The following is a 230686-nucleotide window of genomic DNA, read 5'->3' on the forward strand; positions in this document are numbered from 1 at the left end:
CCTGATTTGCTTGATAGCTTGTCTTCTCCTCGCCCTCAGCACCATTGTTGGCGTTGTAACGTGGACGATAAGCCTGTGGCTGATAGCCATTCTCATCATTATTATAACGTGGACGATAGCCACCCTGTTGTGGACGACTTTGGTATCCACCACGATTGTATCCACCCTGTTGGCGTGGCTGGTAACCGCCTTCCTCGCCGTTACTATTGTAACGTGGACGATAACCACCCTGCTGTGGACGGCTCTGATAACCACCACGGCTGTTATATCCGCCACCATAGCTATTCTGACGTGGACGATAGCCACCCTGCTGTGGACGACCTACACTCTGTAAGCCAGAGCCGAAACCCTCAGGACGGAATCCGCCTTCGTCGTTGCTACTATTAGCCTTGTCGCTGCTGTAAGCGCGTTGGCTGTGAATACGTGGACGTTGTGTGCGTCCTGTGCCACGGTACTCTCTTTGATAGCCGCCTTGTTCGGCTGCTGAATAGCCGTCGCGGCTGTTCTCATTCTGCTCAGACTGAACTTCTTTGTTCTCGAATTCTTCTGCCATAATTGTTTTACTTTTAATTTGATACTACTGGCCTCACGGCCAATTTGTTATTACTTTTTTGTTGTTTATAAAAATCTTGAACTCCGTTTGACGGAGATACTCAGTTAAAATTCTTCTTCTTTGACTCTACAGGAGTAGTTAAATTCCTGTATAGTTGTATGGAGTGATTGCCATCAGTTCGGCTTTCACGCTGTCGCTGACGTTGAGTGTCTGCACGAATGCGTGTATTGTCTCCTCTGTCATCTTCTCGTTTGTGCGAGTGAGTGCCTTCAATGCCTCGTAAGGATGTGGATAGGCTTCACGGCGTAAGATGGTCTGAATGGCTTCTGCCACAACTGCCCATGTGTTTTCAAGGTCCTCTCTCAACTTCTCTTCGTTGAGGATGAGTTTGCGAAGACCCTTCAATGTGCTCTGTATTGCAATAACGCTATGTCCAACAGGAACACCAACATTGCGCAGAACAGTTGAGTCTGTAAGGTCACGCTGCAGGCGACTTACTGGCAACTTCTGTGCCAAGAACTGTAAGATTGCGTTTGCTATACCGAGGTTACCCTCACTATTCTCGAAGTCGATTGGGTTTACCTTGTGTGGCATTGCACTTGAACCAACCTCTCCTGCCTTAATCTTCTGCTTGAAATATTCCATAGAGATATACATCCAGAAGTCACGGTCAAGGTCGATGATGATGGTATTGATTCGACGAATGGCATCAAACACGCTACCTAAGTGGTCGTAGTTGCTAATCTGTGTAGTCCACTGCTCACGTTCTAATCCTAATTTATCACTGACAAAGCGATTGCCAAAGGCACGCCAATCATGCTGTGGATAGGCTACGTGATGCGCATTAAAGTTACCTGTAGCACCACCAAACTTAGCTGTCATCTTGCAGTTGCGCAAGGTTGCGAGCTGCTCACTGAGACGGTAAACGTATACTTCAACCTCCTTGCCCAATCGAGTAGGAGAGGCTGGCTGACCATGTGTCTTTGCCAACATTGGTACGTCTTTCCATGCTTCAGCGTATTCCTTCAGTTGCGCAATCAGTTCCTCAACCTGTGGATAGAATACTTCTTCGAGGGCTTCCTTGACAGATAATGGCACACTTGTGTTGTTGATGTCCTGTGAAGTCAGTCCGAAGTGGATGAACTCCTTGTAGTCATCGAGTCCGCCAATCTTATCAAACTCCTCTTTGATGAAGTATTCAACCGCCTTTACGTCGTGATTGGTAATGCTCTCAATCTCCTTCACACGTGCTGCTGCAGCCTCATCGAAGTTGCGATAGATGTCGCGTAACTGTTCAAAAAGTGTGCTGTTAAAGCTTTTCAGTTGTGGTAAAGGTAATTCGCAAAGCGTGATGAAATACTCAATTTCTATGCGAACACGATAACGGATAAGTGCATACTCTGAAAAATAGTCAGCAAGACATTCTGTTTTGCTTCTATATCGTCCGTCAATAGGTGATACGGCTGTTAATGCGTCAAGGGTCATAATCTTATTTATTAATATGGTGCAAATTTAGCAATAAAATCAGTAAAAGCGCAAATAATAATAATAATAATATCAAAAAGGATGCAGATAAAAGCTGAATAAAACAAAAAAGACTTTACAACAATGTTGCAAAGTCATCCGTTTCAAGTTTTAAAGGTGGGCGTTGACGGATTCGAACCGCCGACCCTCTGCTTGTAAGGCAGATGCTCTAAACCAGCTGAGCTAAACGCCCTTTAAAAATCCCCTGCAACCCCAAGAGATTACAGGGAAACACCCCTTGGTGGGCGTTGACGGATTCGAACCGCCGACCCTCTGCTTGTAAGGCAGATGCTCTAAACCAGCTGAGCTAAACGCCCCTTACTTTTTGTAAGGCGAGTGCAAAGGTAAGGAAAGTTTTTTATTCTCGCAAACAAATGGCAAATAATTTAGTTGAAATTCTCATTTTGGCTTGCTGCTAAGAGACTTTCTTATTCAATTCATTTATATCTAATGAATTATTTTCGCGAAAATGATTTGATGGTAATGGCTTGTTGTGTTGGTAATGTACTTTATAATTAGGTAGATCTTCTTATGAATGGGTTGGCTGTTGATTGCTTTTCTGGTTCTTCCTTTAAATATATAGCGTGTTGGGAGGATAAAGACTTATACACTTGTATGGTATTACTATACCAAATTATACAAGCTTTCAAAGGAGGATAAAGTTAGCGATAAATACAAATTGATACTATTTTATTCGTCTTCTACGAACAGCTTATTCCCTTATTGTTTGCTATTTGTAAACTCTTTTCATACAACTCAAAACCTATACATGCTCTTTTGGCATCTTAAAGACGCCTAATTGACTTGCAAAAGGTGCCCTTTTGAAGTCTTATTAACGCCCTTTTGAAGTCCAATTAAGCACCTTTAGCTTTGTTGCTTTATAACTAATTGATTTTCTGTTGGTTGCAAACTTGCCTTTTATACGTGTTTTTATCCTTATTTATAGATGTTTTATTTGAAATTATGTAATGATTTTTCAAAACCATGTCTACATAATTGAGGTATTAAATAGAAAGGGTTTTCTATGTCAGAAGGCGATAATGAAATAAGTAATTTGATAGTCTTAGCTATGATTTTGATTAATGTGCAACTTTGGTTCTTTCGTTAAGGAACTACGAAAAGCATCCACACATTTAACGGAAGAATCTATTTCTACTTATAATATAATTGTTTGTTTTGTTAGTAGAAGGCATGGATAGTTTTCATAAAATAGTTTATTTTGTTTTGCGTGAATTGTTTATTTTGATTATATTTGCATTGTGTTATATAATAAGGAACGAAAAGTAGAAGATTATGTCAGTAGAAATAAGACTGGAACAGAGTAAGTTCAAGGATAAGAAAGGAGCTGGTAAATGGTATGCTCGTACTGTTAGCACTGGAGTTGCAACGACCGATGACCTTGCCGATTCTATTCAGGAGAATACCTCGTTCTCACGTGGTGATGTGCGAGGACTTGTTATAGCTTTGATTGACGAAATCTCTTATCGTCTTCGTCAGGGCGAGACTGTAGCACTTGAAGGCTTGGGTCGATTCCATCTGACAGTAGAGAGTGAGCCGGTTGACAATCCTGACGACTTCGATATCAAGAAACATGTTAAGAATGTAAAGTGTCGCTTCGTTCCTACCAGTACACGAAATGCTCGTACTGGAAAGAAGAATCAGACCCTTGCTTATGGTGCACGTGTGGAGTGGGCAGAGCCTGAATATGATGATGAAGACGATGATTAATTCCCTTCTATAAAATGTGTTGGGGTTAGTTTGCATTTTTATAACATTTCTCTTGGCTTTATGTATAAAGTCAAGAGTTTTTGTTTTCTCCGGAGATAAAGGGATTAGTCGGAATCTTGTTGTACTATCGGATATTTGTCTTTCGTTTATGTAGAGAATAAGTAAACTGAAAGGTGATATCTATCATTAAGTCTCCAAAATATTTGACATTCCCTCTTTATTGTTCTTGTTTTCGTAAGATTTGTGCTGTTTTTCTTTGATGTTAAAAGTATTTTGTATATATTTGCACTCGGTAATAAAGTACTTTCTCTATACATACGGATTGAAATAGAGTGTATATGAGGTTAGAATTCGTTTATCGCGAATATAATAAGAAACTTAAGACTATTAGGGATAATACTCTAAAAATCGTTTTATAAAAGGACATTTTTTCAATTTTAGTTATTCTGTTAATCAGAAATAATAAGCTGATAGGTTTTTATAACCATTCTTTTTGTAAGATGTCCTCACTCTAAATAAACTTATTTTTTTAACATAACAATTATTAGAAATGAAAAAACTTTTACTTTTAGTATGTGCTGCAGTTATGAGTCTTTCAGCTTCAGCGCAGGCAGGTGATAAGGCACTTGGTGCACAGCTCGTATTTGGTTCTGAGACAAACAATATCGGTCTTGGTGTTAAGGGTCAGTACTACTTCACTGATCAGCTAAGAGGTGAGGCTTCTGTTGACTACTTCTTCAAGAATAAGGGTGTCTCAATGTGGGATATCAATGCAAATGTTCACTACCTCTTTGATGTAGCAAACAAGGTTAAGGTATATCCACTTGCAGGTCTTGGTTATACAAACTGGTCTTATAAGTATGAGTTTCCTGGTCTCCCTGTAGTTGAGGGTTCAGATGGTCGTCTTGCTGTTAACCTCGGTGGTGGTGCTGAGTATGAACTTACTAAGGACTTGAGCGTAAACGCCGAGTTGAAGTATCAGATTATTAGCAACTACAACCAGTTGGTACTTGGTGTAGGTGTAGCTTACAAGTTCTAAATAAATAAGGCAGGTCCTAAAGGCTCCGTGTTAGACTATAGCCTCTTGGCTAAGGTCAACGGATGAACTTTTAGGACCTGTCTATTTTGTTTAAGATAAACTACGGTGGTGGTTTTCTTACTCATAGTGGGGTGAGTTTTTATGCTTTTGATTCTTCTATCGCAATATAGACATTTGAAAGATACAGTCCTTTTTCTTTATATTGCCAAAAGAACACGTTCCTTTGTAGGCTTTTGCTGAGTATTTCGGAGGCAGTATAGCTTTCTTCATTTTCCATTCTCGTCTTGGAAAGGATGATGAAAGGAGGTGTCCATTTGTCCATAGCTACCAAACTTAATGTGTCTGGAATAAAAGGCTTACGTCTGTTTTTCAGGGCAAAACCAATGTAAACGAATATGCGATAGTCTGTATTCTTGATATATTCAATACAGCTTTCTGCTATAAGAAAGCTCTTCTTTATCCATTCTTTTTTGGATATCTCCTGTTTTGAGAAGTCTGTAATGTGGCGGTCGGTAGTGTGAACCTCAGCTGTCTGAAAACTGTCTATCCACTCCTGAAGGCTTTGTTTATATACCATCTCGGATTGAATTAGGTTTTATAAAAGAAAGAACCGGATAATTGATTACTAATTATCCGGTTCTTATTTCAGTGCGCCTAACAGGACTCGAACCTGCACAACGTGAGTTACTAGATCCTAAGTCTAGCGCGTCTACCAATTCCGCCACAGGCGCATAACGACTGCAAAGATACGCAATGTTTTGGATATAGCCAAATGTTTGGGAATTTCTTTTCTCTTATACACCTTTTCTGCCTATATGATTTTTGTTAGTAAATAATCTTATACTATTTGTTTATGAGTGAAATTAAATATATATCTTTGCGAAGAAGGTTTGGTTACTGAGTAAAATATCTCCCTGAGTTCTAATGTTATCACGATACCTTATGAGCATGAAAGGGCTGGTTTTGCAAATAACCGACTATGTATTTAACAATATTATTTCTTTAACTAACTAACGATTAACAATGAGAAAGACATTATTAACTTTTTTATTCCTGGGAGCTTTGTGTGCGTCAGCTTCTGTAGTTTACAATGGTGCTGGTGAAACCAGTGTAGTGATGAATCAGAAAACGGTGTCCGTTAAGGCTACTCCTACCAAGAATGCTTTGAGTAAAGATGAGCGTGCAGCTATCTCACTCATTACGTCTATGTATAACACAAAAGGCTTTGATAATACTGCATACCTAAAGAAACACTGCACAAAGAAGTTGCTGAAAGTGTTGAAGGCTGCGTATGATTATGAATATGATCCACTTCCAGATGCTTATGCAGGTTGGTTGTTCCGCTCTGGTGCCCAAGATGGCCCATCTAATGCACATAAGGTTCTGCGTGTTGTGAGCCTTGGTAACAACTGGTATCAGTATACTTTCTTGGATATGGGTATAAAATGTACCAATAAGGTAAAGGTTATCAAGGTTGGTAACAAACTGTTGTTTGACGAGATTAAGCAGGGTAAAACATAAAACTTAGAGTTTCTTCAGGACCTCCCAGTCCCTCCTTTTAGAGGGATTGGGGCTTGGGAAAGGTCTTTATCATCTTCCTTGCAAACTCTATAATTGTATCCTTGCCTCGTGCAAAATCCTCAGAAGCGAGCGATACCTTGTAGTCTGGGTCAATACCGAACTCCGTCATTTGTTTGTCACGATCGTACATTGGGCAAGCAGAGAAGCGCACTGACCATCCATTAGGTAGCTCGGAAGAGAAGGGTAGGCCAGCTCCGCCACCCGTACGGTCGCCTACTACAATAACATTTGGGCAGCACTTCATATATTTAACAAACTCATTAGCAGCAGAGAAGACGCTACGATTGGTCAATACGATAACTGGTTTCTGCCATCGGATTCCCTTCCCTGGCTTGAGATATTCTGGTTGTAATGCAGAGAAATCGTTATGTCCTTTTCCCGTTTTATGCTGTATGTAGCCAACGAGTAGCTCCTCGTTTGTGAAACGTGCAGCAAATGCTTCGGCATTTGTTAGATTACCACCTCCGTTGTTGCGCACGTCGATAATCAGTCCGTTACAAGGTTGAAGGTGAATGAATATATCGTCAAGGTTACCAGCTCCAATAGCATTTTGGAAGGTTTCACAACGTACATAGCCGATGTTATCATCAAGGACAGTATAGTCTAAGCCACTTGCAATGAGGTAATCAGTCTTAAGATAAAGACGTTGAAGTGTGTCAGAGTAGTTCTTGGGATAGTCTTCATGCCATGACCAATAGCGACCTACGTTGAAAGAGGTATATAAATTGACGTGTCCGTCCTTCAGTTCAGATAACATATTGGTCATAACTTCGAACTGTTGCTTGGCTGTCATAGCGTTGTCAAACTGGCGTGCATAACGGCTGTGTACCTCCTGCCAGTCTATTCCTTTCTGTGAGAAGAAACAGTAATGCTCATCGATAATTCGCCACAAAGCCTCAAAGTTACCTTGTGGACTATCTGGAAGTTGGTCATTGGTGACACAACTTGTTGCAGTACTGAGTATCGTCAGTGCAGGAATCAGTAAGTTAAGGAGGAAATGATATAGCTTTCTCATGGGATGAATTTATTGATAGAAAACTTACGAACAATACCTAATACAAGGAGATTACTCCATACATGCTGGCGCAGTTGGTTAATCTTTGCCTGCTGATAATCGCCAAGATAGCCAACACGGAAGGTCGTGTGGCGAACCGTGAAATCAAGAGTAAGCTGCTGGCGGAGCGATGGGGCAGATACAGGAGATGTGACAACAAGGTTATGATCATAGTTGTCACGAGTAAAAATCTCGTAATAACTCTGTCCGTAATTGGGCGAGAATGTCAGTCCGAGAAGTGGAACTTGCACCTCATATCGCAGCAGAAAAGGTATCTTTCGAAGGCGGAAACGATAAGTAGCAACGGCATTCGGAGCGATATTCACTTGTCCGTAAGCCTGTGCAGGATTGTTAGAATTACGCATATTGTAAAGGAAACCGAGTCGTGTATCAACTCCTCCACCCACTTTTAAGCGTAGTTCTCCCTCTCCAACGTTCCATTGTCCTAAGGCATATTGCCAGTTGTATTGGAAGTTGTAGAAGCCACCTAATTCATTGTTATTCTCCCTTCGATTACGTACTGATAGTATTTGTGCCTGATGTACGAGTTCTCTTGATAGCTTGGTTCCGTTCTCACGCACCGAATGAGAGATATAACGAAACTCGGTTCCCGTATATTCTTCAGGTGAGAGGTAGGTGTCGAGAGTGTTTACAGCACCTATTCCCAACATCTGTGTATTGGTAATTACCTTGTTACTACGCAGTGTGTCCTGTGCAAGTGTAGGCGTTGATAAAGCGAAAAGAATTATTGCTGAAAGGGAGAAACAGCGAAATAAGGACTTTTTTAGGTTCATAGGCATAATGAAAAAGTGTCAATAAAAGTGTAAGTCAAATAGATATTGCTGTCAAACTTTAGGTGATAAGCTGGTCGAGCATTTATAAATAGTCTTTGAAGGAGGGGACATACGGGCGGTATGTCCCCTTTTTCAATTCGTTATTTATCTGTTGTTTATTCGTTGTCGAAGAGGTTTAGCTGACCAGTAATCTCATCGATGACCTGCTGTTGAGACTTACCTGCATCTGGATCGAGGTTCTCTTCCTTTTCTGTAGCTGCAGAATTCTCTTCTTGTACGTCATCTTCATTACTCTCGTCATCTCCTTTCTCCTCTTCAGGGAAGCGTGTTGGTTCCAGTTCTTCAATCTTGTCAACTGTCCAAGTTGTCAATCGTTTACCCTTTGCCTTGAATCCCTTCACGCCAACAAACTGCTCTGCATCAATCTCCTCAGTGCCGCGTGCCGCATCAGCACCACCATAAGTAATCTGTATGCGAGGGAAGGCAACATCAGTCAGCAGTACCATCTGCGAATCAGAGTTGTCACCAATAAAGTTCTGATGACGCTTACTTGCTTCCATCTGGAATCGCTTCAAATAAGGATAACCTTGATTGTCTGCATCGAAGATGACAGCTGTCCAAGGCTTATCAGCATCAAACTTCTCTATACGGAGAATGTTATCTTCGTAGTGGTTGGATGCGTCAAAGTTGGTAATATAGAACTCTCCGTTCTTAAGTATCACAAGGATGCTGTCTTGATCAGAGAACTCTCCAAGGTAACGACCATGGTCTTCGTAGTTGATACGATTGACATCTGGGTCGAACCAAACCTTACGTCCACCCAAAGTGGAGTGTCCGTGGCTCTTCAGTGAGATACGATGAATACTCTCTTTGGTCAGCAGATTACCCTTTGCAGCACGACCCTTGATGAGAATACTTGCAAAGTCACGCTCCATGAAGATGTTTTGCTTCTTCTTGTCTGGGTTCGGATCGAGTGTAATCTTTATCAACTCAGCCTCACCATTAGGGTTAGCGGTGAAGTAGTTAATCTTTGAACCAGGCGTACCGAGGGTTACGTCGTATTCCTTATCACGTGTGATAGAAGTCACGTTGAAGCGTTTGATATAGTAAGGTCCCGTCTTTCCGTCACGATAAACGACGTTATAAATCGTACGCTTATCGTTCTTCTTAAACACTTGTACGTGAAGAACTCCCTTACCCACAAATACCTTGTCGGCAATTCGGATAACCTTATACTTACCATCACGGTAGAAGATGATCACGTCATCGAGGTCAGAGCAGTTCTGAACGAACTCAGCCTTCTTCAAACCCGTACCAATGAAACCTTCCTGACGGTCGATATATAACTTCTCGTTGGCATCAACCACCTTAGCAGCAACAATCGTGTCGAAGCTCTTAATCTCTGTACGACGTGGATGGTCGCTTCCGTACTTCTCTTTCAGGTGTGTGAACCACTCGATAGTGACGCGAACCATCTCGCTAAGATCCTTGTCAATCTCGGCAATCTCAGCCTTAATCTTCTGAATCAGTTCGTCAGCCTTATCCTTATTGAACTTCAGAATACGCTGCATCTTGATTTCCAAAAGGCGGATGATGTCGTCACGTGTCACCTCACGGATAAATGTCTTCTTATATGGCTCGAGTTTTGAGTCGACGAAGCCCACAACTTCATCAATATCTTTAGCCGTCTCGAACTTACGTTCCTTATAGATACGGTCCTCGATGAAGATACGTTCAAGCGAGTTGTAGAACAACTGTTCCTCTAATTCATGCTTGCGAATCTCTAACTCTAACTTTAATAAAGCCTTCGTATGTTCGGCAGAATTGCGCAATACATCTGATATCGTCAAGAACTCTGGTTTGTTGTCTCGGATGACACAGCAGTTTGGCGAAATGTTTATCTCGCAATCAGTGAAAGCATAGAGGGCATCAATGGTCTTGTCACTTGACGTACCCGGTGTAAGATGAAGTTGAATCTCCACCTCCGAAGCAGTCATATCCTCTACTCTGCGAATCTTCAGTTTGCCTTTCTCAACAGCCTTCGTGATAGACTCTTGAAGCGTGTTAGCGGTCTTTGTAAAAGGAACCTCACGGATGACGAGGGTTTTATTATCGAGCTTCTCAACCTTTGCACGCACCTTCAGAACACCACCACGCTGACCATCATTATACTTCGATACATCAATGCTACCGCCTGTTGGGAAGTCTGGATAGAGGTTAAACTCCTCGCCACGCAGGTAGCTGATAGCTGCATCACAGATATCGTTGAGGTTATGTGGAAGAATCTTGGATGACAAACCAACCGCAATGCCCTCAGCACCCTGTGCCAAAAGCAGTGGGAACTTTACAGGAAGCGTAATCGGCTCTTTGTTTCTGCCGTCGTAAGAAAGTTGCCATTCTGTTGTCTTCGGATTGAAGACAGTCTCTAAGGCAAACTTTGATAGGCGCGCCTCAATGTATCGTGGCGCAGCAGCACGGTCACCAGTGAGAATGTTTCCCCAGTTACCCTGCATGTCGATGAGTAGGTCTTTCTGTCCTAACTGCACCAGGGCATCACCAATAGAGGCATCACCATGTGGGTGGAATTGCATCGTATGACCTACGATGTTTGCTACCTTATTGTATCGTCCATCATCCATTCGTTTCATAGAATGGAGAATACGGCGCTGTACAGGCTTCAAACCGTCCTCAATATGAGGTACGGCACGTTCCAAGATTACGTAGCTGGCGTAATCTAAGAACCAGTTTTTGTACATGCCAGAGAGATGATGTACGGCAGCGGCATCAAACCTGTCGGCAGGTTTATAATCAGAATGGGAATCCTGTTCCTGAGTCTCTTCCTCAGGAGTCTGTCCATCCAAGTCTTTTATTTCGTCATCCATATAGTTCTTGTTTTATCACTTAAAGAAGCAAGATTTATAAGATTTGCAAATGTACGAAAAAAAAAGGAGATTGACAAATCAGAAGATTGCAGATTCCAATAGTTCTAAATTTATACATGGAAAGGGCAGAAAACCAAACAAGCAAAGTCACAAACTTTGCATATCAAATAAAGTCCAAATGTCTAGCTGCCTATAAACTTATTAAAAAAGGTGTCTACAGCTTCAACTACTTTCGTAAAAAGCGGCTAGGCAAATTAAGTCAACTTCAATAAAGTTTAGTGTTTAACTAAGTCAACTTTTTCTAAAGATAAGGTGCAAAGATAGTCAACCTAAATCAGGAAACTACATCAGAAAAAGTCATCTTATAAGAAGCGCAAAAAAATCTTCGCGAAGAAAACTAAAATTCTTCGCGAAGAAAATTGAAATTGTTCGCGAAGAAAATCAAAATTGTTCGCGAACTTTTTTCGGATTGTTTGCGAACAATTTTTTGTTTGTCTTAGCAGAATCTTTTTACGCGCTTATCAGCCCTCTGCAGTTGGACCTGAATGTTCGGTTTCTCCTGCTTTCTTTTTTCCGTTTTTCTCCTTCTTCGCCTTCGGTTCCACCTGCTCATATGTGACATCATTCAGTGTGAAATACTTCGCAGAGGCAAGGAGCTTCACAACTGGTTTCTCAATATGCTGCTGGGCACGGAACTGCTCAACGCGCTCTACCGCCTTGCTCTTAAACGAAGGGGTCAGTGTACCCATGTCGCCAAATTCCACGATGTCGCCATTGGCTACGATGTCATGAGCGGTCTCGCTAGCAAGGTTGAGCACGGCTGCCACCTCCTGGGCATTAAAGGTTGTTGACTTAGCAATGCGTGCGCAGAAATTACGAAAGTCCACGCGTTGCCTACCAGTTGGGCGCGCTACGATGACAGTCTTTCCAGCCTGCTTGCCGATGTTCAGCTTCTGTTCTCTCAAGAAAAATTGAATAGGTTTGTTAGCCATATTATCATTAAGGCGGTCTCCGTTTGTGAAAACTCCGTAGGCTCGAGGCCTTTTAGCCCACGGAGCGTTGTGAATATTAAGGATTATCGTTTTAATACTTTATAAATGGACGAAGATATTCGTCGTGTGGGTCTGGATCAAAACTATAAACCCAGCCACCATCTGTTATAATTAGCGGCTTATAAGCATAGCCTGTTCTGTTTAATAGTGTACTCGTGTAGAAAGCTCTACGTTCCTGTTTCTTTCCACCTACTTGGATAAAAGCTAAATCCACAGTATTGTTATTGGGAGAAGTTCCTGATACTTGTATCATGGGTCGGTCATAAAGAGGAAATGTTCCCATTTGGCCACCACCCCAATTATTAATATGAAGACTTATATTATTTACCCCCGGACCACCTGTATACATGAGGACATCAGTTAAGCTAGGGAGGAACCATTTTTTTCCGACAATGCTACCACTTAGCGTTTTACCAGCTGGTAATGTTGGAGTATACTGGGCTGCCGCATAGAAATAAATATAGCCGTCAATGTTACCCTTTATGGTTACACCATCAGCACTACCAGCTCCTTCCCAAGTGTACTTATATCCGTCATCATTTGGGACATCAGTGTCTGTTCCCAATTCAGGAAACTCTACATAATGGTCATTGATGCCCGAATTACTTGCAGGAGGAGTAGTACTAGGAGTAATAGGTGTATTCCAAATGTCGACTACATCAAGGGCTGCAGCCAGCTTCTTACTTTGGCTGACAACAACACCGATAGGAACCTTTGTGCCTCCACCGTAAATGGTTTCGGAGAGCAATCCTGTTGTTCCGTCATTCATCAGGTAAATAAAATTCTTGCGGAAAGTAATATTGATGAGATAAGATCCGTTAGGTTCAGTTTTTAATACTGGGCTTAAATTGAAACTGAGATTCTTTCCCGAGAAACTTTCTCCATATACAGTTAAACTTGACCATGGACCCGCTGTCGCATTCACCTTAGTAATATTAGCCCCTGGCAGGAGATATTCATAGTTCGACGAAGTAAGTCGGAAGCCATCATTATCCTCATGCTTAGTCCATGAACCGGAACCCAAAGACGGAAAATACCCTATAAAAGTCTTTGAGCCAGAACCACTCCAACTGTCATTAGCGAGATCATAAGTGGCTGCTGTGGGAATCTCATTATTGTTTACTGCTGATAGTGACAGAGAACCGATACTCGTTGTTCCAAAGCCCCCATCCTTGTAAGCGGTAACTTTTACCCTGACACGTGACACTGCGTGACGCATCACGAATGGTACCTGCTGCTTGTTGGGAGTTGCCGTAATGGTATAGTTATTAACACGACCTAACATGACATACTCTGAAGGATTGGTAATAGTCAGATTGTTACCATTGCGAGTAAAGCTGCCACTACGATACAAAACAAAGTCATAATTACCTGGACTTAGTGAGATGGAATTATTTCCTCCTGAATTAGGAGTAAAGGAACCACCTATAATAGAACCATTTATTTCTCCTTTGAATACACCACCCTGATAAGCGAGCATGGTATAGTTTCCATTTCCTATTGAGCGTGTCATGGTGGTAGCAGCACCAGATGATTGCTTCTCGGTGTCACGTTGGAGAACAACGTCTGCAACAATCCCGTTATCCATATTTACAAAGTTATGGCTGATTGTATCAGAACTGTTGGATACGGCACGCGTCTTTCCATTTCCTGTAGTAACCTCTTCGTTATAGTCGGCAAATGTTACAGGAAATGTTAGAGACTTAGATACATTGATAGTTCCTTCACTGTTTTCTAGATTTTCATCATTGGAACAGCTTGTAAATACTGAAAGTAAAATGGATAACACCATCCATAAATAATATTTCTTACTCATCTTTATTGTCTTTTAAAGTTCTTTTTTATAAAATTATTCTTCATTCCAAGAAGGCTGTTGCTTTGCAGGAGCAAGTCCTGTTCCATCACCAATAATGACACCTCCCTCATGTGTTTGCTCTCCTCCCCAAGGAGCTTCCGATGATGCACTTGGGTTTGGAGTTACAGAAACACAAAGGGGACCTTCTGCGCATACAGGTATAACATTGCATGTCGGTTGGCTGTACGCTAATTTCTCTAGTTGTTTTTTCTTCATATTCATTCTCTAATTATATGTGATAAAAATGTGATTAAATTGTTTCTTATTTGAATTTTAAGATAAATGCAAAATGGCACAAAAAAGCGAACAAAGGAAACTCCGTGAAGTCCTTTGTTTACAACGGTTACGCCACGCTTCGCGCGCGCGTAAGATGAAAGAAAAAAAGTATGATTAAACGCTAGTAGCGCCTGTGTGTGTGTGTGTGTGTGTGTGTGTGTGTGTGTGTGTGTGTTAGCAAAATATCTGAAACTACCAAATATAAAGCACTAAAAAAGGCAAAGAAATCAAAGTTTCTTTGCATAGCTTTATTATTCTGATATGTTAATGCTAAATTGTTCACGGCTGCAAAGGTACGGATAAAATCTTAAATAAAAGAAAGAAGTAGTCCTCAATTTTATAAAGTTTCGCAATAAACCTGTTCTTATTCGGCTAAAAAAGCGTAACTTTGCGACAAAAATTAAGGTATAAATAGATAATTATGGCACAAGAGGATGTTTTCAAGAAGATTGTAAGCCACTGTAAAGAGTATGGTTTCGTCTTCCCAAGTAGTGATATTTATGATGGTTTAGCAGCTGTTTATGACTACGGTCAGAATGGTGTTGAGCTGAAAAACAATATCAAGCAGTATTGGTGGCAGTCAATGGTATTGCTACATAGCAATATTGTTGGTATCGATGCCTCTATCTTTATGCACCCTACCGTATGGAAAGCAAGTGGCCACGTTGATGCTTTCAACGACCCATTGATTGACAACCGCGATTCAAAGAAGCGTTATCGTGCTGATAACCTCATTGAGGATCAGATTGGTAAATACGAGGAGAAGATAGAGAAGGAAGTAGCTAAGGCTGCTAAGAAGTTCGGCGAGTCTTTCGATGAGGCTAAGTTCCGTGAGACCAATCCACGTGTTCTTGAAAATCAGAAGAAGCGTGACGACCTTCATGCACGCTATACTGAGGCTATGCAAGGACCAGACTTGGAGGCTTTGAAGCAGATTATTCTCGATGAGGGTATTGTAGATCCAATCAGTGGTACAACTAACTGGACAGACGTTCGTCAGTTTAATCTTATGTTCTCTACTGAGGTAGGTGCATCTGCTGATGCTACTAACAAGATTTATCTGCGCCCAGAGACAGCGCAGGGTATCTTCGTAAACTTCCTCAACGTACAGAAGACTGGTCGTATGAAGTTGCCTTTCGGTATTTGTCAGATTGGTAAGGCATTCCGTAACGAGATTGTTGCACGTCAGTTTGTCTTCCGTATGCGTGAGTTCGAACAGATGGAGATGCAGTTCTTCTGCCAGCCAGGAACCGAGATGAAGTGGTTTGAATACTGGAAGAAGCATCGTTTGGCATGGCACGAGGGGCTTGGTATGGGTGATGATAACTATCGTTTCCATGACCACGAGAAGTTGGCTCACTATGCTAATGCTGCAACAGATATCGAGTTCCATATGCCATTCGGCTTCAAGGAGGTTGAGGGTATTCACTCACGTACTAACTTTGACCTTTCTCAGCATGAGAAGTACTCTGGTCGTCAGGTAAAGTATTTCGATCCAGAGCGCAATGAGAACTACACTCCATACGTAGTAGAAACATCTATTGGTGTTGACCGTATGTTCCTTTCTGTTATGTGTCACAGCTATACAGAGGAGGCATTGGAGAACGGTTCAAGTCGTGTTGTCTTGAAGTTGCCAGAGCCATTGGCACCTGTTAAGTGTGCAGTTCTTCCTTTGGTTAACAAGGATGGTCTGCCAGAGAAGGCACAGGAGATTGTGAATAGTCTGAAGTTCCATTTTAATACACATATGGAGGCTAAGGATTCTATCGGTAAGCGTTACCGTCGTCAGGATGCTATTGGTACTCCTTTCTGTGTGACAGTAGATGGCGATACTTTGGCAGACAACACAGTTACATTGCGTTATCGTGACTCTATGAAGCAGGAGCGTGTACCAGTTGAGAAGCTGCGTGAGATTATTGAAGATCGCGTATCTATCACTGCTCTACTGAAGAAGATTGATATTGACTAATTAAAAGAAGGATAGCTGAGTCGGCTTTTTAGATTCTAATAGAGTATCAAAGTTCTCTATTGTTTCTAATAATCCCACTCCGCTATCCCTTTCCGATTTAAATAAAAGACTATGACAAAGAAAATAAAGATGCTTATTCGTCGTGCTGCAAGTGTCTTCTGCTTGGGCGGAATGCTGCTTTCTGCAGGTCTCTTTACCTCTTGTACGGAGAAAGATAACACTGTAGAGGAGTTTACTAATTGGCAGTCGAAGAACGAAACTTATTGGAATAAGCTTTATACTGCGACACAGCAGAAAATTAAGAGTGGGGACACCTCTTGGAAGATAATACTTAATTATACTTTCCAAAATCAGAAACAGACTTCTGGTTCTGCACTTACTTATAGTCCTGAGGATTATATCATTGCACATGTAGAGCAGGCTGGATCAGGCACAGCAAGTCCGTTGTATTCTGATTCTGTGTCTATGCACTATATGGGCCGACTGATTCCATCTACAACTTACACGGCTGGGCTTATCTTTGATAAGTCATGGTCAAGCGATACTTTTAATGCAGCAACATCTCGTCCGAATCATAGTTACATAGGTCTTAGTTATGATTCTAAGGGGAAACCGATAAGTCTTGTAGATGGTTTTACGACTGCTTTGATGTCAATGCATCGTGGTGACCATTGGACAGTATATATCCCTTATCAGTTGGGTTATGGTGCGAGTGCTTCGGGTATAGTGCCAGCTTACTCAACGCTTATCTTCGACTTACGATTGGTTGATTTCTCTCACCCTGGTACAAAGTTGAAGGATTCATAAATAAAGGTGTATTGTCATAGCCTTTTTGAAAGGTCTGAATGACCTTTATTCTTATAGGTAGGGACACAAGTTCCCGTGTGTTCGACTCAATAATAGCAGTGAACAGATGGGAGCAAGGTCCCTATTTTACTTTTAAGAATTTGGTATTCATAGTTAGAGCCTTTTGTTTACTATCTTTCTTTAAGCTCTCATTATTTTTTATTCAGTTTTTCATTTATTCCAAATTATAGTTTCCTGTGCGTATATCCTTTAGTAAGTCTGTTACTGAAAGTCTTCTTGCCAAGATTCGTAGTGGTGAGATGATGAGCAGGAATGAGAAGTTTAATCTCATTATCCAACTCAGTATCCCATCTATCTTAGCGCAGGTGACGACAGTGCTAATGTTCTATATTGATGCGGGAATGGTGGGTTCGCTGGGTGCAGAACCATCAGCAGCTATTGGACTTGTTGAACCAGCGACATGGCTTTTCTTCTCTTTAGTGAGTGCAGTGACAATGGGTTTTTCTGTTCAGGTAGCTCACTTTATTGGCGCTAACGACTTTGCAAAGGCGCGTGCAGTGATGCGTCATGGTTATACTTTCGGACTATGCTTTGCGTTGTTTTTATTGCTGATAACTTTTCTTATCGGTTCTCGCCTTCCTGTATGGTTGGGTGGTGGTGCTGATATCCAACATGATGCAACTGTTTACTTCCTTATCTTCTCTCTAATTATTCCCTTCCACCTTATTGAATATATGTCGGCAGCTATGCTGAAGGTGTCGGGTGATATGCGTCGTCCGAGTTTTATGGCGATATTAATGTGTGTGTTGGATGTGATTTTCAATTACTTCTTTATTTTTCCTACACGCACAGTTTCACTTTTAGGGGTAGAGATGACGATGCCAGGTTTGGGTGAAGGAGTGGCAGGTGCAGCTCTCGGAAGTCTTTTATCCTTCGTTTGTGTAGCACTTCCATTGGCTTATTATGCAATCTTTCGCAGTCCTATCTTAGCTTGGAAACAGGATGTTGAGCGTTTTGTGTGGCGTTGGCAATATATATGGAATGCAATGAAGATTGGTGCACCGATGGCATTACAATATCTTCTGATGAATGGTGCGCAACTTGTTTCGACAATGATTGTAGCCCCTTTGGGTAATATCGCTATTGCTGCTCATTCGTTTGCTATTACCGCAGAGAGTCTCTGCTATATGCCAGGGCATGGTATTAGTGAGGCTGCCACAACATTGGTGGGGCAGAGTGTTGGGGCAGATAGGCGTGATCTTCATCGTAGTTTTGCGTGGATGACTGTGTCGCTTGGTATGGTAGTCATGGCATTTATGGGTGTTGTGATGTATATCTTTGCTCCAGAAATGATTGGCCTATTGTCTCCTGTGGCTGATATCCAGGTTTTGGGAACTTCTGTTCTTCGTATTGAAGCCTTTGCCGAACCATTCTTTGCTGCAGCTATTGTTGCTTATAGTGTCTGTATAGGAGCAGGCGATACGCTGAAGCCATCCTTAATAAACTTGGGTAGTATGTGGCTTATCCGTCTGACCTTGGCTTATGCACTGGCAACGCAGTACGGTCTTCGTGGTGTCTGGTTTGCTATGGCTGTTGAACTTTCTCTCCGTGGAATGATGTTTATCTTCTATCTTTTTAGGCGTCTTAGAGAAACATAATACGTTGTTATGTTATAAAGATATGTTATATATAATAAGGTAAAAGAGCATAACTATACCAAGTTGTTATATTATATAAGGTAAGAAAAAGTTTCTTTTATTTATTGTCTAAACACCATTTTCTGAGAGAATAATAAAGTTTTGAATAACTGCTTTTGACATATTTTATTGCCCAAAAGTGTGAAAAAGATGTTGAAAAAGCACTTTTTTACTAAATAATTAGAATTTTTTCGATGAAATTATGTAGTCTATTCAAAAAAAGTACTATCTTTGCAAACCGAATATAAATAAGTCGCTAAAATTAACAGAATTAATATTAAGCATTTATGAAAAAGTTTTTGATTGCACTTTCGATGCTCGCTATGGGTATCACAAGTACACAGGCTCAGGTAGCTTACGAGAAGGCTAAGGCATTTGACAACATTTACCTCGGTGTAGAGGGTGGTGTTACTGGTCCTCTTAATTTTAATCATTTTGCTCCAGTTAACGCTGCAGCTGGTCTTAAGCTCGGTAAGCAGTTTAGCCCAGTTTATGGTGCAAACCTCGAGGGTCTCGCATTCTTCGGTGATAACCGTTGGCAGACTGGTTCTTTAGGTTTCTCTCACAGTCACACTATTGTTCGTGCCATCAACCTCGGTTTGAACGGTACTATCAACTTCACAAACCTTTTCTGCGAGTACAACCCAGATCGTCGTTTCGAGGTAGGTGCTGAGGCAGGTATCGGTTATTGGATCACTTACGGTGACAAGCACATCATTCAGACTAATAACACTGGTGATGATACAGAGTTGACAGCTAAGACTGGTCTTACTTTCGCTTACAACCTCGGTGAGAAGAGAGATTGGCAGCTTTATGTAGAGCCGGCTGTTCTCTGGAACCTTACACACGGTCCTGGCGATGCTATTCAGTTCGGTAAGCAGGCTGCTCAGCTTGGTCTCTTCGTAGGTCTTAACTACAAGTTCAAGACTTCTAACGGTACACACAACTTCAAGGTATGGAATGTTGGTGAGTTGAACGATGAGATTAACTCTCTCCGTGATCAGCTTAATGCTAAGCCAAAGGAGGTTGTTAAGGAGGTTGTTAAGGAAGTTGTTAAGGAGGTTCCTGTACAGACAGCTCAGACTCTCTGCATTGACAACTTGGTATTCGTAACATTCGCTCAGGGTAAGTACTTCCTCACAAACGAGGCTAAGAAGGCTCTTGATGATGTTAAGGCAGGTCGTCACGTACAGATTGTAGGTACAGCTTCTCCAGAGGGTCCAAAGGCACTCAACGATCGCCTCTCTCAGAACCGTGCAGACGTTGTTGCTAAGTATCTCCAGAGCCGTGGTGTCATCGTTGATGAAGCTAAGGGTCAGGGTGTACAGGGCGTAACTTCTAACCGTTTGGCTGTTGTTTACGTTAAGTAATTAAGCTACCAATTAGCTAACCTTAATAAGGTTGGTTGACTGAAATAATAAACAGGGATGAATCTTTAAGGTTTGTCCCTGTTTTTTATGTCTTATTTTTATTCGTTTCTTACCTAATTATACTTTATTTATCTGTGTAAGAAAAAATATATCGAGCTGTGAAACAGAGCTTCATTTGTAAATTAGACCATAAATAATAGAATACATCTCTGTTTTATTTTGCCCTTTAATCTATTTAGCGTACCTTTGCATTGGTTTCATGTTATTTGATAATGTCAAAGGAAAATAGATTCGACCTTTTAAATAAAATACAATCGCCTGCAGACTTGCGTAAGCTTTCTTTGGATGATTTGCCAAAGTTATGTCAGCAGTTGCGGAAGGATATCATAGAAGAGGTTGCCGTTAATCCAGGTCATCTTGGCTCCAGCTTAGGTGCAACTGAAATAACGGTGGCGTGCCACTATGTTTTTAATACTCCAGAAGATCGTATCGTATGGGATGTCGGTCATCAAGCATACGGCCATAAGATTTTGACGGGTCGTCGTGAGAAATTCTGTAATAACCGTAAGTTAAATGGTTTGATGCCATTCCCTTCTCCTTTTGAGAGCGAGTATGATACCTTTACTTGTGGACATGCCTCTAACTCTATCTCGGCTGCCTTGGGCATGGCTGTTGCTTCTAACCTTACGAAGCAGCATCGTCATGTCGTTGCTATTATTGGCGATGGAGCCATGAGTGGTGGTTTGGCTTTCGAGGGTCTGAACAATGTTTCCAGCCAACCTAATGACTTACTTATCATTCTTAATGACAATGATATGTCTATTGATAGGGCAGTGGGTGGTATGGAACAGTACTTGTTGAAGCTTGATACCAACGAGACATACAATCGTTTACGCTTCAAGGCGTCACAATGGTTGCATGATAAAGGCTTATTGAATGATGAACGTCGAAAGGGTTTACTGCGTTTTAACAATGCTCTTAAGTCAGCCTTAGCACATCAGCAGAATATGTTCGAAGGTATGAATATTCGTTACTTCGGACCTTTTGATGGGAATAATGTTGAAGAGTTGGTTCGTATTCTTCGTCAGTTGAAGGATATGAAGGGACCAAAGTTACTTCATTTACACACCAAGAAGGGTAAGGGATATGAACCTGCTGAGAAGAGTGCTACGGTATGGCATGCTCCAGGTAAGTTTGATCCAGAGACGGGTAAGCGTATAGTGCAAGATTGCAGTAATGAACCTCCAAAGTTCCAAGATGTATTTGGAAAGACATTGTTAGAATTGGCAAAGAAGAATCCTCGTATTGTAGGTGTCACACCAGCTATGCCGACGGGTTGTTCTATGAATATAATGATGAAGGCTATGCCTGACCGTACCTTTGATGTTGGTATTGCTGAGGCGCATGCAGTCACTTTCTCAGCTGGTATGGCAAAGGATGGTTTGCAGCCTTTCTGTAATATCTATAGTGCCTTCTCACAGCGTGCATATGATAGTATTATCCACGATGCAGCTATACTTAACCTTCCTGTAGTCCTTTGTTTGGACCGTGCTGGATTGGTAGGTGAAGATGGTGCGACGCATCATGGTGCTTTTGATATGGCTTTCTTGCGTCCAATCCCTAATCTTACGATAGCTTCTCCGATGGATGAACGTGAACTTCGTAGATTGATGTACACGGCACAGTTGCCTGATAAGGGAACTTTTGTGATTCGTTATCCACGTGGTAATGGTGTTTTAACTGATTGGGAGTGTCCTCTGAAAGAGATAGAGGTAGGAACAGGACGTCGTCTTCATGATGGCTGGGATGTTGCTGTATTGAGTATCGGACCTATTGGTAATGATGTTGAAAAGGCTATAAAACTGATAGAGAGTGCTGAATCTCCAAAAACAGAAGGTCATTGTCCATCAATCGCACACTATGATATGCGTTTCTTGAAACCATTAGACGATAAACTTCTTGAAGAGGTTGCAAGTCGTTTCTCACGCATCATAACGATAGAAGATGGTGTACGTAATGGTGGATTGGGTTCTGCTGTTACAGAGTGGATGAGCGATCATGGCTATACACCACAGATAACTCGTATGGGTATGCCTGACCATTTTGTAGAGCAGGGAACGGTACAACAGCTACGTGAAATCTGTGGAATAGATCTTGAAAGTATCAAGAAAGAGCTAATTAAGGCTAACTGATAATTTTTCACTTACGCCTCACCATCGTTCAAACGAAAAAGAAAAAGAAATGAAAATCATCATAGCAGGAGCATACGCCATAGGAACCTATTTGGCAAAACTACTTTCTCGTAATATGCAAGATATTGTACTCATGGATGAGGATCCAGAGAATCTGGAGAAAATCAGTAGTGAGTATGACTTGCTAACTATGGAATGTTCACCCACAAATATAAAGGGACTGAAAGAAGCAGGTGTCGAACATACCGACCTCTTTATCGCTGTTACTCCAAGTGAATCAGCTAATATCGCATCTTGTGTTATGGCACATCAGTTGGGTGCTAAGAAGACTGTTGCACGTGTGGACAATCCTGAGTATGTTGAAGAACAGAATAAGGAATTGTTCCGTCAGATGGGTGTCAGTGATATTATCTATCCAGAAATCCTTGCAGCAAGGGATATTATTAATGGATTGAAGATGTCATGGGTTCGCCAGCGATGGGATGTACATGATGGAGCATTGGTAATGTTGGGTATCAAATTGCGCGAAACTTGTGAGATACTCAACCGTCCTTTGAAAGATATTAGTGGTCCTGATGATCCTTATCATGTAGTCGCTATTAAGCGCAATGACGAGACGATTATTCCTGGAGGTAATGATACTTTGCAGTTATATGACTTGGTTTATTTCATGACCACAAAGCAGTATATTCCGTATGTTCGTAAGATTGTTGGTAAGGAACAGTATGTTGATGTACAGAATGTTATCTTTATGGGCGGTGGTAAGACTGCTGCACGTGCCGTAAAGATGCTGCCTGAGTATATGAATGCGAAGATTATCGAGTTGAACCCTGCTCGTTGTGAGGTTCTGAACGATGCCTTTAGTGAAGATAGATTGGTCATTAATGGTGATGGACGTGATATTGGATTGTTGCAAGAAGAAGGTATTCGTCATACACAAGCCTTTGTGGCTTTGACCTCTAATGCTGAAACAAATATTTTGGCTTGTCTGACTGCTAAGCGACTGGGTGTTCGTAAGACGGTAGCATCCGTAGAAAACTTTGATTATGTTGGTACAGCTGATGGTCTTGATATTGGTACTATTATCAATAAAAAGGCACTTGCTGCCAGCCATATTTATCAGATGATGCTTGATGCAAACGTAGCTAATGTAAAGTTTCTTATGTCTATCAATGCTGATGTGGCTGAATTCGTACCAAGTCCAGACTCAAAAATAACCCGAAAGGTTGTAAGAGAGTTAAATCTTCCTAAGGGAGTGACTATTGGTGGACTTGTAAGAAACAAAGAAGGAATGCTTGTTTCTGGTAATACACAGATTGAAGCAGGCGACTCTGTTGTGGTCTTCTGTTATAATGTTGATATGAAAAAGGTGGAGAAATTATTTATTTAACCATGCTTAATCTGAAACTTATTTCCAAGATTCTTGGCTCCTTGTTATGGATAGAAGGCGTACTGATGCTCAGCTGTCTATTCGTGTCTTTGTTTTATAATGGCAGTGACATTATACCATTCGTGTGGAGTATTCTCATAACAGTAGGTGCTGGTTTTATCTTCAGACTGTTAGGTCGTCATGCTGACAACCTTTTAGGACGTCGTGATGCTTATTTTGTTGTAACGATATCTTGGATTCTTTTTACGATATTCGGTACACTCCCCTTTATGATTAGCGGAGGTATTGGGAGTTTCACTGATGCATTCTTTGAGGCTATGTCAGGCTTCACTACAACTGGTGCAACGATTATAGACTATCCTGAACATCTACCAAAAGGACTCCTTTTCTGGCGTTCATTGACACAATGGATTGGTGGATTGGGAATAGTATTCTTTACTATAGCCATTCTGCCTTCTATGGTGGGTGGTTCGGTAAAGGTCTTTGCGGCTGAAGCGACTGGTCCTATCAAGAGTAAGCTACATCCGCGACTAAGCACAAGTGCTAAGTGGATATGGGTAGTTTATTTGGTTCTGACTACTGCTTGCATTCTATCATATAAGGTATGTGGTATGGGATGGTTTGATGCTTTCAACTATTCAATGACCAGTACTGCGACGGGTGGATTCTCTACGGAGAGCGGTTCTATCACAACCTTTCACTCTCCAGCAGAGGAGTATGTCTGTGCATTATTCTGTTTCCTATCTGGTGTCAACTTCACATTGCTATATGCCTCGGCAGCAGGATTAGATATTAAGAAGCTCATAAAGAATAGTGAGTTTCGTTTCTATACCATTATGGTACTCTCGTTTGCTGTCTTTGTTGCTTTTGAACTTGTTTATCGCAATCATTATGATATAGAGCATGCCTTCCGTAGTGCGCTCTTCCAAGTTGTTTCCTTTATAACAACGACAGGACTTTTCAGCGATGATGCTGCTAAATGGCCTCATGTCACATGGGTTGTCTTGGCTGCTTGTATGTTCTTTGGCGGCTGTTCTGGTTCTACCAGTGGTGGTATCAAGAGTATTCGTGGTGTGATGTTATTAAAGGTGGTGCGCAATGAGTTCCGTCAGATACTCCACCCTAATGCTGTCTTACCAATGAAGGTTGATGGAGTGAATATACCACAGTCAAAGCGTGTAACACTTTTAGGTTTCATCGGACTTTATCTTATTTTGACACTCTTCTGTGCCTTTACGATGATCGCGGTTGGTATTGATAACACGAATGCTATCACGATTACGTTGAGTTCTTTAGGTAATGTTGGCCCTACTTTGGGTATGGAAATTGGTCCTACAATGTCTTGGGCACAGCTACCAGACTTGGCAAAGTGGATTTGTTCCTTCCTCATGCTCGTAGGTCGTTTGGAACTTTTTACGGTCTTAGTACTCTTTTCCCCAGCTTTCTGGAAGGAAAACTAAGGTAGGTAAAAGCCTGAGTTTGGGTTATAGTTCTATCTACATTGATACTTTCTAAAGGCTTTTAGCATTCCTTCATTTCCAACGTTGGTGAATTATTTTCATGAAAAGAAATATTTATTTTCACGAAAGAAAATATTTCTTTTCATGAAGAAAAATGTTTATTATCGTGAAAGGAAAGTGTTGATAGCTGAAAATGCTTTCTATCTCCCCTAACTTCTCTTTTAGTTATATAGCGTATTATATGTTATCAAAAGCACTTTATTTTGTCTACAAACAGGGGTAAATTCTTTAAAATAAATAACATAAACGGATCATACAACTTTCTTATTACTCTTTTAACAGTAATTGTGTTGGAAATAAGTTGATAATGTGTAAATTTGTGACCAATAAACTTAAATATAATAACCAAAACGTACTATAAATGAAAAGAACAAACTATTGATTTTATTTGTTGCACTTATAGCAACATTGTCATTTTCTTCTTGTTTGAATGACGATTATGATGAACAGGCAAAACGTAACCGCCCAACAGTAGAAGAGTTGAAGGCTGCAAGCCATACTATTCAAGGTCTTTATCATGGTAAACTTTCGAGATATGGCCTAAACGAACGGGAACAACTTGAAAGAAAAGATTCTGTGAATACGACTTGGGAAATCAAAGATGACACAACACTTATTATCAAAAATATCCCAACTAAGATGTTGACGGCAAGTATTATTGATACTGACTTGAAGCAAGCTATTGAGGCTTTGCCAAATCAGGAAATCAAATGTGCTATTAGCGTATTCAACGTGAAACCAATCCTCTTTTATATTGCTCCTTATCGTTTGGATTTAGGCAAGATTACTTATGGGGGTAAAACTCATGATGTAGCTGTAGCTTTCCTTTTCAAGAATAATTATACCTATGGCGGTTATGATGCAGATCGTAAGGTGGTTGGTGCTCGCCTTTTAGAGGCAGGAATGGTTGTTGATGGTGTCTTCGACAAGTCTGTTAGTAAGGGTGTTGACTATTTCTTTCTTGCTTCTGAACCAAGAGTATAATATGTATATAATAGAATAAACGAAAGTCTGGGATTTTTTTTCAGAGATTCTCGGACTTTTGTTTTCTATAATGGTCTAATCGTAACTATTCAGCGATAAGATGTATAAACTATTATTGATTATCAGTAAGTTACATAAATAGACACAGACAAATTCTAATAAAGAATGTCTTTTCGAGACTTTTTGCCACAATATTAAGCTCATAAGTTCTTGATATTCAACGTTTATTATCGCTGAATAGTTACCGTTAATTTATGATAAAATTAAAGTATGTTTTATATTTTGTCAACTTTAATTTGTAAATTTGAGAACTAATAATAATAATTCAATCATATGAAAAAGTCTATTTTTACAATGTTGTTCCTGCTGTTAGGTATGACAACATCTTTTGCACAAAAAGTATCTGTTCCAGAGCCAGAGTTTGCAGACCAGACTTACCTGCTTACTTCCGACACAGAGTATCAGAAGTTACCACGTGAGTCAGGTATTATTAAAAGTAAGGCTGGTGCTTCGTTGTATCTTGTTGGTATTGGAAAAGTAAAAACACGTATTACTTTGAGTGGTCCTACTTCATCTGTAACAGTACCTGCTGGTAAGGATGTCCGCCTTATTATTAAGGCTGCAAATAACTCAACCGATCCAGAGTCATTTATTAATATTTTCCCATTCGAGGTGAAGGGTAAGGAACGTAGAGCGCAGTTGGCTGAAGCTGGAACACTGTCTGCGACCAAGACAAACTCTCTCGGACAGATTTCTTTTAAGGCCAAGAAATATAGACAGAGTTCTTACTATATCGTTATTGAGAATCTAAAACCAGGTGAGTATGGTATCTCTTTGGGTGATCCTGACAAACGAAATGAAAAGAATGATATGAAAATAACAACCTTCAGTGTAAAATAAGGCTGTTGTATTTGGATATAATGTGGCTGTGTCAACATTCTTATAATGAGTGTTGGCACAGCCTTTTTATTTCTTGATTAAGTAGGATTTATCATACTTAAAGGATATAATTACGCGGGAATAATGGTATATGTTGTCGCTAATTCTGCCATTCTGTCAGTCTTCCCCTGTTGGCACGTCATTTGTCTAATAATTGGCGAATGACGCTGTTAGTAACAGTTACAGACGATATAAGTCTGATGATACTGTGATGGACAGTTGTTAATAACTGAATACGAATAATAATAAAAAAAAAGATATACAATTATGGGAAAGATTATTGGAATTGACTTAGGAACAACAAACTCTTGTGTTGCTGTATTTGAAGGTAATGAGCCAGTGGTAATCGCTAACAGTGAAGGTAAGCGTACTACACCTTCTATCGTGGGTTTCGTTGAAGGCGGCGAGCGTAAGGTGGGTGATCCTGCTAAGCGTCAGGCTATCACAAACCCAGAGAAGACCATTTACTCTATTAAGCGTTTCATGGGTGAGACTTACGCACAGTGTCAGAAAGAGGCTGAGCGTGTTCCATTTAAGGTTGTTAATGAGGGTGGTTATCCACGAGTTCAGATTGACGACCGTAAATATACTCCACAGGAGATTTCTGCAATGATTCTGCAGAAGATGAAGAAGACAGCTGAGGACTACCTCGGTCAAGAAGTAACTGATGCAGTTATCACCGTACCTGCTTACTTCTCTGACTCACAGCGTCAGGCAACTAAGGAAGCTGGTCAGATTGCTGGACTTAACGTACAGCGCATCGTGAATGAGCCTACTGCTGCAGCACTTGCTTATGGTGTTGACAAGGCTAACAAAGATATGAAGATTGCCGTGTTCGACCTTGGTGGTGGTACATTCGATATCTCTATCCTTGAGTTCGGTGGCGGTGTATTCGAGGTTCTTTCTACGAATGGTGATACTCACCTTGGTGGTGACGACTTCGATCAGGTAATCATCGATTGGCTCGCTGACGGCTTCAAGTCTGAGGAGGGTATCGACTTGAGAAAGGACCCAATGGCAATGCAGCGTTTGAAGGAGGCTGCTGAGAAGGCTAAGATTGAATTGTCAAGCTCTTCTTCTACTGAGATTAACTTGCCTTACATCACTGCTGAAGGTGGTGTACCAAAGCACTTGGTAAAGACCTTGACCCGTTCACAGTTTGAGCAGTTGGCACACAGCCTTATTCAGGCTTGTCTTGTTCCTTGCCAGAACGCTATCCGTGATGCTAAGTTGCAGACATCAGATATCGATGAGGTTATCCTCGTAGGTGGTTCAAGCCGTATCCCTGCTGTGCAGACATTGGTAAAGAACTACTTTGGTAAGGAGCCTTCAAAGGGTGTTAACCCTGATGAGGTGGTTGCTGTTGGTGCAGCTATTCAGGGTGCTATCCTCAACAAGGAAAGTGGTGTGGGCGATATCGTATTGCTTGATGTTACTCCATTGACCCTCGGTATTGAGACAATGGGTGGTGTCATGACAAAGCTCATCGATGCAAACTCTACCATTCCTTGCAAGAAGAGCGAGGTGTTCTCTACTGCAGCTGACAACCAGACAGAGGTTACTATCCACGTTCTGCAGGGTGAGCGTCCAATGGCAGCACAGAACAAGTCAATCGGTCAGTTCAACCTGACAGGTATTGCTCCTGCTCGTCGTGGTGTACCACAGATTGAGGTAACATTCGACATCGATGCCAACGGTATCCTCAACGTATCTGCTAAGGATAAGGCAACAGGTAAGGAGCAGAGCATCCGCATCGAGGCTTCAAGCGGTTTGAGTGAGGAGGAAATCAATCGTATGAAGGCTGAGGCTGAGCAGAACGCCGAGAACGACAAGAAAGAGCGTGAGAAGATTGACAAGCTGAATCAGGCTGACTCAATGATCTTCACCACCGAGAACTTCTTGAAGGACAACGGTGATAAGATTCCAGCCGACCAGAAGTCAGGTATCGAGTCTGCTCTCCAGCAGCTCCGTGACGCTCACAAGTCAGCTGACGTTGCAGCAATCGACACAGCTATCAACAACCTCAACACCGTTATGCAGGCAGCATCACAGCAGATGTATAGCCAAGCAGGTGCACAGGCAGGTCCTCAGCCGGGCGCAGATGCTGGCCAGCAGGAGCAGCCAAAGCAGGATGATACCATCCAAGATGCTGACTTTGAGGAGGTGAAGTAAAATAGGATAAATAACTTTAAAGCCTTGATAGCTTATAATGATGAGCTATTGGGGCTTTTTTAATGAATAATCGATATGACACGTTTTTCTGAGCGATACGGTTATGTAAAACCATCTGAAGTCTTAATCAGGGAAGGTATGCCTCTTAGTATTCAAAATGCGATATGTACATGTTTCGATAAATTGAAAATTTTTCTCCAAAGGCAAATGGGTGATAACGCCAGAGGAGTTGCGGAATACAAAACATTAGAGAAATATTTATGGGTTTATTTTCTCAATAATCGGGAAGCTTACTTCAGTTATCATAATTCTGTGGCAACAGATTTCTTGGAAGATGATAATGCATTATGGTTTAAGAAACTCGATTTAGTAGAAGTGGCTATCAAGTATCTTTTTAACCGAGAATCGCAATTAGAGGAATATTATCGAGTCAAAGGTTCAGTGGCAGAAGCCTTTACTACTGTATTAAATTCCCACTTTGAACGTCTCAACTTCGCTTATCGTGTAGTCGATAAAGAAATAGTGGAAATAACATCGAAAGAGGAAATTGCCGCAATAGAAGATGCTTTGCAAGACTCAACCGCTAACATAAAAATGCATCTTAGTAAGGCATTAGAACTCTACGCAAAACGACCTGAAGGAGATTATTCCAACTCCATTAAAGAATCAATATCAGCCGTAGAAGCATATTGTCGAGAAAAGACCAATGAGAATACATTGGGGAAAGCACTAAACCATTTAGAAACAAAAGGTATATCACTTCCTAAGGTGTTAAAAGAGGCTTTTGAGAAGTTATATGCCTACACAAATCAAGGTAGTACAGGTATTCGTCATGCATTAATGGACCAAGATGGTACTTATGTGCCAAGTAGGGATGAAGCTTTGTTTATGCTTGTTTCATGTAGTGCCTTTATTAATTACCTAAGCAAGAAAATTTAATGAGACATGAATCTATGACCCTTGAACAATACAACCAACTACTCTACGACTACGCACACTGTGCTGGCACTCACTGCGAGAAAGTCAGCCAGTGCTTACGCTACACCGCTAGTGAAGGTGTATATCAATAAGCATAAAACTGAATGCTCCTTCGAGGGGCATCCAGTTTTGCAACACAAGCCAAGCCACAAGATCTGCGTATCCAATAAAGACCAAGTGTCTAGCTTTCCGGCATGGGTTCTCAACTTGTGTCTAGCTAGTAGACTTACAAAAAGACTGTCTACTTATTCAGCCAATATAACAAAAAAGTGTCTAGCCAAATCAGGAAAAGTCATTCAGAACCTTCGTTAAGCGGATAACTGCAGTTTTTACAGTATGTCATAATTATATTATTTTGAAATTAGAGGTTGCTATCCGTTAATTTGAATCCGATATCTTTATATTAATAGCATCTTGAGCAGGAACGATAACCTTCGCTTCGTGCGGAACTTAAAGATATACGGGAATAGTTCCCACGCCATAATGCTGGACATGATGGTGTGGAATGGTAACAAGAACCTGTGGGGGTGATATACACGGTTTGTCCTATGCTGGCTGAGCGAGTTGATCGATTCTTACGAGTTTTATACTTACGTGTTTTCGAACGTTTGTGAGTTTTTCTTCCACTATGCTTCTTCTGTTTCTGTATGCTGATAGATTCAGTATTGGTGGTAGAAGTTGTTTCATACGTGAAACTGCTGGTTCCAATTAGAGTTACCGCAACTAAAAGGATAGAAAGTAAATGTTTCATAACTTTGCTTATGTTTGTTATTAATAAAGATTGTATCTGCAAAGGTACAATTTTTCTTTTAGTTTCCCATCGTATGAGTGCTTCTTTTCGATGTATTCAAGTTTTGGGCAAGTGAATAGTCTTGTATCAACCCCTGCCGAATGCATATTGCATCTCTGTTGAATACGTATCTAACTGCTGGCGAACACGCATTCCCTTGCCGACAGATGCGGTGAGCGTTGCTGGCAGATGCGTATCTAGCGTCGGTGCAATACGTATCTACAGGCAGCTAGATACGCATTCGCCAGCACGTAGATACGGTGGGCGCAGTGACAGAATATGTATTTGGCAGCGAGCTTTCACTGGGCAACACCTCATGTTATAAGAAAAAAATGTTCGCAAACTTTTTATGACTGTCTTAGTAGAAACAATAGACTGACTGATAAAATGGTTTTTACACGCACAAGAAGTACGATTGTATTGCATGGAATGTACCTTTGCCAAAGGGGCATTTGAGCTGGGATATAGTTCGCCAGAAATGCGGATGCTGTTTGCGTGAAATTTCTAACCTGTTTGCAATAAATTTATATATGGTTAGGAATTTACGGGGAACAGGTTAGAAATAAATTTATAACAAATAAAAATTTTCCGCTAACCGTATAGGCTTGGAACTTTGACCTTTGAACTTTAAAAGTAAGTAATATTCCTGCATTTGACGAAATGTACTTCCGTGCCCCACAATATATACTTTTGTCACTTCTAATCCTAGAGCTCTTCTTTAAGAATTCAATTCTTATATTATATAAATTTGGGTCTTCCGGAATTTGGAGTGATGGTTTTATGTTTTTCAGGTTTCTTGATGATAAATAAGTATTGTAAACTCTTAAATATAAGCTCTTTGTAGTGTGGATGTCCCATGTTAGCTAAGTATAGATTTTGTAGTCTTTATTTTAGCACTTTACATTCTTTAGTATTCAGTAAATAAAGGGATGTAAAAGAATAGAACTCCAAAAAGGTATTGATAATTAGATATTAACGATATCACTCCAAATCCCGGAAGAACCATAAATTTTTGTATTATCTTTGCACCTATTATCTCGTATTATAAGTCATTGCAGGTGAAATAAAAGGATTGTAGCAATTACAGCGGTCTCAGGCAGATTGTCAGGATTATTACATATATATAAAAATAAAACAGCATGAAAGAAAACATCGTCATCAAGTATCGCCATACGGTACTTTTCTATCTCTTGGCAACCCTTATCCCATGGATATTTTGGTTTGCTGCCAGTTATGTAAGTCATCATGTAGTTTATTCGGAAAGCACATGGGTAGCGCCATTGTTGGGATTGGCAGGACTTTTCTTCCCAATGTTTCTGACCATTATTTTGGTTTTTCAGCGTCAGGAACTGTGGAAAGACTTTCTTGGAAGATTCCTAAACTTGTCTTCCGATAAGTGGCAATATTATCTCACAGCCTGCCTACTGATGCCAGCAAGTATCTTGTGTGCTATGGCAGTTTCTCTGTTGTTCGGTTACAGTCCATCGCAATTCATTATTACAGGTCATTACACCTTCACTTCGGGTGTCTTCCCTGTATGGTTCCTCCTTATACTTGCACCTACGCTTGAGGAACTTGCATGGCATGGTTATGGAACAGACAGTCTCCGTTCTCGAATGAGTCTCTTCAAAACATCTATGCTGTTTGCAGCTTATTGGGCAGTTTGGCATTTTCCCCTTGCAGGTATTAAGGGTTATTATCACGCTAATGTGGTGAGTGAGGGCTGGCTTTATTGTCTGAACTTCATCGTTAGTATTTTCCCTTTTGTTATCTTGATGAATTGGCTTTATTATAAAACCAACCGAAATATTCTCGTAGCTATTATCTTTCACATTACGGCAGGTTATTTCAATGAAATATTTGCAACTCACCCTGATAGCAAGTGTATACAGACGGTATTACTGCTTATAGTGTCTGTTATCATTGTGGTTAAAGAGCGTCGACTTTTCTTTAACCGAGCGTTGGAGTAGAGTGTACTCACCATTTAAATCTTAGTTCCAAGAAAAATACGATTATTTAGGTATTAACTGCACACTGGCTGACGCTCGCAGAGGGTCAGCCAGTTTTTATATTGTTCAACCTGTATAATACTTGATGTAATCGTGAAAAAACTTATATACTCTTTTCTATAAATTTCTTATCTACTACACTAAGTTTGAAAAAGATTCACTATCATTTCTAACATTTAGCATTGTAGTTTACCTCACAGAGAAAAAAATATCAAATTTTCATGTTATATGATGTTTTTTTACTACTTTTACAGAATTAACAATGAGCAAAAGATTTACTGATTATAAGTATTATGGAGATAAAGACATATAAAGATTTATTATGTCAGTTTGAACAGTTGCCTAAACAAGACATACGCCCCACCTTCATGGATATTTGCAAATATCCTGGTAGTAGGTTTGAAGAGGTATGTAGTAGAATCTTGCAGTTTTATCTTAATCCTTTTGCAGGGCATGGATTGCATGATTTGTGGCTATTGGCATTGTGGCGTGCCTCAGGGCAAGGTGAGACGTTGCCGTTCTACAACAAAGTAGAATGTGTTACGGAAGAGTATGCAGGAGATAAGAGAATTGACATTATTGTAAAATCGGAGGAGTTTATCATTGCGATAGAAAATAAGACAACAGCTGACTTATATAATCCATTGGATATATACGCCAATCACATTCGTAAGAATTATTCAGAAAAAAAACAAAAAATATTGGTAGTCTTGTCAGTCTTTCCTCTATTAGATTCCAAAAGTAAGAGTTGGATGACTCAAAATGGTTTTCGTCCGATTCTTTATAAAGATCTGTTTGCAGAAGTCAATAAAGAATTAGGTAATTATATGATGTCCTGCGACCAGAAATATTTTACTTATATGCTTGATTTTATGAAAACAATTGATAATATGAACAACGCAAATAATAAAAGAGAATTTGAGTTTTTTATGCAGAATAAAGAAAGTATCGAGGGGCTTATTAATCGCTACAATGAATTCCAAGAAGGTATTCGCTCACAACAGGTGGAACAAATAGCTTCTCTTAAGGAGAGAGTAGAAGAAAGGACCAAGGTAGATTGGTGGGTATGGAAAGGATGGGACCTTGGTGTTTCCTTTCATGACAAAGCCAATCGTATAGGTATTGAGTCAAGTTTTGAAGCTACGGAAAAAGGATGTTGTGGAAAGTTTCATATTTATATAACGACGTGGAATAAAGCATACTGGTATCCATATAAGGATAATGTTCTTAAGTCATTTCCAAACTATATAAAATTAGATGAGAATTGTGGAAATCGAACTTATCTGCATCTTCCTATTATAGATGGTGATAAAACCGATGAGATAGTTAATGCACTTGTTGAGGTCTATGACAAATTGAAAGTAATAACAGATAAAATTCAATGATGGTTCTTTTAAAGTGGATAAATATTGATTGGGAGTAGAAACATGCTCTTGTCTTTTATCCATAAACTGAACCTTGTATGATGTTGAAGAGAGTCATTCTCAAAATTATGTGTTGATGAAAGAATCTATATTTGTCTTTTTAATAACTATGGTCTTTGTAGCATGCTCTTCACGAAGTAAATCAGAGGATGCTGCTAATCCTATCAGTTCAGAACAAACAGGCTTTGAAGAAGATGATTTTTCTGGAGAAGATTCTTATTCCTCAATTGAGTCTGGGTATTCTGATGACATTGTTGATGAGGATTCTTATGAAGATGAAATTGAAGACGGGACCTATTCTGCTACGGTAGATTATTATAATCCTCATACGTGTTATAGTGCAACATATACATTGGATGTTGAGGTTGAGAATGGTGTGGTTGTTCAGATTAATTTTCCTAATGATGGCTATCTTGATGATGACCATATTACACCAAAAGCGTTAGACGCTAATGGGGAATGTATTGTTGATGGCGAAGAAGGAAAAACATACACTATACATATAGACTTATAGTTGTTTTTAAGTGATACTTATTGTGCATGCTTATCTTTTCAAAAGCCTTCTTGTAGCCATTGGGATTCATATTAAAATTAATATATAGCGTTATGGGAAAAGTCCAATTAAGGAATAAGCTGAAATTATTGCCAAAAGAAAATGTTATTAAACTTATGATGGAGATTTATGACAATTGTAAAGAGGCAAGACCATATTTAGATCATTATGTTGAGCTGGATAGTATAGATGAGTGTGATCGATTTAAGCAAATTATTCGTAAAGAGTTCTTTCCAGTATGTGGGTTCTCAGAAAAGCCATCATTCGCTGCTTGCCGGAAAGCTATCTCTGATTTTAGGAAGATGAAGCCCGACCCTTACTTTCTGGCTGATCTCATGCTGTATTATATTAAGAATGGCTGTGAATACACTATGACTTATGGTGATATGTGGGAACAATATTACATAACGCTCGAGGGTAATTTTAAAAAAGCGATGGAGCATATAAGCAAGTATAAGCTCCTCCCTCTCTTTTATGCACGTATTGAACAGATGCTTAATGCTACTGACTGTGGTTGGGGATTCTATGATACACTATGGAAGACTTGTCTTGAGCACAAAAATAATTATTTTAATATGACATAATGCTATAATTAGGTAGTTATACTATCAGCTTCATATAAAAAATATTTTCTCCATCTCCCCTTTTTATACCATTTTCCTATTGCCAGGAAAATGGTTAATCTTGATGTTTTATAGTTCTTTAATTGACTGAGTGCTTACAGACATATAAGGAGAGTAGTATCTCTGTAGCATTATTCTATCTACTACACTAAGTTTAAAAACTGTTTGCTGTCATTTTTAACGTTTTCCGCAGGTGGTTGTTTGTCAGTGTGTTAGAATGGGTAAAAGGCTGATAGGAGTGACAGCAAAATAAAAATAATCCGTGAAAAACTTGACAAGGGGTATCTCTGTGTTGTATCTTTGCAAGCAGATATTAGGAAGAGCAACGGCACGCAAGGTGTGAATTTCTACAAACTAACAGCATCTTCCTTTTGTTTTATTCTTAAATCATTCTATTTATGTGTACAGATTTTTCTAACATGCCCAAAGACTGGGCAGTGTGCTTTACGCACGATTGTATTCTCAAGGAACAGTGCTTGCGCTATTATGCGGGTAAGACGCTCTCTGTTAGCCATCACTCGGCATTGACCGTTCTTTCCTCTGTTCGTTCTGACAATAGCTGTAAGGAGTTTCGCACTATGAAGAAAGAACGACTGGCGTGGGGATTCTCGCATCTTTTTGATGATGTGAAGTACTGTGACTACCGCTCTCTGCGCCGTGCTATGGAGGAGCATTTCGGAAGTCGCTTTGTCTATTATCGTTACCATCGGGGAATTAATAAGCTGAGCGAGGAAGAGCAGCAATGGATTAATGACCTTTTCCAACGTTATGGCTATGCTACTCCACGTGTTTATGACAATTACCAAACGAGCTGGGAGTATTAGGAGTTAAGGAGTGAAAGGGAGTGAGAGGAGTTAAGACATTAGCGTGTTTGGAAGAGTAGGGAGGTTCTTCTTGGGGTAAAGGAATTGGGTTAGTTGACTGTTAGTGTTGTCTTGTTTCTTTGGTGTTAATGCCCCGCACATCACGTGTTAATGCTCCCCACGAGTGGTGCTGGTAGACAGGATAAGAAAAGACATAGTAACAGATTAACTTATTCGTATGTCTCAGTAGCCATAATGACATAAGGGCAGATATTAAAAAGACATAATAAAAGACTAACCTTTTCACTCTTTCTCCTTTCTTACAAGTAACTTGTTTACTCGTCTACTTGTCAACTTGTCCACTCTCTCACAGAGCGCACGGAGTCCACAGAGAATTAATGTGAAGACTGAATAGCAAAAGTCTGGATAGTAGAAAGACATAATAACAGTTTAATTGTTCTGCTTTTTCCCTTGTCTTGTGTCTCTGTGCTCTCCTTAAAACCTTTAGGTTTCTTTATGGGGTTCTCCGTTTCTCCGTGCTCTCTGTGTTCTCTGTGTGAGAACTACGGCTTAACCTTTTCACTCTTTCTCCTTTCTCACAAGCAACTTGTTTACTTGTTAACTCGTCAACTTTAAAACCATTATCTATGAAGTATAAGAATCTTAAGAACATTAAAGCTGAAAATCAGCGAAAACGACAGTCGGATAGACTTAAAAATGATATTACTCGTCGTCTGCTCGACTATCTTGAACGGAAGTATGAAATGCGGTATAACACCGCCTTGGGCTGTACGGAAATCCGAAAGGTAGGGAGTAACGAACCTTTTGTGCCAGCGGATGAACGTATGCGCAATACTATCGCCATCAAGGCACGTCTTGATGGTATTGATGTGTGGGACAAAGACATCCGAAGATATACGGAGTCGGACTTTGTCAAGGTTTTTAATCCTGTGGACGACTTCCTTAATAGTCTGCGAGGGAGATGGGACGGAAAGGACCATATCAAAGATTTGGCTGACTGTGTACCTAATGACAATGCACGGTGGACAGACTGGTTTCACACGTGGTTTCTTGCGATGGTGGCACAATGGATGGGCTTAGATACAGCACATGGCAACAGTGTGGCATCGCTACTCATCTCACGACAGGGCTATCGGAAGTCTACCTTCTGTAAACGTTTGCTGCCTGAAGCGTTACAGTGGGGCTATAATGACAACCTTGTCATCAGTGAGAAACAGAATACGCTGAGGGCAATGACACAGTCGCTGCTGATAAATATTGATGAGTTTAATGCCTTGTCGGCTAAGATGCAAGACGGTTTTTTGAAGAATGTCATGCAGCTTGCAAGCATCAAACTCCGTCAGCCTTATCGTCAGCAGCAGCTTACGTTGCCACGTGTTGCCTCTTTCATTGCTACGGCAAACGTCTCGGATGTCTTTAGCGATCCCAGTGGCTGCCGTCGTTTTATAGCAGTTACGCTGACTGCTCCTATTCGCTTGCCCGACCACATAGACTATGAGCAACTCTATGCGCAGGCGGTTGCCGAACTTGAGGCTGGTAGACGATACTGGTTTGATGAGGCTGACACCCAAGAGATTATGGCAAACAACTTGCAGTATCAGCAGCGCACTCCTGCCGAAGCCCTCTTTTTGGATTGTTTCTCTATCCCAAAGGACTTGACCAAGGGTGTCTACATGACTGCCGCCTCTATCTTCAGCCTACTTCGTCAGCGGTATGGCAGTCAACTGAACCTGACAAGCCTTTCCCATTTCGGCCGTGTTCTTGCCAACATCCCGAACCTCCACAGTAAACATTCTTCGCATGGCACAGAGTATTTGGTGGCAGTACGTAGCAGTCTTGGTTAGTCTGCCTCTCCCATCTTAAATCCTTAGTTATTGTCCGAATAAACTTTCAAAGTTGCTGTCACTGCTGTCACACGAACATACTCTGTAAACCACTTATAATCTGTTGTTTGCGTGAAGTGTTAAAAGTGACAGCAACTTGAAATAAAACTATATTAGGTCTGTTGATTTCTAAAACATAAATCGTATTCTTTATAAAAAAGCCTCATTCTTATTCTTTATATAGATTTTTTTGCTACCTTTGTAAGACACTATCTTATAGGCGTAGTGACTAAGAACCTGCTTATGGAAGAACATAAAGAGCATAGTAAGAAATCAATTCGCTTCTTCAACGACCATGAAGTGAGGGCGGTATGGGACGAGGAACAAAACTGTTGGTGGTTCTCAGCTACTGATATCGTACGAGCCATCAACAACGAACCTGATTACACCAAGGCTGGTAACTATTGGCGTTGGCTAAAACGTAAGTTGAAGCAAGACGGCATTGAACCTGTGAGTGTCACTCACGGCTTCAAGTTTGAAGCACCAGACGGCAAGATGCGTGTTGCAGATGTTCTTGATAGCGAAGGAGTTGCTTTGTTAGCAAAGCACTATCCTAACAATCGAGCAAATGAGTTCCTTGACTGGTTTACATACAGCGATAATACGTTGGATGGGCAGAGTCGAAAGAAAGCATATCAGTTATATGAAAGTGGATTGTTGAAAAGTCTTGAGCCAGGCAGCATACAATGTTTACAACAGATTCATGCCTATCTCTTTGGAGGTTTGTATGACTTTGCTGGACAAATCCGCACGAAGAATATCTCCAAAGGGGGATTCACGTTTGCTAATTGTATGCACTTCCCTGCTACGCTGCAAACAATAGAACGAATGCCTGAAACTACCTTCGATGAGATTATGGATAAATACATTGAAATGAATGTTGCCCATCCTTTTATGGAAGGTAATGGTCGTAGCACTCGCATTTGGCTTGACCTTATGCTGAAGCGTTCTCTCAAGCGGTGTGTGGATTGGAGTCAGATAGACAAGAACGAGTATCTGTCAGCCATGCGCGAGAGTGTAACTGATAGCACACACATCAAGACTTTGGTACTGCCTGCACTCACCACTAAGATTGATGACCGAGAAATGTTCATGAAAGGTATTGATTATTCATACTATTATGAACAAAATGAGTGATTATAAGATGGAACGTAGCATATATATATCAATTAAGAACTTAAAGGAAATTCTATTGAGAACTTATTCATACTAAAAGATTAGCCGAATGAGAGTTTATTCTTAGAATATTGAGTCACAGCCTTATTATGTTATTATGTAAGGATGTCAGAACTCTATTTTGATTATAATAACCTATGCAATTTTAAAATGGCTTCAAAGCAATATAGTCATAGGTTCATGTAAAAACAAGCAACATAATAAATATAAAAGATGATAGATTTTAAAAGCAAAATTAAAGGTAAAAACTTTGAAAAGGAAATAAATCCTATACGGATCTATTCCAATTTGGATAGACAAGCGTCTGCTGGTCCTTTAAGACCAGTCCAGGAATCTGTACTTAACGACTGGTATACCAATCATCACGAAGATCACGATGTAATAATAAAGTTACATACAGGGGAGGGAAAAACACTTATAGGACTCTTACTGTTACAATCTAGGCTAAATAGCAATAAAGGTCCTTGCTTATATGTATGTCCAAGTATACAACTAGCAGAACAGGCCTCGCTTGATGCCAAAAAGTTTGGTATAAAACATCAGTTGCATAAGAAAGGAGAACCTCTTCCTAATGAATTTTTAGAAAGTAAAGAGATTTTGATAACTTATGTTCAACGTCTCTTTAATGGGAAATCAAGTTTTAGACTAGACAACAATGGTATTAAAATTGGGACAATTGTTCTTGATGACTCCCATGCTTGTATAGATTCTATTCGTAATGCTTTTTCCATCAGAGCAAACAGACAATCCGAAATTTATAAGCATTTCATTACCTTGTTTGAGGATTCTATGCGGGGACAAGGAGAAGGTACATATATGGACATTAAAAACTCAGATACGTCTTATGAACTGATGACGGTACCATATTGGGATTGGATTGACAAGCAAGATGAGGTTGTTGAATTTATGAATAAGCAGCAGGAAAATGATGATGTAAAGTTTGCATATCCTCTGTTAAAAGATATATGGAGTGATTGCACAGTCTATTTTACTGGCCGTGAAATGGAAATAATTCCTAACTATAATCTGATACATAGATTTACTTCATTCACGAGAGCTGATCAGCGGGTATTTATGTCTGCAACGACACAAGATGATTCCTTTTTCATAAAAGGATTAATGGTAGACGAAAAGGCTGTCACCCATCCTTTAACAAATGCGTCAACGAATTGGTCTGGAGAAAAAATGATACTTTTTCCCACACGGATAGACACAAGTTTAAATTCAGAAATTATGCGTGAATTTGTTTGCAAATCTTCTTTCATTTCATCTTTCAGTAGAGTAGTGTTAGTTCCATCCTTATGGTGGGGAGAAGATTATGAAAAAAGAGGTGCTAAAGTAGCAAGAGGAAACCTCATTAATGAAGAAATCAATTATTTAAAAAAAGGAGAGGAACTTGATCACACCGTAGTTTTTGTTAACAGATATGACGGAATAGACCTTGCAGACAATCAATGCCGCCTATTAGTCTTAGACTCCTTACCTTCATTTGGTAACTTATCTGATAGATATGAACTTAAATGCAGGACAGATAGTGCCCTTATAACAACGAAAATAGCACAGAAAATAGAGCAAGGATTAGGCAGAAGCGTAAGAAGTGAGAAGGATTACAGCATAATTCTTATAGTTGGTGAAGATTTAGTGCGCTTTATAAAAACATCTTCAAACCAGACTTTCTTTTCTCCACAAACATTGATGCAAATTCAAATTGGAGAAGAAGTGTCTGGTATTGTAAAGGATGAGATTTCAAAAGAGCACACAGCTCTACAAACCTTCTGTGACGTAATGAAACAATGTTTGAATCGTGATGAGGGATGGAAACAATTCTATAAAGAAGGGATGGATAAAATCTCATTACAAGAGGACAAGCACCCCCTTCTTAGTATAATTAATAAGGAGTTTAAAGCTGAACAAGCTTGTATAAAATCAGACTATGACGCAGCAGCAAAAATATATCAGGATCTTATTAATACCGATTTCAAAGATAAAGAGCAAGAAAAAGGATGGTATCTCCAACTCTTGGCTAAATGCAAGTATAGAAATAGTAAAGTAGAAGCTGAAAAGACACAGAAAAGTGCACACGATCTAAATCCGTACGTACTAATGCCAGCAAACTATCATTATAAAGTCATAGACCCCATCAATCTAGGAGCAATAGCTCTTGTACGCAAATATATTTCCAAGTTTAAGCTGTTTAATGATTTACAATTAAAAATAGATTCTGTTATAACAGATCTGAGTTTGGGGACTAAGGCAGATAAGTTTGAGGCTGCACTTCAAGAAATAGGTAGTTTGTTGGGATACGTTAGTCAAAGACCAGATCAGAAGTACCAAGTTGGATTTGATAACCTATGGGCTCTTCCTGATGGGGTAAACTTCATTGGTTTTGAATGCAAGAACGAAGTTTCAACGACAAGAGATTGCATAACCAAAAATGAGGTAGGGCAGATGAATAATCACATTGGCTGGTTTGAAAAAGAATATGGTACTAATAGAAATATTACATATATCCATATTCATCCAACAAATGCCATTTCAGATAAGGCAAACTATACAAGAGAAGTTCATGTTATGAGAGAGAAAGAGCTCAATAAGTTAAAAAAGAATATCAAAGGTTTTATTGCTGAATTCTCTAAATATGACTTAAAAAATCTCACCGAGGATTTTATAAGCAAAGCCTTAGAGACTCACAAACTAACGTCAAAAGATATTAGAGAATGCTATTGGGTCGATCCCAAACATCATTTAGGATAAAATATCCAAGATGATTACTAATCAATACTACTCAAATTGAGGAAACATTTTTGTACCATACAAATATAAATCGTTAATAATCAGCGCAGGATATATTTGAGGAAGAAAACGATACTTACATATAAGCAAACCCGCAGCAACTGGATGGTTGCTGCGGGTTGTATTTTAAAGATGATAAGGCGAGAAAGCCTATATCACAACGTCAACTCAACGATATAATCAATGTCGGTGGGGACGGTGTCGAGGTTGAGGGTGATACCATTACCAGTCTTTGTGAAGTTGACACGCTTGTTGGTGCCAAAGACGGTGGCAGACTTGATTTTATGGTTGTCAGTAGGGATGAAGAGGCTGGAGTCCATACAGTTAAGAATGTGGATGTAGAGTTTGTTACCACGTTGTGTACTTACGCCCCAATCGTGTGGACCAACGATGCCGCCACGAGTGCCGTAGATGGTTTCACCATATTGGTTCAGCCATTTACCTAAGGACTGAAGACGGTTGAGGGTAAGGGCGGGAAGGGCACCACCTGGTTCTGGACCGATATTGAGGAGGAGATTGGCATTCTTTCCAGCAGCACGAACGAGCATTTGAATCAGCTCTTTGGGTGATTTGTAGAGGGTGTCAGTGATGTTGTAACCCCAATGCTCGTTGATAGTCTGGCATGATTCTAAGGGTAGGCGGCCAATGCTCTGACCAGAGAGACCCGCCTTGTTCTCACCCGGTAAGTCACGTTCGAAGATTTGGATATCCTCACCAGGGAACGGAGTATGATGGTGGTTGTTAGCGACGAGGCACTGTGGTTGTAGCTTATGAATCAAAGCATACTGCTCCTCCAACTGCCAGTCGAAAGGTTTTGCATCGCTGTCATGATCCCACCAGCCATCAAACCAGATTGCTCCCACCTTTCCATAGTTAGTGAGCAATTCCGTCAACTGCGTGTTCATAAACTTATAGTAGCTTGCCCAGTTAGCCTTCTCTTTTGGTCTACCAGTGCCAGTTCCTGTTCTTCCCACTGGATAGTCTTCGCGTCCCCAGTCAAGGTGAGAATAGTAAAGATGCAACTTGATACCATTACGTTGGCAAGCATCAGCCATTTCTTTTATGATGTCACGTTTGAACGGAGTACCATCAACGGAATTATACGTGCTGGTAGCCGTCTTAAAGAGTGAGAATCCATCGTGGTGACGTGTCGTAATGGTGATATACTTTGCACCAGCAGCTTTGATTGCTTTCACCCAAGCATCCGCATCAAACTCTGAAGGATAGAACGTCTTTGCCAATTTAGGATATTCCTTATAGTTGATATCCCTGTTGGTCATAATCCATTCGGTAGTACCCATCATTGAGTAGAGTCCCCAATGCAGGAAGATACCAAACTTCTCGTCTTGGAACTGTTCGCGTGCTTTAAGATTCTCAGCCGTTGGATGGTAAGTCTCTTGTGCCATACCGACATAACTTGTCAGCAGTGTTGCGATTAAAAGTAGAGTCTTCTTCATGTAAGAATTTATTGTTTAGATTTTGAGTACAAAGATAATAAAACTACAGCAGATAACGCCCCACTTCGTAAAGAAAGTGTAGGTAGAGGCATGGAGTAGGGTGATGTTATGAAGAAAACTTAGTCAGTTGATTGTTGTGTCGGTGGATTCAAGAATGTATAAATATCTTCTTTCAATCTTAGGAATGGTTCAGCGTTCGTATAACCTACATTGCGACGGAGCATAGGGATAATCGCCTCCGTACTATGACCATAACTTGATAGTTCGTTGCGACGTTGCGTATCGTGTACTGCATTGCGGTTAATCTCGTCTTCACGTTCACGCACAAGAAGGTCGCATACCCGTTTCAAGACTGGTACAACTATGTTATCAAAGAGATGATGACCTTGTATATATAGATAGGTTGATGAAGGTGTAACACCTAAGGAACGCAGTTCGTCTTTTAGTTTTAGATAGCTTTCCTTTGCGTTCGGATTCTCCTTTTGTAGTTGTCGTACACGCATCTGCACCTTATGACGCAGTCGTTGAATACTTTCTGTTGCCCCTTGTAGAGAGAAATTACCAATCTCCACAACTCGATTAAAGTCAGAGATTGTAAATCGTCGATGAATACCTTGGCGATAATGCCAGATACTCCAGACAAAGAGAGGGTGTATACTCTCACTGTACAGCTTTAGGAACTCTTCGAAGTTAAAGATAGAATGGTCGTTGAGCGTTACTGCTACTGTCACATCATGTAGGCTCGGTGCATAGCATTGTAGGTTTTCAATGGCATAAGCATACGTATGAAAAACGTATGGATTGTTGTTCACTTCATCGGATAGTGGGGTAGTTCCTTGTAGCAGATAGTCATAATCAGCATCCACACAAGCAATCATGTTCTCACCAATATTCTGCGAAACGAGGTTCATCAATACTGACCGTTTGCCCTTGGTAAGGTTTAATCGCGATGGCAACATCACTTCAAAGTAACGATCCTCGTTCTCAAAACCGCTTAAGACAGTGCGCCAAAAGAAAATATCGTCATATGCTTCCACATATGCGATAATCTTTCTCCGTGCCCGCTTACCATTCAATCGGTTCGCTGCATCAATATAAGCCGATGACAGGTTGTCGCTCAGTCTTTTTCCCATTGCTCCCTCCTTCAGACAATCATTTATCGGTTATGTCCGTAACCTCTGTTACACGGTCAATCCATCCGTTCATGATGACAGCTGGACTGTGGGTCGTGAGGATAATCTGAACATTTGGATTCAGTTCTAAGATGAGGTCGATTAAGCGTTTCTGCCACTCTATATGCAGGCTCACCTCTGGCTCGTCCATAAAGAGAACGTAATGTTCATTGTCTTCTACCAATACGGTCAGCAGGATAACCAAAATCTGCTTCTCACCACTTGACAGCTGATAAGGAGCCAGCTCCTCACCGAGTGATGAGAACTTTATCTCATTCTCCGAGCGAATAATCTTCTTACCAGTCTCGGTGAAGAGGTCGTCTAAGATGTCTTGAAAGCGTTTTTTAGGTTGAGAAATCTGCTGCGCCTTCTCTAGAGCATCTGCCTCACCACTTTGTAAGGTCTCGATAATACGATTACCGATATTCACCTGATAGTCAAGATACTTACGTTGAAGTTGGAAAAGCTGCCAATCAAGTTCTGTAACAAGATCGAGGTTAATCTTGCTGATGCTATCCGAGTTCATCAGTGGACGGTCAAACGAGCGGATAATATCATAACGTATCCACCGCGCATCATTAGGACTTACCTTTAGTCGGACACCCTTCAGTGAATGGCTGGGGAATTCACCACCTTGCGACAGACTGCGTATCACCTTATTAAGTATGGTACTCTTCCCGACACCATTGATACCACTGAGGATATTCACCTGTCGGTCCAGTGTCCAACGGATATGTTTCTTCCCGCTCCAAAGCGAGTCAATCTCAATCTCTTCTATGTAATCTGCGTATTTCTGCATACTCGTAGATATTGTGACAATCGTAGTGCAAATATAAGGAATTTTGCGTTAATGGCAATAAGAATGCTATATTTTAATACAAATACCACGTTTGTGGTATGCTAAATAACATAAAGAGAGTATTTCACATGTTGGTAAATGTCCGTACCTTTGCATCCGTAAACAATTAGTAAGAAATCAAAACTCAAAAGAATATGGCAAAGGTAGTAAACAAACTCACAGAACTTATCGGTAATACACCACTGTTAGCACTTAATAAATTCTCTGCAGAAAGAGGACTCAAGACTCCTGTTCTTGCAAAGGTTGAGTATTTCAATCCTGGTGGTAGTGTGAAGGATCGTATAGCATTGGCTATGATAGAGGATGCTGAGGCTAAGGGACTCTTGAAGCCAGGAGCTACAATCATTGAGCCAACCAGTGGAAATACAGGCGTTGGCTTGGCTTTAGTGTCAGCGGTGAAGGGTTATAAGCTTATTCTCACCATGCCAGAAACCATGAGTGTGGAGCGTCGCAACCTTGTAAAGGCTTACGGTGCTACCGTGAAGTTAACAAGTGGAAAGGATGGTATGAAGGGTGCTATCAAGGCTGCGGAGGAGTTGAGAGATTCTATTCCAGGTAGTATTATTCTTCAGCAGTTTGAGAATCAGGCTAATCCAGAACGTCACTATCTTACTACTGGTCCTGAGATTTGGCGCGATACAGATGGTAGGGTTGATGTGTTTGTAGCTGGTGTAGGTACTGGCGGTACGGTGAGTGGTATCGGTCGCTACCTCAAGGAGCTGAATCCTGATGTGAAGGTTATTGCTGTTGAGCCAACTTCATCTCCTGTATTGAGTGGTGGCGAGAGTGGACCACATAAGATTCAGGGTATTGGTGCAGGCTTTGTGCCAAACACTTACAATAATAAGTATGTTGATGAGATTTTCCAAGTAGAGAATGATCAAGCTATCCTTGCTGGTCGTCAGTTGGCGCAACAAGAAGGTTTGTTGGTTGGTATTTCTTCTGGTGCTGCAGCTTTTGCAGCTACCGAGATTGCTAAGCGTCCTGAGAATGCAGGTAAGACCATCGTAACCTTGCTGCCAGATACAGGTGAGCGTTATCTCTCAACAGTGCTTTACGCCTTTGACGAGTATCCTCTTTAGTATTTTCCAAATTCTAAGATACTTTCCCAACAGACTGCTTATGTCTTTAAGACACGGCAGTCTGTTTTTGTCTTTAGGTAGGAAGATAATGCTTTTATAGTTTGATAAATACTATTTTGATGTGCGAAAAGGTTTTACACAAATAGTGCTTTAACTCCTATTGATACTGTAAAATAATGCTTTAGCTCCCCTCTTTATAACCTTCAGATTATCAGATGATTGCAAACTTGTAAAAGAAAAGGTGCTTATTAGGCTTCTTAAAGGGCGTTAGTAACACCTCAAAAGGGCATCTTTTGCAAGCCAAAAGGGCGTTAATTCGAACGTAGAAGATGCTTGATTAAAAACGAGGAGTGGAAAAGTTATTACATTTTAGACGGATTTCTTCTCCATTCTCTCTTTTTGGAGAGAGTGGGGAAGAACTTTCTTTATTATTTTTGTAATAGGAAGGTTTGCTTCTGTCGTTCAATCTCTTTTCGTAACTGTTCGTCTGTTGGTAAGAAAGTTTTGTACTTTGCTGCAAACAACTGTTCATTACCTTTTAAGATAGAGTATCGTGCGATGTCTTTACTTGTTTCTGAGCATAAGACAATGCCGATGGTTGGATTGTCACCTTCCGTACGTTTTAATTCATCATACATACGTACATACATATCCATTTGTCCAACATCCTGATGTGTGATAGTTCCTAATTTTAGGTCAATAAGCACGTAGCATTTCAGAACGACATTATAGAATACTAAATCAATATGATAATCTTGTGTGTCGGTCCTGACCAGTTGTTGTCTCCCCATAAAGGCAAACCCTCGTCCTAACTCCATCATAAAGTCTTGTAGATGGCTGATAATTGCTGTCTCAAGGTCGGTTTCAGAGTAGGTACTATCTTGTTTGAAGCCGAGAAACTCTGCAACGATAGGACTTTTTAGAAGTTCAAATTTGTTAGGTTTTTGGGCTTTATTTTGTGGTTTTGGTTGGACATAATGACGTTCATAGTACTGTGTTGAGATGTTTCTGTCAAGTGTTCGGACGCTCCACATCTCCTTTGATGCTGTTTCAAGATACCATCGCATAGCAGTCTCGTCGTCTATGCGTAGGACCTTGATGATATGCGTCCAGGTTAGATTTTGCAATCGTGATTGCAAAATTGTAATGTCTTGAAAGATAAGATAGAAGCGGCGAAAGTATGCCAAATACCTTTTGCTGAATCCTCGTCCATACCGATGTGTTAGTTGGATAGAGAGATTGTTGATAATCTCTTCACCATATTCAGCACGTTCTTTACCACTTTGTTCTTCTTCAACAATACGTTTCCCTATGTTCCAATAGGTTTCTATCATTGATTTGTTGACAGCGGCATAAGCCTGTTGACGTCCTTGCTCGATGATGCCACAGACATCACTGAATAAGTTTGGTGATGTTAATTTATTGTTCATGTTTAGTCATTTATTATGTTGTTCTTAATAGATTTCATAGGTTTTATTGGTTATAAGGAAAAGAAGCTAATTCAACTTCTTTTCCAAATGTTGTATTTTTCCTTTCAGAAAGTTATCTTACCTTGTCAGACTAAGTCTTAGACTCACACCGAAGTCGTGGGTAGTTGTTGGATAACTGCCTGACGAGAGGAGTGGAGTATTAATCTGTAAGTCGTAGTAGAGACTGGCAGTAACCAAGCGGCTCAAGGTATAATCGCTTAAGAAAGAGAACTTGAAAGCAGTGTTACCACTTGAAGCTGCTGAGGTGAGCGAAGCAATGTCACGTGTGAGCGATGCTTGCTGACGATAGCTCATGTCAAGACGTAGGTTCAGGTCACGGTTCAGTCCGCTGCTTTGACGAGACGAACTGTTGTCTTGCTGTGAGGAGTCTGATGTCTTTTTCTTCTTACCTTTTGCCACACGTCGTGTACCATTGTTGAAAAGATTGAAGTCGTTGATTCTATAACCAATACCGATAACCCAGTCTTTTGATGAGGCTTCATTCAACTGTACACTGGTCATCGAGAGTGATAACACACGTGTCTGGCGATATTCCAAGCGTGCTGTGAGGTTGTTCTGAAGAGTTACATCAACACCTAACAGAGGAGAGAATGCTTCGTTGATACTCACCTGTGAGATGTTATACATCGAACTTGGGATAGGGTTACCCGTTGTTGCATTAGTAATGAAACCGAGTCCGTTCATGTATTCCTGCCATGTACTATAGCTCTGATAAGAACCGATAGCAAAGATACTGCGGTAAGCATGATTGATGTTAACACTCTTGAAGAGCTGTTCAAAGAATGGCAAGCGTGAAAGACCACTGTAACGGATAGACCAGTTAGGTAATAAACTGCGCAGTGTAGGGAAGATGTTGAGTCCGTTTCCGCTCATGCTGGTGTAAGCATTGAGGAAAGCAGGAACCATAACGTCAGCACTATATTTATTAACAGCACCTACTGCAGGAGTGAAATGTCCGCCACCAAAAGAAGCAGGGTAGGTTGCATTGTTATATTGTGCCTCCACACGATTGCGATAACTATCAAGTGACTGCACGAAACGATTAAACGTTGGACTATGATAGCCGTTGTTGGCATTGCCCTGACTTTCGAATGCAGTACCTAATGAGAGGGTTGTCATGGTAAGTGAACCGCTCTGTGTTGTAGGCGTACCCGTGTACATATATTGGATGCTGCGTGAGGTAGTCTGCATACGACTGGCAGTAAGGTCAATCTTGAAGTCCTTGAATGGTTCAAGTGTCATACGAATCTGCAAGTCTTCTGTGCGATTCGTTACAGCAGGTGTAGCCACACTGTCGTTCATAAGCAACCAGTTGTTATCACGTGCCTTACCGATATAGTCATCATCAATAAGACCGAAAGCGAAGTCAAGACCTGGTGATAAAGCACCTGTACCACGTGTCTGTCCGAAGGCATCACCCACCGTTGGCATAAAGCCAGGCAGTGCCATTGCATATTGGTCACGATAAGAAATACTTGCCGAACGTACCATCATCAGCGCACGTGCCACACACTGTGCCGTCTTATACCATCCCTTGTTATTGAGTGGTTCTTTAGGCGTTACGGTAAGCTTCATACGTATAGCAGAGTCTGTACGATTAAAGACTTTCAACTGCGTATCACCTACCTTACGATATTTAATCTTGATAGCCTTTCCTCTTTTGTCTTTAGCCGAGATGATAAGGCTTTTTGTATTCTTGCCATGTGAAACAAGGATAGCAGAATCGGCATTGATAACGATTTCCTTTTCAAAACTCTTCTGGTTCTTAGGCAGTGCTTTCTTCTTGTCATCGTCTTTACCTTTCTCCTTCCTTTCTTTTTCTTTCTTTTCTCTCTCAGCCTTCTTCTGTTCTGCTGTCAGCTTAGGACGAGTAGGGCGGGTGCGGTTGAAGCGTTCGTTCGTTTTCTTTAAGAAAGGAATATGGTTATAGAGACGTTCAAAGTTGAAGCTACTATTGATGTTCAAAGCACGGTTACTTGTGATGGTATTACCGAGTGAAGTACCATTATCAAGACTTGTTCCACGCACCCAAGTATAAGATGCAGTATAGTTTGCATCAGCATTTACCCAGTCAAAGATAGGTAGGAGATTGAGTGGAAGCTGATAAGAAAGCGTAAAATTCTGTTGGTAATCGAGTGGAGTACCGAAGTGTTTAATACTTGTCCACACCGAGTCTTTCCATGCCTGATAATGGTCGGCATAGAGGTCTTTATTGATAGGAGTGTAAGGCTCTTCTATTTCGGCATGTGTTGCACTTTGGAAGTTCATGTGGAGATTGCGTGTCAAGTCCCAACGCAGAGCGAAGTCACGATTCCAAAGGAACTGCTCGCTGAAGGTAAGAGGTAGCAGACTGTTCTCTGTTGATTCCATATCACGCTCCTGTAACTCGTAGTAGTTGCGCACCATTTCAGTGTTGAAGGTTACGTTCTGTGGTAACCAGTTCAAGCCAAAACGCTTGAGGATTTCAAACCATTTCGATCTACTCTTTATAAGTTTCTTAAAAGGTTCCCAAGACTTATAGACTGGTGTCCAGTTATAGTTCAGCGCACCGCGCCAGTTGTCTTCGTTCTCATAAACAGTTGTCTCGCCTGATGTGTGAGAGTGAGAATGGCTATAAGAGAATGAGAAGTTGGCTGGGTCGTATGGCATAGGGTGGTTCTTCGTCTGAATACCGACACGCACATTAGACAAAGAAAAGTTCGTTGTCAGTCGTTTTGTAACGGCAATAGACTCAATAGAATCAAGCTCTTGACGGTTAGCAGTACCATCAAGGGCATCCTTCAATTCCATATCCGTGTCGAGTGGATTATACTTAGGACGACTCTCGCTCTTGGTTACGCTGTAATATAATGGTGCTGATACCTTTGCTTTGTCTGGGAAGAACTTTCCTAATTCAAGGCTTGTGGTGACAGAAACATCCGTCTTAGACTCCTGCTGTCGTTCGTTAACGCCCTGTTCCAAACCACCGAAGCCGTCAGTGCTGTGACTGGCATTGACATCCACAGTACCGAAGTCAGACAGCTGTAGGTTGAGCTGACCTCTTGCTGCCCATCCACCTTCGTTGTTAAACTCTCGTAGACGTAGCTCATTCACCCACACCTCTCCACTCTTCTGACTGCTGGAAAGGTTGCGAACACCAATAATCATCGTCTTAACTTCACCAAGAGTTGGGTTACCCATCACCGTTACTTTGTTAGCAGGATGATCGGTGTCGTATACAGAGAAAGCACGGTTATAGCTTGCTGTACCTGCACCACGTGCCTGATTGCGTTGCTTCTTCACGGAGGTGAGGAGCTTCAATGGTATGTCGAGCATGTTCTCCTCTGGCCATACGATACGACGTTCTTGACCAGTGTACATGTCATAGTGGCCTGGAGCTGACAGCTTCAAAGGAATTTCATACTCGTAGTAGTTGTTCTTGTAATCAGAACCCAAGCGGATAAACACAGCCAACTGGTTATCCGTAAGATTAGTCGTATTCTGTTCAAAGGCATTCGCATGTACGAACATCTGCAGACGCTTGTACTGGCGAAGGTCGAGGGTTGTATTCTTATAGACAGCCTTTGACTCGCCAGTTCCAAGATTGTTAACAACCATAGAGAGTGCCTGTTCGTTCTCCTCAACCAATTGTGGCTGGTTAGGGTCTTGTCCACGACGAATACCTGGAGGTAATACATAGTTTACAGGAGTCTTATCATTGTTCTCTTCAAGGCTCACAGCACTTACCGACATCGTACCCGAATTACTTGCAGAATTGGTAAGGTTCTGCTGATACTGACGCCATTTACCACTTACAAGGTCGAAGGTACCAAAGCGGAGTACGATAGGCTTTGCGAAACCAGTGAGGAACATACGCATAAAGCGGATGCTGGTAAAGCCACTGATATTACCCACACGCTTCTGGAACTCCTCCAATGGAATACGGAACTGATACCAAGTGACAGGTTCAGAACCACCCTTAAGCAGTGGTGCTGAGGCTACACGTTTATCAACAATGAAGTTTTGACCTACGACAAGGTCTTGTGGACGAATACTAATATGATACTGGTAGTATTTCTCATATTCGTTCAGCGTATAGTCCTGATTGATATCCTCTACATCAGGTGTTGTTTTATACGAGGTATCGTAACGCTCGTTGTTGTTGTCATTGTCTGGTGAGTTACCCTGTGGGTTGTTGATGCGCTTGTATCGTTCAAGGATAGAAGCCTTCTTTGCATCCCAGTCAGAACCACGGAAGTAGTGGTAGTCATCATTGGCAGGGTCTGCCCATATCGAATCAAAGACAGCCTGATTAGTATTAGCACGGGCTGCTGTAAGGAAGTTCTGATAAGAAGCAAACTGCTGTTCTTCCTCATCAGTCAATCCATTAAAGCCGACATCCTGCTTCGCACGACTACCCTTTGAAGTTGCAAAGGCGTATGTAATCGTACTTTGTGTTGGTATTTTACCCCATTGCGTGGTTGTCCATGAGTGGCTGCCATCTACAGGCATACCACTCTCATAGAACTTCTTACCATCTTTCAGTACGTCCTCAGATACCTCTCCAAGGTTGATATAGAAGTCACCACCATACTGGTTTGCATTTGGTAGTCGGTTGGAGTAGATGAATGGGTCGAGCATCCAGAACTCTATATATTCGATGTTAGCAGTTTGGAAGTCGTTAGTATCCAACTTACGCATCATACCTCCCCATGTTCCAGTAGGATTCGTGAGGTGTCCGTTGATATCTATATTTGGATTGAAGTTATATGGTCCACGCTCAGAAGGATAGTAAGCGAGGTTTAGAATATTCAATGTTGAGATAGAACCGCTGTAGTTTCTATCACGATTTGGGAACAATTCGGTAACAGGAATCTCACGTACATAGTGATTAGAGAGCTGTTCAAGGTCACTCTTAATGTGTCCTGGAGTCAGCGAACTACTACGACGAGTGAAGAGTGGGTCGATAGTGTACCATGCCAATAAGCTTCGGTTGAAGCCACTACGAAGGGTTGTCTTATCTGAATATTCAGGGAAGTCTGATGGTACACTGGAGATAATCCAAGAGGTAGGCTGACTTACGTCGATAGTTGTCTTTGCTCCCTCAAAGTCATCAAGATAAGAAGCATTGTCCTGTGTTCCCTTGCTCTGGCCTGCTAACAACTGTGCGAACTCAGCAGAGAAAGTGATATAAGAAGGCTGTGTTACGTGTAGGAATGGAATCTTATTGAGCATATTCGTAAGCCACTGGCTCTCCTTCTTCCAATTGATATTCAATCCCCAAATGGTGTTGTTGAGTGGTTCAGAACCCATATTGACCTTTGTTGTCAACGGTTGTTCAGAGAGATGCATGAACGTACCACCAATCTGGAAGTCCTTTGAGAAGTCGTACTCCCAGTTTACACCAATCATCGTCTTACGCTCCTGTTGATAAGCACTCTGGCTTTCCAGCGATACATTGACTGCTGTACCTGCATCGATAATGCTTTGGTTAAGGATTGTTACCTCACCAGCACTGTAATCAACGCTATAGTCAGAACCCTCGTTCAAGGTTACACCGCCCGCAGTTACTATTACCGAACCCTGTGGAACGTTATAGGCTCCAAGGGAGATAACGTTTGCAGCCGAACCACGATACTGGCCAACGAGTATGAACTTATCCTTCTCGGCAATCTGCTTAGCAATGGTCTTCGTAGAATCGTAGAGTTGTTCGAAAACGTACTTATTTGCAATGGCAGCAGTAACTCCCTTATCTGTTAATGCTTTCCGAAGTCCATTACCGAAAGGTTCAGCCATAGGGAAGAACACACGTCCGTTGCTGATAGTATATCCCTCAACGTAATCAAAATAACCATTGGAATGTGGATTGTTATTGTTATCCAATCGGTCAGCATTGAGAAGTTTGATGAGCGTTTGGTTCTTTACTTGCGGTTCAGGTATGTATGACAGATAGACACCTGTCGTATCACTCTGATACTTCACGTCAAGGCGGAACTTATCGCGCTCAATGTTAGACGCGAGGTAATACACGTTTTTCATCATCAAGTCCCAGTTTCCTTGCTTAGGATTATTGCTGGTGTTCTTCAAAGACTTGACGAAGAGAGCCTCGTTGATATTGGTACGGTCGCTGGCAAACTCACCTACCTGATAGGTAACGCCACCATAGGTATATTCGTAGGCAATTGCCAATACTTGGTCAGTCTGTAGACCGCTTTTCAGTGAGATATAACCCAAGGCATTGTTGATCGTGTATTCAGAACTATTGAGTAGTCGGGCATTAGCCAACTTCTCATAGTCATTGCCACCTACGAGACCTGCACCATCAAGGATACCTGTCACTTGGTCGATGTCACGAGCAGCAGGATAGGTCTGTGTAATAGTGGTGTATTCAGTATTGGCATTGTTTGTTGGTACGGGTCCGTTACCAGTTCCCCACAGGTCGGTACGGCTAATCTTCTTGTTTTCACCAAGGTCAGTCAGTGCAACAATGTTTCGCGTGTTACTGGTTGTTCCAGTCTTATTCGTCACCCACACCTCCACACGATTGATTGTCACACCTGTTTTGAGGTTAGGCAATGACTTCATTGCCACGTCGTAGTTGTCGCGGAAGTATTGTGAGAGGAAGAAGTGGTGATTTTCTTCATAGTCAGCCGCATCAATTTCAAACGGCGTAAGTTGTTTTCCACCACGTGAGCTAACGCTCTTGTTAGAACTCTTTTTCTGTGATAATACGGTCTGTAACTTCAATTTACCGAACTGCATATCAGTACGTATACCGAAGAGTGCTGACGCTCCTTGTACGAGAGAGTTGTTTGAAGGGAAGGTAACATTACCACCCTCAACGAGTTTGATAATCTCGTCTTCCTTACCTTCATATCTTAGTTTGAAGTTCTGTGTGTCAAAGTCGAAGGTTGCATCAGTGTTGTAGTTAAGATTCATGTTCACCTTATCACCCACCTTACCATTCACGTTGACATTGATTTTCTCATCAAAGTCCATTGCCGTTGTCTTACGATTACGGATAGGGAGTGATGGGTTGTCAATGTTCTTGATGTTTGCACCGAACTTCAATTCAGCCGAACCCTGTGTCTTGATACGTACACCACCAGGACCGAATATCTTTTCTGCAGGACCCAATGAGAACTGCATATCAGTAAAGTCGAACTTATCCTTACCCTTCTCCCTTAGTATCTCTTGGTTTTTTGAACGGTAGTAATCGGTAAAGCTACGTTTCTCCGTCCACTTCCGATACTCCTCTGGCGTCATCATGATTGGAGCCATCACGTAAGTCTTACCAATCTTATAACCAATGATATAGCGGTCGAGTGAGTCGTTATACTCCACAGTCTGTCGCATATTCTCTGGTCGGATAAGGTCGGTAGAGTTCTCCTTGAGGTCGTCGTAAGTGATAGGGGTTGTGCGCTGCACCTTCCAACGAGGGTGTAGCAAAGAGTCAGGAATGGTCTCCTCGTCAATCTCCACTTCAATAGGCTTCGCTTTCTTAACCGTATCTGGTGGTGCCACCCTATAGACGAGTTTAGCAATCGGTGCAAAACCAAGTGCCGAGCGTCCCCAACTCAACAGTCCGATACTGCCGAGAAGTGTGATAATAAGGATGGATATGTAATACTTTCTTTTCAAGAAGATAAGTGGTTTGACACCTCCCCAAGCCCCTCCGAGGGAGGGGATGTGTTGGAGTCGGTGGATTGTTATAACCGATGATAAGCTTTAACAGGAAGCAAAGTGTAGTTGTAGGCGGTAATCACGCCCCTCTCCATTCGGAGAGGGGATGGGGGGTGAGGCTTTTTTACTTAATCATCTTCAACGCCAACTTCACAACCTGCTCCACTGGTAGGTCTGGCTGTTCAGTGAGAATACTCACAACAACCTTTGCAGATGGAGCAGGGGAGAAGCCTAACATCGTCAATGCGCTGACTGCTTCATCCTTGATAGCTGTGTTGACAGCTGGTGTATTAGGCTGACTGCTAACATGCAATTCGTCAGCAATACCACTCTGCATAATCTTGTCCTTCAAGTCAACGATGATGCGCTGTGCTGTACGGAGTCCGATACCTTTCACCGTCTTCAACATCTTCTCGTCACCGTTGGCAATGACATTGCAGAGTTCTGCAGGTGTCAGCGATGAGAGAATCATACGTGCGGTGTTTGCACCGACCCCCGACACGGTAATCAATAATCGATAGAGCGAGCGTTCCTGCTTATTGGCAAAGCCGTAGAGCGTATAGTTATCGTCGCGTCCACCTGTCATAATAGCCTCGTGCACATAGAGTTTTATATCTTTTTTACCCTGTATGGCACTATAAGTATTGAGCGAAATGTTCAGTGCATAGCCCACACCATGTGCCTCGATAACAGCCAAAGCAGGTGTCAGGTCAGCCAGTTCGCCCCTGATGTATTCAATCATAATCTAAAATAAATATGCCTTATCTAAAATAAATATGCCTTTTTTGGGCATGGAAATTCTGTATATACGTCCTTACTAACGCATTCCTCCTTTGTTTATTGTGATTTCAATATTTTATTCCTACATTCTTTCATTATTCCAATAATTCTTTTTACCTTTGCGCCCAGTTAAACGAAGATTAACTTGCGATAACGTATAATGAGAGTAACAAACCAGCTTATTTCAACCACTAATGCTTGCGCCTTATATAATAAAGGTGTAAGTCGTGTTGTTGTGCCTGTTGCTTGCAATGCGAACAAGGCTAGAGAGGTGCTGAAGAAAGAAAATAAAGAAAAGATGTTAAATTATTTGGATATTCCAAATAATTGTGTACTCTCTCTCTCTCTCTCTCTCTCTCTCTCTCTCTCTCTCTCTCTCTCTCTCTCATAGTATTATAACTCTTTCTTTCTTAGTCGTTTACGTGCTTACGCAATGCGTGGCACGTTATAGCGTATCGGCAAAGGGCTTGCTGTATTTGCCCTTTGCCGATTTTGTTTTATCAATCGTTTTTTTCTCATATACTCTGATTGGAACCATGTTGACACGCATAGGCAAGGTGCCGTTTGCGTCCTTGTCCTTGCAAGTCAATGTGGTTACCTAATTCCCCATTACGTAATTTGAGTGAACTGACATATTTATAAATTAACTAGTTATTAAGCTTATGAAAAAAATTAGAAAGACGGTACGACAACTTTATGTTCGTCCTACAATTGATGTCGTCAGAGTGGCATCCGAGGGCAGCCTCCTTGCCGGTAGTCCTCTCGTTCGTCCTGGTGGCGGTGGTACTGGTAGCCAGACGCCTGGAACTATTCAGGTCGTCCCACTGGATCCAGACGATAATAACCCAGATGACGAGATTGAAGGATGATGAATAAAAATCACTAAGAAATTAATTAAAAAGATGAAGAAAAATATTTTCAATTATGTGCTGTTTGCTTCTATCGTTAGCGGTATGACATTGTCGGTTGCTTCTTGCTCTGACGATGATTTATCGTCTAATCAGGGTGGAAGCAATGAAGCATTGGTACGCTTTAGTGTAAAAGATGTCCAGTCAGAGACGATTGCCCGTGGTGCTGCAATGACCCGTGGCGCGATCACACCTGGACTTGCCAACAAAGATCTAGCCGGTCAGAAACTTACTGCACACAGCAATCGTAACCTTGACGTATGTCTTATTGAGACAACCGTTGAAGGCATAAACCCAGTAAAGGCTGATGCACGCACTCGTGCCGAAATAGAAACCACGATTGGTGGCGACTTCTCGTCAACAGGTATCCGTGGTGTTGCAGCAACAAGCATATTGACAACACCAGAATGGTTCAAAGCTGCGAAAACCAAGAGCAACGGCGAACTCTATACTCCTATTCGCTGGTCGTTTGCACAGCCTTGGGCACGCTTCTTTGCGGTTTATCCTTCTAAGGATAGTTACTCTAAACTTACCATCAATGATATGACTTCTACCGACAATGCCCCCAGTGTTGACTTCACGGTAGAACCTAACGTCAGAGATCAGAAGGACTTTATGACGGCATGTACAGGCAATGTACACTATGCAACACGGTTTGAGCAGCCTACAACCAATCTCGACTTCCGCCACGCCCTTACAGCTATTCGCTTTGCTGTGGGTCAAAACCTTTCCTGGAACAAAACCATTGATAAGGTTGAGATTCGTAATGCCATTATGAAGAGCAAGTACAAGCTCTCAAATAAGTTCAATGGTACAGGCGCAACCTGGGATAACACGGGTGCTACTCGTGGTACAGCCACTCTTTCGGGCTTAAGCGTAAACACCAGCTCCAACCCTAACGTTACCATCATGGGCAACACGGGTGATAACTTCACCTTCTATATGATTCCACAGGTGCTTACGGGTAATAGCGTAACTGCATACGTACACTTCACAGATAACACTGAAATCACAGCAACACTGAAAGGTGAATGGAAAGCCGGAACAACACGTACTCTAAAGTTAAGTGAGACCAACTCTACTTGGAATTATGTACTGACTCCAACCGATCCAAGCCGTGCAGCCAAATACGATGAAACCACATCACAACCTTACGGCATTACAAGTTATCGTACTGCTCCTAATGGTACACAACAGGCTGTTGCATGGAAAGTCATTGGTTACAGTGTTGATGGTGGTACAACTTATACAACCAACAAGCCTGCATGGCTGACTAGCCTTAGTAAGACCGAGGGCGATGGTGGTACTGCTGCCGACCAAGGTACAGCCACATTGACAAAAGACGTTACCGATTTGTTCGCTAAGCGTAACAAGGAACTCAGGGATGCAACTGCCTTAGGTTCTGCAGGTAATCCTTACGACCTTTCTACCAAGGGCGGCTCAGTAAATCGTAGCACAGCCAACTGTTATGTAATCTCAGCTCCTGGTCATTATCGCATCCCGCTCGTTTATGGCAATGCCATTGAGAATGGGGCTACTAATGCGAATGCTTATATTAGCCATGCCGCTGCTGGTAATTCAAAGGTTTTGTATAACTTTAAGGATCATGCAGGTGCTAATATCACCGACCCTTGGATCGAGAAGACCAATGGAGGTGCTAATAATGGTGTCGATGGTGCAGAAGTAGTCTGGGCAGATGCTGCCAACCTCGTTCATTCTCCTTCTATCACACATATTGGTGGTGAGGGCTTCCTCGACTTCGAAGTAAAACAGAGCGATATTCAGAGTGGCAATGCGGTTGTTGCAATTACCAAAGGTAGTGGTGCTTCAAAAAAAGTTCTTTGGTCATGGCATTTGTGGTTTGCTCCTAAGGATGCGCTCGATAAGATTCCTGTTACTAACCATCAAGGTAAGGTCTATAACTTCACCAAGGAAACTTTGGGTTGGAAGCCAACGCTGTGGAGTGGTTCTACTTACAACAAACCTCGTACTGTCAAAGTCAAGGTTGTGCAGACCATTAAGAATGGTGGAGTAGCACAAGAGACTGTCATCAATATTACCCAGAATCCTGGTAACGTTAAGAAGGGTGCTACCACACTTTACCAGTTCGGTCGTAAGGATGCTTTCCCTGGTGTCGATGCATCTGACTTAGCTGCAAATAGCCATTTTACACAGAATGCTGGTGATAATATGTCTATTATGAATAATATTCAGAATCCAGATAAGTTCTATATCTACGGTTCATCAATGTACACCAACTACGGTTATAACAATCTTTGGTCTGCCGATAATACTGTTACAGGTGATTATAATGTTGGTAATGACAATCCTGTCGTTAAGACTGTCTACGATCCTAGTCCTGTCGGCTTTAAGATGCCAGCCAACAATGCGTTTACAGGGTTTACCACAACGGGTCTGAATTCAACGTCTCAATCAGAGGTGAATGTTGATGGTACAAGCGATTGGCAGACTTACCAAAACAATTTTGGTCATAACTTCTGGACAAGCAGCAGCCAGACGGCTACTATCAATTTCCCTGCTTCGGGCTCTCGCGACAGCAATGTTGGTTCGCTCAACTACGTCGGCAACTACGGTTTCTATTGGTCGGCAGTTCCGAGCATCGCGGGCTACGGTTGCATCCTGTTCTTCAACTCGGGCTCCGTGGGCCCGCTGAGCACCAGCGGTCGGGCCTATGGGCTCTCGGTGCGTCCGGTCTCAGAATAATACCCGAACCCCACCCCTGAAACCCACCCCTTACCCCTCCCCAAGGGAGGGGTATTGAATTACCAAATAAACCTTGTGGTTAGGTTGAAAGGAGGGGGTAATTTAATTACTGATAGCCCTTGTGGTTGGTTTGGGAAAAGAGGAAAATGTAAAGAAAAATCCGCAAATTGTGCGGAAGTAATAAATCTAATTATTAACTTGCTGCAAGCTGTGAAAATCGGCAGTTTGACGAAAGTACATATTGTGGGGCACAAAAGTACATTTCGTGGGCCACGAAAGTATATATTGTCAGCCACGAAAGTATATGGCGTAAAACACGGGTGTATGACTCGTTATGATGACTGATAAAAACAGTGTTGCAGCGTAAAAATCTTTTACCTATGGCATTCTATAAGAAAGCTCAAATGAAGGTGAACGGAAAATGGTATCCTAAGTCCGTTCTAGTAGTAAGTCCGGCAACAACCGAACAAGTAGCAAAACGAATCGCAGCAGAATCGACGGTCAGCCCTGCCGATGTGCGGGCGGTGCTGACAGCTTTGGGTGGCGTGCTGGGTGACTTTATGTCGCAGGGTCGCTCGGTGAAGCTGGATGGTGTTGGCTCGTTTTATTTCACGGCCGTGACAACGAAAAATGGTGTCGATAAGCCTGAAGATATAAACGCCACATTGATTCGTGGTGTCCGTGTCCGTTTCTTGCCAGAGACCCGTTATCGTGGTGCTGGTAAGGGTCGCGTTTCCACCCGTGGTCTGTCAGATGTTGATATTGAGTGGGAAGAGTGGAAAGGGGAGGAGAAGAAGAGCCCCACCCCCGAGCCAAAAGAAAAGGAGAATAAAGAGGAGGGAGGACCGCAGGCAGGGTAGGAAGCCCCCTCCAACTCCCCCGAAGGGGGGAGAGTGCCTAACGGAAGCTAGTTAGGACAGGCTTGAGCAATGCCACACAAGTAGGGACAGACGAGGGCGTCTGTCCCTACTTTATTGAATAGTGTTAAAAATGTGGTGGAGACGATACTTGTTATTAAATAAAATACTACTTTTGCGGAGAAAATTAGTTCAATTATATAAAAGGTAAGTAATTATGAAAAAGATTAGAGCAGCCGTCGTTGGCTATGGTAACATTGGTGTTTACAGTGTTCAGGCACTTGAAGCAGCAAAGGATTTTGAGATTGCAGGTATTGTTCGTCGTCAGGGTGACAAGGATAAACCATTGGAACTGACCCCATACGAGGTTGTTGATGATATAACAAAGTTGAAGGATGTTGATGTGGCTATCCTCGCTGCACCAACTCGTAGCTGTCCAGAATATGCTGAGAAGATTTCTGCATTGGGTATTAATACTGTAGACTCTTTTGATATTCACGGTTCAATCCTTGACTATCGCACCAAGCAGATGGAGAACAACAAGCGCACAAATACCGTTAGTGTTATCTCTGCAGGTTGGGATCCAGGTTCAGACTCTGTTGTACGTGTTTTGTTAGAGAGCCTCGCACCAGAAGGTCTCTCTTATACCAACTTTGGGCCAGGTCGTTCAATGGGTCACTCTGTAGTGGCTCGTAGCAAGAAGGGCGTTAAGGATGCGTTGTCAATGACAATTCCTCTCGGTGAGGGAATCCATCGTCGTATGGTTTATGTTGAGTTGGAAGAGGGTGCCAACCTTGAGGATGTAACAAAGGAACTTAAGGCTGACGACTACTTTGCACACGACGAGCTACACGTATTTGCAGTACCAAGCGTTGCAGCTTTGAACGATGTTGGTCATGGCGTTCACATGACTCGTAAGGGTGTGAGTGGTAAGACCCACAACCAGCACTTCTCTTTCGATATGTCTATCAATAACCCTGCGCTCACAGCACAGGTACTTGTTAACGTGGCACGTGCAAGTATGCGCCTTGCTCCTGGATGCTATACAATGCCTGAGATTCCAGTCATTGATATGCTGCCAGGTAATCGCGAAGATATTATTGCAACTTTGGTTTAAGGCTATTAGCCCAATTAGCCCAATTAGCCCAATTAGTCCAATTAGGCTAATAACCTTCCCCCTAATAATGGCAACCACTCGTTGGTTGCCATTATCTTTTTATGTAATATATTGACGTACAAAGTCTTTTTTTTGTACTTTTGCATTTAATATGAGAACTTTCCAACATAAAGTGACGATAAATGACATGGGAGCCATCGTGGTTTTTGCCCTTGCTGCCTTCTTCTGTCTTTGGCATCGTACGAATAGTCTGATGGTTGTATTAGGTTTCCTGCTTATTGTTGTGACGATAAGAGCCGTTGACCGTGCCATTCATACTAAATATGTATTGACTGATGATGGTGTTCTGTTGGTGAAGACAGGAAGAGTTGGACTGACAAAGCGTGTTGCGCTCGGTGATGTGAAGACTGTTGAGAAACGGCCGTTTGCCTTTCGTCTGGGTTATTATGCATTGTTAGAGATGATGAATGGCAGTGTTGTCAGCGTACAGCCTGATAATGTTGATAACTTTTTGTCAGCACTGAAAAAACGATTAGAAAAGAAAGATAACGAAGTATGAAATTAAAATACTTATCGGCACTGGTCTTTGGGGTCGTATTGAGTTTGCCTGTACAAGCGCAGGTATATTTAGATAGTACGGAGGTTGCGAATATACTCCATCCGAACGCTGTTACAGCTGTTCAACCGAAGGTGATTTCTACTACTAATGATGTTCTCGAGGAAGAGGAAGATACCGATAGTATCATCCCTGCTTTTACCACGGATAGCCATCTTAGTTGGAAGGAGAATATCACTGCCCGATTGGATGGAATACTCCGTAGTCCGCTCTTGGAAACGGTGCAGACAAGTGTGATGGTCTGGGACTTGACGGATGATGTGCCTGTCTATCAGTTTCGTGAACGTCTCCATATGCGCCCTGCTTCTACGATGAAGTGTGTTACTGCTATTGCAACATTGGATAAGCTCGGGGCTGATTATGACTTTAAGACAAACCTTTACTATACGGGTGTGATTGACGACTCTACGCAAGTATTGCGTGGCGACCTCTATTGTATTGGTGGTATGGACCCAATGCTCTCTTCTTCGGATTTGACGGAGATGGCACGTGCCGTACGAGACTTAGGTATCAAGACGATAGAAGGCAGTGTCTATGCCGACCTCTCTTTTAAGGATCGTAACCGTTTGGGCGAGGGTTGGTGTTGGGATGATAAGAATCCTACGCTCTCTCCTTTGCTCGTTGATGGTAAGGACGAATTCACCTATCGCCTCTCTCGTAAGTTAGAAGATATGGGTGTGTCGGTGAATGGTTCTACAGGCGAACGTCAGCTACCAACTGATGCACAGTTGCTAACGACGTGCACACATTCTATTCGTCAGGTTCTCCATCGTATGATGAAGGTGAGTGACAACCTCTATGCTGAGTCTATGTTCTATCAGTTGGCTGCTAATGGTGGCACACGATGGGCAGGTGCAAAGACCGCACGCCAGTATGAGAACGCACTCTTCAGCCGTATCGGACTGAATCCTCGTGATTATAATGTTGCTGATGGTTCTGGCTTGTCTCTGTATAACTATGTAAGTACCGAACTTGAAACAAAACTCTTGCGCTATGCTTATCAGCGTTCAGACATCTATGGTGCCTATCTTGAAGCACAGCCGATAGCTGGCGTAGACGGAACTTTGAAGAGCCGAATGCGTGGTACGGCGGCAGCTGGCAACGTACGTGCAAAGACTGGTACGGTGAAGGGTGTCAGCTCACTTGCGGGTTATCTCACTGCTTCTAACGGTCATCTGCTTTGTTTCTCTATTATTAATAATGGTGGACTCAGCAATGGACCTATGCGTAATTTCCAAAACAAGATTTGTGTGGCGTTGTGCCAATAGGGCTTATTAGGCTTATTTGCCCAATTAGCCCAATTAGCCCAATTAGCCCAATTAGCCTTATTAGCCTAATAAGCCCAATAACCCTTTAAAAAGAAAAGAATTTATGATACCAAAGCTTCCCCATCATCTCCTTGAAGATGTCCTTGAAGAGATAAGAATCTTCGTAGAGAACATCATTGAGTCAATCGGTGTACATGGTCATACCGTTCCTGTATTGCGTCATGTCTTATTGACATTAGTAGCTATCTTGTTGGCTTTCATTGCCGAACGAATCTGTAAATACTTATTCGTTCCCCTTGTTCTTCGTCTGGTAAAGCGTACGCAAGCTCGATGGGACGATGTAGTCCTTGACCATCAAGTGTTGCGCACAGCCTGCCACATTGTCCCTGCCTTGGTGATATGGCAGTTGATGCCGCTTGTCTTCTATCAGTACCATGTTGTTCAGGTGGCTTTGACACGAATAACTGCCGTCTATCTTACCGTAGCAACGACGCGACTTGTGACGAAACTCATCGACCGCCTGCGCTATCTTAACACGAAACCCAGTGACTCGACGAGTCTTTATCTTAAGTCTTTCTGTGGCGTGTTGAAGATTCTTGCTATCTTTATTGCTGTGATTGTGGTGGTTGGAATCCTTATTAATCGTAGTCCGATGACGTTGTTAGCTGGATTAGGAGCTACCTCTGCCATTCTTATGTTAGTCTTTAAAGATACGATTGACGGCCTTGTTGCTGGTGTTCGTCTGACGAGTAACGAGATGATTCATATTGGTGATCATATTGCTTTGCCTGGAGGCTTCGTAGATGGAACGGTTATTGATATCACACTCACAACTGTGAAGATTCGTCAGGGCGATAATACGATTACCACCGTACCGCCTCTTACATTAGTTAATGGAATGTTCCAGAACTGGAAGGGGTTGGATGATGTAGACGGACAGCGTGTCAAGAAGATGATTTACTTTGATGTGCGCAGCATTCGTATTGCTGACGATGGACTCAAGCAGCAACTTATAGATAAGGGACTTGCCAAGGCGGACGACCTAAAGGGTGAGGTTGTGACGACCGCTCTTTTCCGTCGTTATATGGAGGATTACCTTGCCAAGCGTGAGGATGTCAATACGCAGATGCCTCTCCTCGTACGCCAATTAGAGGCGACACAGGCAGGTGTCCCTATGGAACTTTACTTCTTCCTGCGTCTGAAAGACTGGATTCCTTACGAGCATGCCATGGCTGACATCCTCGAACATGTTTATGCCTATGCCAATGAGTTCGGCTTGAAAGTCTATGCACAGACCCCTGTGCAGTAAAAGAGTCGGTAGAGGAGTTTCGTTTAAACCCTCAACACAATATGTGCGGAGCATCAACACGACATGTGCGGAGGCTCCGCACATATCGTGCGAAGGCTTAGCTCCATTCTTTAGGTTGCTTGGCTAAACCTTAAACCTAAATCGATCATTGGATCACAATATGTATAATTCTTATTACTATGGTATTGTTTCCTAACATCTTTTATTTTCTTATCGGCATCTTGTCCGCCTTTGTAACTTGACGTAGCCGCTACGCCTGCGTCCCAAAGCTAAACAATCTGCTCGATAATAAAACAAAATATGTTTAGGTTCTAATGACCGATTTGGGTTTATCGCTGCTGGAAGGCACAGGGTGACCTTTCAATTCTATGAATACAGGTTTTTGAAACGCCGCACTGGGCATAAGGTTATCTATAAGAAAGAAATGGAATTCAATTTCCATCCGGGTACAGTCTATGTGATAGAGGTCTTGCCGGATATACAGACATTCCGTATAGTTGAAGATAAAACACGGTTTGTATAGGGATAGAACGATAGGGGCTGCGGTTAACAGCTTGGGTACTGAAATAACATGATATAGGCTTTTTAACATGGGAAAAGTTTCATTCTACAAAATAAAATACTATCTTTGTGAAGAATCTTTTGTGTTAACTAACCCTATAAATAGACATGAGTATGAAATATTGGAGATCTATTAACAGTCTGGCTATATGCTGTCTATCAGTGCTGATGTTGTCATGTACGACGGAGAACGCAGTTGTTGGGAATGTTGGTATAAGTGATGTGAAATCGTCAGGTTGCAAAGCCTCAGCCTCTCTGATGGAGTCTCGTCCTGATTACTATAATCATTTCATAGGGCAGCGGTCTGTGTTGCACCTCTTGCTCGGTAAAGAGAATACTGTCACGGCACGTTTTGCAGACGTCATGGATAACTGTGCTATCGACCTGTTCCATGTAGGAGCAAGCAGCAGTGAGGGGAAGATAGTTCTCATCCTGTATCCCGATAAGGACATGATGACAAACTGCATCTGTCGCTATGATGTTGATTTCAAGATAAATAATATACCTTCTGGCAACTATCAGTTGGAGGTTTATCACACAACCGCCGATAAACAGATTAACAAAGACAACCAGATTTTTAGCGGAACTGTAAACTTAGAGAAAGGGAAGGAACTTATACTGACAATGAGCCGGTAAGGGATAAGTGTGGAGAGTAGGGTTGTGCTACCTGTTTATTTGAGTGCTTCTTCTATACTTTCTACAACTTTATCGTGGAATGGTTCGCTGTGATGTCAGCATGAAGTTGCTTTTAATCCAAATCGGTCATTATAGGCTAAACATATTGTGCCCTAATGACCGATTTGGGTTTAAGGTACTGAATCAATTGTTCTTTGAGGATAAGAAAATCCCTGAAAAATATTTTTCCTGTCATATCTGTCATGCAAAAGTAGTGTTTAACTTGTTGGTTGATAGCATAGTTACGTGAAATGTTAAATGTGACAGCAACTAAAAACAAAATTATATTCGTAATAATAGGTGTTTTCTCTTACTAACGTAAGTAGATTTTATTGCTGCCTATTTTGAGGAAACTTATAAAGTAAAAGACAAAAGAATAAAACGGTAAAAGAGTATTTTGCTGTTTTATTCTTTTGTCTTTTTGTTTCCCAGTCTTAATTCGCAGTAAGAAACATAGTGGTCAATGGTAATTCATAAGTTCATAAGTAAACGAGTTTACAGGTTTACAAGTTACTTGTAGCAATAAACATAGCGTATAGTAGTAATCATAATTATGACGTACTGATGAGAACTTCGTTCGAATAATTGTGAATTATGCATTGTGAATTATATCAGTAATCATAATTATGAATTGTGAATTATGAATTACGTCTGTTCTATTGCACCTGCATTATGCCGTCTTTGTTGACACTCGTCACACCTTTTACTTTCTTGAAATCAGCGATAGCCTTATCAACGTCGTGTTTCTCGTCAACTTTGACTGCTACACCACTGAACTCCTTGTATTTGTAGAGTAGGGTACAGCCCTGCTTCTTGATGGCTTTCAGTAGTGGTTTGCTGCCTGTCTTCTTGTCGAAGAAGATGATCAGCGTGTGGCTGACAGGTGTTTTCTCTCTTTCACGCTTAGCTTTCTCTAAGCCTTCACCACCATCATCACCATTCATTATCTGCTCCTTGATAGGGCATTGTGCAGATGCTGTTGTTGACTGAATGAACAATAAGCCCATTAGCAACATACTTGCTTTAAAATATTTCTTCATCTTGTTTTCTCCTTTTAATATGAATGACAAAGATAGTTATAAATAAGCAGATAACTACTAAGATTTATAATTATTTCAGTTTTCTTTCTCCTCGTTCTGCATATTACCTTTGCAAATGAAAGTATTTGGTGAGGGGATAGTTTTTTTGCACACAGAGATATGGAGTAGAAGGAGGTTGGGTTAAAGTATGTAGACCACAGAGACACTAAATGTATCAGAGCTGATTCTGTAATGAAAAAAGCAACCAAGCATTGCGCTCGGTTGCTTTTATATGAGATTAATCCTAATAAAGGATTATGCTTCTTCAGTCTCTTCTTCCACAGCCTTGAACTGCTCAAGGGCTTCTGGGTTGAAGGCTTTGATATAAGCGGTGTGACCGATAACTTCTTCCTCAGCCATGCGAACAAAGACATGAGCAGACTTCTTGAAGAGGTCTGGTGCTTTAGAAGCATCCTCGATAAGGAGGAGAGAACCGATGATGTCGGCTGTCATGTTGTAAAGACGGCGTGCGAGGAAGTCGTGAACATCCTGGTTTTCGCTTGCGTTAACCTTCTCAACAGCCTCTTCATAGAGCTGAATAAGTTTGGCTACACAATCACGCAGACCCTTCATGCAGTCGCAAGAGAGTTCGCCCTCAAGCATTTCCTTCATGATAGAGAGGTAAGTACCGTTAGTGATGTAACGTACGGCAGCAACAACCTGTAGCTGTGTTGTACCCTCGTAGATAGAGAAGATACGTGCATCACGGTATAGACGCTGACACTTATACTCCATGATGAAACCAGAACCACCATGGATAGAGATAGAGTCGTAGGCAGTCTGGTTAGCATACTCGGAGTTGATACCCTTTGCCAATGGTGTGAAAGCATCAGCAAGGCGAGTGTACTTCTTCATCTCCTGACGCTCCTCAGGGGTGAGCTTCTGGTCACGTGCGATATCTTCCAATGCCTTGTAGATATCAACATAGCGTGCTGTCTGATACAAGAGAGAACGACCAGCATCGAGTTTCGCCTTCATACGAGAGAGCATATCATAGACAGCTGGGAAGTTGACAATCTTCTTACCGAACTGTGCACGGTCCTTTGCGTAAGCCAATCCCTCGTTATAAGCCTCTTGCTCAAGGCCGACAGACTGTGCTGCGATACCAAGGCGAGCACCATTCATCAAAGCCATTACATATTTAATAAGACCCATGCGGACGTTACCACAGAGTTCTGCCTTCGCATTCTTGTAAACAAGCTCGCAGGTAGGAGAACCATGGATACCGAGTTTATGCTCGATATGACGTACGTCAACACCGCCGTTACGCTTGTCGTAGATGAACATAGAAAGACCACGACCATCATGTGTACCCTCTTCTGAACGTGCAAGAACGAGGTGGATGTCAGAGTCGCCATTGGTAATGAAACGCTTCACACCATTCAGACGCCAGCAGTTCTCCTTCTCATCGAAGGTAGCCTTGAGCATTACACGCTGAAGGTCGGAACCAGCATCAGGCTCGGTGAGGTCCATTGACATCATCTCACCCTCACAGATACGAGGAATATACTTCTGACGCTGCTCCTCATTACCAAACTCATAGAGTGTGTCGATACAAGACTGCAAAGACCAGATGTTCTGGAAACCAGCATCGGCAGCAGCAATCAACTCAGACATCATTGAGAAGACAACGTTTGGAAGGTTCAGTCCACCATAGCGGCGAGGCATAGAAACGCCCCACAATCCTGCTTGACGTGTAGCCTGGATATTCTCCAAGGTCTTGCTGGCATAGTGCATACGGTTGTCGATAAGGTGTGGACCTTCGATGTCAACAGCCTCAGAGTTAGATGCAATGATATTTGCTGTTATGTCACCAGTGATATCCAAGATGCGCTTGTAGTTCTCGATAGCATCCTCATAGTTTACTGGTGCGTCAGCGTGTGTAGAAGCATCAGCGTAGTTACGCTCTTTCAGTTCTACGATGCGTTTCATCAATGGATGCTCCAAGTGAAACGCTATTTCTGGGTGGTCAGTATAATAATTTGCCATGATAAAAAATGTAAGAGTAGCCCCTCCCCCTTGCCCCTCCCCCGAAGGGAGGGGAGTAGAATGTACTATTTCCTATGGTTCGGGACTCTTTTTATTCGTTGTTTATAAATTCGGTTATTTGTTCTATCACATTGTCTATGTCCGTGTATATTTCTTCGTTGGTGAATCTAAGCACATTAAAGCCCATTTCGTTGAGGTATTCTGTTCTTGTTTCATCGTCTACCTCTTGTAGCGGTTGCTTATGGTAAGCTCCGTCTACTTCTATGACTAAGTTCTGTGAAAGGCATACAAAGTCTACAATAAAGTCACCTATAGGATGCTGTCTTCTGAAATGGTATTCGCCCCTTGTACCTTTTAATTCTTTCCATAGAATCTCTTCTGCCAAAGTCATCTCGTTTCGATTCTCCTTTGCAAAGTCCTTTAGAATGTGGTACCTATCAGGTGAAGCTGTCTTGTAGGTGCATTTCTTTCTATTTTCTTTAGTCATAGGTAGGTAGTTAGTCAATGATTATACACGCTATGCCTCTTGTGATAATGAGTATTTAGCGACAGTAGTCCTCTTATTCCCTTTTCGCATTTTACTCCCCTCCCTTCGGGGGAGGGGCCAGTTAGTTGTTCAGTCAGCTGGCTTTACTTACTATTCTGCTTATAATACTTTATCAACTTCGGAACAACCTCTTCGACGGTGCCATTGATGATATAGTCAGCGATGGCATTGATAGGAGCGTCTGGGTCGTTGTTGATAGAGATGACGATACCACTGTCCTGCATACCAGCAATGTGCTGAATCTGTCCAGAGATACCACAAGCGATGTAAACCTTTGGATGGACGGTAACACCGGTCTGACCAATCTGACGGTCGTGGTCTACCCAACCTGCATCAACAGCAGCACGGCTGGCACCAACCTCTCCATGAAGCTCTTTAGCCAACTTAAAGAGTAAGTCGAAACCCTCTTTTGAACCGACACCATAGCCACCTGCGATAACGATTGAAGCCTCCTTGAGGTTATTCTGTGCAGGCTCAACATGACGGTCGATAACCTTTACGACATAGTCAACCTCTGGGATATACTTCGCCACATCTGGATAGACAACCTCGCCCTTTGCCTCACCCTCATAGATAGCCTTCTGCATAACGCCAGAACGTACAGTAGCCATCTGTGGACGGTGGTCAGGATTGACGATGGTTGCTACGATGTTACCACCGAAGGCAGGGCGAATCTGATAGAGCAGGTTCTCATAACGCTTACCAGCTTTCTTATCTTCGTAGTCACCAATCTCAAGTTGAGTACAATCAGCAGTAAGACCACTTGTCAATGACGATGACACACGTGGACCGAGGTCACGACCGATAACGGTAGCACCCATCAAACAGATCTGTGGTTTCTCCTCAGTGAAGAGGTTTACAAGAATGTCTGTGTGTGGTGCTGATGTGTAAGGGAAGAGTCCCTCACTATCAAAGACAAAGAGTTTGTCTACACCGTATGGCAGGATTTGGTCTTCTACCTTTCCTTTGATGCCACTACCAGCAGCGATGGCATGGAGTTCCACACCTAACTCATTTGCGAGCTTGCGACCCTTGGTCAACAGCTCCTGTGAAACCTCCTGTACAGTGGTTTCCTCTATTTCGCAATATACAAATACGTTGTTCATAAATAAAATCTTCGACCAAGCACTAATCCAACTAACTTGCCCCAGCTGGCCCCTCCCCCTTACCCCTCCCCCAGAGAGAGGGGAGTGAAATGTGTCACTTGCTGTAGGGTAACTGGCTTATTAGAAGGTTGTTCATAAAATTTCTTTCCCCTATAATGTCTGTAGCTAATAAAAAGCATCAGGACATTCTACGCCCCTCCCTCTGGGGGAGGGGTAAGGGGGAGGGGCCAGTCGCTTGTTTTGTTGGTTAGTTGTTCTGTCGTTTTTAACCAATAATCTTCTCTCCTAACAGTTCTTTGATGAGTCCTTCTACATCTCCATCTGAGCCAGTGAGGGTCTTGCTCTCCTTAGCTTGGAAGACGATGTTCTGAACAGACTTCACCTTTGTTGGTGAACCACTTAAACCGCACTGCTCCTCATCACCGTTGACATCGGCAACTGACCACTGATTCAGTGTGAGGTAAGGACGCTCCTCGTAGAGATGTGCCCAAGGCTCATCACCTTTGCGTTCCATAGGACAAGTAGCATACTTGTACTTCATCACGAGTTTGGCATTGCAAGGACGTGCTGGAGCAGCAGTACCATTCACAGTGATGAGAACTGGTAATGGAGCAACAACGGTCTCTACACCACCATCAATATGACGGCGGATAGTAGCCTTGCCATCCTCAATCTTTAGGATTTCCTCTGCGTATGTAACTTGATTGAGTCCTAACTTCTGTGCAACCTGTGGTCCTACCTGTGCGGTATCACCATCGATAGCCTGACGTCCACCGATGACGATGTCTACATCACCGATTTTCTGTACAGCCATCGCCAAAGCATAAGAAGTAGCGAGTGTGTCAGCACCAGCAAACTTACGGTCGGTAAGTAGCCAGCCTGTATCAGCACCACGATAGAGTCCCTGTCGGATGATTTCTCCGGCACGTGGAGGACCCATGGTTAAGATTCCTACAGTAGAGCCTGGGTTCTGTTCCTTCAGTCTCAGAGCCTGCTCCAAAGCGTTTAGGTCTTCTGGGTTGAAGATGGCTGGCAGTGCGGCACGGTTTACCGTTCCTTCGGCTGTCATGGCATCTTTTCCCACATTTCTTGTGTCAGGTACCTGCTTAGCAAGTACTACAATTTTCAAACTCATAAATATAATAATGTGTTATTTAATATTCAATTGCTTTGGTTGAGGGCAAAAGTACAGTTTTTTTGCAACATAAACAAAAAAAGTTGCACAAAAACCGCTTAACTGTGTTTAGGTTTGTTAGGAGCTATCCTATGAGCTGTTTTGTTGGAGTTAGAGGAGGTGTTGTAGTTTAAGAGAGTTGTACCCTCATTTGTTTTACGGAAGTAGAATCTTAATAACTGATTTAAACTTGAATGTATATCGTAAAAATAGTGTAGGGGTTGATGGATGGCAACTTCTTTTTTACTATTTATAAAACCCTTAATTCCAATGGAAAAGTTCTATCAGAAAACTCTTTTATAGCTTGTTCTATCTTGTTATATTTGCTCATCTCGGCATTATTTTCACGTAAATAAATATTTTTTGTCGTGAAAATAAATATTTCTTTTCATGAAGGTAAATAATTATTTTCATGAAAATAATTCCATGAAGTTGTATATATCATGATGAAGAAGGGCGTGTATAGTTATGATACAATATGTTTATAAGTACATTATTTACCTAAAATAAGAAGATAATATTGTGTGTACCTTTCTTTTTTCATACCTTTGCGTGGTGAGTTCTAACCCTTTTGAAGTTTTGATACTTTTAGTTCCTTGAAGATAAAAGAATTTTGCAAATAAATAAAGTTAATATAGCAAATGAATAAACGTACTATCGTTAGCATTGTTTTTTTATGTCTTTCTGTGACTTCATTTGCGCAGAAGACGTTCGTTATTTGGGATAAAGTAAATAATATCCCAGTGAGCAGAGCAAGTGTATATACCACCTACATGGGGAAAGTGAGGAGTACGTTTAGCGACCAACAGGGGAGAGTTGTTGTGGATTTTGCTTTTGATAATCTGATGATCTCGCATATAAACTATCAGAAAGAAAGCGTGAAAGTATTGTCTGATACACTGTTTATGGAGCAAAGTATGCAGTTGCTTTCGGAAGTTGTCGTGAGTCCTGCAGGGGAGCCATCATGGATTAAACCTATGTTGATGGATTTTATTAAGACGAAAGCAAAGAAGTATGGAAGTAATGGAGTTCTAAGATATGAGTTTCAGACACAGAATGTAGGCGATACGGTGTTATATCGCTTTGTAAGTAATGGACTGGTAAGAAAGAAGGAACTCTTTGAAATCTCTCCCTTGGAGAATGTTATCACCTTTAAGGATAAGTCAGCTGGTTGTGACTATAGTAACCTTAAAAATACGCTTTACCATGACTTTGTTTCTGATATGGATGAGAAGTTTGTGAAGGAACATCGGTTCTATGTGGATAATGAGTCTGAAAGCTTGGGTGTCAATGTGGTAAGACTCCTATTCAAGTCGAAAAAAGATTGGAAAGATTCTGGTTATTTATGTATAGATACCCTACAAAATGTCATCCTCAGAGCAAAACGTTCTACGGGATTGGCTTATAATGTACAGCACCGTACTAATGCACTTGTGCGCTCAACAATCAATGCTATATATGGACATCAATATAAGGATTGGCAGATTGATGTTGAGGTAGAGTATCGTTCATTGGATAACTCCTTTTACCTAAGTAGTTGTCGCTATTCTAATTATATTCAAGAAGAGTTTAAAGGAAAGAAGAAAAAAGGAGTTGAAGTTTATAATGTTACTTCTATTTATGAGGCACAACCTTGTCAGAACAATAAGATGAGTGAAGGAACAGAGTTTCTTCTATTGCCCCAACCTTTTGCAATGAAGATTATTATGAGCAAAAAGGAAAGAAGACAAGAGGAGTCATTGCAGAATGTGAAGAAAGAATATAACGTTTATTGAATCCTATGTGAGAATTTATTAAGGGCTCCATAGGGCAATAAAAGAAAGATGTAACGATTCAGGGATATGGAGTGTAAATTATAGTTGATTATCAGTATATTAGATAAATTGATACATGCGAATTCTGGTAAAGCATGTCATTTCGAACTTCTTGGGGGGTCTTCCGTTAAACGCATAGACATTTTTTCGTATAGCTTTAATGGTAAACCAAAGATATAGATTAAACAAATAGACAACCAAGACAGTCTTGGCTGTCTATTTTATTCACTCTCCGACACTGATAACCATTTCTTTTTAAAACGTCAAAAATTTGTAGATAGGATGTTGAAAAATCATTACATAAATTCATGTAAAACACCTAAAAGAAAGCAGAAAAACACGTGTAAAAAGCGATATTGCAATCAACAGTAAATCAATTAGTTATGAAGTCGTGCAAGGAAAGGTGCTTAATTAGACTTCAAAAGGGCGTTAGTAAAGACCTTAAAGGGTATCTATTGCAAGTCAATTAGGTGTCTTTTCAAAGCTAAAAGAGCATGTATTGGTTTTGAATCACATGAAAATAGTTTACAAGTTTGGTGACACCAAGAGACGTACGATATCATGGCGAGCTAAAAGAGTCCCAACTAACTTGATGACATTTGAGGAGTGTAAGATAGATGGCGTTCCTTGTCCTGTAGTTGAAGAAATGTCATATAAAAAGAATTGTCATAAGATAGCGAATCAAAATGGTAATCTTGCTGACTATGTTATCAATATAGTCGTTGATAGGAAGTAAGCGTTAAGGACGAGAAACATTTTTACAGGTAGAAGACACATTTGATGTGTCTGGGACTTAGGATAACTTTGCTATAAGTAGTAACTATTTGTAGCAAGGTTTTCTTGCAGGATGTACCTATCTTTTTCTTGTTCTTGCTTTGTCATATCATCGGTTTATGTTATCTTTGTAGCATAATGATAGATAGACCGACTGTAGATAGGATTATGAATGCGTCGAATATCGTTGAGGTAGTCAGCGATTTCGTTTCTTTACGCAAGACGGGAACAAGCTATAAAGGTTTGTGCCCTTTTCATGATGACCGTACACCATCGTTTTCCGTTAGTCCTGTGAAAGGTGTTTACAAATGCTTTTCGTGTGGCGCGGCGGGTAATGTGGTGAAGTTTGTCATGGAGCATGAGCAGATGACTTATCCTGAAGCCTTGAAGTGGCTTGCGAATAAGTATCATATTGAGGTGCATGAGCGAGAACTGACGAATGAGGAAAAGCAGCAGGAGAATGAACGAGAATCAATGTTCTTGGTCAATGAGTGGGCTGCAAAGTACTTTAGTGACATCTTGCACAACGATGTTGATGGTATGGCTATCGGTATGCAGTATTTCCGCAGCCGTGGTTTTAGAGATGATATCATTCGTAAGTTTCAGTTAGGCTTCTGTCTTTCAAGTCGTCATGCTTTTGCTAATGCAGCCTTAAAGGCAGGTTTTCAAAGAGATTTTCTTATAAAGACAGGTCTTTGCTTCGAGCGTGAGAATGGAGAACTTATCGACCGTTTCAATGGACGTGTGATGTTCCCATGGGTGAGTGTGAGCGGTAAGGTGACAGCCTTCGGTGGTCGTCTGCTGGATTCTCGTACGAAGGGCGTTAGTCAGAAGTACGTTAACTCTCCCGATAGTGTTATCTATCATAAAGAGAGAGAACTCTATGGTATCTTCCAAGCAAAGAAAGCTATTGCTAAGCACGATCTCGTTTATATGGTTGAAGGATATACAGACGTGGTCTCTATGCACCAGTGTGGTATTGAGAATGTCGTAGCTAATAGTGGTACGGCATTGTCAGTACATCAAATTCGACTTTTGCATCGCTTTACTTCTAATATCGTTTTGCTCTATGATGGCGATGAGGCTGGCCAGCATGCTGCTCTGCGAGGAACTGATATGTTGTTGGCTGAGAGTATGAATGTGAAGGTGCTGTTACTTCCTGACGGTAAAGACCCTGATGAGCTTGCACGTAGTTATAGTGCAGAGGATTTTAGAAAATATATTGAAGATAATCAGACAGACTTCATCGTCTTTAAGATTAACGTACTATTAAAGGGTGTTACTGATCCGATTAAGCGTTCAGAGGCAGTTGGTTCAATAGTGCAAAGCATTTCTGTTATTAAAGACCCGATACTCCGTGATACCTATATCCGAGAGTGTGCTAACCGTACAGGCGTGTCAGAGCGAACATTGATGGAACAGATGAATCGTAATATCTATTCCAATCGAGAACAACAGACACGTGAACAACAGCAACATCGGGCTGCGGTAATGGAGGAGCAACGGGAGGATGCAATGGCTGTAGCCTCTAAACCGACAACATCGAAGGTAGAGCAAATGCTTATCCAAGCTGTCGTCAAGGATGGTGAGAAGGTTATCTTTCGTGATGTGAAAGATGAGAATAGCGGACAGACATATAACCTGACCATAGCACAATATATTGCTTATGACCTTGGAAGCGATAATCTTGGTTTCTCAAATGAACTTTATACTAAGATACTGCAGGAGGCTGTAGAGCATTGTGGTGAAGAAGGGTTCAAGGCTGAAGAGTATTTCACACAGCATGCAGATATCAATATCGCATCTGTAGCAGTGAGATTGAGCGTAGACCGTTTCCAACTCGCAGAGAGTCTGCAAGTGAAAGAAACGGAACAAACATTGCGTGATCGTGTTATACATCTTGTAGCTGACTTCCGTTTAGAATATGTTTCTTCCCACTTGAAAGAACTGAATGAACGACTTCTGCAGGTGAAAGATTCGCAAGAGATGCAAGAGATTATGAGCGAGATAATGAGGACACAGAATCTTCGTAATGAATTAGCAAAGAAAACTGGTAGTAATATTCTGGTATGATGAATATGATAAGAAACTTATTCAAACCATCACTTCGTCTCTCAGACCTTGATTTAAGTGAGAATAGAAGGATAGTCTCAAAGGCACTGAAGGCACTCAACTGTACTGGGGAATGGAGAAAAGAAGGCGATGCAGCAATTGTTCGTTATACATTTCAGAGTGGACATTTTGGTATTCGTATTATCGGTAATTGTCCACAGGTGGAATTGTCATACCTTTTCTTTGCTGAGGCTGAGATGAAAGATATAAATATTGTGCGCCATGTGTGCAATCACTTTAATCTTAATTCTACCGGTCCACGTTTTAGTTATACTATCAATGAGGAAACAAATATCATTGATATGCATATCCTAACACCTCTTCTTTTAGATGACGATCGTGCAAAAGATATTCTTTCTTCAGCTATGGTCGGTATGTTTTTATGGCAGAATTCTTTTATAAGAAGTCTGACTGATGTGAAGAAGGATGCAAAAAGTTCATCTACGATTGATTTGGAATGGTCTGAGAAGGAAGTTGCACGTGATTTCTTTCTCCTTCGAGAACAGGAATTAAGACATCAGAAGAAAGGTGCCGAGTGGCGTCAGAATGATAAGGAAACTGCAACTTTGAAGCAGTGGATGGATAAGGTTTTTGGTTTGGTGGATGTTGTCTTCTCTGAGTTGACGGTGGTAACAGATTCCGTAACAGTTATCAACGACCGTGAATCTATAGCATCCTATAATCTGTCCGACACTTTGATAGCAGATGGAGCGTTTGTTCGACAGAAGGCAATGCTCGACCTTGTATTCTTTCTCCCAGCTCATCCGACAACTCGTCGTCGTATGACTTTCAGTATTCAGCAGGCTGATGGTTGTGAGGATGTGCTTTACTATCAGGTAGTTGCCACATTGTTACCATTGCCATCAGGGATTGGTAGACCCCTTCATTCGAAGGAAGTACAGGTGCAGTCGCACTCTGTCTTGTTGGCATACGACCTTCGCTCAACAAAGCAGTTGCAGGATGAGTTCGTTTATATGTGGAAGGAGGCTAAGAGTAAGGTAGCTAATGGTGAGGAGAACCAACTAACCGAAGAGCAACGATTGATTGCCAATGTGGAGAGTGTGGATGCTGCTCGCTTTGTTTATCGTAGTCGGACTCTTTATCGTCAGAAGCGTTACTATGAGGCGATTTCTTGTTTGGAGAACGCTTACCGCCTTTTGAATTCTAATATAGATAAAAAGAGTCTGGAAGAACGGAACCTCTTTTTAGAGGTCTGCTATATGTTAGGCTTCTGCTATAATGAGTTGCAACAGTATGATAGGGCTTATTACTACCTTACGTTTGTAACAGGAGTTAATCGCACTCTTTATGCTGAGGAGTATGTTAACTGTATGATTTATTTGGGTGATTATCGTTCGCTGATGACCATAGACGGAATCTTGGAAGACTTACATAATTCTATTGTTGAAGATGAAGAAGGCGAAGTCGAACAATCGGTGCACCCTTTTCTACAGTTCCTTTACCGACGAAAGGCTTATGTCTTGGTAGAGTTGCATAGGTTTGAAGAAGCGGAAGAAATGCTTCGTCAGATGATAGATGACCCTGAGTCAGGTGATTTTGCATTAGACGAGTTGGCATATATTCAGCAGTTACGAGAGAAGGATAAGACTGGCGGAACAGACGAATCGAATAGTTAATGAAAAGGAGAATATAGATGATTTATGTTCATTGGGCATTCTTAGCAGTCTACGTTGTTGTCATCATTATGGTGATGGTACGCGTATTGATGGATAACCTACAGCCAGCCAAGACAATGGCTTGGATGTTGGTGCTAACGTTTATCCCAATGTTAGGTATCATTCTTTACTTCTTCTTTGGTCAGACTACACGTAAGGAGCGTAAGATTTGGCAGTATAGTATGGACCAACTGACCAAGCATTCTATGTTGGAGTTTGTAGAACAAAAGCGTCTTCATCTGCCTAATGAGTATCGAGAACTCATCAAGCTCTTTATGAATCAGAACTGGGTCTTACCATTTAAGAACAACGAGATAGAGATTTATACTTCAGGATACGAGTTCTTTCCTTCTTTGTTAATGGAGATTGGTAAGGCTGAACATCATATTCATTTAGATACCTTTATTATTGCCAGTGACCCCTTGGGGCAGATTGTTGCTGATGCTTTGATTGATAAAGCACGACAAGGAGTTGAGGTACGTGTCATCTATGATGATGTAGGTTCTTGGAAAACAAAGAATCGTTTCTTTGATCGTATGCGTGCTGAAGGAATAAAAGTATATGCCTTCATGCCTGTACGCTTCCCAATCTTTACCAGTAAGGTGAACTATCGTAATCATAGAAAGATATGTGTTATTGATGGTGAGGTAGGCTTTATCGGTGGTATGAATATTGCCAATCGTTATGTGAAAGGGATAAAGAAATTAGCTTGGCGTGACACACATGTTAAGATAACAGGTGCGGCAGTATATGGTTTGCAACGTGCCTTTCTGGTAGATTGGTTCTTTGTGAGTCGTGAGTTGATTACTGACCATGTTTATTATCCTGTCAGCAAGGTTGCTGAGAATGATAGTCTTATTCAAATTGTTACCAGTAGTCCAACAAGTCTGTGGCCTGAGATTGAACAAGGCTATGTCAGGGTACTTGCCAGTGCAAAGCGATATGTCTATATGGAAACACCTTATTTCCTTCCTACTGATCCAATCCTCTTTGCTATGCGTACAGCTGCTTTGTCGGGTGTTGATGTAAGACTGATGATACCTTATGAGACAGACACAAAGATTGTGGAATGGGCTTCACGCACTTATGTCTTAGCAACGGTGAAGGCTGGAGTAAAGGTTTATTTATATAAGGCTGGTTTTAATCATTCAAAACTTCTTGTTGCCGATGATAGTATAGCAACGATTGGTTCTACTAATGTTGACTTCCGTAGTTTCGAAAATGATTTTGAAGCAAATGCTTTCTTCTATGACAAGAAAATAGCATTGAAGGTAAAGGATATCTTCTTAAAAGACCAAGAAGAATCTGTTGCTTTGGAAGATGTACGAAACCTTACGCACCGTTCTTTCCTACAACGATTGTGGGAATCAATAGTAAGGCTCTTGAGTCCATTATTATAAAGGTAAGAAACCTCTTACAAATAAATAGTTCTGCAAAGATGTTTGCTATTTAATAAGGTAATACGTAGAGCAAGGAAAGACAAATGTTTTTATTTTTTTGCTATTTTCTTGTTTGTTTCATATATTCTCACTACCTTTGCGCCCAGTTAAATTAAAATTAACTCGCAATAACGATGAGAGTCATAAAGAATATAAATTCAGCAAAAGTTTGCACCTTAGGAAATAAAGGTGTAGACTCGATTTGTGCTGTATTAAATTCTTTAACGAAGAAAGATAGAAAAAATATCGCAAATTATTTGGTAGTTCCAAATAATTTTGTACTCTCTCTCTCTCTCTCTCTCTCTCTCTCTCATATAGGCCAGGCCTAACCTCCCCACTTTTTTCTTCTCGCATACGCGCGCGAGGCGTGCCGTGCAATCCCTGTAAACAAAGGACTTTTCGGAGTTTCCTTTGTTCGCTTTTTTGTGTCCCTACGTAAACGAAATAAAAAGAAATTAAGCACGAAATAATAACTATTTTAATTGATAAAACAATGGAGAAAAAGAAACAAAAGAAGAACTATTCTGCACCAAAGTGTGAAATAGTCCACGTAAGCGAAACCACTTATTTGATGGATACGTCCTTCCCCAGTCAGCACAAAAAGGCGAGCCATGCTACTGGTCCAGCTGCTGCTAAGGCAAGTCAATGGAATGAGGATGACTTTGAAAACGAAGCCCCAACATCATGGGAAGACTAACAGGGAGTTATTAACTAAAAGAACAAAATAAAACGAATAAATGATGAAGAAAACAATGAAACAATATTCATTCACATCGCAACTAAAGTCGTTGGCTGTCGTGTTCGGCATCGCCTTGACTTTCGCATCTTGTGCTAAGGAGGATGTGGCACAGAACCCAAGCAATAAAGAGGGCGATAACGATAAGAACCTTACAACTTTCGTTGCAGGCGATGAGGCAAAGACTCGCACCTCATTGGATTATAACAGCAGCGACTTCTCTTGGGAGGCAGGCGATTATATCTACGTTAAGGATGACGACGGCGTAATGAGAAAGAGCACGAACGCTCCAACTCAGAAGGTAGCTTCTTTTAAGTATAAAGTACCAGGCAAGTTTACAGAACACACAAGTTATAAGGTTTATTACTTGGGGAAGAATAGTAATGGCAGCCAAGTAACTATCTCTGCTAACCAGACGCAGACCGCTCCAGACAATACGGAGCACTTCGGCACAGTAGGCGACTATGGTACAGCTACGGCAATCAAGGTAATAGGCAAGCAACAGTTTGCTTTTGAATTAGAGCATCAGCCAGCTTACCTTGTCTTCCAGCCTTACACAAGTAACACAATTCTGCAAAACTGTTACTTAACTAAGGTGGAGGTAACTTCTGACAACGATATTGCCGAAACATATAGCATCAATACAACAACAGGTGCTTTGGACGCTTCAGCAGGTACAGGCAGCAAACAAATCGTCTTGACTACAAGCGGCAGTAGTACTAATCCCAATGGTTTCCCACTAAGTAACAGTTCAGCCAGCGTAAGTACAAACGGTGCTTATATGGTAATCAAACCAGGAACTCATACGTTAAAAGTACGTTATTGGGTAAAAGACGAAGCTACCAACGTAGAGGGTACTATTACGAAGACGCTTCCTGCTACTGCTTATGCTTCTAACACTTACTACGATATGACAGCTAACCTTAACGTACGCGATTACGACGGCGACCATTACTACATGTGGGATGCACAGGAGCAATATTGGAAGGATTACGAATGGACAAAGCACTTGTCAGGAAACACAGGTCAGCCAACACTAAATTGGAACAGTTCTTCAAATTACGCCCAGAGCAACGCTGACCCTCGTCACTTCAACGTGAGTTACCCAGGTTCTGGCATAAGTAACCCAGCAACACACACTTCATGTAAAGACCTTCCTAACGCAAACGAGATGTCTTGGTACTGCATGTACGGTGATCCACGTTGGGACGATGACGAGTTATGGACAACGATGGGGCATTTATATAAAGGTGGTATGTGGTTTAAGAAGAAGGCTGTGTTGCAGGCAGAGAATCATTACAACACAGAGAAATCCGCCGATAATACAACCGACTTACGTACAACATACAAGGATTATAACAACACTAACAGTAGCATCACCTCTGGTCTTCCATCAGCAGCCGATGCAAATAAATATTTCTACCTGCCCGTCTTGGGTTACTACGACTCTGGTCAGCTGAACTTCGTTGGCGGCTTCGGCTCCTATTGGTCGTCAAGTGCTTACCCAAGGAGCAGTGGCAGCGCGTACCGCCTGCTCTTCTACAATGGTCACGTCTACGTGGAAGGCTACGGCCGCAGCACCGGTTTCAGGGCGGAGGCGTTTCAGTAGTTCTCGCGATTGCCCCTTTACAGGTGTCGCCCTCTAAAAGGCGACACCTTAAGAACCGCCGTAAAACCCCACCCCGCCCAAAGGGGAGGGAGTGCCTAACGGACAGGGATTCTGCTGAATGCGTATTCCGTTGCAGCGCTCACCGTATCTACGCACTGACGGATGCGTATTTAGCTACTCGTAGATACGCATTGCGCAGCTGTTAGATGCGTATCTAACAGCAGCGCTCACCGCATTCAACAGCAGCGCTCACCGCATCTAACGGCACGTAGATACGCATTGCGCAGCAAGGGAATACGCATCTGGCAAGTAGAGGATACAGAAAGGAGGAAAGAAGAGACGATGAAAGGGAGGAAATAAACCAAGAAAATAGAATGGGGCAGCATGAAGATGCATGAAGAAAGCTGCAGTGGCGTGCTGCCCTACGCTATGATGATAAGAATCTAATGTATAACTTTAAACACGAAGAATTATGAAAATTCGTTTAGTACCAAAGAAAAATCCGCAAAAGCGGGAGGAAGTAAAGTTTTATGCTAACCCTGTTAACCTTGGGCATAAGTCGCTGGATGACATTGCACGTGACATTGCGGGGCGTTCGTCCTTGACACGTGGTGATGTGTCGAACGTGCTGTATAACTTTATCGATTGTTTGCCTCATTATCTCCGTGATGGTTTCAGCATTCAGTTGGGCGAGTTTGGCTCGATGCGTGTCACACTGTCGAGCAAAGGAGCAGAAACAGAAAAAGCTTTTAAGACTGAGACGATTAAGCCTCGTGTGGTCTTCACGCCTGGAACAGAATTGAAACGTGAGCTTTCCGTAAACTCCTACGAATCGGTGAGAAAGACAGAAGAGGCAGGGAAAGACAAGAAGAAAAAGGAAAAGGAAAAGAAAGAAGAGGAAAATGGCCCTGTACCAGACACCGTTTAACCCTCATTGAATGCGAAAGCTTTTTGGGTTAACAGAACAGATTTGAAAACAAACTCGGTTTTGAAAGATTCTGAATTAATTTTTATTCATGTTTTTAGAAATATGCCCTTGATGTGATATCAATAGCAATACTTTTTAATTTATTAATTTAATTTTCGTTTTCTTGCCCCTGTCACCACTCTTGGTGTAATGGGGCAAGTTTTTTGTTCGTTGGTATCTTAATGCTTTTCTCAAATATATTTAATCTTTGTTATCTAAACAACGTGAAGTTCACGCTACCATAACTTCTATGTTCAATGAAGTGGGGATGAGCGGAGAAATCATTATTCTTACCATGTTCAAAGACAAGTAGTCCATCTTCCTTCAATAGGTCATATTGGAAGATGAGGTCTGGAATAGTCTCTAACTCTGGCAATGCGTATGGAGGGTCAGCAAAGATTAGATCGAACTTCTGATGACAACTCTTTAAGAAGCGGAACACATCTCCTTTTATCAATATATGCTCGTCTGTGCCAAGCTTCTCCATACATTGACTGATGAAGCGAGCATGGTCACGGTCTTTCTCTACACTTATTACCTGTTGGCAACCACGCGATAAGAGTTCTAAGGATATACTACCCGTACCAGCAAAGAGGTCGAGTGCCGTTGCTTCTTCCCAATCCACGTAAGCATTGATAACATTAAAGATATTCTCTTTAGCAAAGTCTGTTGTAGGACGTGCCTTAAAGCTACGTGGAATATCAAAATGTCTGCCTTTATATTTTCCTGTTATAATTCGCATAGTTTCTATTTTTAGGAGATGAAGGAGATGAAGGAGTTAAGGAGTGAAATGGAGTTAAGACATTAGTCTCTATGGGAGGTGTGTGAACTTAATTCACTCTACATTTTAGTTCCAATCTTCTTCTTTTATTCCAGATAGATAGTTTTCATATCGTAGGGAATATCTGTACGTTTAGCCAATTGGCTATTATTGAAGTAAACTTCCTGATTGATAACCCTACAGGACTTCAAATGTTGTTTTACTTTATCAATGAGCCAGTCTTGGTAATGTATATCACCGACAATATATAACTCATCTTTCTCTACATCCATTCCTGTTAGCTTCCATATATAAAGAAGGTAATACAAAGCATCATGCTCATTGGTTGCTTCGTATGAATTACTGAAGCGGAATCTGTTTTGTTGGAAACTGAAAACCTCCATACGCTTCTCGTGGAAATAAGCATAAAGTTTTCTACGTGGACCAGCGTAAGAACGACGATAGAGATGCGTCCATACCGACTGCATAAGCGGTTGTATTCGAATGTCCTTGAAATGGTCGTCGATAACGAGCTTGAGGTCTTTGTTAATTGCAAAGACAGCAATCGCATTCAAGTCTGGTAGGATACTCGATAGAATCTCCTCGTTGCCTTGTCTATGGTAAGTGTGATGATAGAGTGTCTCAATATCCTGTGTGCCAAAGTCGTCAATAGGCATGAGCATCACAGGGGTATCAATCTCTGCTAACAAACGTTTGTATCCACTCTGCAACAATTCAGAAACCTTGAAGGCTTCACGCAGATTGGCAGCAACAGAGATACCCATATTCATCTCGTAGGGTTCATAAACGAGCATACCATTCTCCTGTGGGTCACCCACAGCAAATGCCATATTGTTCCTGCTAAATCTGATAGTAAGTCGCAGTTTTTTATCGGAGATATTATTGTCTGTTTCTGTCATTACGAACGTTGTATAGCTTTTTATCACTTGCAAACTTACGCATTTTTTTCCGATTTCATTGGTTATCTGCTTGATAAATATCATCGAATGGTATTCTTTAAAGTATTAAAAAAGGGAAAATTAGCGTTTGATACTTAAAAAAGATATAACTTTGCACTCGCTTATTAAATGCTATAACTATTCAAACAATCATGTTTGATGGTGGTGTTGAATAATAACTTTTTTACATGGCAAGACAGTTCTTTGTTATCTTCGGATGCTTAGCATTGGGAGAGTTTATTGTTTGGGCTACAGGAATAAAACTGCCGTCCAGTATCATTGGTATGCTTCTTCTTACACTTTTTCTAAAGTTAGGATGGGTGAAGTTAGCTTGGGTGGAGCGATTGTCACAGCTTCTGATAGCAAATCTCGGCTTCTTCTTTGTACCGCCTGGGGTGGCTCTTATTCTCTATCTTGATCTTATTAAGGCTCAATGGTTCCCTATTGTTACTGCAACAGTAGTCAGTACTCTTCTTGTTCTTGTTGTTACAGGACAGATGCATCAACTTGTCATAAAGTTTGAACGTCGGTTGATGGCTATGGACTTACTTCATCATCGTGCCCATGCGCAGAAGATGAAGAAGATGCTGGAGGAAACCGAAGAGGTTGAAGCCATGGAAGAAGCTGAAAGGATAGAACTTGACAAAGCTTTACTCGGACAGGATAAGATAACTAAAACGGAGGAAAAATAATGAATTCGTGGGATGAAACAATCGGTCAGACTATTGACCTTATACAGGATGGTAAAGATATCTTTTCCAATCAGTATGTTATTTTGGCATTGACTTTTGCTGCCTTCTTTTACATCAAACGTCTACAGCAGCGTACTGGTTGGATGTTACTCAACCCTATCTTGATAGCCATCGTACTTATTATTGTCTATCTCAAGATAACTGGTGTTTCTTTTGCAGTCTATAAGCAAGGTGCCCAATTGATTGACTTCTGGCTTAAACCTGCAGTTGTAGCCTTAGGCGTACCACTTTATTTACAGCTTGATGCCATAAAGCGTCTGTGGTTACCAATCGTTCTGTCACAGTTTGTTGGCTGTTTGGTGGGTATTGTGAGTGTTGTTTTCGTAGCACAGCTTTGTGGCGCACCTGATATTATTGTCCTCTCAATGGCAAGTAAATCAGTAACAACACCTATTGCAATGGAGGTGACACAGAGCCTTGGAGGTATTCCTTCTCTTACTGCTGCCGTGGTGGTTGTCACTGGTATTATTGGTGCTTTGGTAGGCTTTAAAATGTTGTCCTATGGTCATGTAAATAGTCCTATCGCACAAGGTCTCTCTATGGGTGCCGCCTCTCATGCCGTTGGTGCATCCACAGCGATGGCGTATAGCAGTAAGTATGGTGCTTTTGCGAGTTTAGGTATTACGCTAAATGGTATCTTCACAGCCCTGCTTACTCCAACGGTACTCCGCTTGATGGGGATTATTTAGGGCGTCTTTGTGTAATAGCGTGATAAAGTCTACTATGGTAAGAAGGAATTTATACCCATTATTACACGTGTAGTTTTAATTTCATTTTGCTGTCACATTTAACATTTCATGTAATCCTACTGTTACTTAGCAAGTTAACTAATGAATTAGGGTGACAGTAGTGACAGCAAAATCTCAACTTTTATCTCTGTAACATCAAGTGTGTGAGTATTTACTTATTGTTTAGGATCTTATAATAATTCTCTATTTGTTAAATGACTATTCAGTTATAAGGCGTGTAATCAATTGTTGATTATCAATAAGTTACATGTATAAAGTCTGCAAATTCTAATGAAGAATGTTATTTCGATCCTTTCTATTACAATATCACGTTTATAAGTTCTTGATATTCAACGCTCATTATTTTTGAACACTTTATTAAAGATGTTTGTTAAATAGATTTAAGAACTTCCTGAGAATTTTCTATAATAAGAATAAAATAATAGCTTTGCAAAAGCAGATAGTCACATATTAATGTGCCTAATGTTATATCATGAATAAGAACAGTTTAATTTTAAAAATCTATTATGAAAGCAAACAACTTGGACATTATACATCTTATCCTATTTGGTCTATAGGAATATAGAAAGGTTCTTTATTGGATATGTGATAGATCCTGAAAGTCTTCTTTATAAATGTTGGGCTGATGTCGGGATAAAAAACCGATCTATTGGTACGTTAGAAACTGGATTAAATAATTTTGATATTATGTCTGAATTTATCCAAGGGAGCGATAATTTTTCTGATTCTAAATGTCTTAATTGTAGATACCTACCAGTTTGTGATGGCGGATGTAATCTCTACCGAGTGAATTATAAAAGTAACAAGAAGCCTTATGATATTTGTCAGTATGATGATGAAGGTATGATAAACTTCTTGGAAGAGTATACTGTAAAGAAACAAATGTTATGAAAAAAAATATTGCATTAATTATCATTTACTTATTGGTATGTGTACAGTTACATGCTCAACTAATAAAAGGTAAGGTTGTTGACGAGCATAATGTTCCAATGCCATTAGTGAATGTTGCGTTATTGTCTGAGGGTGATTCTACTCTGATAAAGGGTGTGGTAACAGATAAAGATGGTGTTTTTAATATAGAAAGCCATAATCATAGTAACCTACTTAGATTCTCTTTCATTGGATACCAAAACTTTTATAAGACTTGTACAGAAACTGATGTTGGTTTTATTAAAATGAAAGAAATTAGCACAGAGTTGAGTGGGGTTACCGTGAAAGCGAAACGACCCACAATAAAGATGAGCTTAGATAAGGTTACTGTGGATATCTCAAACTCTTATTTGCAGCATTTGGGGAAGGTAACCGACATACTTAAACGAATTCCTGGTCTTACTTCTAATTTCCAACTGTTAGAAGGGGGCTCACCAACATTTGTACTCAATGGTAAGGTTACGACAGTACAAGAGCTTGCAGCCATACCATCTTCAGAGATAAAGAGGATTATCGTAGATTCCAGTCCAAGTGCAGAATATAGTGCAAGTAATAAGGGAGTAGTCTACATTACGACTAAAACTTTATTAGGTAATACTCTTTCCAGTGAACTATCTAATGCCTCTGTTTTTGCTCGACATTACATGGATATGGTGGACCTTACCATTAATGAGAGGTACAAGAAAGTTAGTAATCTTTTAACTGTGGGATACTCTTATATCAAATCTACGCAGATTGACAATACAACAGAAACAGTGTATCTCCCTCAACAGACCATCGAAAGTGCAAAAGAGAGACGTACACATAGTAAAGGAAATATCTTTAACTGCTTTTATTCAATGGATTGGGACATAAATAAACGCCATTCTATGGGTATTCAGTATACGGGCAATGTGAGCCGTACTAATGAGCATGAACCGACACTGCAGACAATGAATGGCAATGAGATGGCATTCTTCCAGTGGAAAGATGGGAATAACTATATGCATAGTACAAGCGTAAATTACAATAATAAAATCGATGCCACACGCAATCTATCTTTCGTGGCAGATTATACTTTCCAACATTCTCATGATACTGGGTTGGCAGACATTAATCCTGTGGTGAAAACAAATAGTGAAGGTCGATATCATATCGCTGGGGCTCGCCTTTCATATCGTACTCAAAGAAAGTGGGCAGACCTATCAATGGGAGTCTTTGGATTAACCATGAGTAGTACTGGAGCGTATTTATATAACACAGATGCAGAAGACTACAAGACAAATGAATCTCTAATTGGTGCATATTTTTCGCTTTCTAAACGATTCAAGGACTTTTATCTACAAGGAGGATTGCGAATGGAAACTAACTCTCGGAAGTTAGAAACGAATACTTCAGGGATGTTTACAGATTCTACGGAGTGGCATTTCTTCCCAAACCTTGTAATGAAAAAGAATTTAACGAAGAACTCTTCAATTGGATTGTCTATAGGACAGACTATTGCACGACCATCTTTTAATGACTTGAATCCAGGTCTCTACTACTATGATGCAATCTCGTATTCGGCTGGTAACCCACAGTTGAAACCCAGTATTACCACAAATCTGAAGGTAAGTTATCAGTATAATAATTTCCATACGTCCGTAGTTTATAATAAAAACAAGAATAAAATAATTCAATTACCAATATGGACAGATGTCTCAATTGATAATAAGAATATTAAATGGATACCTATAAATTTTGATAAGTCATCCACTATTGTTGCAACAGCTATCTATCATTACTCTTTAGGACCAATTCAAGGAGACATAACTGGTTCGTTTACCAAGCCTTTTGTCAAGGCTAACTATTTGGGTAATGAATATTCCTGTGGTAAGCCATCATGGTATTTCTCTGTTGATGGACAATGGGCATTAAGTAGTTATTCTATGTTTGCTTTTGATGGATCTTATGATAGTGGAGGAAATAGTACGCTTTTCAATCACGAGAAGTCATGGACTATGAATCTGACTTATATGCATCGTTTGTTCAAAGATAAGTTTACATTACTCGTTGCCTTTAATGATGTTTTCCACACAGACCATGGTAATAACTGGACAATGAAATACAATAATATAAAAACATCCATGCATACTAATGGTGACACACGCTCACTGATAGTGAAACTGAGTTATAACCTCGGTAAGTTACAGTTGGATAAAAATAAGCAGACCGCATCAAAAGAATTGTTGGATCGATTATAATTTTTAAGAAATGGTCTTCAGAAGATTGATTTTAACTTTATGACAATCAGTAAGGTGCAAAGTGGGAAACATGAAGTTCAGTTGACTAAGAAGGCTAACCAATCATTACCAAAGGATATATCTTTCGAATTTATTGCCCTGATGGGATTTCATCTATTGTAATCTCTTTTAAATAGCAAGAATTCTAATGTCTAAGTTTTGGCTATGTTGATAAGGTCAGAGATAAATTCTCTCGAACACCAATAGTAAAGAAGAACAGCCATATCAAAGCACTCCGGTTTCGATATGGCTGTTTTAACCCAAGTTTAACCGGCAAAATTATTTTTCATAAATTTTCGGGATGTTTTGTGTAGTATCAATTTGATAAATGATTGATAATCAAGTATAGGGTATTGTAACGAGGAGTAAAATCTGATTTGTAGGACACAGCCATATCAAAATTATTTTGTTACTTTGCACTCATGCACGCAAATGTACAGACACGATTCAACCCTGCCACAGGGGACATGGCTCCTTATTATCGCATCAAGGAGTCATATCGTGACGTGCAGGGTCATGTACATTCGCTAATTCTGTTGAACATCGGGTTCGAACCTTCACTTACTGCTGTACAGGTTCGAAAAATTGTATACGCTCTTAGCGAACGCTTCAAAACCAGAAGTACACCCTCGCTTTTTAAAAAACATCTTGACGGTCTTACTCCTATTGAACAGGCAAAGGCTGACGAATGGTGGAGCCGTATGGAGAAAGAAGGTGGAATCGATCGGTTTAATAAGGAAGAGCAGAGGTCGCTGAGAAAATATGAGAACTACATTGACCTTGAGACGGCAAACTATACTGACGCAAGGAATGTTGGTGCAGAGTGGCTCTGCAAGCAGACAATAGACAAGCTGCAATTAGAGGGTTTTCTGCGCAAAAATGGGTGGACGGAAAATGCGATACACACGGCTTTGTCAGCATTGATTGTTCGCACGGTATATGCAGTTTCTGAACGTTCATCTTATTATTATTTGCGCGATAACTCGGCTGCCGCTGAACTTTATAGTGGAGTTCCTGGCTGGACACCAGGAATCAATTCTCTGTATAAAATCACTGACAAGTTATATGAACTAAAGGAACAGTTAGAGCGTCATCTGTGCAGCATTACTGACGCTCTCTTTAATATAGACAACAAGTTGATGCTCTTCGACTTAACCAACTTCTATTTCGAGGGTAGCAAGCGTAACAGCGATAAAGCCAAGTTCGGTCGATCAAAAGAAAAGCGCTCTGACTGTAAGCTACTTGTACTTGCATTATGTATCAATAAAGAAGGTTTTATACGTTATTCTTCAATCTTGGAGGGTAATACAGCAGATCCCAAGTCTCTACCCAATATGATTGATACGTTAGCAAAGAGGAATCCCTCACGAACCAAGGATACGCTCGTTGTCATGGATGCAGGTGTTGCCACGGAAGAGAACTTGGAGCTAATAAAGAAAAAGGGTTACAATTATCTCTGCGTATCCCGTACGAAAATGAAAGACTATACGCTCAGTGATGATAACAAGAGCGTTACGGTTATGGATGCCCGTCGGCAGAAGATAACGCTGAAAGAGATTAAGACAGAAGATGATAAGGATTATTATCTCGAAATAACATCTCCTTCGAAAGCTATGACAGAGTCGTCCATGAACAGAGTCTGGAGAGAGCGTTTTGAGATGGAACTGCAGAGGATAAACGAAGGAATCTCCAAGAAAGGTGGAACAAAAACCTATGCAAAGGTTGTTGAACGTACAGGACGTGCCATACAGAAGTACCCTTCTATAGCGAAGTTCTACCAGATAAGCTACATAAAAAATGAGAAGAAACCTAAGGAGATGCTACGTGTAGACTGGGAGATAAAAGACCTCTCGGCAATGGAATCTGGGCATGGAGTCTATTTCCTCCGTAGCAATGTCAGGACACTTTCTGAGCGTGTAACATGGGAATACTACAATCTCATTCGTGAGATAGAATGTACGAACAGACAACTAAAGAATGATCTCAACCTCCGTCCAATCTATCATCAGAAAGATGAGCGAAGCGATGCACACCTCTTCTTCGGTTTATTAGCCTACTGGGTGGTAAACACTATCCGTTGTCAATTAAAACGAGAAGGAGAATCCTGTTACTGGACCGAGATAGTACGACGTATGAGTACCCAAAAGCTCGTCACCACAAAAGGGAAGAATCCATTAGGTGAAACCATCGAGATGCGCCAATGTAGTAGTCCTTCAAAGCAAGCAAAACAGATATACGATAAGTTGAACTTAAAACACTCACCATTCAAAAAGAATAAAATTTGTAGGACACAGAGCCCATAAGAAAAACGAGAAAAGTACAGTGACAGTAACAATTAGGCGAAAGTGGGTGTTAAACTTGGGTTAAGTAGGGTTACTTTTTGCAATCTATAATATAGAACGGCTTAGATTCCCTTTTCAGACTGCATCGTCACTTCAATACGGCGGTTACTCTTGATAAGGTTGCGGGCAATACGCTGGATGTCAGCAGCTGTGATATTGCGCACGATTGTCTTGTAGTCTTTGTCAAAGTCAACTCCGTGGCGCAGCTGGTTGTATATCACGTAGAGCCAGTAGTCGTTGGTAACAGAAGACTGGTCGTACTGCTTCAGGAGGTATTCCTTCACCTTTTGCAGACTTACTGCCTCTGGACCCTTATTCGCAATGTGCTCAATCTGCTTTGTGATGATCGGCATTACCATGTTATACTTGTCTGGGTCGGTATCAAAGGCAATCTTCAACATGGCGTGAGGATTGCTTGACTTACTTAGACTCTGCTGCAGCTTCACACCATATACTCCACCTTTCTCCTCACGGACAGAGTCGGTATAGGCGATAGACAATACACGCTTAAAGACGTCGAGTTCTAAATCAGACTTCGCTGTATAAGGTTCGTCCCATGTGTAGAAGATGGTTACACGTGCCAATGGCGTCTTCATCTTTTTTTCAAAGCGGTGAGTCTCGTTGCAGTTGCGCACGTCAGGATAAGTCTTCGCAAAGGTTTCCTTTTTGCCTGTTGATGGTAGAGAAGCAATGTACTGCTCTAAGAGAGGGCGCAACTGAGCGATGTCAATGTTACCCATGATAATCATCTTGAAGTTGGAAGCATTGCTGAAACGCTCCTTGTAAATCTCAAGAACACGGTCATAGCTCACCTTGTCAAGTGATGCAGCCTTGAGTGGTTGTACACGTGGCGAGTTATCGTAAACGATAGCTGCGATAGAGTCGTTGTAGCTAACGTTAGGACTTACCTCACGGTTGGTGAGGAAAGAACGCATACGGTTAACTTCTGACTGGAACACCTGATCATCACGACGGAGATTGGTAAAATACAAGTAAGTAAGTTCAAACAGTGTGCGGATGTCTTTGATAGATGAATTACCGCTGATAGACTGTGTTTCATTGCCTACACCAGCGTTGATACGAACAGTCTTGCCAGCTAAGAACTTATTGAGTTCTGTTGCACTGAAACGGCCAACACCACCTTCTTTTACAGCTGCTGAGATAAACTGTGTGTTAATCAAGTCCTTGGCTGGATAGAGGGAAGAACCACCTTCTGCAAAGAAGTTCAGTGTCACAGCATCCTTCTGATAGTCGGTCTTCTTGAAGTAAACTTTCACACCATTGCTCAGGGTGATTTCCGTTGTTCCGTGCAAGCCTGCTTTCTCACTCTTGATACGTCCCTTCTTCGGTAACGTCTCTATAAGTTTATCGTCCAACTTCTTCTCGACATACTTAGGATAGGTCTTTGCCTGTGCATCGAGAACCATTTGCTCAAACTGCGCATCTGAGGGAACATTTACTCCAGCTTTGTCTGGTGCATATACAACAAGCACCTGATTCTTATTCGTGATGGCTTCACGCATAGCCTCATTGACCTCGTCGAGTGTCACCTCATTAAAGAACTGGTCATCGAGTTGCTTGTCGTAAGCCTCGGTGGTGATGGGTTCATTATCGAGGAAATTCTGCTTTGCACGACGTACATAGTATGAATTGCGACGGTCGTTACGTTCATTGTATTGGCGGTCAATCACCTTCTGGCGGAAAGCTTTGGCACGAGCAAGTTCTGACGGAGTAAAACCATGCTGACGGATTTGCTCAATCGTACCCACTGCTGCATCAAACGAACCCTTTACATCTTCCTGACGAGCACCAAAAGAGAGGACAAAGGCATCTTTTGTACGACTAATCAAGAATTGTCCCATACGTGCAGAAGCACTCAAACAAGGCTTTGGATTCTTGTCCTGCATCTCGTTAAGGCGTTCGCCAATCATATAAGAGACTAAGTCGTCAACATATCCGTCTCGCTGATATTTTACCGAAGACTTCTCTGAATCGGGTGTAGCCTCACGCTTCATATAAAGTGTAACGAGCATGATAGGTTGTTCTGAATCCTTCAATGAGGCTACAATCATCTTGTCGTTGTCATTCACTGGGAAGTAATCACGATGAGCAGCATTTTCAGGCATAGGAATAGCAGAGAAGACAGACTGAATCTTCTTCTCCATCTGGTCTACATCAATATCACCCACAACGATGATTGCTTGTAGGTCTGGGCGATACCATTTGTGGTAATAGTCGCGAAGTGCCTTGTAAGGGAAGTTGTCTACAATCTCCATCTTACCGATTGGCAGACAGTCTTCATACTTCGTACCACGATAGACGATTGGCAATGCCTCTTCCATCAGACGCTGTGAAGCCATACCAGCACGACGAGTACGCCACTCCTCATGAATGACACCACGCTCTTTGTCTATCTCCTTGTCCTCAAGGTCCAAGTAGTGACTCCAGTCGTGGAGGATAAGTAGGGTAGAGTCGATAGTTGCCTCATGCTTTACTGGTACGGAACTAACATTATAAACCGTTTCGTCAACGGAGGTGTAAGCGTTGAGGTTGGTACCGAACTTGATACCATGTGCCTCACACCAGTGAACGATACTTGGTGAAGAAGGGGTATTCTTGAAGTTCTTACTTCCATTGAAAGCCATGTGCTCAAGGAAGTGAGCCAATCCTCTTTGGTTAGGTTCTTCGAGAATACTTCCCACACGCTGTGCAATGTAGAAGTCGGCTATTCCTTTCTCCTTAGCATTGTGGCGTATGTAATAGGTCATACCATTCTTCAACTTACCTATGCGGAAGCTGTTGTCGGTACTGACATTCTGCGCCATAGCACCTGTCACGAGGAGCAGGAGTACAAGCGCATTGATGATTCTTTTGTTCATTAACATAATATGTGAGTGATTCCTTTTATAATTCTTTTATGTCTGTCTGATTTTTATTCTTTATAGGATAATGTCTTTCTATTGATGAGTTGCCTTCGTCTTAATAGCATATCGTACTCTATTAAGTGCTCCGCACGTGTGGTGCGGAGGCCCAACACTACTTGTGCAAGCGCTTAACACCATTCGTGCTGACCAATAGTAAGACTGTTAGAAGGTGCAACCAATGGTCAGTCTGCCCGTTGAATAGTTCCTACCTATGAGATAAGCGTTGCCGTCGTTGGTGTGACGATGGGTGAAGTCGAAGGCAGTGTAGGTCTTCAGCTTGGTTCCTGGAAGGACAAAGGCATATTTAAGTCCGAGCTGGAGGGAGTATTGTGGGTCTGTAAGATACTTATACTCACGATACATCAGTACGTCTATCGTAGGAAAACCGTTCTGCTTGTCAGATGGTTTAGCTAATGTTCCATCCTCGAAAGCATCGCCCTTTCCCTTCTTATAGGCAAAGCCTGCTTGTAGTGAAAGTACTCCCTTTCGGAAAAGGAGGTTACGTGTAAGACTTGTATAAGCCTCTGTAGTGTGGATGTCTTGACGTCGGAAGTAAGGGTAGCTGTAGCCTGTCTGCTTGCGATGAGCGAAGTTAGTGCCCGCTTCTATCGTCCAAAGAGGTAACTCGTTTGTCACTCCATAATAGCCTGTATAGCCAAGATGCACATCGTTCCACGCCTTATTGGCACTCTTTACCGGGTCAAGATACTGATAGAAATATGCCCCTTGTTTGTTTTTGTTAGAACGATAAGCATTCATCTCGTTGACAAGATTCTCGCTTGAGAAACTAAAGTCAAGATGATGTATCTGCTTTTCGAGTTTCAGAGAGAGGCGTGTCTGGTAGTCATAAATATGGCTATGATGATTGGTGTGAACAATCGTATAGGGTGACTTCCTACCATAATAACCCTTGCGATAAGCCATGTCCAAGTGGTTAAACCATGAGAGATGTGGTAGGATTTCCCAGCCAAGTTGTAAACCTAAACCATGATATTCATTGAGCATAGGTTGTTCCCTATTGCTATCAGTAAAGCCCGAACTACTGAAGGGTTCAGTCTTACCAATCCACGGACCATAGTTGATATAAGACGTAAACTCTTGTGCATTTGAAGCGTAGGTACTAAAGATTACGCTCTCTGTGTTCCGTCGGTAAGTATAGTCAAGACCAAGACTAAAAGGCTGTAATGGTATATAGACACCTGTGGTGAGGGCTAAATCCATCAGCTTTGTCTTATGTCTTAAATCCTTATACTTAGCAACGTTTGCCGCAGTGAAGTCCACCTTTGTACCAATGGCAAGTCCTTTATATATCTCCCAAGACAATGCCCCCATAAGATTATAGGTGTCACGATGCTTTGTGCCAGCATTATTTAGCGAGTCTTCGACAATATCGAACGGTAGACGTTGGGTTTGTATGAACGCCGAACCAGTCATATTACGCCCAGAGAAGTTGTCATAACGCATACTTCCCGACAAGACAATCTTGTCTGTTAGTCGATAGAATGAAGACACGTTAGCACCCGCCTGCACGGTACGTGGCGACGCATCATAGTTGACAAAGCCTCCCTTGCCATACTGCACATACACTTCAGCCAAGGAAATGTTCTTTGTCTTGAATCGTGCTAAGGCCGCTGCATTGTCATTCCTCAGCCATGCATCGCTATTGGCAACGAAGCTAAAATCACGATGGAGCAGACTATCCTTAGCCTGCTCCTGTGCGTTGAGGCTGGCAGAGAGGGTTACTCCTGCCAGTATAAGTGTCATGAACCTATATCTCATCTTACAGGTTATGTTCTTTTATCATCTGTTTTACTTGTCTCTCAGTGAGAACTGACTGCGCTCGTGGAAGTCAGCAGTAGAGTTGTTTGTGTCCATGTAGACAATCTTTGCTCCCTTCTTCATAGATGCTTCAGCGTCGATATGACTTGGGTCTGCGCCATACTGATAGTTATAAACCAACTTATCGGCATTGCCTTCAATCTTCTTTGTAGCTACAGCATCCACGTTACGATATACACTATGACCAAGTTTGATAGTCTGTTTTACATAACCAGCATCTACGTCAGAGCCGAAACGCTTCTTACTCTCGCTCTCTTTAATTTCCTGATAAACCTCAACACCATCGATAATCCAGTCTGTAGGAACTTTCAAAACAGCATAAACTTTTGTCTTTGGCTTGTCTGGTGCATATGTGATATTGCTTGCATCGTTTGCGAAAGCAGCAGGTGTTGTGTTCTTTGTCTGGAAGATGAAGAAAGCTGGAGATGTCTGACTAAGTGGCCAAGCATTAGCTTGTCCAAATTTTACTGCCTTTAGGTATTGGCTGGCTGGGATAACATCAGCCGGTGTTGGATAATAGGATGTCATGTTGAAACCAGACTCTGGATCATACATTGTATAGTAGTCCTTGTTGGCATAGTTAACGCTCTTTGAATAGGTCTTGGTGTTATCTATTGCTCCCATACAGTTAATAACAACCTGTGAGTAAGGTTCAATCACCAATGAATTCTGGAAGTACCATATACCACAAGCTGCTGGAACCCATCCCTGTGATACATAAGATGGCTCTGTCGCACTTGCACTATACCATGCATTTGCAGCATGTGCATTGTATGGATCTAACATACCAATAGCCAAGTTGCTGATTACCGCTGTCTTACCACCATTGTTGTAGAGGATAAAACCCTTGTCAGATTGGAAGAACTTCTTGGGGTCTTTATCGTCTGGTACACCTGTTGTGTACAGTTCCTTGATGATAACTTGGTCAGCATTCTGATCAGGCAATTGGAAAGTAACGTTCTTTACATCTGATGCTTTGATAACTTGTACGGTACCATCGTTATGTGTCACAACCATATCCCATACTTGTGCATTGATGTTGCCAATGAAAGCGAACATGGCAACAAGGAGAAGTAATATTTTCTTCATATCTTTTCTATTTAATTTCTAATGTTATTCTTACTTATTCATAAACTTAAAACTCTTAGTTGGTGTGCGGAGGATGTAGACACCCTTTGGCAATGATGACAGGTCAAGGGCAACTCGTCCTTCACCATCTGCTGTTACAGAACTGATTTGTGTACCATTAAGATTGTAAATAGCCACTCTTGCACCTGCTTTCAATCCACTTACTTCTGCATTACTGAATGAGAATTGAGGTGTATTAGACCCATTTTTTTGGTCATTCGAAGGCACACTACTAATGCTTGTCGGCACCTTCTTCTCAATAAAATGGTAATCCTGCACGCCTGTCAGTGCTGTTGTGAGTTTCTGATCCTTACAAGTAATAACAAGGTTGTTTGCCTCTATGGTTATAACAGGAAATGACTCCAAAGCAAACTCGGTCTTTGTTCCATTCGTTTCGGTCAAGACAAGGCAGGTTATCATCTTCTCTTGTACTGTCTGTGCAAAGCCACTAAGGGGAATGAACGACAGTGTCAAAGCGATAAGCCCTATAAAACTTATTTTCTTCATAAACATTGTTTTTAATTTATACTATCTTTATTTCTCTTTTAATTCACGATACGTTTCTTCGACATTACTAATGGTAAGGTTACCACGTGAGGAGAGTCTACTGCAACGACTACCTGCGACTTGGCACCATTGAAGAAGTAGCGATAGTCTGTGGTCTCCTTTCTTGCAGAGCTGCTGACCTTATACAAACCGGATGGAATGCTGAAGTGAGCCACTCCTTGTGTATCTGTGCTATCAACAAAGGTACTTGCCACCGCATCTTGTAACTCAACGCGCAGTCCTTCATACGACCCGTCATAAGTGCTTGGGAACTCTAACTTCACATCAAAGTTGATAACCTCAATCCCTTCTTCATAATCAGCACACGAGACCAACAGCGTTATCACGCATACTGCAAGTAAACAAAATATCTTTCTCATTATATCTTTAATCTTAATGAAAGTCCATAATAGAAGCTCGGAACATACCCACTACCAAAGAGACTTGTTTCAAGTCCTGTCTGGGAAGAGTGTATCTGAGCAAGTGTGTTAAAGAAGTTATTGGCATAAAAAGATATAGATACGTGCTTACCAATTTCCTTTGTTACACTCAAGTTAGCCGACCAGAACGCACTCAACTTATTCGGATTCAATGTGTAAGGATAGTTTGTTCGCACAACCAACTGTGCTAAGTCGTTGTATAACCCTCTGTCATTCGTTGCTGCCCAACGTAACTTCTCTGCAAAAGGAACCAGTGTCTCTGGTGCATCCCATGTGCTGTAATATTCTGGATAGACGATGACTGTTTGATTCTTTTTCTTACCATTATATGCCTCACCAAAGTATTCATTCCCACTATTCACGACATATCCTCGACTGCTGGTAGCTCTACTGTAAGTATAGAGTGAGCTTTCCATGCGCAAAGCAATGATGAGTCGAATCTTTGGTATATGTGTCGTCAATGTGACATTCATATCCACCTGCCCACTAACAGAGCCATTTGAAGGTGAAGCATTGGCAGTATAGTTGGTTGAAGTAGCTGCGCCACCACGATAATAACCAATATACTGATAGAGCTTTCCGTCTGACTGACGTGTGTTCAGACCTACAGGAATATCTGCAAAGAGGGTTTCGTCCTGTGCCTTATAATGATAATACTTACCATCAACACGTACCTGTGTGCGGAGCGACTTAATCTGTTTGAAATCTACAATCCATTCTAAACCATAGCGACTCAATGGGTCAGCATTCACATATTTTGTATTGGTAACGTAGGTGTTGCGCTCGTCATAACCGAGTACAACTGGTTTTTTTACACCGCTGGCATCACTTACTGTCACAACACCTGTTTGTGGATCAATCGAGAAGAGACGATTTGGAGCATCAATACCACTTGCTTGCAGTCTTGCAGGTGAGGTGTATTTATAGGTGAAAGGTGAGTAAACATTCGTTGCCATGTAAGGATTGAAAATCTTACTATGGAAGAATGACAAGTTGACATCTGCTATCTTCGTTCTCATCTCCACACCTAAATCCCACTGGTTGGCGTGTTGCCACTTCAAAGCAGCATTGTATCGTGCCTTTGAAGGGTAGGTGTAATAAGCGTAATACGAGCGGTTGTTTGCATCACTTGTAGACGAGAATGCTAACATATCACGATAAGATGGAGAAGGGTAGAGTACTTGGAAACTTGGAAGTTTCACGCTCTTGCCCCATCCTGAATGTAAGCTAAGACTATTAACCCAACTTTCTTGGTCAAAGCGAAGCACGTAACGCATATTCAGTCGTGGTGAAAGACTACCCACTGTACCGTATTCTGAGCCTGGAATGGAGGTAATATCTTCACGTACACCTGCTGTCAATTCAATGTTCTGTTTATCATTGATAGCCATTGATAGCTTGTCTTCGGCATAGAGTGCCATATTGTTTAAAGCGGGAAGGGCATCAAAACGATATTCACGCCATGTTGGTGCATAGCGCATATTCTCGTAGTATGTTCCCTTTCCTTTGTTCTTACTGCTGGTCCACTCTGCACCAACAAGTAGGCGATTGCGGAACTTTCCAAATGATTTATTCCAATTGCCCTTTAGCTTCAAACTATAGGTGAATGGCTTTGAGTCGCCGAAGCCACGTAGATACCAATAACCCGTAGGACCAAGGATTATGTTGGCAGAAGGGTTCTTGTCGTAGTCTTCAGCAATGTTATATCCCTCCGTCAAGGTGTGGATATAAGGTTGTGTAGAACTACTACTCTCGTTGCTATAACTTTCTGAGCGTTTGTCAGCGTAGGTGAAGGCTGCTGTAAAATTAAGGTTGGTTATCCATGACTTGTTCAGCAACCAATCAAGGCGCACATTAGCTCCCACATTATTATCCTTAACCTTATAATAACTGTCTAAGTTGCGGTCTGGGTCTGCCTTTGAGTCATAACCTCCCACGCCTCCATTCAGACCGATGTCTAAGGTTAGAGGCTGTGTCTTTTTCATAAAGACATTCATATAATGTAGTGACAGCACATTGCGCTGATAAGCTGTATAAGGTGAAGCTGCATCCGAGAAAGAGCGTGCATGTTCAAGGGAGAAATTGATAAGTCCAGCATTCTTGCCCAAGTCTAATCCTTTGTGAAGGGCTATTTGGCGGGTGTGCTGATTGATACTTCCTTCTAAGATAAAAGGTGAACTACCTCTGCGTGTCTTTACCTTTACTACACCGTTGGTGAGATCGCCGTATTCAACAGAGGCAATACCGGGTACAACTTCCACGCTTTCAATGTTAGAAGCACTTACGCCACGCGTACTTACACCAGCCGTTTCGCCCATCGTAGCATTGTTGTTAAGTCGAATGCCATCCACTTCTATGGCTGTTCCAAACGATGCATTACCTCGCTCTGATGAACCGCTACGCAAAGTAAGCTTGCTATCGTTCATCAAAGAGGGGTTCACACTCTTACCGCCCGGCAGGAGTTGGGCAATATCGCCCAAAGTCATTATCTGTTGATTGTCTAATGTCTTACGGTCAATGGTGTAAGAGGTTGTTATCTCATCTTTCTTTCGATGCGCAACAACTTGTACTTCATCAAGTTGAAGGTTGTCTTCGGCAAGGCGCACGTTGAGCGTGGCACCATCAGCATTAATGATGACAACTATTGTTTGTTCTGCATAACCAAGACAAGAAATCACCGCTGTACACTTTCCTTTCGGTACGTTTTTTATCGTGAAACAACCTTTTTCGTCCGTAAAAGCGTATAAGCGATTTTCCTTCAATGTGACTGTTGCGTAGGCGATAGGCTTACGATCATCTTTGCCAACAACACAACCTGTCAGTGTCTGGGCTATACCATTGATACTTAGTCCGCAAAATACAATAGACGCTATCATCCTATTCGTGAAACTCATCAGTGCAAAATTATAATAAGATAAAGAACCCTACAATACTTAAAAGTTGGTATTTATAAGCTTTTCTCTATTAATTTTATAGGATTTCTATATTTCTTTCGCATTTCCTTGCCAGTTCTAAAAAGATGTTTTACCTTTGCGGCCGTGAAACAATTAGCAATGACATATCCAGCCAATTCAGCGCAGCAAAGAAACTTTGATTTCTTTGCCTTTTTTAGTGCTTTATATTTGGTAGTTTCAGATATTTTGCTAACACACACACACACACACACACACACACACACAGGCGCACCTAGCGTTTAGTCATACTTTTTTTCTTCCATCCTACGCGCGCGCGAAGCGTGGTGTAACGCTTGTAAACAAAGGACTTCATGGAGTTTCCTTTGTTCGCTTTTTTGTGCCCGTTTGCGAGCTATCAAGAAAGCAAAATAAGAACGTTTTAAGCACTTATTTTACCACAATAATTCATTGTAATTCTCTGATTAATTTTGTTTTCACTCATCGATGTTTCAGGCAGGCAGCAGTACGATGCTGTCTGCCTGTAGGGGGAAGAAGGCAAACGGTCAGCGGATTAAGATAAGAAGTTATCAGGATGTATATATATAAAGGTGGCGTAATGAAGCCACATCTAGAGAACAGTAACAACTATTTTTAATCAAATCAAAAAAGCAATGAGAAAGAAACAAGAAAAGAAGGATTATTCTGCCCCATGTTGCATGATAATCCAAGTAAGCGAAACCACTTATTTGATGGATACGTCTTACCCCGGTCAGCACAACCCAGCCCAGTCAGGCGGCACCTCTGGTGATGCCAAGCAGGCTCCAAGTTGGATGACAGAAAGCGAAGAAACGACGGAGCATTCTTCATGGGAAGATTAACAGAGAGTTATTAACCAAGTAAAGAAAACAAAATCGAAAAAGAAGAAACAGACAATGAAAAAGAAATTATTCAAGACCCGCCTGTTATCATTCGCAGCTTTCTGCGGGCTCACATTCGCGTTTGCATCCTGTGCTAATGAAGACGTAGCGCAGAAGCCAAACAACACTGATAATGATAAGAATCTGACAACCTTCACAGCGGGTGACCCTTCAACGCGCACCTCAATGGAGAGCGATGGCAAGTTCTTTTGGGAAGCAGGCGACAGGATTTGGGTAAAGGACGATGATGGTACATGGCAACAAAGCAGCAACGCTCCAACAGCAAAGGCCGCCAGCTTTAAGTTTAAAGTGCCTGGTAAGTTTACACAAAGCACCAGCTATAAGGTTTATTACCCAGGTCAGAGTGGTAATCAGGATCAAGTAACCATCGCTGCTAGCCAGAGCCAGGCAGCGCCAAATACAACTGCTCACTTTGGCACATCAGGCGATTGCGGAATGGCTGATGCATCAAAGCAGTCAAACGGCTCGTTTGCTTTTACTCTTGACCACAAAGCTGCTTACTTGCTTCTTTTGCCACGTACCAGCAACACTATTTTGCATGATTGTTACTTAACTAAGGTAGAGGTAAACTCTGATAATGATATTACCGATATTTACACCCTCGATCCAGTGACAGGCAAACTCACAGGCACAGGTACAGGCAAGCAGATTGTTCTCACTACAAAGGGTAGCGGAACATACGTTAACGGTTTCCCTTTAACTAACAACTCCACAAGCGCTGCTACCAACGGTTCTTACGTTGTTATAAAGCCAGGTACCCATACACTCAAGATACGTTATTGGGTGAAGGACGTTGCAACAAACGTAGAGGGAACTATAACTAAGACATTAGCATCAGCAACCTACGACCAGAACAAGTATTATAACATCACTGCTAACCTTAACGTAAAGGACTACGACGGAACAAAGTACTACATGTGGGATGCTCAGCAGAATTATTGGGCAGGTCATGAATGGAATAGCGCAAATCCATGGCAGCCAGTGTTGAACAGTAACAGTAACAGCAACTACCCCCAGAGCAACACTGACTCTCGTTGGTACAACGAGGGCGGTGTTTCAGGTCGCTTCGATGCTACTGAGAGTTGTGCTGCTCTTCCCAACGCTAACGAGATGTCTTGGTACGTAATGTACGGCGATCCTCGTTGGGATACAGATGAATTATGGACAACTATGGGTCATTTATATAAAGGTGGTATGTGGTTTAAGAAGAAGTCCGTTCTACTGGCAGAGGGTAATTACGACACCGAGACATCTGCCGACGGTACAACCGACATGCGTACAACATACAAGGCCTACACCAACAGCAGCAGTAGTATCCTCCCTTCCGCCGCCGATGCAGGTAATTACTTCTACCTGCCCGCCTCGGGTAAGTACTTCTATGGTGTTCTGGGCTACTTTGGCACCGGCTACTATTGGTCGTCAAGTGCTGAGCCATGGACCAGCAACAACGCGTACCTCCTGTACTTCAGCGGTAGTAGCGTCAACGTGGACAACTACGGCCGCAACAACGGGTTAAGGGTCGGCGGGTTCGAGTAGTAAAGTCCCACCCCGACCCTCCCCAAAAGGGGAGGGAGCCTAATGGGATAAAGAGAGGATGAGAGATAAGAGAAAATCTAACGGGTTGCAAGAAAATTTCTAACCTGTTAGAAATTTACGGGGAACGTGTTAGCGAGAAATTTCTAACGGGTTAGAAATTTTCTTCCGACCCGTTAGAAATTCTACTCTGACCTACTATAGATTTTAAGCCTCCGCATCGTGCGGATTTTCAAAGCTTTGCGGAGGTTTTAAAATCTTTTGAATACTGAATAAACACACTTTGATTGAGCTAATCAAACTGGGTAAAAAAAACGAAACTAATGAAAAACGTGTTGCTGCAAAGTGCAGCACAAGTAAGTAATAACTAATAAAATTTTAAACACAATGAAAATCAAATTGATTGAAAGAAGAAAGCCAGGTACAAAGACTGGACCAGGTAAGTTTTATGCAAGTCCTGTGAACGTGGGGAAGAAGAACCTGCGGGATATTGCGCACGACATTGCGGGGCGTTCTTCGCTTACACGTGGTGATATCGAAAACGTGCTGGCGAATTTTATGGACTGTCTGCCTCATTATCTCCGCGATGGCTTTAGCGTGCAGTTAGGAGAGTTTGGCACGATGCGCCTGACACTTTCAAGCGAGGGAGCTGCAACGGAAAAGGCTTTTAAGACCGAGAAGATTAAGCCGCGTGTAACGTTTACGCCGGGTGTGGAACTGAAAGCTGCGCTGCGCGAGAACTCGTATGAGACAGTGAAAGAGGAAAAATCGGGCTCTAAGGAAAAAGGGGGCGGAAAGAGTCCCGGCCCTTCGCCAGAGTAGTCTCCGCCAACTCTCCCGAAAAAGGGGAAAGCCTTATCTTCAAGAGGGTTGTCAAAATGCAAATTAATAAGTTGACAACTTTTAAACTGTAAGTAGTTTTTCCCTAAAAGCAAAGAAAAGACCATTTCTTTACTCACAAACGAGTACAGAAATGGTCTTTTTTAATGAATTGTTTTAAACTTTAAGCTTATCAAAATGTTATTTGCATTTTCCTTCTCTTTTGTTATTCTTTTCTTACATTGTTACTTTGTTTTCTATCTTTTAGAGTACTTCCAGAACTTCCTGCATATCCTTGATATTCTTCATGCTCTCAACAATGAATTTAACATCCTTTCGGTCGTGAACTTGTAGTTCAATTGTTCCTTCAAAGATGCCATTGTCGCTGGAGATTGTTATCTTACGGATATTAACACCCAACTGGTCGGAGAGAACATCAGAGATGTCGTGCAGCATACCACTACGGTCAATACCACGAATCTCAATCGTTGCATCGAAGAACAAACGACGGTGCATATCCCATTTGGCATCCAAGATTCTACCACCATAGCTTGCTTTTAGCTTTGCAGCTACTGGACAGGCACGCTTATGAATCTCGATATGGTTTTTATTGTCAATATATCCGAGGATATCATCACCTGGGATAGCATGACAGCAATGTGGGAAGAGATAGCGATGTATGTTTTCTTCGTTGATGAAGATAGGCTTCTTTCTGTTGAGTTCTTTGGTTACAACGATTAAGCCTTCTGTACCTTCTATGTCCTTAGCCTCTACAGACTCAGTAGTCTTCTTGTCATTCGACTTTAAGAAAGGTACATAACGGCGCCAGCCACCTGAGGTAACACTCTTCTCAGACTTTGACTTTCCACGAAGCTCGTTCAAGTCAGTATCACCAAGGATAACGGTCTTGTCGCCGACAGCAAGGAAAAGGCTGTCATGCTTACGAAGGTCGTGCAGTTCACAAAGTTTATCCAATGTGGCTGTTGTCATCTCAAGGTCGTGAGCCTTCAGCCAAGCTGAAAGCTGTTCTTCACCTGCCTTTTGCAACTCACGGCTCTCACGTCGCAAGATAGCTTGTATCTTTGCTTTTGCCTTAGCGGTAGAAACAAAGTTAATCCATGAAGGATTGACGTGTTGCGACATAGAGGTCAGAATCTCTACCTGATCGCCACTTTGGAGTTTGTGGCTCAAAGGAACAAGCTTATGATTGACCTTTGCACCGATACAATGGCTACCGAGGAAGGTATGGATTTGAAATGCAAAGTCGAGTGCCGTACAACCTGCAGGCATCGTCTTAATCTCTCCCTTTGGTGTAAAGACGAAGATTTCAGAGGCAAAGAGGTTGAGTTTGATAGCATCGAGGAAGTCCATAGCATCTGGCTGTGGGTCGTCGAGAATCTCTTTTATCGTACTGAGCCACTCGTTCAATTCGCCCTCATCCTCAGTAATCTCACCACCATCCTTATATTTCCAATGTGCTGCAAAGCCTTGTTCAGCTAATTCGTTCATGTGCTCAGAACGTATCTGAACCTCAATCCAACGGCCCTTAGCAGACATGAGAGTTACGTGCAATGCCTGATAACCATTAGCCTTAGGATGGTTCACCCAGTCGCGCAGACGATCGGGATGACTCTTATAAATCTGACTGATAGCCACATAAATTTGGAAACAGTTGTTGATTTCCTCATCTGGTGACTTCGGTTTATAGATGATACGTACGGCAAGGATATCGTATATTTCTTCAAAGGTGACGTGTTTGTTCTGCATCTTATTCCAAATAGAATAAGGACTCTTTACACGTGCTTTAAGTTCATATTCAAAGCCCATCTTGTCAAGTTCGGCACGGATAGGTGCTGTGAACTGTTCAAAGAGGGTGTCACGCTGCGCCTGTGTTGAAGCAAGTTTCTTCTCAATAGAGGCGTATGCATCAGGATGTTCGTAGCGGAAGCTAAGGTCTTCCAACTCAGTCTTAATCTTATTCAGTCCCAATCGGTTTGCAAGTGGTGCATAGATGTAGAGTGTTTCACCTGCAATCTTATATTGTTTGCTGGCAGGCTGAGAAGCAAGAGTGCGCATGTTATGCAGACGATCGCATATCTTGATAAGGATAACACGAATGTCATCGCTCATAGTGAGCAAAAGCTTCTTGAAATTCTCAGCTTGTGCTGAAGCCTGTTCGCCAAAGATACCACCAGAAATCTTGGTTAATCCGTCAACGATTTGTGCAATCTTAGGACCGAAGATATTTTCCATATCTTCCACTGTATAGTCGGTATCTTCTACGACATCATGTAAGAGGGCTGCACAGATACTTGTTGCTCCGAGTCCCATCTCTTCACAAGCAATCTGGGCAACGGCAATAGGGTGCATGATATAAGGTTCGCCCGAGAGTCGGCGCACACCCTTATGCGCTTGTCGTGCAAAGTTGAAAGCCTTGGTAATGATATCAACCTTCTTTCGATGACGTGAAGCAAGATAGGTATCAATGAGATGCTGAAATGCATCATCTACCATCTTCTCATAGTCAATCTCCTTAACTTCAATATTGTCCTTGTCCATTGTGCATCCTCCCTTTATATAATAAGGTAAAAGAATCTTGTTAGTATGGCATGGTTCCTTGGCTTGTATTAGTAGCCGCGATAGTCATGCTTGGTTCTTCGTTTGGTGTTTCGTTTTGGTAAATTAGATCTTTGTAACCTTTGAACTTCTCAATCATTTCAGAAGGTAGGCGTAGCTTAGCAACACCATTGGTAGCAAAAGCCTTGATAAAACCCTGTCGATACTGTGGGTTAAGTACTTTTAAATCGTCCACATTCATACCTAATACGTTGGCAATCTTGGCAAGTGTAACGTCCTTCTCTATAATAATCGTGTCGCAGCAGTTAGGCAGACCTGTTGACAGAGGTGTGATGTTGTAATCAGCATAGTAGTTCATCACATAATTTGCTGCGATGAAAGCGGGAACATAGCCGCGTGTCTCCTTCGGTAAATGCTGATAGACAGCCCAGAAGTCAGCACCACCACCAGCCTTTGTGATAGCACTGCTAACACGTCCCGGTCCACAGTTATAGGCAGCAAGTGCCAATGTCCAGTCGCCAAATCGTTTGTAAAGATCGCTCAGCATACGTGCTGCAGCGTAGGAAGACTTCTCTGGGTCGCGGCGTTCATCAATATAACTGTCAATCTGAAGGTCATATTGTTTACCTGTTGAAGCCATGAATTGCCATAGTCCTGCTGCTCCCACACGTGAGGTAGCATTAGGGTTTAAGCCTGACTCTATCACAGGAAGATACTTCAGCTCTAATGGTAAACCATAGAAACGTAGTGCTTCTTCAAAGATAGGGTTGTAATAACGTGCACGTCCCAAGAGGTAAGAAGTTGATTGGCGTCCTGCCTTTGTGTAGCGATCGATATATTTCTTAACTTCCTCATTACAGGTCATTGTCATCACATTCGATAGATTACGCATCTTACGATCGATGACTTCCATACCGTTTTCTGGCTCTGTTGTGTTCGTAGAGGGTGTGTTTTCGAACCCTGTTTGTATGCCACTATTATAGAACTTATCATCTACATAGTCTACATCAACATATCCTGCCATCGTTTCTGATGCATCAGGAATCATCACATTCACAACTTTACCACGACTATCAACGACAGTTTGCTGTTGTGCATAGATTCCGCAGGTTGCTCCCATTGTAATAAGGAAGGAAACAATATATCTTTTTCTACTCATTATTTCTTAGTTAGTTAGCGCAAATACAGTGCGCTACTGCTTAGAATGTCAGACTACATCCAATACCTATTGCCGATGAACGGAAAGGGTTGTTAGGTGTAGCGATACTCTTATTTGATATGACCGTTGGTGCAATATGCAGTGAGAGGTCATCTGATATGTCAAAGTCGGATAAGGAAGCGTCTACGTAAGCATCAATAACTGATAAGGCATAAACCGCAATAGTTGTAAAGATACTTAGGTCACGCCAGCGACGATAGCGGTCTTTGCGTTGTTTGAAGATGTTCTTATAACGCTCTTCATTGGCAGGGGTAATCGTAGCTCCGAGATGTAGGAAGTTATTATAACTCTGCGTTGTTGGGTCATTGTCCATAATGTCCATATAAGCCTGCGCATAATCATGGTACATCTGGTTGTTCCATGTCATGGCATAGATACAGCCTACAAAGCCTCCATAGAAGATTGGTAGTTTCCAGTACTTACGGTTGTAGACCTGTCCAGCACCGGGGATGACGAGTGCAAGCCACAAAGCACGCTTAGGATTAGGGCGCCACTTAGACCAGTCGCGTCCCTGTTTCTTTACCATGCTGACACTATCCTTTCGCAGAACAGAAGTGAGTTTTCCCTCATCATCTGGTGTGAGGATTGCCTTCTCTTCTATATATTTATCCTGCGAACTCGGTATCTCAACGACCGTAGAGTCGCCTGGATACATAACCTTTAACGTGTCATGGGGCAGATCTTGTGCCTGCATGACCGTAACACTGGTGAGCATTCCGGCTATCAACAGTCCTTTGAGGATTCTATTTTTCATCTTCATCACTACCCTTTGTCTTGCTTAAGTTACTGGTTTGAAGGTTTTTTACTTATCCTTTGCTTTGTAGTCAGCCACTTGTTGAGGCTTCCTAATGCTTGAGAATCGTCTTTCTAAACCAGAATACTTGCTTATCTTATACTTACTAATACCTTAATCTTTCCGTATGGGAAGTATTACTTCATCTTATCCATCACTTCCATGATGTGAAGTAATTCCTCTTCTGATGCAAACGGAATACTAATCTTACCCTTTCCATCAGCGTTACAACTCATCTGTACCTTCGTATCGAAGAATGATGAGAGTCGCTGCTTGAGGATATTAAACTCCTCTGGAAGGCGAGTGCGAGCAGAAATCTTCTTCTTTGCACTCTGGATATCTTCTCCGTTATTGAGTTGCTGACACAGTTCTTCAACCTTGCGAACACTATATCCGTTCTTTAAAATCTCACGATAGAGTTTCAATTGCAGTGAAGGACTATCCAAAGAAAGCAATGCACGAGCATGTCCCATGTCTATTTCTTTCTTTTGCAGACCCATCTGTACCAATGCAGGAAGCTTCAATAAACGAAGGTAGTTAGCAATAGCAGCACGGCTCTTACCCACACGCTCTGCTACACGCTCCTGTGTCATTCCGCTCTTTTCAAGCAGATGTTCGTAAGCCAAAGCAATCTCAATCGCATTCAAGTCCTCACGCTGGATGTTCTCAACCAGCGCCAACTCCATTACATTCTCGTCCTTAATCGTACGGATATAGGCTGGAACAGCTTTCAAGCCTGCCAACTGACTGGCACGCCAACGGCGCTCACCAGCAATAATTTGGAAGCGATTCTCATCTATCTGGCGCAGTGTAATCGGCTGAACGAGTCCTAACTCACGAATACTATTCGCCAACTCTTCCAACGCAACAGGGTCGAATTCTCGACGAGGTTGGTTTGGATTCGCTTCAATCTGTTCTAAGGCAACCTCGTTGATAGTAGAACTTCCTTGTGTACTGACAGCTTCAGTAGATATTAAGGCATCCAGACCACGGCCGAGGGCATTGGTCTTTGCGTTTCGATTATATTTCTTTTGTACAGCCATAGTCTTTGTTTGGGAGTTAATGGAGTTAAGGAGTTTGGTGGAGTTAGCGGTTGTTTTGCCCGATGCTACGATGCTTTTCATTTCCAGTTCTTTGTCTCTTTATTATCTACAGCTAATCAATCTGTGATAGAAACATTAGTTTTACGACCTGAAAACGATACATCTGTGTGTCTCAAAGCATACCTTTACACTCCGTATCTTTCCCTTCTTTATTTCTTATTCTTTTCAATGATTTCCTTTGCAAGGCTAAGATGATTCTTTGCACCTGTAGAGTCAGCATCATAGAGGATAACTGGTAAACCATGACTCGGACTCTCAGAGAGTTTCACGTTACGCTGGATAACAGCCTTGAAAACTAACTCTTGGAAGTGGCGCTTCACCTCATCGTAAATCTGACGGGCAAGACGCAGACGACTGTCGTACATCGTCAGCAGGAAGCCCTCTATCTCCAACTTTGGATTTAGCTTACTCTTGATAATCTTAATGGTGTTCAACAACTTGCTGATACCTTCCAATGCAAAGTATTCACACTGCACAGGAATGATAACAGAGTCTGCTGCTGTCAATGCATTGACAGTAATCAAACCGAGTGACGGACTACAGTCTATCAGGATGTAATCGTAATCGTCACGGATTGGAGTAAGTAAACTGCTCATAACCTTCTCACGACCATTAAGCTTCAACATCTCAATTTCAGCTCCAACAAGGTCGATATGGCTTGGAACAATGTCCAATCCTTCTATGTCAGTTGTGTAGATAGCGTCTTTTATGTCGGCATGGTCAATGATACATTCGTAAAGCGAACAATCCACCTCTTTGATATCCACGCCCAAACCGCTGGAGGCATTCGCCTGCGGATCGGCATCAATCACCAGTACAGACTTCTCAAGCGTTGCTAAAGAAGCCGCCAAGTTAATGGTGGTAGTCGTCTTTCCGACGCCGCCTTTTTGGTTGGCAAGTGCGATAATCTTTCCCATTTTTCTATTTAATCCTATACATTTATTAGGCTACAAAGATACATATTTTATATGAGATTGCAGGGCTTTATAAACCTTTTTTCGTACTTTTGCACAGAAATCAAAGTGAAATTTATGAATTCTAAGAAACCACTCATACTTATATCTAACGATGATGGATACCACTCTAATGGTATTCGTACGCTCGTTTCATTTCTTTCTGATTTTGCAGAAATTGTTGTCTGTGCCCCTGAAGCAGGACGTTCGGGTTTCTCATGTGCTTTTTCGGTGGTTGACTATCTGCTGTTGAAGAAACGGAATAATATCCCTAACTGTGAAGTTTGGTCATGTTCGGGTACGCCTGTAGACTGTGTGAAACTGGCGTTAGACCGTATTCTTGTTGACCGAAAGCCTGACCTTATCTTGGGAGGTATCAATCATGGAGATAATTCATCAGTCAATAATCATTACAGCGGGACGATGGGTATTGCCTATGAGGGGTGTATGAAATATATCCCTTCTATTGCCTTTTCAAGTTGTGATTACGACCCTAATGCCGACCTATCTTACCTACGTGATTACGTAAGACTTATTGTCAAGAAAGTTCTTGCTGATGGTCTGTCAAAAGGTGTCTGCCTAAATGTGAACTTCCCTAAGGTTGAGAAGTTTGCAGGGCTGAAAGTTTGCCGTATGGGGTGGGGGAGTTGGACAAGAGAGGTTGAGGCTTGTAAGCATCCTCGTGGCTTCGATTACTATTGGATGACAGGGCATTATCGTAACGATGAGCCTGATGCAACCGATAATGATCAGTGGGCATTGGCGCATGGATATGTAACTGTTACGCCATCGAAGATTGACGTGACGGATTATGAAGTGCTCGATAAGATGAAATCGTGGGAATCTCTTTAATTCTTTGATATTATGAAGTATTACCTGATAGTTGGTGAAGCATCTGGCGACTTACATGCCTCACGCCTTATGCAGTCGTTGATGCAGTATGATCCAGAGGCTGAGTTTCGCTTCTTTGGTGGTGACCTGATGGCGAAAGTGGGGGGTACACGTGTGAAGCATTATCGTGAACTTGCCTATATGGGGTTCGTTCCTGTATTGCTGCATCTGCCCACTATCTTCAAGAATATGAAGATGTGCAAGGAAGACATCATGCGGTGGAAGCCTGATGCGGTCATCCTTGTCGACTATCCAGGGTTTAATCTTAGTATTGCAAAGTTTGTAAAGAAGAATACCAATATTCCTGTCTATTACTATATCTCCCCAAAGATATGGGCATGGAAGGAGTGGCGTATCAAAGCTATCAAGCGTGATGTAAAAGAAATGTTCTCTATTCTTCCGTTTGAAGTTCCTTTCTATGAGAAGAAACATAATTACAAAATACATTACGTTGGTAATCCGACTGCCGAGGAGGTTGATAATTTCCGTCATGTCTATTCGGAGTCGAAATATGAGTTCTGTCAGCGTAATGGCTTGTCTTCTAAGCCAATTATAGCTCTTCTTGCTGGTAGTCGTAAGCAGGAGATAAAGGATAATTTGCCTTCAATGTTGGAGGCTGCACGTCATTTTGAGGATTATCAGATGGTGGTTGCAGCAGCACCATCTATCACTGAAAGTTACTATAGAAAGTTTTTAAATGACAGCGAGGCAAAGATGGTGAAGACACAAACTTATGAACTTCTGAGTCATGCTACAGTAGCACTCGTTACCAGTGGTACAGCAACGCTTGAGACAGCTTTGCTGAATGTTCCACAGGTTGTCTGCTACGAAACGCCAGTTCCAAAGTTGATTCGCTTTTCTTTTAAACATATTATTAAGGTGCGTTTTATCTCGCTTGTCAATCTTATTGCCGACAAGGAGATTGTGCAAGAACTTCTTGCTGATCGTTTCTCAATTCGCAATATTGCCAACGAGTTGTATCGGATCCTTCCTGGTCAACCTTCGCGTGAACGTATGTTAGCTGATTATCAACTTGTTCGTGAACGATTAGGTAACGAGGTAGCACCTGATAATGCGGCAAGAATTATGGTCGAAAAGCTAACAGGTAGACAGGTTTATGAGTTGTCAAGTGAACCTGAAAACGAGTATGTTAGTGAGCAAACTTATGAATAAATAGATTGCTCGAAACCATGTGTTATTTATTAAGTAATACATTACTTTTAGTAAAACAAGTCTATCTGTCTCGAATTCTTTTCACGAATAAAAATATTTCTTTTCATGAAGAAAAATATTTATTATCGTGTAAATAATTATTTCTTTTCATGAAAATAATTTGTTATGAATAGATAAATAAGAAAGAGAGGATGTATCAAAATGCAAATACCATTTTGATAATCTTATAGTTTGAAACAATTCATTAAAAATGACCATTTCTGTACTCGTTTGTGAGTAAAGAAATGGTCTTTTCTTTGCCTTTAAAAGAATCCTACTTATAGATAGAAAGTGTCAAGTTATTAATTCGCATTTTAACACACCCTCTACTTGCATATAGCTCCTGCTACCAGCTTCCCTCTCTTTCATCACCAACTAAACCATTTAGTTTCCATCCTCCTCTAGCAAACTGTGCATTTCACTCCCCTCCCTATGGGGGAGGGGCCGGGGGAGGGGCCAGTTGTTGTTGCTGTTGTTTTTTACCCTGCCACTGGTCCACCCTCTTGTTTATTCTCCTTTTCTTTCGGCTCGGGGGCGGGGGTGAGGCTTTTTTTCTCCTTCCACTCTTCCCAATAAATATTATCCGAAACCAGCGAACGAGTGGCAACTTTGTTACTCTGCGTGCGCGAAGTCTCGGGAATGAAGCGTACACGAATGCCCTTTATCTGCTTTGCCGTGACTTCTTCTGGTTTTGCGATACCTTTATCGGCGTTAATGGTGTAGTAAAACGTGCCCACGCCCTCCAACTTCACCGTGCGACCCTCCGCCATGAAGGATGCCATCACACCACCTAAGTCCTTCAGTACAGCATACGTGTCACCACGACTCACGGTTGAAATCAATGCCAATCGGTCAGCCACTTGATCTGTTGTTACGGGCTTCCCCACGGTTATTGCTTCTGGATACCATAGCCCTGTTAGCTTCTTCTTTACTTTCTTAAAAAATGCCATAATATTAATGTTTTAAAGTTGATAAATATGATTTGTAAATTGTTTTCTTATTCGAGTCACCCTCGGTATGGGACTGAGGGTACCTAAGTATCATACTTAGGGTACCTGAGTATCATACTTAGACCCCCTAAGTATCATACTTTGGTACCCTATTTATAAGCCCTTGATTATCAATCACTTACAAAGGGTCTATTTTCACCCCTTTTTGTCATGTTTTTTCGCATTAATTCATGCCTTTTAGAGGGCGACACCTATAAAGGGCAATCGCGAGGACTACTCGAACCCGTCGACCCTGTACCCGTACCAGCGGCCGTAGAAGTTCATGTTGACTTCGTTACTGTTGAAGACCAGGCCGTACGCGCTGTAGCTGTACCATGGGCTAGCACTTGACGACCAATAGTAGCCTTGGTCGCCAACATTGTCCAGCTGATTAGAGTGGTAGTAACCCAAGGCGGGCAGGTAAAAGTATTTGCCTGCGTCAGCAGCGGAAGGAAGGGTCAGAGATACAGACCAGGTTTGGTTGTTGTTTGATGTACGCCAATCTGTGCCGTCGTAGGCTGTGTTGCTGTTGTAATGACCTTCTGTCTGTAATACAGACTTCTTCTTAAACCACATACCACCTTTATATAAATGACCCATAGTTGTCCATAACTCATCTGTATCCCAACGAGGATCGCCATAGGCAGCGTACCATGTCATCTCGTTTACGTTGAGAAGATCTTTACATGATGCGTGAGTGGCGTCGAAGCGACCTGAACCACCGCCTTCGTTGTAGTAACGAGAGTCAGTGTTGCTCTGGGGGTAGTTGCTGGAAGTCGTTGCGCCTGGAAGCCAACTATTGAGAGTTGGCTGGCCTACGCCTGCTGACAAGTTTTTTGTCCATTCGTAACCCTTCCAGTATTGTTCCTGAGCGTCCCACATATAGTAATGGTCACCATCGTAGTTCTTTACGTCAAGGTTAGCAGTGATATTATAATACTTGTTTTGGTCGTAGGTTGCTGATGCCAATGTCTTGGTTATAGTTCCCTCTGTACCTGTTGCAATGTCTTTCACCCAATAACGTATCTTTAGTGTGTGAGTTCCTGGCTTTACCACAACGTATGTACCATTGGTAGCTGCACTTGTAGCGTTATTAGTTAAGGGGAAACCGTTAGCGTATGTTCCGCTACCAACTGTTGAAACAACAATTTTCTTACCACTACCTGTACCCGTTAGTTTACCTGTAGTTGGGTCAAGCGTGTAAGTACTAGTAATGTCGTTATCTGAATTTACTTCTACTTTTGTCAAATAGCAGTCATGTAAGATTGTATTGCTGGTACGTGGCAAGAAGAGAAGGTAAGCCGCCTTGTGGTCGAGTGTGAAAGCAAATCCATTCTTTGTATTTGACCATGCTGCATCTGCCATACCACAATCGCCTGATGCACCAAAGTGAACGGTGGTATTTGGCATTGCCTGGCTCTGATTTGCAGCGATTGTAACTTGATTCTGATTGCCATTCTGACCTGGGTAATAAACCTTATAGGTGCTAGTCTTTGTAAACTTGCCAGGTACTTCGAACTTAAAGGTGGCTGTCTTTTCTGTTGGAGCATTACGACTTTGCTGCCATATACCGTTATCATCCTTTACCCAAATCTTGTCGCCTGCTTCCCAATAGAAAGCACCATTGCTTTCCATGGATGTGCGAGTTGCTGGGTCGCCCGTTGAGAAGATGGTAAAGTTCTTATTGTTATCTGTGCCATTAGGGTTCTGCGCTATGTCCTCATTAGCACAAGAAGCAAAAGCTAATCCTATACTGAACACAAGTGCCAAAGACTTTAGTCGTGATGCGAATGAATGTTGTTTCATTGTTTTCTTCATTGTTACTTTGTTTTTTTAGTTTATTACTCTCTATTAGTCTTCCCACATTGAATGTTCTCCCTCACCTTCACCTTCGGACATCCAATTAGGAGCCTTCTTGGCATCTCCCGATGTTCCACCTGATTGTGCTGGATTATGCTGACCTGGCATAGACGCATCCATCAAATTAGTGGTTTCGTTTACTTGAATTATCATGCACTCTGGTGCAGAATAACTCTTCTTTACTTGCTTTTTTCTCATTACTTCATTGATTAAAATAGTTGTTATTTCGTTCTTATTTTGCTTAAAATCGAGTTCACAAAAGGGCATAAAAAAGCGAACAAAGGAAACTCTTGAAAGTCCTTTGTTTACAGGGGTTACGGCACGCTTCGCGCGCGCGTATGCGAGAAGAAAAAATGTGTTATTAGACGCTAGGTGCGCATAGTGTGTGTGTGTGTTAGCAATTTATTTGGATTGACCAAAGATAAAGTGCAAAAAGATGCAAAGAATTCGATAATTCTTTGCAGTACTTCGTTCACTTGATATGTCATTGCTAATTGTTTCACGGCGGCAAAGGTAAGGCTTTCTTTTAATTCAGCCAAATAATCTTGATAGAAATCTTTGTTTCGTCTTAAATTACTATGAAAAAGTGGGTGTGTCAAAATGCAAAAACCATTTTGATAATCTTACGGTTTGAAACAATTCATTAAAAAATACCATTTCTGTACTCGATTTTGAGTAAAGAAATGGTCTTTTCTTTGCCTTTAGAAGAAGCCTACTTATAAATTGAAGGTTGTCAAGTTATTAATTTGCATTTTGACACACCCTTTCTTTTTTGTATTTAATAGCTTTATAAGCTAATTAATTCAATCACTTTATCCACAGCTGATCTGATACCATCTGCATTCTTACCACCAGCCTGAGCGTAGTGTGGCTGACCGCCACCGCCACCTTGGATGAGTTTAGCAGCCTCGCGAATAATCTTACCAGCGTTCAGGTCATGATCTTTCACCATGTCATCACTGAGCATGATTGATAAGAGAGGACGATTCTCGTATACAGAGCCGAGTACGCAAACAAGTTTCTCTGGCAATGCTTCACGTACCTTGAAGACGATGTCCTTGGCAGAAGCTGGGTCGATTGGCAACACAGCCTTTACGACATGCACGCCATTTACGGTCTCAGCATGCTCAACCATATTCTTTGCAGCACGGCTAACAGCTTGGGCACGGAAGCTCTCAAGCTCCTTCTTAATACTGTCGTTCTCTTCAACAAACTTTGTAAGAACTGCTTTGAGGTCCTTAGCATTGTTGAACATTGATTTTAAATCACGCAAAGTATCTTCAAGAGCGTAGATGGCATTCTCGCATGTTTCACCTGTCATAGCCTCGATACGGCGTACACCTGCTGCTACACTGCTCTCGCCAACAATCTTAAAGAAGCCGATGCGACCTGTTGATGTGGCATGAATACCACCACAGAACTCACAGCTTGGACCGAAGCGAACAACGCGAACCTTGTCGCCATACTTCTCTCCGAAGAGGGCTACTGCACCCATCTTCTTTGCTTCCTCCATTGGGGTATCACGATGCTCGTCCATAGGATAATCCTTACGAATCATCTCATTAACGAGTCTCTCTACCTTACGAAGTTCCTCATCGGTAATCTTTTGGAAGTGAGAAACGTCAAAGCGGAGGGTGTCAGGACTTACGTATGAACCCTTCTGCTCAGCATGCTCGCCGAGAACCTGCTTCAAAGCATAGTCGAGAAGGTGGGTTGCGGTGTGGTTGGCAGCTGAAGCGTCACGCTTCTCAGTGTCAATACAAGCCATGAAGTCTGCCTCAAGGTTCTTTGGCAATTCCTTAACAATGTGTACACTCTGGTTGTTTTCACGCTTGGTATCGATGACATTAATAGTCTCGTCCTCGCTAACAAGTACACCTTGGTCACCTACCTGACCACCCATCTCTCCATAGAAAGGAGTATAATCGAGAACAAGCTCATAGAAACTGTTCTTCTTCTGAGTCACCTTGCGGTAACGGAGGATGTGGCACTCATATTCTGTATAGTCGTAACCAACAAACTCCTGTTCGCCTTCACGCAGTACTTCCCAGTCACCATTCTCTACAGCGGCTGCATTGCGAGCACGTGCCTTCTGCTGTTCCATCTCCTCATTGAACTGCTTCTCGTCAACGGTATATCCGTTCTCTGCGCAGATAAGTTCGGTGAGGTCGAGTGGGAAACCGTAGGTGTCGAAGAGGCGGAAAGCCTCCTTACCATCGAGTTGAGTCTGACCATGTGCCTTCAGCTCGTCCATTGCACCGTTAAGGAGCATGATACCCTTTTCCAATGTGCGAAGGAATGAGTCTTCCTCTTCCTTCATTACGCGACCAATCAACTCACGCTGTGCGGTGAGTTCTGGATATGCAGTACCCATCTCACGTACCAACACGTTGAGCAACTTATACATGAAAGCTTCCTTCTGATCAAGGAAGGTATAAGCGTAACGAACGGCACGGCGAAGGATTCGACGAATAACGTACCCTGCTTTTGCATTGCTTGGCAACTGACCATCAGCAATAGAGAAAGCAACAGCACGAAGGTGGTCGGCTACAACACGCATAGCGATGTCTACCTTCTGCTCGTCATTGACGCCTTCACCATTATCACCCTCTGGGAAGGTGTGGTTATACTTCTTGCCTGAAATCTTCTCAATCTCTGCAATAACTGGTGCAAAGATATCTGTATCGTAGTTAGAGTTCTTGCCCTGCATGAGACGAACGAGACGTTCAAAGCCCATACCAGTATCGATAACATGCATCTTCAATGGGTCAAGACTGCCGTCTGCCTTACGATTAAACTGCATGAACACGATGTTCCAAATCTCAATAACCTGTGGGTGATCCTTGTTTACAAGTTCCTCACCAGGCACCTTTGCCTTCTCTTCCTCTGAACGGAAGTCAATATGAATCTCTGAACAAGGACCACAAGGACCTGTGTCACCCATCTCCCAGAAGTTATCGTGCTTGTTTCCGTTGACGATATGATTCTTTGGGAAATGCTTCTCCCAGTAGCTTGCTGCCTCATCATCACGTGATATTCCCTCTGCCTTATCACCCTCAAAGACGGTTACATAGAGGTCTTTTGGGTCAAGGTGGAGTACGTCTACAAGGTATTCGTATGCGTAATCAATTGCTCCTTCTTTAAAATAGTCACCAAAGCTCCAGTTACCTAACATCTCAAACATCGTGTGGTGGCTGAGAGCTGCATCACGACCAACCTCTTCCAAGTCATTGTGTTTACCACTAACACGCAGACATTTCTGTGAGTCAGTGCGGCGGCGAGGCTCTGGATCCTTTGTTCCGAGGATAATATCTTTCCACTGGTTCATACCAGCATTAGTGAACATCAGCGTAGGGTCGTCCTTGATAACCATAGGGGCAGACGGTACGATAACGTGTCCCTTCGACTCAAAGAATTTCAAGTAAGAGTCGCGGATTTCGTTTGCTGTCATCATCTTTATTTTATTTTTAATTCAATTTTTCTACCTAAAAGTGTTGCAAAGATACTGACTTTTGAGTATTTTTGCAAACAATTAGGCTGCTGAATACGTAAAAACTTCTTTTAGAGGTAGACATAGTCTTCCTATTCAGACCTAAGATTGTGTAAATAATTGATATAAAAGTTACTAAGACATGGCAGAGAATCCGCGCAAACTGTATTATTCTATCAAGGAAGTGGCACAGCAGATTAACGTTACGGAGAGTCTGTTGCGATACTGGGAAACTGAGTTTCCACACCTTCGTCCTAAGACGACGGGTAATCGTGTACGCCAATATACGGAGAAAGACATTGAACAGATCAAGGTTATTTACAACCTTGTCAAGGTGCGTGGCTTTAAGATTGCTGCAGCTCGCAAGATGTTGCAGGAGAATAGAAGTGGTGCTGACAAGAGCCAAAAGGTTATGGAAACCCTCTTCTCTGTGCGCGACCAGCTGAAAGAACTTAAGAAGCAGTTAGATGGTTTAGTATAGACGGCATATCAAGGGGAGATGCCTTCGGAGATAGGTCACACCAATTAGCAGTCATAGAGAGGACTTTTGTATTCTTATTCCCCCTATTTTATTTTTGTTTTTAGTTGCTGTCATTTTTAACATTTGTGATAAAGAGTTTATAATAAGTCACTTATAGTTCGGTTTGTTGTGAAAGGAGTGACAGCAACTTTTAAACCGCCTCCATACAGTTCCCTACTTTATCTTACGTTTCGAGCATGAACTGTTATTCGTCCTCAGCCTGCCTTATATCACAAACGGATATACTATCCAGTACGAAGGATATTTACTCTGGGATTCGGTCCACAGCTAATAAGATAGCTGAAAAAGATTAGAGACGTCTACCGTCTGTGTTTATTTTCAGCTTTAATCACCTTCAAGCCACTGCTTCATGTCTTTGTTTTCCTTTGTGTTACAGTCCAACTCAAACCGTGCCAACAGCAAACACGAGGTGTGCTACTGGTAAACACCAAAGAAGAGCATCTGCCAACAGACTATTCTATTAATTCCTTATACTGTTCCAAACTCCTTTTACACCAGAATTACCCCTTGTAATAAGCAGAAATTACAATTTCCTCCATAATTATAATGCCATAAATTTAAACTTATCTACATAATAAGGCATTTCTTTCTGTGCCCTATTCATCAGTGACGTCGCTCTTAAGTTCGGATAAAGATATAAAGTGTTTAACAACCATGCTTCAAAGATGAAACTTGTGGTCATTTCAACACTCCTCTCATAGCCAGAGACCATTATTGCACCTGTCAGTTTCTTGAACTGCTTAATCTCACTATCATTCATCTTTAAAGTTCTGCAACTTCCAAAATGAACAAACTTTCCTCTAAAGATTCCTTCATTTTCGTTAGCGAAATCCATCAAACTGCATATCGAGTACTTACCCTTATTATCTGCCCCGGCAAAGGTAATAATACCCTTTTCGCCATGAAAGCATAAATACACAATAGAAAAATCCTTATATGAAGCCTGCTTTAAATGACTTATATAGTATTTAAAATCTGATGGAGTTGCAACTTGTCTAAAAGAAAAGTCTATACCACAGGAGTTACTTAAAAACTCTAACATAGGCTTTGCCTGAGAATCATATTTCAAATCATATACACTCTGTTCCCACTCCGTTTCTAAACAAAAAACTTTATTTACCATACCTGTTTATTTCGATTGACGAATCTACTATATTTATTTTGTGTCTTCTGCAATATAAGAGATCTGCTACTTAATGGCATTACCTTACGCCATCATTCTCATCAAAGTATCGATGGTATTCCTCACTCTGCGCTCTGTTGTCAACATAATTGTGTCTTCATCAGCACCCTCAGCACCCATATAAACAGAAGGGTTAGAGTAGGTCATGCGACTTGCTTGTGGCTCACGGGCAGAGAAGTGGAAAGCAGGTACGGCTGTTTTTTGGCGTATGCGAGCAATGTTCTTTTCGTTCACACCACATCCAGCCATGATTTTTATACGACCATTTGCCAACTGGTTTAATCGCTGGAGTAGGGGAATACCCTCCTCGGCAGTGGGTTGCTGTCCTGAAGTCAGTACTCTATCAAAACCAAGAGAGATGAGCTGTTTCAAGGCTTTCTCTGGTTCACGGCAGCGATCAAAAGCACGATGGAAGGTAACACTCATTCCTTTTGCGTGAGACATCAGATATTCATTGGATTTCATGTCAATGTCTCCTTCAGCCGTCAGGCAGCCAAAAACAACGCCATCTACCCCCAAGTCACGACAGAGGTCAATGTCCATTGCCATACGCTGAAGTTCCTGTTCGGTATAAAGGAAGTCGCCACCACGGTTGCGAATAATGACATGTAGGCGAGTATCAGTCAATACTTCTCTCGCCATTTTTATTTCACCATAAGATGGTGTGGTGCCACCTTCGGGAATACCCATGCAGAGTTCTACACGATTAGCTCCACCTTTCTGTGCTTCTATGCAGCTTTCAACGCTATTAGCACATATCTCTATCTCAAAATCAGTTCGGTTCATGTTGGATTGTTTGAGGAGTTAAAGGAGTTAAGGAGTGAAAGGGAGTTAAGACAACACTATCTGTTAGTGTGATATATGACCGTTTATTGTCTGATATATTACAGCTATAAAAGTATTGTCTTAACTCCCTTTCACTCCTTAACTCCTACTTTTCCTTGATTAAAGTTTACTACTTGTTTTAACGAGCTGCTCACCCAATCCGATTGTATATCCTTGAGAAAGGAAGACAATACGATTGAAGGTATCAGCGATAATGAATATTGGTAGCTGTTCAGTATTGCGGAGTTTCATCTCTTTCACTATCTCTTGCTGGATGGTTCCATCCTTATCAATACCGAAGATAGTCTTCGCAGGGAGGTTAGGGAACTCACCCTTCTGTGCTTGGAACTTCTTAGCTTCCGCCTCGTTCTTGAAGAGTAAGACGAATGGACGACCCCATTTATCGAGTTTATCCTTCATCTTTTCAATATCATGGAGTGCGTGGTTAGTTGGCTCCTGACCAATACCCAATACGCCGAGGACATAATATCCGCGTCCAGTCTGACTTAGGATAGAAACGTTCTGACCGTCTTTATCAAACAAGTCTTCGCTATTGAAGCTACCAATCACCTTCACACCTTCGCTTTCTTGGCGTACATCGAGTGGGAGAGTGGTCGTTTCGCCTGGTTTAATCTGGAAGAAACGGCTGTGTGCAAGTACACTACCATCTGCCATACGCTGACCAGTCACGAGGATGTAGGTACCCTCATCGAGTGTAGCACCATTCTTAAAGGTGTTCGACCAAGTAGCACCGCCACCCATATCTACCTGTCCTTCGTCAAAGTTCATCAGCCATGTCTGTCCATAAACAATCTTACTAATGCTGAAATGGCTATAATACTTAGGATCATCGAGGAAGCCGTCAGGAGTGAATGTCAGTACTAATTTACCAGTCTTAGCAGTTTGCTGAGCTGCTGCATCAAAGTCAACATCCACCCATTTGCCATCTTGTTTATACTGAATCTTCCATGCCACAGGGTCCATACGAGCCTCAATACCAAGACTGCGAGCTACATCCACGAAGAAGATATCACGGCTACGACTATCGGTAATACGGCTCTCCCATACGCTTCTTGGGGTCTGTGGAATTCTCATCGCACGAGTATCAGGATTCATGCGGATATTCTTTCTAATCCATTCAACCAACAAAGCAGGATTCTTACGGAAACTTGCAGTCTCCTTTGCAAAGGCTTTCTCAAAGAATTGCTTGAACGGTGTGAGAATCATTTCACTCTCAACACGTGGAGAGAGCTGGCTACTCTTTGCCTTCATGTTATCCTCTAAGATATACATTGGCATGTCACGAAGGTCCTTGTCGCTCAAAGTACTGAGCAACTTTAGTGCACGTTCCTGCTGATTAGCATACTTCTCAACAAATGCCTGAATAGTCTTCCAATTTCCACGTGCCTTTATAATATAAGGGGTGGCTGCTGGATAGCGATAATCCTTCATTGACTCTGCTGTTGGGAAGGTGGCAATGTAAGCATGACGGATAGAATCCTCATAGGTCAAACGACGCGTATTCTCATCCCGCTGTGCCTTGGTAACGGCAGGTAATGTAGTGTTAGAAGCAGGTGGAACGATGTCGAGATCAGCCTCCTTAGGCATATTTTGCTCGTTATAATCCAGTTTGATGGTGATTGACTTATCCTTTCCAAAGGTAGCTTTAGCAAAGCCAAACTGTCCATCCTTTGATGCCCAGACAATCATATCACCCTTACCAGCAGAGAGAAAGGTCGTTCCATCAGTACCAGTGTACTTAGACACAGCTGTATAGAACTCGGCATAATTATAAATCTTGAAGTCTACCTTTGCGTTGTCAATAGGCTTACCATCCTTGTCAACAATCTTAAAATCAATCTTAGACGTACTGCCATAGTTGTCGATGAGATTAATCTCGGTGAAGTTATTGGTACGTAGCATCACCTCCTCTGGACCCTCATAATCACCGAAAGCACGTGTGTGCATGAGCATTGCACGTGATGCAGGTTCGTTAAACCAAGCAAGGTTGAGTACTGGTTCTGGTTCACAAGCACCTAAGAAATACCATTTACCATCCGCCCAAGCTTCTACCCAAGCATGATTGTCGTCCGTATGTGCCCAGCGAGGAGTATATACCTGACGAGCTGGAATACCGATAGAACGAAGTGCAGCTACCGTAAAGGTGCTCTCTTCTCCACAACGTCCACGGCCAGTGCGGATAGACTGTAAAGGTGAAGATGTACGAGCATCTGAAGGCTCGTAGGTAACACGCTCATGGCACCAGTGGTTTACCTCAAGGATAGCCTCCTTCATGGGAAGCCCTTTTACACGCTCACTAAGTTCACGATAGAAGATAGCACGCGAACTGTCGAGCGGTTCGTTGTTCACACGCATAGGCAGAACGAAATGTCTGAAAAGTAATTCTGGAACATCCTTTCCCCATGCCATCGACTTTCTTGTGCGTAAGGCGGTGCGTATATTTTTAAGATGATACGTTGTAGGATAGTCCGTCGCATCGGCGATAGGCATATAAGCATACAAGAAGCGTAAGGCTTCCTCCTCCTCAGGAGATACCCGAAGTTCCTTTGTATTATAGAACTTCTTTCCAATAACCTTCATCTTGGCTTGGAATGCATTTTCTACTTTCTGTCTGAAATTAGGGTCTGTTATAAAGTGCTGTGCATAACTTGAAAGGCTGACAGCAGCAAGAAACAGACTCAATAAGATTTTCTTCATAGATTTGTTTTTAGTTAATGCGACTTTCATCAGCCGCTAATTTGTGTATGCAATATTCGTAAAAAAAAACAATATACGCAAATGTTTTATATAGAAAATGCCTGAAAGCTTGGTCAAAGTGATAGAATAAGGATTTCCTTCCAGTGTACCATATTTTATTCAAGAAGAAGTAATCAAAATAAAAGTACAGAACGAAAGGGATAGAGCAAGGGACCGTAGCCTACTATTAAAGTATCTTCAATCTTGCCATTTACCTCATTTTATTTTCCTACGGTCAGAAGAAAATTTTCCTTTGTGAAAAAAATCTTTCCGACCGTAGGCGCATAAATTTCTCACCGTAGAGAAATTTTCTTCTAACCGTAGGAAAAATTTAGTAGCTTTCTTCCCCCACTAAATTTCTTTCTTTGTAGACCATTTTATCAGTGTTAATGTTGTTTTTCACGCTTTATTACATCAACAATGGGAAATAAATAGTATCTTTGTAGAAAATAAGTTTTTAATAACCCTTTACCTTAATATTATTAAGAAAACAATGAGAAAGAAAATGTTTATAGCCTGTGGCTTGCTAAGTTGTGTGCTTACACTTCAGGCACAGACGAAAGATGGTGGTATTGATGCACAGATGTTGCAGCAGATTCAGAAGTCTGGATTGACTAAGTCTGACCGTGCTTTATCGAATGCAATCGCCACAAATTCTATTGATGACCTTGCTCGTAACTTCCGTAACTCAGGACCTGTAGATACCTATTTCAGTGTGGAGACACCGAAGCAGAATATTCAGGACCAGAAAAGTTCTGGTCGTTGCTGGCTCTTTACAGGACTGAATGTGCTGCGTGCTAACTTTGCTCGCCGCCATAAGGATACATTGAGAGTAGAGTATTCTCATGTTTACCTCTCTTTCTATGACCAGTTAGAGAAGGCAAACTTGATGTTGCAGGGTGTGATAGACAATGCTGGTAAGTCATTAGACGACCCACGTGTGCAGTTCTTCTTTAAGAATCCTATCAGTGATGGCGGTACGTTCTGCGGTGTATCTGACTTGGTTGAGAAGTATGGTGTTGTACCAATGGAAGCCATGCAAGAAACCTATTCAGCTGAAAACACCTCTCGTATGGCAAGGATTGTGTCATCAAAACTACGTGAGTATGGTCTGGAACTGCGTATGATGGTAGCTGACAAGAAGTCAAAGGCAACTATCAAGGCACGCAAGACAGAGATGTTGGGTAATATCTATCATATACTCTCACTTTCTTTGGGTGAGCCAGTGAAGACCTTTACCTTTGCTTTCAAGGATAAGAACGGTAAGCAGATTGGTAAGGCTAAGACCTATACACCACAGGGATTCTATAAGGAGACAGTAGGAGGTCCACTCAATGGAACCTTTATTATGGCAATGAACGACCCTCGTCGTCCTTACTATAAGACTTACGAGATAGAGTATGACCGTCATACCTACGATGGTCATAACTGGAAGTATGTGAACCTTCCAATGGAAGATATTGCGAAGATGGCTATAGCTTCGCTGAAAGACTCAACAAAGATGTACACCAGTTATGATGTTGGTAAGCAGCTCGACCGCAAGCGTGGTTATCTTGACTTGGATAACTATGACTATGGAACACTTTTTGGAACAAGCTTCCCAATGAACAAGGCAGAGCGTATAGCAACCTTCGATAGTGGTTCAACCCATGCGATGACGCTTACTGCAGTAGACTTAGATGAGAATGGTCAGCCAAAGAAATGGAAGGTAGAGAACTCTTGGAGTGCCTCTTATGGTCAGAATGGTTACTTGATTATGAGTAATCCTTGGTTCAATGAATACACCTTCCGTCTGGTTGTTGATAATAAGTACGTACCAGAGAATATCATGAAGGCTGCTCAGCAGAAACCAATAATGGTTGTTCCTGAGGACCCATTGTTCCAAGAGGATATGTAAAGACCTCCCCCGACCCCTCCAAAGGAGGGGAGAAAAGATAGGATTAGAGAGAAATGAGGATGTGTTAATAGGCACATTCTCATTTTCTTTTATTACCTTAAGCTCCGAAAATCATGAAAAATACTTATCTTTGTAGGATCGGATGAAATCACCCTGTGCATTCATGGTGTTTTGGTTTCGTCCTTATAAGAATATAAAACAAATTTATTACGATATGAGAAAACAAATTACTCTACTATGTATGATGGCTTTCCTGTCTTCGGCACATGTGACAGCACAGTCTTTCAGAAAAGATATTGATGCGAGGCCAGAACTATCTGCAAGTAATGGGGTAGCCTATCCTACGCCTTCAGGAAAACTTACGACACCCCCTGCTGGCTATGTCCCAGTCTATATCTCTCACTATGGACGGCATGGCTCACGTTATCTTTTATCACGGCAAGACTATACTCGACCGCTGCAGGTACTTGAGCGAGCTGATTCCGCTGGTGTCCTCAGTGAGAAAGGTAGGGAAACAATGGGTAAGATACGTCGTATGTATGCTGAGTCATACAAGCGTTGGGGCGAGTTGACACCATTGGGTGCTGAGCAGCATAAGCAGATTGCACGACGAATGTTTAAACGTTTCCCATCTGTTTTTCGTGATTCTGTGTGGGTGGATGCCAAGTCAACGGTGGTTATCCGTTGTATTCTCTCCATGGAGAATGCCTTGCAGGAACTCTTGCGACAGAATCCTCATTTGCGAATTCGCCATGATGCGAGTGAACATGATATGTATTACATGAACTTTTCAGACAAGAAACTTGCTCAACAAAAGGAGAGTGAGGAGGTTAAAGAAACTATGAAGGATTGGGAGAAACGCAATATGAATTATCAGCCATTGATGTCCCGCCTTTTTAAAAATGCTGATTATGTTGACAAGAATGTCAATGCAGAGCAGCTGACAACCGACCTCTTTAGCCTTGCTGGTTTTGTGCAGAACTCGGAGATACGTCATTCGTTATCGTTATATGATATTTTTACGCCTGATGAACGTTATCGTCTTTGGCAGCGAACCAATGTTTGGTGGTATCTACACTTTGCAGGTGCACCTCAGAGTGGTGCTAAACAGCCTTTCTCTCAGCGTAATCTCTTGCGTAATATTATCACTGAAGCAGATTCTTGTCTTGCGCTTCCACATCCAGGAGCTACACTTCGTTTCGGACATGAAACAATGGTTATGCCGTTGGCTTGCCTACTTGTTTTGAATGGTAGTTACGTACAAGTGTTTCAGGTTGATAGTCTTGAAGCAAAGGGTTGGATAGGTTCACGCATCTTCCCAATGGCAGCTAATATTCAGCTTGTGTTCTATAAGAACCCAAAAGCAGACGTTCTTGTAAAGGCACTGCTCAATGAGGAAGAAGCGACGCTACCATTGCCTCCGACCTCTAAACCTTATTACTATAAGTGGAGTGATTTCAGACGTTTCTTCTTGAATCTGATTAATAATTATCGTGATTAGTGACCTATTAGTTAGGATTCTTCCGAATTATGAAGTGATAGTTTAAACCTATTATATAATAAAGCATACAGCGAGGCTCTAAGTTTCTTGCTATAAACTTAGAGTCTCGCTGTGTGATATTTCTTAAGATTCTATGCGCAAGATGCAAACCTTATCACTCCAAACTCCTTTAGGTTTGTCTGTTTTTTTTCACATATCGATTTTTTAAAGACCATCAAATGGTTTGCAATTAACGTCCAATTGGCTTGCAAAAGGTGCCCTTTTGAGGTCTTACTAACGCCCTTTTGGAACCTTATTAAGCACCTTTTAAAACCTCTTTTTACAACTACTTGATAACAAGTAACTTACGAAGGCGATAAAATAACCCGCTTTTAAGGCATTTCCTTACCTTTTTCTCGAACGTTTTGTCAATATATTTCTTAGCCTTGCAGCGTTAAACCTCACACAGAAGCATGGAGCTGACGGAGGTTTTATTTAGCGTTTATACCCTTTATTCTGTTTCAGCTTTTCGTTGAGGTCTAATGCACGTGATGGGATAGGGAAGACGATTGTATGACGGTCGGCTTCTGTTTCGGGTGCAGTACGAAGGTCGTAGGACTGATGGAAACGATTGAAGCGGATGAGATCATTACGACGCCAACCCTCCCACATTAGTTCCATCAGGCGTTCAGCAAGAATGTTATCTAATGTAGCAGTTCTATTTCCCATGCCACTACGGCTGCGAACGAGGTTCAGTTCAGTATTACCATTCTCGCCGTTGCGTACTGCAGCTTCAGCCTTCATTAGCAATACATCGGCATAACGGAAGAGAACAATGTCGTTGTCAGGACTTTTACCATCGTTAAAGGCGGTACGGTCCACCTCATATTTAGCCATTCTTGCTCCTGCCGTCTTGATATAAGGGCTGTTGGTGAGATTTAACTCTACAGCAAGTGGCATATAAACAAGTGGTTTGCCATTCTCTAAATATATGATATTTCCATCTACCCGAACTGTGTCAGAGTAGAGGTTATAGGCATATCGCTTGTCAACATTACTGGTACCATTGCCGAAAGTCTTCACTGTTGAAATAGTTGCACAGGCTCCATTCTCAGAGCTTGTACCGAAGGCACCGCCATGTGAGTAGTGACGAGAGCGGAAGAGATACTGGAATTGGTTCTTGTAAAGGTGTTTGTCGAGCGGGATAGTAAAGATATTCTCTGGTGAATTCTCGTTGTTAACAGAGAAGTTGCTGAGATAATTAGTTGCTAAGGTAAAGCCATCAGCAGTCACCTTATCACAGTAATATTTGCAGGCTTGCCATATATTCATCTGCTGACCATTGATGGTAAAGTAGGTTTGCTTACCATTAGGTTGTTGATTATCTGTCCAATCAGCATCAGAATAAACCTCACCATTCAGCATCAACTTAGCAAGAAGGAAGTTGGCTACAGAACGTGTGACACGTCCATAGTTCTTGCCAAGAAGGTTACTATGACCTTTAGGAAGTAGTGGGGTGACTTCTTGTAGTTCTTTTACAATAAACCGATATACCTCAGGGCGACTTGCTTGTTCTGCGTTTTCAGTACTTTCGCCAGCCGTCGTTACTAATGGTATATTTCCAAACATATCCATAAGGTAATAGTAGTATAAGGCACGGATAGCCCTAACTTCCGCCCTATAAGCCTTGTACTGCTCCTCTGTAAGCAATTGTTTATGTTTGTCGATAGTTGTAAGTGCATCATTACTGAATACAATTACTTTATAGAGATACTTCCATGTATCGTAGAGCGGTTTGCTGTCTTCTGCCCAGTTATGTGTATATAAATCAGCCCAGAAGCCTCCATCATACCAGTCTCCACCACGGACAGGTATGATAGCTTCATCGGTTGTGAATGTATTATAATCATATACACCACGATAAGTACCTTGTAATCCCTCACTGTCTTTATCACTTCCTATGTAGTTATACAAGGTAGCGACTGCATTGACATATACATCTCTTTCTGTCGTGTAGGTATGTTGTTCATCGAGGCTGTCTTTGCTATTCTCGTCCAGGCAACCTGTCAATGTGAGGATAGTTAGAAAAAAGAGTGGGCGAAGTAAGTATTTCATACTTGACAGTTGTTTATGTTGTGTTAAATTGCTTAGAACTTAATACTCACACCGATAGAGTAAGTGCGATAAGGAGGATAGGTACGTTTGTCATCAATACCTAAGGTGTTATCTACTACATAGCTATTGATTATCGGTGTTAAGCCACTATAACTTGTTATTGTTGCGAGGTTATTGATGCTAAAAGACACACGTAGTGAGTTGATATATTTGTTTTTAACAGGCGTATTCCAACCTATCGTAAGATAATCAAAGTTTAGATAATCACCTTTTTCCAACCAATAATCCGTCACATTCTGGTCAACAATATTCCGTGCTGGAGCTTCAGCAAGGACATTATAGTCAGGGAAGTTTGACATGTTCAGGAAAGAAAGAGTTGTTCCGTTAAATATCTTATGTCCGAAAGCACCATTCATCTGTAAGGAAATATCGAATGCTTTGTATCTGAAACTTATGTTAGAACCTAAGGTCATCTTAGGTGTTGCTTGTCCTGCGATATATCGGTCACCATGATCGCTGAGGTCGATTACATTATCATTGTTCAAATCAGCAATGTCGTATTTGTTGTGTCCATGTCCGTTGTCAACGATTCCTTTGCTGTGAGGAAGATAGAAAACTCCTAAGGGTTGACCTACAATCTGATAGATAATATCATTATATCCACCATGGAAACCTGCGCCATTCATACCGCCAATTGGTGTTATGTCTGATGCAGTCATCTGCCTTCCATTATGTTTACCATTGAGAGAAAGGAGCTTGTTCTTTTGCCATGCCATATTGACATTGACATTGAGTTCCATGTCTTTCTTTGATATAGGAACGACGCCAATACCCAACTCAAAACCACTGTTAGACATAGAACCGATATTTGCCAATAGTTTGTCGAAGGCGAAAGTTGGCACAGGTACGTCATATTCGTAAAGCATATCGGTAGTCTTGGAATAGTAATACTCTGCTGTAAGGAGCAGACGATTGTTGAACAATCCAAGGTCAGTACCAATATTAAAGGTGCTGCGCGTCTCCCAACGTAGGTCAGGATTGCTGTTGCGTAAGGTACCCATTGTGACTGTTGGCGTACCATTATACGAGATTAAACCTACTGGGATATATTGCCTTAAGGTCAAATAAGAACTGATTCCACCAAGGTTTCCAGATCGACCATAACCAGTTCGAAGGTTCAGAAGACTAATGCTTTTATTGTTGCGTAGGAAACTTTCTTTCTTCATATCCCAGGTTGCTGAGATAGAAGGGAAGATACCCCACGTATGGTCTTTGCCAACCATTGACGAACCATCTGCACGTGTTGTCAGATTAAGTGTGTATCGGTCGAGCAGTGTGTAGGTAAGTGTACCCATAAAAGAGGCAAGACTTGGGTCGGCATAACTACTGCCAGTTCCTCCATAAGGACGGTCAGAAGCAGCCCCAAGATTGTCATAACCAAAGTAATTGTTGGTTAATCCCTTTACTTGTGTCCAAAAAGCTGCTGTCTTCTTTTTCTGATATTCAGCAAGAATGGTGGCAGACAGATTGTTAGCCCCCCAACGATATTTCCAATCAAGAGAGATGTTACCTAACATATCCTCGGTCTTTCGTTCTCCTCTATATGCTAATCCTTGTGCCCATACCCATGTTGGAGCAAACCTTCCGTTCTCCGTTGAGGTGTAAGAATAGGAACCTAAAGCTGCTAACTGAAGGTTATGTGTTAGCTGTAAGGACAACTGCAGATGTGAATTGAACGTAAGATTCTTCTCATCGTTGCGCTCAAACAGCAATGGTTCTGTTGGTCCTATCTGTGATGCGTTGCCATTCCTCTGCCATCCGTTTCCTGTTTTGTGGAATGGGAGTGTTGGATTCATCGCAGCAGTAGAGTAGGAAAGTGCTTGAATATCAAATATCTTTTCATCTTGTTGAGATGAACCGAAGGCACCAAAGTCTATCTTTAGTTTCTCGTCAAAGGCAAGCTGTGAGATGTCTAACTTAGCCACGAAGTTATTGTAATCCTTGTTTTTAATAACCGTTTGACCGCGCACATAGCCTAATGAGGCACGATAATTAGACTTCTCACTGCCTCCAATAAAAGCCACGTGGTGTGAGTTTACGAAACCTGTTCGTACTATTTCTTTTTGAAAGTTAGTGTCATAACCTTTGTCAACATAGTCTAATCCCAATGCTTTTGCAGCACTAATATACTCCGCAGCATTTAGCATTCGAAGTCGTTTGTATACAACATCGAAGCCAGCAGTTCCGTCATAGTAGATCTGGAACTTGCTACCATTGCCTCGCTTTGTCTTTACTTCGATAACACCCGATGCTCCTCGTGAACCATACTTAGATGTTTCTGAAGCATTCTTGAGGATTGTAAAGCTTTCGATATCAGCAGGATAAATGGTGGATAGGGTAGATAAATCAGATGAAACACCATCTATAAGGACCAAAGGGTCATTACCACCAGTAAGCGATGTCGTACCACGAACACGCACACTGGTCAGCATTGCCATACGATCCTGCCCATTCGTAACGACATTTACACCAACGGCTTGTCCGGAAAGGGCATTAATTGCAGAGTTTACCAAACCTTTATTCATCTGTTTCTCACCTACCTTTGCCATTGAACCGACGATAGGTAGGGTGTCACTCATGAGGAATAACGGCTGCTTTTGTTTTGTTGTAATGGCTTTAGGTCTTCTTTGCGCATTTGCAATATCTGTAGAGCCAATTAGTAAAAGGCAGCAAACAAGTGAATGGGTTAGGAAGTGTTGTCTGGCCATATAAAGAATACAATAAATGTTATTTATACTGTTTATCTAAGCAAATATACATATTTTTCGTGACATAAGTCGATGATTACAAGTTTTTTTGCTAATTTTGTTGTGTTATCCTTTTATATACTCTTGTGTGAGTTAAGGATTTTAAAGAAAGAAACCTAAATTATTATCAATATGGATAAGCTTTTTCTAACGGCTTTATTGATGGGCATGTCTGTGTCTGGTATTCATGCACAGAAAGCCACTATTGAGCCAACTTTCACCGAATGGCATGACCTTCAGGTGAATGCTGTCAATCGTTTTGCAACGCATACAGACTTCTTTGTCTTTGCTCCAAATGAGAATCTGCGTGGAACAAAGTATGATATGAAGAAGTCGGCTAACTATCTTTCCCTTGATGGAGACTGGAAGTTCAATTGGGTTGAGAATGCAGATCAACGTCCAACAGATTTCTTCCGTACCGACTTCGATGACTCGCAGTGGAAGACATTCCCTGTTCCTGGTATCTGGGAGGTGAATGGTTATGGCGACCCAGTCTATGTGAACATTGGTTTTGCATGGCGTGGTAACTTTAAGAATAACCCTCCTGAGGTTCCTATCAAGGAAAATCACGTAGGCTCTTACCGTCGTACTATCCGCATACCAGACAACTGGGACGGCAAACAAGTTATCGCTCATTTCGGTTCTGTGACATCTTGTGTATATCTGTGGGTGAACGGTAAGTTCGTTGGCTATAGTGAAGACTCTAAGATTGGACCAGAGTTTGATGTAACGAAGTTCCTCAAGAATGGGGATAACCAGATTGCCTTCCAAGTGTTCCGTTGGTCAGATGGCAGCTATTGTGAGGACCAAGACTTCTGGCGTCTCAGTGGTGTTGCTCGCGATAGTTATCTCTATGCGCGTGATGCAAAGCAGCATTTGAAAGATATTCGTGTAACGCCTGACCTCGTAAATGATTATAAGGACGGTACACTCAGCGTCAATCTCCAGTTAGCGGGCAACACAAAGGCATTCCTAATCTTGGAGGATACTGATAATAATCTTGCTGCAAAGACAGTCGTTACGGCAGATAAAGCAGGGCAAGCTAAGGCTTTTATGGAGCTGAGAAACCCTAAGAAGTGGACAGCAGAGACTCCTTATCTTTATAATCTCTATGTGAATGTTGAAGATGCCAAGACCGGTAAGACTATTGAAACAATCCCTCTCAAAGTTGGTTTCCGCAAGGTTGAAATCAAGAATGCGCAGGTGTTGGTCAATGGTCAGCCTGTTCTCTTCAAGGGAGCTAACCGTCATGAGATGGATCCAGATGGTGGTTACGTTGTGACACGTGAGCGTATGATTCAGGATATCAAACTGATGAAGCGTTTGAATGTCAATGCAGTGCGTACTTGTCACTATCCTGACGATCCTATTTGGTATGACCTATGCGACGAGTATGGACTCTATGTGGTTGCTGAGGCTAATCAAGAAAGCCACGGTTTTGGGTATAGTAAGGATGCAGTGTCGGGTAGTCCGCTCTTTGCTAAGCAGATTATGGAGCGTAATCAGCATAATGTCGGAACGAAGTTCAATCATCCAAGTGTCATTTTCTGGAGTCTTGGTAACGAGACTTGCTATAGCAAGAACTTCGATGATGCATACGATTGGATTAAGTCGCAAGACCAAAGCCGTCCTGTACAGTATGAGCGTGCAGAGTTGAATGGTTATGCTACGGATATTTTCTGCCCAATGTACTATTCTCCAAAAGCATGTGAGGATTACTCAAAGAACACTCAATACACTCGTCCACTTATCCAGTGCGAGTATAACCATACGATGGGTAACTCTGGTGGTAACTTGAAGGAGTACTGGGACCTTGTTCGTAAGTATCCTAAGTTCCAAGGTGGATTTGATTGGGACTTTGTAGATCAAGGCTTACACCGCAATCCTAAGTTTGATGCTTCTCGTAGGTTGGAAGACTATGAGCGTGCGGCTGATGCGGTTGATGTGAAGACGGAATACACATACGGTGGTGACTATAATAAGACTGACCCATCAGACAACAACTTCAACTGTAATGGTATGATTGGTCCTGACCGTCAGTTGAATCCACATGCTTATGAGGTTGCCTACGAATATCAGAATATCTGGGCTCGACCAGTTGATCTCAAGCAGGGCAAGATAGCTGTTCACAACGAATACTTCTTCCGTGATCTAAGCAATTATCGTATGGAATGGAGCCTTGTTAATGAGGGTAAGGTTGTTGAGAATGGTGCGATTGAAGAATTGAATGTTGCACCACAGCAGACAGTTGAATACACCTTGCCAATAGCAGGTAAGGAGTTTGATGGTGAAGTACTCTTGAATATCGACTTTAAGTTGAAAACCGCTGAACCATTGATGGCTGCTGATCAGACTGTTGCTGAAATGCAGATGGAGGTACAGTCTTGGCAGCCAATGCCTAAGATGGAGCCTGTTGTGTACAAGAAGATGAAGGTAACTGACAACGTGAAGGAAGGTGTTGTAAGTTTTGCAGGCGATAACTTCTCTCTTGTTTTCGATCGTAAGACTGGTTTCCTCAATACTTATCAGGTCGATGGTCGTAACTTCCTTGGTGATGGTGGTACTTTGAAGCCTAACTTCTGGCGTGCTGTTACAGATAACGACATGGGTACTAATTTCCAAAACCGTCTGTCTGTATGGAAGAACCCTACTATGACACTGAAGTCTTTAGAGGTTGAGAAGAAGATGAATAGCCTCACTGCGGTATACGATTTACCAGAGGTTGGCGGACAATTGTGTCTCGTTTATCATGTTGCAATGGATGGTGCGCTCCATGTTAGTATGGATATGGAAATGAAGGAGGGCAATAAGGCTCCTCAGCTTCCTCGCTTCGGTATGCTGATGCAGTTGCCTTATGAGATGGATAAGTCAGTGTTCTACGGTCGTGGACCTATCGAGAACTACGTTGACCGTAAACTTTCTCAGCGTATAGGACGCTATGAGCAGACGGCTGATAAGCAGTTCTTCCCTTACATCCGTCCACAGGAGACAGGTACGAAGAGCGATATTCGTTGGTGGCAGCAGACTGACAACAGTGGTCGTGGATTCCGAGTATTGTTTGATGAGGCTGCTTTCTCTGCCAGTGCATTGCACTATAACATCTCTGATCTCGATGAGGGTAGTGAGAAGCATCAACGTCACAGCTATCAGGTGCCATTGTCTAAGTACACTAATCTTACCTTAGATGCTGCAATGATGGGTGTTGGTGGTATTGATAGTTGGGGTTCAGAACCTCTGAAGAAGTATCAGTTGCCAGCTGAAAACCGTGCTATGCACTTCTGGATTGTGCCAGTATTCTAAGCTGATAGACATCTTTTATAAAATAGAAAACGCCTTTGCAGAATCTCAGCAAAGGCGTTTTTTTGTTTAATATCCGTACAGTCAGCATACCTATCAATGGCAGTGTCTAAATTCTTTTCATGAAAATAAATATTTTTCTTCACGTAAATAAATATTTTTCTTCATGAAAATAATTCTTTCTTGTCGTGAAAATAATTCGTTTTTAAGCTTCTATCAGTCTTTTATTTTAGTAGTTTCATCTTCTTAATCATCGTTTCGTAGACCTCTGCAGACACTTGTCTACCACGTAGAGAACGCACACGTGGCATACTGCGGAAGTATTCGTCTTGTGACTGATACCATGCGTAATGTGCTATTTCACGAGCGCGAGCAAGGGAGATTGCCAACTTACCTGCAGCAGAGGGATTGACGGAAGAGAAAAAATACTTGCCATCTTTCGTCTTTAATGCCAATATGAGATAATCTTTGGGCTGTTGTGCGCTGCGTGCTTGTAGGTTGCGTGTGCGCACGGAGATGGTGATGTGTCTGCCGAATGAACGATTAATCTTGTCCATCATGCCACGAAAGATAACGCCGTGTGCAGATGTATCTTTTAGTCCTGTATAGGCAATAGAGTAGTGTATCATCTCGTGAATGAGCACATCATCTATTTCTTCTGTCGTAAGTTTATAATAGTTGGAAACGGAAATGGTGTAGTCATAGAATGTTGTTCGTCCCCAACTTCGTTTTCTTTTGCATGCCATTTGTCCCAATCGGGTCTTTCCTCGTGACCATTTCAGTCGTGGGATAGGTAGCTTACTGCTGAAGATGAGGTCGTTGTATTTGTTGAATTTAGTGGTTAAGCTCTCCTCTTCGCTCATCATAGGTTGCGTTGAGGAGAGCTGTTGGGATGATTCTGTCTTGTGTTGGTTGAACATATATCGTGTTAATAGTTTGGACTTAGAGCCCGAACCGATAGCCTAAGGTGATGGCAAAGGTGCTGTTCTTCAGGTCTTTGTCATTCTCATCCTTCGTATCAGCAACCTTACTGATACCCCAAAGGTATCGGGCGTCAAGCTCAATGTTCTTATATGTGTAGGACAAACCTACAGGAATAGAGAAGACACAGCTATGCAGTTTGTCCTTAATGTCGGTATTGGACTTCTCAAAATATGTCACACCCTTATACTTTACCTCCACGTTTGCTTTGGAACGTGCGCTTACCAGCACATCAGTCTGTATACCGAGCTTTGCTGTAAGGCCTTTCCATACATGTGCTTGAGCAAGAACTGGAATGCTGATGTAGTTCAGATCAGTTCTGAAATCAGTCAGATAGATATAGCTACCAGCGTTTCTGTCAAAGTCGATGTGGGCATTCTTGCCAATGACAGTAGTTGTTGGGTTAACAGGAGAGATCTCAAAGTTATTTGTTGGCTCGTAGCCTGGCATTAATACTGCCGCATTTGCTTTGGCTCCCTGCATGTTATAGAACACGCCTAATGATACTCCGAACAGCTTACTGAAGTTATATTCGGCATTATTGCTGTCCGATAAAACCTCCATATACTGCAATATCCTCTCTCAATCCTGCTGAAATAGGCATGATTAGTTCTAATTTCAAATTCCAAGCCCCCCTAGAATAATGACAACTCTTCTGGTGGGGCTTTTACTTGGGTAATCAATCTATCCCAGTCTCTATGTGGCTGCTCAAAGAAACTCTGTATTGAGACATAACTCATAAGTAGAATTCTTATCATTGTTGCCAAGCCTGAGAAGCTCCAAGGTCTCTTTATTTTGTTCTTCACTAGGGTTATAAGCAGATTGGCTATAAGCGTAATCCATATTTGTATTTTTATAGCATTCGCACTCTCTCCATAGAAGTATCTTAGCGGGAAATTCTGTTTTATTTGTTTAAATAAGGTTTCTATTTGCCATCGTCTCTTATAGATAGCTATAATATCTTCTGCCGACATCTGAAAATCATTGGTCAGCAGTGATATTAATCTGATTTTCCCTTTCTTGGTCTTATCCTGATATGTGATTTTTCTTGCTTTATGGTAGATATCTTTTTCCTTTGTATGCTTATGGAAGAGAATGGTTTCTACGCGTACAGCTCCATAATCTGTAGTCATCTGGTAATCTGTATCAGCAATCCTTTCAAAGCTAAGATTATTTTTCATCTTAGTTACATATATAACGCCTCTTTGCGTCAGTTCAGAGAACTTTTCATAGTTTATATAGGCTCGGTCAAAAGCAATCAGTTCCTCATTGGCATATCGTTCTGGGATAAGTGCAAACTGATCATGACTAGCTGCAGATGTGAACTTGATATCGCTTGGAACATTCTCATTGGCAAATATCACTGTATGTACTTTTATTCCACCCTTCTTCTTGCCAGTTTTGGGATTACGTCCTACACCTTTAAAGACTAGGTTAGAAAACAGACTTATTGTCGTAGAATCTATTATTTGTAGATTCTTCAGCCATTTGGGCTGTCCACTATTTGGGCTGTCCGAGTAAAGCTCATGGCGGTATTTCTCATATAGGTTCATATAGATCGAACCGAATATCTCGGAATCTCGACGTTTGTTTGCATCTGATAAGGTACTTCGACAAGGAAAATGCTTTAAACCAAGATGATTAAAGCGATTAACATTAGCAAAGAGAGAGGCTTTTATCTCACGCAGAGAGTCTAAACGCAGCATTACGGCATAAAGCATGACAACAAGATGATGCCATGCATCAAACTTCTTTATATAGTGTTCACCTCCCTGAGCTTGGCTCAGAGAGAGAATTTTATCACGATTAAAATAGTTTAACAGTTGAACATATAGTGGCTGTCCGATAAAATGTGTACTTTTGTTCATCTTATTTCATTGTTTTATTTTGACAACTACAAAGGAAATAAGAAGGGCTGAATGTACAAAACAATCAGCCCGTTTTTTTATTATTCTGAATTAATAAGATATGAACGCAAAAGTTTTATCGGACACCAATAATTCGGCATCTACACCAGCGACAAAGCCAGCCTTCGGACTGTAAGCTTCTTTGAGTTTACTACCTGAGAAGTCGGAGACGGTCATGCCAATACGTGGTGTAATGGTGAATTTACTGTTTGAGTTTTGTGCGTTTGCAGCCCATGGTATGAGTGCTAGAGCTGCGATTAAGAATAAATTTTTCATTGTTTGTATAAGCTTTTAGTTTGTTATTGATAAACTTTTGAGTATTGTTCGATAGACGTTTTAATGACACAAAGTTACGAAATTAATCATAGAACAGCAACTCTATGCTTGTTTTTCTGTATAGAGTAGGGGGTGAAGGTTGTATGAAACAATAAAGGCAGACGTTATTGTCTGCCTTTATGTGTGTTGTATATTATGTCTTAAGACTTTATAATGTATAGTCTTTAGAAGAGTGTCAGTGTGTAAAGATAGACCACTGCAGCAGGTATTGCCATCAGTGAAGAGTCGAATCGGTCGAGCATTCCACCGTGTCCTGGTAGGATATTTCCACTGTCTTTGATACCGAGTGTGCGTTTGAAGAGACTCTCAACAAGGTCGCCCCATGTACCGAAGACCACAACCACCAGTCCTAATCCTATCCATGCAGGAATGCTAAGCATATGTGGATCGGTGTCAGTATTGGTGAAATATCCGATAACTCCAGCAACAATCAATACGAGGAGTCCACCTCCTATGCTTCCTTCCCAACTCTTCTTAGGACTGATACGTGGGAAGAGTTTATGCTTGCCGAAGAGCGAACCGCAGAGATAAGCACCTGTGTCATTTGTCCAAAGGAAGATGAAGATACTCAATGGAAGGAGGAAATCAAAGGTTACCTGTCCCATCTCACCCTGCTGGAATGCCAATACGTTAATCATTGAGAAAGGTAATACGATATACATCTGTCCCAACATTGTGTATGCCCAGCTGTTGATAGGGTTCTCATTCTTCAGATACAGTTCTGAAACCAATAAGTAGAGAATTGTCAGAATGTAGGGTACAAAGATAACGAAGCCCTCAACTGGTGTCAAACGTAGTCCTGCAACCGATAGGAAGAAATAGACTCCCGCTATGGTTGAGATAAAGCGGTTTACCCTTACTCCTTTGATATTGTTCACCAATCCTGTGTATTCCCAAATGGAAAGACCCGTGATGAGTGCGAAAAGAGCAATCAGTGCGTGAGGATGAAGGATGCCCAACACCATCACGGTGACGAAGAATACTCCTGTAACAGCTCTGACAATCAGGTTCTTTAGTTTATCACTCATAACTGTATGTTTGTTTATAAATCACTTGCGTTGTCGTTACCTTCTTTTGCGATTCTTGCTTCGTGCTCTGCTTGTGCCTGCTTAACCTCCTCTGGCATATCCTCCAGCTTAGGCTGAGACTTCTCTTCCTGCTCAAGCAATTCCTGTGTACGACTTACCCAAGGACGCTTTCCAAAGATTTTCTCAACGTCTTCTGCCATGATTACCTCACGTTCAATGAGAATCTGTGCCAAACGGTTATGACCTTCTTTGTGCTCTGTCAGAATCTGTTTTGCACGCTCATACTGGCCGTTAATCATCTTCAGTACCTCTTCGTCGATGGTCTTAGCCGTTGTGTCAGAGTATGGCTTCTGGAAGTTATATTCATCATTGTTATAATAACAGATGTTTGGTAACTTCTCACTCATACCTGCATAAGCAATCATACCATATGCACTCTTGGTCGCACGTTCGAGGTCATTCATTGCACCTGTTGAGATATGACCAGTGAAGAGTTCCTCTGCAGCACGTCCACCAAGCAATGAACACATCTCGTCAAGCATCTGTTCCTTTGTTGTGATAGGGCGCTCTTCTGGCAGATACCATGCTGCACCGAGTGCCTGACCACGTGGTACGATGCTCACCTTTACCAATGGGTTGGCATGCTCACAGAACCAACTGATAGTTGCGTGACCTGCTTCGTGAAGGGCAATAGTGCGTTTCTCGTCAGCTGTCATAATCTTTGTCTTCTTCTCTAAGCCGCCGATGATACGGTCTACAGCGTCTAAGAAGTCTTGCTTTGTTACCTCTGTGCTGTCGTGACGGGCTGCAATCAGGGCAGCTTCGTTACATACATTGGCAATATCAGCACCTGAGAAACCTGGCGTCTGACGTGCAAGGAGATCGATATCAAGATTCTTCTCTAACTTCAAATTGCGCATATGGACGAGGAATATTTCCTTACGCTCAGGCAAGTCTGGTAGATCAACGTGTATCTGACGGTCGAATCGTCCGGCACGAAGGAGTGCCTTATCGAGCATGTCAACACGGTTCGTTGCTGCAAGAACGATAACGCCTGAGTTCGTTCCGAAGCCGTCCATCTCGGTCAGAAGGGCGTTGAGCGTATTCTCACGTTCGTCGTTTCCGCCCATAGCTGGGTTCTTTGAGCGAGCACGTCCAACGGCATCAATCTCGTCAATAAAGATGATACAAGGTGACTTCTCCTTAGCCTGATGGAATACATCACGCACTCGGCTCGCACCAACTCCGACGAACATTTCAACGAAGTCTGAGCCACTCATCGAGAAGAATGGTACACCAGCCTCACCTGCAACAGCCTTAGCTAAGAGGGTCTTACCTGTTCCCGGAGGACCAACAAGCAGTGCACCCTTAGGGATTTTACCACCTAAATCGGTATATTTCTTAGGATTCTTCAAGAACTCAACAATCTCTTGTACCTCCTGTTTTGCACCTGTCTGACCAGCAACATCCTTAAAGGTGATACCCATTTCGTTGGCTTTCTCATAGAGTTTTGCCTTAGATTTTCCAACGCTGAATACTCCACCACCTCCGCTGGCACCTCCGCCCATACGGCGCATGAGGAAGTACCAGATGCCAAAGAAGAATATCCATGGTGCAATAGAACCAAGGATATCGAGAATCGTGTTGCTTGTTTTGTTCTCATAACTATAGCTTACGATTTTCTTTTGAGCTACAGCTTGATCGAGGAACGTTTCTACCTTATCAACCGAACCAATCTCCACGGTAACATAAGGGGCTGTACCCACTTCTTGTGTACCCTTCTTGAAGATGTCGCGGATATGGTTTGGGCTTACATACATGCGTAGGGTATTGTCATTCCTATTGACAATCACCTTTGTGGCATAGCCTTTAGCAACGTATTGTTTGAACGTGGTATAGTCCTTGTCTATACCTGCACTTGACGGAAAAAGCCCATTTCCCCCAGCAAAGAATACTACTCCGAGGGCAATAATAACGAATATGTAGAGCCAATTCATATTGAATTTAGGCATATTCGGCTTGTTCTTTGGATTTGAATTGTCCATTTTGAAGTCTGATTTTTTATATAAAAAGGCGATTACCAGGTTACTTTATCAGTCTAAATCTGGCAGAGTGGTCAACTTGGCGTCCTCCCAAAGGTGTTCTATGTCATAGAATTCACGTGTCTCTGGGGTGAAGATGTGGACGATAACGTCCGCATAATCAATCGCCACCCACTGTGCATTACCAAGTCCTACGCAGTTGATAGGCTTCTCACCAATCGTTTCGCGAACATAATCGCTCACTGATCCGGCAATAGCTCCTACCTGTTGTGTCGAGTTACCTTGGCATATAACGAAATAGCGGCAGATAGTACCATCGATCTCTGATAGGTCTGCAATAACTATGCCATGTCCTTTTTTATCTTGAATTCCCTTCGTAATTAATTCTACTAAATTCTTTGTCTTATCCATTAAATAACATTATAATATACGAGATGCAAAGGTAGCGCAAAAGGAATGAAGCACAAAATAAATTTCATTTTATTTAGCAATTTGTTCCTGTTGAGCTTATTTGGGCTATTTAGCAACGAAAAACTGTCTTTGAGAATATTTTTATCTCTTTTCATGAAAAAAGTTGGTAGAAGTTTTGGTAGTTCAAGAAAAAGTGCTAACTTTGCACTCGCAATTCGGAAATGAATTGTAAAGTCAATGGGATATGGTGTAATGGTAACACTACAGATTCTGGTCCTGTCATTCCTGGTTCGAGTCCGGGTATCCCAACAAAGTGAGAGAGTTGAGTTTTCAACTCTCTTTTTTATTTCAATTAGTAACTTAAATATTTACCTGATTAAAAGATGAAAAAGTTATTTACAGCCATTTTGGCAGTATTGGGAATAGGTATGGGAGCATGTGCGCAGAATCTTTATGAGGATGTAGACGTTAATCGTTTTGAACAGATTATTAAGTCTGACTCTGTTCAGTTGGTGGATGTTCGTAAACTTGATGAGTTTACAGAAGGGCATATTCCAGGTGCAATACATATTGATGTGTTGACTCCTTCTTTCCTTTCTAATGCTCTCGCTAAGCTTGATAAGAAACGTCCTTGTGCCGTTTATTGTCGTTCTGGTAAGCGTTCTGCTATAGCAGCGACTCTTCTTGCCAAAGAAGGATACACCGTTACCAACCTTTTAGGTGGTATCATTGCATGGACTGAGGCAAAGAAGAAGACAGTAAAGGAATAAATAAGTCAGCTTTTAGGTTCTTCCGTTAAATCCAAATCGGTCAGTAGAGGCTAAACATATTTTGTTTTATTATCGAGCAGATTGTTTGGCTTTGTAACGCAGGTGTAGCGGGCTACGTCAAGTTACAAAGACTGATATTATAGATGTTTGTAAACTATTTTCATGTGTATCGAAGGCAATACATGGTCTTTTGGCTTCTAAAAGACGCCTAATTGACTTGTAAAAGATGCTTTTTTGGAGTCTAACTAACGCCCTTTTGAAGTCCAATTAAGCATCTTTTCTTATACTGCTTTGTAACTATCTGATTTTATGTTGACTACAAACTTACATTTTACATGTATAATCACCATTATTTATTGGTATTTTATTTGAAAGTATGTAATGATTTTTCGAAATACTATATGTCGGGTTTCATAAGTATAAAAATTATGGCTTTGCGATAAAAACAAAATATATTTAGTTTCTAATGACTGATTTGGAGTTAACGGATGAACTTACTTTTAGGGAATGTTTTATGGTTGACAGGTACTCTTTCTATCTCTCTCTTGGGAAATTCGTAGCTGTTACGAATTCTTTTTACGAAAATAATTCGACAATAAAACTTTGTTGTGAGAGAAATAATTGTGTTATAGATGATAAGAAAAGGGGCAATTCTGCAAAGAATTACCCCTTTTCTTGGTTCTATTTCCTTCAATCTACTCTTGTATTATTATGAAACTGAATAGATAAGAATGTCCTTTTTATTTATTTTCAGCATCGATAGCCTTAATCTTCTGCTTCACTTCATCCATATCATCTTTGAGTTTCTGGATGCGACGATTCATTTCGTCAATAAGACTGTTGCCCTTCTTTGAACTGATGTTGAGGAAACCGAGATTGTTCTCGTAAGTGTTTACCTCCTGCTTTAACTGTTCAAAGCGACGGAGCAGACGACCACGCTCGTTGTCGAGTGCATCAACACCGCGGTCAGCAACCTTCTTGAGGTTATTGCGGAAGTTGTCAACTCGTTTACGTGCTGCAGAGATATGGAGGTCTTTATAAATCTTATCCAATACCTCGTGGTATTCCTTGTAGAGTTTATCTTTCTCTTTATAAGGAACGTGACCCACCTTATTATATTGCTCAGTCAGCTTCTGTACCTTCTCTTGTAAGTTCTCACCTGTCTGTTCAACGAGTTCTTTCAGCTGGCTGATGATATCACGTTTCTTGTTTAAGTTCTCATGTTCCTCATTGCGGGAGTCAGCGTGAACAGCATTGCGAGCCTCGAAGAAACGGTTGCAAGCAGCAAGGAAATCATTCCACAACTGGTCACCAATCTTCTTAGGAACCATTCCGATGGTCTTCCACTCTTTCTGTAAAGCGATGAGCTTATCAGATGTTGCCTTCCAATCGGTAGACTCACTCAATGCTTGAGCCTTTTCAACAAGTGCCTTTTTCTTTTCTGTATTCTCAGCAAACTGCTCTTTCAACTGCTTGAAGAATTCGCCTTTACGACCAAAGAAGTCGTCACATGCAGCACGGAAACGTTCAAAAATCTTCACGTTCATCTTCTGTGGAGCGAAACCAATGGTCTTCCATTCCTGCTGGATAGCAATGATCTCCTTAGTGCCTTTCTCCCAATCAGCAGAAGACTTATTCTCTTGTTTTGCAAGTTCTTCAGCCTTTTCGCAGAGTGCAGTCTTCTTTGTTAGATTCTCTTCTTCGCGTGTTCGGAGTGTTTCGAAGTGCTGTTGGTGACGCTTGTTGATAACAGTGCTGGCAGCTTTGAAGCGTACCCAAATCTGCTCGCGAAGTTCCTTGGCAACAGGACCTGTCTCACGATATTCTTGATGAAGTTCCTGTAACTGGTGGAATGCACTGATAACATCTGTTTCTTCCGCCAACTTCTCAGCTGCTTCACAGAGTTTAGTCTTCTTCTCAAGATTCTTCTTGAAGTCGTATTCGCGTGCCTCACGATTGAGGTTTAACAAGTCATAGAACTGCTCAACATAGAGTTGATAGTTGCGCCAAAGTTCGTTAGCCTTCTCAGCAGGAACCATCTTGATTTCTTTCCACTCGTGCTGAAGCTTCTTGAACTGGTCAAAGTTCTTGTTAGCCTCTTCAGGAGTAGTAGCCATCGCCTTAATCTGTTCGATGATAGCTTCTTTCTTCTTGAGGTTCTGCTGCTTCTCCTCTTCAAGTGCGAGGAAAGCCTTTTGGCGTTTTTCCTTAATGATGGTCATCTCTGCCTTGAAGATTTCTTCATCCTCATCAGGCAATACCTGGTATTTCTCTGGGTCACCGCCATTCTCGAGATAAGCTTTCTGCTGTGCTTCACGTTCAACAAAATGCAACTTGTAGAATACCGTTTTCAGGTGCTCTACTTCAGCTTTCTCTGGTGTTTCGTTACTGTCAACGATAGCTTTCAGGCGCTCAATAATCTCCTTTTTTGAACTATAAGTCTTAGTAGCGAGATTTTCCTTCTCGCTCTCTGACTTCGTTTCAACTGGTTGATTGAGGTTTTCTTCTACAGCATCAGTATTAACATTCTGCACTTCGGAATTCTCCGTTGTAGCGTTGGCTGCAACTTCTTCAGACAGCTTAACTTCTTCTGTACCCTGATTCAGGGCATTTTCTTGAGAGTCCATCATTTCACTTTTTGTTTGTGATTTGGGTTTTTCCACATTTAAGGTTTCAGACCATTGCATAGATGCACGGTAGTCTTCTACCACTAATATATCAACTGCAAACTTAGATAAAAAGTTTGAATGTACCTAATTTTAAGTTGTTTTTTTTTAATTTCTCTCTTCTAAAGTAGGCGTTTACGGCGTAGCAGCCACCATGATGCAGCAGAAACGACGACTGATAAGAACATTGCAACAGGGAATCCCCATGGATTCGTTTCCATTCCATTGACAAGGTTCATACCGAAGAGGGAGGATATAAGCGTTGGCAACATCATAACAATTGACACCGAGGTGAGCGTACGCATCACGGTGTTCATGTTGTTGTTGATAATGCTTGAGTAGGTGTCCATGGTGGATTCAAGAATATCAGAGTAGATACTCGTGGTTTCTCGTGCCTGTGACATCTCAATATTTACGTCTTCAATCAGGTCGGCATCCAACTCGTCAATCTGCAACTTAAACTTCAACTTAGCCAAAAGGTTCTCGTTGCCACGAATGGATGTGATGAAGTAGGTAAGCGAATCCTGCAGACGACTCAGTCCAATCAAGCTTTCGTTGTCTACACCTTTATCCAAGTTGCGCTTTGCCTTTTCAATCAAAGTATTGATTTGCTTCAGTCGTTTTAGATACCACACAGCAGAAGAAAGGAAGAGGCGGAAAATCAGGTCTACATAGTCAGTAAAGCCCTCATTCCTCTTTTGCTGATAGCTGACAAAGTCGAGCATCATATTTGTTTCAAAGTTGCAAACCGTGATGGTTACATCTTTCTTGTGAATGATACCTAATGGTACTGTTGTATATGGGGTTCGTGAGCGAATTTCCTTCACGTAAGGGATACGGAGGATTATCAGCATCCAACCATCATCATATTCATAGCGTGCTCGCTCATCGGTATCGCTGATATCCGATAAGAAGTAGTCTGGAATATGAAAAGTGTCTTCGAGTTCTTGCTGATCCTGCTCTGTTGGGCAAGTTACCTGAATCCAGCAGTTAGGCTGCCATTCTTTAATGGTATTCAGGGTTCCGTTAATGTTCCAATATGTCTTCATTAGCTAATCTCCATAGTTAAATAATAGTGTGGGGATTAGCAACTTCTTGTTGTAATCCTCACGCTTAGTGTTTGAAATTCTCCGCGTGATAATCGTCCATTTAAAAATTATGTATTGGTTTTGTGACTGCAAAATTAGCTAAAAAAATCGGTTGTGGCAAACAAAAGGTTAAGTTTTTCATTGTTTGTGAGGGGCTGAGAAAATGTGTCTGGAGATGAGATGAAGAAAAGTTGCAAGGGCTAATTTTATTTGTAACTACGTGCATTTTCTTTGCTAATAGTATGATATATCTCCTTACCTTTATGTTATATATTCTCGTCTTGTGCTTTTTTCTAAGCAACTTATGTCTAAGTTAGCTTTTACTTGTTATATCCTACCATTGATTAAGTTCGTTATGACGAATCTCTTTTAAGTCTTTTAATAGATGTGCTGATGGTCCGCACGTGTGGTGCTGATAGTTCGCACATATGGTGCTGATGGTCCGCACCATTGGTGCTGAGTACTAAATAGGATGTAGAATGTAGTTGGATTGAGGGCAATGTTATGCTTTTGAATCACATAACTGGCGTGCCAAAGCCTTAATCTCTGCTCTTGCTGGTTTTCCATTACCTGTTTGGGGAAGGGTAGGAACGTGGAAGATGAAACAAGGTTGCCAGAACTTTGGAAGACGTTGTTGGCAGAGTGTTCTGACTGCATTGGTGTCGTCTTGTGTAGTGAGTAAAACCACAGCTTCGCCAAAACGCTCGTCGGGGCAGCTTGTTATAGCAAAATCGGCTGTAAGAGAGGAGTTTAGTAGGTGTTCTACTTCCTCAATCTGAATCTTAATGCCACCAGAATCAATCACATTATCTTTTCGTCCAAGGATACGGAAGCAAGGAGTATTAAGTCCTTCCTTTGTGTTCGTAGGGAGAATTTCAGCTCTGTCGTTGGTGACTAAAGGATGAGAGCAAACGGCAGGGGCATCAATGACCAGGCAATCTTCTTCATTGAGCCATACTTTCACACCGTCAAAGGGTTTGTACCACTCACTGGTGTCAGGTCCATTCAGACATCGGAGCGCAATATGTGAGAGCGTTTCCGTCATCCCGTAGGTACTCCAAACGGCGTTAGGGAAATCCTGTAAAGCAGCTGACAGTTTATCATCAACAGCACCACCGCCTATAATAAGATGGTGGATACGGCGCAAACGCTCACGCTCTTTAGGTACTTGTAGAGAGTTATAGACCTGCAGTGGTACCATTGCAGCAAAGGTTATCTCCTCGTTCGGGATACCTGCTTCAGACAAAGAATGGTCAGAGAGAGGGTGTCCAGATGGTGTTACGTTCAGCAGGCGTAGGTTACGCTCAATAGTTCTTACCACTACCATCTTTCCTGCAATGTAGTCGAGTGGCATACAGAGGAGGGCGGTATCGTTAGTCTTCAAACCAAGGAAATCGCAGGTGATGCGGGCAGAATTGAGCATACGCCGCTTCTCTACCCACAGCGGTTTTGGCTTACCAGTTGAACCACTGGTATGCACAAGGAGTTGTGGATTATCATTATGCCATTCTGAAAGGAAATTTTGTAGTGTCATTGTTGTTTGGTTTTGGTTTATTAAGCTAATTAGGCTAATAGGGCTAATTAGCCGAATAATAATTTTCTTAATCGCTTATCCAAAGCTGATCGCCCCTGATTTCTAATGGCATTGGGATATTGTCAGTGAAGAGTTGTCCCGTACCTAAGCCTTGTGGAGTGGTGATGTTTGGACCGTAGATGTCAGCTGTTAGCTGGGCGATAGCATTCAGTCCGATGTTACTCTCAAGTGCTGAGGTTATCCATGAATCAATGTTACGTTCTCTTGCCATTCTAATCCATTCTCTTGTTCCAGTCATACCGCCATGAAGACTTGGCTTTAGGATCATATATTGTGGGCGAATCGTATCGAATAAAAGCATTTTTTCTTCAGGATCATTGACACCAATAAGTTCTTCATCAAGGGCTATCGGTAGGGGAGAGTCAGCACACAAGCGTGCCATCTCCTGCCATTGATGCTGTCGGATAGGCTGTTCGATGGAGTGGATATTATATTGTGCCAATGCTTCTAATTGTTGCATGGCATCTTCTGGAGCAAAGGCACCATTCGCATCAACGCGTAGTTCCACTTGCTCACGTGTGAATGCTTGACGGATATGACTTATAAGTTCGAGTTCTTTCTCAAAGTCAATCGCACCAATCTTCAGCTTCACACAGCGGAAACCAGCCTTGAGTTTCGTTTCCAATCGCTGATACATCTCATCGAAAGTTCCCATCCACACGAGTCCATTGATGGTGATTCCTTCCTCTCCGCGTCCAAAAGCAGTGTTGAAGAAGTTGATGCTTCCCTTGGCATCCAACTGTGCCTTAGCCGTTTCTAACCCAAAAAGCATTGAAGGATAAGGGCGCATAGCATCAATGTTAATACCCCCTGTACGGCAGAAATCATCACAGAAACAGCGAAGTTTCTGCTCATATTTCTCGTCAGACATGGCATCACACGACAGGTCGGGGAGTGTTGCGCATTCCCCAATACCCACTACATCAGGCTGATTCGTGTCAGACAGTGTGACGTAATAGCTCTTCCTCGTTGTGTAGACACCGCGTGAGGTACCTGCAGGGAGGAGGAAGTGGAGGGTGCGGGAGGAGATGTTTATCTTGTACATTATAAGTTTTTTATTGTTTGTTTCTATATTCAATTCTTGCTCTTGTCATCTGCTCACGTATTCCACCATGTTTAATGAAATCCTCTTTGATATGGTCTAAATACTTTCTAAGTATTACATCTTCTTGATAAATCAATGTAATGGCTATGTTTGCTATTGTTTCATCTGTGCGTATTTGTATGGCATTACGATAAAAAGAAGACTCATTATGCTTGGCGCATACGCGTCGTGCTACGATTGCTCTCTTGTCATTTATGTCCCACTTGGTAAGATTCCGGACACGTAGATAATCTTCATAATCAATTAATAGTTCCTGTAGACTGGCACGTGCTACATTCACTAATTTTATTTCCGTTTCTGCAGAGGTTGTCGAGGCAGCACATCCTTCTGCAATGTTCTGCTTCCCCGAGCGGGCTGCTTGTATCATCTGATCTATCGTCCTGTCGTTTCTATCCAAAAAATGGTGGGCAAAGTAATAGGTAATATCATAAATGCATTCTGCTTTCTGATAAGCTATCAGGTTGCGATAGTTGCCCTTTTGTGGCAAGAAAGGTGTTCCCATGATTATTTCTTAGTTGTTGGTAATAAAGGTTCTGTTAGATTTATTGGCCTAATAAGGCCACTTAGCCAAATTGTTAATAAGCTCTATAGTCTTTGTTTACTAAATGGTTTCATTGGGCTTATTAGCCTAATTAGGCCAATAAGTCCAATAACTAATTATGGGAACTGCGGATACTTATCAAAGTCTGGCTTACGTTTCTCAAGGAAAGCTTTGCCACCTTCCTGTGCTTCGTCAAGTGTATAGTAGAGCATGGTGGCATCACCTGCAAGCTCCTGAATACCTGCCTGACCATCAAGTTCTGCGTTGAAGCCAGCTTTCATCATACGGAGTGCCAATGGAGAACGCTCTATCATTGTCTCTGCCCATTCTATACACTCGTCTTCGAGACGGTCGAAAGGAACTACCTTATTGACCAATCCCATTCGTTCAGCTTCTACAGCAGAGTACTGACGACACAAGAACCATATCTCACGAGCCTTCTTCTGACCCACGACACGTGCCAGATAAGATGCACCGAAGCCAGCATCAAAGGAACCAACCTTAGGTCCTGTCTGTCCGAAGATAGCATTGTCTGATGCTATTGAAAGGTCGCATACCACATGAAGGACGTGTCCACCACCAATGGCATAACCATTAACCATAGCGATGACTGGCTTTGGAAGGCGTCGAATCTGCATCTGCAAGTCAAGTACGTTGAGGCGTGGAACGCCATCACTACCTATGTATCCGCCATGTCCCTTTACGTGCATATCACCGCCAGAGCAGAATGCTTTGTCGCCAGCACCAGTCAGAATGACCACGCGGATGTCAAGGGTTTCACGACAGTAGTTGAATGCCTGTGACATTTCCCACACTGTTTTCGGGGTGAAAGCATTACGATAGCGAGGGCGGTTAATGGTTACTTTTGCTATGTGGTTGTTCTCTTCAAAGAGGATTTCCTCAAAGTTAAAGCCTTCAATAGGCTTCCATTCTCTTTTCTCCATAGGGTCTTTTTGTTTATGATTAAATATAAGGAACTTGCCAAGTCAGCTCTAAAATGAATATAGACTGTGGCAAGTTCATTTTGTTAAAATGCTTGATAATAATCCTTCAAAGCCTGTGCATCTTCTTCTGCGTTGGTGAATACTTCTAAAAGTACTGGTCCTTCCTCCGAGTTAAAGAGTTTGTCAAGGTTCTTGTAAAGCTCTTCTTCGTTGCGAGCAGAGAGGTAAACGATGTCATGTGTTTGACAGATTCCTTCCGCAGAGGTTGTATGATGGGCAGCAATAGCGCTATCCCGATAAGGTGAACGCTCCAAACCAGGCAGCTGATGGAAGATACCTCCACCGCCATTGTTAAGTAAGAGGATAGAAAGATTAGGCGGAAGAGATTCGTTCCATAGTGCATTTTGATCATAGAAGAAGCTCAAGTCACCGATAACACAGTATACATCCTCTTCTTCTTGATGTGCAATGGCATAACCAACAGCTGTTGATAACGAGCCTTCGATACCATTCACACCTCGATTAACATAGATGTATTGATCAGAGAAGATGTTGCCAAGCCGTACAGCCGAGCTATTCCCATAGAATAATTTACCATCAACAGCCTCCTCTCTCATCTTTTCGTGGAAAGCCTTAACAGCCAACATCTGTGAGAAGCGTGGTTTTATCGTTTTTCGGATGGCTAAGGCTTTATCGAAAGCCTTGTGCCATAGCGTTACAAAGTCACACTTTTTAACGCCTTCAGTCTCATTGGCAAAGATTGTGATAACATCCTCCGGTAAACCTTGAATCATCTCGGTGGTGTGCATAAAAGTATCACAGAACTCATCAATTCCATTTACAACGATTGACATCTCACACTTACACTCACGCAAGAACTGGCGGAGTCGTTTGCTGACAATCGTTCCTCCTATATATATAAGGTGGTCAGGACGATAAGCTTCGTCATCACCAATCATCTTCAACACTTCATCAATGGGTTGTGCAGGGCTAATACTGTCATCTGCCAACTTCTCTTGAAGGACGACAGCAACCTTCTTTAATGCCTTTATTGCTTCATGCGAATTGTCCACAACTTCAGGTGTCAGCTGCCCAAGAATAAACATTAGCTTCTTTCCACGGAAGAAGTCAACAGCCATTTCATGAACGCTGAAGTAATCAGTTGTAGCATGAAGCATGAAAATATTACGTTCATCAGGAAGCTTTGGTACGTTGTATTCAAAGAGTGGTTCACTGATTGGCACGTTGATATGCACAGGACTGCCATCATTCAGGCGTACTGCGTTTAACGCTTCATTGACCAAACGGTTGCAATACCAGCGTTCCTCCTCGTTATGAGGCTCTGGCAGTGTCACACTCTTACGGACATTTGGCTCCAATGCACGATGTTGTTGAAGCGTTTGTCCATCCTGTTGGTCAATCCACTGCGCTGGTCTATCAGCTGAAATAATAATCAGTGGACGTTTCTGATAGAACGTCTCAGCTGCTGCCGGTGCTAAGTTAAGCAGGGCAGAGCCCGATGTAACGCACACAACAACTGGCTCATTGTCTGCTAAAGTCATTCCTAACGCTACGAATCCTGCCGACCGTTCGTCGGTAACAGGATAGCACTCAATCTCGGGACAAGCACAGAGATTGTGTACGATAGGTGAGTTACGAGAACCTGGACATACAACGGCTTTCGTTACTTTTTCCTTTATGAGAAGGGATGTAAGGATGTTTACGTTTTCTTTATTGCTATACATTTGGGTGGTGGGTGGTGGGTGTTGAATGTTGAGGGTTAGGGTTATTGGTTCTGATAAGGCAATATGGCTAATTGGGCTAATAAGGCTTATCAGGCTAATCTCATTTTAACAACTGGCGCATAGTGTCAAGTTTGGCTTCTGTTTCCTGCCATTCATTCTCTTCTATACTCTCCTTTAAGAGTCCGCCACCTGCATAAAGGCGACACGTAGAACGAGAGAGTTGCATACAGCGAAGGGTGACATAAAGTTTTGCCGCACCCTTCTCGCCAAGTAGCCCACTGAAACCACTGTAATAACTGCGGTTCAGTTGTTCATTATGAAGAATAAACTGCTGTGCCTCATCCTTTGGCATACCGCATACGGCAGGGGTAGGGTGGAAGGCTGTAAGGAATGTTCCGAGTCGCTGTGTGTCTTTAAGTTGGAAAGTGAAGTCTGTGCGAAGATGCGCCAAATGTGCTGCACGAGCAGTATAAGGTTTGCTTTCTGTAATCTCAGCAGCAAACGGTTGCAAGCAAGTGCGGATATAGTCAGCAACGAGTTGTTGTTCTTCTTGATTCTTAGTAGACCACTTCATATCCTCACCTTCATACTTCATCGTACCAGCTAACGCCATTGTCTGATACCCCTCAGCATCACCACGAAGTAGAATTTCAGGACTTGCAATAAGCCACATACCTGTCTCTGCTGTATAAAAAAGTGCAATATACGAGCGTGGATACTTCTCACAAGCCTTAAGGAAAATGCTTCGAGGAGTTACACTCTCGTCTTTTGTTTCGATAATCGAGCGCGCCAGTACTAACTTACGGAATCTATTGTGTTTTAACTCTTTATGGAAACGGCAGAAATCGTTGTGATAAGCCTCGCGAAGAGAAGGCGTTTCGTTAGTAAGTACCGCCTCATCCTGCCAGTCGGGAATAGCATCAAAACCCTTGCTACCATCTAATGGCAAAGCAATAGAAGCCCCCCTCTGACCATCCAGCAAGTAAAGTGAGTTACTATCATCGCAATAGAAAGGAGCAATGACAAATCCCTTGCGCCCATTAAGTTCAGCAAGTGAGGAAATAGCCGTTGGTTTCTCTGGCTGTGAATAGCAATGACAAACCTTCTCGAAAGGCTCACGATAGATAAAGAAAGAATCCATTTACTTCTCTTGTGGGGCTATGACGTAGTTGGTAACTTGTACGCTTGAGATGAGTTCGTCTTCACCATTCTTGATATCAATGTTCCATACGTGTAGTGTATGGCCCCTATGAATCAGTTTTCCGTAAGCCGTAACTGTTCCACCATATGGCATCGCCTTGACGTGATTGCCATGTACATTGATGCCCATAGCCATCTTTCCGGGGCATAATGCCATTGAACCGATACCAGCAAGATTCTCTGCGAGAGCCAATGAAGCACCGCCAGCGAGGAATCCGAAAGGCTGTTTGTTACGGTCATCGACAGCCATTCTTGCCTTCAATGTGTCGTCCTCGGGCGTAGAGATAAACTCCATACCGAGTGTACGGCTTAATCCGTCTTCCTGATGAATACTTTTTATGATGTTTTCTACGTTCATAACCTAATCAACTTAATGTAATGCAAAGATAATAAAAGTTGGATAGATAACAAAATCATAGTAGGTTTAATAGGTAGTTAAATACAGGCAAACGTGAATCATAGAGTATATTGTGTTTTAAAACATATCTTAGAAGAATATGTTTTTTGTCTTCATGTGAGAGAAGTTATTCAAAGACCTTACCAAAATTGTTCGCGAACAAATCAAAAAAAGTTCGCGAACAATTTTCAATTTGTTCGCGAACTCTTTCGTCCATATCCTTAACCTAGCTAACAGCCTCCGAATCATTACGCTTCAGTAACTAGTTTAAGGCCTTTCTCGCTCTTCTCACTTTCACTTTAGAAGAGGAACTTAAAAAACTTACTTAAACCGATGGACCCAGAGAACCACCAGAACCTTCTTTCGTCTTTTTCTCTTCCTCCTTGACCGTCTCATACGAGTTCTCGCGCAGCGCAGCTTTTAGTTCTACACCCGGCGTAAACGTTACGCGTGGCTTGATGGTCTCGGTCTTAAAGGCCTTTTCCGTTGCAGCTCCTTCGCTTGAAAGTGTCAAGCGCATCGTGCCAAACTCACCCAGCTGCACGCTAAAGCCATCGCGGAGGTAACTAGGCAAACACTCCATAAAGTTCGACAGTACGTTTTCAATATCACCACGCGTCAGCGAAGAACGCCCCGCAATGTCATGAGCAATATCTCGCAAGGTCTTCTTACCAAGATTTACAGGATTAGCATAATACTTTTCTTCTGTCCGCTTCTGCGGATTCTTCTTCTTTTGGAGTTTAATCTTCATAATTGTTTTGTTTTTAAAAGTAAATATTTAAGTTTTTACAGCATTTCCATGCCTTGGAAATTCCTCTTCCCCCTCATCTATTTTCACAGCCAAAGGTAAGCCTTAAAATTACCTACGGTCAGAAGAAAATTTTCCTTTGTGAAAAATTTCTTTCCAACCGTAGGTACGTAAATTTCTCACCGTAGAGAAATTTTCTTCCAACCCGTTAGAAATTTCTCGCTAACACGTTCCCTGAAAATTTATAACCTATTAAAACTTTTCTTCCAACGAGTTAGATTTTTCCTTGTCTCTCATCCTTTATCCCGTTAGGCACTCCCTTCCCTTTACTTCTCTTCGGCCAGTGACCGCTGGTTCGGAGAGGTTCGGGGTGGGGCTTTTAGGACTACTCAAACCCGTCGACTCTGTATCCGTAGTTGCGGTAGCCGCCGCCGTTCACGTGGACGTGATTATCGGAGAAGTCCAGGTTGTATGCGCCGTCGCTGGACCACGGGCGAACACTAGACGACCAATAGCTGCCGTAGTTGCCAACGTCATACAGCTGACCAAAGAAGTAGGAACCCAAGGCGGGCAGGTAAAAATAATTACCTGCGTCGGCAGCAGAAGGAAGAGTCTGAGATACGGACCAGCTTTGGTCTTTGTTTACTGTACGCCAATCACTGCCGTCTTCAGCCATGTTGGCGTTGAATCCGCTTATCTGTGACTTCTTCTTAAACCACATGCCGCCTTTATATAAATGACCCATGGTTGTCCATAATTCATCTCTATCCCAACGAGGATCGCCTTTGGCTGCATACCACGTCATCTCATTCACGTTGGGAAGACCTACGCAACTTTGAGTTGCATTGAAAGCATTGTAAGGTGCACTGAAACCCTCGTGGTAGTAACGATGGTTTGGGTCAGTGCTGTTCTGAGCGTGGTTTGAAGAACTGTTACCGTTAAGTGTTGGCTGGCCTGTACCTGCTGGCAAGTTCTTTGTCCATTCGTAACCGTACCAATATTGATTCTGTGCGTCCCACATGTAATAATGGTCGCCATCGTAATCCTTTACGTCTAGCTGTGCAGTCATATCGTAGTAGGTGTTAGGAGCATACGTTTTTGGGGATAGAGTTTTTGTTATAGTTCCCTCTACGTTTGTTGCCTTGTCCTTTACCCAATAACGTACCCTTAAAATATGAGCACCTGGCTTAATCACCATGTAAGCTCCGTTTGTAGTTCTGCTAGCTGCATTGTTAGTCAAAGGAAAACCGCTGTTGTAGCTGCTGCCACTTGTTGGGTCTTTTGTCACTAAGATTATCTTTTTGCCGTTTGTTACTGCAGAAGCGTCTAAAGCACCTGTTGTTGGGTTGACAGTGTAGGTCTCCGCTATATCCTTGTCGGAGGTTACCTCTACCTTTGTTAAGTAACAGTTCTGTAGAATTGTGTTACTTGTGTAAGGCTGAAAGACAAGGTAAGCTGGCTGATGCTCTAATTCAAACTTAAACTGTTGCTTGCCTGACACCTTTGTTGCAGTTGCGGTACCATAGTCGCCAGCGGTGCCGAAGTGCTCGGTATTGTCTGGGGCTGTCTGACTTTGGGCGGTTGAGATACTTACAGAGTTGCCGCTGCTGTTCTTGCCCAAGTAATAAACCTTATAACTACTACTTGCAGTAAACTTACCTGGCACCATATACTTAAAAGATGCAACCTTTTGGGTTGGAGCGTTCGTGCTCTTCTGCAATACGCCGTCGTCGTCCTTTACGTAGATATAATCGTCTTTCTCCCAATAGAAGTCTCCACTGTTGTAATCCATTGATGTGCGGGTCTTTGTCTCGTCACCTGCAACAAAGGTAGTGAGATTCTTGTCGTTATCCTCATTGGAGTTCGTTGGGTTCTGGGCTACATCCTCGTTAGCGCAGGATGCAAATGCCAAGCCTATGCCAAACACGACTGCCAAAGACTTTAGTCGTGTGATGAATGAATTCTGTTTCATTGTTTTCTTCATTGTTACTTTGTTCTGTTTGTTAATAACTCTCTGTTACTCTTCCCATGATGGGTTCTGGTTCTCTTCGTCCTTGTCTTCATCCCATGGCATCGAAGCCTTTGCACTTGAAATGGTACCGCCATGATGCGCTGGTCTGTGCTGACTTGGGAAAGACGTGTCCATGAGATAACTCGTTTCGCTTACGCTGACTATCTGGCACACTGGTGAAAGATAGTTCCTTTTTTCTTGTTTCTCCATTTTTGTTTTGAGTTTAATGGTTCATAAAATTAGTCTAATGAATTAATGAAATCTAATGAATTAATGATTTGTGAATATTTGTAAGTCGCTTTTTTTCTTATCTTGCTATTGCTTGCGCTCCTCCTTTTTCTTTCTTGTCTTGTATCTAAACGTTTCTTATTTTGCCTTTTAGCCTGCTCGCAAACAGGCACAAAAAAGCAAACAAAGGAAACTCCGTGAAGTCCTTTGTTTATAACGGTTACACCACGCTTCGCGCGCGCGTAGGATGGAAGAAAAGATGTATGATTAAACGCTAGTAGCGCCTGTGTGTGTGTGTGTGTGTGTGTGTTAGCAAAATATCTGAAACTACCAAATATAAAGCACTAAAAAAGGCAAAGAAATCAAAGTTTCTTTGCTGTGCTAGATTGGTCTGATATGTCATTGCTAGTTTATTCACGGTTGCAAAGGTAAGACATCTTTTTAGAATGGGCAAGGAAATCTTAAAGAAATATATAAATTAGACAGAATAAGCGAGAAAAGACAGGATAACAGATTAACTTTCTTTTTTACCTTTAACTCAAATCGGTTTATTAGGGTCTGAACAAAGTTTGTTTGGGTTGTTCAAGGATTGACATTATAATATATAATTGAGAATAATAAGCATTATTGTTTACTGAATTGATTGGAGATTTACTAAGAATGATAGCTGCTGTGATTTTAGTTTAAGGATATCCCAATGCCATAAAAAAGGAAAAAGCAGCTATAGTTTGCGAATTATTTAGTAAATTTGCATCCTATAAGAATATATTCGATTTAATTATAAATATGAACGTTTTAGAATTATCTGAGCAGGAGATTGGTCGCCGCCAAAGCCTGCAGGAATTGCGTGAGATGGGGATTGATCCCTATCCAGCAGCAGAGTTTCCAACGAATGCTTACTCTACTGATATTAAAGAGCAGTTCAAGGAGGACGAACAGCGTGAGGTTGTAATCGCTGGTCGTATGATGGGACGCCGTGTCATGGGCAAGGCTTCCTTCGCAGAGTTACAGGATAGCAAGGGTAGAATCCAGGTTTATATCACTCGTGACGATATCTGTCCGGGTGAGGATAAAGAATTATATAACAAGGTCTTCAAGAAGTTGCTCGATATTGGTGACTTTATTGGAGTGAAGGGTGAAGTGTTCAAGACACAGATGGGAGAAATCTCTGTTCATGCGAAGGAGATTACTCTTTTGTCAAAGAGTTTGAAGCCACTGCCTGTTGTTAAGTATAAGGACGGTGAGGCATACGATAAGTTTGAAGACCCAGAGCAGCGTTATCGTCAGCGTTATGTTGACCTCGTTGTGAATGAGGGTGTGAAAGATACCTTCTTGAAGCGTGCTATCGTATTGCGTACCATGCGTAAGTTCTTCGATGAGGCTGGTTATACAGAGGTAGAAACTCCTACCTTGCAGAGTATTGCTGGTGGTGCAAGTGCGCGCCCATTCATCACTCACTTCAATGCCCTCAACGTCGATATGTACATGCGTATCGCAACAGAACTTTATTTGAAGCGTCTGATTGTTGGTGGTTTCGAGGGTGTATATGAAATCGGTAAGAACTTCCGTAACGAGGGTATGGACCGTTTCCACAATCCAGAGTTTACTTGTATGGAACTTTATGTACAATACAAGGACTACAACTGGATGATGTCTTTCACTGAGAAACTTCTTGAGAAGATTTGTATAGAGGTAAATGGTAAGCCAGAGGTACAGGTTGGTGACAAGGTTATCAGCTTCAAGGCACCATTCCGTCGTCTACCTATCCTTGATGCAATCAAGGAGAAGACAGGTTTCGATCTCTATGGTAAGACAGAGGAGGAAATCCGTAATATTGCTGTTAACGAGTTGAAACTCGAAGAAATTGATGAGAGTTTCGGTAAGGGTAAGCTCATAGATGAAATCTTTGGTGAGTTCTGTGAGGGTACATATATCCAACCAACCTTCATCACTGACTATCCTGTTGAGATGTCACCACTGACCAAGATGCATCGTTCTAAGCCAGGACTGACAGAGCGTTTTGAGTTGATGGTAAATGGAAAGGAGCTGGCTAATGCTTATTCAGAGCTGAATGACCCAATTGATCAGGAAGAACGTTTCATCGAACAGATGCGTTTGGCTGACAAGGGTGATGATGAGGCGATGATTATCGATCAGGACTTCCTCCGCTCTTTGCAGTATGGTATGCCTCCAACTTCTGGTATTGGTATCGGTATCGACCGTTTGGTAATGCTGATGACCGGTAAGGAATACATCCAGGAAGTATTGCTCTTCCCACAGATGAAGCCAGAACCAAAGATTCCACAGTCTTCTGTTAAGGAATGGGCTGAGCTTGGTGTTGCTGAAGAGTGGGTATATGTTTTGCGCAAGGCAGGCTTCAACCTCATCTCTGACATTAAAGAGGAGAAGGCACAGGGCTTGCAGCAGAAGCTCGGAGATATCAACAAGAAGTACAAACTCGGTTATGAGAAGCCTTCTGTTGAGGCTATTCAGCAGTGGATTGACGGAGCTAACGAAAAGTAAAAAGTAAATGAGAAAGAAGTAAAAGGGCATAAAGTAGGATGAATAACTAAAAGAGAAGTATAACTATAGCAATGGTATTAGGTCATAATACAATACTGATATCTTCCACGTTCTCTACTTTTTCCCTTTTTACTCTTATTCTTAACGTCTATGTTCGACATCGGTAAAATAGCAATCATAGGAAGCGGTAGCTGGGCAACGGCTATCGCTAAGATTGTTGTGGAGCATACGCATCATATTGGTTGGTACTTCCGACGTGACGATAAGATAGAAGAATTTAAGCGGAGAGGACACAACCCTTCTTACCTCACAAGTGTGAAATTTAACATGAATGAGGTGATGCTCTCTTCGGATATCAATAAGATAGTGCAGGAGTATGACACCTTGGTGTTTGTTACTCCTTCTCCTTATCTGAAAGCTTTACTGAAGAAACTGAAGACAAAGCTCAATACAAAGCTAATCTTAACGGCTATCAAGGGTATTGTTCCTGATGAGAACCTTGTTTGTTCAGAGTATTTCCATGAGGCATACGGTGTTCCATACAATAATCTTGCTGTTATTGGTGGACCGTCTCATGCGGAGGAAGTGGCGATGGAACGACTCACCTATCTTACTGTTGGCTGTTCTGATCTTGAGAAGGCACGTGCCTTCACGGAGGTGTTAGCATCAAACTATGTCAAGACTAAGACCTCTCCCGACGTCCTCGGTATAGAGTATGCATCTGTCTTGAAGAACGTTTATGCTATTTCTGCTGGTATTTGTTCTGGCTTGAAGTATGGTGATAACTTCCAAGCAGTGTTGATGTCGAATGCAATGCAGGAGATGGAACGCTTCCTTAATACTATTAATCCAATTCAACGGTCCATCATTGACAGTGTATACCTTGGTGACCAGTTGGTGACGGGATATAGTAAATTCTCGCGTAACCATACCTTTGGAACAATGATTGGAAAGGGATACAGCGTCAAGTCGGCACAGATTGAGATGGAAATGATAGCTGAAGGATATTTTGGTACGAAGTGTATGAAGGAGATTAATCGTCGTCTGCACGTCAATATGCCAATTCTCGATGCAGTTTATAACATTCTCTATGAACGTATCAGTCCACAAATAGAAATTAAATTATTAACAGATTCATTTAGATAAACACAAATGGAAAGTATTAAGTTAGACATCACGAAAGCCGCCCAGTTCTTGAATCCGGGCGCAGTAGAGGCTTATGCTCCTCACGTAGCTGCAGCTCAGGACGCTTTGGAGAAAGCTACTTGTCCTGGTAATGACTTCCTTGGATGGTTGCATTTGCCATCAAGCATTACTCCAGCGTTCCTTAATGAGATTCAGGTGGTTGCCAATACACTCCGTGAGAAGTGTGAGGTGGTTGTCGTTGCAGGTATCGGTGGTTCTTACCTCGGTGCTCGCGCTGTCATCGAAGCTTTGGGTAACAGCTTCGCTTGGCTTGTAAATGACAAGAAGAATCCAACGATTCTCTTTGCAGGTAACAACATCGGTGAGGACTATCTCGCTGAGTTGACAGACTACTTGAAGGATAAGAAGTTTGGTGTTATCAATATTTCTAAGTCTGGTACAACAACAGAGACAGCACTTGCATTCCGTCTTTTGAAGAAGCAGTGTGAGGATCAGTTGGGCAAGGAAGCTGCAAAGGATGTGATTGTTGCTATCACAGATGAGCATAAGGGTGCTGCACGTGCTGCTGCAACTAAGGAAGGTTACAAGACATTTATCATTCCTGACAATGTTGGTGGTCGTTTCTCTGTGCTTACTCCAGTAGGTTTGTTGCCAATCGCAGTCGCAGGTTTCGACGTACAGAAGCTTGTTGAAGGTGCACAGGTAATGGAGAAAGAGACATCTGCTGACGTTCCTTTCGCAAATAATATTGCTGCTCGTTATGCTGCTGTTCGTCAGGGTCTCTACTCACAGGCAGGTAAGAAGATTGAGATTGTTGCTAACTTCCAGCCAAAGCTCCACTTCTTTGCTGAGTGGTGGAAGCAGCTCTACGGAGAGAGCGAGGGTAAGGACCGTAAGGGTATCTTCCCAGCTGCTTGTGACTTCACAACCGATCTTCACTCAATGGGTCAGTGGATTCAAGAAGGTGAGCGTTCTATTTTCGAGACTGTTATCTCTATTGAGGAGCCTAATGCAAAGGTACTCTTCCCACACGATGAGGAGAATCTCGATGGCTTGAACTTCCTCGCTGGTAAGCGTGTTGATGAGGTAAACAAGATGGCAGAGCTCGGTACACGTTTGGCTCACGTTGATGGTGGTGTTCCTAACATCCGTGTCAGCGTTCCTACATTGAACGAGTACTACCTCGGTCAGCTCATCTACTTCTTCGAGAAGGCTTGCGGTATCAGCGGTCTTATTCAGGAAGTGAATCCTTTTAATCAGCCAGGTGTTGAGGCTTATAAGAAGAATATGTTTGCTCTTCTCAATAAGCCAGATTACGAGGCTGAGAGCAAGGCTATACAGGAAAGACTGACAAAGGAATAAGAACCTCCCCCAACCCCTCCAAAGGAGGGGAGGGAAGCCCCACCCAACCCCCTCGAAAGGGCTACTCTTTATACACATCTCTGTTTAACAAAAAATCTTTTAATAAAAGAGTGCGATATAAACAGAATTTAAGAGATTTAATTACTAAAAATCAATGATTTTAGTATTATACAATATAATTCTTATCACAAATTTTAAGTTAATTGAGATGTGTATAAAGAGTAGCTCGAAAGGGGAGGAGTACTTAGCTGAATTTAGTTAAAGGTGGTGTGGGTAGGTTTCAAGGGGGGAATACTATTTTATAATATTCTTAATGTATCCTCAAGTTCTTCACATAGCTGAGGGACTTGAGGATAATAATATATAATAAGGTGAAGAAAATAGCTATGTCGTCTCAATCTCAGCAAAACATTTCCTTTCTCGGAGGGACTTCTTTGAGAGTTCCTCAAGTCGTTCTCTTTGATATGGACGGTGTTCTTTATGATTCAATGCCCAATCATGGTGTTGCGTGGCAGCGTGCTATGAAGGAATTCGGTATTCATTTTACGCTCGAAGATTCATATGCAACAGAAGGAGCGCGTGGTGTTGATACTATTCGTAAGTATGCTAAGGCGCAACTCGGTAAGGAGCTAAGTGAGGAGGAAGCACAGCGGATGTATGATGTGAAGGCGCGTTACTTCCATGAAATGCCAGAAGCAAAAGTGTTTGATGGTGTAATCGACCTTATGCAAAAGATTAAGGCGAGTGGATTAAAGATTGGTATTGTGACAGGAAGTGCACAGCTCCCATTGATAGAGCGTGTCACTCGTGATTTTGGCGACTTCGTTTCTGCAGACCAGATAACGACAGCTTACGATGTGGAACGTGGTAAACCTAATCCTGATCCTTATCTGATGGGATTGCAAAAGGCTGGTAATTATCTACCAACAGAGGGTATTGTTGTTGAAAATGCACCACTTGGTGTTCATGCAGGTGCGGCGGCAGGTTGTTATACGGTGGCAATCAATAGCGGACCATTGCCCGATGCTACTCTTCTTGATGAAGGAGCCAACATCCTCTTTCCAACTATCCGTGAGTTCGCCGACAACTGGGAACTTCTTTTGTCTCTTTTTCCCAATTATTAAGCCTCCACTTCTCCTTTTTCTATATCGCTACAAAGCATGGCAAACAGAACATTATACCTTCCTCCTCATTTCGATGAGAGGTTGAGGTTGAGGCTTTTTCTTTTGTTTTTGTTTGGCTAGTTAATTTATTCTTCTTACCTTTGCGCCCGTGAAACAATTAGCAGTGACATATCAGATGAATCTAGCACAGCAAAGAAACTTTGAATTCTTTGCCTTTTTTAGTGCTTTATATTTGGTAGTTTCAGATATTTTGCTAACACACACACACACAGGCGCACCTAGCGTTTAATCATACTTTTTTTCTTCCATCCTACGCGCGCGCGAAACGTGGCGTAACCCTTGTAAACAAAGGACTTCTAGGAGTTTCCTTTGTTCGCTTTTTTGTGTCCGTTTGCGAGCTATCTAAAAAGCAAAATAAGGACGTTTTAAGCACTGGTTTTACTGCAAAAGATAATTATAATTCTCTGATAATAGTTTGTTTTCCCTCGTTGATTTCTCGGGCAGGCAGCGGTAATGCGCTGTCTGCCTGTAGAGAGGGAGAGGGTAGGCAATCAGAAAGGATAAATAATGAGTTCGTCAGGATGTATATATAAAAGGTGAGTAACAAAGCCACACATAGAGAGTAAATAACAACTATTTTAATCAAATCAAAAAGATGATAAAAACAAAAGAAAGAAAAGTCTATCATGCGCCACAGTGCCAGATAGCACACATGAGTGAAGAAACTAGTCTTATGGCTACCTCTTTCCCTAGCCAGCACAACCCAGGACATCACGCTTCTGGTCCCTCAAGTGCTAAAGCTGCAACAGAGTGGGAAGACATAGAGGAAAGTAGCAAGGGAACTTCTACTTCATGGGAAGACTAAGCAAGAGAGTTATTAACCAAGTAAAGAAAACAGAATCAAAAAAAGAAAAGACAGACAATGAAAAAGAAATTATTTAAGACACACCTGCTTTCGTTCGCAGCTTTCTGCGGACTTGCGTTGGCATTCTCATCGTGTGCCAATGAAGACGTAGCGCAGAGCACAACGGGCACAGACAAGGAGAATGACAAGAACCTCACAACGTTTGTTGCAGGGGACGAGGCAAAAACTCGTACAACGATGGATTACAATACTGGTAATTTCTATTGGGAGGCTGGCGACAAGATCTATGTAAAGGATGATGACGGTACATGGCAGGTTAGCAACAATGCGCCAACAGGTAAGGTTGCTTTTTTCAAGTTTAAGGTGCCAGGCAAGTTCAAGAACCATACAACCTATAAGGTTTACTACCCTGGTAAGAACGGTAGCAACGATCAAGTAACCATTTCTGCAGCACAGACACAAGCAACGCCAAACACAACCGATCATTTTGGAGAATCTGGTGATTGCGGAACAGCTAATGCATCGAAGCAGTCAAACGGTTCGTTTGCTTTTGCACTTGATCATCAAGCAGCTATCCTTGTCTTTCAACCATATACAAGTAATACGATTTTAAAAGACTGCTACCTGACCAAGGTTGAAGTAACCTCTGACAACGATATTACTCACACCTATACATTTGACCCAACTACCGGTGAGTTGACAGGTACGGGCAGTGGCAAGCAGATTATTCTTACCACCAAGGGGAGCGGTGCTTACGTTAATGGCTTCCCATTAACAAATACCTCTGCTAGTGTAGCAACCAACGGTGCCTACATGGTTATTAAACCAGGCACACATGTTCTCAGAGTACGCTATTGGATAAAAGATGTAGTCACGAATGTTGAGGGAACAATTACGAAGATTTTGAGTTCTTACAATTACGCAAAGAATACGTACTATGACATGACAGCAAACCTCAACGTAAAGGATTACGATGGCGACCATTATTATCAGTGGGATGCGCAGAAACAATATTGGGACGGTTATGAATGGACAAAGAATCTTGCAAACGGTCAGCCAACTCTCAACGGCAACAGTTCATCAAACTATGCCCAGAACAACAGCGATCCACGTTGGTATAACGAGGGTAACGGTCCATTACAAGCTACCCAGACATGTGCCACTCTTCCTAACGCAAACGAGATGTCTTGGTACGCAATGTATGGTGATCCCCGTTGGGATGCAGATGAACTATGGACTACTATGGGTCACTTATACAAAGGTGGTATGTGGTTTAAGAAAAAGTCTGTGTTGATAGCCGAACATCATTATGACACAGAGAAATCTGCAGATAATACAACTGACTCACGTACAACGTTAAAAAGCTACTATAATAACAGTAGTAGTATCTATAATTCAGGTCTCCCCTCTGTTGTCGAAGCAAATAATTATTTCTACCTGCCCGCCTTGGGGCACTACCACTTTGGTCAACTGGGAGGCGTTGGCGTTGAAGGCAACTATTGGTCATCTAGTACTCATTCATGGCAAAACTACAGCGCGTGCATCCTGACTTTCGGCAGTGCTAACGTCTACGTAGACTACTACGATCGTTACAACGGATTTAGGAACGATCCTTTGTTTGAGTAGCCCTAAGGGCCTCATCTCCAGCCCTCTCCTACAGAGAGGGAGTGCCTAACGGACAAGGGATTTTGTCGTCACATTCACCGTATTTAATAGAGTGTTCTACGATTAAAAAAAAAGGAGAATGGGGTGCGTAAAAAATCTAACGGGTTACAAGAAAATTTCTAACGTGTTAGAAATGTACGGGGAACGGGTTAGCGAGAAATTTCTAACGTGTTAGAAATTTTCTTCCGACCCGTTAGAAATTTTGCTCTGACCTAATATGATACGCATTCCATCGCTGCACTCACCGTATCTGCGCGCTGGCGGATGCGTATCTAGCTACTCGTAGATACGCATTGCGCAGCTGCTAGATACGTATCTAACGGCAACGCGCACCGTATCTGTCAGCACGTAGATACGTATTCGGCAGTAAGGCAATATGCATCTGGTAGGAGGGGGATGCTGAAAGAGTGAAAAATGAAGCGGTGATAGGAGGAAAATAAATTAAGAAAATAGAATGGGGGCAGCATGAAGATGCATGAGGAAAGCTGCAGAGGTGTGCTGCCCTATACTATGATAAACAACAATAGTATTAATAATTTAAAAACCAAAACATCATGAAAATTCGTTTAGTACCAAAGAAAAATCCGCAGCAGCGGGAGGAAGTGAAGTTTTATGCTAATCCTGTAAACGTGGGGCGTAAAACGTTGGATGATATTGCTCGTGACATTTCGGGTCGCTCATCGCTGACACGTGGTGACGCCTCAAACGTGCTCTATAACTTCATTGATTGTTTGCCCCATTATCTCCGTGATGGTTTTAGTATTCAGTTGGGCGAGTTCGGTACGATGCGTTTAACCTTATCCAGTGAGGGAGCGTAGAATGAGAAAGCCTTTAAAACCGAAACGATCAAACCTCGAGTAACGTTTACGCCAAGCGTGGAGTTGAAAGCAGCCTTGCGCGATAACTCGTATGAGACACCGAAAAAGAAAAAGGAAGAAAAAGAGGAGAAGGAAAACAAAGAAGGGGGAAGTGGACCAGTGGCAGGATAAGACCTCTCCAAACTTCCTCTAGAAAGAGGAATGTGCCTAGCGGTATGTGGTTCGTAAGAGTCTTATTTGCTCGATTTGAAATGATTTATTAATGTCTGCCGTTAGGCACTCCTTATTAGTCAGACCGTATCCGAGAAATTATTTAAATCGTTTCAAAATAAACGAATCATACGTAGATATAGGGACAAAAGCTCCTATTGTCTTTTGCGTATTCATTTGTTGCCTCTTTAGGAACTTTGTGTCGCTTTGGAGCTCTGTTAGGTTTGTTTGTTCTGTGATTAAAATGTTTTAGCGAAGAATGACAAATTATGTTACTAAACGAAATGTTCCTATGTTATTCTGTCTTCAAAGTATGTCTTGTCTGTCAGAAAGGTGTTTATAGCTTGTTAAATAGCTTTTCTAGGAATCTTTAGAAAGCCTCACGATATTTATTTTCTTCCTTATCTTCGAGCATTGAAAGATAACTGTTATATCGGCTTTCTGCAATATAATGTTCTTCGATAGCCTTTCTTACTGCGCAGCCGGGCTCATGTGTGTGCGTACAGTTTGAGAATCGACAATCTTTTGAGAACTTGAAGATTTCACGGAAGTAGCTTGTCAACTCTTCACGTTCTATATTAAAGGTTCCGAATCCCTTGATACCCGGTGTGTCAATAAGATATCCACCCATTGGCAACTCCAGCATCTCGCTGAATGTAGTAGTGTGCATACCCGTGTTATGTACATCGGAAATCTCTGCCGTACGGAGGTTGACATGGGGTAGGAGAGCATTGATAATCGTTGACTTTCCTACGCCACTATTACCGCTCAAAAGTGTTACCTTTTCAGCTAATAATGGTTTTAGTTTCTCCACACTGAATTCATTATTAGCTTCGGCACTCGCTTGTATCTCTACGCACTGATAACCGATGGTCTCATAGAGATTCATTACTGCATGCTGGTAACGTAGTTCATCTTCATCAAGCAGGTCGTGTTTATTAAAGACGAGTGTTACTGGAATGCGGTAAGCTTCAGCACTGGCGAGGAAGCGGTCGATGAATGTGGTGGAAGTTTCGGGATAGTTTGTTGTGACAATCAAGAACGCTTGGTCGATATTAGCAGCAATGATATGGCTCTGCTTAGAGAGGTTAGGTGACTTTCGGATAATATAATTCCTACGGTCTTCTATCTCAGTGATGAAAGCCGTTCCCTCCTGATTAGGCGTGATGATAACATGGTCACCAACAGCCACAGGATTGGTAGAGCGAATCCCCTTCAAACGGAAATTGCCCTTAATCTTGCTATCTATCGTCTTGCCTTCCTCGGTCTTTACCGTGTACCAACTACCTGTGTTCTTTATTACTAAGCCGCGCATAAAAATAAGGAAGCCTCCCCCAACCCCTCCGAAAGGAGGGGAGTGCCTAACGGAAGCCAGTTAGAATAATATTTTATCGCTTACAAACAGTCTATTATAACCGCTTGTATGTTTTTGTTTGAGTAAGGTATTGATAATATATCAGAAGCACTTGCCTATTACATCCCCTCCTTTCGGAGGGGCTTGGGGAGGTTTTTTAAACGGTCATAATCTCTTTCTGCTTATCCTCTAACAGTGTTTCAACCTGCTTGATAAACTTGTCATGAATCTTCTGCAAGCTGTCTTCAGCATCCTTCTCATTATCTTCTGAAAGACCATCCTTGATAGCTTTCTTCAGTTTTTCCTTGATGTCAGAACGCACATTGCGAATCTCAACCTTTGTGCGCTCACCAATCTTGTTACACTGCTTTACCAAGTCACGACGACGCTCCTCTGTTGGCTGAGGCAAGTTCAGACGAATCAATTCACCATTGTTCTCTGGTGTGATACCAACATCTGAGTCCATGATAGCCTTTTCAATATCTTTGATAGCCTTTTTATCCCATGGCTTGATAGCAATGGTACGTGCGTCAGGCACCATGACTGAGGCAACCTGATTCAAAGGAACCTTTGAACCGTAAGATTCTACTCGTACACCATCGAGGATGGCTACGTTTGCACGGCCAGCACGGATGCGCTGCAACTCATCACCGAGATACATCGTTGCCATTTCCATGCGCTCGCTGGCATCATTTAATGTCTGCTTAACGTCTAACATATATTCGTAATATTAAATTTCTACTTTACAAAAATAGGTATTAATTCGGATATGCACAAGATTTTACTTTACTTTTTTGTCAAAACAAGGTTTTCTATCCTTTCTATTGGAAGAGGTCTTGTGTTTCTGCCATTAGTAGTTCGATGATACGTTCCAAACCTTCTTTATCGTCTTCGTTGAAGTCGTTGAGCTGGGTACTATCAATGTCGAGTACACCACGGAAAGTATGTGAGTCATCATACATCGGAACAACAATCTCACTGCGTGAAAGACTACTACAAGCAATGTGTCCAGGGAATTTCTCTACATCGGGAACAATAAGGGTGCGTTCTTCTTTCCATGCCTTCCCACAGACACCCTTGCCGAATGGGATGACGTAACAGGCTACTGACCCCTGAAAAGGACCTAATCTCAACATATTTCCATTCTCTTGGAGATAAAAGCCCACCCAAAAGAAACGCTCTGGAAAGGTGTCATGCAATGCTGCTGACACATTTGCTAAGATACCTACAAGGTTTGTTTCATCCTTAATAAGTCCGGCAATCTGTAGTATGAGTTGGTTATATTGTTCTTTTCTTGTCATTAGGAGTTATATTTCTTCCTATTTATTGTCCAATAATCTTCAATTGTTCCTCAACCATGTTTGTTAGTTCAACAAACTGAGCGATAGATAGTTGCTCTGGACGTTTGGTCATAATGTCTTGCTCATAGAAACCATCAGTAGGTTTAACCGCATTGAATATCTGTCGTAAGCTCACCCGTAACATCTTACGACGCTGGTTGAACACAGTCTTCACCACACGTTTAAAGAGTAGCTGATCACAGCCAATGTCCGTCACTTCGTTGCGTGTCATACGGATAACGGCACTCTTAACCTTTGGAGGAGGATTGAAGACATTCTCATCTACGGTAAAGAGATATTCCACATTATACCATGCTTGCATCAAGACGGATAAGATACCATACGTCTTTGAGCCAGGTCCAGCAGCCATACGCTGTGCGACCTCACGTTGTATCATACCCGTACAGCAAGGGATAAGGTCTTTATACTCAAGCATCTTAAAGAAAATTTGAGACGAGATGTCGTAAGGATAGTTGCCTGTCAACACAAACTGTCTACCATCAAAGACTTCATTTAAATCCATGCGGAGGAAGTCTTGTCCAAGAATATTCTCACGTAACTTAGGGAATTTCTCGTAGAGGAAAGCAACACTTTCCGAGTCTATCTCTACAGCTTTCACTTCACGTGGCTTCTCAACAAGATATTGAGTAAGGACACCCATACCTGGTCCAATCTCTAATACAGGGATATCTGGACAGGCATCAACGGTGTCAGCAATCTGACGAGCTATGCTTAAGTCAGTAAGGAAGTGCTGACCCAAATTCTTCTTTGGCTTGACTAATTTCATAATTTTTCTTTATTTGCCTACAAAGATACTCATTTTATTTTGCATTAAAAAACATTTTAATTATCTTTGCTCCATTATATGAGGACGAAGAAACTGTTCAACAATACTGTGAAGATTGCATTGCCGTTACTACTTGGAAGTGCAATCCTTTATTGGATGTATAGGGGATTCGACTTCTCCAGTATCAAACATGTACTGCTACATGAGATGAACTGGACCTGGATGATTCTCTCACTCCCTTTCGGCATACTGGCGCAGGCTTTTCGTGGGTGGAGATGGAAGCAGAGTCTTGAACCTATCGGTGAGCATCCACGCGCATCGGTCTGTGTTAACTCTATCTTTCTTTCTTATGCTGTCAGTCTGCTTATTCCCCGCATTGGTGAGTTTGCTCGTTGTGGAGTGTTGAATAGATATGATAAGATTGCCTTCCCAAAAGCTATTGGTACAGTAGTGACTGAGCGTGCAGTAGATACGCTTATTGTATTATTCATCAGTGCCACAGCCTTTTTGATGCAGATAAGAGTTTTCACGAACTTCTTTTCAAGGACAGGTACACGTATTGATGATATCTTCGGTATGTTCTCACCAACGGGCTGGCTGGTAACGGCTATCTGTGGTGTTGCATCAATTATCCTCTTCTATTATGTGCTACGTCACCTATCTTTCTACAAGAAAGTGAAGGAGATGTTAGGTGGTATATGGCAGGGAATAAGTTCTTTGCGTAAAGTAAAGAATATACCTTTGTTTATCTTCTACAGTCTGGCGATATGGGGAAGTTACTTCCTTCATTATTACTTGACATTCTTTTGCTTTGATGCAACAGCAAACCTCGGTCTTTCTTGTGCACTTGTAAGCTTTGTCGTTGGCTCAATAGCTGTTATTGTACCAACGCCTAATGGAGCAGGACCTTGGCATTTTGCAGTCAAAACAATGCTGATACTTTATGGGGTGGCAGACAATCAAGCACTCTATTTTGTACTGATTGTACATACCATTCAAACCTTGCTGGTTATTCTCTTAGGTGTTTACGCATGGATGACACTGAGCTTTACGAAGACACCAGTGGCATTGGGTGGTCCAGCTGAACTTACCCGCCCTGCAAAGTAATTGTAGAAGAAGATAGTTTTGAACGAATGAATAAACAATGATAATAACCTTTTAAAATCAACATTATGAGTGAAATAAGAAATCTTAAGCCAGAAGGCCTTTGGAGAAATTTCGATGATCTGACACAGGTTCCACGTCCTTCTGGATTGCCAGAGAAAGTACAGAAGTTCTTGTTAGACTTTGCTGCAAGAGTAGGTGTTGAATCATATATCGATGCTGGTGGCAATGTTGTAATGCGTAAGCCTGCTACACCGGGATATGAAAACCGTAAGACAGTTCTGTTGCAGGCGCATATGGACATGGTTTCACAGAAGGCTCCAGATAGTAATCATAACTTTGAAACAGACCCAATCGTGACACATATCGTGGATGGATGGGTATATGCAAACAACACTACACTTGGTGCTGACGATGGTATCGGTGTTGCTGCTATCATGGCTGTCATGGAAGATAAGACCTTGAAGCATGGTGTCGTAGAGGCATTGATTACTCGTGATGAGGAAACGGGTATGTATGGTGTCAACGAAATGCCAAGTGGTGAGTTGCACAGTGATATCCTTATGAACCTTGACTCTGAGACATGGGGTAAGTTTGTTATTGGTTCTGCAGGTGGTGTTGACATTACTTCAACCGTAGCGTATAAGGAAGTAGCAAATGATCAAGAAGCTGCTGTCAAGGTAACTTTGAAGGGTTTCCGTGGTGGTCACTCTGGTCTGGAAATCAATGAGGGCCGTGCCAATGCGAATAAGGAAATGGTTCGCTTTGTACGCAATGCAGTTAACGAACTTGGTGTACGTTTAGCTTCTTGGGAAGGTGGTAATATGCGCAATGCTATTCCATTCAAGGCTGAAGTTGTTTTGGCATTGCCACAGAGCAAAGTTGCAGCTTTGAAGGATATGGTTGCTCGTCAGAAGGCACTCGTAGAAGACGAATTCAAGGGTATTGAACCTAATGTAGAGTTCTTTGTAGAGGATGTAGAGAAGCCTGAAAACATTGTTCCTGCAGATGTTCAGGAGAAGTTAATCAATGCTATCTATGCCTGTCATAATGGCGTATTGCGTATGATTCCATCTTATCCTGACGTTGTTGAGACTTCGTCAAACCTTGCAATTATACATATTGAGCCAACTAAGGCAACGATTATGATTCTTGCTCGTTCAAGCCGTGAGGACATGAGAGACTATATCTCTGCTCAGTTGGAAAGCTGCTTTAATATGGCTGGCATGAAGACAGTCTTCAGTGGTCAATATGGTGGTTGGGATCCAAACCCAGAGAGTGAAATCCTTAACCTCTTGAAGAAGGTTTATAAGGAGCAGAACGGTGTAGAGGGTATTGTGCAGGTAGACCACGCTGGTCTTGAATGTTCAGTCATCCTCGGCAAGTATCCAGGTATGGATGTTGTTAGTCTTGGTCCAACTCTCCGCAGTCCACATACAGCAAAAGAGCGTCTTGAGATAGCAACTGTTGAGCCATTCTGGAAGCTTCTCGTTCAGACTTTAGAGGAGATTCCTGTCAAGTAGAACCGATGAGGCTGTGACAAACAGCTGAATAGAGGATAAATAAAAGAATAGATAATAGAACTGTTTTCCGTCTTTTTATATGAAGCTGGGAAGCAGTTCTTTTTTTATCTATATTATTTAAGGTACAAACTTGCAATGTTAAACTTTTTTATTTATTTTTGTGGGCAAATCTATGAATCAGATTTGTTGTTAATTATAAAAAGAAATACGATGAAAAAGAATAGAAATACAAAGTCATTTAAAGCTTTGTTACTTATCGCTTTGGGTATGGGTATTCTGTCTGCTTGTTGTGCACCAGGAGTTCGGAAAGCTCCTACCGCTGCTCAGGTTGAGGATACGTCTGCTGTTCGCGAGGATAAAACAATGAAGACAGAAGATTACGCTAACGAGAGTGTGATGATGGATACAGTCTATGGAGACTGGCATGTTCGGGTTGACACTGTTGATAGTAAGACTAAGGTGAAGAATTCTGATGAGTTTGTAAAGAAGGTGGTCGTGACGATTTCAAAGGGTGGTAAAGTCTTGTTTGATAAAAAAGTCTTTACACGAGAAGACTTTTGTAAAGGTGCGAACGAGGAATTTCAGGTTTATGCTGTTTTTCCCGACATAACTAACACTTCTGTTTATTTGCCAGTTTCTATCTGTTATCCAGAAACGGATGATGGTTTTACCGTCTGGTTGGCGTTGTCTAAAGATGGAAGTAGTAAGGTTTATCCTGTTCCTCTGGCATTGGACGAGTCAGACATGGTAACATCTTTTTATGTAAAGTACATTCATGAGTTGCAGCAGAAGCCAGTGGATAAGGCTTCACTATTGAAACTTGCCCGTGATTATGGCTCTCCTAAGTTTATGGAACAGCTGACAAAGGAAGGGGTGGATGTTGTCTTACCCGCAAAGGTGCTTGCTCGAAAGGATATGAAAGTAGTTCCAGAAGTTGAACTTGTGAAGGGTGGTTGTCTGGTAAGATTCTCTACTTCATACGATAATACCCAGCCTTTTGATTCAATACGTGTTGTGTTGAAGGAGCGTCAGGTCAAGATATGTGACTATATGATTGATAAGGTGATTCACTAATTTCTCAGTGTTTGTAAACACAAAGCAGGGGCGCACGATACGTACATCCCTGCTTTTGTTATTATCTGTTTCTTAATTAAAATGCCCAACCGAAGCCGAGGTATGGAAAGAAGAATGCTTTCTTAACTGCATTCTTCTCGCCAATAGTAAAAGAAGGACTGAAACCTGCACGGAACAGGAAACCCTTGTTAGATACGTGACGATAGCCGATGTTTCCAAAGATATAGTAGCCGAATTTGTTACGACTCTCATTGTAAGCCAGCCAGGTCTTTGTTCCTTCTGGAGTGTTATACTCTCCCACAGCATGCTTCTGTTGGTCAGCTGACAACGAAGACTTCGGACCATCTACAGACTCCACAAAGATACCGTGTATATTGTATATACCCACACTTGTACCCACACCAACCTCAAGGTTGTTCTTTTGGCTACCCAAGAGATAGTTAACTTCCAATGGTACAGCATAGCCACGTACGTCTGAACCTTCCCAGAAAATGCTGGAATTATGACCATAACCGAAGCTCAATCCGGCTCTCCATCCGAAGCGTGTGTGGTCGTTGAAACGTGCATCATAGTTGATACCTGCAAGGTTTGACGGACCCAATAGCTCCAAGTAAACGGCTTTGTCCTTTTCTAATCCGTTAGATTCCTGTGCCATAGCCATTGTGTGTAAGCCGAGGAACAGTGCGAAAATTAGTAATTTCTTCATTCTTTTAGTTATATATGATTATTTGTTACAAAGGTATAAAAAAATAACAGTAACAAAGAATTTGTTAAGGTTTTATAGAAATGGGATAAGTATATTGTCGTTGTGTGATTTTTTATAGATGTAGAGGGAGTTGGTAAGGATGTTTATCATTGTATATTTTGTAATAATATTTCACATCTTCTATTTTTATTGATGCTTAATTGGCTTCTAAAAGATGCTTTTTAAGCTTTCAAAAGGTACCCTTTTGAGGTCTTACTAACGCCCTTTTGAAGTCCAATTAGGCATCTTTTAAAATGGTGTTTTGTAATCGGTTGATTTGTTGATAGTTATAGATGTGTGTGAAAGGGGGCATTTCTGCCCTTTTCAGACAATATAACACAAGAATTTTGTAATGATATTTCGCAGGCTTTACGTTGTAGTAGAATATGCTTTTAAGTTAAGATAATGAGCTGTTTTTATATAAGAATGCACGGCTCTTATATCCGTTTATAATTGTTATTAACGGAGTGTGAGTCGTGCATTCCTATATTTTTACAATAGCCTTTGTTGCAATGTCAGCGGGATATAGCCTTTGTCATGCTGTCTATTAGTTTGTTTTAACCTATCAGACAACGATTTTAGAAAGTTTCATCCTCATCATCGTCCTCATCAAAACCAAATAGGGTAGGGTCGACGAAGGCATCCATCTGACGGCGGTCCTTCTTAGTTGGGCGTCCTGTTCCACGTGCTCTGTCGACAAAACCACTGATACGGCTCATCTCTAAGAGTTCGTACTGCTTAGCATCGGTCACATTCTCGTAGACTTCAGGGATGAGTTTTGCACCAACACGTTGTTCAATTGGTTTGAGAACCTTGAACGAATAGGTGATAGGCGACTTCTTAACACTCACCACTTCCCCCGCTTTGATTGTGTGGGAAGGTTTTACGTTGATACCTTTTATCGTGACACGACCATTCTTGCAGGCGTCTGCAGCGATGGAGCGGGTCTTATAGATGCGGGCAGCCCATAGCCATTTGTCAATTCTTGCAATATCGTTCATAGTCTCATCATATATTAAAGAGGATGTGCGATTACTTCTTTCCGAGTTTATTAAACTGGTTCATAGTGATGTCGAGACCAGCAAGGGCAAAACTCTTGATAATGTCTACGCCTAAGTCGATAGCTGGCTGAAGTTCTTTCATCTCCTCGTCAGAGTAGCGACCTAATACCCAGTCTACCTGTCCACCACGTGGATAGTCGTTGCCAACACCCATACGCAGACGAGCATAGTTCTGTCCGATAAGTTGCTGGATATGTCCTAAACCATTGTGACCACCATTAGATCCGTTTCCTTTCAAGCGGAAAGCACCTAATGGAAGGGCTACATCATCAGAGACAACTAAGAGCCGACTCTGGTCGATATTCTCCTTGTTGAGCCAGTAGCGTACGGCATTTCCTGATAGATTCATGAATGTCGTAGGCTTCAAAAGAATAATCTTGCGACCCTTGACCGTTGTCTCTGCTACGAAACCATAACGCTTATCCTCAAAAACAATATTGGACGCTTTAGCGAAAGCGTCCAATACCATAAATCCTGTATTGTGTCTGGTTCCCTCGTATTCATAGCCAGGGTTACCCAATCCACAAATCAAATACTTGTCCAATTCTTATATTGAATTAATTATTGTCGTAGAGATTACTCTGCCCCAGCAGCTGCAGCAGCCTGCGCAGCCTGGATAGAATTACGTGTAGCCTTGATAGAGCAAACTACAACCTCCTTTGGAGTTACCAACTCAAGACCCTCGAAGCTCAACTCGCCAACCTTGATACTCTTACCAAGACGAAGCTCAGTAACGTTGATATCGAGGTGCTCTGGAATCTGCTGATAAGGAGCCTTAACGTTAATCTTACGGATAGACATGTTCATACGACCACCATCGCGAACACCCTGTGCCAAACCTACGAGCTTAACTGGTACACCCATAACGATTGGCTTCTGGTCGTTAACCTCATAGAAGTCTACGTGAAGCAGAGCATCTGTTACTGGGTGGAACTGGAGTTCCTTAAGAACTGCAGTACGTCTCTCACCATCAATAATCAACTCTACAACGTAGATGTGTGGTGTGTAAACCAACTTACGCAACTCTGACATAGGAGCTGTGAATGAGAATGCTACTGGCTTGCCATCCTGCTGTGCCTCACCATAGAGGTTACATGGAATCAAACCCTCCTTACGGAGCTGCTTAGAAGCTTTCTTTCCAAGGTCTGTACGCTTCTGACCTGTTACTTTAATTTCTTTCATAATTCTGTGTTACTCTAAATTAATATGAACTTTAATTCGCCATCACACACTGAGAGACTAAGGAATTGGAAATCTAATGAATATCACAACTTTCAATCCTCAATTTGCAAAAAGCGTTGCAAAGTTACTTCTTTTCAATGGATTGAGCAAGTATTCTCTAAAAAAACATAGAAAAAGATACTAATGCTTGCATGTACGAAGGAAATTTCCTACATTTGCAAAATAAAGTATTCAATACGAAACACAATCTTTTAGAAAAGACAATGATCAATAGGGAATTAATAAGAATTAAGATTGTCCAGTTAACCTATGCATACTATCAGAACGGTAACAGGAATATGGACAATGCTGAGAAGGAACTTCTTTTCAGCTTGGCGAAAGCGTATGACCTCTACAATTACCTCTTGGCCTTAATCGTATCAATCACGCAAGAGGAGCGCCATCGCGTGGAGATAGCTGCAACTCGTGCCAACCGTGAAGGGACAGAGGCTCCCTCAAGTCGTTTTGTAAACAATAAGTTTGCTGTTCAGTTGGAAGAGAATAAGCAGCTTAACCTTTTCATGGAATCACAAAAACGTCGTTGGGAAGATGATATGGAGGCTGTTCGTAAACTCTGTGATCAGATTGAACAGAGTACTATCTACCAAGAGTACATGGCAAGTGATGATGATTCGTACGAGGCAGACCGTGAGGTGTGGCGTAAGATATATCGTACTCTCATACAGGAGAATCCTGATTTGGACGCTGTGTTGGAGGAGAAGAGTCTTTATTGGAATGATGATAAGGAAGTTGTTGATACCTTCGTTATCAAGACTATCAAACGATTCGACCCTGCTAACGGTGCTGATCAAGAACTTCTGCCAGAATATCGTGACGAAGAGGACCGTGACTTTGCACTTAAACTCTTCCGTTCAACTATCCTCAATGCAGACGATTATCAGCGTTATATGAGTGAGTCAAGTCGTAACTGGGATTTCTCTCGCTTGGCTTATATGGATGTTGTCATCATGCAGATAGCTATTGCTGAGATGCTTACATTCCCTAATATCCCAGTAACGGTGACCATCAACGAGTATGTTGACTTGGCTAAATTGTATAGTACACCGCGAAGTGGTGGATATATCAATGGTATGCTTGATACAATTGCACGTCATCTCATACAGACTGGTAAGATGATGAAGACAATGCCTGAGCCTCGTCAGCATCGTCCTCGCAATGATCGTCAAGAGGAAAGAGCACCACGTCGTGAGGGACGTCGCCCAACGATTGCGCAAACTTCTGCTCAGCGTGTGGCTTATCGTCAGCAGCAAGCAACTGATCAGGCGGAGAATAAGGAATAAAGTCATAGGCGGGAAGCTATTAAGAGCCGTAATGAAAAAGGCTTGTTCAGCATTATAATGATGAGTGTTTATAAAAGTCTCTCAGACGTTATGCTTGCCTATAGCCTCCTTTTCACGCTCATAAATTAAGAACATAATAACTGATAAATAATGAATACAACATTAATCCTCGCAGCACAGGCTGCAGGTCAAGGCAGCCCAATGCCTATGATTATCATGATGGTAGCTATTTTTGCCATCATGTGGTTTTTCATGATTCGCCCACAGCAGAAGAAGCAGAAGGAGATTCGTGCTTTTCAGAATGCTCTCTCAGCAGGTGATTCTGTTGTGACTGGTGGTGGAATCTATGGCACAGTAAAGCATATTGATATGACAACCAATAAGGTTGAAGTTGAGATTGCACGTGGTGTTGTTATCACTGTTGATAAGAACTACGTATTTGCAAACGTACAGGCTTCTCAGCAGGGTCAGACTAAGTAAACCTTATTGACAAAAAGAAGGAAAGCATTTGATGAAAACAAGCAAATCGCTTCATACATTCAGTACCTTCAGGAACTTCTTGTTGAGGATATTCAACAAGGAGTTTCTGATTTTTTTGTTTTTCTTGGTATTGAGTGGAGGGTTCTGGTTGATAATGACACTGAATGAAACCTATGAGCGTGAATTCAGTATACCACTTCGCATGACGGGTGTTCCTCGTAATGTGGTTATTACCAGCGACCTTGATTCTGTTGTCCGTTTTACTGTGCGAGACAAGGGATATATGATTGCGTATTATAGTCTTGACGATACATTCCGCCCTATCTATGTCGATTACAAAGTTCATAGTGACGGACGAAGTAAGGGAGATGTACCTATTGCAGACCTTCAACGTCAGATTTATCTTCAACTGTCAAAGAGTTCAAAGATAGCTTCTGTCAAGGCTGGTAAGTTCTCTTTCTCATTTAACTTTGGTCGTCATAAAAAGGTACCTGTACGCCTTTTGGGGACAGTAACACCTGGTGATAATTATTATCTTGCTCGTGTAGACTTTACTCCAGATAGCGTTCAGGTTTATGCAGCGCGTAATGTGTTGGATAGTATTCAAACAGTCTATACAGAGCGACAGTATATTACCAATTTCACAGATGTCAAGGAGTTGACTGTAGACCTCCGAAAGTTTACGGATGCCAAGTGTGTTCCTTCCAGAGTAAAGATGAAACTCTATCCAGATGTACTTACAGAGGAGACGGTTGAGGTACCAATTGAAGCTGTCAATATGCCTGACAACAAGGTGATGCGTACCTTCCCAAGCAAGATAAAAGTGAAGTTTGTGGTAGGTGCCTATCGTATGCGTTCGATGCCAAAGAATGCGGAGACAAAGGAACTTCTCCCTGTAGGCTTCCGTGTTGTAGTCAACTACGAAGATATAGAGAAAAATAATAGCGAGAAATGTCCTATCTATGTGATAAGTTCTCCTAATGGTGTACGCAACGTTCACCCAGAAGTAAATACGGTTGATTATCTCATTGAGCAGCGATGATAGTAGCGTTGACTGGTGGTATTGGCAGTGGAAAGTCTTACGTCTGTAAGCTTCTTGCGGAACGAGGTATCTCTGTTTACGATTGTGATGCGCACGCAAAGGAATTGATGCGCACCTCTCAACTACTACAACAACAGCTTTCTGCACTTGTCGGTGACGATGTCTTCCGTGATGGTGTCTTGCAAAAAGCCATTCTTGCAGCCTATCTCTTACAGAGTGAGACGCATGTACAGGCGGTCAATGCCGTGATACATCCTGCTGTAGCTCATGATTTTGAGCAATCGGGTCAATCGTGGCTTGAAAGTGCGATACTCTTTGATAGTGGTTTTGATAAGCGTACCCATATAGATAAGGTGGTATGCGTTACGGCTCCAGAAGAAGTACGTATTCGTCGTGTGATGGCACGTGATAGTATTAGTAGGGAAAAGACCCTTGAGTGGATAGCACGTCAACTACTGCAAGAGGAAGTGATACGACGTAGTGATTATGAAATCATTAACGATGGTATATGCCCTCTCGCTCCACAGGTAGACCACTTGCTTTCCGTTATTTCAGAATAATTAAATTATAAACAAGAATAGATTAAAATGTTACAGACAATCCTTTCAATCGCAGGTAAGCCAGGTCTTTATAAGCTGGTTAGCCGTGGTAAAATGAATCTTATTGTTGAGTCGCTTGATGAGAGCCACAAGCGTCAGCCTGCATTCGGCACAGACCGTGTGACGAGTCTTGCTGATATTGCTATGTTCACTGAGTCTGACGATGTTCCATTGGGTGAGGTCTTGGCAAAGTTGCGCGACAAGGAAGATGGCAAGGTTGCTTCTCTGAACTGGCGCAAGGCTTCAGCTAAGGAGTTGCAGAACTACTTTGCAGAGGTTCTTCCTGACTTCGATCGTGATCGAGTACACACAAGCGATATCAAGAAGCTCCTTCAGTGGTATGAAATCCTCGTTAAGGCTGGTATTACCAACTTCGAAGAGGATATGAAGCCAACAGAGGGCGATAACATTGATGACAGATTGTAAAATCACTTTCAAGTCAGAAAACAAATTAATAAAAGCACTGTGAGTTCGGTCACAGTGCTTTTTTCTTGCCTATTCTAAGGGTAATTGACGGCTAACTAAAATCGTTTTGCATAGTTACCACGAAAATACCAGTCTGGAGTGTCAAGGTATTTGATCTGTGGATTAATGCTGAACCACTGATTAAAAATCTCAATTTCTTGCGCTGGCGTATAACCTTGTGCAAGCAGGTAGACGGCTTCTCCCTTCTTGTTGACGGCTTTGTCTACAACAATGACAGTATGTCCGGGGTGACCACCATTGATAATCACATCGCCAACTTGCAGTTCTTTGCCTGTAATAGTAGTTAACTCCTTCTCAAGTGAGGCTGTACCTGCATACGTGAAGACAAGATTTAAATACTTACGGAAAGTCTTATAAGAATAGTCTGCGGCTGTGTCCTTGCTATACCAGCACCGCCATGTCTTCTTATCAATGTGGATTCGTTCACCTTTAGCCCACCGAGCGTAATCTGCTCGAAAACCATTGGTAAAGTTGAAGTGAATCTTGTCATACTGCTTTGTTTGCCAAAGCCATAGGGCTCTAAGGTAGATAACAGCGTCAGCACACTGTTCTACTTCTCCATGACCAAAGTCAATGTCTACGACCGCACCAGCATAATTTCGCCGTTTGATGCTACCATTATAATAATGTAAGTCACTTCCAACAGGTTTAAGTGGTAGATTTCGTAGGAACGAACCGAAAGTACCCTCAGTAAGTTTTACTTTTTCGTAGCCAGGGGGAGGTGCTAAACGTTGCTTTTTAGCAGTGGCTGTTTGCTCAACAGTGAGAGTCTTCTCTGCTGATTGTTGTGATTGTCCGTTAGTCTTTCCTGTACAGGAGAGTAAGAAAGCAGCCAATATAATAGGGATAGTATACGTTGTCTTCATCGTCTTCCTTAAATGAATATTATCGTCTTCACTCGCAAATATACGTATAATCTACTAACTTGTCAAGTTATTGTTATAAAAAGTGTTGTATGTCTTCTTGTTTTAAGGGCGAGTATAGGTGTTTTTCATATAGCTTTAGCGAAAGAACAAAAGTTAAGGATAAAACAGAAATATAGCTAAGACTGTCAGTCCACCTATTTTATTATTATCCTTCGACAGAGAAAATCTTTTTATCTTAATCCATTGAAGTTGTAGATAAGGGTTTGAAAAATCATTACATAATTTCGAATAAAACAGCTATAAATAAGGACAAAAACACGTGTAAAAAGCAAGTTTGTAACCAGCAGAAAATCAATTGATTACAAAGTGGTAAAGTGAAAGGTGCTTAGTAGGACTTCAAAAGGGCGTTAGTTGGACCTTAAAAGGGCACCTTTTGCAAGTCAATTAAGCGTCTTTTAGAAGCCCAAAAAGCATGTGTTGGTTTTGAGTTGCATGAAAATAGTTTACATACATTGGATGGTAAGGGAATAAACAGTTATCGGTAGAATCAAAAAAGCCCCCAAACATATTCTGTCTGGGGGCATATTCACCAATAACTAATCCATTTTATCAAGGTTCTTCAGCTTATAGCGTCAGAACAAAAACCTTTCATCAGGGAGTAGTGGAGCGTTTAGCCCACTGTAATCTGGCGTGCAACCTTCTGCTCTTCAACCTTAATCTTAGGCAAGGTAATGGTGAGTACACCATTTGCAACACGTGCAGCAATACTTTCCTTCTGAACATCATCAGGCAGAATCAGTGTCTGCTCATACTTGCTATATGCGAACTCACGACGGAGGTAATGAGCCTTTTGCTCGCTCTCCTCGGCTTTCTTTTCCATCTTGATAGTCAAGTCGCCATCGCTGTTGATATTCACATCGAAGTCCTCCTTGCTCAGACCTGGTGCTGCAAGTTCTACTATATAATCCTTTTCAGACTCCAGTACGTTGATAGCTGGTGCTGTTGGATTTGCCTTAGGCATATTTGTAGTGTTCAAAAAATCATTGAAAACCTCTGGTAACCATGAATTTCTATACATAATTTTATCTCCTTTACTTTAATTTGTTAGTTAATGTTTTGTACTGACTATTATGCAAGGAGCATACCATTAGAGCCTTTATGACATTTTGTCTGTTCTTTCTGACAATTTGACCTATAAACCATGTTGGGCTTATAGGGCTGATAAGCTTAATAAAACCACCGTTTACTTATAATTAATGGGTTATTATACACTTTTTCGTTTGATATGAAATCTTTATATACTTAAAATGAAATAAAATGTAATTTAACTTGCTTTTTATGTCTATATTTTTTATATTTGCGGTATGTTAATCAAAATTTAGATGTCAATGAAGAATTTTTACTTATTTGCAAAGCTGTTTGTAAGCCTTTGTTTAGCTGGTTTTACAAATACAGCGTACGCTCAGAATGAAGCACCTCGAGTAGTTATACCTTTGGATCAGGCTACTGAGAAGGCAACGGTAGAGTTGTTAGATGATCCTTTTTTCTATTCATTTGATAATGGTAAGCCTACGCATTGGGTTACTGCAGGAACTGTTACTCAATTGAAGGCTGGTGATCGATACAGTAGTGATACTGGTTTCGGTGTTGGTATTGAGACTGCTGCTAATGTGGAGGGATACCTTAAGCAGGTGATTGACCTTAATCGTGCGGGAAAGGAGGTAGTGCAAGGCGATGAGTTAGAATGCCTTGTACATTATTGTACGGTGGAGAGTAAGCGCAGGGAAGGTCCATTCCGTCTTGCTTTGCGTTGGTTGGATGCTGCTGGCAACGAACTTGTCTCTACAGAAAAAGACTTTATCAATAATCCTGATATCTACTTTGGACGCATGAAAGCATACGGAGATCTGAAGTTTCGTACGGTTTGTCCAGCTGGTGCAGTGAAGTTAGAGTTTGCTCTTTTGGTAGCTCCAGGAAGTCAGGTACGCATGGATGACTTCAGTGTATTACGTTTATCAGACAAGGATAAAACTCCACTCGTAGCTATTCTTCCACAGTATCGTACGATGATGGGTGAGGTCGGACAACCTACAACCTTCCCAATCGCATTACAGGGTATGCACCTTAGTGCTGATCAGACACCAACCTTCGGGGGTACTAAGTCTTCTTCTGTAATGAAGTTAGATGTAGAGAAATTACCAAAGAATAGTACTATTAAAGCTAATCTGACAATTACCCCACAGGTCGCAGGTGTTTATGTGGGTAGTAATACCTATAAACTCCGCTTCTCTGGTGCTGATGCTGAAAACAGTGGTTCACTCAATTTGACTGCATATTTTAAGAGAGCAGGTACTACTCCAACGATAAAACTTAAGTCGGGACAGGTTCGTGAGATGAGTGCTGCACCTAACAAGACTGACGAACAGTTACTTGATTTTGATATAAAGGATGTTATTACGAATGTTAACCTTGCTCTGAAGCATGATGCAAATTCTCCTTTCCGCATTGATGTGGGACAGTATTACTATGCGACAAGTTCTGGTAAGCTCTATCATCGTCCTGTAAAGGTGACCTTCGCACCACGTAAAGCAGGAGTTTATGAGGCAGAGTTGAGGGTTTCAAGTGTCTTGGCAGATACGTTGGTTATCAAACTTAAGGGTGTTTCCGAGGCTGCTACTTCAGCTGATTTAGTTGAGAATTTCACGGATAATCGTGCGATGGACAGTCGCTTTACTGGTGATGCGTGGAAGGGTTATCATAAGTTTGACTTAGGTTATTGGAAACTTAATGGTAAGTGGAATAGTAAAAGTAATGTTACGTTGGCAGCAAAGGATACACTCTATTATGATGAATTGGTTGCCAATGGAGTTAATTCACTTCAGTTATCTCCTGTAAGTAGTGCTGCAAAGTGTACTGCCGAATATTCTATTGATGGTGGTGGTCACTGGAAATCACTTACAGTAGGCGATGCTGATGGTAAATATGTTGTGGGTACGCATCGTCCTACCCTCGTACGCTTTGTATCTTCAGAGAGTGTAGAAGTTCAGCGTGTTACGATCAGTCCAAATACTGTAGATGAACGGGAAACATTCGATAAGATTGAAGAAGCAATGCTGAAGGGTGCAGATAGCGAACCTTTAGCTGTCCTTAACGAAACTTTCTCAGACTTACGCCATACACGTATTCTTGGCTTGAAAGGTTGGCAGAACCTCACTATACGTGGTGAACGTCCATTCTATGCATGGCAACAGAAGAATGCTGATCAGTCGGTTGTAGAGAACGAAGTAGCACAGATTTCTTTCTTGAAATATGGTGTTGAGGATAGACGTGAGCATGAAAGCTGGCTTATTTCTCCAACTCTATCTTATAAGAATGCACAAAGTAAGGATTTGACTTTCAGTTTGATGTATCGTAATCAGACGACCAATGGTGAGGAACAATTCGGTTTCTATATCATCACAGAGAAAGACGGTAAGGCTACACCTTACTTCTTAGATATATCTCAATATGTCCCAGCAGGGGTTAAGTTGGAGCCTGATATGTGGTTTGATTATCGTATAGACCTTTCTAAGGTAGAAGGACTTGCAATCGATGATAAGTTCCATGTAGCTTTTTCTTACTATAGTCCTGTGGGTGGTAATGCTACTTCCCTGAACTTTATGATTGATGATGTAACCTTCGGACGTACTGACCTTCCTGAACTGAGTGTTGACAATGACTTCATTCAGTTTGTATTCCGTCCGGGACAAGAGATGACACCTCAGCCACTTAATATATATAGTGATCGTACAACGGCACCTGTAACAATTACCTTGGCACCTTCTGCTCAGAAGAAGTATTTTAAACTTTCACATGAGAAGTTGCCACTCGAAGGTGGTTCGATTGCCGTTGGCTTCAAAAGTAATGACTCAAAGACGCATGCTGCTGCACTGCTTGTTCAGACACGTGGGGCAGAACCAATCATCGTGAAGTTGCTTGCGCAACCTATCACAGCAGGTATCAGCAATGTTGCTGGTGGTGATGAAGATGTACTGTTGCCAGTTGTTAGCGGTTCAGAACTGACCATTAATGGTAGGTATCAGACGTATCAGCTCTTCTCAACAGACGGTAGTCTCTTGCAGCAAGGCGGTTATCAGCAACGTATTGACTTATCTGGTGTTCAGCCAAAGGTGTTCGTCTTGAAGCTTAACACCGATAAAGGCGTAAAGTCTTTTACCTTAAAGCGTTAAGGGATTAGCCTTTGATACTTTGAGTGTGAGTCTCAGAAAACAAAAACAAGAAGAGGGTGTGTCAAGATAGACACATCCTCTCTTTTTATTTCCTAAAACTTATTCTGTTCACAAAAGGGTCAATACTTTTCATCAAAACAGTCGACTGTTTTTTCAAAAAGGGTTGACCTTTTTCCCAAAAAGGGTTGACCTTTTCTTCAAAAAGGGTAGACCTTTTCTCCAAAAAGGGTAGACCTTTTCTCCAAAAAGGGTAGACATCTTCACCAAAAAAGAGGATGTGTCTATCTTGACACACCCTCTTTGTTTGTTTATTGCCTTTGATTCTTTTGCTCCTCCTGCTTTAATAGGATAAAAGATTATTCCGTTTCAAGTAGGTGTTGCAATACGACCGCGTTGTTATGTTCCTCATCATGTGCCGCAAAGAGTAGGGTAGCAATGGGATGCTCCTTGAGGACAGCACGCAGTTCGTCTAAGGCTCCACTTGCAGTTAACTCTGCACGATATCGTTCAGAGAATTCTGCAAATCGTTCGGGGTCATGACCGAACCACTTACGCAGTTCATTACTTGGCGCAATAGATTTCAACCAAAGGTCGATTTGTGCCTTTTCTTTACTGATGCCTCGCGGCCATAGTCGGTCAACGAGGATTCGATAACCGTCGGTTTCTTCAACCGGCGCGTAAGCACGTTTGATTTTCATTATCTTATTCCATCATTAATGCCCGTGGGAACATTATCTCGTTTTCTACGAAGATATGTTCGAGGAGGTTGTCACGGAACTGACGAAGGTCTGCAAGTGCCTTCACATATTCTGGTTCAGCACCCTCTGGGGCAGTGTAATCATTTGTTAGTTCTGCAATACGCTCATGACGTTCTATCTCGTCGTTGTGGTCAGCCATCATTGCATTGATAGGATGCTGGATTGTACCACAATGGAAAGGCGCATGCTCTTGACCGTACTCAGCTGCGTTGAAAATGTCGAGAATGTATGGAAATAGAATATTCTCTTCCTTCTGACAGTGGAGGTCGAGGTCGGCAACACTATTGCGGAAATGATCTACTACACGGTCGAGTTCAGGATGATTAGCTGCAAGTGAGTTCAGTCTGATAGCAAGTTCCTCACCCTGCTTGCGAATGTAACGATGATGAAACTTCAGTACATAGTCTACAAGTAGGTCGAGGTCCCATGCTTTAAAAGGGATAGTGCTTTGAGAAAATGTTTGTGTCATTGTTATCTTTATTTTATCTTGTTCGTTTTATTTGTGTGCAAATTTATATATAATCGAGGAGAAAGTAGGGTAACAAATGTGTCCAAGTTGAGTTAAATCGAGTTAAATTCGTAGTAATCAAGAGAATCTTCGTAACTTTGTGACCATGGAAAATAATGTGATGAAAGCACTCCGTTCCTGTCCACTTTTTACAGGAATGAGTGAGATTGAAATAGACCTAACATTAGGCAATATTAGTTATCAGCTTGTATCTCTGCCTTCACATGAGGTATATGCCTTAGCGGGTATGCCTTGCAAGTATGTTGATATTGTTGTAAGTGGTAAGCTTATCTGTCGTATGGCAGCTTTATCGGGCAAACAGGTAGAGGTGAGTCGATTGCATAGTGGCAATATGGTAGCCCCTGCTTTTATCTTTTCTAAGGATAAGAGTCTGCCTGTGAGTGTTGAAACGGATGGTAAAGTACAGCTATTTCGTATGCGTCCAGAGGAGTTGAAGCGTCTAATAGATTTGGATGAGACGATTCGTATGAACTATATTCGCATTCTCTCAAATATTGATGTGTTCTTGACGCAGAAGATGAAGGTGCTCAGTCTGTTTACTGTACGTGAGAAGGTGGCTTATCTTTTGATGGAACGTGCAGGAGAGCAGGGCAGCAATGAGGTACATTTGGAGCGTTCACGTCAGGAGATAGCAGACTCGTTTGGTATCCAGAAGTTCTCCTTGCTTCGTGTTCTTTCTGACTTTGAGAAAGAGGGGGCGATAGAGATTCATGGACGAACAATCAAGATTCTGGATCGTAGGAAGATGTTGAAGTAAGTGTTCTATCCCTTAAGTGTATTTTATTTATTCTATATTTTAAGAATTAATGTTACTGAATATTTTATTTATAGTCGTGGGTATAGCCCTCGTTTTATGGGGTGCTGACCGCTTGACAGATGGTGCTGTGGCTGTAGCTGAGAAGATGAAGATGCCGCAAATAGTAATAGGATTGACAATTGTCGCAATGGGTACAAGTATGCCTGAGTTCTGTGTAAGTTTTATTTCTGCATTGAAGGGGACATCAGACTTGGCAGTAGGTAATATTGTTGGTTCCAACATCTTTAATGCTTTACTCATTGTTGGTGTGTCGGCATTGGTGGCACCGATGACGATTATGGAGACAACGGTAAGAAAGGATATTCCTTTTGCACTTGTAGCATCAGCTTTGTTGTTGATAATGTGTCTCGATGGAGATATTAGTAGGCTTGATGCTGGTATTCTCTTTGTGATGTTCCTTATCTTTATGTATATGACACTTAAAGGTGCTAAGAAGCAAGGAGCGGATGCTGAAGAGGCTATAGAGGGTGAAGGAAAGAAGCCGATGGCTACTTGGTTATCTGTTGTATGGATTCTTGTCGGATTACTTTGTTTGATAGGAGGAAGTAACTTGTTTGTAGAAGGGGCTACGGCTGTTGCAACAAATCTTGGTGTGTCAGAGGCTGTGATAGGTTTAACAATCGTGGCAGGAGGAACTTCTCTTCCTGAATTGGCAACAAGTGTTGTGTCAGCTCGTAAAGGGAATAGCGGTATTGCCATAGGGAATGTACTCGGTTCTAATGTGTTTAACATTCTTGCAATCCTTGGTATTACGGGTATGATAACCCCAATGACATTGAAAGGTATTACTTATATAGACCTTTCTATGCTGGTTATCTCAATCATGCTTGTATGGCTCTTCTCGTTTACGAAGTACAAGATTGAACGCTGGGAGGGAGCTGTGCTTACGGCTGTGTTTGTAGGTTATATCTACTCCTTATTATAATACATTCTTTGGCTTATCAAAGGGAGCTTTTGCGTTCTACCCTAGCTCATCTCCCTATATAATAAAAGGTGTTTATTCGGCTTATTAAATTACGGTAGAAGGCTTACAATCATATTTCTTATCTTTCACAAACCGTATCCTTTACTCCCCCTCTCTGTTGAGAGAGGCTGGGAGGTGAGGATGTTTTTTCCCTCAATTTATTCTTTTATTCCACATTTTCTTTTTACCTTTGCGCCGTGAACAAATTAGCAATGACATATCAGACCAATTCAGCACAGCAAAGAAACTTTAATTTCTTTGCCTTTTTTAGTGCTTTATATTTGGTGGTTTCAGATATTTTGCTAACACACACACACACACACACACACACACACACAGGCGCTACTAGCGTTTAATCATATCTTTTTTCTTCCAGCCTACGCGCGCGCGAAGCGTGGCGTAACCCTTGTAAACAAAGGACTTCACGGAGTTTCCTTTGTTCGCTTTTTTGTGCTCGTTTGCGAGCAGGCTAAAAGGCAAAATAAGAAACGTTTAACGACTGAATTTACCACAATAATTCATCTTAATTCTCTAATTAAAGTTTGTTTTCTCTCGTTGATTTCTCGGGCAGGCAGTGGTAATGCGCTGTCTGCCTGTAGAGGGGGAGAGGGCAGACCGTTAGAAGGGATAGACGAGAAGGCTATCAGGATGTATATAATAAAAGGTGAGCAACAAAGCCACATAATAGAGAGTAGATAACAACTATTTTTAATCAAATCAAAAAGCAATGAGAAAGAAACAAGAAAAGAAAGATTATTCTGCACCACGTTGCATGATAATCCAAGTAAGCGAAACCACTTATTTGATGGACAGTTCTTTCCCTGGTCAGCACAACCCAGCTCAGTCAGGCGGAACCTTTGGTGATGCTAAGCAGGCTCCAAGCTGGATGACTGAAAGCGAAGAAGCAACAGAGCATTCTTCATGGGAAGACTAACAGAGAGTTATTAACAAAGTAAAGAAAACAAAATCACAAAAAGAAGAAACAGACAATGAAAAAGAAATTATTTAAGACCTGCCTGTTATCATTCGCAGCTTTCTGCGGGCTCACATTCTCGTTTGCATCCTGTGCCAATGAAGACGTAGCGCAGAACCCAAACAACACAGATAACGATAAGAACCTGACGACCTTCACAGCGGGTGACCCTTCAACGCGCACCTCAATGGAGAGCGACGGCAAGTTCTTTTGGGAAGCAGGCGACAAGATTTGGGTAAAAGACGATGATGGTACATGGCAACAAAGCAGCAACGCCCCTACAGCAAAGACAGATAACTTTAAGTTCAAAGTGCCTGGCACTTACACAGCCCACACGTCATACGAGGTTTACTACCCAGGTAAGAATGGTAGTCAGGACCAAGTAACCATCTCTGCTAACCAGAGTCAAGCAGAGCCAAACACTACAGCTCACTTCGGTGCAGCAGGCGATTGCGGTATGGCAACAGCAACTAAAGTGCCAGGAAAACAGCAGTTCGCTTTTACCCTTGACCATAAGGCTGCATATCTCCTCTTCTTGCCACGCACGAGCAACACTGTTTTGCATAAATGTTACCTAACCAAAGTAGAGGTAAATTCTGACAATGATATTACCGATACTTACACCCTTGACCCAACAACAGGCGAACTCACAGGCACAGGTACAGGCAAGCAGATTGTTCTCACGACAAAGGGTAGCGGAACATTTGCTAACGGTTTTCCTTTAACGAATAATGCAACAAGTGCCGCTACCAATGGTTCTTACGTAGTTATAAAGCCAGGCACCCATATACTCAAGATACGTTATTGGGTGAAAGACGTTGCAACAAACGTAGAGGGAACAATAACCAAGACATTAGCATCAGCTACCTACGAACAAAACAAGTATTATAACATCACTGCAAACCTTAATGTACATGATTACGACGGCGACCATTATTACATGTGGGACGCCAGGAAACAATACTGGAAAGGTCACGAATGGTGGTCAGCCAATAAAGACCAGCCAGTGTTGAACGGTAACAGTAACGGCAACTACGCCCAGAGCAACGCTGACTCTCGTTACTACAACACAAGTTACCCAGGTTACGGCAAAAGCAACCCCGCTACTCACACATCATGCAAAGACCTTCCCAATGCTAACGAGCTGTCTTGGTATTGCATGTACGGCGATCCTCGTTGGGATGCAGACGAATTATGGACAACTATGGGTCATTTATATAAAGGTGGTATGTGGTTTAAGAAGAAGTCCGTATTACAGACAGAGCATCATTACGACACCGAGAAATCTGCCGACGGTTCAACCGACTTGCGTACAACATACAAGCAATATAGGAACAGCAATAGTAGTATTAAAAACTCAGGCCTCCCTTCCGCCACCGATGCAGGTAATTACTTCTACCTGCCCGCCTTGGGTCAGTACGGCTCTGGTCAGCTGTACAGCGTTGGCTACACCGGCAACTATTGGTCGTCAAGTGCTTACCCGTTTAGCAGCGACGACGCGTACGGCCTGAGCTTCGGCAGTGGCATCGTCCTCGTGATCTTCGGCGGCCGCGACAACGGGTACAGGGTCGGCGGGTTCGAGTAGTCCTAAAAGCCCCACCCCGACCCTCCCCAAAAGGGGAGGGAGCCTAACAGGATAAGGGAGGATGAGAGGCAAAGGAAAATCTAACCCGTTGCAAGAAAATTTATAACCCGTTAGAAATTTATGGGGAACGTGTTAGCGAGAAATTTCTAACAGGTTAGAATTTTACAGGGAACGTGTTAGCGAGAAATTTCTGACGGGTCGGAAGAAAATTTCTCTACGGTGAGAAATTTACGTACCTACGGTTGGAAAGAAATTTTTCACAAAGGAAAATTTTCTTCTGACCGTAGGAAAATTTAAAGGCCTCCTTTGTCTCTGAAAATAGATGACTGGAAGTTACAATTTTCTATAAACGGAAAAGCTATTATCTTGAAGACAAAGAAGGTTTCTAACCGGAAAAACAAAGAGAAAAACATTGACACAACAAACTGGATAAAACCTTATTCAGACGAGAACATGAAAAACGGAGAATAAACCATGGAACAAACCAAGGTGTAAATGCCGTAAAAACTTAAATATTTACTTTTAAAAACAAAACAATTATGAAGATTAAACTTCAAAAGAAAAAGAATCCGCAAAAGCGGACGGAGGAAAAGTACTATGCTAATCCTGTAAATCTTGGTAAGAAGACCTTGCGAGACATTGCACGCGACATTGCGGGGCGTTCTTCGCTGACACGTGGCGACATCGAAAACGTGCTGGCAAACTTTATGGATTGTCTGCCTCATTATCTCCGCGACGGCTTTAGCGTGCAGTTAGGAGAATTTGGCACGATGCGCCTGACATTGTCGAGCGAGGGAGCTGCGACGGAAAAGGCCTTTAAGACCGAGACGATTAAGCCACGCGTAACGTTTACGCCAGGTGTAGAGCTGAAAGCTGCGCTACGTGAGAACTCGTATGAAACAGTGAAGGAGGAAAAATCGGGCTCTGAGGAAGAAGGGGGCGGAAAGGGTCCCGGACCTTTGCCAGAAAGCTAAAAGGAGGGTTGTCTGTTAGGCAAAGATAAACAAAAAAGGAGGGTGTGTCAAAATTGACACACCCTCTTTCCTATTTGTTCTACCTTCTGTTTTTTACTTATTTTAGCTTTTCTGCCAGTACGTCTAGCAGTTTCTGCTCTCTGAGGTCCATGGCTACAATCTTTCCTTCTGGGTCAAGGAGAAAATTGGAAGGGATGCTGCGGATACCATACATTGCGGATGCTGCCGACTCCCAACCTTTGAGGTCTGACATCTGAGGCCAAGTCATGCCTAACTTCTCAACAGCGGCTGACCATTGCAGCTTCTTGTTGTCGAAGCTGATGCCGATAATCTCCAGACCTTTGTCTTTGAAACGCTTGTAAGCCTCTACGACATTTGGCATTTCTGCACGACATGGACCGCACCAGCTTGCCCAAAAGTCTACCAATACATACTTGCCTTTACCAACCCAATCGCTTAGCTTTACCTGCTTACCATTGAGGTCTTCCATAGTGAGGTCCTTATACATAGAACCAGGTTGACGCAATTTGTAAGACTCGAATAACTGTTTTGGCTTTGTCATTTCAGGCTCATTATAGTAGCCAGTGTTAGGATCGCAAAGTTCTTTCAACTCATCGAACTCAACGTCATACATAATCTTAGCAACGTATTTCGCTGGGAACTTTGTGTCTTTAAACTTCCTTGCAATCTCTAAGGCTGTATTCTTCTGTACATTGTAAAGAGAGTCGGCTTTTCCCATAATCTCATTCAACTTAGCCTTCTCTGCATCTGTGAAGGTTGTAGGATCTTTCTTGCCGAAAGCCTGATAGGCTGCCTCAAGTGATTTATACTGTGTCTCTATCTGAGACATTTTCTCTTCGTATGGCTTGATGTCCTGTGCATTTGCAGTGAAAACAGTTGTAGCCAACGCTGTCATTAAAATAATCTTCTTCATGTTATTTATTCTTTTGATAAGGCTACAAAAGTAATGAATTTCTGCTTATCACAATGGTAAATTATGTTTTTTTATGCGTTTACGACCTTTTTATATGTAATTGGGAATGTCGAATATGCCATGAGCGCGAGTTTAATGATGCTTTTATACCGCAATCATTTTGGAAATACAAGTGGTGTACCAGTAGAGCCAACTAATCCTAAACCTGGTGACAGAGGAGAGTCAGGTGGAGTAGAAGGTTTTGAAGCAAAAGAAAACGAATGGGCGAAATTGCATTCACTCCTTGGGAAGATTAAGCTTCTATGGTAAAAGAGCAATATATTTTTAGTCACGTCTAAACTTATATTGTATATAACTTAAGTGTGTTAGAATACTGATTCTATCGACAGACAGAGCGCCTGTTCTTGTAGTTCAGTGTTTTAACACACTTTTCTTTTCTATAGAAGTTAGGTTGTTTGGATAAAAATGTGTACCTTTGCAGCCACTTAATTAAATAGGGGTACTTGATCAACCCCCTTTAACAAAACAAGACAATGACAAAAAGTAAACAACAAGTGAGTGTGCTGTTTATGCTTTTCAGCATCCTCTTTTGCGTTTGCCTTATTGCGGCAAACATCCTCGAGACAAAGCAAATCTCTGTGTTAGGTATCTCATTGACAGGTGGACTCATCGTCTTCCCTATCTCCTACATCATCAACGACTGTGTTTGTGAGGTATGGGGATTCCAAAAAGCGCGTCTGTTGATATGGACGGGCTTTGCGATGAACTTCTTCTTTGTGGCAATGGGTGCGTTGTGTGATTGGATTCCAGGTGCCCCTTATTGGACTAATGAAGCAGGTTTCCATGCTATCTTTGGTTTGGCTCCACGTGTGGCAGCAGCCTCTTTCGTTGCTTTCATTGTAGGTTCATTCGCTAATGCCTATGTGATGAGTAAGATGAAGATTCGCGATAAGGGACGTAACTTCTCATTGCGTGCAATTCTTAGTACTATTGTGGGTGAGAGTTTCGACTCAGTTATCTTCTTCCCATTGGCATTAGGGGGTGTTGTTCCAACAGAAGAACTCCCTAAGCTCATGCTTTGGCAGGTATTATTGAAGACAGTTTATGAGGTTATCGCTCTTCCAATCACCATTCGTATAGTAAAGGCTTTGAAGAAACATGAGGGAGAAGATGCTTACGATAATGATGTAAACTATAGTATTTGGAAGATATTTGCATTAAGTTAAATAAAACACAAGTTAAGCCAATAACGTTTATTGCACATTAGGGTACTAAACTTATTGGCTTAATTTCTTTAAAAAGAAGAATATGGAAAGAGAAAAAGAAGGTTTAAAGTCATTAGGTTCAAAGACTCAATACAGAATGGATTATGCACCAGAGGTGTTGGAATCATTTGTTAACAAGCATCCTGATAATGACTATTGGGTACGCTTCAACTGCCCTGAGTTTACCAGTTTATGTCCTATTACAGGTCAACCAGACTTTGCTGAGATTCGTATTTCATACATTCCAGACGTGCGAATGGTTGAGAGTAAGAGTTTGAAGCTTTATCTTTTTAGCTTCCGTAACCACGGTGACTTCCATGAGGATTGTGTAAATACGATAATGAAGGATCTTATCAAGTTGATGGATCCTAAGTACATCGAGGTTACAGGAATCTTTACCCCACGTGGTGGTATCAGCATCTATCCATACGCTAACTATGGTCGTAAGGGTACGAAGTACGAGCAGTTAGCCGAGCAACGATTTATCACGCACGAATAAAGGAATAGTATCCATATTTAGAACGTAAGGTTTTAGATTTTATTAGTAAGACTGAATGGATAAGGGTAGAACTCTTTCATGTTTAATCTAATGTATGATTAACTTGATTACGCTATTACGTATAAATCTACTTCTCATTGATTTTGTTCTTTCTAAAACTTTTCTCCCCCTTAACAAGACGAGGATGTATCAAAATGCAAATACCATTTTGATAATCTTACAGTTTGAAACAATCCAATAAAAAATAAGGGTCTTCAGCAATTTGGAGTGATACCTTTTGAGATTAAAACTTTGAAAAAAGGTCACACAGAGAAATGGAGAGCACAGAGGTTTTATATAGCAGAAATCGTTAGACACAGAGGCACCGTTGGTGCGTGGAGGAACAGAGGATATTTGCGAGTTTTATTAATGTTTTTGTCTACTTCATTACAAAGCGGTGGTTTGCAAGATTTCTTAAAAACGTTCTTTACCAAAGCTATCAGCAACACCTACACACTACGCCTCTGTCGCTCTTTGTGCCTTTGGCACCTCCGTGATATTGTCTGCTCTCACCTCCGTGTTCTCCCCCTCTCTGTGTGCCTTTTATATATAGTAGGCTTACTTTATCACTCCATATTTAGGAAGAACCTAAAATATACTGTTGAAGCGTATGCCTTTATCTCATTATGTCTTCATTCTCCAAAATTAATTCAAAGACTTTATTAAAAGAGTTCGCGAACAAATCAAAAAAAGTTCGCGAACTTTTTCTAAATTGTTCGCGAACTTTTTTCATTTATCTTTGACTAACAATCTTACTTTTCATTTCAAACCTGGCTTATTAGCTGCTTTCCTCCTTGAGCATTAGTAGCAGCAGGAGAGAGATTACTCTGGCACAGGTCCTGGGCTGCCCCCTGTTTTAGGTGCAGGTTTAGCACTGAGGTGTTCTTCCTTCACCGTCTCATACGAGTTATCATGCAGAGCCGATTTTAGTTCTACGCCCGGTGTAAACGTTACGCGCGGCTTGATGGTTTCTGTCTTAAAAGCCTTTTCCGTTGCAGCCCCCTCGCTTGAAAGAGTCAGGCGCATCGTGCCAAACTCCCCCAACTGCACGCTAAAGCCATCGCGGAGATAATGAGGCAGACAGTCCATAAAGTTTGACAACACGTTTTCGATGTCACCACGTGTCAGCGAAGAACGTCCCGCAATGTCATGCGCAATATCTCGCAAGGTCTTCTTACCAAGATTTACAGGATTAGCATAGAACTTTTCCTCTGTCCGCTTCTGCGGATTCTTTTTCTTTTGGAGTTTAATCTTCATAATTGTTTTGTTTTTGAAAGTAAATATTTAAGTTTTTACGGTATTTCCATTCCTTGGAAATTCTCACTCCCCTTCAGCTATTTCCACAGCCAAAGGTAAGCCTTAAAATTACCTACGGTCAGAAGAAAATTTTCCTTTGTGAAAAATTTCTTTCCGACCGTAGGCACGTAAATTTCTCACCGTAGAGAAATTTTCTTCCGACCCGTTAGAAATTTCTTGCTAACACGTTCCCTGTAAATTTCTAACACGTTAGAAATTTTCTTGCAACGGGTTAGATTTTCCCTTGTCTCTCATCCTCCTTTATCCAGTTAGGCTCCCTCCCCTTTTGGGGAGGGTCGGGGTGGGGCTTTTAGGACTACTGAAACGACTCTGCCCTGAACCCGTAGCCGCGGTAGCCGTAGCTGTACACGTAGACGTTACCACTGCCGAAGTACAGGGCGTACGCGCCGTTGCTGCTCCATGGGTAAGCACTTGACGACCAATAGTAGCCGTAGTTGCCAACGTCTTTCAGCTGACCATAGTTGTAGTAACCCAAGGCGGGCAAGTAGAAGTAATTGCCTGCGTCAGCGGCGGAAGGAAGGCCGGAGTTGTTGATACTACTGCTGTTGTTGTTATATTCCTTTCTTGTTGTACGCAGGTCGGTCGTACCGTCGGCAGATTTCTCGGTGTCGTAATGATGCTCGGCTTGTAATACAGACTTCTTCTTAAACCACATGCCACCTTTATATAAATGCCCCATCGTTGTCCATAACTCGTCACCGTCCCAACGTGGATCACCGTACATACAGTACCAAAACATCTCGTTAGCGTTAGGAAGACCTGCGCAAGTCTGGGTAGCATTGAAAGATGAACCGCTGCCCTCGTGATACCAACGAGAGTCAGTGTTGCTCTGGGCGTAGTTTGAAGAACTGTTGCCGTCGAGGGTTGGCTGACCAGTGTTTCCTGGCAGGTGCTTTGTCCATTCATAACCGTACCAATATTGATTCTGTGCATCCCACATGTAATAATGGTCGCCGTCGTAATTACGTACGTTAAGATTAGCAGTGACGTTGTAGTACTTGTTCTGATCGTAGGTAGCAGAAGGCAATGTCTTAGTTATTGTTCCCTCAACATTTGTTGCTATGTCCTTTACCCAATAACGTATTTTGAGGGTATGGGTACCTGGCTTTATAACAACGTAAGAACCATTAGTAGCAGCACTTGTGCTAGTGTTGGTTAAAGGGAAACCATTAGCGTATGTTCCGCTACCCTTTGTCGTGAGAACAATCTGCTTACCTGTACCTGTACCCGTGAGTTCGCCTGTTGCTGGGTTGAGGGTATATGTACTGGTAATGTCATCGTCTGAATTTACTTCTATCTTTGTCAAGTAGCAGTCATGTAAGATAGTGTTACTGGTACGTGGCAAGAAGAGAAGGTAAGCAGCCTTGTGGTCGAGTGTGAAAGCAAATCCATTCTTTGAATTTGACCATGTGGCATCTGCTATACCGCAATCACCTGATGTACCAAAATGAGCGGTAGTGTTGGGCTCTCCTTGGCTTTGGCTTCCAGCAATTGTAACTTGATCCTGATTGCCGCTCTGACCAGGGTAATAAACCTTATAGGTGCTGCTTTGTGTAAACTTACCAGGCACTTTAAACTTAAAGCTGGCAGTCTTTGCTGTAGGGGCGTTGCTGCTTTGTTGCCATGTACCATCATCGTCTTTTACCCAAATCTTATCGCCTGCTTCCCAAAAGAACTTGCCGTCGCTCTCCATTGAGGTACGAGTTGATGGGTCACCTGCTGTAAAGGTTGTCAAGTTCTTGTCGTTATCTGTACTGTTTGGGTTCTGCGCTACGTCTTCATTGGCACAGGATGCAAACGCTAATGTGAACCCGCAGAAAGCTGCGAATGATAGCAGGCGGGTCTTAAATAATTCCTTTTTCATTGTCTGTTTCTTCTTTTTCGATTTTGTTTTCTTTACTTGGTTAATAACTCTCTCTCTCTTAGTCTTCCCATGAAGAATGCTCGGTTGCTTCTTCGCTTTCTGTCATCCAACTTGGAGCCTGCTTGGCATCACCAGAGGTTCCGCCTGACTGGGCTGGGTTGTGCTGACCGGGGTAAGACGTGTCCATCAAATAAGTGGTTTCGCTTACTTGGATTATCATGCAACATGGGGCAGAATAATCCTTCTTTTCTTGTTTCTTTCTCATTGCTTTTTGATTTGATTAAAAATAGTTGTTACTGTTCTATAGATGTGGCTTCATTACGCCACCTTTATATATACATCCTGACGATCTCATTATTTATCCTTTCTGATTGCCTGATTTTTCCTTTCTGATTGCTTGCCCTCTCCCTCTCTACAGGCAGACAGCATATCACTGCTGCCTGCCTGAGAAATCAACGAGAGAAAACAAACTATTATTAGAGAATTACAATTATCTGTTACGGTAAAATCAGTGCTAAAAACGTTCTTATTTTGCTTTCTTGACAGCTCGCAAATAGGTACAAAAAAGCGAACAAAGGAAACTCCTAGAAGTCCTTTGTTTACAAGCGTTACGCCACGCTTCGCGCGCGCGTAGGATGGAAGAAAAAAAGTATGATTAAACGCTAGGTGCGCCTGTGTGTGTGTGTGTGTGTGTGTGTTAGCAAAATATCTGAAACTACCAAATATAAAGCACTAAAAAAGGCAAAGAAACTAAGATTTCTTTGCTGTGCTAAATTTATCTGATATGTCGTTGCTAATTTGTTCACGGTCGCAAAGGTAAGAAGAATAAATTGAATGGGCAAGGAAAAGATGAAAAAAACTCACCCCGCGAGGAATGTGTCGAAATGCAAATACCCTTTTGATAATCTTACAGTCTGAAACAATCCAATAAAAATAACCATTTCTGTACCCGATTTTGAGTAAGAAAATGGTCTTTTCTTTGCCTTTAAAAGAATCCTACTTATAAATTGAAGGTTGTCAAGTTATTAATTTGCATTTTGACACATCCTCGTCTTGTTAGGGGGAAGAGAATATAGCTATGATAACAACCAGGGGCATAGCTCCTTATTCATGATAGCTATTTAGCTTTGAAAGATAGAACTTCTTAAAGTCGCTCCATCGATAGTAATATGGTGTAGAGGTCTTTGGAAGGGGTAGCGTCGCTTCCTCCTCGTTGAGTAAGACCTTCACGAGAACATCAGCTTTTGGATTCTTCGGATTCTTATAGAAAACAAACTGGATGTTAGCAGCCATAGGGACAATGCGTGTAGAACTCCAACCCTTTAGGGTAAGACTGTCAATGTCTGAAACCTTGATGTCATTGTTATTAAGATTCAGTAGGCACGTCAATGGCATAACCATCGTGTCATGACCGAAACGAAGGGTTGCACCTGGGTGAGGGAGCGCCAGACAAGAATCAGCATCAGTGATAATCTTACGCAAGAGATTACGCTGTGAGAAAGGTTGATTACCTCCGCTTTGTGGTGCACTGGCATAACGTAAGTACCACCAAGCATTGCTCCTCTGCCATAGTCGGTACAACTCATCGGCTGTAAAGAGGTTGTATAGCGAGAGCGAATGGCGTATCTCTGAGTTCTGAACAATGCTTGCCAAACTGAAAAGGTCGAAGGTAAGCTGTCCTGCATCCACCTTCTTTGTCACGTATTCCTTATCCTTAAAGAGACGAGCCATCAACGGTTTGGTGTCAATATTGCGTTTACCCCACTCGTCAATCGTATTCTTTATAGCACTGCTATCCCTTTGATGAGAGAGTTTCTTGTCTGGTTGCTTCATAAAATACATGTCATGTGCGCTCGCATCATGCCTAATTCTTAAACGAGGATTATGCCGAATCAGTTCCTGCAGTTCGTTCTCCATGGATAGAATACAGCGGATAACGTCCGTCGACTTGGCATCCACCCATACCGAATCACGGAATACAGAAGGGAAACGACGATACATTCTTCGTGCAATCTGCTGATGCTGCTGTGCTCCTAATGGTGTCAACTCTCCCCATCGTTTATAAGACTCTGCATACATGAGGCGTAATTTCTTCAAGATGTCCTTTCCTTCATTGGTCAACACACCAGCCGAATCAGCTTGCTGTAGGGTTTCTATAGGACGGAGATACTGTTGCTCATGAATGAGATAGCGTGATCCATGTCGCCCATAATGCGATAAATATACAGGAAGATAGCCTGAAGGAGCAGGCGTTAGCCTACCCGAAGGAGCTGGGTAAGCAAGGTAATTGTTGGCAGAAAGCTCAGGATGCTCACTGATCTGCTTCCTGAATGATTGTGCTGTGACGTGTAACGATGCTGAGATGGCTAACGCACAAAGCAAGATAAGTTGTTTTTTCATATCGTTGTGATTTGATCTAAACTACTGTGCAAAGGTAATCATTTTCTATAAACATACGTAATAGAGTTTAAGTTAAAGGCTCATTCCATGTAAATGTCTATACTGCTTTATCCCATTCTTATGGTATTGCTGGTGTCGTTTATGCCCTCCGCACTAATGGTGCTCACCCTCCGCACTATATGTGCTGAGCATTAGCACCAATGGTGTTGGGAATCTACACATAGGTAAGGAAGGGTAGGATTGGTCTGTTGTGAACCTATAAGCGTATGGAATAAGGTACTAAACGATAGTCTAAAAATACTTAAAACACTTTTGTTTACATGTAAATATCAAAGATAAATACTATCTTTGTTTCGTTCATAGTAGGTTGACTATGCGCAAACTTGACTATAAAAAATTACAAACTAACATAAACAATTATGCTACGAAAAACGTTTTTCATCATTGCCATGTGCTTGGTAGGACTGAGTGCATGGAGTATGGGAGTAGGAAACAAGGTACGTGTGGGTGTTTTCCAAGGTAATGGCGGTGCACAAACGTGTATTTGGGAAACGATTGCATCCATACAATTGGATCCTGATATGACGGTCAGAACTATCACTACGGGTGATATTGCGAACGGTGCATTGAAGGATTTGGATGCTATCATCATCCCAGGAGGTGAGGGAGTGACGCAGTATATGAATCTTGGAGAGGAGAACATGGAACGAATAAGAAACTTTATTCGTTCTGGAAAAGGTGCTGTGGGTATCTGTGCTGGTGCCTATCTCTTTACAGACACACCAGGATATGCTTGTATGCACATCAATGGTGGAAAGGCAATTGATATCGTGCATGATAACCGTGGGCATGGTATATCAGCCTTCTCCCTCACGGCAGAAGGTAAAAACTATTCCCTGAACTTGCTAAGCGTGATAAGTCATACGTCATGTATTACGAAGGTCCTGTCCTTGTCAAGAGTGACAGTTATTCCACTTCCTTACACAACTATGGCGATAATGGAGACCGATGTGCATGAAGAGGGTAATGCCCCAGCAAACATGACGAATAATCGACCTTTCTTTATCGCCAATGAATATGGGAAAGGACGTGTCTTTAGTAGTATCTCACACCCAGAGGCAACACAAGGAATGATGTGGATGATACCACGCATGGTGCGTTGGACATTACGCATGCCAGTTGTAGCATATTCGAAGCGGGTCGTTAATCCCGATTTATACAATCGTGAGATTCTCATGACGAAAGATGATTTGAGAAAGGAACGTGGATATTATAGAACATTCTTATATGGTTCGCCTAATGAGAAGATAGCAGCACTCGACTGGTTACAGGCATGTCGGTCATGGGATGCTAAGCGTTGGGTGCAAGGATTACTCTTTGATAACAGCCCTGCAGTAAGAGAACGGACGGCTCGCTTTATTGCTGAAACCGATTATCTTCCTTTCTTATCAGACTTAGAAGCAGCTTGTAGGGTAGAGCGTGATGAGCAAACGAAACAAAGAATGGTGAAGCATCTTGAGCATCTGAAAGCGCTACTGGCGCATAAATAATACTCGTCTTGTAGGGGCTATTATTAGGTAGAAACGTATTAGATTCAGTCACTGCTCCGAATGAGTAGTTGCTTAAAAAACAAACTTTCCTGTCACTTCTGTCATTCAAAGTTATGGGTTAATGCGCTTAGAGACAGTGCTGTTATGAAAAATGTTAAATGTGACAGCAAAACGAAATTAAACTTATTATGGTAATAGGGGGTAATAAGTTCTTCTCGTTTTAGTAGTTTTTCACTCCGCTTTTGGGAAGAGTCAGATTTTGGTTCGATGATGATAGAATAAAAAAAGGCAGTTTCGAATCAAGCTTCGAAACTGCCTTTTCTGTTTGACAAAATCTCCTTTGAGATTAAGAAGTGGACCTGGTGGGAGTCGAACCCACGTCCGCACAAGGAAACCATACGCTTTCTACACGTTTATTCCAGCCTTCGATTTTCGTATGTCGGCAAGACCTGGACCACCAACCGACATCTTATCCTCTAAATTTTCATCAGTGCATCGAGGCATACACTGACTATTTCCGATTGAACCTGCATCGCTTACTCTCCAGATTCGGAACAACATCCTCGGAGCGATGTCTCGTCCAACTATCTAATAGTCGGATAAAGCCAGTAACCTACTGTACTTCGGTTAGGCAGCGAGAGCGTAATTGTTTTCGCCAATTAATTTTTCGATAACTGAGATTTAGGAGCCAGTCAACAATGCTCCGCGTGCTTACGTACCATCTCGTCTTGCCGTCAAATCCAAACAAGCCCATAGTACTATGAGGAATTTTATAGGTTTAAGGAGACGTCAGTCGCCCTTGTTTTTCTATTCTTTCCTCTTCTGTTTCCACTGAATCAGACTGCAAATATAAGGAGAGTTCACGAAACTACCAAATCTTTAAGTACTTTTCTGCTTAATTTCATAGATAATTGCCCTCTGTCTGAAATTTATTGTAACTTTGCAAGCACAACGCATTTGCGATGAAGATACAAGACATACAGAAACTATACGCTATGCTGCCACAGGCAGGAGCGATACAGAAGATACAGAAAGATAAGTTGATAAGAACTGTTTTTCTGCAAGGACTCGTGGCTTCAGCTGCTCCGATGTTCTTTGCATCAATAGCTGAACGATGGAAGACAACGACTGTTTTCGTGTTGAATGACAATGACGAGGCGGGTTATTTCTACAATGACCTCAAGACTATTGCTATGCCTGCAGATGGTGAAGGAAAGGTGGCAGAGGTGCTGTTTTTCCCATCGTCTTATCGTCGTGCAGTGAAATATGGACAACGTGATGCGGGTAATGAAATCCTGCGTACAGAGGTGTTAACACGTCTTTCTGCCCTTGCCTCGGGTGCTGACAACGCTCTACCGCTTTATATTGTGACTGAGCCTTCAGCCCTTTCAGAACTTGTTGTGTCAAAAAAGCAGTTGGATGAACGTCGTTTGACATTGACAGTTGACCAGCATATTGATATTGTGGAGGTGGAGAAAACCTTACGTTCTTTTGGTTTTACAGAGACGGATTACGTCTATGAACCAGGTCAGTTTGCTGTGCGTGGTAGTATTATAGACGTCTATTCCTTCTCAAATGAACTTCCTTTCCGTATCGATTTCTTCGGTGATGACATAGAAACCATTCGCAACTTTGAAGTGGAGACGCAGCTGTCTACTGAGAAGTTGACACGTATTGAGATTGTTCCAGAGCTGACAATGATGTCAGAAGAGAAGGTACCTTTCCTACAGTTCTTACCAGAAGATGCCGTGTTGGCATTTAAGGACTTCCTCTATGTGCGTGATGCGATTGATAATATCTATCAAGAAGGCTTTACTAATCAGGCTTTGACAGAGAAGTTAGAGGGTAAGACGGAGTTAGAACAGCGCGAATTGGAAGTGGCTTTCCGTAAGGAAGGACAACTGGTGCCAGCCTCACGTTGGATGAACGATGCACTTGATTTCCGTCGTATAGAGTTTGGTATGAATCACTCTACCTCTGATCAAGCAAAGAAGAAGGATGGTTCATGGGCTACTATTAACTTCAGTACCTCGCCACAACCACTCTTCCACAAGAACTTTGACTTGCTGTCTAAGACGCTTCGTGACTATCTTCTGCAAGGTTATAAACTCTATATCTTTGCAGATAGCGAGAAGCAGACTATACGTTTGAGGGATATCTTCGATTCATTGTCAGATACAAATGTCTCACCTGACTCTGAGAATCTGTCTGTAGCTGAACTGTCTGGGGAGGGGCAGGACGCGACGGTGGGAGCTTTACCTTTCACGCCAGTCAATCGAACACTACATGAAGGTTTTGTTGATAGTACGTTGAAAGTATGTTTCTTTACCGATCATCAGATTTTCGACCGTTTCCATAAGTACAACCTCAAGTCAGACAAGGCTCGTCAAGGTAAGATGGCTTTGACAATGAAAGAGCTGCAGGAGATGGAACCTGGTGACTTCTTAGTGCATGTTGACTTTGGTATAGGTAAGTTTGCTGGTCTGGTTCGTGTACCTGCTGGTGATTCATATCAAGAGATGATACGTCTTGTTTATCAGCATAATGATATTGTGGACGTATCTATTCACTCGCTCTATAAGATTAGTAAGTATCGTCGTGGTGATAGTGGTGAAGCACCACGATTGTCTGTTCTTGGTTCAGGTGCTTGGGATCGACTGAAAGAAAAGGCGAAGAAGCGTATCAAGGATATTGCTCGCGACCTTATCAAACTTTATGCTAAGCGACGTCGTGAGAAGGGATTTGCCTTTTCTCCAGACTCGTTTATGCAGCATGAATTGGAGGCTTCATTCCTTTATGAAGATACGCCCGACCAGTTGAAGGCTACACAAGAACTCAAACAAGATATGGAGAGCGCACGTCCGATGGATCGTCTGGTTTGTGGTGACGTGGGCTTTGGTAAGACGGAGGTAGCTATTCGTGCTGCTTTCAAGGCTGCTGTAGATAATAAACAGGTAGCTGTGCTTGTGCCAACAACTGTATTAGCTTTCCAGCATTACCAAACTTTCAAGAAGCGATTGAAGGATATGCCTGTGCGTGTTGACTACCTCTCACGTGCTCGCAGTGCTAAACAAACTAAACAGGTGTTGGAGGATTTGGCAGAGGGAAAGATTAATATTCTTGTTGGTACGCATAAGTTGATAGGGAAGTCGGTGAAGTGGCATGACCTCGGACTACTTATCATTGATGAAGAACAGAAGTTTGGTGTGTCTACAAAGGAGAAACTTCGCCAGCTGAAAACAAATGTTGACACGCTGACAATGTCGGCAACGCCTATTCCACGTACGCTCCAGTTCTCGCTGATGGGTGCACGTGACATGAGTATTATGCGCACACCACCAGTCAATCGTTATCCTATTCAGACGGAGATAGTCCCCTTCTCATACGAGTTGATAGCAGATGCTATTAACTTTGAGATGAGTCGTAACGGGCAGGTTTATTTCGTCAATAACCTCGTTAGTAATCTTCCTGAGATAGCAAATCTTATTAAGAGATACGTTCCCGACTGTCGTATCGCCATCGGACACGGACAGATGAAGCCTGAGAAGCTGGAGGAGATAGTGATGGGCTTTATGAACTATGATTATGATGTACTGCTTTCAACAACGATTGTAGAGAATGGTATTGATATTTCCAACGCCAATACTATCATCATCAACGATGCCCAACGCTTTGGCCTCTCCGACCTGCATCAGATGCGTGGACGTGTGGGGCGTTCTAATAAAAAAGCTTTCTGCTATTTTCTTACTCCACCTTTGGCTGCACTAAAACCTCAGGCACGTCGCCGTCTGGAAGCATTGGAAACCTTCTCCGATCTTGGTAGTGGATTTAATCTTGCTATGCAGGACCTCGATATACGTGGTGCAGGAAACCTCTTAGGCTCTGAGCAAAGTGGATTTATAGAGGATTTGGGATATGAAACCTATCAGAAAATTCTCAATCAGGCAGTAATTGAACTGAAAAACGATGAGTTCCAAGAACTTTATCAAGAGGATATGAACGACGGAAAGCTGATTACGGGCAATGATTTCATAGATGATTGTGCCATAGAGAGCGATCTTGAGATGTACTTCCCCGATAACTACGTACCTGGCAGTTCAGAGCGTATGTTGCTTTATCGTGAGCTTAATAATATTGAGAAGGATGAAGACCTCGAAGCCTATCGTAAGCATCTACAGGATCGTTTCGGCCCTGTTCCCCCTCAGAGTGAGGAATTAATGCAGGTTGTTGTGCTCCGTCGTATGGGCAAGCAGATAGGCTGTGAGAAGATTATCCTTAAGCAAGGACGTATGCAAATGCAGTTTGTGTCTGACCCTAATAGTGTCTATTATCAGAGTGCAGCCTTTGACAAGATTCTCAACTATATTGGTCATCATCCTCGCCGTTGCAATCTGAAGGAGCGGAATGGTAAGCGTTTTATGGTGGTCAGCGATGTTATGACGGTGAGAGAAGGAGTGATGATTTTGCGTGAGATAGAGCATCCTCTATCATGATCTTTGATAGAGGATAGGTTTACAGTTCCCTCACTAACCAATGTTTGTTGACTAAAGTGATGTAATTAAGAAAGGATTATTTTTGCTGTGGAACTAACTATACTTCTTTGTTCTAAATCGGTTTATTAGGTCATAAATCCATTATCCTTATTATATTGCTTCCTAATCGCCCAACAAAATATATTCTAGCTCTAATGAACCGATTTAGGATAAAGGTAAAAGAGAAAGTTCTTACTCTGTCTTTTTCTCGGTTATTCTATCTAAATGATATATTTCTTTAGGATTTCCTTGCCAATTCTAAAAAGAAGTCTTACCTTTGCGCCCGTGAACAAATTAGCAATGACATATCCAGCCAATTCAGCGCAGCAAAGAAACTTTGATTTCTTTGCCTTTTTTAGTGCTTTATATTTGGTAGTCTCAGATATTTTGCTAACACACACACACACACACACACACACACACACAGGCGCACCTAGCGTTTAATCATACATTTTTTCTTCCATCCTACGCGCGCGCGAAGCGTGGCGTAACGCTTGTAAACAAAGGACTTCACGGAGTTTCCTTTGTTCGCTTTTTTGTGCCCGTTTGCGAGCCGTCAAGAAAGCCAAATAAGAACGTTTTAGGCACTGATTTTATCACAAAAGATAATTGTAATTCTCTGATAATAGTTTGTTTTCTCTCGTTGATTTCTCAGGCAGGCAGTGGTAATACGCTGTCTGCCTGTAGAGGGGGGGGAGTGTGCAGACGGTTAAGAGGGTTATTAGGATGTATATAATAGAAGGTGAGCAACAAAGCCACATAGAGAGTAGATAACAACTATTTTAATCAAATCAAAAAGATGATGAAAACAAAAGAAAGAAAAGTCTATCATGCGCCACAGTGCCAGATAGCACAAGTGAGTGAAGTAACTTCTCTTATGTCTACCTCTTTCCCTAGTCAGCACAACCCAGGCCATCACGCTTCAGGTCCATCAAGTGCTAAAGCTGTAACAGAATGGGAAGACGTAGATGTAGAGAGCGGTAAAGAAAGTTCTTCTGCATGGGAAGATTAAGCAAGAGAGTTATTAACAAAAAACAGAATCACAAAGAACAGACAGACAATGAAAAAGAATTTATTTAAGACACGCCTGTTATCGTTCGCCGCTTTCTGCGGACTTGCGTTGGCTTTCGCATCGTGTGCCAATGAAGACGTAGCACAGGGCACAACTGGCACAGAGACTGATAACGATAAAAACCTCACTACCTTTGTTGCAGGTGATGAGGCTAAAACCCGTACCACAATGGATTACACCAGTGGTAATTTCTTTTGGGAGGCTGGCGACTATATCTATGTAAAGGACGACAACAACGTATGGCGCAAGAGTAGCAACGCTCCAACAGGTAAGGTTGCCTCTTTTAAGTTTAAGGTGCCTGGCAAGTTTACTGCAAGCGCCAGCTATAAGGTTTATTACCCTGGCAAGAACGGTAACAATGATCAGGTAACAATTCCAGCAGCTCAAAGCCAATCAGAGCCAAACAGCACCGCTCACTTTGGTGTGTCAGGCGACTGCGGAACAGCCACAGCAACAGGAACCGTAGGTGGTGGTTCATTCTCTTTTGCGCTTGATCATCAAGCAGCCATCCTTGTTCTCCAGCCTTATAACCCAAACGCAACCTTAAATGATTGCTATCTGACGAAAGTTGAAGTAACTTCCGACAATAACATCACAGGAACTTACACGCTTGACCCATCAAGTGGCGAGCTTACCGGTACAGGTACAGGTAAACAGATTGTTGTTACAACATCAGGAAGCAGTACTTCGCCTAATGGTTTCCCAATAAAGAAAGTAGCCAGCGTAACAGATAACAGTGCTTATGTGCTTATCAAAGCGGGTACACATACGCTCACAGTAAAATACACCTTAAAAGATATTGCCACCAATGTTGAGGGAACTATCACTAAGACCCTAAGTGCTTTCAATTACGACAAGAACACCTACTACGATATGACAGCCAATCTTGACATAAAGGATTACGACGGCGACCATTACTACATGTGGGATGCTCAGGAACAATATTGGAAAGGATTCGAATGGACAAAGAACTTGGCATCAGGTGTAGGCCAGCCAACTCTCAGCCAAGGTCTTTCAGGCGCAACAACTTCCAGCAACTACGCTCAGAACAACACTGACTCACGTTACTACCACGAGGGCGGCGGTTCAGGTCGTTTCGATGCCACCCAGACTTGCGCAGGTCTTCCTAACGCTAACGAGATGTCTTGGTATTGCATGTACGGCGATCCTCGTTGGGATGCAGATGAATTATGGACTACTATGGGTCATTTATATAAAGGTGGTATGTGGTTTAAGAAGAGGTCCGTGTTGATAGCAGAAGGTAAATACGACACTGAAATATCTGCAGATAATACAACAGATTTACGTACAACACACAAGACTTATACCAACACCAGTAGCAGTATTAACTCTGGTGTTCCTTCTGATGCCGATCTAAGTAATTACTTTTATCTACCTGTCTTGGGTTACTACGACTCTGGTCAGCTGAACATCGTTGGCCTCGGCTGCGCCTATTGGGCGTCAAGTGCTCACCCGTTGGGTAGCGACGTCACGTACGCCCTGTACTTCGAAAGTGGTATCGTCGCCGTGCAAAACTACTACCGCAGGCACGGGTTTAGGGCTGGGCAGTTCCAGTAGTCCTAAAAGCCCCACCCCAACCCTCCCCAAAAGGGGAGGGAGCCTAACGGGATAAAGGGAGGATGGGAAACAAGAAAAAAATCTAACGGGTTAGAAACTTGCGGGGAACGTGTTAGCAAGAAATTTCTAACGCTTCGGAAGAAAATTTCTCTACGGTGAGAAATTTACGTACCTACGGTTGGAAAGAAATTTTTCACAAAGGAAAATTTTCTTCTGACCGTAGGAAAATTTAAAGCCCATCTTTGTCTCTGAAATAGATGACTGGATGTTACAATTTTCTATAAACGGAGATGCTATTATCTTGAGGACAAAGAAGGTTTCTAACTGGAAAAAACAAAGAGAAAACCATTGACACTACAAACTGGATAAAACCTTATTCAGACGAGAACATGAAAAACGGAGAATAAACCATGGAACAAACCAAGGTGTAAATGCCGTAAAAACTTAAATATTTACTTTTAAAAACAAAACAATTATGAAGATTAAACTCCAAAAGAAAAAGAATCCGCAGAAGCGGACAGAAGAAAAGTATTATGCTAATCCTGTAAATCTTGGGAAGAAGACCTTGCGGGATGTTGCGCGTGACATTGCAGGGCGTTCTTCGCTGACCCGTGGTGACATTGAGAACGTGCTGGCGAACTTTATGGATTGTCTGCCTCATTATCTCCGCGATGGTTTTAGCGTGCAGTTAGGCGAGTTTGGCACAATGCGCCTGACACTGTCAAGCGAGGGGGCTGCGACGGTAAAGGCTTTCAAGACGGAGACGATCAAACCGCGCGTAACATTTACGCCAGGTGTGGAACTAAAGGCCGCTTTGCGCGAGAACTCGTATGAGACAGTGAAAGAGGAAAAATCGGGCTCTAAGGAAGAAGGGGGCGGAAAGACTCCCGGACCTTCGCCAGAAGGCTAAAAGGGGGCTTGCCAGTTAGGCAAAGATAAATGAAAAAAGAGTTCGCGAACAAATCGAAAATTGTTCGCGAACTTTTTTGATTGAGTAAATCAGGGAATGAAGATTGAATGGTATAAGGACATACGCTTCAATGATATGCTTTAAGACAGAATAACATGAGAACATAATATATTTTAGACAGAATGTGTTTTTTATACAGAACAAGATGATGGACATAGAAGAAGACTGAAAGGTAAACAGTAATAAAAGCATGGAAAAACTTGCAAAACTCATAAATGATGCTTAAATTTGCGTACATTAGAAAATCAATAAATAAAGAATTATGATTAAGAAGTATGTAGAAGAGAATAAAGACAGAATGCTCGAGGAGTTGTTCAGTCTGATACGCATACCAAGCGTAAGTGCACAACCAGCTCATAAGGAGGACATGGTACGCTGTGCTGAGCGTTGGAAGGAACTGCTGCTTGAGGCTGGTGTTGACAAAGCTGAGGTGATGCCATCAAAGGGTAATCCAATGGTTTACGCTGAGAGAATGGTTGACCCTAATGCAAAGACGGTATTGGTTTATGGTCACTATGACGTGATGCCAGCTGAACCTTTCGAACTTTGGAAGACTGAACCATTTGAGCCAGTTATTAAGGATGGTCATATCTGGGCACGTGGTGCTGATGATGATAAGGGTCAGTCATTCATGCAGGCAAAGGCATTTGAGTATCTTAATAAAAATGACTTGTTGAAGCATAATATGAAGTTCATCTTTGAAGGTGAGGAAGAGATTGGCTCTGGTAGCCTCGGTCCATTCATTGAGGAGCATAAAGAACTCTTAGCTTGCGATGTAATCCTCGTTTCTGATACTGGTCTTATCGGTCCTGATACTCCTTCTATCACAACAGGTTTGCGTGGTTTGTCTTACTGGCAGATAGAGGTTACTGGTCCTAATCGTGACCTTCACTCAGGAACTTTCGGTGGTGCAGTGGCTAACCCTATCAATGTCCTTTGTAAGTTGATAGCTGACGTAACTGGTCCTGATGGTAAGATTCTCATTCCTGGCTTCTATGATGATGTTGAGGAGGCTTCTGATGAGGAGCGCAAACTTGTTGCATCAATTCCTTTTGATGAAGAAGAGTATAAGAAGTCTCTCGGTGTGAAGGCACTCTTTGGTGAAGAAGGTTACAGTACTATTGAGCGTACCGGTTATCGTCCAACATTTGATGTATGCGGTATCTGGGGTGGCTACACAGGTGATGGTGCGAAGACCGTTATTCCTTCAAAGGCATATGCAAAGCTTTCTTCACGTCTTGTTCCACATCAGAATCATACAAAGATTAGCCAGTTGGTAGTAGACTATTTCAACAGTGTTGCTCCAGATTATGTTACTGTGAAGGTTGAGAAACATCACGGTGGTCATGGTTATGTCTGTCCTATCGACTTCCCAGCCTATAAAGCAGCTGAACGTGGCTTCGAAGCTGTATTCGGTAAACGTCCACTGCCAGTACGTATCGGTGGTAGTATTCCAATCATTTCTACTTTCGAGAAGTTGCTCGGTGTGAAGACTGTTCTCATGGGCTTCGGCTTGGAGTCAAATGCTATTCACTCTCCGAATGAGAATATGCCAGTAGATCTCTGGTTGAAGGGAATTGAGACAATCATAAACTTCCACCTCGAATACGATAAGGAGGCGTAAGTTTGACATTAAGACACACTGTAAGGTGTGTTAAGACATAGTAACAAAGGAACATTGTTCTCTGTAGTAACAGATTCTTTTATTTAATGGCTTTTATTGCAGGGAATGATTTTCCTTTTACTTTTTATAAAAACCATTGCGTACATACACGTTGGTTGTGTTGGTAGGAATGGACTGGAATAAAACAGAGTAGATTGTGTCAAAATAAAGTAGAGAAAGTCAGTCTGCTATAGTAACAGTCTCATTTAAGTGAGTTTAGTAATGATAAAATAATCTTTAAATTCATGTTATTATGATTAAATATCTATACATTATAGCATCTTTAATGTTATTTCTCTTTGTGGGATGTACAAAAGAAGACGTAGATGTAGATGGTGACTACAAGTATGTTAAGACGGATACGATAAGCGTATTATCACATAAAGAAGACTACTTCTATCCAGGTACATCTATTAGATCGAAAAATAAAGGCTACGTTATAGTAGACAAAGATATGAGAAAATCTGTTGTATCTCATATTGATGGATTTGATAGTATCTATGAAGAGGGACACGAATACCTTATCATAGTAAAAGTATATGGTCCACGTTATGAGATGCCAGATTTGTATGGATATAGATACAAGTTTGTTAGTTTAATTAGTAAAAAGTAAATTAAATCTGAACCTCCTGTATTTATTTTCTAATGTTTATCTACAATTGATTTGTACTACAATAGTTTCTAAGTTGTATAAAGACAAAGTCACTTGTGTAAATAGTAACGGCCATAACCCACTAAGGTTATGGCTGTTACTGTTATTTGGTTTAAATCTTAGTTCTTTATCTTAGGATACTTTCTGAACCAACCATCCATACGGAGTCGGATGACACCGAAGAAGGCTTCTGAGAAGATGCCACCGCTCATCTTGCTTGTTCCCTCACGACGATTTACGAAGATGACAGGTACTTCCTTAATCTTGAAACCAATCTTGAAAGAGGTGTACTTCATCTCGATTTGGAAGGCATACCCCTTAAAACGAATCATGTCTAATGGAATTGTCTCAAGAACACGACGACGATAGCATACGAAACCCGCTGTCGTGTCATGCACGTGGAAACCTGTTACTGCACGAACATACTTGCTGGCAAAGTAACTCATCAATACACGTCCGATAGGCCAATTTACAACGTTTACTCCACTGACATAACGTGAACCAATTGCAACATCGTAACCTTCGTCATGGGTTGCAGCATAAAGGCGAGGAAGGTCGTTAGGGTCGTGGCTAAAGTCAGCATCCATCTCAATAATGTATTCGTAGCCATGTTCTAAAGCCCACTTGAAACCTGTGATATAGGCTGTACCCAAACCTAATTTACCAGAACGCTCAATGATAAAGAGACGATCAGAGAACTCCGTCTTAATCAGATTATGTACGATTTGTGCCGTCCCATCAGGACTACCATCGTCAATTACCAGAATGTGAAAAAGTTTCTCCAATCGGAATACCGCTCGGATTATCTTCTCTATATTCTCCTTTTCGTTGTATGTCGGTATAATTACAATGCTATCGCTTGTCATAGATTTTTGTTTTTATAGGACAAATGTAGTATAAAAATATGATACTAACAAGTTTTTGTCTATTTTTATTGGTCTGGATTCTCTACGAAACCTTGGTATTCGGGAGAAAGACCAGCCATAACAGAATCGTATGCTTCATTTAGCGTTTGCTTCTCGAATTCAGCACCTTTTCCTTTTGGGAAGATTGGTTTGTGAATAGTGAGGCTAAGTCGATGCCATACAGGGAAATGCCAGTCCTTAGTACGAGGCATAACGTCGAAGGAACCATTGATGGTAAGTGGACATACTGGTAGCTGAAGCTCATCAGCTAACATGAAAGCTCCACGACGGAACTTACCCATGTGACCAGTAAAACTACGTGCACCTTCTGGGAATACGACGACAGACATTCCTTCACGAAGGGTTTCACGTGCAGTGTCGTATGTTTTTTTGATTTTACTTGCACCACTCTTATCCACATAAATATGATGTGCTTTCTCGCATGCTAATCCTACCAAAGGTATCTTACGGATAGCTTTTTTCATCATCCACTTGAAATTACGACCGAGAAAACCGTAAATCAGAAAGATGTCGAAAGCACCTTGATGATTGCTTACAAAGACATAGCTTTGCTTAGGATCAAGATTCTCACGTCCTTCAATCTTTACAGGAAGAAAGAGTATTCGAATGGTAAACCACGACCACCATTTCCCTGGGTAGTATCCCCAGAAATGTCCATTACCTATTTGACAGCCAATAGTTGTTGTTAATGCTGTTAGTATAGACGCAAAGAGGAAGAGCGGGAAGGCAATGAATAGCATGTAAATTCTATACAAAAACGTAATAACCAGCATGGCTATTGAGGATTGCCTTTGTTGTTGTGTTGCAGTATTACTCATAGATGTATCCTTTTTAATTTTAATTCTTAACATGTAATGTTATCACCGCTATTTCGTTAGGCATATTAAGGCGGAAGGGTACCAGACCACCCAATCCTGCTGTAATATATAGATAGCGTCCGTTCTGTTCATAAAGTCCATAATCCTCCTGTTGGCGGATACTTGTTGGTCGCCATCCAAAGATTTGCATCTGTCCGCCGTGTGTATGTCCGCTTAATGTAAGCTGTGCTGTGGTTTTAGGAAGAATAGAACGTTTCCAGGCTGATGGATCATGCTGTAACATAATCACAAACGGATTTGGTCCTATTCCTTGCATTGCTTTTCTATAGTTGGAATAGTTCGGGAATGGTGGTCTTCCGTCGTTTTCTGTGCCACAAACATATATAGACTCTTTTGCTGGTGATGTTATTTCTGTGTTTTGATTGCGTAGAAGAGTCCATTTTAATATTTTTTCTTCTGCTTTTATCAAGCGTACTTCCTCTGCAGCCTTCTCTTTAGCATTACCTTTGATGTATTCCGTATAGTCATGGTTTCCTAAGACAGAGATAGTCCCTTTCATAGGCTGACGGATTACTGAAGCCATTTTCTCAACCTCTTCAGGGCGTATGTTTTGTAAATCACCAGTAAAGCAAATGAGGTTGGCTTTCTGCTTTTCAATGCTATCCATCTCTGCTTTCAGAATCTTACTGCGCCAGCCATTGAAGGTGCCGAGGTGTAAGTCAGATACATGCACAATCCGATAGCCATCAAAAGACTTTGGTAAATCCTTAAAATAGAGGTCTACATGTTTTACTTGTATGTTAGAAACCCCATATGTGAGCCCATATATAAATGTTCCAACGGCAAAACAGCCAAGGAGTATACCTATATAATGTCCCCAGTTTTGATTTGTGCGGATGATATATTTCCGAATGATTGAACCCAAGAAGGAGGTGAGTGCAAAGATAGCCTTAGGTCCAACAAGCAAACCGAGAAGGAATATATATGTATTCAGCCAGGTGAGGTTGTTAGGCGCAAAGTCGCGTATGGAAGCCATAGCACAGGTATAGATGACCATACCGATAGAAGGTAACCACCATAACAGGCGTTGCCACCAAGCTATGGGGTAACGTTTGCGGAAATAGTGCATGTCTATATAGAGGTCAGACAGGACTATTATTAATATAAGATATACAACGATTCTGGCTATCATTTCTTCAATAGGGTAGAAGCAAGATACTTCCTTAACTCTTCAACAGGCTTATTACGACGACGTGCATAGTCTTCTAATTGGTCATCATCAATCTTTCCTAAGTCGAAATATCGGCTTTGAGGATGTGCAAACATAAAGCCCGATACGCTGGCATGAGGTACCATCATTCCACTTTCTGTAAGGTTGATACCAATCCCCTTCATATCCAATAGTTCGTACAAAAGAAAATTCATACTTGTGTCTGGGATGGATGGATAGCCCACAGCAGGGCGTATGCCTTGATATCTCTCTGCAAGAAGATCTTTTATAGTAAGTTGCTCATCAGCTGCATACCCCCAATACTTCTTGCGTACATCCTCGTGAAATTTCTCTGCTGTAGCCTCAGCTAATCGGTCAGCTAAGGTCTGCGAAAGCATACGTTGGTAGGGATCTTCCTCATTGTTGCTTGTAAATGCAGCATCAACAGAAGTTGCAAAGAGTCCAATTGCATCCTTGATATCTGAAGAGGCTGGGCGTATGAAATCTGCCAAACAGAGGTTTGGTTTGTCTGGAATAACTTTCTGCTGGCGCAACATTGGAACACGTGTACCATTGATAATGATATCATCGCCTTCACTATTGGCTTCACATAGTGCAAAGACAGCACGTGTGTGATATCTCCCTTCCATGTCAGCCAATAATTTCTCAGCTTCTGAATGCAACTCCAGTTGTGCATCTTTTGCCTTACCATTCATTGACCAAGCATAAAAGAAGTATGCCCAGTTGATGTAAGGAACTATTTCGCTGATATTGTATGTTATTATCTTACTTTTGTTATCTACTTTGTTTTCAATCATTATAACTTAGTTATCATTTCGAAAAGTAATCCTTTCACCATGTATGGTGTTATCAAACTCTTCCTTATTTAACAGGTGGTTTCCATTACAGAAGGTATGTAAGACACGCCATTGATAGGTGTGTCCCATCATTGGACTCCACTTGCATTTACTCTGAATACAATCTTCGTTCACCGTCCATGGTTGGTCTGGTGCAACGATAGTAATATCGGCTTTATAACCTTTACGTAGGAAACCTCGTTGGTCAATACGGAAAAGACGAGCCGGTGCGTGTGACATTAGGTTAACCATCTGTTCTATTGTAAGAACACCTTTGTCAACCAATTCAAGCATGGTGACGAGTGAGAACTGAACCATCGGCATACCTGATGCAGCCTTAGAGCAGCCACCTTGCTTCTGTGCCCATAGGTGTGGAGCATGATCAGTACCAATGACCGTAATGCGTCCATCCGTGAGTGCCTGACGAATAGCATCTCTATCAGTTATCGTCTTGACAGAAGGATTGCATTTTATGAGTGCTTTCTTTGTAAGATAATCCTCGTTAGAGAAAGCAATATGTGCAATAACAGCCTCTAAAGTAATCCTTCCTTCATCTTCTGGGTGATTAGCCAATGATAATTCTTTTGCTGTAGAGATATGAGCAATGTGCAGTTGTGTTTTGTACTTTCGTGCTAATTCCACAGCTAAAAGCGAGGAAGCCCAGCATGCCTCAGCACTGCGTATTTCCCAATGATGTGTAATATCTGGGTCGTCGCCAGATTGTTCTTTGGCAACTTTCATATTCTCGTTGATAATACCAGAATCCTCACAGTGTGTCATCACTGGCAGATTCAACTCTGCAGCAGTACGGAAAGTCATTTCTAATGCTTCTCGTCGATCAACAAGCATATTCCCTGTTGAGGCTCCCATAAAGAGTTTTATTCCCGGAATAGTGTGGATATCTAATTGAGGGAATAGTGTCTGATTTGTATTCGTTGCACCAATAAAGAAGCTATAGTTGACATGACTTGAGCGTTTTGCTCGTTCCCACTTGTCTTGTAAAGCCTCTAATGTTGTTGTCTGTGGACTGGTGTTTGGCATCTCAAAATAAGAGGTGACGCCACCATATGCAGCAGCACGACTTTCACTTTCAATGTCTCCCTTTTCCGTTAGTCCCGGCTCACGAAAGTGAACGTGATCATCAATAACACCAGGTAGTACAAAGCACCCCGTGGCGTTGACGATTTCGTCAAATTCTCCACGGGGTGTTTCGTTGTTTTCTATAATCTCTATGATACAATCGTCCTCTATGATGAGCGAACCAATAAAGCTTCGCCCTTCATTGACGATAGTTCCACCTTGAATGAGTCTCCTCATATATTATATTCTTTATTGTTAGAGGTTGTTTGTTGATTCTTCCGAGATAGGAAGTGAGAGAATTCTACTAAAGTAAGAAGGAATATATTACTAATAGTAGTTTTATTTTCTTTTGCTGTCATTTTAACATATTGTTTCAACATTCTATAATTCAATTAGTTAAATAACAGAATTGAGTGACGGAAGTGACAGCAACCTTCGTGTAGAATAAATAGTTTGTTGTCTATGAACTCTTTATCCGAAGCTCAAAACACTCCTATAGAACCTTATCAAGCAATCGTTCTATCAGCGTAGAACTTAGAACATACGATAGTCGGGACCATAACTTACTCTGGAATAGAGTCACCAGCCATCTGTGTAGGAGTCGGAGGTGCTACAGCAGCATTAGGAGTTGTTCCCGCAGCATCATTGGTTCCTGCAGGGTCAACCATTCCGTTCATCTCCTTTTGTGCTTGTAGGAAGTCGGTATAGAATGCTTTTATCTGAGGATTCTGCTTAAAGGTATCTGTAGCCTTCGACATAATGAATTCTATCCATGATGGCAACTGATTAATCGCATTGGCATACATATAATCATTCATCCATACAGGGTAAGCATTAGGTGTTGTCTCGTAGCTGATACGTGTAAGGAAACACCATGGACCAAGAATGTTATTGAAGTTCTCTGTAATGAACTTCGTAAAGAGTTTGTCACCCTTGTCATATACGTTCAATGCTTTCTTAATAAGTTGAGCATTCACTGTTTCCTCATCATGACCATTCATAATGGCAGCACTTTCCTCATGATCTATTTCTGCATATTGATTGCGTAGTTGTGTAAATTTCGTCCAGAAATCATTCAGCTTGTCATTCAGCGGTGTGCCACTGACACGCTGTTGTGTGTTGTCCAGTTTAACTGCAATATCTCCCTTTTCAATAACTACTGGGAACTGTAAGTTGATGTCATCCATGAATATCTGTGCGACCTTAGTAGAGTCGACGGTACCATGGAAAGCAAACTGACCATGAACGACGTCACATGAATCTAAGTTAATCAGTGAGTCAGCTTGGTCTGTTTTTAGGTATAACTTTCTTCCATCCAAGCTTGATACGTTGGATGTTCCCTGTATATTGAATGAGTTGGCACATGACGTAAACACGATAAGTGTTAGAAGTGCGTAAAGAATTTTATTCATAGATAATTAAACTGGTTCTATTTCTTCTCAGACAAAATTACATTCTATAATTGAAGCCGAGAAACTTTTTTATTCAAATTAAAACTATCTCTAAGCTTTTAGCTTTTTTTAGGTACTTGGACTTTCGCTTTCCTTCTTTAGTTCGTAGCTGATACGATGAGTAGTATACATCTCTATGATAGCAGAAATAAGTAGGAGTATAACCCAATTGTGATGGAAAATACTTACATAGCTGCTATAGCTATCTAATGAACCTGCAAAAACAGGACGAAGGAAATGGTAGGAGTCTTCTACCATAAAGAATCCTGCAAGAATGAATCCCCATCCTGCAAGTGACATAATCTTACGTAAACGACGAATTGAAAGAGATGTTCCAAGGTATCGCTGACGTGACTGCATAAGAGAAAAGGCAACAGCACCAGCAAGCATTAGCCAACAGGCTATTGGTTGAATCAAAAGGAAAGCGTACAAGCCTGCACCTATAACCATTATGATTCCTCCCAAAAGGTAAATAATTGATTCGAGTTTATTCAGTTGTCTCATTTTTAGCTGTGTTTTCAGTTTGATGCTCATCATCGCTCAACACGAAGATATCTTCGTTGTCAGCCTTCATGAAGTAACGCTCTCGGGCAACGCGTGCAATAGCCTTTGGGTCTGTCTTTAGTTCCTTAAGCTGTTGCATGTCATGCTGATATTGGCTGTCATACTTTCGGATTTCAGTTTTTAAGTCTTCAATCTGATAAGCATACTCTATACGTTTCATAAAACTGTTCTCATCTAAAACGCCTACAATGAGTACGCCCAAGATGATGACGATATGAAACTTAAATCGGCTGAAAAAATTGTAAATATGTCCGGTAATCTTACTCACTTCTTTACATTCTTTTTTGCAAAAGTAAGGAAAAGATTGCATATCGGAGCATGAAACATACATATTTTTAGCAAATTAACAATTTAATTCTTTCCTCCTTCCTCCTCTTTTCTTAACTTTTATTACCTTTGCATATACAATTAGAATTTGAAACTATGGATGAATATATTGTTTCGGCGCGAAAGTATCGTCCGATGTCCTTTGATTCCGTTGTTGGACAACAGGCGTTGACGACTACGCTGAAGAATGCTGTGAAGAGTGGTAAGCTGGCTCATGCCTACCTTTTCTGCGGTCCACGAGGAGTGGGCAAGACTACTTGTGCTCGAATTTTTGCGAAGGCTATCAACTGTGAACATCCAACAGCTGATGGTGAGGCTTGTAACGAGTGTGAGAGTTGTAAGGCGTTTGGAGAAGGAAGAAGCTATAATATCTTCGAATTAGATGCTGCCAGCAATAACTCTGTTGAGAACATCAAGTCATTGATGGATCAGACGCGTATTCCGCCACAGGTTGGTCGCTATAAGGTCTTTATCATTGATGAGGTTCATATGCTCTCTACAGCTGCCTTTAATGCTTTTCTAAAGACTTTGGAGGAACCGCCTGCACACGTTATCTTCATCCTTGCAACAACAGAAAAACATAAGATTCTCCCAACGATTCTCTCTCGCTGTCAGATTTACGACTTCGAGCGTATGACGGTTCCTAATATCATCAACCATCTTAAGCGTGTTGCTGAGAAGGAGAACATTCAATTTGACGAAGAGGCTCTGAACGTTATTGCTGAGAAAGCGGATGGCGGAATGCGTGACGCGCTCTCAATATTCGATCAGGCTGCAAGTTTCTCACAAGGAAATATCACTTATCAGAAGGTGATTGAGGACTTGAATGTACTCGATGCAGAGAATTATTTTAATATCATCGACCTTGCTTTAGAGAATAAAGTGAGTGAGATAATGGTTCTCTTGAACAGCGTTATTAATAAGGGATTTGATGGTGGACATCTTGTGAATGGTTTGGCATCTCATGTCCGTAATGTGTTGATGGCAAAGGATGCACAGACACTTCCTTTGCTTGAAGTAAGCGAACAACTGCGTAATCGCTATCAGTTGCAGGCACAAAAATGCCCTATCAACTTCCTTTATACGGCTTTGCAGATTATGAACCGTTGTGATGTGGAATATCGTCAGAGTTCTAATAAACGTTTGTTGGTGGAACTGACGCTCATCCAAGTAGCGCAAATTACGCAGAAGGATGATGATGTCCCAGCCTCGGGGCGCAGCCCTAAGCGATTAAAATCCCTGTTCAAGAATCTTATTCTGAAGGCTCAACAGAGACCGACTCCGCAGGTGGTCGGGAGCCTAAAGCGTGATGATACTGCTGCTCGTGGTTCTAATGATAGCGACGTAGTGTCTGTAGAGGTCGTGTCTTCACCAGAGAAACCCGTCACAGAAACGTCTGGCGTACGTCCTAAGGTGAATGTATCTTCTGGTCTTCCGAATTCTGTTAATCTCGGTTCATTGACGATGTCATTTGACAATCTACTCAAGACTGATAAGAAGAAAAAGCAGGATGAGGAAGTTGAAATAACTAATAAGGATGAACATGAAGGCTTTACACAGCAAGACCTTGTTGTGAGTTGGCGTGCTATGTGTTCACGAATGCCAGAGCGTATGCAAGCTTTGTCGCAACGCATGAAGAATATCACGCCTACTATTTCAGAGTATCCAGCAATCTTGGTACTTGCTGATAATAATATTCAGCTCAACGAAATGCTTGCTATCAAGTCGCGTATTCGTGCTACTTTGGCAAAGGAATTGCGTAATGGGCAGATTGAAGTAGAGATTCGTCTTGCTAAGCATGAGGAAATTAAACCTATGCTTACACCTCGTGAGTCTTTGAGTAAACTTTTGGAAACGAATCATCCTGTTAAGAAACTTATCGATACATTAGGTTTGTGCTTGGATTAAGTAACTCTGTTTCTGTCCTGTTACGGCTAATGTTGCTCATCAATATCTTACAGATAAATAAGAAGTTAGTGTTCTTTTAGCAGGAAAAGAAAGGCTTAAAAGTGGTTTACAGTCGGCTTTAAGTTGTTGTGTTGATGCTTCGCACGCTTGGTGCTGATGCCCCGCACATGTCGTGCTGATACTTCGCACATGTCGTGCTGATGGTAAACACGAATCTTATTGGGAGGTAAAAATGCTGCGTTTCTAAGTATTTTAGGCTGCTATAATTATCAATGACATTCTGTATTGAGGGTATACTATTCTGGTTCTATTGGACAGCAAAAGAAGAATTTAATATTTTCAGAAGCATATACGTACATTATTATAAAAGTTAAAATAGCGTAATGGTAGTTCTATTCGGCATTATTTCAGTATTTTTGTACGTTATTTAGGCAATGAGAAATAAGAGCATTATATTCCTATTATCCTTTGTTGTTGTTTTTGCAATGGCAAGTGTCAATATGCCTGTGCCTCAAGGTAAGAAAACCAAGAAGGCTAAGGCAAGTGCTGTTGTGGTTGATACGCTATTGGAAAGACAAAGTCCAAAGGATGGTAAGGCGGTCGATAAGAATATCCCAGATACCACAAAGATGGATTCTCTTCAGTTGGCTATCTATCATCATAATAAAGCAATAGACGATTCTATTCGTGCCGATAGCATGATGCGTGCACGTTCGAATGGAATTGATGCACCTGTTAAGTATTCTGCAGAGGACTCTCTCGTTTATGATGCAGAGTCGGGTACAGCATATCTGTATGGTAACTCAAAGGTTGATTATGAGAATATGAAGCTTACGAGTGACAAGGTACATATGAATCTTGATAAAAGTACTGTGCGTGCAACAGGTACAGTCGATTCTACAGCAGAGGGTGGAATCAAGGGAAAGCCTGTCTTTACTATGGGTAAAGATGAATATAAGAGTGACACAATGGCTTTCAACTTTAAGTCAAAGAAAGGCTTGATTAAGGGTATTTATACCGAACAGCAAGATGGTTTCTTGAGTGGAGAAGTTGGAAAACGTGACTCTACGGGTTCTGTTTACTTGCAACATGGTCGTTACACTACTTGTGATAAGCCTCATCCAGACTTTTACATTGCTCTTTCTCGTGCAAAGGTTCGCCCAGGTAAGGATGTTGTCTTTGGACCAGCTTATCTCGTAGTGGCGGACGTTCCTTTACCATTGGCAATTCCATACGGCTTCTTTCCCTTCTCAAAGAAGTATTCAAGTGGATTTATTATGCCAAGCTATGGTGATGAAAGTGATCGTGGTTTCTATCTTCGTGATGGTGGTTACTACTTTGCCATTAGTGATAAGTGGGACTTGAAACTCTTAGGTGAAATCTACACCAGAGGTTCTTGGGGTGTTTCTGCAGCCAGCAACTACCGCAAGCGTTATAGATATTCAGGCTCATTCCTCTTTAGTTATCAGGATTCAAAGACTGGTGACAAAGGCTTGCCAGACTTTGCTGAACAGGAGAGTTTTAAGGTTCAGTGGAATCATCGCCAAGATCCGAAGGCGAATCCATATAGTTCGCTATCAGCAAGTGTGAACTTTGCGACATCAAGCTATGAGCGTAACAACCTCAATAGTATGTATAATCCGCAGACACTCACACAGTCTACGAGAACTTCTTCTGTAAGTTGGAGCACAGGTTTCTCAAGTATTGGACTCTCTTTGAGTGCTACTACAAACCTTGCACAGAATATGCGTGACTCTTCTATTCAGATAACACTGCCAGACTTGAACATTAGTTTGAGCCGATTCTATCCTTTCAAGCGTAAGCATCTTGTGGGTAAGGAACGTTGGTATGAGAAGATTTCGATGAGCTATACGGGTCAGTTGGCTAATTCTATCTCAACGAAGGAAGATAAACTCTTACACTCTAATCTGATTAAAGACTGGAAAAATGCTTTCCAGCATACAATCCCTGTACAGGCAAACTTCACCTTGTTTAATTATATCAATGTGACGCCATCTTTCAATTTCACGGACCGTATGTATTCTAAGAAAGTGACACGTGGATGGGATAATATACATCAGAAAGAGGTGGTAAGAGATACTACGTATGGTTTCCATAATGTTTACAACTGGAGTATGAGTGTGGGTGCCAGCACGAAATTATATGGTTTCTGGGTACCTAATAGAAAATTATTTGGCGATAAGATTCAGGCTATCCGCCATGTTATTACGCCACAGGTTTCTTTCTCATACTCACCAAACTTCGGTGCACGTCGTTATGGCTACTATGATAGCTATCAGTACACAGATGCAAGTGGTAACGTGAAACTTATTGAATACTCACCTTATCAAGATGAGCTTTATAGTGTGCCCGGTAAGTACAAGACTGAGATGATCAGTTGGGATGTTAGCAATAACATCGAAATGAAGATTAAGAGCGATAAGGATACTACTGGTTATAAGAAGATAAGTATCATTGATGAGTTAGGAGCAAGTATGTCTTACAATGCTGCAGCAGACTATCATCGTTGGAGTGACCTTAGTATGCGTCTGCGTTTGAAGTGGTGGAAGAATTATACCTTCTCAATGAATGCACAGTTTGCTACTTATGCTTACGAACTTGATGCTAATGGTAAGCCTTACGTAGGTAATCATACAGAGTGGGGATATGGTCGTTTACCTCGTTTCCAAGGTATGTCGCAGAACTTCTCATTCACTTTGAGTCCAGAGAAGTTGAAGAAGTGGTTCGGACGTAAGGATGATAAAGATGAGGATAAGGTGTCAGTAGATAGCGATGGCCCAGATACTAACATCGAATCAAACATGGATGATGACCTTGAAAAGGGAAAATATGCTGCTAAGAAGAAGCGTGGTAATATTGCTGAGACGGATGACGATGGTTACATGAGTTTCAATATGCCATGGTCATTGACAATCGGTTATGGTATTACGATGCGTGAGAATACAGCGGGTAGGTTCAATACTAAGACGATGCGTTACCCTTATAAGTTCACACAGACGTTGAACTTCTCTGGTAATATTCGTATCAGTGATGGCTGGAACATTAACTTCTCAAGTGGTTACGACTTTGAAAACCATGCGATGAGTATGACAACAGCCAGTCTGTCACGTGACCTCCACTGTTTTAATATGAGTGCTTCTGTAGTTTTAGCACCATATACATCTTACAACTTTACCTTCCGTTGTAATGCTGCAACGCTGACAGATGCGTTGAAGTATGATAAGCGAAGTGGTATTACGAATGCTATACAGTGGTATTAATAAGATAAAATGCACTTCATAAGACGGACGGTTCTCCCGTCCGTTATTGATTTGAATCCTTTTATAAACAATACAAACGTTTAAAAGAATATGAAGAAACAGACACAGGCTATTCATCAGCCTTATAAGCGTAGAGATGCATATGATGCGTTGAGTATGCCCATCTATAATGCGGTTGCTTTTGAGTTTGATAATGCAAAAGTGATGGCTGATGCCTTTTGTGGACGTATTGATGCGCCTGATTATTCACGTGTGGAGAACCCAACAGTGACTAATCTCGAACAGCGTGTTAAGGCTTTGACGGGTGCTGAGAATGTTATTGCTCTCAACTCGGGTATGGCTGCTATCAGTAATACGCTTTTTTCTGTTGTTGAACAGGGTAAGAACGTTATCACGTCACGCCATCTCTTTGGTAATACCTACTCTTTGCTTACATCAACACTAAGTAGATTGGGAGTAGAGGCAAGACTTTGTGACCTTACAGATGTTGAGGCTGTAGAACGATTGATAGATGATAATACGTGTTGTCTGTTCCTTGAAATTATGACAAATCCTCAACTTGAGGTGGTTGATGTACGTGCTTTGGCTACAATAGCGCACCAACATGGCATCCCTGTCATTGCTGATACTACGCTTATTCCTTTTACACAGTTCTCTGCAAAGGACTTGGGAATTGACGTTGAGGTTGTTTCAAGTACAAAATATATTAGTGGTGGTGCAACTTCTTTGGGTGGTCTTGTTATTGATTATGGTACGTTCCCTTCTATTGGTAAGCGCCTCTTGAATGAGATGCTCTTTAACCTTGGAGCTTATATGACACCACAGGTTGCCTATATGCAGACCTTAGGCTTAGAGACTTTGGATGTACGCTATCGTGTTCAAGCAGGTAATGCCTTGGAGTTGGCACAAAGACTACGTACGCTCAAACTTATTTGTAAGGTGAATTATGTGGGCTTGGAGGATAATCCTTATCATCAGTTGGCTGTGAGTCAGTATGGTGAAACAGCGGGAGCAATGGTCACAATAGACTTAGAGAGTCAAGAGGCTTGCTTCAGAATGCTCGATAACTTGAAACTCATTCATCGTGCAACTAACCTCTTTGATAATCGTACCTTGGCTATCCACCCAGCAAGTACTATCTTTGGACTTTTCACTGCTGAGGAGCGTGCAGCAATGGATGTGCAAGACACTACCATACGTCTCAGTATTGGTTTGGAAAGTGTTGATGATTTATTTGATGATATTAAGCAAGCTTTGGAAGCATGATAAAGACTTATAATTTTGATGAAGTAATCGACCGTTCGGGAAGTGGTGACTTGAAGCATGAGGCACTTCTTCCACGTTGGGGACGTAATGACCTGCTACCTCTATGGGTGGCTGATATGGATTTTGCTACTCCTGATTTCGTTGTGGATGCCCTCAAAGAGCGTCTTTCACATCCGATTTTCGGTTATACTATCGAACCAACCGACTATCGCCTCGCTATCATCGACTGGATACGTGCGCATCATGATTGGGAAGTTAAGTCAGAGTGGCTGAGTTTTATTCCTGGTATTGTTAGGGGTATCGGCTTTGTGGTGAATGTATTTACGGAACTTGACGAAAAAGTTATTATACAACCACCTGTCTATCATCCATTCCGTTTGACGCCAGAGGCTAATCATCGTAAGGTGGTTTTCAATCCGCTTCGTCTCCGTGAGGATGGATATTATGACATGGATTTTGATAATCTTGCAGAGGTTTGCGATGATAAATGCCGTGTACTTATCCTCTCTAATCCTCATAACCCTGCAGGATTATGTTGGTCAGAAGAGACATTACGTCGCTTGGCAGACTTCTGCTACGAGCATAATATTCTTGTCATTAGCGATGAGATACATAGCGATATGGATCTCTTTGGCAATCGTCATATACCATTTGCAAGTGTGTCAGAGCGTGCTGCGGAAATTAGTATTACTTTTGCAGCACCGACAAAGACCTTTAATATGGCAGGTATTGTTAGTTCATTTGCTATCGTTCCAAACGAAGAACTGCGCAATCGCTTCTATGGTTGGTTGAAGGCTAACGAATTAGATGAGCCTACGCTCTTTGCACCAATAGCCACGATAGCTGCTTATCGAAAGGGAGAGGAGTGGCGTAAGCAGATGTTGGCGTATGTAGAAGACAATGTTCTCTTTGTCGAAGATTTCTGTCGTGAACATATTCCAAGTGTTCGTCCACTTCGTCCACAGGCAAGTTTCCTTGTTTGGTTGGATTGTCATGGATTGGGATTGAAGCATAAAGAACTGTTGAATCTCTTTATTGATAAGGCTCATCTTGCGTTGAACGATGGTAGAATGTTTGGTCCTGGTGGAGAAGGCTTTATGCGTTTGAATGTGGGTACACCGCGTTCTATACTTCGTCAGGCGTTGGAACAGTTGGCGAAAGCTGTAAATGAATAATAAAACAGAATTGTTATGGAAGCATTAGAAGCATTGTTAACACGTCGTAGCATACGTGCTTATGAAGAGCGTATGCCTGCACAGGAGTTGATTGATAAGGTGATGGAGGCTGGTCTTTACGCTGCAAGCGGAAAGAATATGCAGACTGCTATCATCGTTGAAGTGACTAATAAAGAGGTATGTAACCGCTTATCGGCGATTAATGGTGAGATAATGGGCGTAACGAGTGACCCTTTCTATGGTGCGCCCGTAGTCCTTGCAGTGTTGGCGGATAAGAGTAGTCCTAATCATGTTTATGATGGTGCGTTGATGATGGGCAATCTTATGAACGCTGCTCATGCTTTAGGTTTGGGTAGCTGTTGGATTAATCGTGCCAAGCAAACTTTTGAGCGCGAAGATGGAAAGCAGATGTTGAAAGAGTGGGGTAT

Annotated in this window: 175 protein-coding genes, 4 tRNA genes, 1 other RNA gene and 3 pseudogenes (2 of these 183 only partly in view); 93 read left to right on the top strand and 90 right to left on the bottom strand. The window is 41.9% G+C overall.

From position 1 onward, the window contains the following. From J4861_RS05785 to J4861_RS05800, 4 genes are all read right to left on the bottom strand, one after another. Nucleotides 1-553 carry the 5' end (the start) of a pseudouridine synthase gene (locus J4861_RS05785; RefSeq protein WP_211817206.1) on the bottom strand. It extends 989 nt beyond the left edge of the window, so 553 of the gene's 1542 nt are visible here — the first part of the coding sequence; its start codon is at nt 551-553; its stop codon lies beyond the left edge, outside the window. A gap of 138 nt (nt 554-691) precedes the next feature. Next, nucleotides 692-2038 carry an adenylosuccinate lyase gene (gene purB, locus J4861_RS05790; protein WP_211817207.1) on the bottom strand — a complete coding sequence of 449 codons (1347 nt, stop codon included), beginning with the start codon at nt 2036-2038 and terminating at the stop codon, nt 692-694. A 157-nt stretch (nt 2039-2195) separates the two neighbouring features. Beyond that, a tRNA-Val gene (locus J4861_RS05795) sits at nt 2196-2270 on the bottom strand. 46 nt (nt 2271-2316) lie between these two features. After that, nucleotides 2317-2394 (bottom strand) — tRNA-Val (locus tag J4861_RS05800). Between the two features lie 976 nt (nt 2395-3370). Between J4861_RS05800 and J4861_RS05805 the strand changes: the two genes are divergently transcribed. Beyond that, the gene (locus J4861_RS05805) at nt 3371-3805 is read left to right on the top strand and encodes an HU family DNA-binding protein (protein WP_004360708.1); all 435 of its coding nucleotides are present in this window, start codon (nt 3371-3373) and stop codon (nt 3803-3805) included. Nucleotides 3806-4355: 550 nt separating this feature from the next. Then, complete coding sequence (locus tag J4861_RS05810; RefSeq protein ID WP_211817208.1) at nt 4356-4844, top strand: porin family protein; 489 nt, start codon at nt 4356-4358, stop codon at nt 4842-4844. A 139-nt stretch (nt 4845-4983) separates the two neighbouring features. Here J4861_RS05810 and J4861_RS05815 read toward each other — a convergent pair whose 3' ends face one another. Both J4861_RS05815 and J4861_RS05820 read right to left on the bottom strand, forming a co-directional pair. Further along, nucleotides 4984-5421 (bottom strand): hypothetical protein, encoded by a 438-nt coding sequence (locus J4861_RS05815; RefSeq protein ID WP_211817209.1) that lies wholly within the window; start codon nt 5419-5421, stop codon nt 4984-4986. 72 nt (nt 5422-5493) lie between these two features. After that, a tRNA-Leu gene (locus J4861_RS05820) sits at nt 5494-5575 on the bottom strand. A 292-nt stretch (nt 5576-5867) separates the two neighbouring features. Between J4861_RS05820 and J4861_RS05825 the strand changes: the two genes are divergently transcribed. After that, entirely contained in the window at nt 5868-6365 is a 498-nt protein-coding gene (locus J4861_RS05825) for a hypothetical protein (protein ID WP_249110875.1), read from the top strand. Between the two features lie 37 nt (nt 6366-6402). Here the strand turns inward: J4861_RS05825 and J4861_RS05830 are convergent, their stop codons facing one another. The 6 genes from J4861_RS05830 to J4861_RS05855 all read right to left on the bottom strand — a co-directional run bounded on the left by J4861_RS05830 (nt 6403) and on the right by J4861_RS05855 (nt 14278). Then, nucleotides 6403-7440 (bottom strand): S41 family peptidase, encoded by a 1038-nt coding sequence (locus J4861_RS05830; RefSeq protein WP_211817210.1) that lies wholly within the window; start codon nt 7438-7440, stop codon nt 6403-6405. Continuing rightward, the gene (locus tag J4861_RS05835; RefSeq protein ID WP_211817211.1) at nt 7437-8273 is read right to left on the bottom strand and encodes a DUF3316 domain-containing protein; all 837 of its coding nucleotides are present in this window, start codon (nt 8271-8273) and stop codon (nt 7437-7439) included. Before J4861_RS05835 ends, J4861_RS05830 begins: the two co-directional genes overlap by 4 nt. Nucleotides 8274-8428: 155 nt before the next feature. Continuing rightward, nucleotides 8429-11155, bottom strand: coding sequence for a DNA gyrase/topoisomerase IV subunit A (locus J4861_RS05840; protein WP_211817212.1), 2727 nt, complete (start codon nt 11153-11155; stop codon nt 8429-8431). A 521-nt stretch (nt 11156-11676) separates the two neighbouring features. Continuing rightward, nucleotides 11677-12147 (bottom strand): HU family DNA-binding protein, encoded by a 471-nt coding sequence (locus J4861_RS05845; RefSeq protein WP_211817213.1) that lies wholly within the window; start codon nt 12145-12147, stop codon nt 11677-11679. A 91-nt stretch (nt 12148-12238) separates the two neighbouring features. After that, entirely contained in the window at nt 12239-14023 is a 1785-nt protein-coding gene (locus J4861_RS05850; RefSeq protein ID WP_211817214.1) for a fimbrillin family protein, read from the bottom strand. A gap of 33 nt (nt 14024-14056) precedes the next feature. Then, the gene (locus J4861_RS05855) at nt 14057-14278 is read right to left on the bottom strand and encodes a hypothetical protein (protein ID WP_211817215.1); all 222 of its coding nucleotides are present in this window, start codon (nt 14276-14278) and stop codon (nt 14057-14059) included. A 481-nt stretch (nt 14279-14759) separates the two neighbouring features. Here J4861_RS05855 and J4861_RS05860 point away from each other — a divergent pair, with 481 nt between their 5' ends. The 20 genes and pseudogenes from J4861_RS05860 to J4861_RS05950 all read left to right on the top strand — a co-directional run bounded on the left by J4861_RS05860 (nt 14760) and on the right by J4861_RS05950 (nt 42392). Continuing rightward, entirely contained in the window at nt 14760-16307 is a 1548-nt protein-coding gene (locus tag J4861_RS05860) for a glycine--tRNA ligase (protein WP_211817216.1), read from the top strand. Nucleotides 16308-16418: 111 nt separating this feature from the next. Next, nucleotides 16419-17114, top strand: coding sequence for a BamJ family beta-barrel-assembly machinery protein (gene bamJ / locus J4861_RS05865; RefSeq protein WP_211817217.1), 696 nt, complete (start codon nt 16419-16421; stop codon nt 17112-17114). Between the two features lie 236 nt (nt 17115-17350). After that, entirely contained in the window at nt 17351-18772 is a 1422-nt protein-coding gene (locus J4861_RS05870) for an MATE family efflux transporter (protein WP_249110876.1), read from the top strand. Between the two features lie 326 nt (nt 18773-19098). Then, on the top strand, nt 19099-20181 hold the full coding sequence (locus J4861_RS05875) for an OmpA family protein (RefSeq protein WP_211817218.1): 1083 nt from the start codon (nt 19099-19101) through the stop codon (nt 20179-20181). A 272-nt stretch (nt 20182-20453) separates the two neighbouring features. Next, complete coding sequence (gene dxs / locus J4861_RS05880; RefSeq protein ID WP_211817219.1) at nt 20454-22373, top strand: 1-deoxy-D-xylulose-5-phosphate synthase; 1920 nt, start codon at nt 20454-20456, stop codon at nt 22371-22373. Nucleotides 22374-22422: 49 nt separating this feature from the next. Then, entirely contained in the window at nt 22423-23763 is a 1341-nt protein-coding gene (gene trkA, locus J4861_RS05885) for a Trk system potassium transporter TrkA (protein WP_211817220.1), read from the top strand. A 2-nt stretch (nt 23764-23765) separates the two neighbouring features. Beyond that, entirely contained in the window at nt 23766-25223 is a 1458-nt protein-coding gene (locus J4861_RS05890; RefSeq protein WP_211817221.1) for a TrkH family potassium uptake protein, read from the top strand. Between the two features lie 438 nt (nt 25224-25661). After that, entirely contained in the window at nt 25662-26267 is a 606-nt protein-coding gene (locus tag J4861_RS05895; protein ID WP_249110877.1) for a DUF4840 domain-containing protein, read from the top strand. A gap of 333 nt (nt 26268-26600) precedes the next feature. Further along, nucleotides 26601-27167 (top strand): hypothetical protein, encoded by a 567-nt coding sequence (locus J4861_RS05900; protein ID WP_004360723.1) that lies wholly within the window; start codon nt 26601-26603, stop codon nt 27165-27167. Nucleotides 27168-27473: 306 nt separating this feature from the next. Beyond that, nucleotides 27474-29378: a molecular chaperone DnaK gene (gene dnaK / locus J4861_RS05905; RefSeq protein WP_211817222.1), complete on the top strand. Its 1905-nt coding sequence runs from the start codon at nt 27474-27476 to the stop codon at nt 29376-29378. Between the two features lie 75 nt (nt 29379-29453). After that, a complete protein-coding gene (locus J4861_RS05910; RefSeq protein WP_211817223.1) occupies nt 29454-30317 on the top strand; it encodes an AbiJ-NTD4 domain-containing protein in 864 nt (287 codons plus the stop codon). Nucleotides 30318-30331: 14 nt separating this feature from the next. Further along, nucleotides 30332-30427: pseudogene (locus tag J4861_RS13470) on the top strand (DUF6078 family protein); the annotation flags it as partial. A 1858-nt stretch (nt 30428-32285) separates the two neighbouring features. Continuing rightward, a complete protein-coding gene (locus tag J4861_RS05915; RefSeq protein ID WP_211817224.1) occupies nt 32286-33116 on the top strand; it encodes a CPBP family intramembrane glutamic endopeptidase in 831 nt (276 codons plus the stop codon). A 332-nt stretch (nt 33117-33448) separates the two neighbouring features. Further along, complete coding sequence (locus tag J4861_RS05920) at nt 33449-34540, top strand: PD-(D/E)XK nuclease family protein (protein WP_211817225.1); 1092 nt, start codon at nt 33449-33451, stop codon at nt 34538-34540. A 115-nt stretch (nt 34541-34655) separates the two neighbouring features. Beyond that, a complete protein-coding gene (locus J4861_RS05925) occupies nt 34656-35093 on the top strand; it encodes a hypothetical protein (RefSeq protein ID WP_211817226.1) in 438 nt (145 codons plus the stop codon). A gap of 92 nt (nt 35094-35185) precedes the next feature. Then, nucleotides 35186-35716: a DUF6155 family protein gene (locus tag J4861_RS05930; RefSeq protein WP_211817227.1), complete on the top strand. Its 531-nt coding sequence runs from the start codon at nt 35186-35188 to the stop codon at nt 35714-35716. A 437-nt stretch (nt 35717-36153) separates the two neighbouring features. Beyond that, complete coding sequence (locus J4861_RS05935) at nt 36154-36579, top strand: DUF6078 family protein (protein WP_211817228.1); 426 nt, start codon at nt 36154-36156, stop codon at nt 36577-36579. A gap of 626 nt (nt 36580-37205) precedes the next feature. Continuing rightward, nucleotides 37206-38423 carry a VapE domain-containing protein gene (locus J4861_RS05940; protein WP_211817229.1) on the top strand — a complete coding sequence of 406 codons (1218 nt, stop codon included), beginning with the start codon at nt 37206-37208 and terminating at the stop codon, nt 38421-38423. Nucleotides 38424-38705: 282 nt separating this feature from the next. Then, nucleotides 38706-39599: a protein adenylyltransferase Fic gene (gene fic, locus J4861_RS05945; protein WP_211817230.1), complete on the top strand. Its 894-nt coding sequence runs from the start codon at nt 38706-38708 to the stop codon at nt 39597-39599. A gap of 252 nt (nt 39600-39851) precedes the next feature. Continuing rightward, nucleotides 39852-42392, top strand: a complete 2541-nt coding sequence (locus tag J4861_RS05950) for a DEAD/DEAH box helicase family protein (protein WP_211817231.1) — start codon at nt 39852-39854, stop codon at nt 42390-42392. A 194-nt stretch (nt 42393-42586) separates the two neighbouring features. Here J4861_RS05950 and J4861_RS05955 read toward each other — a convergent pair whose 3' ends face one another. The 3 genes from J4861_RS05955 to J4861_RS05965 form a co-directional block, all read right to left on the bottom strand. Further along, nucleotides 42587-43888, bottom strand: a complete 1302-nt coding sequence (locus tag J4861_RS05955) for an alpha-L-fucosidase (RefSeq protein ID WP_211817232.1) — start codon at nt 43886-43888, stop codon at nt 42587-42589. A gap of 119 nt (nt 43889-44007) precedes the next feature. Continuing rightward, nucleotides 44008-45021, bottom strand: coding sequence for a DUF4435 domain-containing protein (locus J4861_RS05960; protein ID WP_211817233.1), 1014 nt, complete (start codon nt 45019-45021; stop codon nt 44008-44010). Between the two features lie 19 nt (nt 45022-45040). Continuing rightward, nucleotides 45041-45859 carry an AAA family ATPase gene (locus J4861_RS05965; protein WP_211817234.1) on the bottom strand — a complete coding sequence of 273 codons (819 nt, stop codon included), beginning with the start codon at nt 45857-45859 and terminating at the stop codon, nt 45041-45043. Nucleotides 45860-46053: 194 nt separating this feature from the next. Between J4861_RS05965 and cysK the strand changes: the two genes are divergently transcribed. Next, nucleotides 46054-47001, top strand: a complete 948-nt coding sequence (cysK, locus tag J4861_RS05970) for a cysteine synthase A (protein WP_211817235.1) — start codon at nt 46054-46056, stop codon at nt 46999-47001. A 428-nt stretch (nt 47002-47429) separates the two neighbouring features. Here the strand turns inward: cysK and J4861_RS05975 are convergent, their stop codons facing one another. The 3 genes from J4861_RS05975 to ruvA form a co-directional block, all read right to left on the bottom strand. Continuing rightward, entirely contained in the window at nt 47430-48431 is a 1002-nt protein-coding gene (locus J4861_RS05975) for a PDDEXK nuclease domain-containing protein (RefSeq protein ID WP_211817236.1), read from the bottom strand. A 117-nt stretch (nt 48432-48548) separates the two neighbouring features. Beyond that, nucleotides 48549-56111, bottom strand: coding sequence for a T9SS outer membrane translocon Sov/SprA (gene sov / locus J4861_RS05980; RefSeq protein ID WP_211817237.1), 7563 nt, complete (start codon nt 56109-56111; stop codon nt 48549-48551). A gap of 166 nt (nt 56112-56277) precedes the next feature. Next, nucleotides 56278-56895 carry a Holliday junction branch migration protein RuvA gene (gene ruvA, locus J4861_RS05985; protein ID WP_211817238.1) on the bottom strand — a complete coding sequence of 206 codons (618 nt, stop codon included), beginning with the start codon at nt 56893-56895 and terminating at the stop codon, nt 56278-56280. Between the two features lie 198 nt (nt 56896-57093). Here ruvA and J4861_RS05990 point away from each other — a divergent pair, with 198 nt between their 5' ends. The 9 genes from J4861_RS05990 (at nt 57094) to J4861_RS06030 (ending at nt 66929) form a co-directional block, all read left to right on the top strand. Further along, entirely contained in the window at nt 57094-57324 is a 231-nt protein-coding gene (locus J4861_RS05990) for a hypothetical protein (protein WP_211817239.1), read from the top strand. 271 nt (nt 57325-57595) lie between these two features. Then, the gene (locus J4861_RS05995; protein WP_211817240.1) at nt 57596-57802 is read left to right on the top strand and encodes a hypothetical protein; all 207 of its coding nucleotides are present in this window, start codon (nt 57596-57598) and stop codon (nt 57800-57802) included. Nucleotides 57803-57835: 33 nt separating this feature from the next. Continuing rightward, nucleotides 57836-60565: a hypothetical protein gene (locus J4861_RS06000; protein WP_211817241.1), complete on the top strand. Its 2730-nt coding sequence runs from the start codon at nt 57836-57838 to the stop codon at nt 60563-60565. 380 nt (nt 60566-60945) lie between these two features. After that, the gene (locus J4861_RS06005; protein ID WP_211817242.1) at nt 60946-61425 is read left to right on the top strand and encodes an HU family DNA-binding protein; all 480 of its coding nucleotides are present in this window, start codon (nt 60946-60948) and stop codon (nt 61423-61425) included. A gap of 214 nt (nt 61426-61639) precedes the next feature. Then, nucleotides 61640-62539, top strand: coding sequence for a diaminopimelate dehydrogenase (locus tag J4861_RS06010; RefSeq protein ID WP_211817243.1), 900 nt, complete (start codon nt 61640-61642; stop codon nt 62537-62539). Nucleotides 62540-62690: 151 nt separating this feature from the next. Further along, complete coding sequence (locus J4861_RS06015; protein WP_211817244.1) at nt 62691-63098, top strand: PH domain-containing protein; 408 nt, start codon at nt 62691-62693, stop codon at nt 63096-63098. Next, entirely contained in the window at nt 63095-64423 is a 1329-nt protein-coding gene (gene dacB, locus J4861_RS06020) for a D-alanyl-D-alanine carboxypeptidase/D-alanyl-D-alanine endopeptidase (RefSeq protein ID WP_211817245.1), read from the top strand. Before J4861_RS06015 ends, dacB begins: the two co-directional genes overlap by 4 nt. A 103-nt stretch (nt 64424-64526) precedes the next feature. Beyond that, nucleotides 64527-65732 carry a mechanosensitive ion channel family protein gene (locus tag J4861_RS06025; protein WP_211817246.1) on the top strand — a complete coding sequence of 402 codons (1206 nt, stop codon included), beginning with the start codon at nt 64527-64529 and terminating at the stop codon, nt 65730-65732. A 675-nt stretch (nt 65733-66407) separates the two neighbouring features. Beyond that, entirely contained in the window at nt 66408-66929 is a 522-nt protein-coding gene (locus J4861_RS06030) for a hypothetical protein (protein ID WP_211817247.1), read from the top strand. Nucleotides 66930-67624: 695 nt separating this feature from the next. On the opposite strand, the gene J4861_RS06035 is transcribed toward J4861_RS06030, so the two are convergent. The 5 genes from J4861_RS06035 to J4861_RS06055 all read right to left on the bottom strand — a co-directional run bounded on the left by J4861_RS06035 (nt 67625) and on the right by J4861_RS06055 (nt 72824). Then, on the bottom strand, nt 67625-68008 hold the full coding sequence (locus J4861_RS06035) for a hypothetical protein (protein ID WP_211817248.1): 384 nt from the start codon (nt 68006-68008) through the stop codon (nt 67625-67627). Between the two features lie 294 nt (nt 68009-68302). Continuing rightward, complete coding sequence (locus tag J4861_RS06040) at nt 68303-70036, bottom strand: acyl-CoA dehydrogenase family protein (RefSeq protein WP_211817249.1); 1734 nt, start codon at nt 70034-70036, stop codon at nt 68303-68305. Between the two features lie 91 nt (nt 70037-70127). After that, on the bottom strand, nt 70128-70523 hold the full coding sequence (locus J4861_RS06045; protein WP_211817250.1) for an endonuclease domain-containing protein: 396 nt from the start codon (nt 70521-70523) through the stop codon (nt 70128-70130). 143 nt (nt 70524-70666) lie between these two features. Beyond that, the gene (locus J4861_RS06050) at nt 70667-71689 is read right to left on the bottom strand and encodes an electron transfer flavoprotein subunit alpha/FixB family protein (RefSeq protein ID WP_211817251.1); all 1023 of its coding nucleotides are present in this window, start codon (nt 71687-71689) and stop codon (nt 70667-70669) included. A gap of 265 nt (nt 71690-71954) precedes the next feature. Further along, nucleotides 71955-72824, bottom strand: a complete 870-nt coding sequence (locus J4861_RS06055) for an electron transfer flavoprotein subunit beta/FixA family protein (RefSeq protein WP_211817252.1) — start codon at nt 72822-72824, stop codon at nt 71955-71957. A gap of 680 nt (nt 72825-73504) precedes the next feature. Here J4861_RS06055 and J4861_RS06060 point away from each other — a divergent pair. From J4861_RS06060 to J4861_RS06095, 8 genes are all read left to right on the top strand, one after another. Then, entirely contained in the window at nt 73505-74638 is a 1134-nt protein-coding gene (locus tag J4861_RS06060) for a hypothetical protein (protein ID WP_211817253.1), read from the top strand. A 553-nt stretch (nt 74639-75191) separates the two neighbouring features. Next, a complete protein-coding gene (locus tag J4861_RS06065) occupies nt 75192-75413 on the top strand; it encodes a hypothetical protein (RefSeq protein ID WP_211817254.1) in 222 nt (73 codons plus the stop codon). 176 nt (nt 75414-75589) lie between these two features. Then, nucleotides 75590-77524 carry a DNA primase gene (dnaG, locus tag J4861_RS06070; RefSeq protein ID WP_211817255.1) on the top strand — a complete coding sequence of 645 codons (1935 nt, stop codon included), beginning with the start codon at nt 75590-75592 and terminating at the stop codon, nt 77522-77524. 5 nt (nt 77525-77529) lie between these two features. Further along, nucleotides 77530-79200 (top strand): hypothetical protein, encoded by a 1671-nt coding sequence (locus tag J4861_RS06075; protein WP_249110878.1) that lies wholly within the window; start codon nt 77530-77532, stop codon nt 79198-79200. A gap of 17 nt (nt 79201-79217) precedes the next feature. Further along, nucleotides 79218-80639, top strand: a complete 1422-nt coding sequence (gene cls, locus J4861_RS06080) for a cardiolipin synthase (protein WP_211817257.1) — start codon at nt 79218-79220, stop codon at nt 80637-80639. A 532-nt stretch (nt 80640-81171) separates the two neighbouring features. Beyond that, complete coding sequence (locus tag J4861_RS06085) at nt 81172-81375, top strand: hypothetical protein (RefSeq protein WP_211817258.1); 204 nt, start codon at nt 81172-81174, stop codon at nt 81373-81375. 43 nt (nt 81376-81418) lie between these two features. Next, on the top strand, nt 81419-83023 hold the full coding sequence (locus tag J4861_RS06090) for a hypothetical protein (RefSeq protein ID WP_009010788.1): 1605 nt from the start codon (nt 81419-81421) through the stop codon (nt 83021-83023). Between the two features lie 472 nt (nt 83024-83495). Then, entirely contained in the window at nt 83496-83951 is a 456-nt protein-coding gene (locus J4861_RS06095; protein ID WP_211817259.1) for an HU family DNA-binding protein, read from the top strand. A 250-nt stretch (nt 83952-84201) separates the two neighbouring features. Here the strand turns inward: J4861_RS06095 and rsmD are convergent, their stop codons facing one another. Further along, entirely contained in the window at nt 84202-84732 is a 531-nt protein-coding gene (gene rsmD / locus J4861_RS06100; RefSeq protein ID WP_211817260.1) for a 16S rRNA (guanine(966)-N(2))-methyltransferase RsmD, read from the bottom strand. 125 nt (nt 84733-84857) lie between these two features. Further along, on the bottom strand, nt 84858-85670 hold the full coding sequence (locus tag J4861_RS06105) for a DUF3822 family protein (protein WP_211817261.1): 813 nt from the start codon (nt 85668-85670) through the stop codon (nt 84858-84860). A 227-nt stretch (nt 85671-85897) separates the two neighbouring features. Here J4861_RS06105 and J4861_RS06110 point away from each other — a divergent pair, with 227 nt between their 5' ends. The 5 genes from J4861_RS06110 (at nt 85898) to J4861_RS06130 (ending at nt 92704) form a co-directional block, all read left to right on the top strand. Next, nucleotides 85898-86401: a CidA/LrgA family protein gene (locus J4861_RS06110; RefSeq protein ID WP_004360760.1), complete on the top strand. Its 504-nt coding sequence runs from the start codon at nt 85898-85900 to the stop codon at nt 86399-86401. Then, nucleotides 86401-87150 (top strand): LrgB family protein, encoded by a 750-nt coding sequence (locus tag J4861_RS06115; RefSeq protein WP_013264487.1) that lies wholly within the window; start codon nt 86401-86403, stop codon nt 87148-87150. Before J4861_RS06110 ends, J4861_RS06115 begins: the two co-directional genes overlap by 1 nt. A gap of 645 nt (nt 87151-87795) precedes the next feature. Next, a complete protein-coding gene (locus J4861_RS06120) occupies nt 87796-88101 on the top strand; it encodes an SPASM domain-containing protein (RefSeq protein ID WP_249110882.1) in 306 nt (101 codons plus the stop codon). After that, nucleotides 88098-90362, top strand: coding sequence for an outer membrane beta-barrel protein (locus J4861_RS06125; protein ID WP_211817262.1), 2265 nt, complete (start codon nt 88098-88100; stop codon nt 90360-90362). Before J4861_RS06120 ends, J4861_RS06125 begins: the two co-directional genes overlap by 4 nt. Before the next feature lie 461 nt (nt 90363-90823). Next, nucleotides 90824-92704, top strand: coding sequence for an IS1634 family transposase (locus J4861_RS06130; protein ID WP_211817263.1), 1881 nt, complete (start codon nt 90824-90826; stop codon nt 92702-92704). 101 nt (nt 92705-92805) lie between these two features. On the opposite strand, the gene J4861_RS06135 is transcribed toward J4861_RS06130, so the two are convergent. The 6 genes from J4861_RS06135 to J4861_RS06160 form a co-directional block, all read right to left on the bottom strand. Next, nucleotides 92806-95628: a M16 family metallopeptidase gene (locus J4861_RS06135; protein ID WP_211817264.1), complete on the bottom strand. Its 2823-nt coding sequence runs from the start codon at nt 95626-95628 to the stop codon at nt 92806-92808. A 201-nt stretch (nt 95629-95829) separates the two neighbouring features. Continuing rightward, complete coding sequence (locus J4861_RS06140; RefSeq protein WP_249110883.1) at nt 95830-97431, bottom strand: DUF6850 family outer membrane beta-barrel protein; 1602 nt, start codon at nt 97429-97431, stop codon at nt 95830-95832. 45 nt (nt 97432-97476) lie between these two features. Then, nucleotides 97477-98595 carry a DUF4876 domain-containing protein gene (locus tag J4861_RS06145; protein WP_211817266.1) on the bottom strand — a complete coding sequence of 373 codons (1119 nt, stop codon included), beginning with the start codon at nt 98593-98595 and terminating at the stop codon, nt 97477-97479. A 30-nt stretch (nt 98596-98625) separates the two neighbouring features. Further along, nucleotides 98626-99141: a T9SS type A sorting domain-containing protein gene (locus tag J4861_RS06150; RefSeq protein WP_211817267.1), complete on the bottom strand. Its 516-nt coding sequence runs from the start codon at nt 99139-99141 to the stop codon at nt 98626-98628. A gap of 38 nt (nt 99142-99179) precedes the next feature. Further along, a complete protein-coding gene (locus tag J4861_RS06155; protein WP_211817268.1) occupies nt 99180-99560 on the bottom strand; it encodes a hypothetical protein in 381 nt (126 codons plus the stop codon). Continuing rightward, a complete protein-coding gene (locus J4861_RS06160) occupies nt 99560-102514 on the bottom strand; it encodes a TonB-dependent receptor (protein WP_211817269.1) in 2955 nt (984 codons plus the stop codon). Before J4861_RS06160 ends, J4861_RS06155 begins: the two co-directional genes overlap by 1 nt. Before the next feature lie 671 nt (nt 102515-103185). On the opposite strand from J4861_RS06160, the gene J4861_RS06165 reads away from it, so the two are divergent. The 3 genes from J4861_RS06165 (at nt 103186) to J4861_RS06175 (ending at nt 105807) form a co-directional block, all read left to right on the top strand. Continuing rightward, the gene (locus tag J4861_RS06165) at nt 103186-103392 is read left to right on the top strand and encodes a hypothetical protein (protein ID WP_249110885.1); all 207 of its coding nucleotides are present in this window, start codon (nt 103186-103188) and stop codon (nt 103390-103392) included. Between the two features lie 54 nt (nt 103393-103446). After that, nucleotides 103447-104988, top strand: coding sequence for a hypothetical protein (locus tag J4861_RS06170; RefSeq protein WP_211817270.1), 1542 nt, complete (start codon nt 103447-103449; stop codon nt 104986-104988). A 384-nt stretch (nt 104989-105372) separates the two neighbouring features. Next, the gene (locus J4861_RS06175; protein ID WP_211817271.1) at nt 105373-105807 is read left to right on the top strand and encodes an HU family DNA-binding protein; all 435 of its coding nucleotides are present in this window, start codon (nt 105373-105375) and stop codon (nt 105805-105807) included. 261 nt (nt 105808-106068) lie between these two features. Here the strand turns inward: J4861_RS06175 and J4861_RS06180 are convergent, their stop codons facing one another. The 5 genes from J4861_RS06180 to J4861_RS06200 all read right to left on the bottom strand — a co-directional run bounded on the left by J4861_RS06180 (nt 106069) and on the right by J4861_RS06200 (nt 112413). After that, nucleotides 106069-108363 carry a RelA/SpoT family protein gene (locus tag J4861_RS06180; protein ID WP_211817272.1) on the bottom strand — a complete coding sequence of 765 codons (2295 nt, stop codon included), beginning with the start codon at nt 108361-108363 and terminating at the stop codon, nt 106069-106071. Nucleotides 108364-108403: 40 nt separating this feature from the next. Beyond that, entirely contained in the window at nt 108404-109540 is a 1137-nt protein-coding gene (locus J4861_RS06185; protein WP_211817273.1) for a lytic transglycosylase domain-containing protein, read from the bottom strand. 40 nt (nt 109541-109580) lie between these two features. Beyond that, nucleotides 109581-110360, bottom strand: coding sequence for a DUF5683 domain-containing protein (locus J4861_RS06190; RefSeq protein ID WP_211817758.1), 780 nt, complete (start codon nt 110358-110360; stop codon nt 109581-109583). Between the two features lie 170 nt (nt 110361-110530). Next, the gene (locus J4861_RS06195) at nt 110531-111436 is read right to left on the bottom strand and encodes a ParB/RepB/Spo0J family partition protein (protein WP_211817759.1); all 906 of its coding nucleotides are present in this window, start codon (nt 111434-111436) and stop codon (nt 110531-110533) included. A gap of 209 nt (nt 111437-111645) precedes the next feature. Continuing rightward, nucleotides 111646-112413: a ParA family protein gene (locus tag J4861_RS06200; protein WP_211817274.1), complete on the bottom strand. Its 768-nt coding sequence runs from the start codon at nt 112411-112413 to the stop codon at nt 111646-111648. A gap of 114 nt (nt 112414-112527) precedes the next feature. Between J4861_RS06200 and surE the strand changes: the two genes are divergently transcribed. Then, nucleotides 112528-113301, top strand: coding sequence for a 5'/3'-nucleotidase SurE (gene surE / locus J4861_RS06205; RefSeq protein ID WP_211817275.1), 774 nt, complete (start codon nt 112528-112530; stop codon nt 113299-113301). 12 nt (nt 113302-113313) lie between these two features. After that, on the top strand, nt 113314-114513 hold the full coding sequence (gene lpxB / locus J4861_RS06210; RefSeq protein ID WP_211817276.1) for a lipid-A-disaccharide synthase: 1200 nt from the start codon (nt 113314-113316) through the stop codon (nt 114511-114513). A gap of 518 nt (nt 114514-115031) precedes the next feature. On the opposite strand, the gene J4861_RS06215 is transcribed toward lpxB, so the two are convergent. The 4 genes from J4861_RS06215 to alaS all read right to left on the bottom strand — a co-directional run bounded on the left by J4861_RS06215 (nt 115032) and on the right by alaS (nt 120855). Further along, the gene (locus tag J4861_RS06215; RefSeq protein ID WP_211817277.1) at nt 115032-115502 is read right to left on the bottom strand and encodes an HU family DNA-binding protein; all 471 of its coding nucleotides are present in this window, start codon (nt 115500-115502) and stop codon (nt 115032-115034) included. A 273-nt stretch (nt 115503-115775) separates the two neighbouring features. Further along, the gene (locus tag J4861_RS06220; protein ID WP_211817278.1) at nt 115776-117359 is read right to left on the bottom strand and encodes a hypothetical protein; all 1584 of its coding nucleotides are present in this window, start codon (nt 117357-117359) and stop codon (nt 115776-115778) included. A 33-nt stretch (nt 117360-117392) separates the two neighbouring features. Next, nucleotides 117393-117599, bottom strand: coding sequence for a hypothetical protein (locus J4861_RS06225; protein WP_428842174.1), 207 nt, complete (start codon nt 117597-117599; stop codon nt 117393-117395). A 589-nt stretch (nt 117600-118188) separates the two neighbouring features. After that, complete coding sequence (alaS, locus tag J4861_RS06230; protein WP_211817280.1) at nt 118189-120855, bottom strand: alanine--tRNA ligase; 2667 nt, start codon at nt 120853-120855, stop codon at nt 118189-118191. 178 nt (nt 120856-121033) lie between these two features. Here alaS and J4861_RS06235 point away from each other — a divergent pair, with 178 nt between their 5' ends. Then, the gene (locus J4861_RS06235) at nt 121034-121372 is read left to right on the top strand and encodes a MerR family transcriptional regulator (RefSeq protein ID WP_004360810.1); all 339 of its coding nucleotides are present in this window, start codon (nt 121034-121036) and stop codon (nt 121370-121372) included. Between the two features lie 601 nt (nt 121373-121973). Here J4861_RS06235 and J4861_RS06240 read toward each other — a convergent pair. The 3 genes from J4861_RS06240 to J4861_RS06250 all read right to left on the bottom strand — a co-directional run bounded on the left by J4861_RS06240 (nt 121974) and on the right by J4861_RS06250 (nt 126158). Beyond that, nucleotides 121974-122555 carry a DUF6642 family protein gene (locus J4861_RS06240; protein WP_211817281.1) on the bottom strand — a complete coding sequence of 194 codons (582 nt, stop codon included), beginning with the start codon at nt 122553-122555 and terminating at the stop codon, nt 121974-121976. A gap of 84 nt (nt 122556-122639) precedes the next feature. Further along, nucleotides 122640-123401 carry a copper homeostasis protein CutC gene (locus J4861_RS06245; RefSeq protein WP_211817282.1) on the bottom strand — a complete coding sequence of 254 codons (762 nt, stop codon included), beginning with the start codon at nt 123399-123401 and terminating at the stop codon, nt 122640-122642. 159 nt (nt 123402-123560) lie between these two features. Next, the gene (locus tag J4861_RS06250) at nt 123561-126158 is read right to left on the bottom strand and encodes a transglutaminase family protein (RefSeq protein WP_211817283.1); all 2598 of its coding nucleotides are present in this window, start codon (nt 126156-126158) and stop codon (nt 123561-123563) included. Nucleotides 126159-126690: 532 nt separating this feature from the next. On the opposite strand from J4861_RS06250, the gene J4861_RS06255 reads away from it, so the two are divergent. Then, nucleotides 126691-128094, top strand: coding sequence for a C1 family peptidase (locus J4861_RS06255; RefSeq protein ID WP_211817284.1), 1404 nt, complete (start codon nt 126691-126693; stop codon nt 128092-128094). Between the two features lie 214 nt (nt 128095-128308). After that, entirely contained in the window at nt 128309-129595 is a 1287-nt protein-coding gene (locus tag J4861_RS06260; protein ID WP_211817285.1) for a histidine-type phosphatase, read from the top strand. 474 nt (nt 129596-130069) lie between these two features. On the opposite strand, the gene J4861_RS06265 is transcribed toward J4861_RS06260, so the two are convergent. Further along, nucleotides 130070-131689: a RagB/SusD family nutrient uptake outer membrane protein gene (locus J4861_RS06265; RefSeq protein ID WP_211817286.1), complete on the bottom strand. Its 1620-nt coding sequence runs from the start codon at nt 131687-131689 to the stop codon at nt 130070-130072. A gap of 32 nt (nt 131690-131721) precedes the next feature. Next, the gene (locus tag J4861_RS06270; RefSeq protein ID WP_211817287.1) at nt 131722-134457 is read right to left on the bottom strand and encodes a SusC/RagA family TonB-linked outer membrane protein; all 2736 of its coding nucleotides are present in this window, start codon (nt 134455-134457) and stop codon (nt 131722-131724) included. Nucleotides 134458-134628: 171 nt separating this feature from the next. Between J4861_RS06270 and J4861_RS06275 the strand changes: the two genes are divergently transcribed. Then, nucleotides 134629-137796, top strand: a complete 3168-nt coding sequence (locus J4861_RS06275; RefSeq protein WP_211817288.1) for a glycoside hydrolase family 2 TIM barrel-domain containing protein — start codon at nt 134629-134631, stop codon at nt 137794-137796. A gap of 221 nt (nt 137797-138017) precedes the next feature. Here the strand turns inward: J4861_RS06275 and J4861_RS06280 are convergent, their stop codons facing one another. From J4861_RS06280 to rsfS, 7 genes are all read right to left on the bottom strand, one after another. Continuing rightward, nucleotides 138018-138659: a SprT-like domain-containing protein gene (locus J4861_RS06280; RefSeq protein ID WP_211817289.1), complete on the bottom strand. Its 642-nt coding sequence runs from the start codon at nt 138657-138659 to the stop codon at nt 138018-138020. A gap of 76 nt (nt 138660-138735) precedes the next feature. Continuing rightward, on the bottom strand, nt 138736-139338 hold the full coding sequence (locus J4861_RS06285; protein ID WP_249110887.1) for an outer membrane beta-barrel protein: 603 nt from the start codon (nt 139336-139338) through the stop codon (nt 138736-138738). 71 nt (nt 139339-139409) lie between these two features. Then, entirely contained in the window at nt 139410-140642 is a 1233-nt protein-coding gene (locus tag J4861_RS06290; protein WP_211815727.1) for an IS4 family transposase, read from the bottom strand. A gap of 90 nt (nt 140643-140732) precedes the next feature. Next, the gene (locus J4861_RS06295) at nt 140733-140957 is read right to left on the bottom strand and encodes a hypothetical protein (protein WP_249110889.1); all 225 of its coding nucleotides are present in this window, start codon (nt 140955-140957) and stop codon (nt 140733-140735) included. A gap of 224 nt (nt 140958-141181) precedes the next feature. After that, entirely contained in the window at nt 141182-142045 is an 864-nt protein-coding gene (locus J4861_RS06300) for a phosphatidate cytidylyltransferase (protein WP_211817290.1), read from the bottom strand. Between the two features lie 14 nt (nt 142046-142059). After that, nucleotides 142060-144090 carry an ATP-dependent zinc metalloprotease FtsH gene (ftsH, locus tag J4861_RS06305; RefSeq protein WP_211817291.1) on the bottom strand — a complete coding sequence of 677 codons (2031 nt, stop codon included), beginning with the start codon at nt 144088-144090 and terminating at the stop codon, nt 142060-142062. Nucleotides 144091-144138: 48 nt separating this feature from the next. After that, nucleotides 144139-144498, bottom strand: a complete 360-nt coding sequence (gene rsfS / locus J4861_RS06310; RefSeq protein ID WP_211817292.1) for a ribosome silencing factor — start codon at nt 144496-144498, stop codon at nt 144139-144141. Nucleotides 144499-144736: 238 nt separating this feature from the next. Between rsfS and J4861_RS06315 the strand changes: the two genes are divergently transcribed. Both J4861_RS06315 and J4861_RS06320 read left to right on the top strand, forming a co-directional pair. Further along, nucleotides 144737-144807 (top strand) — tRNA-Gln (locus J4861_RS06315). Between the two features lie 74 nt (nt 144808-144881). After that, nucleotides 144882-145268, top strand: a complete 387-nt coding sequence (locus tag J4861_RS06320) for a rhodanese-like domain-containing protein (protein WP_004361372.1) — start codon at nt 144882-144884, stop codon at nt 145266-145268. Between the two features lie 740 nt (nt 145269-146008). Here J4861_RS06320 and J4861_RS06325 read toward each other — a convergent pair. The 12 genes from J4861_RS06325 to J4861_RS06380 all read right to left on the bottom strand — a co-directional run bounded on the left by J4861_RS06325 (nt 146009) and on the right by J4861_RS06380 (nt 159517). Further along, complete coding sequence (locus J4861_RS06325) at nt 146009-147898, bottom strand: DUF349 domain-containing protein (protein ID WP_211817293.1); 1890 nt, start codon at nt 147896-147898, stop codon at nt 146009-146011. 158 nt (nt 147899-148056) lie between these two features. Beyond that, complete coding sequence (locus J4861_RS06330) at nt 148057-148983, bottom strand: magnesium transporter CorA family protein (protein WP_004361368.1); 927 nt, start codon at nt 148981-148983, stop codon at nt 148057-148059. 541 nt (nt 148984-149524) lie between these two features. Next, nucleotides 149525-150556 carry an AMP-binding protein gene (locus J4861_RS06335; RefSeq protein ID WP_211817294.1) on the bottom strand — a complete coding sequence of 344 codons (1032 nt, stop codon included), beginning with the start codon at nt 150554-150556 and terminating at the stop codon, nt 149525-149527. Nucleotides 150557-150623: 67 nt separating this feature from the next. Next, complete coding sequence (locus J4861_RS06340) at nt 150624-151661, bottom strand: o-succinylbenzoate synthase (RefSeq protein ID WP_211817295.1); 1038 nt, start codon at nt 151659-151661, stop codon at nt 150624-150626. A gap of 10 nt (nt 151662-151671) precedes the next feature. Beyond that, on the bottom strand, nt 151672-152223 hold the full coding sequence (locus J4861_RS06345; protein WP_211817296.1) for a four helix bundle suffix domain-containing protein: 552 nt from the start codon (nt 152221-152223) through the stop codon (nt 151672-151674). Nucleotides 152224-152378: 155 nt separating this feature from the next. Continuing rightward, nucleotides 152379-153206: a 1,4-dihydroxy-2-naphthoyl-CoA synthase gene (menB, locus tag J4861_RS06350; protein WP_211817297.1), complete on the bottom strand. Its 828-nt coding sequence runs from the start codon at nt 153204-153206 to the stop codon at nt 152379-152381. Between the two features lie 83 nt (nt 153207-153289). Next, the gene (gene menD / locus J4861_RS06355) at nt 153290-154951 is read right to left on the bottom strand and encodes a 2-succinyl-5-enolpyruvyl-6-hydroxy-3-cyclohexene-1-carboxylic-acid synthase (RefSeq protein WP_211817298.1); all 1662 of its coding nucleotides are present in this window, start codon (nt 154949-154951) and stop codon (nt 153290-153292) included. A gap of 100 nt (nt 154952-155051) precedes the next feature. Continuing rightward, nucleotides 155052-156092, bottom strand: coding sequence for an isochorismate synthase (locus J4861_RS06360; protein WP_211817299.1), 1041 nt, complete (start codon nt 156090-156092; stop codon nt 155052-155054). Continuing rightward, a complete protein-coding gene (locus J4861_RS06365; RefSeq protein WP_211817300.1) occupies nt 156093-156509 on the bottom strand; it encodes a PaaI family thioesterase in 417 nt (138 codons plus the stop codon). A gap of 364 nt (nt 156510-156873) precedes the next feature. Beyond that, entirely contained in the window at nt 156874-157299 is a 426-nt protein-coding gene (locus tag J4861_RS06370) for an HU family DNA-binding protein (protein ID WP_211817301.1), read from the bottom strand. A 382-nt stretch (nt 157300-157681) separates the two neighbouring features. Continuing rightward, nucleotides 157682-159280, bottom strand: a complete 1599-nt coding sequence (locus tag J4861_RS06375) for a hypothetical protein (protein ID WP_211817302.1) — start codon at nt 159278-159280, stop codon at nt 157682-157684. A 33-nt stretch (nt 159281-159313) separates the two neighbouring features. Then, complete coding sequence (locus J4861_RS06380; RefSeq protein ID WP_249110891.1) at nt 159314-159517, bottom strand: hypothetical protein; 204 nt, start codon at nt 159515-159517, stop codon at nt 159314-159316. A gap of 804 nt (nt 159518-160321) precedes the next feature. Here J4861_RS06380 and lysS point away from each other — a divergent pair. The 7 genes and pseudogenes from lysS to J4861_RS06415 all read left to right on the top strand — a co-directional run bounded on the left by lysS (nt 160322) and on the right by J4861_RS06415 (nt 169209). After that, complete coding sequence (lysS, locus tag J4861_RS06385) at nt 160322-162058, top strand: lysine--tRNA ligase (protein WP_211817303.1); 1737 nt, start codon at nt 160322-160324, stop codon at nt 162056-162058. A gap of 150 nt (nt 162059-162208) precedes the next feature. Then, the gene (locus tag J4861_RS06390; RefSeq protein ID WP_211817304.1) at nt 162209-163204 is read left to right on the top strand and encodes an NAD(P)H-dependent glycerol-3-phosphate dehydrogenase; all 996 of its coding nucleotides are present in this window, start codon (nt 162209-162211) and stop codon (nt 163202-163204) included. Nucleotides 163205-163210: 6 nt separating this feature from the next. Continuing rightward, nucleotides 163211-164566, top strand: coding sequence for a glucose-6-phosphate isomerase (locus tag J4861_RS06395; RefSeq protein ID WP_211817305.1), 1356 nt, complete (start codon nt 163211-163213; stop codon nt 164564-164566). A gap of 386 nt (nt 164567-164952) precedes the next feature. Next, nucleotides 164953-165690: an inorganic diphosphatase gene (locus J4861_RS06400; RefSeq protein WP_211817761.1), complete on the top strand. Its 738-nt coding sequence runs from the start codon at nt 164953-164955 to the stop codon at nt 165688-165690. A 655-nt stretch (nt 165691-166345) separates the two neighbouring features. Next, entirely contained in the window at nt 166346-166555 is a 210-nt protein-coding gene (locus J4861_RS06405) for a hypothetical protein (protein WP_211817306.1), read from the top strand. A gap of 57 nt (nt 166556-166612) precedes the next feature. Then, a complete protein-coding gene (locus tag J4861_RS06410) occupies nt 166613-168181 on the top strand; it encodes a hypothetical protein (protein WP_211817307.1) in 1569 nt (522 codons plus the stop codon). Between the two features lie 593 nt (nt 168182-168774). Then, nucleotides 168775-169209: pseudogene (locus tag J4861_RS06415) on the top strand (HU family DNA-binding protein). 409 nt (nt 169210-169618) lie between these two features. Here the strand turns inward: J4861_RS06415 and rsgA are convergent. The 4 genes from rsgA to rsmA all read right to left on the bottom strand — a co-directional run bounded on the left by rsgA (nt 169619) and on the right by rsmA (nt 172729). After that, the gene (gene rsgA / locus J4861_RS06420) at nt 169619-170563 is read right to left on the bottom strand and encodes a ribosome small subunit-dependent GTPase A (protein ID WP_211817308.1); all 945 of its coding nucleotides are present in this window, start codon (nt 170561-170563) and stop codon (nt 169619-169621) included. A 196-nt stretch (nt 170564-170759) separates the two neighbouring features. Continuing rightward, entirely contained in the window at nt 170760-171320 is a 561-nt protein-coding gene (gene frr / locus J4861_RS06425; protein ID WP_211804794.1) for a ribosome recycling factor, read from the bottom strand. A gap of 103 nt (nt 171321-171423) precedes the next feature. After that, complete coding sequence (locus tag J4861_RS06430) at nt 171424-171903, bottom strand: GAF domain-containing protein (protein WP_211817309.1); 480 nt, start codon at nt 171901-171903, stop codon at nt 171424-171426. A gap of 22 nt (nt 171904-171925) precedes the next feature. Beyond that, on the bottom strand, nt 171926-172729 hold the full coding sequence (rsmA, locus tag J4861_RS06435; RefSeq protein WP_211817310.1) for a 16S rRNA (adenine(1518)-N(6)/adenine(1519)-N(6))-dimethyltransferase RsmA: 804 nt from the start codon (nt 172727-172729) through the stop codon (nt 171926-171928). Nucleotides 172730-172807: 78 nt separating this feature from the next. Between rsmA and J4861_RS06440 the strand changes: the two genes are divergently transcribed. The 3 genes from J4861_RS06440 (at nt 172808) to J4861_RS06450 (ending at nt 176430) form a co-directional block, all read left to right on the top strand. Beyond that, on the top strand, nt 172808-173836 hold the full coding sequence (locus J4861_RS06440) for a lysylphosphatidylglycerol synthase transmembrane domain-containing protein (protein ID WP_211817311.1): 1029 nt from the start codon (nt 172808-172810) through the stop codon (nt 173834-173836). Nucleotides 173837-173901: 65 nt separating this feature from the next. Continuing rightward, the gene (locus tag J4861_RS06445) at nt 173902-175356 is read left to right on the top strand and encodes an aminoacyl-histidine dipeptidase (RefSeq protein WP_211817312.1); all 1455 of its coding nucleotides are present in this window, start codon (nt 173902-173904) and stop codon (nt 175354-175356) included. A 210-nt stretch (nt 175357-175566) separates the two neighbouring features. Next, nucleotides 175567-176430, top strand: a complete 864-nt coding sequence (locus tag J4861_RS06450) for a hypothetical protein (RefSeq protein ID WP_211817313.1) — start codon at nt 175567-175569, stop codon at nt 176428-176430. A 76-nt stretch (nt 176431-176506) separates the two neighbouring features. Here J4861_RS06450 and J4861_RS06455 read toward each other — a convergent pair whose 3' ends face one another. The 4 genes from J4861_RS06455 to J4861_RS06470 form a co-directional block, all read right to left on the bottom strand. Next, a complete protein-coding gene (locus tag J4861_RS06455) occupies nt 176507-177085 on the bottom strand; it encodes a hypothetical protein (protein ID WP_211817762.1) in 579 nt (192 codons plus the stop codon). A 668-nt stretch (nt 177086-177753) separates the two neighbouring features. Further along, nucleotides 177754-178176, bottom strand: coding sequence for an RNA-binding S4 domain-containing protein (locus tag J4861_RS06460; protein ID WP_021672917.1), 423 nt, complete (start codon nt 178174-178176; stop codon nt 177754-177756). Nucleotides 178177-178207: 31 nt separating this feature from the next. Further along, nucleotides 178208-178780, bottom strand: a complete 573-nt coding sequence (gene pth / locus J4861_RS06465) for an aminoacyl-tRNA hydrolase (protein WP_013264629.1) — start codon at nt 178778-178780, stop codon at nt 178208-178210. A gap of 32 nt (nt 178781-178812) precedes the next feature. Beyond that, nucleotides 178813-179418 (bottom strand): 50S ribosomal protein L25/general stress protein Ctc, encoded by a 606-nt coding sequence (locus tag J4861_RS06470; RefSeq protein WP_004361332.1) that lies wholly within the window; start codon nt 179416-179418, stop codon nt 178813-178815. Between the two features lie 263 nt (nt 179419-179681). On the opposite strand from J4861_RS06470, the gene nusB reads away from it, so the two are divergent. The 5 genes from nusB to J4861_RS06495 all read left to right on the top strand — a co-directional run bounded on the left by nusB (nt 179682) and on the right by J4861_RS06495 (nt 183305). Beyond that, on the top strand, nt 179682-180758 hold the full coding sequence (gene nusB / locus J4861_RS06475; RefSeq protein WP_211817314.1) for a transcription antitermination factor NusB: 1077 nt from the start codon (nt 179682-179684) through the stop codon (nt 180756-180758). 150 nt (nt 180759-180908) lie between these two features. Continuing rightward, complete coding sequence (gene yajC, locus J4861_RS06480) at nt 180909-181238, top strand: preprotein translocase subunit YajC (RefSeq protein WP_013264801.1); 330 nt, start codon at nt 180909-180911, stop codon at nt 181236-181238. A gap of 31 nt (nt 181239-181269) precedes the next feature. After that, entirely contained in the window at nt 181270-182280 is a 1011-nt protein-coding gene (locus J4861_RS06485; RefSeq protein WP_211817315.1) for a CdaR family protein, read from the top strand. After that, complete coding sequence (gene coaE / locus J4861_RS06490) at nt 182277-182840, top strand: dephospho-CoA kinase (RefSeq protein WP_211817316.1); 564 nt, start codon at nt 182277-182279, stop codon at nt 182838-182840. Before J4861_RS06485 ends, coaE begins: the two co-directional genes overlap by 4 nt. 27 nt (nt 182841-182867) lie before the next feature. Continuing rightward, a complete protein-coding gene (locus J4861_RS06495; protein WP_211817317.1) occupies nt 182868-183305 on the top strand; it encodes a DUF5606 family protein in 438 nt (145 codons plus the stop codon). Nucleotides 183306-183400: 95 nt separating this feature from the next. Here the strand turns inward: J4861_RS06495 and J4861_RS06500 are convergent, their stop codons facing one another. Continuing rightward, nucleotides 183401-184231 (bottom strand): DUF4846 domain-containing protein, encoded by an 831-nt coding sequence (locus J4861_RS06500; RefSeq protein ID WP_211817318.1) that lies wholly within the window; start codon nt 184229-184231, stop codon nt 183401-183403. A 670-nt stretch (nt 184232-184901) separates the two neighbouring features. Then, nucleotides 184902-185309 (bottom strand): Hsp20/alpha crystallin family protein, encoded by a 408-nt coding sequence (locus J4861_RS06505; RefSeq protein ID WP_004361325.1) that lies wholly within the window; start codon nt 185307-185309, stop codon nt 184902-184904. Between the two features lie 310 nt (nt 185310-185619). Between J4861_RS06505 and J4861_RS06510 the strand changes: the two genes are divergently transcribed. After that, nucleotides 185620-188460 (top strand): choice-of-anchor J domain-containing protein, encoded by a 2841-nt coding sequence (locus tag J4861_RS06510; protein WP_211817319.1) that lies wholly within the window; start codon nt 185620-185622, stop codon nt 188458-188460. Between the two features lie 356 nt (nt 188461-188816). Here J4861_RS06510 and J4861_RS06515 read toward each other — a convergent pair whose 3' ends face one another. Together J4861_RS06515 and J4861_RS06520 are read right to left on the bottom strand one after the other, a co-directional pair. Continuing rightward, on the bottom strand, nt 188817-189158 hold the full coding sequence (locus tag J4861_RS06515; RefSeq protein WP_211817320.1) for a DUF488 domain-containing protein: 342 nt from the start codon (nt 189156-189158) through the stop codon (nt 188817-188819). A 4-nt stretch (nt 189159-189162) separates the two neighbouring features. Further along, on the bottom strand, nt 189163-189687 hold the full coding sequence (locus J4861_RS06520; RefSeq protein WP_211817321.1) for a hemerythrin domain-containing protein: 525 nt from the start codon (nt 189685-189687) through the stop codon (nt 189163-189165). A gap of 145 nt (nt 189688-189832) precedes the next feature. Here J4861_RS06520 and J4861_RS06525 point away from each other — a divergent pair, with 145 nt between their 5' ends. The 5 genes from J4861_RS06525 (at nt 189833) to J4861_RS06545 (ending at nt 195060) form a co-directional block, all read left to right on the top strand. Next, a complete protein-coding gene (locus J4861_RS06525) occupies nt 189833-190504 on the top strand; it encodes a Crp/Fnr family transcriptional regulator (protein ID WP_211817322.1) in 672 nt (223 codons plus the stop codon). Between the two features lie 49 nt (nt 190505-190553). Next, nucleotides 190554-191489: a calcium/sodium antiporter gene (locus tag J4861_RS06530; RefSeq protein ID WP_211817323.1), complete on the top strand. Its 936-nt coding sequence runs from the start codon at nt 190554-190556 to the stop codon at nt 191487-191489. Nucleotides 191490-192255: 766 nt separating this feature from the next. Continuing rightward, a complete protein-coding gene (locus J4861_RS06535; RefSeq protein ID WP_211817324.1) occupies nt 192256-192462 on the top strand; it encodes a hypothetical protein in 207 nt (68 codons plus the stop codon). A gap of 55 nt (nt 192463-192517) precedes the next feature. Then, the gene (locus J4861_RS06540; RefSeq protein WP_211817325.1) at nt 192518-194086 is read left to right on the top strand and encodes a hypothetical protein; all 1569 of its coding nucleotides are present in this window, start codon (nt 192518-192520) and stop codon (nt 194084-194086) included. A gap of 539 nt (nt 194087-194625) precedes the next feature. Beyond that, nucleotides 194626-195060 carry an HU family DNA-binding protein gene (locus J4861_RS06545; protein ID WP_211817326.1) on the top strand — a complete coding sequence of 145 codons (435 nt, stop codon included), beginning with the start codon at nt 194626-194628 and terminating at the stop codon, nt 195058-195060. 97 nt (nt 195061-195157) lie between these two features. On the opposite strand, the gene J4861_RS06550 is transcribed toward J4861_RS06545, so the two are convergent. Further along, entirely contained in the window at nt 195158-195994 is an 837-nt protein-coding gene (locus J4861_RS06550) for a peroxiredoxin family protein (protein ID WP_211817327.1), read from the bottom strand. A gap of 135 nt (nt 195995-196129) precedes the next feature. On the opposite strand from J4861_RS06550, the gene J4861_RS06555 reads away from it, so the two are divergent. The 3 genes from J4861_RS06555 (at nt 196130) to queF (ending at nt 197758) form a co-directional block, all read left to right on the top strand. Beyond that, a complete protein-coding gene (locus J4861_RS06555) occupies nt 196130-196303 on the top strand; it encodes a hypothetical protein (protein ID WP_211817808.1) in 174 nt (57 codons plus the stop codon). Nucleotides 196304-196527: 224 nt separating this feature from the next. Next, the gene (locus J4861_RS06560; protein ID WP_211817328.1) at nt 196528-197220 is read left to right on the top strand and encodes a queuosine precursor transporter; all 693 of its coding nucleotides are present in this window, start codon (nt 196528-196530) and stop codon (nt 197218-197220) included. Nucleotides 197221-197302: 82 nt separating this feature from the next. Continuing rightward, nucleotides 197303-197758, top strand: a complete 456-nt coding sequence (gene queF, locus J4861_RS06565; RefSeq protein ID WP_013264236.1) for a preQ(1) synthase — start codon at nt 197303-197305, stop codon at nt 197756-197758. 861 nt (nt 197759-198619) lie between these two features. On the opposite strand, the gene J4861_RS06570 is transcribed toward queF, so the two are convergent. From J4861_RS06570 to J4861_RS06585, 4 genes are all read right to left on the bottom strand, one after another. Continuing rightward, nucleotides 198620-199054 (bottom strand): HU family DNA-binding protein, encoded by a 435-nt coding sequence (locus tag J4861_RS06570; RefSeq protein ID WP_211817329.1) that lies wholly within the window; start codon nt 199052-199054, stop codon nt 198620-198622. A gap of 355 nt (nt 199055-199409) precedes the next feature. After that, nucleotides 199410-200978, bottom strand: coding sequence for an Lcl C-terminal domain-containing protein (locus J4861_RS06575; protein ID WP_211817330.1), 1569 nt, complete (start codon nt 200976-200978; stop codon nt 199410-199412). Between the two features lie 58 nt (nt 200979-201036). Then, nucleotides 201037-201243: a hypothetical protein gene (locus tag J4861_RS06580; protein ID WP_211817331.1), complete on the bottom strand. Its 207-nt coding sequence runs from the start codon at nt 201241-201243 to the stop codon at nt 201037-201039. Between the two features lie 839 nt (nt 201244-202082). Further along, complete coding sequence (locus tag J4861_RS06585) at nt 202083-203378, bottom strand: histidine-type phosphatase (RefSeq protein ID WP_211817332.1); 1296 nt, start codon at nt 203376-203378, stop codon at nt 202083-202085. A gap of 449 nt (nt 203379-203827) precedes the next feature. Here J4861_RS06585 and J4861_RS06590 point away from each other — a divergent pair. After that, nucleotides 203828-204928 (top strand): annotated as a pseudogene (locus J4861_RS06590) (BPL-N domain-containing protein). 351 nt (nt 204929-205279) lie between these two features. On the opposite strand, the gene ssrA reads toward J4861_RS06590, so the two are convergent. Next, nucleotides 205280-205680, bottom strand: a transfer-messenger RNA (tmRNA) gene (gene ssrA, locus J4861_RS06595). A gap of 210 nt (nt 205681-205890) precedes the next feature. Here ssrA and mfd point away from each other — a divergent pair. The 6 genes from mfd (at nt 205891) to J4861_RS06625 (ending at nt 215356) form a co-directional block, all read left to right on the top strand. Then, nucleotides 205891-209421 carry a transcription-repair coupling factor gene (gene mfd, locus J4861_RS06600; RefSeq protein ID WP_211817333.1) on the top strand — a complete coding sequence of 1177 codons (3531 nt, stop codon included), beginning with the start codon at nt 205891-205893 and terminating at the stop codon, nt 209419-209421. An 838-nt stretch (nt 209422-210259) separates the two neighbouring features. Continuing rightward, nucleotides 210260-210472 (top strand): hypothetical protein, encoded by a 213-nt coding sequence (locus J4861_RS06605; RefSeq protein WP_211817334.1) that lies wholly within the window; start codon nt 210260-210262, stop codon nt 210470-210472. Between the two features lie 48 nt (nt 210473-210520). Beyond that, nucleotides 210521-212110 (top strand): hypothetical protein, encoded by a 1590-nt coding sequence (locus J4861_RS06610; RefSeq protein WP_211817335.1) that lies wholly within the window; start codon nt 210521-210523, stop codon nt 212108-212110. A 475-nt stretch (nt 212111-212585) separates the two neighbouring features. Then, entirely contained in the window at nt 212586-213020 is a 435-nt protein-coding gene (locus J4861_RS06615; protein WP_211817336.1) for an HU family DNA-binding protein, read from the top strand. A 322-nt stretch (nt 213021-213342) separates the two neighbouring features. Beyond that, entirely contained in the window at nt 213343-214704 is a 1362-nt protein-coding gene (locus tag J4861_RS06620) for a dipeptidase (RefSeq protein WP_211817337.1), read from the top strand. A gap of 292 nt (nt 214705-214996) precedes the next feature. After that, nucleotides 214997-215356 carry a hypothetical protein gene (locus J4861_RS06625; protein WP_211817338.1) on the top strand — a complete coding sequence of 120 codons (360 nt, stop codon included), beginning with the start codon at nt 214997-214999 and terminating at the stop codon, nt 215354-215356. Nucleotides 215357-215514: 158 nt separating this feature from the next. Here the strand turns inward: J4861_RS06625 and J4861_RS06630 are convergent, their stop codons facing one another. From J4861_RS06630 to J4861_RS06665, 8 genes are all read right to left on the bottom strand, one after another. Then, a complete protein-coding gene (locus J4861_RS06630; protein ID WP_211817339.1) occupies nt 215515-216261 on the bottom strand; it encodes a polyprenol monophosphomannose synthase in 747 nt (248 codons plus the stop codon). A 65-nt stretch (nt 216262-216326) separates the two neighbouring features. Beyond that, nucleotides 216327-217139, bottom strand: a complete 813-nt coding sequence (locus tag J4861_RS06635) for a lysophospholipid acyltransferase family protein (protein WP_211817340.1) — start codon at nt 217137-217139, stop codon at nt 216327-216329. 19 nt (nt 217140-217158) lie between these two features. Then, nucleotides 217159-218331, bottom strand: a complete 1173-nt coding sequence (locus J4861_RS06640) for a metallophosphoesterase (protein WP_211817341.1) — start codon at nt 218329-218331, stop codon at nt 217159-217161. Next, a complete protein-coding gene (locus tag J4861_RS06645) occupies nt 218328-219167 on the bottom strand; it encodes a vitamin B12 dependent-methionine synthase activation domain-containing protein (RefSeq protein WP_211817342.1) in 840 nt (279 codons plus the stop codon). The genes J4861_RS06640 and J4861_RS06645 overlap by 4 nt, the downstream gene beginning before the upstream one ends. Nucleotides 219168-219173: 6 nt before the next feature. Then, nucleotides 219174-220523: a dihydroorotase gene (locus J4861_RS06650; protein WP_211817343.1), complete on the bottom strand. Its 1350-nt coding sequence runs from the start codon at nt 220521-220523 to the stop codon at nt 219174-219176. 326 nt (nt 220524-220849) lie between these two features. Further along, complete coding sequence (locus J4861_RS06655) at nt 220850-221698, bottom strand: DUF4369 domain-containing protein (RefSeq protein WP_211817344.1); 849 nt, start codon at nt 221696-221698, stop codon at nt 220850-220852. A gap of 108 nt (nt 221699-221806) precedes the next feature. Continuing rightward, on the bottom strand, nt 221807-222241 hold the full coding sequence (locus tag J4861_RS06660; protein ID WP_013264999.1) for a hypothetical protein: 435 nt from the start codon (nt 222239-222241) through the stop codon (nt 221807-221809). After that, the gene (locus J4861_RS06665) at nt 222225-222569 is read right to left on the bottom strand and encodes an FtsB family cell division protein (protein WP_211817345.1); all 345 of its coding nucleotides are present in this window, start codon (nt 222567-222569) and stop codon (nt 222225-222227) included. The genes J4861_RS06660 and J4861_RS06665 overlap by 17 nt, the downstream gene beginning before the upstream one ends. 155 nt (nt 222570-222724) lie before the next feature. Between J4861_RS06665 and J4861_RS06670 the strand changes: the two genes are divergently transcribed. The 5 genes from J4861_RS06670 to J4861_RS06690 all read left to right on the top strand — a co-directional run. After that, a complete protein-coding gene (locus tag J4861_RS06670) occupies nt 222725-224536 on the top strand; it encodes a DNA polymerase III subunit gamma/tau (protein ID WP_211817346.1) in 1812 nt (603 codons plus the stop codon). Between the two features lie 434 nt (nt 224537-224970). Then, nucleotides 224971-227817: a putative LPS assembly protein LptD gene (locus J4861_RS06675; protein ID WP_211817347.1), complete on the top strand. Its 2847-nt coding sequence runs from the start codon at nt 224971-224973 to the stop codon at nt 227815-227817. Nucleotides 227818-227907: 90 nt separating this feature from the next. Then, nucleotides 227908-229083: a trans-sulfuration enzyme family protein gene (locus J4861_RS06680; protein ID WP_211817348.1), complete on the top strand. Its 1176-nt coding sequence runs from the start codon at nt 227908-227910 to the stop codon at nt 229081-229083. Next, nucleotides 229080-230258, top strand: coding sequence for a MalY/PatB family protein (locus tag J4861_RS06685; protein WP_211817349.1), 1179 nt, complete (start codon nt 229080-229082; stop codon nt 230256-230258). The genes J4861_RS06680 and J4861_RS06685 overlap by 4 nt, the downstream gene beginning before the upstream one ends. Before the next feature lie 15 nt (nt 230259-230273). Further along, nucleotides 230274-230686, top strand: the 5' portion of a protein-coding gene (locus tag J4861_RS06690) for a nitroreductase (RefSeq protein WP_211817350.1). It continues 103 nt past the right edge of the window; the window shows 413 of its 516 coding nt (coding positions 1-413); its start codon is at nt 230274-230276; its stop codon lies off the right edge, out of view.

This window comes from Prevotella melaninogenica (assembly GCF_018127925.1).
Taxonomy (GTDB): domain Bacteria; phylum Bacteroidota; class Bacteroidia; order Bacteroidales; family Bacteroidaceae; genus Prevotella; species Prevotella melaninogenica_C.

Excerpts from the sequence above, each read along its gene's own strand:
- J4861_RS06560 (WP_211817328.1), top strand. The coding sequence starts at position 196,528 with ATGACAAAAAGTAAACAACAAGTGAGTGTGCTGTTTATGCTTTTCAGC.
- J4861_RS06380 (WP_249110891.1), bottom strand. The coding sequence starts at position 159,517 with ATGGAGAAACAAGAAAAAAGGAACTATCTTTCACCAGTGTGCCAGATA.
- J4861_RS05875 (WP_211817218.1), top strand. The coding sequence starts at position 19,099 with ATGAAAAAGTTTTTGATTGCACTTTCGATGCTCGCTATGGGTATCACA.
- J4861_RS06395 (WP_211817305.1), top strand. The coding sequence starts at position 163,211 with ATGGAAAGTATTAAGTTAGACATCACGAAAGCCGCCCAGTTCTTGAAT.
- J4861_RS05845 (WP_211817213.1), bottom strand. The coding sequence starts at position 12,147 with ATGGCTAACAAACCTATTCAATTTTTCTTGAGAGAACAGAAGCTGAAC.
- J4861_RS05955 (WP_211817232.1), bottom strand. The coding sequence starts at position 43,888 with ATGAAGAAGACTCTACTTTTAATCGCAACACTGCTGACAAGTTATGTC.
- J4861_RS06620 (WP_211817337.1), top strand. The coding sequence starts at position 213,343 with ATGATTAAGAAGTATGTAGAAGAGAATAAAGACAGAATGCTCGAGGAG.
- J4861_RS06640 (WP_211817341.1), bottom strand. The coding sequence starts at position 218,331 with ATGATAGCCAGAATCGTTGTATATCTTATATTAATAATAGTCCTGTCT.
- J4861_RS06485 (WP_211817315.1), top strand. The coding sequence starts at position 181,270 with ATGAAAACAAGCAAATCGCTTCATACATTCAGTACCTTCAGGAACTTC.
- J4861_RS06450 (WP_211817313.1), top strand. The coding sequence starts at position 175,567 with ATGAAAAAGAATAGAAATACAAAGTCATTTAAAGCTTTGTTACTTATC.
- J4861_RS06360 (WP_211817299.1), bottom strand. The coding sequence starts at position 156,092 with ATGGATTCTTTCTTTATCTATCGTGAGCCTTTCGAGAAGGTTTGTCAT.
- coaE (WP_211817316.1), top strand. The coding sequence starts at position 182,277 with ATGATAGTAGCGTTGACTGGTGGTATTGGCAGTGGAAAGTCTTACGTC.
- J4861_RS06430 (WP_211817309.1), bottom strand. The coding sequence starts at position 171,903 with ATGACAAGAAAAGAACAATATAACCAACTCATACTACAGATTGCCGGA.
- queF (WP_013264236.1), top strand. The coding sequence starts at position 197,303 with ATGGAAAGAGAAAAAGAAGGTTTAAAGTCATTAGGTTCAAAGACTCAA.
- J4861_RS06320 (WP_004361372.1), top strand. The coding sequence starts at position 144,882 with ATGAAAAAGTTATTTACAGCCATTTTGGCAGTATTGGGAATAGGTATG.
- J4861_RS05805 (WP_004360708.1), top strand. The coding sequence starts at position 3,371 with ATGTCAGTAGAAATAAGACTGGAACAGAGTAAGTTCAAGGATAAGAAA.
- J4861_RS06190 (WP_211817758.1), bottom strand. The coding sequence starts at position 110,360 with ATGAAGATGAAAAATAGAATCCTCAAAGGACTGTTGATAGCCGGAATG.
- J4861_RS06115 (WP_013264487.1), top strand. The coding sequence starts at position 86,401 with ATGAATTCGTGGGATGAAACAATCGGTCAGACTATTGACCTTATACAG.
- J4861_RS06235 (WP_004360810.1), top strand. The coding sequence starts at position 121,034 with ATGGCAGAGAATCCGCGCAAACTGTATTATTCTATCAAGGAAGTGGCA.
- J4861_RS06440 (WP_211817311.1), top strand. The coding sequence starts at position 172,808 with ATGAGGACGAAGAAACTGTTCAACAATACTGTGAAGATTGCATTGCCG.
- J4861_RS06045 (WP_211817250.1), bottom strand. The coding sequence starts at position 70,523 with ATGACTAAAGAAAATAGAAAGAAATGCACCTACAAGACAGCTTCACCT.
- J4861_RS05830 (WP_211817210.1), bottom strand. The coding sequence starts at position 7,440 with ATGAGAAAGCTATATCATTTCCTCCTTAACTTACTGATTCCTGCACTG.
- J4861_RS05995 (WP_211817240.1), top strand. The coding sequence starts at position 57,596 with ATGAAAAAAATTAGAAAGACGGTACGACAACTTTATGTTCGTCCTACA.
- J4861_RS06165 (WP_249110885.1), top strand. The coding sequence starts at position 103,186 with ATGAGAAAGAAACAAGAAAAGAAGGATTATTCTGCCCCATGTTGCATG.
- cls (WP_211817257.1), top strand. The coding sequence starts at position 79,218 with ATGATTTATGTTCATTGGGCATTCTTAGCAGTCTACGTTGTTGTCATC.
- nusB (WP_211817314.1), top strand. The coding sequence starts at position 179,682 with ATGATCAATAGGGAATTAATAAGAATTAAGATTGTCCAGTTAACCTAT.
- yajC (WP_013264801.1), top strand. The coding sequence starts at position 180,909 with ATGAATACAACATTAATCCTCGCAGCACAGGCTGCAGGTCAAGGCAGC.
- cysK (WP_211817235.1), top strand. The coding sequence starts at position 46,054 with ATGGCAAAGGTAGTAAACAAACTCACAGAACTTATCGGTAATACACCA.
- J4861_RS05920 (WP_211817225.1), top strand. The coding sequence starts at position 33,449 with ATGGAGATAAAGACATATAAAGATTTATTATGTCAGTTTGAACAGTTG.
- J4861_RS06375 (WP_211817302.1), bottom strand. The coding sequence starts at position 159,280 with ATGAAGAAAACAATGAAACAGAATTCATTCATCACACGACTAAAGTCT.
- J4861_RS06010 (WP_211817243.1), top strand. The coding sequence starts at position 61,640 with ATGAAAAAGATTAGAGCAGCCGTCGTTGGCTATGGTAACATTGGTGTT.
- J4861_RS06625 (WP_211817338.1), top strand. The coding sequence starts at position 214,997 with ATGATTAAATATCTATACATTATAGCATCTTTAATGTTATTTCTCTTT.
- J4861_RS06400 (WP_211817761.1), top strand. The coding sequence starts at position 164,953 with ATGTCGTCTCAATCTCAGCAAAACATTTCCTTTCTCGGAGGGACTTCT.
- J4861_RS06535 (WP_211817324.1), top strand. The coding sequence starts at position 192,256 with ATGAGAAAGAAACAAGAAAAGAAAGATTATTCTGCACCACGTTGCATG.
- J4861_RS06240 (WP_211817281.1), bottom strand. The coding sequence starts at position 122,555 with ATGGTAAATAAAGTTTTTTGTTTAGAAACGGAGTGGGAACAGAGTGTA.
- J4861_RS06005 (WP_211817242.1), top strand. The coding sequence starts at position 60,946 with ATGGCATTCTATAAGAAAGCTCAAATGAAGGTGAACGGAAAATGGTAT.
- J4861_RS06050 (WP_211817251.1), bottom strand. The coding sequence starts at position 71,689 with ATGAACAACGTATTTGTATATTGCGAAATAGAGGAAACCACTGTACAG.
- J4861_RS06295 (WP_249110889.1), bottom strand. The coding sequence starts at position 140,957 with ATGAAAAATTTATTCTTAATCGCAGCTCTAGCACTCATACCATGGGCT.
- dnaK (WP_211817222.1), top strand. The coding sequence starts at position 27,474 with ATGGGAAAGATTATTGGAATTGACTTAGGAACAACAAACTCTTGTGTT.
- J4861_RS06460 (WP_021672917.1), bottom strand. The coding sequence starts at position 178,176 with ATGAACGATATTGCAAGAATTGACAAATGGCTATGGGCTGCCCGCATC.
- J4861_RS06030 (WP_211817247.1), top strand. The coding sequence starts at position 66,408 with ATGAAATATTGGAGATCTATTAACAGTCTGGCTATATGCTGTCTATCA.
- dxs (WP_211817219.1), top strand. The coding sequence starts at position 20,454 with ATGTCAAAGGAAAATAGATTCGACCTTTTAAATAAAATACAATCGCCT.
- J4861_RS06655 (WP_211817344.1), bottom strand. The coding sequence starts at position 221,698 with ATGAATAAAATTCTTTACGCACTTCTAACACTTATCGTGTTTACGTCA.
- J4861_RS05840 (WP_211817212.1), bottom strand. The coding sequence starts at position 11,155 with ATGGATGACGAAATAAAAGACTTGGATGGACAGACTCCTGAGGAAGAG.
- J4861_RS05935 (WP_211817228.1), top strand. The coding sequence starts at position 36,154 with ATGTGTACAGATTTTTCTAACATGCCCAAAGACTGGGCAGTGTGCTTT.
- J4861_RS06610 (WP_211817335.1), top strand. The coding sequence starts at position 210,521 with ATGAAAAAGAATTTATTTAAGACACGCCTGTTATCGTTCGCCGCTTTC.
- J4861_RS06495 (WP_211817317.1), top strand. The coding sequence starts at position 182,868 with ATGTTACAGACAATCCTTTCAATCGCAGGTAAGCCAGGTCTTTATAAG.
- J4861_RS06570 (WP_211817329.1), bottom strand. The coding sequence starts at position 199,054 with ATGAAGATTAAACTCCAAAAGAAAAAGAATCCGCAGAAGCGGACAGAG.
- J4861_RS05910 (WP_211817223.1), top strand. The coding sequence starts at position 29,454 with ATGACACGTTTTTCTGAGCGATACGGTTATGTAAAACCATCTGAAGTC.
- rsgA (WP_211817308.1), bottom strand. The coding sequence starts at position 170,563 with ATGCGCGGCTTAGTAATAAAGAACACAGGTAGTTGGTACACGGTAAAG.
- J4861_RS06075 (WP_249110878.1), top strand. The coding sequence starts at position 77,530 with ATGATAAGAAACTTATTCAAACCATCACTTCGTCTCTCAGACCTTGAT.
- J4861_RS05810 (WP_211817208.1), top strand. The coding sequence starts at position 4,356 with ATGAAAAAACTTTTACTTTTAGTATGTGCTGCAGTTATGAGTCTTTCA.
- J4861_RS06105 (WP_211817261.1), bottom strand. The coding sequence starts at position 85,670 with ATGACAGAAACAGACAATAATATCTCCGATAAAAAACTGCGACTTACT.
- J4861_RS06405 (WP_211817306.1), top strand. The coding sequence starts at position 166,346 with ATGATAAAAACAAAAGAAAGAAAAGTCTATCATGCGCCACAGTGCCAG.
- J4861_RS06680 (WP_211817348.1), top strand. The coding sequence starts at position 227,908 with ATGAAGAAACAGACACAGGCTATTCATCAGCCTTATAAGCGTAGAGAT.
- J4861_RS06390 (WP_211817304.1), top strand. The coding sequence starts at position 162,209 with ATGTTCGACATCGGTAAAATAGCAATCATAGGAAGCGGTAGCTGGGCA.
- J4861_RS06615 (WP_211817336.1), top strand. The coding sequence starts at position 212,586 with ATGAAGATTAAACTCCAAAAGAAAAAGAATCCGCAGAAGCGGACAGAA.
- J4861_RS06410 (WP_211817307.1), top strand. The coding sequence starts at position 166,613 with ATGAAAAAGAAATTATTTAAGACACACCTGCTTTCGTTCGCAGCTTTC.
- J4861_RS05860 (WP_211817216.1), top strand. The coding sequence starts at position 14,760 with ATGGCACAAGAGGATGTTTTCAAGAAGATTGTAAGCCACTGTAAAGAG.
- J4861_RS05990 (WP_211817239.1), top strand. The coding sequence starts at position 57,094 with ATGAGAGTAACAAACCAGCTTATTTCAACCACTAATGCTTGCGCCTTA.
- J4861_RS06225 (WP_428842174.1), bottom strand. The coding sequence starts at position 117,599 with ATGAGAAAAAAGCAAGTAAAGAAGAGTTATTCTGCACCAGAGTGCATG.
- J4861_RS06370 (WP_211817301.1), bottom strand. The coding sequence starts at position 157,299 with ATGAAGATTAAACTCCAAAAGAAGAAGAATCCGCAGAAGCGGACAGAA.
- J4861_RS06195 (WP_211817759.1), bottom strand. The coding sequence starts at position 111,436 with ATGGCTGTACAAAAGAAATATAATCGAAACGCAAAGACCAATGCCCTC.
- J4861_RS06025 (WP_211817246.1), top strand. The coding sequence starts at position 64,527 with ATGATACCAAAGCTTCCCCATCATCTCCTTGAAGATGTCCTTGAAGAG.
- J4861_RS05815 (WP_211817209.1), bottom strand. The coding sequence starts at position 5,421 with ATGGTATATAAACAAAGCCTTCAGGAGTGGATAGACAGTTTTCAGACA.
- J4861_RS06280 (WP_211817289.1), bottom strand. The coding sequence starts at position 138,659 with ATGATGAGCGAAGAGGAGAGCTTAACCACTAAATTCAACAAATACAAC.
- J4861_RS06555 (WP_211817808.1), top strand. The coding sequence starts at position 196,130 with ATGATGCTTTTATACCGCAATCATTTTGGAAATACAAGTGGTGTACCA.
- J4861_RS06110 (WP_004360760.1), top strand. The coding sequence starts at position 85,898 with ATGGCAAGACAGTTCTTTGTTATCTTCGGATGCTTAGCATTGGGAGAG.
- rsfS (WP_211817292.1), bottom strand. The coding sequence starts at position 144,498 with ATGGATAAGACAAAGAATTTAGTAGAATTAATTACGAAGGGAATTCAA.
- J4861_RS06550 (WP_211817327.1), bottom strand. The coding sequence starts at position 195,994 with ATGAAGAAGATTATTTTAATGACAGCGTTGGCTACAACTGTTTTCACT.
- trkA (WP_211817220.1), top strand. The coding sequence starts at position 22,423 with ATGAAAATCATCATAGCAGGAGCATACGCCATAGGAACCTATTTGGCA.
- dnaG (WP_211817255.1), top strand. The coding sequence starts at position 75,590 with ATGATAGATAGACCGACTGTAGATAGGATTATGAATGCGTCGAATATC.
- J4861_RS06650 (WP_211817343.1), bottom strand. The coding sequence starts at position 220,523 with ATGAGGAGACTCATTCAAGGTGGAACTATCGTCAATGAAGGGCGAAGC.
- J4861_RS06545 (WP_211817326.1), top strand. The coding sequence starts at position 194,626 with ATGAAGATTAAACTTCAAAAGAAAAAGAATCCGCAAAAGCGGACGGAG.
- J4861_RS06635 (WP_211817340.1), bottom strand. The coding sequence starts at position 217,139 with ATGAGTAATACTGCAACACAACAACAAAGGCAATCCTCAATAGCCATG.
- J4861_RS06015 (WP_211817244.1), top strand. The coding sequence starts at position 62,691 with ATGAGAACTTTCCAACATAAAGTGACGATAAATGACATGGGAGCCATC.
- J4861_RS06260 (WP_211817285.1), top strand. The coding sequence starts at position 128,309 with ATGAGAAAACAAATTACTCTACTATGTATGATGGCTTTCCTGTCTTCG.
- J4861_RS06040 (WP_211817249.1), bottom strand. The coding sequence starts at position 70,036 with ATGGCAAATTATTATACTGACCACCCAGAAATAGCGTTTCACTTGGAG.
- J4861_RS06065 (WP_211817254.1), top strand. The coding sequence starts at position 75,192 with ATGAAAATAGTTTACAAGTTTGGTGACACCAAGAGACGTACGATATCA.
- J4861_RS05950 (WP_211817231.1), top strand. The coding sequence starts at position 39,852 with ATGATAGATTTTAAAAGCAAAATTAAAGGTAAAAACTTTGAAAAGGAA.
- rsmD (WP_211817260.1), bottom strand. The coding sequence starts at position 84,732 with ATGCGAATTATAACAGGAAAATATAAAGGCAGACATTTTGATATTCCA.
- J4861_RS06325 (WP_211817293.1), bottom strand. The coding sequence starts at position 147,898 with ATGATGGACTCTCAAGAAAATGCCCTGAATCAGGGTACAGAAGAAGTT.
- J4861_RS05960 (WP_211817233.1), bottom strand. The coding sequence starts at position 45,021 with ATGGGAAAAAGACTGAGCGACAACCTGTCATCGGCTTATATTGATGCA.
- J4861_RS06150 (WP_211817267.1), bottom strand. The coding sequence starts at position 99,141 with ATGAAGAAAATAAGTTTTATAGGGCTTATCGCTTTGACACTGTCGTTC.
- J4861_RS06645 (WP_211817342.1), bottom strand. The coding sequence starts at position 219,167 with ATGATTGAAAACAAAGTAGATAACAAAAGTAAGATAATAACATACAAT.
- J4861_RS06300 (WP_211817290.1), bottom strand. The coding sequence starts at position 142,045 with ATGAGTGATAAACTAAAGAACCTGATTGTCAGAGCTGTTACAGGAGTA.
- J4861_RS06285 (WP_249110887.1), bottom strand. The coding sequence starts at position 139,338 with ATGGAGGTTTTATCGGACAGCAATAATGCCGAATATAACTTCAGTAAG.
- J4861_RS06630 (WP_211817339.1), bottom strand. The coding sequence starts at position 216,261 with ATGACAAGCGATAGCATTGTAATTATACCGACATACAACGAAAAGGAG.
- J4861_RS05965 (WP_211817234.1), bottom strand. The coding sequence starts at position 45,859 with ATGCAGAAATACGCAGATTACATAGAAGAGATTGAGATTGACTCGCTT.
- menB (WP_211817297.1), bottom strand. The coding sequence starts at position 153,206 with ATGGAGAAAAGAGAATGGAAGCCTATTGAAGGCTTTAACTTTGAGGAA.
- J4861_RS06085 (WP_211817258.1), top strand. The coding sequence starts at position 81,172 with ATGGAGAAAAAGAAACAAAAGAAGAACTATTCTGCACCAAAGTGTGAA.
- J4861_RS06090 (WP_009010788.1), top strand. The coding sequence starts at position 81,419 with ATGAAGAAAACAATGAAACAATATTCATTCACATCGCAACTAAAGTCG.
- J4861_RS06335 (WP_211817294.1), bottom strand. The coding sequence starts at position 150,556 with ATGACACTACAAAATTTCCTTTCAGAATGGCATAATGATAATCCACAA.
- J4861_RS06455 (WP_211817762.1), bottom strand. The coding sequence starts at position 177,085 with ATGGCACAGGAATCTAACGGATTAGAAAAGGACAAAGCCGTTTACTTG.
- J4861_RS06685 (WP_211817349.1), top strand. The coding sequence starts at position 229,080 with ATGATAAAGACTTATAATTTTGATGAAGTAATCGACCGTTCGGGAAGT.
- J4861_RS06525 (WP_211817322.1), top strand. The coding sequence starts at position 189,833 with ATGGAAAATAATGTGATGAAAGCACTCCGTTCCTGTCCACTTTTTACA.
- J4861_RS06365 (WP_211817300.1), bottom strand. The coding sequence starts at position 156,509 with ATGAACGTAGAAAACATCATAAAAAGTATTCATCAGGAAGACGGATTA.
- J4861_RS06605 (WP_211817334.1), top strand. The coding sequence starts at position 210,260 with ATGATGAAAACAAAAGAAAGAAAAGTCTATCATGCGCCACAGTGCCAG.
- J4861_RS06675 (WP_211817347.1), top strand. The coding sequence starts at position 224,971 with ATGAGAAATAAGAGCATTATATTCCTATTATCCTTTGTTGTTGTTTTT.
- J4861_RS05850 (WP_211817214.1), bottom strand. The coding sequence starts at position 14,023 with ATGAGTAAGAAATATTATTTATGGATGGTGTTATCCATTTTACTTTCA.
- J4861_RS06515 (WP_211817320.1), bottom strand. The coding sequence starts at position 189,158 with ATGAAAATCAAACGTGCTTACGCGCCGGTTGAAGAAACCGACGGTTAT.
- lpxB (WP_211817276.1), top strand. The coding sequence starts at position 113,314 with ATGAAGTATTACCTGATAGTTGGTGAAGCATCTGGCGACTTACATGCC.
- J4861_RS05890 (WP_211817221.1), top strand. The coding sequence starts at position 23,766 with ATGCTTAATCTGAAACTTATTTCCAAGATTCTTGGCTCCTTGTTATGG.
- J4861_RS06275 (WP_211817288.1), top strand. The coding sequence starts at position 134,629 with ATGGATAAGCTTTTTCTAACGGCTTTATTGATGGGCATGTCTGTGTCT.
- J4861_RS05940 (WP_211817229.1), top strand. The coding sequence starts at position 37,206 with ATGAAGTATAAGAATCTTAAGAACATTAAAGCTGAAAATCAGCGAAAA.
- J4861_RS05855 (WP_211817215.1), bottom strand. The coding sequence starts at position 14,278 with ATGAAGAAAAAACAACTAGAGAAATTAGCGTACAGCCAACCGACATGC.
- J4861_RS05900 (WP_004360723.1), top strand. The coding sequence starts at position 26,601 with ATGAAAAAGTCTATTTTTACAATGTTGTTCCTGCTGTTAGGTATGACA.
- J4861_RS06290 (WP_211815727.1), bottom strand. The coding sequence starts at position 140,642 with ATGAACAAAAGTACACATTTTATCGGACAGCCACTATATGTTCAACTG.
- J4861_RS06160 (WP_211817269.1), bottom strand. The coding sequence starts at position 102,514 with ATGAGTTTCACGAATAGGATGATAGCGTCTATTGTATTTTGCGGACTA.
- J4861_RS06265 (WP_211817286.1), bottom strand. The coding sequence starts at position 131,689 with ATGAAATACTTACTTCGCCCACTCTTTTTTCTAACTATCCTCACATTG.
- J4861_RS05915 (WP_211817224.1), top strand. The coding sequence starts at position 32,286 with ATGAAAGAAAACATCGTCATCAAGTATCGCCATACGGTACTTTTCTAT.
- J4861_RS06175 (WP_211817271.1), top strand. The coding sequence starts at position 105,373 with ATGAAAATCAAATTGATTGAAAGAAGAAAGCCAGGTACAAAGACTGGA.
- J4861_RS06095 (WP_211817259.1), top strand. The coding sequence starts at position 83,496 with ATGAAAATTCGTTTAGTACCAAAGAAAAATCCGCAAAAGCGGGAGGAA.
- J4861_RS05835 (WP_211817211.1), bottom strand. The coding sequence starts at position 8,273 with ATGAACCTAAAAAAGTCCTTATTTCGCTGTTTCTCCCTTTCAGCAATA.
- J4861_RS05925 (WP_211817226.1), top strand. The coding sequence starts at position 34,656 with ATGAAAGAATCTATATTTGTCTTTTTAATAACTATGGTCTTTGTAGCA.
- frr (WP_211804794.1), bottom strand. The coding sequence starts at position 171,320 with ATGTTAGACGTTAAGCAGACATTAAATGATGCCAGCGAGCGCATGGAA.
- J4861_RS06580 (WP_211817331.1), bottom strand. The coding sequence starts at position 201,243 with ATGAGAAAGAAACAAGAAAAGAAGGATTATTCTGCCCCATGTTGCATG.
- J4861_RS06220 (WP_211817278.1), bottom strand. The coding sequence starts at position 117,359 with ATGAAGAAAACAATGAAACAACATTCATTCGCATCACGACTAAAGTCT.
- alaS (WP_211817280.1), bottom strand. The coding sequence starts at position 120,855 with ATGATGACAGCAAACGAAATCCGCGACTCTTACTTGAAATTCTTTGAG.
- J4861_RS06215 (WP_211817277.1), bottom strand. The coding sequence starts at position 115,502 with ATGGCATTTTTTAAGAAAGTAAAGAAGAAGCTAACAGGGCTATGGTAT.
- J4861_RS06170 (WP_211817270.1), top strand. The coding sequence starts at position 103,447 with ATGAAAAAGAAATTATTCAAGACCCGCCTGTTATCATTCGCAGCTTTC.
- dacB (WP_211817245.1), top strand. The coding sequence starts at position 63,095 with ATGAAATTAAAATACTTATCGGCACTGGTCTTTGGGGTCGTATTGAGT.
- J4861_RS06660 (WP_013264999.1), bottom strand. The coding sequence starts at position 222,241 with ATGAGACAACTGAATAAACTCGAATCAATTATTTACCTTTTGGGAGGA.
- J4861_RS06245 (WP_211817282.1), bottom strand. The coding sequence starts at position 123,401 with ATGAACCGAACTGATTTTGAGATAGAGATATGTGCTAATAGCGTTGAA.
- J4861_RS06060 (WP_211817253.1), top strand. The coding sequence starts at position 73,505 with ATGAATAAACGTACTATCGTTAGCATTGTTTTTTTATGTCTTTCTGTG.
- purB (WP_211817207.1), bottom strand. The coding sequence starts at position 2,038 with ATGACCCTTGACGCATTAACAGCCGTATCACCTATTGACGGACGATAT.
- J4861_RS06330 (WP_004361368.1), bottom strand. The coding sequence starts at position 148,983 with ATGAAGACATATTGGAACATTAACGGAACCCTGAATACCATTAAAGAA.
- J4861_RS05930 (WP_211817227.1), top strand. The coding sequence starts at position 35,186 with ATGGGAAAAGTCCAATTAAGGAATAAGCTGAAATTATTGCCAAAAGAA.
- surE (WP_211817275.1), top strand. The coding sequence starts at position 112,528 with ATGAATTCTAAGAAACCACTCATACTTATATCTAACGATGATGGATAC.
- J4861_RS06500 (WP_211817318.1), bottom strand. The coding sequence starts at position 184,231 with ATGAAGACAACGTATACTATCCCTATTATATTGGCTGCTTTCTTACTC.
- J4861_RS06670 (WP_211817346.1), top strand. The coding sequence starts at position 222,725 with ATGGATGAATATATTGTTTCGGCGCGAAAGTATCGTCCGATGTCCTTT.
- rsmA (WP_211817310.1), bottom strand. The coding sequence starts at position 172,729 with ATGAAATTAGTCAAGCCAAAGAAGAATTTGGGTCAGCACTTCCTTACT.
- J4861_RS06340 (WP_211817295.1), bottom strand. The coding sequence starts at position 151,661 with ATGTACAAGATAAACATCTCCTCCCGCACCCTCCACTTCCTCCTCCCT.
- J4861_RS06470 (WP_004361332.1), bottom strand. The coding sequence starts at position 179,418 with ATGAAAGAAATTAAAGTAACAGGTCAGAAGCGTACAGACCTTGGAAAG.
- J4861_RS06185 (WP_211817273.1), bottom strand. The coding sequence starts at position 109,540 with ATGAGTAGAAAAAGATATATTGTTTCCTTCCTTATTACAATGGGAGCA.
- J4861_RS06200 (WP_211817274.1), bottom strand. The coding sequence starts at position 112,413 with ATGGGAAAGATTATCGCACTTGCCAACCAAAAAGGCGGCGTCGGAAAG.
- J4861_RS06130 (WP_211817263.1), top strand. The coding sequence starts at position 90,824 with ATGCACGCAAATGTACAGACACGATTCAACCCTGCCACAGGGGACATG.
- menD (WP_211817298.1), bottom strand. The coding sequence starts at position 154,951 with ATGTATAGCAATAAAGAAAACGTAAACATCCTTACATCCCTTCTCATA.
- J4861_RS06140 (WP_249110883.1), bottom strand. The coding sequence starts at position 97,431 with ATGACACTTATACTGGCAGGAGTAACCCTCTCTGCCAGCCTCAACGCA.
- J4861_RS06250 (WP_211817283.1), bottom strand. The coding sequence starts at position 126,158 with ATGAAGAAAATCTTATTGAGTCTGTTTCTTGCTGCTGTCAGCCTTTCA.
- J4861_RS06155 (WP_211817268.1), bottom strand. The coding sequence starts at position 99,560 with ATGAGAAAGATATTTTGTTTACTTGCAGTATGCGTGATAACGCTGTTG.
- J4861_RS06255 (WP_211817284.1), top strand. The coding sequence starts at position 126,691 with ATGAGAAAGAAAATGTTTATAGCCTGTGGCTTGCTAAGTTGTGTGCTT.
- mfd (WP_211817333.1), top strand. The coding sequence starts at position 205,891 with ATGAAGATACAAGACATACAGAAACTATACGCTATGCTGCCACAGGCA.
- J4861_RS06445 (WP_211817312.1), top strand. The coding sequence starts at position 173,902 with ATGAGTGAAATAAGAAATCTTAAGCCAGAAGGCCTTTGGAGAAATTTC.
- J4861_RS06530 (WP_211817323.1), top strand. The coding sequence starts at position 190,554 with ATGTTACTGAATATTTTATTTATAGTCGTGGGTATAGCCCTCGTTTTA.
- J4861_RS06345 (WP_211817296.1), bottom strand. The coding sequence starts at position 152,223 with ATGGGAACACCTTTCTTGCCACAAAAGGGCAACTATCGCAACCTGATA.
- J4861_RS06585 (WP_211817332.1), bottom strand. The coding sequence starts at position 203,378 with ATGAAAAAACAACTTATCTTGCTTTGTGCGTTAGCCATCTCAGCATCG.
- J4861_RS06125 (WP_211817262.1), top strand. The coding sequence starts at position 88,098 with ATGAAAAAAAATATTGCATTAATTATCATTTACTTATTGGTATGTGTA.
- fic (WP_211817230.1), top strand. The coding sequence starts at position 38,706 with ATGGAAGAACATAAAGAGCATAGTAAGAAATCAATTCGCTTCTTCAAC.
- J4861_RS06575 (WP_211817330.1), bottom strand. The coding sequence starts at position 200,978 with ATGAAAAAGGAATTATTTAAGACCCGCCTGCTATCATTCGCAGCTTTC.
- J4861_RS06270 (WP_211817287.1), bottom strand. The coding sequence starts at position 134,457 with ATGGCCAGACAACACTTCCTAACCCATTCACTTGTTTGCTGCCTTTTA.
- J4861_RS06000 (WP_211817241.1), top strand. The coding sequence starts at position 57,836 with ATGAAGAAAAATATTTTCAATTATGTGCTGTTTGCTTCTATCGTTAGC.
- J4861_RS05825 (WP_249110875.1), top strand. The coding sequence starts at position 5,868 with ATGAGAAAGACATTATTAACTTTTTTATTCCTGGGAGCTTTGTGTGCG.
- lysS (WP_211817303.1), top strand. The coding sequence starts at position 160,322 with ATGAACGTTTTAGAATTATCTGAGCAGGAGATTGGTCGCCGCCAAAGC.
- J4861_RS06520 (WP_211817321.1), bottom strand. The coding sequence starts at position 189,687 with ATGACACAAACATTTTCTCAAAGCACTATCCCTTTTAAAGCATGGGAC.
- J4861_RS06035 (WP_211817248.1), bottom strand. The coding sequence starts at position 68,008 with ATGAAGAAATATTTTAAAGCAAGTATGTTGCTAATGGGCTTATTGTTC.
- ftsH (WP_211817291.1), bottom strand. The coding sequence starts at position 144,090 with ATGGACAATTCAAATCCAAAGAACAAGCCGAATATGCCTAAATTCAAT.
- J4861_RS06145 (WP_211817266.1), bottom strand. The coding sequence starts at position 98,595 with ATGAAGAAAATATTACTTCTCCTTGTTGCCATGTTCGCTTTCATTGGC.
- J4861_RS06180 (WP_211817272.1), bottom strand. The coding sequence starts at position 108,363 with ATGGACAAGGACAATATTGAAGTTAAGGAGATTGACTATGAGAAGATG.
- J4861_RS06135 (WP_211817264.1), bottom strand. The coding sequence starts at position 95,628 with ATGTTAATGAACAAAAGAATCATCAATGCGCTTGTACTCCTGCTCCTC.
- J4861_RS06510 (WP_211817319.1), top strand. The coding sequence starts at position 185,620 with ATGAAGAATTTTTACTTATTTGCAAAGCTGTTTGTAAGCCTTTGTTTA.
- bamJ (WP_211817217.1), top strand. The coding sequence starts at position 16,419 with ATGACAAAGAAAATAAAGATGCTTATTCGTCGTGCTGCAAGTGTCTTC.
- ruvA (WP_211817238.1), bottom strand. The coding sequence starts at position 56,895 with ATGATTGAATACATCAGGGGCGAACTGGCTGACCTGACACCTGCTTTG.
- J4861_RS06505 (WP_004361325.1), bottom strand. The coding sequence starts at position 185,309 with ATGTATAGAAATTCATGGTTACCAGAGGTTTTCAATGATTTTTTGAAC.
- J4861_RS06055 (WP_211817252.1), bottom strand. The coding sequence starts at position 72,824 with ATGAGTTTGAAAATTGTAGTACTTGCTAAGCAGGTACCTGACACAAGA.
- J4861_RS06540 (WP_211817325.1), top strand. The coding sequence starts at position 192,518 with ATGAAAAAGAAATTATTTAAGACCTGCCTGTTATCATTCGCAGCTTTC.
- J4861_RS05975 (WP_211817236.1), bottom strand. The coding sequence starts at position 48,431 with ATGAACAATAAATTAACATCACCAAACTTATTCAGTGATGTCTGTGGC.